The following is a 230,686-nucleotide window of genomic DNA, read 5'->3' as shown; positions in this document are numbered from 1 at the left end:
CGGTGGGGCGGTGCGCGTTTCCACGAGTCGGCAACGGATGAGGTGACCTCGCTTCGGGTCATCGCGGTCGCGACCGGACCCGAGACCGTGTCGGTCGCGGCGGTCGATCCGGACGGCACTGCGATCGTGACGGTCGACGCGGTCGTGATGCGTCCCTATGACGTGCAGGAATTCCGGAGCAGTCTTTGCGGTGACGAGGCGGGCCTGTACCAGGTGCGCTGGGAGCCCACCGCGGAATCGGTCGCGAGAGTCGGCCGATCCGTACCGTCCATGGCGGTGCTCGCGGACACGACGGTGGCGGGGATAAGCCCGAAATACGTGTCGGTCGCCGATGTCGTTGCGGGCGACGATATTCCCGGTGTTGTGGTGTGGCGGGCGAGCGCGCCTTTCGGGGAAGGTCCGGGATCGGTGCGGGCAAGCGTGCACGGTGCGTTGGCGACGGTGCGGTCCTTGCTCGCCGAGGAACGCCTGTCCGATGTCCGGCTGGTCGTGGTGACGACATGTGCCGTCGGGTTGCCCGAGGAGGCTCCGGATCCGGGCGCGGCGGCGGTCTGGGGATTGGTCAGAAGTGCGCAGTCCGAGCATCCCGGCCGGTTCGTCCTCGTCGACGAGGATCCGGCGCGTCCGCTCGATGTGGACCGCATCGGCGCGGTATTGCGGTCGGGCGAGCCGCAGACCGCGGTCCGAGGTGAAGAGATTCTGGTTCCTCGGATGGTGCGCGCGTCTGCTTCCGTGGACCCGGGGGCGCGGTCGTCGTTCGGGGATGGGACCGTGCTGATCACCGGCGGTACGGGGGGACTCGGCGCGTTGTTCGCCCGTCATCTCGTTGCCGAGCACGGTGTGCGCGGTCTGGTATTGACGTCACGTCGAGGAGCCGACGCGCCCGGTGCCGCCGAGCTGGCCGCCGAATTGACGCGGGCGGGCGCCGAGGTTCGGGTCGTCGCGTGCGATGTCGCCGACCGCGACGCGGTGCGGAACCTGCTGGATTCGATCGCCGGACTGACCGCTGTCGTGCACACCGCGGGAATTCTGGACGACGGCACCGTCGAGTCGCTGACCGCTGATCAGGTGGACCGGGTGCTGGCACCGAAGGTCGACGGTGCATGGCATCTGGACGAACTGACGCGTGGTTCGAATCTGTCCGCGTTCGTGGTGTTCTCGTCGATCGCGACGGTGCTCGGGTCATCGGGGCAGGGCAACTACGCCGCGGCGAACGGTTTCCTGGACGCGCTGGCGCAGCGGCGGCGGGCTGCGGGGTTGGCCGCTACGTCGCTGGCGTGGGGGCCGTGGCACCAGGGCAGCGGTATGACCGGTGGCTTGGATCGCGCCGCCCTGGCGCGGTGGGATCGCCTGGGACTGAGCCCGCTCGAAAGTGCCGAAGGGACGCGCCTTTTCGACGAAGCGCTCGCTCACTCGGATGCGCGTTCGGCTCCGATCCGCTTCGACGCGAGTGTCTTGCGTCGCGAGTCCGATGTCGACGCGGTTCCGGCGGTGCTGCGTGGATTCGTGCGGCGTTCGACGCGCCTGACGCAACAGGCGGCGGTCGCCGCGGCGGCTGGATCGCTGGCCGCCCGGTTGGCGGGTGTGCCACAAGCGCGGCGGGGCGAGGTGGTGTTGGAGGTCGTGCTCACAGCGGCGGCGGCAGTGCTTGGGCATGATTCGGCCGCCGACATCCGGCCCGGCCAGCGCTTCGACGAGATCGGCTTCGATTCGCTGGGTGGCGTGGAATTCCGGAACCGGCTCAGCAAGGCCACCGGCCTGCAGTTGCCGTCCACGCTGGTGTTCGATCATCCGACCCCGGCGGCGGTGGCGAAGCTGGTGCAGTCCCGCGTCGAGCCGACAGTGGGCGAACCCGTCAAGAATGTTGTCCGCCGGGTCCGGGCGGACGAGCCGATCGCGATCGTCGGCATGGCCTGCCAGTTCCCCGGCGGCGTCCAATCACCGGAGCAGCTATGGGATCTCGTTGCCTCCGGAACCGACGCGACCGGCGATTTCCCGTCGGATCGGGGCTGGGATCTGGAGCGGCTGTTCGATTCGAATCCGGACAAGCCCGGTACTGTTTACACCCGGCGCGGCGGATTCCTTTACAACGCAGGCGATTTCGACCCAGGATTCTTTGGGATCGGTCCCAAGGAAGCCTCCGCGATGGACCCGCAGCAACGTCTGCTGCTGGAGGTGTCCTGGGAAGCTCTGGAAGACGCGGGCATCGATCCGGTGTCGTTGCGGGGCAGCGACACCGGCGTGTATGTCGGAGCGGGCTACTCGGGCTACGTCGATCGGGTGGCCGGTGACCTGGAGGGCTACCGGCTCACCGGCACCACGAGCAGCGTGATGTCCGGACGGGTGGCCTACGTCCTCGGTCTCGAAGGCCCGGCGGTCACCGTGGACACCGCATGCTCGTCGTCGCTGGTCTCGCTGCATCTGGCCTGCCAAGCGCTGCGTCAAGGGGAGAGCTCGCTGGCGCTGGCGAGCGGTGTGACGGTGGCGGCCAGTCCTTACCTCTACGTCGATTTCGCTCGGCAGCGCGGTCTCTCGCGCGATGGCCGTTGCAAGGCCTTCTCGGCCGATGCCGACGGCGTCGCCTTCTCCGAGGGCGTCGGTGTGCTGGTGCTGGAGCGGCTCTCCGACGCAAAGCGCCTTGGGCACAACGTCCTCGCCCTCGTGCGTGGAACGGCGGTGAACCAGGACGGCGCGAGCAATGGTTTGACCGCGCCGAATGGTCCGTCACAGGAGCGGGTGATCGCGGCGGCGCTGGCGAATGCCGGGCTCGAGCCAGCGGACATCGACGCGGTGGAGGCGCACGGCACCGGCACGACGTTGGGTGATCCGATCGAAGCCCAGGCGCTGATCGCTGCGTATGGGCAGGACCGTGCGGGACAACCGCTGCGGATCGGATCGATCAAGTCGAATATCGGCCATACCGTCGCCGCGGCAGGTGTCGGTGGCGTGATCAAGATGGTGCAGGCGCTGCGACACGAAACTCTGCCGAAGACACTGCATGCGGACGAGCCGAGCCCACACGTGGACTGGTCCGCGGGCGATGTCCAGCTGTTGACCGAGGCCCAGCCGTGGCCCGCCGGTGGACGAGTCCGGCGAGCGGGCGTGTCGTCGTTCGGTGTCAGCGGCACCAACGCGCACGCGATCCTCGAGGAAGCGCCGGTCCCACAGTCGGTCGTCTCGCCACGGGCCGCCGACCGCCCGCGCACGATGGTGCCGTGGCTGGTGTCGGCCAAGAATGAGACCGCGCTGCGGGGACAGGCGGCGAAACTCCGACAGTGGCTCATCGATAACCCGGACGCCGATCCGGCGGATGTGGCGTATTCGCTCGTGACGACACGAGCGCAGCACGAGTCGCGGGCGGCGGTCCTGGGCGGCGATCGCGACGAACTGCTGGCGCGGCTGGCGCGTCTGATCGCCGGAACCTCCTCGGCCGGAGTGGTTTCCGGCACAGTGGGCTCCGGGAAGACCGCCTTCCTGTTCACCGGTCAGGGCGCGCAGCGGATCGGTATGGGCGCGGGTCTCGCCGAGGCCTTCCCGGTATTCGCCGCTGCACTGGACGAGGTGTGCGCCGAGTTCGATCCGCGACTCGGATGTTCCCTGAAGCAGGCGATGTTCACCGGTCACCTGATCGACGATCATGGGGTCGCCGCGGAAACCGGGACGCTGGATCGGACACGATTGACCCAGCCCGCACTGTTCGCGTTCGAGGTGGCGCTGTATCGGCTGTTGGAGTCGTTCGGAGTTGTTCCGGATGTGGTGATCGGGCACTCGATCGGTGAACTGGCCGCGGCGTATGTCGCCGGTGTGTGGTCACTGGAGGACGCATGCGCGCTGGTCGCGGCACGAGGGCGGCTGATGGATGCGCTGCCGGAAGGCGGCGCGATGCTCGCGGTCGCCGCGTCCGAGGACGACGTTCGCGCGGCGATCGCCGGATTCGGTGATCGGGTGTCGGTTGCGGCGGTGAATGCGCCTGCGGCCGTGGTGATCTCGGGTGACGATGACGCGGTCGACCAGATCGATCGGCAGTTCGCCGAACGGGGTCGCAAGACGAGCCGGTTGCGGGTGTCGCATGCGTTCCATTCCCATCGGATGGAGCCGATGCTGGCCGAGTTCGAGACCCTCGTTGCGGCAGTGACCTGCAACGCCCCCCGGATTACATTGGTGTCCAACATTTCTGGCCGGATCGCCGACGACGAGATCCTGGATCCGAAGTATTGGGTGGCGCAGGTGCGCGCCGCGGTGCGTTTCGCGCCCGGCGTCGAGACGCTGGTGGCCTCGGGCGTGCGCCGTTTCCTCGAAGTCGGACCCGACGCGGTGCTCGCGGCGATGACGCGGCAGACGCTTGCCGAGGACGTCGAGGCTCGATCTGTGGTGGCCGCGGCGACCCGCCGGGATCACGACGAGGTAGAGCAGTTCCTCACGATGCTCGGCCAGGCGCACACCGCAGGGGTCGCTGTCGACTGGGATGGGTTGTTCAGCACCCTCCAGGTATCCCGAATCGCCTTGCCCACCTACGCCTTCGAACATCGGCGGTACTGGCTCGAACCCGGCCGGGGGGAGGCCAGGAATGCGTCGGAACATTCGCTGCTCACCGATGTGGTTCGGGTGGCCGACCGTGACGAGTGGCTGTTTTCGGGACGGCTCTCGCTGCGCACCCATCCATGGATCGCCGACCACACCACCTACGGTGTGGTGCTCGTCCCGAGCGCCGCGCTCATGGAGATGCTGTTGGTCGCGGGCAGGCGAATCGGTTGCGACGCCGTCGAAGAGCTCACCCTCGAGTCGCCGATCCTCCCGCCGCCAGACGGCGATGTCGAACTCCAGGTACTGGTGCGGGAACCGGATCCTACGGGACGTCGATCGTTCACATTCCACTACCGCCTGACCGGCACCGCCGACGGTGAGTGGACGCGCAATGCCAGCGGCGTGATGAGCGGTCAACAGCTGCTCGACATCGGACTCGTGGACATGCTGCGCAGCGGGCCGTGGCCGCCGATCGATGCCGAACCGGTGGATGCCGACTGGATTCCGGCCCAGGTGGCGCGTGTCGCCGGACTGGAATACGGTGCCTCGTTCATCGGCATCGACGCCGCATGGCGCAGTGGCGACACGATGTTCTCCCAGGTCACGCTGAATGAGGAGGTATCGGCCGAACGGTTCCAGCTGCATCCGGCGCTGTTCGATATGGCACTACATGCCGGACTCGTCGGTTTGATCTGGTCTGACGACAAAGGCAATCCCGCCGAGGGCAAACTCTTGTTCCGCTGGGGCGCGACGCAATTCCACACCACGTCCAAGGTCACGACATTGCGGGTGATGGCTATCCAGCGCAGCGGTGAGGCGATCACCGTCGTGGCGGTCGACCAGGACGGAAACCCGGTGGTTTCCGTCGACGAAGTGGTCATGCGCTCCTACGACGTCCAGCAGTTCCGGGCCACGCTGTCGGGTGGACGTGCCGCCCGGTATGCGTTGCGCTGGGCAGCGGTCGAGACGCCTGACGGAATCACCCGGCCCGGCAGCGCAGCCGTGCTCGGAACCACGCAGGTGCCCGGCATCGCGGAGCGGTACCTGGATCTGGCGGCGCTCGCTGCGGCCCCGACCGTCCCGGATGTCGTTGTCTGGTCCGAATTCACTGCACCGCATGGTGATTCGCGCTCGCTCGTGGGTGATCGAGTGAAGGTTGCCCTGCGCATGGTGAACGGCTGGCTGGCCGACGAGCGATTCGCACGGTCGCAGCTGGTTGTGGTCACCGGACGTGCGGCGGCGTTGCCCGATGAGACGCCCGATACCGCATCGGCTGCGGTATCGGGGCTGATACGTAGCGCGCAAACCGAGTATCCGGAGCGGATCGTACTGCTCGACGCGGACGAATCCATTGGTGCACGGCATATTTCGGCCGACTTCATCCGAGCCGCGATCACGACCGGAGAACCGCAGCTGGCCCTGCGGGGCGACCTGGTCCTGGCCCCACGGCTGGAGGCGGTGACATCCGCTGCGGCCGAGCCGGTTTCGTTCGGGACCGGGACCGTGCTGATCACCGGTGGAACCGGAGGATTGGGTGCGCTGCTGTCCAGGCACCTGGTCACCGCGCACGGCGTGCGACGGCTACTGCTGGTATCTCGCAGTGGCGAGCGTGCCGACGGCGCAATGGAACTCGCGGCGGAGCTGTCCGGACTCGGTGCCCAGGTGCGGATCGCCGCCTGCGATGTCACCGACCGCGACGCGCTTCGAGATCTGCTGTCGGGCCTGCCCGCGGAATTCCCGATCACCGGTGTCGTGCACACCGCGGGCGTGCTCGACGACGCCACGTTCCACACGCTCTCCGACGATCAGGTCGATCGGGTGTTCGCTCCCAAGGCCGATGCGGCGTGGCATCTGCACGAGCTCACCCGGGACATGAATCTGTCGGCGTTCGTGATGTTCTCCTCGATCGCCGGAATGATCGGCTCGGCCGGTCAAGCGAATTACGCTGCCGCGAACAGCTTCCTGGACGCCCTCGCGGTGCGACGCCGCGCCGAAGGACTACCGGCCCTCGCACTCGCCTGGGGTCCGTGGCAGCCCGACATCGGCATGACCGGCGCTCTGGATCACACCGCCATGGGCCGATTGGAGCGATTCGGGCTTGCCCCGCTGAACCGCACCGACGGCCTGCGGTTGTTCGATGAATCGCTGACCACGGCGGAACCGGTGTCGGCGCTGATGCACCTGGATACCGACAAACTGCGCTTGGAAGCGCATACCGGTGCGGTCCCGGCGGCGCTGCGCGGGTTCGTTCGCGCACGCGGCCGGGCGGCCACGACATCGAGTGGTGGACCGTCGCTCGGGGAGCGTCTGCACGGTGTGGCGGAGGCGAAGCGACGCGGGGTCGTCCTGGACCTAGTGCGCGAACACGTGGCGACGGTGCTGGGTTACGCGTCGGCTGACGACATCCGGCCGGATCAGGGTTTCGCCGACCTCGGCTTCGACTCCCTGGGCGGAGTGGAGTTCCGGAACCGGCTGTCGAAGGTAACAGGGCTGTCGCTGCCCTCGACCCTGGTGTTCGACTACCCCACAGCGGGAGATATCGCCGACTACCTGCTGGGGCGGGCCGTGGTGGCGGCACCCGCGCAACCGGCCTCGGCGGTGCCGGCCGATATCGCACGGCTCGAGGCCATGGTCGAGCGGATCATCGCCGACGGCGGCAACGCCGACGAGACCGTCGCGGCATTGCGGGGCATCACCGAGCGTCTCCGCGCCCATCTGGGGGACAAGTGGTCGGACAGTTCTTACGACGACCTCGAATTCCATTCCGACAATGAACTTTTGGATCTGATCGACGAGGAGTTTGGCCCAGCATGAGCAATCCGAGTACCAGCAATGAGGAACGTCTCAGCCGGTATCTGCGGAAGGTCACCGGAGACCTCCGCACCGCCAACAAGCGCATCGAGCACCTGGAAGAACGTGCCGGAGAACCGCTTGCGATCGTCGGCATGAGCTGCCGGTACCCAGGCGGTGCCGACACTCCTGCGCAGCTGTGGGAATTGGTCTCTTCCGGCACCGACGCCGTCGGTCCCTTCCCGGCCGACCGCGGCTGGGACCTCGAGCGCCTATTCGACAGCGATCCCGATATCCCGGGAACCGTTTACACCCGGGAGGGCGGATTCCTTTATGCCGCCGGCGATTTCGACGCCGGATTCTTCGGAATCCCACCCAGCGTGGCCGAGACGATGGACCCGCAGCAGCGGCTGTTCCTGGAAGCCGCCTGGGAGGTATTGGAGGACGCCGGCATCGATCCGGCGTCGCTGCGCGGCGGCGACACCGGTGTGTATGCCGGCGTCATCCATCAGGACTATGGTCCCCGTATCGGGTCACCGGGGCTGACCCCCGAAGCAGAAGGCCAGGCCTACCCGGGTGTTTCGGCCAGCATCCTCGCGGGGCGAGTCGCCTTCACCTTTGGTCTGAAAGGTCCGGCGATCTCGGTGGACACCGCGTGCTCGTCGTCGTTGGTCGCCCTGCACCTCGCCTGTCAGGCATTGCGTCAGGGCGAGACCTCCCTCGCTCTGGTCGGCGGGGTCACCGTCATGTCCGATCCCGCCCTGCTGATCGCCTTCGGCCGACAGCGTGCGCTGTCCCCCGACGCACGGTGCAAGGCCTTCGCGGCGGCGGCGAACGGGACCGGGTTTTCCGAGGGCCTCGGCATGCTCGCGGTCGAGCGGTTGTCGGACGCACGCCGCCACGGCCGCCAGGTTCTCGCGGTCATCCGCGGCAGCGCGATCAACCAGGACGGCGCCAGTAACCGGCTGACCGCACCGAACGGCCCCTCACAGGAAAAGGTGATCGCGGCGGCCCTCGCCAGCGCCGGTCTGGCACCGGCCGACGTCGATGCGGTCGAAGCACACGGCACCGGCACCGCTCTCGGCGACCCGATCGAGGCGCAGGCACTGATCGCCGCCTACGGTCGCGATCGCGCCGGAGATCCGCTGCGCATCGGTTCACTCAAGTCGAATATCGGGCACACCTCCGCTGCGGCCGGGGTCGGGGGCGTGATCAAGATGGTGCAGGCGCTTCGGCACGAAATACTGCCCCCGACACTGCATGTCGATGCTCCGACCCCGCAGGTGGACTGGTCGGCGGGAACGGTGCGGCTGCTCACGGCGGCGGAACCGTGGCCGGCCGGAGAGCGCGTGCGTCGCGCCGGTGTGTCCTCCTTCGGCGCCAGCGGCACCAATGCTCATGTGATCCTGGAGGAAGCCCCCGCTCCGGCAACAACCCGGGCCGAATCGGCCGACGATACCGTCGCCGATAGCGGTGCACAGGCGGCATCTGGCGCCACCCCATGGCTGGTTTCGGCGAAAACCGAAGACGGCCTGCGTGCGCAGGCGGCCAAACTACGGCGCTGGGTGAGTGAAAACCCCGACCTGACAATCGACGACATCGGCTACTCACTGCTGACGACCCGCGCCCAGTTGGACTGGCGGGGCGCGGTGATAGGCGAGGACCGGGATACGCTACTGGCCGGACTCGCGGCGCTGGCCGAGTCAAAGGGCACCGCTGATGTGGCCGTAGGACGGGCGGTTTCGCGTAAGGCGGCGTTCCTGTGCACCGGAGGCGGCGCGCAGCGGGTCGGTATGGGACGTGAACTGTACACGGCGTTCGAAGTGTTCGCTGCCGCGTTGGATGAGGTCTGCGAGCAGTTCGATCAACTGCTGGGCGGATCGCTGAAGCATTTGATGTTCACCGGTCAGCTGGTCGACGGCAGCTCTTCCGATTCCGATGCCGATGCCGATGCCAGTGTTCTGCATCGGATCGAGTTCACCCAGCCCGCGCTGTTCGCCTACGAAGTCGCACTCTACCGGCTCTTGGACTCGTTCGGCGTAACACCCGATGTCCTGGTGGGGCATTCGACCGGTGAGCTGGCCGCCGCGTACCTCGCCGGCGTATGGTCGCTACCGGACGCGTGCCGGCTGGTCGCGGCGCGCGGCCGCCTCATGGGGCAGTTGCCCGAGGGCGGCGCGATGCTGGCCGTCGCGGCGGACGAGCACGAGGTATCCGCGGCGCTCGCCGGCCATGCGGACCGCGTATCCATCGCCGCCGTGAATGCGCCTGACGCCGTGGTGGTTTCCGGCGACGAGGACGCGGTGACGGCGGTCGAGCAGTGGTTCATCGACCGCGGGCGCGAGACCTCGCGGCTGCGGATATCGATCGCCTCCCATTCCCACCGGATGGACCCGATGCTTGCCGAGTTCGCCGCTGTCGCAGGGGAAGTGACCTACCATCGCCCGCAGATTCCGTTGGTGTCGAATCTCTCCGGTCGGATGGCCGGCGATGAGGTGCTGGAGCCCGGCTACTGGGTTCAGCACATCCGGGCTACCGTTCAATTCGCCCGTGGCATAGACACCCTGGTGGAGTTCGGCGCGCGGCGATTCCTGGAAATCGGCCCGGACGCGGTGCTGACGGCAATGACCCAGCAAAGCCTGCCGGCGAATATCGCGGCGCAGTCGCTGGTGGTCGCCGGAGCACGTCGAGGACGCGGCGAGGTCGAGCAGTTCCTGAACTGCTTGGCGCGCGCATACACCGCCGGTGTCGACGTCGACTGGCGAGTGTTCTTCGCCGCTCGTCCGGTTTCCCGAGTGTCGTTGCCCACCTATGCTTTCCAGCGTCGTCGCTACTGGCTCGCACCTTCGCGTAGCACCGCCGGTGTAGAAGCCGCGGGTTTGGGTGTGATCGAACACCCCATGGTGGATGCGGCATTGCCGATGGCGGACGGTAATTTCGTCCTGACCGGGCAGCTGTCGGCGCTGTCGCAGCCCTGGTTGGCTGACCATGCCATCGGCGGGGTCATGGTGTTGCCGGGGACCGGGTTCGTGGAGTTGGCATTGTGCGCCGGTCGCGAAACCGGGTGCCCGGTGATCGAGGAACTGACATTGCAGGCGCCGCTGGTTTTTCCGGCGGCAGGCGGTGTGCGGATCCAGGTCGTGGTCGGGCCCGAATCCCCGCAACGGCCGATAGCGATCTACTCCCGTGGTGAACACGACCACGACGGACAGTGGGTACTGCACGTCCGCGGGCTGCTGACCGACCAGGCCGACACGACCGCACCCGAATCGGAGGTATGGCCGCCTGCCGCGGCGACCGAAATCGACGTCGCACACGCGTTCCTGACGCCTGATTACGATATGGGGCCGGCCTTTCGGTGCGTGCGGGCGCTGTGGCGCCGCGGCGAGGAGGTGTTCGCCGAAATCGCCCTCGATGCTGACACCGGGGTGCACAGCGAAGGATTCGGGATTCATCCGGCATTGCTGGATGCGGTCATTCAGGCGGGACTGCTGGCCGGTGCGTTCGAGATCCCGGCGGGCCACGTGGTGTTGCCGTTCTCGTGGGAGTCGGTGTCGCTGTACGCGACCGAAGCGTCGGCATTGCGTGCGCATCTGACCGTCAACGGAGCGTCGGCGTCGCTGTGGGTGACCGATGAGAAGGGGCAACCGGTGCTGTCGGGGAAGGTGACGAGCCGGGCGATGCCACTCGGGCAACTCGCCGTGGCGGGCGGCACGGCCGATCCGGTAATGGAACTGGTGTGGTCACCGGCTGAATCCGCGGCTGCGGCTGATGCGGGGTCCACAGGGGATTCGAGTGTGGGTTGGTGGGACCGGCTGGCTCCGGAAGCACCGATACCCCCGGTGGTCGTGGTCGAGGCCGGGGGTGGGTGGGACGACCACGCCGGTACCGACGTGGTGCGCGCCACTCACGCCGAGGTCACGCGAATTCTCGAGGTGGTGCAGGCGTGGCTGGCCGACGACCGGTTCGCCGCGAGCACGCTTGTGGTCGCCACACGTGGCGCGGTCACGCTGCCCGGCGCGTACTGCACCGACCTGGCCGGCGCTGCGGTGTGGGGTTTAGTGCGGACCGCGCAGGCGGAAGATCCGGGCCGGATCATCTTGGTGGACGCGGACACTCGCGTCGACGAGCATCTCGCGGCCAGCCTCGTGACCGTGGATGAACCCCAGCTGGTCGTGCGCGCCGGTATACTTCACACGGCCCGGCTGATCCGGCCCGTGGTGCCGCCCCCACATGACGATGCCGCTCCCGCCTTCGGCACCGGCACGGTGCTGATCACCGGCGGCACAGGCGGTTTGGGCGCGGCCGTGGCCCGGCACGTGGTGGTCGAGCACGGCGTGACGTCGGTGCTGCTGGTCAGCCGCAGCGGCCCGCGCGCCGTTGGTGCGGCGGCGCTGATCGCCGAACTCGAGCAGCTCGGCGCGCAGGTGCGGGCAGTGGCTTGTGATGTCACCGATGCCGGCGCGGTGGCCGACCTACTGGCCGACATACCGGCGCAGCGGCCGTTGTCCGGCGTAATCCATGCCGCCGGCGTGCTCGACGACGGAACCATCGGGTCGCTCACCGCGCAGCGGGTGGACGCGGTCCTGGCGCCAAAGGTCGACGCCGCCTGGCATCTGCACGAGGCGACCGCGGATCTGAATCTGGCGGCCTTCGTGATGTTTTCGTCCGTGTCGGGCACGGTCGGCGGCCCCGGACAGGCCAACTACGCGGCCGCGAACACCTTCCTCGACGCCCTGGTGGCGCACCGCAGGGCCCAAGGGCTGGCCGGTCAGTCGTTGGCGTGGGGGCTGTGGGCGCGCTCGGGTGGCATGACCGGAGGGCTGGGTGCGGCCGATGTGGCCCGAATGAGCCGCGGCGGCTTCATCGCGATGCCGGATGAACAGGCGTTCGCCGGCTGGCGTGCGGCACTCGAACGAGGCACGGCACACGCGGTGATCGCCGCGGTGGATACCGCCGCGATCCGTGCCCAGGCCGATAGTGGACTACTGCCACCAGTACTGCGGGAACTGGTACCGGCTGCGGACCGTCGACCGAGGGCGCGCCGGCGTCCGGCAACGACCTCGGCGGTGGTGCCAGGTCTGCGGCAGACGATCATCGATACCGTCATCAGCCACCTCGCGGCCGTGCTCGGTCACGACAGCGCGTCCGCGATCGATCCCGATCGCGCGTTCACCGACCATGGTTTCGATTCCCTGGGCGCGGTCGAGCTGCGCAACCGGCTCCAGACCGCCACCGGCCTGTCACTCCCGCCCGCGGTCGTCTTCGAATACCCCACCCCCACCGCGCTCGCCGACCATCTCCACGAACAACTCGGCGAAAAGAATCAGGAAATCCAGGTCCGGTCGATCGATGCGGTATTCGACGAATTGGAAGCCGCCCTCGGGGCCGGGGATTGGGGTGATCCGGAAAAGAGGCGAATCGTGACTCGGCTGCAGTCCATTACGACCGGCTGGGCTGATCGCATGAATACCAACGGCGACCGTGAGATTGCGCGCACACCGTCGAGGCGGTGGCGGAAGCTCATTTCGCGATCCGGGAGGACGGAACGGTGAATCTCCGTCATCACGGGCTACACGAATTATTCTCTGCCACCGGCCTTTCGGTGGCACTCCCGGAAATGTTGTACAGCCTACTGAATCGGGAGCAGGGGCACGAGAGAGTGTTGGGGTACGAGCGTTGAATCAGTCGGCCACACCGGTCATTCGCCGGGCTACCGAGGATGATATCGAGGAAATGGCCCGGGTCGTCGCGCAGGCGTTCGACGTCGACGACCCGGTCGAGGAATACATCTTCCCGAATCCGGCAGTGCGCCACCGGCGGTCGCCGGACATGGTGCGCCTCATGATCAAGTACCGGTTCCTGCCCGGCGACGGTGCGGCAGTGGCCACAGTCGACGACAAGATCGTGGCCGCGCTGCTGTGGTATCCCCCCGGATTCCGCGCTTCGCTGTGGCGAGAGACGATTTCGGGTCTGCTGCTGCTGAAGGTCATGGGCACTGCGACGCGCCGCGGCATGGACGTCGACGCCGCCATCGCCCGGGTGTCCCCGCCACAGCCGCACAGCATGCTGGTCTACCTCGCCTGTGAACCGGAGTGGCAGACCTCGGGTGTGGGCCTGACCCTGGCCTCCTGGGCCGCCGCGGACGCCGACAAGTACGGCGCGACCGTCGGCGGGATCTGCAAGGACGCCAACCTGCCCTTCTACGAGGCGTTCGGCGGCGAATTCGTCACCAAGATCAAGATTGGACGTAAAGGTCCCGAGATGAACTTTGTACTGCGCCCGGCGGTAATAGCCGACGCCACCTGAAGCATTGAGCGCAAGGGGAATATTTGCGCACCGCGGGCGGCGCGTGGGTCCCGGCCCACAACGTCCTTCTCAGGGGGACACAGTTCGATCAGAGTTTCCGAGGAGTTTCCAGTGTCTGACATTGCCATTGTCGGTATCGGCTGCCGCTATGCGGGCGGTATCGAATCCCCGCAATCCTTTTGGGATTTCGTGCTGAACAAGCGCGACGGGGTTGTCGATATCCCCGGTGACCGGTGGGACTACCGCCGCTACTACGACCCGGACCGCCGCGCACCGGGCCGCATGTACACCAAGCGCGCTGCGTTCTTGACCAGCGACCCATGGGAATTCGATCCGGAGTTTTTCGGCATCTCCCCGCGCGAGGCCGCCGCACTGGATCCGCAGCAGCGCCTCGCGCTCGAAGTCGCCTGGGAGGCGTTGGACGACGCGGGTCTCGCGGGCCGCGTCGGCGGTGCGCCTGTCGGCGTCTACATGGGCGCGTTCACCATGGACCAGACGATCACCGCATTGGGCGGCCCGGCACTGGCCCATGTGGACATGCACACCGCGGCGGGCGCCTCGTACACGATGATCTCCAACCGAATCGCATACGCGCTCAACATGGTCGGACCCGCGATCACCGTCGATACAGCGTGCTCGTCGTCGCTGGTCGCCTTCCACCTGGCCTGCCGGGCGATCGCCGACGGTGACTGCGAGATGGCCCTGGCCGGCGGTGTCACCGTCTTGATGGCGCCGGAATACTTCATCTCCATGTGCAAGGGCGGCTTCCTGGCCGCCGACGGGCGCAGCAAACCGTTCGATGCCGCCGCCGACGGGTACGGGCGTGGCGAGGGCGCGGGCATCGTGGTGCTGAAGAAGCTGGCCGATGCCGAACGCGACGGCGATCGCATCTACGCGGTGGTCAAGGCGACTGGGTCGAACCAGGACGGGCGCACGACCGCCATCACCGTGCCGAACGCGGATCTGCAAGAGGCCCTAGCCAAATCGGTAACCGCGCGCGCGGGTATCGCACCGCACGAAGTGACCTATGTGGAGGCGCACGGCACCGGCACCGTAGTCGGCGACCCCCTGGAACTGCAGGCGATCGGCCGGGCCTATGGCGCGGTCGACGCGCGCACCGAACCCCTGGGAGTCGGGTCGGTGAAGGCGCAGATAGGGCACACCGAGGCCGCGTCCGGCATCGCAAGCGTGATCAAGTCGGCGCTGGCCATCGCGCATCGGACCATCGCCCCACAGGGGTGGCTGGACACGCCCAACCCGGATATCCCGTTCGCCGAACTCAACCTGGCACTGCAGCTGGAGCCGCGTCCCGTGTCGCCCGACGAGCGAATGACGGTCGCGATCAACGGTTTCGGCTTCGGTGGAACGAACGCCCACGCGATCCTCACCGAACACCGGGCGGCCCACGGCACCCCGCATACCCCGGTTCATTTCGGAGTGCTGCCGTTGTCGGGCCGGGCCGAGACGGCCGTGCGTGAGCTGGCGCGACGGTTCGCCGAGCGTATCGCCGACGGCGCGGACCCCGGACTGATTGCCGAGGCGGCCTGGACGCGGCGTCAGCACAATACGGTGCGCGCCGCGATCACCTTCAGTGATGATGCCGAATTGGTCCGCGGCTTGGTCGAATTCGCCGGCGGCGAAGGCCGGGTGGGGAAGGTGATTCCCCGCGAGGTGGCCGAGCCGGTATTCGTCTTCACCGGCATGGGGCCGCAGCACTGGGCCATGGGGCGCGAATTGCTCATCGGTGACGGCATTTTCGCCGCCGAGGCGAAGAAGATCGACACGGTGTTCACCGAGATCGCCGGCTGGTCAATCATCGAGGAACTACTGAAACCCGAGGAGGAGTCCCAGGTCACCACCACCGCGGTGGCGCAGCCCGCCAACTTCCTGGTGCAGGTGGCGCTGTACGCGTGGCTGACCGAGCACGGTATCGAACCCGCAGCGGTGGTCGGGCACAGTGTCGGCGAGGTCGCCGCCGCCTACGTCACCGGGATGCTGTCGCTGCGCGACGCTCTTACCGTCGCTTACCACCGGGCCCGATTGCAGGCCACCACAGCGGGCTCCGGCGGAATGCTGGCAGTCGGCGTCTCCGAGCAGGCGGCGCGGGAACTGCTCTCCGGTGACGAGCTGGTCGACATCGCCGCGATCAACAGCCCGAGCGGGGTGACCCTCGCGGGCGACGAGCAGCGGCTCGGCGAGATCGCTGAAAAGCTTGCCACCGATGGCATTTTCGCCAGGCAACTACAGGTGGAGGTGCCGTACCACAGCTACCTGATGGAACCGATTCTCGACGAATTGCGTTCCGCCCTGGCTGATCTTAAGCTGGCCGCGCCGACCGTCACGCTGTTCTCCACCGTGACCGGCACCGAGGTGACCGGCCCGGAGTGGGATGCCGAGTACTGGTGCCGCAACGTCCGGCAGCCGGTGCGGTTCGCCGACGCCACCGCCGCGCTGGTCGGCGCGGGCAGCCGCATCTTCGTCGAGGTCGGCCCGCATCCGGTGCTGGGCGCCAACATTCGCGAAATCCTCATCGGCGCGGGGGAAACCGGCACGACCATCGCCACCCTCAACCGCAAACAGGACGACGGCGTCAGCGTGCGGCAGCTGATTGCCGGACTCTACGGCGTGGGTGTCCTCGATATAGACGCGCTGTTCGCCTCCGCGCACGCCGGACCCACCCCACATGTCGAGCTGCCCCGCTACCCGTGGCAGCACAGCCGACTGCACAACGAGCTGCCCGCGTTCGCGCAGGCGCGCCACGGCACGGCCGGCTCGTATTCGATGCTCGGTGACCCTGATCTGGCTGAACCCCAGAACCTTTGGCGGACGCACCTGAGTGTCGCCGCGCTGCCCTGGCTCGACGACCACGTCGTGGGCGGCTCCCGGATCCTGCCCGGCGCCGCGTATCTGGACGCGGCACTCAGCGCCGCCGCGGCGCGCTCCGATCTTGTCGGCCCAGCGGGATCCGCGCGGGTGGCGGTGGAGGACGTACGCTTCCTGGCCCCGCTCCTCATCGCCGACGGCGACGTGCCGGTGGTCGAGCTGCGGGTCGAGGAGTCGACCCGGCGATTCACCATTCGCTCCCGGCCCGCCGACTCGGACCTGTGGACCGTCAATGCGACCGGCCGTCTGGTCGACGGAGTATACGATCCGCCGGAGCGGGTGACGGTCCCCGATGCCAACGAATTGCTCACCGTGGATCCGGAATCGGTGCACGCCGCGATGGAGCAGAGCGGGCTGCGGTACGGTCCGGCCTTCCGGCGGTTCACCTCGGTGCAGGTATCCGGCAAGACCGTGGTGGCCACCCTGGACGGGTCCATTGCTGCCGAGTCCGGACATCTCGTGCACCCAGGTGTCGTGGACGCCGCTGTACAGAGCATCGGAGCCCTGCGGGAGGGCGTTGGCCGCAACGGCAGTCCGATGGTGCCGGTCGCGGTCGACGGGGTGCGGTTGTTCGCGCCGCTGCCCGACGCGGTGACCGTGGTGACCCGGCTGAAGGATCCGGAGACGCTGATCGTCGACTACGATTTCCTCGACGCGCAGGGACAGGTACTCATGCAGATCATCGGACTGCGGCTGGGCGCGATAGACCCGGGCCGCAGTGCGCTGCGACGGATGACGGACTTCTTCTACGAAACCACCTGGGAACTTCGCGATCCCGTGGACACCTCGGCCCTGCCACCGACCGAGAACGTGCACACCCTCGTCGTCACCCTCGGCTCGAAGCCGAGTGCGCGGGCCGCCGACATCGCCTCGCTGACACCGTCGAATTCCAGCTTCGCCGTAGGCGACCCGTCCCGCGAGGACCTGGAAACCGCTTTCGCGCAACAGCTTCGAGACACCGATCCGAATGCGGCGCGGCTGCAGGTGGTGGTGGTCGCCGGCACCGAATACGACGAATTGACCAACTTGTGGACGCTGCGCAGGCTGGCACTGACCCTGCACGAATACGACGACGAGCAGCACGGCGAAACCGGCAAACGACCGATGACCGGAGACGGCCGCATCCACGCCACCGTCATTACCGAACGGGCCTTCGCGCATCCGGAAGCCGACCAGCCGCCGAACTCGCGGCATGCCACCCTGGCCGGTGCGCGACGGGTCCTGCTCAACGAACAGTCCGTGCTGCGCTGGCGTTTGGTCGACATCGACCCGCAGACCGAGCTCGCTGACCTGGCCGCCGAACTCGCCATTCCCGGCGCGTTCACCTACGACCATGCCGACGAGGTGTACCTGCGCGACGGCCTGCGCTGGGTGCCGGCTGTCACCAGGACCCTGGAGGGCCGTCTCGACGCCCTCGATCAGGATGCGCCCCTGGACGATCCGGAAGCCAACTTTGCCCTGGAGATCCCCAAAACCCGGGTGCTCTCACAGCTTGCCTGGCGGCGCTGCGACCGGCAGGAACCCGGCCCCGGCGAGATCGAGATCCGTACCAAGTCGATCGGCTTGAACTTCAAGGACACGATGAAGGTCATGGGTGTGCTCACTGAACGGCAGTTGGGCGCAACCTATTTCGGCCTCGAACCGGGCATGGAGGGCCTTGGCGAAGTGGTGCGGGTCGGACCGGGCGTCGAGGACTTCGCGGTCGGTGATTGGGTGGGCTTCTGCAAACGCGGCATGATCCGGCGCTATAACACTGTGGACGCCGCCATGGCCTTCGGCACCCCCGTCGACAGTGATCCCGGAATCTGCAGCAACGGAATCGCCTTCTTCAGCGCCGAATTTTCGCTGCTGAAACTGGTCCAGCTGCGCGCCGGGGAGACGGTGCTGGTGCACGGGGCGGCCGGCGGTGTCGGCTCGGCCGCTGTGCAGATCGCGAAACGCCACGGCGCCACCGTCATCGGCACCGCCAGTACCGCCGAACGCCGCGACTACGTGCTCGCCCAGGGCGCCGATCACGTGCTGAATTCGCGGTCGCTGAACTTCGCCGAGGAGGTTCTCGCGCTCACCGACGGGCGCGGGGCCGACATCGTGATCAGCACGACGCCGGGCGATCTGCTACGCAAGAACTTCGACGCCGTCGCCGAATTCGGGCGGATCGTGGAGATCGGCAAGACCGACAGCTACGACGGTGGGGTTCTGGACCTGCGGCACTTCGAAAAGAATGTGTCATACCACTCCATCGACGTGGACCGGATGCTGGCGAAGAAGACTGCCGAATCCATGGCGATGTTGGAGCGCATCAACTCCGCAATCTACGCGGGCGATTACACGGCACTGCCGTACGAACGCTACGGCACCGCCGAAGTTGCGAAGGCATTCGACGAGGTCGCGCGCTCCACCAAGATCGGGCGCGTGGTCCTGGACCTCGGCGAGGCCGCACCGCTGGTCCGGCCGGCGCTCCGCGAGGTCGCGGTCGAGCCGGACGCCCAGTACCTCATCACCGGCGGCTTCGGCGGCTTCGGCCTGGCCGTCGGCCGCTGGCTGGTCGGCAAGGGTGCGCGGCGGCTGACCCTGGTGGGCCGGGGCGGAGCGAAAACCGAAGCGGCACAAGCACAGCTGCGTGCCTGGCAGGATATGGGCATCGACGTTGTCAGCGAGCGGCTCGACATCGCTGATTCGGAGGCCGTCACCGCGATGATCGCGCGGGCACACACCGCCGACCATCCGCTGCGCGGCGTCTTCCACGCCGCGGGCACCGTCGACGACAAACTCCTCGCCGACTTCGATTACGACAGCCTCATCAAGGTCGTGACACCCAAGGTGACCGGTGCCCGTGCATTGGTCGACGGACTCGCGGCAGCCGGCGCCACACCGGACATGCTCGTGCTGTTCTCCTCCGGTGGTGTGATTTTCGGTGGACCCGGTCAGTACACCTACACGGCGGCGAACCTGGCGCTCAATGCGCTCGCCGACGAGATCGTGCGCTCCGGCGGCACCGCGCTGGCCATCGGCTGGGGCCATATGCACGGCGCGGGAATGGTCGACACCGACGCCATGGCCCGCTACCTTCTCAGCAGCGGTTTGGACCCCATCGAAATGGACGAAGGTCCCGAATACCTCGAAGCCGCATTGCGACTCGGCCTGCACCACCACGCCGACATCGCTCCGATCGACTGGAACAGGGTCGTCGCGGCCAACGGCCTGTTCGCCAGCACCGGACGAGTCGAAGCCGTCATCGCCGCCTCCGCCGAGGACGATTCGGCATCCGCCCAATTGGCCGCGGCCCTGCGGGAATTGGAGGTCGGCGAACGCAACGAGGTGGTGGCGTACATGCTCGCCGAGCAACTGGCGACCGTCATGGGTGTGGCCGCGGAGTCGATCGACCAGACGGTGCCGGTGCCGGATATCGGCCTCAATTCGCTGATGACCGTGGAATTCTCCGCGCTGGTCACCAAGAATTTGGGCGTCGACCTGACGTCGGTGCAGCTCGGCCGCACGTTCACGCTGGCTCAGGCCGGGGCGACGGTCGCCGCGATGCTGGTCGGCGAGACCGGCGAGGACGCGGCGGAACTGGTGGCCGAGGCGGTGCTCGCATGAGCGAGCGTAGCGAGCGAACAATAGGCACAGGCGAGCATTCGCTGGTGCCGGAGCCGAGCGTCAGCGAGGCGCAGGCATGAGCGGACGCAGTGATCGAATGTACCCAGCTGATTGCGCGTCCGGGGCGTCACCGAATGCCGGAGAGGTGGAACTAATGAGCGAGCTTGCGAGCGAACAATCGACACAGCCGAGCTGCTTGCTCGTGGCCGTGCCGAGCGCTAGCGAGGTGGAGTTATGAGCGAGTCGGCTCGGGATCTGGCCAGGAAACTGTTGTCCAGCAGCAGGATTCCTGCTACGGAGGACAATGGGGTCGCTACGAGCGGCATCCGGGTTCCCAACGTGGGCGACAGGAGTGTCGCCACCACAGCCTCCCGCACGTCCATTCCACCGCGCCCGGACCGTACCGTGCGCGGCCCCGGGAAGCAGTTCGCCGATCATCCCGGGGTGGTCGCGGCTGCGACGCAACGCGCGACGATCGCCGCGCTGACCGAGCAGTCCGGCGTGCCCAGCCCGTATTTCCTGCCGCGGAACAGTCCCAACGACCACGTAATTCGGTCCGCCGCAGGTGAACTCGTGAATTTCAGCGCCTACAACTATCTGGGTCTGGCCAGTCATCCCCGAGTCGTGGAAGCCGCCACCTCAGCGTTGTGCGAGTACGGTGCCTCCGCGTCGGCGAGCCGGATCGTCGGCGGTGAGATCCCGCTCTACCATGAACTCGAGCAGCGTCTGGCCGGGATCTACGACGTCGGCGATGCGATGGTCACCACCAGCGGATACCTCACCAATGCCGGTGTCATCGGGTATCTGCTCGGCACGGGCGATGTCGCGTTCTGCGACACGCTGATTCACGGCAGTGTGGTCTCGGGCACTCAGTGGGCGGGGTGTCGTCGAATCAACTTCCGGCACAACGACCCGGAATCGTTGCGCATGGTATTGCGCACGTCGCGAGCGGCTTTCGACCGCGCGCTGGTGGTGCTCGAGGGCCACTACAGCATGGACGGTACCGTCGGCCGGGTCGCCGAACTAGCCGCTGTTGCCAGGGAATATGACTGCGCGGTCATGGTCGACGAGGCGCACTCGTTCGGCGTGTTCGGCGCGAGCGGTCACGGTATCCGCGAGCACTATGAGATGGCGGGGGCCGACGTCGACATCTGGATGGGCACGCTATCCAAGGCCCTGGGCAGCTGTGGCGGCTTCATCGCCGGCGACGCCGACCTGATCGGGGCGATGAAGTCCAGCGCACCGGGCGTAGCGATGCTCACCGGGGCACCGGCACCGTCCGCGATCGCCGCCGCCCTGGCGGGTCTGAACGTGCTGGCCGACGAGCCCGAACGCTTGACTCGTCTGTGGGACAACACGAAACACTTCCACACGGCCCTACGCGAGCGCGGTATCAACCTGGGCGACTCCCAGCAGACCCCGATCTGCCCGGTCATCATTCCCGGTGAGATCCAGGCCGGTTTCGCCTCGACGACGTTACTCGAAAACGGCGTCTACGCCCCCGCTATCGCCGCTCCGACCGTTCCAGCCGGAAAGGAGCGCGTGCGCTTCTTCCTCACATCGGAACATACCGAACAGCAACTGGATTCGACGGTCGACCTCCTCACCGATACAGTGGCAAACCTCAACCGCCTGTCCGGCCCAACGGTCACGGGTTGAACCTTCGTCCACTCCCGGCGGAGCCGCCCTTGCCCGGTGGGCCCGACGATGATCGCCGATACCGTGAATGTCGCTGGCTCCGCCTTCGGGGATCATCATCGGAATGATCACGTTGCTCCTCGCCGAAGCCCAAGGCGTGGGTGCGTCGTGGGACACGGGTGCTGCGGCTCATCCGCGCCGCTGCACCCGAATCGGAGCGGCCGACCCCGTGGGGTTCCGTGCGGGCTGTATTGATGACTGGTAGGGCTGGCGGAATTGCTACCTCGCCAACGACCGGGTGGGCGAGTCGCTCACCCGGTCATTCCGGCTCTAGTTCGAGCGGCTCGAGTCGTCTGTCTTGTCGCCCTGGATACTGGATAGCAAACCTCATACTCCGGCCCGACGCATTCGGTCAATGGGCCGAAAGATATGGCCGAGCCGCCGGCGTGCGGAAAGCAAACCAGTTTATGAGATCCAGCCGCCTGCGCTGGGGACAGGCGACGTAGCCAGCTATTGCCGATGGGTGAGCCGCACCACCGAACTCCAAGGCTTCCAGGAGTTTTCGATCGGCTTGCGGGGATCCGGCTGCGGGAAGAGTGTCGTCGCCTTCATGAACCAGGGCAGCCGGTTGAACCGGCGCGCCGCCGAGACCAGAGGTTCCACTTCATCGGCCGTCCAACCGAGGTCGGCGAAGAAGGCGAGCGGATCGACCGGACCGAAGTGCCAGGGGGCATTGGCCAGCAGTTCGGCGGTGGCCTTACCCATCCGCTTCACAACCGCCTGGTTATTGACATCCAATGCCCACCAAGCGATTTCGGGACGAGCCAGCGCCGCGGTCAATCCGATGACGTCGTCGTCGCTGAGGTAGTAGATCAGACCCTCGGTGAGCACCAGCGCTCGCTGGGCGCCCGCGAGGGCCTCGTCCAGGAACTGCCCCCGCACCTCGGGTTCGGCGAGATCCACCGCCGTGCGCGTGAGCGCGCAGCGCGGCGCCTCCCCGTTCAGCAGCTCGTTTTTCTCGGTGACCAATTCGGGGAGATCGGCCTCGATCCAAGAGAATTCGCTGGGCAGATCCAAACGGTACGGGCGGGTATCCATCCCCGCTGCCAGGTTGACCACTCGATCGCAGCCCTGCGCGATGGTCTTCAGGATCAGGTCGTCGATGAGTTTGGTCCGCGCGACCAGGTTCCAGCCATTGCGCATAAAGCGCGGTGTCTGGGCGGCTATGGCGCGGCCCCGATCCCCTGCGACTCGGTCGGCGAGGGGATCGTGAAAGAGGGCATCCGGGCGCGCGGATTCGGCGGCCCGGAAGGCGGCCACCCAGCGGGCGGTGTCGGAAACGTTGGTAACTAGATCAGCGGTCTCGGCCACCAATGCAGTCTTGCACAGCAAACGAAACGATGCTCCCGGCTGCGGGCAGGGAAAACCGGTACCCATGGCGCGGTCAAACGGCGCGGAAGCGCAATACTCCCGCGCGACGGCGATCAGCATGCCGAGGGCCCACCACAGGGTTTGTGCGAAGGTGCGAGACATGCGGTCGCGCGTGCGCGGAGTTCGACGCCATGCCGCTGCGGACGCGATCCGCAGCGATCCGCGGTGTCAGCTACCGACGTCCATTCGGAGCGGAGGGACGTCGAACCGTAGTACGTGTCCGAATCGCTTCGGCGACTTCGTCAATGGCGGCGCGGATCATTGCCCCGTAACCGTTATCGCCGAGCGCATCCACATACCCGCGCGCCGCGTCGATCTCGCGCCGCGCCGCATCGAATGACCCGAGCCGCCGATAGTTGTCCGCCAGATTCAAATGCAGCGACGGGTAGAAACCCCGCACGTCCAGAGTCGCATCGTGGCGGTGCAACCGCTCATCGGTGAGGCTGTCCGCCGCGTCCAGCGCACGAACATCCCAGCAAAGCGCTTGTGCCGCATCGTCATACAGATCGGCGAGATAGTGCGCCAATGTGCACCGATGCAACGGATCGCCGTGCGGACCGATCGCCGCCCATATCCCGAGCAGCGCCTCCCGGGCGTCCTCAGGCGAGGTTCGACCGAGCTCAACCGCCTCGGTGATGGCGGTCATGGTTTCGCCAGCGCCATTCATGCGCAGTACTCCTTCGAATTCGGAATGGAAGTCGGCATTACGAGCGTGGTCAGGTCACCATCCGTTGCGGAACGAACGATTACGGGTGCGTCGGCCGCGGCGATGTCGAGCATTATTTCTGGACCGATCGCACTCACCAATGCGGGCCGTAATGTCGTGGGGGAGAAGGCAAGTTCGATGCCCGGTCCGGTAACGGCTGCCGGAATGTGCAAGCTCGAACTCGGCCGCGGCTCGGGACAACGAGGTGAGTCGGGCCAGAGTTGCCCACCGCAGGTTACAAAGCCGGCTCCGAGTTGCTCATTGCTCGTCACGAAAAGCCCAGATCCGTTGACGGAGAGCGCAACCGGTGCGGCACCGCCATCGTCGAGCAGGGTAAGCAGCGCATCACGCCCCGCCACCACCCGCGTCCGAACCGCACCCAGCCCCGCCAGCATCGCCCGATAATCCGGAAACGCCTCATCGATGGCGGCGCAGCGCCGCTCGGATCCCTCGCCGGTCAAGACCAACCCATCGTTGTCGGCGAGCCCGGGGGTCAAGACAGAGCGATCGTCGGCCGCGCGCCCGGAGGAGAAGACAAGTGCATCCTCGGCCGCACGCCGTGAGATGAAGACGAGCCCACCACCAGCGGCGCGTACGGTCACCTGATCCGCTCCACGCAGCCAGGAACCGATTTCACCCAACTCACCCGCGTCGACAACCGCCGAAAACGCCGCAGCGCTCGGCCGCACCGGCACCATCGCGCGCGTCGACAGCCGATACCGATCCGTGGCCGTCAACGTCACCGAATCCGCATCCGACTCCACCAAAATTCCAGCCAGCACCGGTATTTCACGATCCAGAGCGGCCGCCGACCGCACCTGCTCGATCGCCACCGCCAACACCGCCGCGGACAACACCACGCCCGCCCCGATCTCCGCCTTGATCAGCCGTGCGACCGCAGCGGCCTCCTGGGCCCGCCGCGCAAGCTGCGCTACATGCTCATCGAGCAACCGCTCCACCCGCGCCCCTTCCCCGTGCAAAATCTCCGAGACGACCTCCAGCGGCACCCCGATTCCCCGCAGCCGCCGAATCATCACCCCGCGATCGATCTGCGCGTCGCTGTAGTAGCGATATCCGGTCACCTCATCCACCCGAACCGGAACCAGCAACCCGCAATCGTCATAAAACCGCAGCGCACTGGCCGTTAGCCCACAGGCTCGCGCCAACCCGCCGATCGTGATCAACCCATCGCCTGTCACCCGCTCATCATGGAGTCTCAGGTAGCTCGAAGGTCAAACGGGCGATCAGGACCGATGCACCGGCCCATGTGCTTCAGCGCAGTGCGCATCATCGGCGGAAACCTTCAGGTCCGATGAGTGATCCACCTGCAAAGTCGTATGTTCCAACCCGAATTGGTCGTGCAGCACGGTCTCGATCGTCGAACGAATCGCATGGCAGTCGGCGGCATCGTCGACGAGGACATGCGCCGACAGCGACGCCTGTCCGGAAGTTATCTGCCAGACGTGCAGGTCGTGGACCTCGCACACCTGCCGGACCGCGACGATGCGCGCTCCGATGGCATCTGGATTCAGATGGGCTGGCGCGGCCTCGAGGAAGATCCGCCCCGATTCCCGAACCAACGACCAGCCCGCCTTGATCATCAATGCCGCCACCACCAGCGCCGCGATTGCATCGGCGCGGGCGAATCCGGCCAGCCACACCACCGCGCCCGCGATGGCGGTCCCGATGAAGGCGTAGAGGTCGTTGAGGATGTGCTGGAACGCGCCCTCGACATTGAGGCTGGTCCGGTTGGCGCGGCTGATGCTCCACGCAGCGGCGATATTCACCACGATCCCGACCAGCGCCGTGAGCAATACCAGCGGCCCTTCGACATCCGGCGGATTGATCAGCCGATGGATGCCCTCGTACACGAACCAGGCCGCGAGCAGCAGCAACGTAATGCCATTGGCCTGCGCCGAAAGGATCTCGACCCGCTTGAACCCGTAGGTATATCGTCCCTGCGCTGGACGTCGAGCCAGCCGGATCGCGATCATCGCGAGCACGATGGAGGCGGCATCGGTGAGCATGTGCGCCGCATCGGAGATCAGTGCGAGCGATTGCGCCAGTAGGCCGACGACCACCTCGGCCACCATGAACGCGACAATCAAGCCGAGTGCGATGGCCAGCCAGCGCGGATTCGAATCCGCCGCCACGCCGTGGTCGTGGCTGTGGCCGTGTTTGTCCGAATGGCCGGGGTGTGCGGGGTCATGCGAGCGGTCATGATCCATGGGTTCAGCCTCGCTGACCACCGCTGCCGACCGCTTCGGCGACACGCACTGCTCGCCCATAGTCGAACGCCCCTTTCGCTTGATATTGCTGGCGTTCGACAGCGTAGCCGATATTGCACTCATGCGCATGTGTGAATATGGCTCACCCGTCGTAGGCCCAGATCAACAGTGGCGAATTCGTGATCATTCGGACCGACCGGCCCGACTACTATGCGGACTGCACCATTCGGTGATCAACAACGCGGTATCCGGCGGTGCGGACCTGGATGGGTTGGTCCGATGGTGAGTGCAGAGGGGATGCGATGGACAGGCCGGCGTGGGCGCCCGAGAGCGTCGATATGAAACAGGCGAGCCCGGCACGGATGTATGACGCCTTGCTGGGCGGCTCACACAACTTCGATATCGATCGCAAGGCCGCCGAGGCCGGTAAACAACTGGTGCCCGACCTGCCCCGCCTGGCGTTGAGCAACCGGGCCTTCCTGCGCCGTGCGGTCCGCTTCCTGGCAGACCGCGGGGTGCGGCAGTTCCTCGATATCGGATCGGGCATTCCGACCGCGGGCAATGTGCACGAGGTCGCACAGTCGGTGGATCCGGATATCCGCGTGCTCTACGCCGATATCGATCCGGTAGCGGTCGCCCACGCCCGCGCGATTCTGGTGGACAACGACAAGGCCGCCGCCATCGAAGCCGACCTGCGCAAGCCCGACACGCTGCTCGCCCGCGTCCGCGCGACCGGCCTCATGGATTTCGAGCAACCGGTCGGGGTGTTGCTGATTGCGGTGCTGCACTTGCTGTCCGACGAGGACCAGCCGGTCGAGCAGGTTCGCGTACTGCATGCGGCCGTCCCCGCCGGAAGCTACGTCGCGATCTCGCACCTGACCTCGGAGCTGCGCCCCGAGGATGCGGGCAAGCTCGGTCGCAATGCGGCCGATGTGACCCACGTCGGTATCCACTTCCGCTCGAAGGACGGCATCTCCGCGATGTTCGACGGGTGGGAGTTGGTCGAGCCCGGCGTCGTCGAGCTACCCGCCTGGCGACCGGAATCCGAACGTGACCTATACGAGACGCCGGGCCGGTCGCTCGGCCTGGCGGGCGTCGGCCGGAAGGTCTGACCGGAGCCGTGGCAGGGGGTTCGTGTGGGGACGCGTGAGCTGGCAATGCGATGGGCGGATGCGCTCGACGGCGCTGTCGCTCCGATCCTCACCCGAAGCCAAATCGAAACTCTCCTAGCCGAACTCGCCGATGTGCTGGTCGCGGCCCTGCGTGGGGTGCGGGAGATCACGGTTGCCCAGGACGCCGCCGCGGTGCTCGTCGCGGCCAACTATCGTGATCAGATCGCTGTCAGCCGTTCGGTTCTGGTTATCTGCCGGGATATGGTTCGTGAAATCTGCCCAATCGGAACCGAATCCGATTACCTGGTAGTTCGCGAGCGTGCAATAGTTGTCGCTGCCGAGTTCGCCGCTGGCTTCACCTCAGCGCTGCGGAACGCGGCGTTAGGGGAGCAGGAAACCACACTCGCAGCGGCGTTTTCGGCCGCGCAGGAGGCCGAGGTGCGAAGGCAATTGTCGGAGGCCAGGTTCGAAGCGGTCTTCGCGGGAGCGTCGGTTGGGATCGGGACGGTCGACGTCACCGGTCGGGTACTGGAGGTGAACGCGGCCATGGCCGATATGCTCGGACTACCCGCGGCGATGATGCCCGGTCGGTCAGTCGCGGAATTGCTCGGTCCCGCGAATATCGGTGACGCATACGCCAATTTGGAGCACCTGCTCAGCGGTCGGACGGACAGATTTCGCCTCGAAACCGACCATCTCCGTCGCGACGGCACCATCACCAGCATCGACCTGTCCATGTCCGCGGTCCGCGACAGCAGTGGGCAGGTTCGCTTCCTGATCGGTGTCGCCGTCGACGTCACCGAACGCAAACAACTGGCCGACCGGCTGTGGCACGATGCCAACCACGACAGTCTGACCGGCTTACCCAACCGCGTCCTGTTCTTCAATCGACTGGCCAATGCCATTCCGCCAGTTGGTGTTTGCTATCTGGACCTCGACGGGTTCAAAGAAGTGAACGATGTGTGGGGGCATACGGTAGGGGATCGGGTACTGCGCGACGTCGCCCATCGACTTCGGGCATCCGTCGAACCCGTCGGCGGATTGGTCGCGCGAATCGGCGGCGACGAGTTCATCGTGCTCGTCGAGAAGTGCACTGGCGCAGAGCAATTGGAGACAATTTCCACGCTTTTGCGCGACAGCCTCGCCACGCCGATGCAGGTGTCCGGACGGCCCGTGGTCGTAGGCGCGAGCATCGGAATGGTTTTCGCCGAAGACCGCCCCACCGACATCGATGAAATGATGCACGCCGTCGACACCGCGATGTACCGCGACAAAGCCACGGGAGGGCGCCGGGTCCGGCATTAGCTACCACGGAAGGTCACGATGTTCGCGATATCCCTCGGCGCGGACGGCGCCGAGCTGGCACCGCTCGAACCGCGGCATGCCGCGGAGTTCCTGGAACACATCGACCGGGGGCGGGACTCCATCGGGCAATACATCAAAGTTGCCGACGCCGTGACGGATCTGGAATCGAGCCGCACCTACCTGCGCGAATATGCGGAGAAAGCGGTGGCCGACACCGGCCGGATCCTTGGGATCCGGCTGGACGGCGAGTTGGTCGGCAGCGTCCTGTTCCGGACGATGGATCTCGCGCTCGGCGTCGCCGAGGCAGGCTGTTGGCTCGAGCCCTCGGCCGCGGGCCGTGGCTTGGCGACACGGGCCGCCCGGGTGCTCATCGACTGGGCAATCCAGGAGCGCGGCATCCACCGCGTGGAGTGGTTGGTGGCGTCGCCGAATCGCGCCAGCATCGCGGTGGCGCGGCGGTTGGGAATGACCAAAGACGGTGTGCTGCGGGAGTTTTACCCACATCGGGGACAGCGCCTCGATGTGGAGGTCTGGTCAGTGCTGGCTCCCGAGTGGCGGGCGGGCAGCTAGGCCCATTGTGCTGGTCCCCGCCAGTGCAACCACCGACCCGTTCTCACTGATCAGCCACCGCCCGCAGATGCAGCGCAGGTAGCTGGTCGCGCCGTGCGACGACACGAGGGTAGGGGACGACCAGAAGCAAGACGGGCAGGTAGCGATCATGCATCCAGCCTGATGTAATGACTTAGTGCATTTCAACCCTTACGGAGGCGCGGCGGCCGAACTCGCCGTACGCCTGGTCAACGCGCACCCGCGGCACGACCTGCTGCAGCTGCTCGCCGATTCCGGATACAAGCCACTCGGCACCCTCAACGCCCGCCAGACCACCGAACTGCGCCGCTGGATAGTGCGGCTCGGCGAGGTCTTCACCGAACCGAGCGTCGACCTGCTCAACGCCTTACTGGCCGAGACCACCAGCCAGCCCTACATCTCCACCCACGACGGCCGCGCGCCCCACTTGCACTACGCCCGCGAGGAGGCCCCGATCGACGAGCGCGTCAAGGCGTATACCGCCGCCGGGCTGGCGGAGCTCTTCTGTGAGGATCCCGGCCGCATCGGGCGCTGCGCTCGGGAGGGATGCGGTTCGGTTTTCGTCGATACGTCACGCAACGGTCGACGTCGGTTCTGCTCGACACGCTGTTCGAATCGGGTTCACGTCGCGGAACATCGGGCCCGGTCGGCGTGAAAGTTCCAGCGCTGAACGCTGATTCACGCATTCAAGCGATCCCAGTTTCTGATCTGGCAGTGGCTGTCCCGGACACGACACCTTGGTGCGGCCGCGGATGCTTCGCTGTCCAGTGCGCCCCCGCTCGAACTCCATCCAGTCGCCATCGGCAAGTACGGTCGCGATGAGACGTCCACAGCACTGGTCCAGACAGCTCCGCATCGTCAATCCCGAAGCCGCACAGACAACTCGACCAGCCCATGCGAGCGCCAAGACGCGCGATACGCCAACTCGGACTCCGGAATCGCCAGCCGCGCTCGCGGAAACCTTTTGAACAACCCCGGTACGACGGCATCGACGATCATGTCGCTGACCTGCGCGCCCAAGCAATAGTGCGGCCCACGCCCGAACATCAGGGTTGGCCGCCCCGCGCGGGCAGGATCCGAATCCGCCCCGAACAGCGACAACAACACGGTGTCGCCCTTGGGAATCGAGCTGCCGCCGATCATCAGATCCTCGACCGCGAACCGCCGAATCGCGAACGGCAGGGGATTGGCAGCCGCCATGGTTTCCGCCCGCCGCGCCGACCAGATCGCCAACGGATCATCCGATCCGAGCAGCGCGGCAAATATGTTGCCGCACAAATGAACCGCGTTCTCCAGCCCCGCCAACATCATCAAAAATGCCAGCGAAACCAACTCATCCTCGGACAACAGATCCGCGTCATCCCGAGCCCGCACCCACCCACTGATCAGATCATCCCCCGGCTCATCCCGCTTGGCCCCCACCACCCTCGTGAACGTCCCCGCCAGCCACTCGACCGCCTCCGCCAGCCGAACCGCGGACTCCTTCGACGAGGCATCGAACGTCACCATCGCAGTAGCAGCATCCCGCAACTCGCCATACCGATCAGCGGGCACACCGAGCAACTCACCGATCACAAGCGCGGGCACCGGAACACAGAGCTGCTGCAACAGATCGACTGTGCCACTCGCCTTTTCGTCCAACTTTTGGAACGTGGCCGCACTGATCCGCTGAACCACCTTCCGAAGCGAATCGGATGACCTCCGCGAAAACGCAGGAGCCGCGAGCCGCCGCAGCCGCCCATGCTCCGACCCATCCGAATTCAGCAGATTCCGATCCAACACCGGCGGCAACGAAAACCCCGAATACCCACCCCCGGAATACCGCTTATCCACACTCAGCCGCGCATCCCCCAACAGCCCCGCCACCTCGTCGTACCCACTGACGACCCAAACAGATTGCCCGCCAGGAAGTTCCCTCCGAACCACCCCTCGCCACTCGCCATGCTCCCGCCACCGAGCTCGACCAGAGGTCCCAATCAAACACCTATCCACCACGTGTCCTCCCTACCACCTGTTCGACGATATTGCGTCGGACAAGCCTGGAACGTCCCCCGTCTCCGGCTACGTCAACAGGCGATTCCCCGCCGGTAATTTGATCGTCTGTGCAGCGGCGAGTTCGGTCCCTGCCCGATCGCTGATTACAAATCGCTGCCGAGGCGCGGCTCCCGGTATCCGCTCGGCGTGCCATCGGGGCCGAATTCCAGTCCGGCGAAGCCGGTGGGGTAGTCATCGGGTTCGTAGAGGAACCGAATCACCGTGCCGTCCGGGTCGCTGATGTCGAGTGCCGCGCCGTACGGACCGCGGTCGTGGATCTCGCTATGTGATGCGCCCAGGCGGTCGGCACGTTCGATCAGCTTCGTGAAGGAGTCGAGTGAGTCGACTCGGAGGGCGAAGGCGTCGAAGTCGTTCAAGTGGGGGCGACTGGCGCAGTAGAGGCGTTCGCGTAACGCTATGTGCAGGTCGGCATTTGGCTCCAGGAGGACGACACCACGCACGGCGCCGTTCTCGAAGAACTCGAAGGCGGGTACCAGATCTAGGAGTTCCCGGTACCAGGCGACGCTCTTCTCGAGGTCGGTCACGGGCAGCTTCACTTGGCGGATCTTGCTGATTCCGATGGTCATCGGTGGTGTCCTCCGCGTCGGCATCGAATGGGATTACGCTACTCGCCGACGCGCCGCGCGATGTATCTGTTTGCGCCACAGTGTTCGGAACGCGTGTCGGCACTCCCGGTGATCACCGATGTTCAGCAGTGCGTTTGCCGATGGCGGCGTTGAGGGCGTCGAGCTCGGCCAACACGTCCGTCGCGGCCCAAATCCGATCCCGCTTGCCGGCCGACAGGACTTCCAGAATGCCGACCTCGGTCAAGCGGGCCAGCGCCTTGTAGGCATTGGTGTCGGTGGTGCCGGTGATCTGTTGTGCGGTGTCCGCGTTGAAGATCGGAGTGTCGAGTAGAGCGGCGATGAGCGACTCGTCTGCCGAATTCGCTCTCGGGCGTGCGACAGCGCGCCAGTGCGCAGGCAGTTCGGCCAGCGCTCGGGCGGAATCTGCTGCAGCTTCGCTGGAATGGATCGCGGCGATGGCGACGTACTCGACGAATTCGTCCGCGCGCCCCTCTCGATAACCGGTCAGCTGTGCGAAGTAGCGCCCGGTGTCGGCAAGCATGACCGACGCAAGGGGGACCGTGACCCGCTGGGTCAGGCCGCGGCGGCGCAGGATGGCGCTGATGAGCGCGCGGCCGATGCGGCCGTTGCCGTCGGTGTACGGATGGATGGATTCGAATTGTGCGTGCGCGATCGCGGCTTGCGCGAGGATCGGCAGGTCGGTGCGGTTGGCGAATACCAGAAGGTCATCCATTAATTCGGATACGAGTTCTGGCGGTGGCGGGACATACAGCGCGTCGATCGGCGTGTAGTCGCTGCCGCCGATCCAGTTCTGCACATCACGGAAACGCCCTGCGTCGCGGGCGCTGTAGTAGTCGGGCGCCATCAGCAGCCGGTGCGCGGCGAGGAGGCTGTCGAGGGTGATCGGTCCGGTCCCGGCGGCATTGACCATGGCGATCAGCGCCTTGACCGCTGCCAACTGTGACTTCGCTTCGTCACTCGCCTTGCCTCCGGCGAGTGCTTTGCCGAAGGCCCGCCAACCGGCATCGATGTGCTCGATCTTCGAAGATGCGACGGACTCGCTGCGCAGCAGGAAATCACCTAATGGAGCGAGATGTTCTCCGAAGCCGGCCTCGAGGCGGGCGATAGCGATCACCGCGGCTTCATGGGTGCGGGCGACAGCGCCTATGGTGTCGTACTGCAGGTCGGCGATCGGAGCCGGAATCGATACCGTAATGCGACCGAGGGTGCGGTCAGCCCGTGAACCCTGCCGCTGGCGGGGATTCCAGGCGCGCTCCTCTAGTCGGTGCTGGGGCCACCTCATGGCGCTCCTTACGACCATTAGACGTCGATATAAAAAAGCTTACCATCGTTTGTAATATTAAACGATGATAGGGATCGTGTAGTCATCGTTTGAGGCGGCCTTGCTGATCGGTTGCTGGGCGCGCGTTGCGGCACGGCTTGGGCAAACGCGGGCGCATCCGGCGTGACGCGTGGCCAATGCCGCGCCCCAGCGGCAGCCCTGGCACTCGAACCTTCCCTGAAGTAATTGAGGTAGCGCTCCCGCAGCCAACGGCATGCCTTCGGAACGTCAGCCGCGTGCGCGGAGGAACTTCGCGACAGTGTGGTCGACCCGACCGGCTGGCCATAGCGCAATGAGATACAGCGGTTTCCTGCCTGACCTTGTGATTGCTGGTCGCTGCGAACAGGTCTCGCGGCGGTTGTGCATTCGGGGCGCTGCGCCGAAGCGCAGCCGCTGAAACCTGATTGTTATCGCAAACAACAAATATCTTTGCGAAACGGCTGTGCTTCGGGTCACAGTGCAATATGTTGTGGCGAACAACATTCGCTCTTGCTCGACTGCCCGGTCTGATCGGGCGGTGGTTCGACGAAAGGCTCGCCCTCATGCGTAAGGGGATCCTCGGCATTGCGGCCGTATCGGTCGCGCTTCTCACCTCGCTCACTGCCTGCGGGGACGACAACAAGGACTCCGGGGGTGGGGGCGCCAAGATCGGGGTGATCCTGCCGGACAGTAAGACCTCGGCCCGGTGGGAGACGGCCGATCGGAAGTATCTGCAGGCGGCGTTCGACGCGGCGGGGATCAAGGCGGATATCCAGAATGCGCAGGGGGATAAGAACGCCTTCCAGACCATCGCGGATCAGATGATCACCAATGGCGCTTCGGTGCTCATGATCACCAACCTCGACAGCGGTACCGGCAAGGCGGTGATCCAGAAGGCGAAGTCGCAGGGGGTGACCGTAATCGATTACGACAGATTGACTCTCGGCGGCGGGGCGCCGTTCTATGTGTCGTTCGACAATGTCAAGGTCGGAAAGTTGATGGGCGACGGGCTGGCCAAGTGCCTCACCGATAAGAAGGCGGTCAATCCGATCGTCGCGTATCTGAATGGTGGCCCGACCGATAACAACGCGACGCTGTTCAAGAACGGCTACGACAGCGTGCTGAAGCCGAAGTTCGACTCCGGCGAGTACGCGAAGGGGCCGGATCAGGCGGTGCCGGAGTGGGATAACACCAAAGCAGGCACCATCTTCGAGCAAATGCTCACCGGCACACCAAATCTCGGCGGCGTGGTCGCGGCCAACGACGGGCTCGGCAACGCCGCGATCGCGGTGCTGAAGAAGCAGAAGCTGAACGGCCAGATCCCGGTGACCGGCCAGGATGCCACGGTCCAAGGCCTGCAGAACGTGCTCGCGGGCGATCAGTGCATGACCGTCTATAAGGCCATCGAGTTGGAGGCCGACGCGGGCGCGAAGTTGGCGATCGCACTCGCGAAGGGCGAGAAGGGCGAGGCGAACAGCAGCGTCGACGATCCCGAAGCCAAGGCGAAGGTGCCTGCGGTGCTGCTGGAACCGAAGGCGATCTTCAAGGAGAACGTGAACGACGTCGTCGCGGACGGCTATGTCACCAAGGCCGAGCTGTGCACCGGCGAATTCACCAAGCTCTGCGCGGATAACGGGGTCCGCTGATCGTGTTACCCCGCCCCTTCCGCGATTCGATGAGGGGACCGCGGAAGGGGCGCCCCAACTTGAGGAGCTGCACCCATGCCGGATAACCCGGTCATCGAATTACGCGGGATAGACAAGAGTTTCGGTCCCGTCCATGTCTTGCACGAGGTCGCGTTCTCCGCGTACTCGGGTGAGGTGACGGCGCTGGTCGGCGATAACGGCGCGGGCAAGTCCACCCTGGTCAAGTGCATCGGCGGCACCCATCCGATCGATTCGGGTGAATTCCTGTTCGAGGGCAAGCCGGTGCGGGTGCACAGTCCGCGCGACGCCGCCGATCTCGGGATCGAGATCGTTTATCAGGATCTCGCGCTCTGCGACAACCTCGACATCGTGCAGAACATGTTTCTCGGCCGGGAGAAGAAGCACGGCCTGGTCCTCGACGAGTACGGGATGGAGGAGCTGGCCGGAAAGACGTTGGCGGGCTTATCGGTTCGGACGGTCAAGTCGGTACGACAGCGGGTCGCCAGTTTGTCCGGCGGTCAGCGTCAGACGGTCGCGATCGCGAAAGCCGTGCTGTGGAATAGCAAAGTGGTGATTCTGGACGAGCCAACGGCCGCGCTGGGTGTCGCGCAGACGCAGCAGGTGCTCGAGTTGGTTCGTCGACTTGCCGATAAAGGCCTTGCGGTAGTGCTGATTTCGCACAATATGAACGATGTTTTCGCGGTCTCTGATCGGATCGCCGCGCTGTATCTCGGGCGGATGGCGGCGCAGGTACCTACCGCCGATGTGACGCACGCGCAAGTCGTCGAATTGATCACCGCAGGGCGCAGCGGAAGTCTCGGCCTCGGAAATGGAGCAAGTGTATGAGCGCCGTGGTTACGGATAAGTTCGAGGCCACGTCCTCGCCGGTGACCGAGCTGGTCAACTCGTATGTCGGACGGGTACGCAGCGGGAATATGGGCGCGCTGCCATCGATTATCGCGCTTGCGGTGCTGTCGGTGGTGTTCTGGGTCGCGCGGCCGGTATTCATGACGCAGGGCAATTTCGCGAATCTCCTGACCCAGGGCGCGGCCATTGCGGTGATCGCCATGGGACTGATCTTCGTATTGCTGCTCGGTGAGATCGATCTGTCGGCCGGATTCGCCAGCGGTGTGTGTGCCGCGGTGCTCGCGGTATTGCTCACCGATAAGGGATGGCCTTGGTACGCAGCGGTTCTCGTTTCGCTGCTCACCGGGGTTGTGATCGGGCTGACCATCGGCACGATCGTGGTGAAGATCGGAATCCCTTCGTTCGTGGTGACACTGGCGGCGTTCCTGGCTTTGCAAGGTGTCGCGCTGAAGATCATGGATAACGGGCGCAATATCTCGATCCACGATGAGACGATCGTCGCGATCGCCAATAAGAATGTGCCGCCTTGGCTCGGCTGGATCATGTACGTGGTGCTGCTGGCCGGTTTCGCGGTAATCCAATACCGAAAGTTGCGGGCGCGCACCAAGCTCGGGCTCACCGGTGAGACCGCGCCGGTGATCGCACTGCGGATCGCGGCGGTCGCCGTGGTCGCGGGTGCGGCGGTGCTGATCCTCAATGAGGAGCGCAGCCGCAACCCGGCAATCAACTCGCTCGAGGGCATGCCGATCGTGGTGCCGTTGATCGTTGCGCTGCTGCTGCTGTGGACGTTCGTGCTCAACCGCACCTCCTTCGGTCGACATATCTACGCGGTTGGTGGCAGTGCCGAAGCGGCTCGGCGAGCGGGCATTCCGGTCGATCGGATCAAAATCAGTGCCTTCGTACTGTGTTCCACAATGGCGGCGGTGGGCGGGCTGATCGCGGCGTCGCGGGCCAACTCCGTCGATCCGAATACCGGCGGCAGCGATGTGTTGCTGACCGCTGTCGGAGCGGCCGTGATCGGTGGTACGAGTCTGTTCGGCGGGCGCGGTCGGATGCTCGACGCGGTGCTCGGTGCGGCGGTGGTCGCGGTGATCAATAACGGAATGGGCCTGATGGGCTACAGCGCGGGCACAAAATTCGTTGTGACAGGATTCGTGCTGTTGTTGGCAGCGGGAGTGGATGCACTGTCGCGCAAGCGTGCGTTGCCAGGAAGTTGACCGACTGATTATTTCGAGCGACCTGCAAGCAGTCGCTAGCGACCGGGAGGAGGTTCGCCCGAATGAGAGCTGCACCTTCCCCGGACGAGATCCGGCGGCAGAACCTCGCCGTGCTGCTGCGGCATGTCCATTCGAGCGGACCCATGTCGCGGACGACGCTCGCCGAGCGGATGGGGCTCAATCGCAGCACCATTCTGGCGCTGACCGCCGACCTCGCCGCGGCTGGCCTGGTCAGCGAGGAGTTGCCAGGACAGACAGGGAAGGCGGGGCGGCCGTCGCTGGTAGTGCGGCCGGAATCGGAGCGGGTTTATGGTGTGGCGCTGGATGTCGGGGCGGATCGGCTCGCGGTGGCTCGCGTCGGTTTGGGGGGCGTCATTCTCGATCGGCGGGAAACGCGACGTCCCAGTGGCGCATTCGATCCGAACGATGTGATCGGTGCGCTGGTGGACCTCGCGGAGAACATGATTCGCGGATCCGGGCCCGAGACCGTATGTGTGGGTGTGGGGGTCGCGTTCTGCGGGATGGTGCGTGAGCAGGACGGGGTCGTTCGGTACGGGCCGAATATCGGGTGGGTGGATGTGCCGGTGGGGGCGCTGCTTTCGGAGCGTCTCGGGTTGCGCGTCGTGGTTGGTAATAATGCCAACCTCGGTGCCCTTGCCGAACGGGAGCGCGGTGTCGGCGTCGGGGTCGCGGACATGATCTATCTGCATGGCGAGGTGGGTATCGGGGGCGGAATCATCATGGGCGGCAAGCTGCTCGGCGGTGAGGGTGGTTATGGGGGCGAGGTCGGGCACATGATCGTCAATCCGGGTGGGCGGGCGTGTACGTGCGGGTCGCATGGCTGTTTGGAGGCTGAGGCGGGCGAGCTCGCGTTGATTGCGGCCGCCCGGCGGACGGATCTCACCGGGCGTGCGGCGGTGGAGGCGATCGTGGATGCTGCCGCGCGCGGGGATGCCACGGCCCGAGATGCCTTGCACCAGGTTGGGGATTGGCTCGGGTACGGCGTCGCCAACCTGGTCAATATCTTCAATCCGACGATGGTCGTGTTCGGTGGCGTGCTCCGCGAGATCTATCTTGCTTCCGCAGCGCAGGTCCGCAGCAGACTCGCAGTGAATGGCCTACTCGCAGTACGCGAGCAGGTCCGCCTGCGCACCTCGGCCCTAGCCGACGACGCCCCCCTGATCGGCGCCGCCGAACTAGCCTTCGCCGACGTCCTAACCGACCCCCTCCAAACCCTAGCCCGCATCTCCCCCTGACTCGTATCAAGATCAAGTGGAAACTGTGCAGGCATCGGCCGACTTGGCTCCGCTACCACCGCCACCTGATCTTGATCGTGCGTTGCGGCGGAGCGGTCGCTTGGGTGGTTTACCTGGGGTGGTATTCGTGGAATGCTGGCGGGGTCCGAGCTCGGGGGTGTTAGTTCGAATTCAATTGGGGGTGTTGTATGGAGAGGCATTCGTCGGGGCTTTCGTATGCGCCGAGGACCGAGCCGCCGTTGTTGCCGTACCGTCCGGCGGGGAGCCGCGCGGAATTCGATGATCCGCCGCGTGCGTCGCCTTGCCGTACGCCATTACCGCGGAATGATCAGACCGGACGATCCGGTCCGCCGGGTGTGCGGCGGGCGATCAGTGCCGGGCATGCAGAGTTGCCTCCGGTCGTCGAATTGGATTCGACGGCACAGCAGTTCGTCGAACGAGCGCTGCGGTTGGCACTCGAGATACTCGACCACCGCCGCCCTGTCGCCCAACTCACCAGGATGGCCACGCCCGCCGTGGTCTCCGCGGTGCGGACCATAGTCCGAGCCGACCTCGCACCCGGCCGCACACTCGGCGTTGCCGTGCTCTACCGCGCGAGCCTCATGATGGTCGACGCCTCGACCGCGGAAGTCTTCGCCTCCTACGACCGCGGCCGCCAACACTTCGCCATCGCCGCCCGCATCGCCCGCACCCGTTCATCGGACTGGCGGCTCACTGTTTTTCGGGTGCGGTGAATGTGACGCGCGGTCGTCACGGTGTGCGCCGTGGCGACTGCGCGTCGTGGGCGTGCGGTTAATCCGACGCGAGCTCAGGTGGTCTGCTGTGCGGGTGACGGGACCCCGTGGTGCGGACTGGGGAGTCCACCTTCATGGCAGGCGCGGGGTTCGGGTCCGAACTACGCTGGCTGGATGATCGGCACGCGACACAGTTACGACCTGGTGGCCGAGCGTTATGCCGATGAACTCGGGGATGAGTTGCGGGGAAAGCCGTTGGATCGGGGGCTGTTGCAGGTGGTCGCCGAACTCGCCAACGAAGGTGTGGTTGCGGATATCGGTTGTGGGCCTGGGCATATCGCCGCGTATCTTGCGGGTCGCGGGGCGCGGGTGATTGGGATGGACCTTTCGCCCGCGATGTGTGGGGTGGCGCGGCAGGCTAATGCGGTGGCGGTTGGTGCGGGCGATATGACTGCGCTGCCGGTGCGGGCGGAATCGTTGGCGGGGTTGGTTTGTCTGTATGCGGTGATTCATTTGGATGAGCGGCAGCGTGCGGCGGCCTATGCGGAGTTCGCGCGGGTGTTGCGGCCGGGTGGTCACGCGCTCATCGCATTCCACACCAGCGATGCGGACATTCCGGTTGGCGGAACCAAGACGCTGACGGATTGGTGGGGCCACCAGGTTGACCTCACCTTTCATTACCTGGCCCCGGCGAAGGAATCCGAAGCCTTGGCGAAGACTGGTCTGGTCTTGGAGGCGCGCCTGGACCGTGAACCGCATCCGGACACCGAACATCCGAGTCGGCGCAGCTACCTGATCGTCCGGCGCGCGTAGGAAGTGCGAAAGGTGCGAATTGTGTTGCGAGCATTGCTTTTCGATGTACAGGGTACGGCGACGGACTTTCATTCGACCGTCTGCGCCGAAGCGCGACGCATCGGTGGTACCCGATACCGCCACATCGATTGGCCCGGTTTCGTAGACCACTGGCGCGCTGAGTACTTCGCCATTCTGCGGGAGGCGAAGCCCGCCCGAGACAACTGGGTCACCGTGCATTCGGTCTACGCCAACGCGCTGGACGGCCTATTGGGTGACTACGGCATCGACCTATCGCCCGACCAGCGCGCCGATCTCACCCTCGCCTGGCAGCGACTCGAACCCTGGCCCGATGTCGTCGCCGGATTGAACAGGCTCGCAAGCAAATTCACGATCGCGACCTTGTCGAACGCGGATGTCGCCGCAGTGGTGAATATGTCGAAGCGTGCCGCACTGCCATGGGATGCGGTGTTCACCGCCGAGATGGCGGGCGCGTTCAAGCCCGACCCCACGGTGTATCGCATGGCCGCCCGGTATCTGGGACTGGAGCCGTCCGAGATCATGATGGTGGCCAGCCACAAGTACGACATTCAGGCGGCGGGCGCACTGGGCTTCCGCACTGCCTTCGTCGCACGTCCGCTCGAGTTCGGCAAAGGTGGTGACGTGGACGTTTCCTTCGACGAAGATTTCGACATCAACGCCACCGACTTCCTCGATCTCGCAGACCAACTCGACTGCTGATCTACCCGGTACGCATGGCACACAGCACATGTGGCGCAACGGCGGAAACCTTTGACGGCGCGACACCGAGGTAGCCGCTGATGAGGTGCGGTGCGGCGCGGTCGTCTATCTGATCGAATCCCGTGTCCCGCAGGAGTTTCGTGATCTCATCGGCAGTGAAGAAGCTCAGCCAGGGCTCGCCTATCGACGCCACCAGATCGGCTCGCGCGGTGCGCTGGTCCATCTCCTCGGACGTGGATGCCGAAGCGGGATAGAGGTAGTCGAATACCATCCGCACCGGTGTCGCTTGGCCCGCGACGAACCGTAGGGTGTCCAGGATCGTGTCCCGGGTCAGGTACATGATGACGCCGAGCCAGACGAATACGGCCGGTCGAGTCCGATCGAATCCGGCGGCAGCCAATCCGGCTGCGAGTGTTTGGCTTTCGAAGTCGACGGGGGCGAAGGTCAATGACGCCGGAAGTTCGATGCCCGCCGCATCGAGCCGCTGGCGCTTCCACTCCTGGGTATCGGGGTGATCGACCTCGAATACCCGCACATCCGGGTGCGGGTTGCGATAGGCGAAAGTATCCAGTCCGGCACCGAGAATCACCACCTGTCGGGTGCCCGTCGCCACCGCGTCGGCGACAGTGTCCTCGGCGAAGCGCGCGCGGGCGGCCAGGAACAGGCGGCGTCGGCGGCGCATATCGGAGTCGTCATGAAATGTCGCGGTCTCCAGATCGACTAGTTGATCGGGTGTGACGCCCGCGATTCGCACGGCCAGCGGATCGGTGAAGATGCGCGGCTCTCTCGCGATCTGGTGGTAAGCGCGCGCGTAGGCGGTGGCCAGAGCGGTGCGACTTGGCTGACCGAGTTGCATACTCCGAACCTACGTGGGCGCTGCCCGGCGCGCTATTCCTCGGTGACGATCAGCGAGGTGGCGATGGGGCGAGTACCTCGACGAAGTCGGCCTTGGCTCGGTACGGGTCGAAGCTGATCGAGCCGATGAACGCCGTCAGCACCGCGGTGAGCCCGGCCGCGATATTCGTATCCGGACCCAGCGCCGCGACGGCCTGCCCTACCACCTCAGCGGATTAGTCCTGGACGACGCGATGAGCGCACCTTCCCTGGTCTGGAACTCCTCGGAGAACTGCCGCTTGGACAGCCCGGCCGTGGCGCACACATCGGCAAGTGAGCAATCCGCGTAGCCGCGCTCGGCGAAGATGTGGATGGCGGCATCGAGGAAGGGCTGCTGCCGTTCGCCTTTCCGAGCGGCCGCAGTACTGCCTGCCCTCGATCACAGGCAGCACGGTATCCGAGCAGCCGCAGCGGACTGCTCGATGTGCTACGACGACTCGGTCAGCCCAGGATGAAGGATCTGCCCAGCGCATCCTGTGCGCCATAGAAGAGCAAGAAGGCGTAATACAGAACCGTCGAGACCGGTTCATTGAGCACGTGCATATTTCCTCGGAGCTTCCCCAGCAAGCTGTCCGGCACCAACCGGCCGGTTCGGTGAACCGAAAGTTACGGCATCTTCGGCCGCTCGGCACATCGAGTCGGCAAATCGGGTCCATTTCTGCCCATTACTGCGACCGTTATTGCGCCGCACATCACGTCTGTGCCATAGCCCCCAGCAGGTGAGACGGAGTGGACCTCACAGTATGCGAAAGGGCTGGAGTTTGATCAATCCACGGCCGGGTCGTGCCCGGCGAATCATGTTCTCGGCCGGAGTCACGGCCATCGCACCGATCGCGACGACCGCGGTCACGGTCGCCGAGCCGCCGGAGGAACGGCAGAGGGACAACCGGTTCCGCTGCCACCCGAAGGGGATCCGGGTTCCTACCATCCGGCTGCGGAACTCGTAGCGAGCCGTACGGTGCATTATCCACTGCGCTGCAATAGTTTTCGGTCAGTTCATTCGTCAGCTGAGGCGACGCTCTCAGTCGGTGGCGCTGAACATTTCCTCCGCGCGGCGGGTGTCCATATACTCGCGCACGCGGTGGATCAGGCCGTCACACAATTCGAAGACGAAGCAGTAGTCGTTGTCGTAGTGATTGCCATTCATCAATGTCGCGCGCATCCGCTCCTCGACGACAACCGTCGTGCCCTCGGCCACGATGGCGATGAACTCCACGCTTCGATCCGAAACGAAGACGGTAGGAAACTCGCTGGCCAGGAAGCGCACGATGCGGTCACGGCCGACGAGGTGATGGGTGCCGTCGATGGCGCGGGCGGTGGCGTTGCGTGGCGGCGCGAGCCATTCGGCGTCCGGAGTGAATACTGCGGCGATGCGATCGGGATCCTGCGTCGCGAATTCGCGCCAGGCACGGTTGATCACATCTTTGCTCGTCTGTGCGTCCATTCGGCCAATCCTGGGTGGGGCACGGCCGCCGATCACGCCATATCCGGACAGGTCGCGTCCGGATATGGCTGGTACGGGTTCGGTCCGACGCGCAGACTCGGGGTATGGGATCGTTCCAAGGTGTCGTCACGACCGGCATCTACTGTCTGCCGCCGTGTCCTGGACGTCCGCGGGCGGAAAATGTCATCACCTTCAGCTCGGCTGCGGGTGCCGAGGCGGCAGGATTTCGGGCTTGTCACCGCTGTCGGCCATATCGTGGTGACCGAAAGCCCGCGAGGGCATCCCAATTGGTATGTCGCGCTATCGATCTCACTGCGGGCGGGGCATTGGATGACGGCGATGAGGTGGAACTCGCCGCGCGGCTCGCGGTTTCGGAACGTCATCTGCGGCGGATGTTCCATCAGCAAGTCGGTGCGACGCCGGATCAGCTGGCTCGCTCGCGGCGTGCGCACTTCGCGCGACGACTGCTCGACGATACCGATCTGTCGGTCACCGATATCGCCTTTGCCGCTGGATTCGGCAGCCTGCGTCAGTTCAACCGGGTGATGGTCGCGATATTTCGCGCAACACCCATCGAGCTGCGCGAACGTCGGCGACGTGCGGACCGCCTTGTCGCCGACGGTGGTCTCGCGCTGCGGGTGCCGGTGGCCGAGGGTACGAATATCGAGCGGCGATTGGCGCAGCTCGCGCGGACCGTGATCGCCGGTGTCGAAAGCGCCACACCGACTTGTTATCGGCGCACGATTGTCATGGACGGTGATCCGGGCGTCATCGAAATCTACTCGGCCACAACAGATGCCGTGCGACTCGTTGTGCACGTGCCGCGTATCGAAGGACTGATCCACCTCGTGTCCAGGGTGCAGCGGCTGCTCGCGGGCCAGCCGTGGGATCCATTCGAGGACGATATCCGTGGCATCGTGTCGGGCAGCGATGTTCTCGACGATCTCGTCAGCGCCTATGGCACACCCATAGGCGGTCTGCGGCAGTTGGGCCTTTCCTACCTCTTCCCGACACCGGCGGCGCTCGCCACCGCCGAATCGAGCGCTCTGGATGCCATTGGTGCACAGGCGTCCCACGTGAACTAGCCGGTTGAGTCGTCCTGGCATGGAATCGGGCGCACTGTCGAACGATCGAGGGCATTGAGCACGAGTGCGGCAGTGGTGGGTGAGAAGGCGGTGCCGTTGTGTCCGGCTTTGCTTCCGGGGCAGAGGTTTTGGAGGGCGTAGTTGTCGACACCGGGTTCGGCGAGTATGGCCTCGTTCTGGCCGAAGGACGAGATCGGGTCGAAACGGCTGCTGATGGTGGTGTAGGCGACGCCGGGGACGGTGATGGGACCGGAGTTCAGTTCCTGTAGGAAGGCCGATCCGGCGAGTAAATCCTTCACCGCTGGCGGGACCGGAAGTTTGTCGCGGAGGTTTCCGGTATCGAGCAGGGTCGCGCCGAGATCGCCCAGCGTGCCGTGTGTCGGCGAGGAGATGGTGGTGACCGAACGGACGCCACTGGCGATATCCGGGACGGTTTTCACGATGTATTGCGCCATGATGCCGCCCTCGGAATGACCGATCAGGTCGACCTTCGAGACGCCGAGCCGGGCGGTCAGCGCGGTCAGTTTCTGCTCGACCTCGACCGCCGAGTCGGCGAGCGGACCATTGCCGCCGCCCTGCATGGCATTGCTGCCGCCATAGGAGAAGGAATAGACGCACAGACCCGCATTCGCGAGCGTCGGTCCGAGATAGCCCCAGGCCCGGTACTCGTCGCCCGCGAAACCATGGAGTAGGACAACGGGAACCGCGCCGGGCACGGTCGGCGCGCAGTCGTACCGGTTGACTCCGGGCGGCGTGGGCGCTTCGACCTTGCCCTCTTGTGCCCAGCGGGTTTCCTCGTCCTGCACCTGCTCCCAGGTAGCTGTCGGATAGCGCCCCGGCTCGGCAACGGCCACCGGCGTCGTTGTGGCGCATAGAGCAAATCCGATGAGGAACAGGGTGATTCGGGGTGATCTCATGCGTTCGGTCCTTGAATGGAGGTGGTCAGCCGGATATCGGCAGCCGATCGACCGGTGAGCAGGTCGTAGCCGTTGGTGGGCAGTAACCAGGTTTCGGTTGCCGCATCCCAGGATTCGGCGGCTCGACGGGGAATCGGGATCGCCACCTCGACCGTCTGGCCCGGCTCGGCTTCGACGACCGCGAAGGCGGCTAGTCGGCGGTCTGGTTGGGATGAATGAGCGATATACGTCTGGATCGTTTCGCGGCCGGGACGATCGCCCGTATTGCGAACCGTCACGGTCAGCGTGCCGAGACCGGACACCGGGTCGGGAGCGAATGCAGCGCTCTCGTATTCCCAGGTGGTGTAACCGATTCCGTGCCCGAACCAGTACGCCGGGGCGGTCGAGAGTCGCTGCCACGCACGGTATCCGATGTAAATGTCCTCCTCGTAGGCAAGGGCGCCTTCGGTGGGCGTGACATTCAGTACCGGCGCATCGTCCTGATGCGCGGGCCATGTGGTAGGCAGTCGTCCGCTCGGTTCGGCGCGGCCCATGAGTACATCAGCGAGTGCGGCACCGCCTTCCTGCCCCGGAAACCAGGTGAGCAGGACCGCCGCGACATCCGCAGACCACGGCATGTGCACGGGTGAGCCGGTATTCACCACGACCACGGTGTGCGGATTGGCGGCGGCGACCCGTGCGACGAGCTCATCCTGTCGGCCGGGCAGGGAAAGCGATGTGCGGTCGAAGCTTTCGCTTTCCACCTCCGAAGTAGTGGCGACGACCACCACGGCCACATCGGCCGAAGCCGCCGCGGTGACCGCTTCTTCGATGAGCGCATCGGGGTCGATATTCGGCTCCTGATGGCCGAGCGAGAACTTCTCGAAGGCGATGGGCATCTCGGGCAACCTGGTAACGGTATGCGTCAGTTGTACCGGAACCTGCTGTCCCGCAAAGAGTTCGACCTCGAAAAGTGTCTCGGGCGGGTGCAGGAAGGCGGCCAGTGGATCGCCCTCCGGGATGATTGTGTCGTCGAAACAGGTCATATCGCCGACCACCAGCCGGAACGGTCCGATGCCCGCGATGGCCAAGGTATGCGTTCCCGTCGCCCGCGGGGTGAAGGTGCCGGTGACAACAACCCGATGCAGTTCCCCGACCGCGATACCGTCCGGGAATTCACCGATCCATTCGATCGCGGCCCGCGGCAGCGGATGTTCGCCGAGCAGCTGGTCACCTGCGCCGTAGAGCTGGACCCGCAGATCGAAACCCTCCTCGGCGGCGGGAATCTCGACTCGGGGATCAGCACCGACGGCATAGACCAGTTCGGTATCCGCATCGAGTACCGCCCGCAAGCCCTCGCGTGGCGAGACGGTATGCGGCGGGAACACTTGTGCGCTCCCGCCACCGAGTGCCCTTGGCTGGTCAGCGGTCTGGCCGATCAGCGCGATTCGGCCGACCTTACCGAGCGGCAGGACGTTGTTCTCGTTGCGTAGCAGCACAATCGAGCGTTGCGCGATCTCGCGAGCCAGTGCGTCGCCGTTGATCGACGCAGGTACGGTCGCGACTTCTGGTGGTGCCCCGGCCAACGCGCCGACCCGAGCGGCGAGGCGAAGCACATGCCGCGCCATCTCCTCGACCGTCTCGGCCGGAACATTACCTGCGCGAACCGCTTCCGCGAGCGCGTGTCCGAAGACGCTCCGCGGTCCCGGCATCGCGATATCGAGTCCGCCGCGCGCGGCGCCGACAGTATTGCGGGCCGCCGTCCAGTCCGAAACGATGGCGCCGTCGAAACCCCAACGTGCCCGCAGGATTTCGTTCTGCAACGCATTGTGCTCGGTCATCGTGACCCCATTGACGCTGTTGTAGGCCGCCATCAATGCCCACGGGGAAGCCTGTTCGATCACGGTTTCGAACGGCGCGAGATACAGCTCGTGCAATGCCCGCTGGGATACCCGCACGTCAACGGTGAATCGGTCGGTCTCGGAATCATTGGCCACGAAGTGCTTCGGCGTCGCGGCCACACCACCCTCTTGTACACCGGTCACATAGGCCGCACCGATTGCCCCGGTCAGCAGCGGATCCTCGGAATAGCACTCGAAATGCCTGCCGCCCAACGGACTTCGATGCAGATTGAGCGTCGGAGCCAGCAGCATGTGCACGCCCTTGCGTCGCGCCTCCTGCGCGAGCAGCTGCCCAGCTCGCCTGGCCAGGCTCGGATCCCAGCTGGCGGCCAGCGCGGTCGGGCTCGGCAGGGCGATCGAGGGATCCTCCGGGCTCCAGTGCACACCGCGCACACCGATCGGACCATCGGACATCACGATGGACGCCAGCCCGATCTCCGGAATCGCGGGCAGAGACCACATGTCCTGTCCGGCGAGCAGTCGGCAACGGGCATCCAGATCCAGTGTGGCCAATGCCTTTTCGACCACTGCCTCGCGGTCGGCTCGGTGATTCGCCATATCGGTCGACTCCCTTGTTCGTCTGAAGCGCGGGCATCTACCTCGAAGTATGGTCGGTACACCTAGTAACTGGTAGGTAATGTTATCGATACGTTATCAGTGCGGATCGGGATGGATCAGTTGGAGGAACTCGCGCAGCAGTGCGGGCATATCGACATCATCCGGCGACAGCAACCATTGCTGCTGCAACCCGTCCAGCACCGCGATCAGCAACACCGCGGCATCTCTATGTGAGACGCCGCGCGGTGGATCGCCGCCCAAGTCACGTGCCAAGAAGGCGGTCAGCATCTCTCGAAGCTGCGCGTATCGATCGACGAAGTAGTCGCGCGCTGGATGATCCTGGGTGACGCTCTCGGCCGCGAGTACCGTGAACGACTGCACGATTCCGGGCCGCTCGGCATTGCGTTCTACCAGCTCCACGAGAAGGTCCAGGGTGGTCGCCCGGCCCTGTGCGGTGGCGAGCAGGACATCGAGATCGTTCTGATCGCGCAGTGCGAGCACATTCGCCAGCAGCGTCTGCTTATTCGGGAAGTAGTGCAGCACGCCCTGCTGGCTGAGACCGACCCGTTCCGCGACAATCGCAATGGTCGCGCCCTGGTAGCCGCGCTCCGCGAAAACCTCGAGGGCCGCCTCCAGGATCGCTCGACGACGATCCTGGTGACCGGCCCCGCCCTGGGCCCGTCTCATGCGGTGCACTCTTCTGCTGCGTCCATTGTTCGCAGACTAGCGAATCCCCGCGGGTGTGGTCTGGGAGGAACTGGGCGTCGGGCCTGCTTGGCTGACCGGTCGGCTCGATCGCCAGCCGATTTCGACACCCCCACAGTGGTGGGCCGCCGGGATGCGGATTGACGCTGGGCATGCAGCCCCCGCCGAGCGCGGAACTGTACCGCGTCCAGCCGCCGCGATCTCACCGCAGCGCGGCGACAACCTGCCGTGCGATATTCTGCTCACCAAAGGTGTTGGGGTGCAGCGGAGCGAAGGACGGAGTCGACAGCGACGGGATCAGTCCATTGATCCACTGCTGGTCGGGCGCGGCACACATGTCGTGTCCGATGCTGGAGTCGGCGGTGTCGACGAAAATCGCGCCGTGTGCGGCGGAGACATCGCGCAACAGCGTATTGAGGTTGACCAGCACACCCCGCAGGTAGTCGGCGTCGCGCGGCCATGCGGGCTGTTGTGCCGGACAGGCGCCTGCCCGCGACGCGGTCGGGTAGCCGACGATCACGACCGTGGCTTCGGGTGCACGCGAGTGGATTTCATCGATCGCATTCCCGTAGTCGGGTGCCAACTCCCTGGTTCGTTCCGCGAAAGTGTCGACACCGTTCGCCGTAAAGGTGTCCGCGCATGACGTGCCGTAGGGCTCGGGCAGGACGTTGCCGCACAGCAGAGCCTGCTTCGCCAGGCCGATATCGTTGCCGCCCATGGTCATTGTCACCAAGGTCGTATCCGGTGTCAGCGCATCGAACTGCGGGGCGGCGGTTCCGGCGACGATGCCGCGCTGCGGACTCGTGAGGTCGTCCAACGTGGCCCCGCCGCAGGTGACGTCCGTGAAGGATGCGACGCCGAGTTCCTTCGCGACCAGCGCGGGGTAGTTGACCGCGGACCGTGAACATGTGGCGAGCTCGGCTTGCGGAAATATGCCCGCGCCCGCCGCGAAGGAATCGCCGAGAGCCACATAGTGGGTGCCCTCGGTCGGTTCGGCGCTGGCTTGCCCGGTAATAGCGGCGCTCGCCGCGACGGTCATCGCGACTGTGGCAACCGCGGGTCTCACCTTTGCGAACAGGTGGTTCAAGGTGCCGAAAACTCGCATTGTGTCTCCTCGCGAACCCACGACCGGACGAATTCTGATCCGAACTCCCAGGAGTAACTCGCGCGGGCGGGGTTGAACCCGGACATTCGACCGATCCGGGCTGAGTCTAGTCGCATTCCCTCAATCCCGAATAGCTTTCGGTTTCTGGTTGACTTTTCTGCTCGCGCGGCCTCGTTCGCATATCGAGACCTCGGCGGGGTTGGGGGACAGGGCATTTCGCCGCACGATCAGCGACTAAGAATTGTTTCAGATTCATGCCTTCGTGTAGGGTACTGTTGCGTTCCTCACTATTCTGCCTCTACCTGCTAAAAGAGAGCGGCGATGCATCGTCAGGGTTGACATCGCCTGCTCGCGCTGGCTACGGTCGCCATTGTTCGCGCTGAGTCATCGCCCGCCTCGGCATTCTTGGCAGCAGCCTGTCCGTGTGGTCTGGGCAAATGTTTCGACTGCGGGGAGGCTGTCGTTATTCTTCGATTCCAGTCACCTTCGCAAAGAAACTCGGCGGACCTTTCTTTGTGCTCCGAGACAAGATTCTCGCGCCTTTTTCTCGACCGCCACGACTCCACCAGTTCCTTTCGACGTTAGGCGCCAGTTGTGTCCGTCTCGATCTCAGCCGCCAAGACCGTGGGTGATCTCCCGGGTCCGAGCCGGTGGCCGTTGTTGGGGAATCTTCCGCAGATGCGCCCTTCGTTGCTGCACCGTCAGTTCGACCAGTGGTGCGATGAGTACGGCCCGCTCTACCAGTTGACGATGCCGGGGCGCCACATCGTCGTCGTGAGCGATCCCGACCTGAACCGCGAGATCTTCCGGGACCGGCCCGGCGGGTTCCGGCGACAGTCGGCGATCGAATCGGTCATGGACGAGATGGGTTCCAACGGACTGTTCTCACTGGAGGGTGAGGCGTGGCGGCTGCGTCGCAAGCTGGCCATGCCCGCCTTCAACGCCTCGCACCTGCGCAGCTTCCATCCCACCCTGGAGACGATCACCGGACGGCTGCAAACGCGCTGGGAACGCGAGTCGCCCAAGGATATTCGCGCCGACCTGACCCGCTACACGGTGGATGTCACCGCCAAACTGACCTTCGACTACGACATCAACACCATCGAGCAGTCCGGCGACATCATCCAGCGGCACCTGGAGCTGATCTTCCCGCTCATCAACCGGCGGATCAATAGTCCACTCCCGTACTGGCGCTACCTCAAACTTCCGGACGACCGGGCGCTGGAGCGAGCGCTGGCCGCACTGCGAGCCGACCTCAATGGCGTCATCGGCCGTGCCCGCGCGAATCTGCCGGTGGTGCCGACCAATTTCATCGAGGCCTTCCTATTGGCGCAGGACGGCAGCACCTCCTTCACCGATGACCAACTGTTCGCCGAGGCGCTCACCATCCTGATCGCCGGTCAAGACACCACCAGCAATGCCATGGCCTGGCTGCTCTACCACCTCGCGGGCAATCCGGCTGTGCAGGAACGGATTCGCGCGGAGGTCGTCGAGATCCCCTCGGCACTGGACCGACAGCCCTATCTGGAAGCCGTTGTTGCCGAATCGATGCGGCTGCGGCCGACGACGCCGATCGTCGGACTCGAGGCCGCCGTCGACACCACGATCGATGGTGTGCACATTCCGGCAGGCACCTGGGTGATCGTCAATGTGCAGCATGCGAGCCTGCAGGAGAAGAACTTCGAGGACGCACTGCGCTTCGACCCGGATCGCTGGCTGCGCAGCACACACGGTACCCATCGGCCCGAGGTCTCCACACCGTTCGGGGCCGGTCCGCGGTTCTGTCCGGGCCGCGGGTTGGCGATGTTGGAGATCAAGAATGTGACCGGCATGGTCTGCCGCGACTTCGAGGTGCGTCTGCCCGCCGGTGCGCAGGCGCCGAAGGATCGCTTCCACTTCGCCGTCATCCCGATCGATCTCGATCTCGAACTGATCCGACGGCCCACCGCCGCGTCCTGACGACCCCCATTCGCCGAGCACACTCGGGTCGCTCGACCGCCCGAGGGTAAGGATGTAGATGTCATTGCATCGACTGACCGCGACCGACGGTGTCTGGCTGTCGCTCGAATCACCCGATATGCCGATGCATATCGCCTTCCTGCTGGAATTCACCGCGCCCGAGGGCGGCGCGGCCCAGTTCCTGCGGCAGTGGCGGGCCGGGTTGGACGCACCGGCGAGCCTGCCGCACCCGTGGAACTTCCGCCCGCTGAAATTCCCGCCGCCGGGTGTCGCGGCGCTGGTGCGTGAGGTCGACGATATCGATCTGAGCGAACACATCCGGGAGTGGACGCTGCCGGAGCCGGGTAGCCAGGATCAGTTGACCGAACTCGTGTCATCGATTCATCAGAAGCAGCTCGATATGAGCCGTCCGCCATGGGAATTGCACGTCATCGAGGGCCTGGGGCCAGACCGTTTCGCACTCCTGCTCAAGGTGCACCACAGCCTGCTCGACGGCGCATCGGCCATGCGGTTGTTCACCGATACGTTCACCGAAGATGCCGCCGCCCGCGATGTGCCGGACCTGTTCACGGTGCGTCCGGCGGCCGAATCGGCGGAACCCGATCAGGCGAACCCCTTCCGCGCCCTACTCACCGCATTGACGGGTGTGCTGGCCCTGTTGCGCGGTGTCGGATCCGCCGCGCGCGATGCCTTCCGACGTGCACTCGGCGATAAGACGATGGCACAGAAGGCATATCAGCAGCCGGAAACCATTCTCAACGGCACCATCACCGGCGCGCGCGATCTGTCCAGGCGTCGCTACGATCTCGCGCTGTTCAAGCGATTGGCGAAGGCGGGCGACTGCACGATCAACGACATCGTGCTGTACCTGGTGAGCACGGCGCTGCGCGACTACCTGACGAAATATGCCACGTTGCCCGCGGGGTCGTTGACCGCGGGCGTACCAACCGATCTGCGCGAGGAGGACGACGCTCGCGCCGGCACCCGCGCGGGCATGATGTTCACCTCGCTCGCCACCGACATATCCGATCCGCGTGACCGGTTGTCCGCGGTCAAGTACTACATCCGCGCCGCGAAGCAGCATATGGGCGAGATGGCTCCGAACGAGGTCATCGGCTACGGGCTCGCGGTGACCCTCCCCTGGATCCTCGGGCTCAGCTTCGGCTTCACCAACACCGCATCCTCCCACCCCATGGGCATCTCCAATGTGCCGGGACCGCGAAACCCGCTGTACTGGAACGGCGCTCGGCTCGAAACGATCTATCCGATCTCGCTGCTCATGCACGGCAATTCGCTGAACTTCACCTGCATCGGCTACTCGGGTGGACTGCATTTCGGCGTCCTCGGGGTGCAGGACAAGCTGCCGCCGATGTCGTACCTCACCGCGGCCATGGATGCCGCGCTGGATGAGCTCACCGAACTGCTCCTGCCGGACCGTACACAGCTAGCCGCCGGATGATGTCGAATTTCGATGTGGCGATTATCGGCTCGGGCTTCAGTGGGCTCGGTGTCGCGGTGAACCTGCGTCGCCTCGGCAACGACAACTTCGTCATCCTGGAACGTGCCGACGCCATCGGCGGCACCTGGCGCGATAATGTCTATCCCGGCTGCGCGGTCGACGTGCCCTCGGTGCTGTACTCGTATTCCTTTGCGCCGAACGCGGATTGGACCCGCGTGTACGCGACTCAGCCGGAATTACGCGCCTACACAGAGCAGGTAGTCGACACCTTTGACCTGCGGCGGCATGTGCAGCTGAACAGTGAGGTGGCCGAGGCGGATTTCGATGAGGATGCCGAACAGTGGGTGTTGCGGCTGAGTGACGGCAGGCTGGTCCGGGCCCGCGCTGTCGTCATGGGCTATTTCTCGCTGCACGCCGAAGCGATTCCGGATGTTCCCGGTCGCACCGATTTCTCTGGGCCGCAGATGCATTCGAGCAGATGGGACCCGTCGTTCGAACCGGCGGGCAAGCGGATCGCGGTGGTCGGGGCCGGGGCGAGCGCGGTGCAGATCGTGCCCGCGCTGGCGAAGTCGGCGGGTGAACTCATCTCGTTCCAGCGCACTCCGGCCTGGGTGATTCCGCGCCTCGATCGCCCGATTCCGCCCACGGTGCGCAAGTTACTGCGCACCGTGCCACCGATTCGGCTGGCGGCACGTGGATTCGTCTTCCTGTTCCTGGAGGCCATGCACTTCGCCGAATTCCATCCACGGTTGGTTTCGGTCTACGAGTGGGTCGTCCGCAAGGTGCTGGCCAAGCAGATTCCCGATCCCGAGTTGCGGCGCAAACTGACGCCCGACTACGCGTTCGGCTGCAAGCGACCGATGGTCTCCGACGAGTACTACCGTTCGTTCACCCGCCCGAATGTGCGACTGAGCACCGAGAAGATCACCGAGATCACCGCGACCGGCATCCGCACCGCCGACGGTCAGTTGCACGAGGTCGATGCGATCGTCTGGGCCACCGGATTCCACGTCCAGGATTCCATCGCGCACTTCCCGGAATTCCGCACCTCGACGACCTCGACGCGAAAGAAGTTCCAGCGCGACGGTTTCCGCGCCTACCGGGGCATCGCATTCGCGGGACTGCCGAATCTGTTCGCGGTCACCGGACCGAATACGGCTCTGCCGCATACCTCGCAGTTCCTCGCGATCGAACCCACGACGAAGCTGATCGCCAGGACTATCGAGCATATGCGGGCCAGGGGAATCCGCCGCTACAGCCCGTCTCAGCGGGCCGAGCGCGAATGGGTCACGCGCGCAAGGAAATTACTCGGCACCCGGGTGTGGTCGACCGGCGGATGCACCAGTTACTTCATCGATGAGGAAGGCACCAACACTCTGACCTGGCCGGGCGGAACCTTCAGCGTCCGACTCGACCGCCGTCGCATCCGTCCACAGGACTGGGATACCGGCCAGCCCTGACGCAACGCCTCGCAACCCCGACGGTTGCAGCACAGCCGCAATGTCGCCGTCGGTCTAGGCGCACCGACCAGAGCTCTCAGGTCGGCGACCGCATCCGCAACGGTGGGCCGGAACGCGACAACCACCGCCACCGCAAATCAGCGCGGGAACGCGAACGAGTGGCCGAGCGGAGAGTCGGCACGGAGGGGAGTGGCACTGAAACGAAGAAGCCCTGACCAAGGAGCTGGCCAGCGGTACGCCGGTCCGCATGCGGCGCAATCGAATCAGGGAGAATGCCTGGCAACTTAACCGCGGTCCATGGTGCAAGGTGTGCTGTACAGAGCGCTGTTGCAAGCCATGGTTGCGTACCAACGGTGATGCACGTTACTGTACCCACTCGATGATGGGAACGGGGTAGTTCCTCATTGCCGGGAGGGTTTGGCAAGCATGATCCGACGTCGACGTCCGATTAAGGCAGTGGCTGCTGCGATAGCCACCTTCACCGTGTTTGCCGGAGCCGTTGTCGCGGCAGCGCCGACCCAGGCCGCCCTGGGCCTCGATGCGCAATTCACCGCGACTCACGAAGGGCCGCAACAGTATCCGAACGTCTACATCGACTGGGACGTCCCGATCACCATGAGTGACGGCACGGTGCTGAAGGCGAATGTCTATCACCCGGCCGATGCCTCCGGCCGCCCGATCGTCGAGCCGACGCCGACCATCGTGAACCTCACGCCATACACCAAGCTGATGGCGAATATCGCCGACTCCGTACTGGCCATCCCCGGTCTGGCGGAACCGCTGATGCAGGCATTGCACAGTTTCGATCTCTCGGCTTACGGACTGAGCGGAATCAGCGATCTGGCCCAGGCGTTGGCGGGCGGTACCGCGCGCACCTTCGCCGTGGATCGCAAACTGGTACAGAGCGGCTATACCCAGATCGTCGTCGACGTGCGCGGCACCGGCTTCTCCGAGGGCATCTGGCAGGTATTCGGCGACCGTGAGCAGCAGGACGGCGTCGAAGTGGTCGACTGGGCAGCGGCGCAGCCCTGGTCCAATGGCAAGATCGGCATGAGCGGCATCTCCTATTCGGCGATCAACCAGCTGCAGACCGCCGAACGCAGACCCGCTGCGCTGCAGGCGATCTTCCCGATCGTGCCGGGCAGCGATCTGATCCGCGACGTGGCCGCACCCGGTGGCGCACTCGGCATCGGGTTCATTCCGGAGTGGCTGCTCGCCGTCGACGGCACGAAACTGATTCCCGATGTGGTGTCCATGCTTGCGGGCAAGTTCGACTGGACCTGGCTGGCGGACCGCGTCCGTGACCCGTTCACCTTCTTCAATATGATCATCATGGCGCTGGGCACCCAGAGCATGGATCAGATCCCGCCCGAAATGCATTCGGTACTCGACGAGCAAAGTCCACTGCGCACGGCCTGGATCGGACATCCCGATCGCATCGATGTGCCGACCTTCGTCTACGGCGGCTGGCAGGACATCTTCGCCTACTCCTCGCCGCGGGTCTACAACGCGATCAATGTGCCCCCCAGCCAGAAGAAGCTGGTGATGGACAACAACTATCACGTCACCACCGGTTCGGGCATGGGTGACGCCGACGGACCGGCGGCGCTGGACGTATTGCAGCGCGCGTGGTTCGACAAGTGGCTCAAGGGCATCGATAACGGCATCGATGACTACGACCCGGTCACCCTGTGGCAACAGGGCGGTGGCTGGACCCATACCTCGGCCTTCCCGCGGCCCGATATGGATTACCGCCGTATGTATTTGAACGCGGCCGCCTCGGGCACCGCGCCGGGCAGCGCTTACGACGGCAGCCTCACCGCGGAGCCGGGCGGACCCGCCCGGGTGACGATCGCGCCTGGCCTCACCACCCTGTGCTCCCGTGACGGTGCCCAGGGCACGGCGGGCATCCTGCCGCTTCCGGATATCTGCACAAAGGATTCGCGGATCGCCGAGACCAATGGTTTGAGCTTCACCAGCGCGCCCGTCGCCGGGCCGACGCAGATCTCCGGCCCGATCGCGATCCACCTCGATACCGTCCTGGACGCCACCGACGGCTACTGGACCGTTACCCTGAATGACGTTGCGCCGGACGGACGTTCGACCCAATGGACACACGGCCAGCGCACCGCATCCCTGCGCGCCGTCGACGAGAGCAGGGCGACCCACTCGGCCAACGGCGACTACACCGACCCCTACCCCTATCTGACCCTGGACACCCGCGAACCGATCGTGCCCGGTCAGCCGACGGTCATCGATATCGGCATGTTCGCCACCGACGGTGTGCTGCAACCGGGACACCGGTTGCGCGTCGACATCTACGCCGGAAACTTCCCGAGCAGTCTTCCCTTGCGCCCCTTGCTGAATGAGAGCGGGTTGCGCCCCCAGCACATTGAACTCGACCCGAACCAGCCCAGCTGGGTGAACATTCCGGTCAACGGCGACCCCGGCTGGTAGCCCGGCCGGACGGTGTCGACCGTAGTCGAATGCTCGGTCACGGGGCGGGCGCGGGCCGCCTTTCGCCTACCTGCGGCGAGGCGGTGGTCGGGCTGGGGCCGGAACCGAGTAGGAGGAGGGCGGCGCGGGTGAGGGTGGGAGCCAAGGCCGGTAGATCCTGCGGGCCGGATTCGATGAGCGTGGCGCGGACGCGATCGTCGATACCTCCGAGCAGGACGTCGAGTAGTCCTGGATGGGGTTCGGCGCGAAGCTCGCCTGCGCGCACGCCGATTCGGGCCGCCGCGATCATTCGGTAGCCGAACATCCGATGCGTGCGGGCCCGGCGGGCGATGAGTCCCGGTCCGGCGGCGAGGGTTTCGATATGCAGCGCCCGCGCGGCGGCGGGCTCGGCCGCGAGGAACTCCAGGTAGGTCTCGAGCGTGGTGCGCACCAACTCATCGAAGGTAGCAGCGCCGGATTCGGTGACCACCCGGTCGAGCTCGTGGGTGATCGTATCGACCGCGAAATCGAAAGCGGCGGTGAAGCATTCCTCTTTGCTCTCGAACAGCCCGTAGAACGTCCGCCGGGCCACCCGGGCCCGACCGACGATATCGGTGATCGTGGTCGGGCCGTAGCCGAGTTCGGCGACCGCCTCCAAAGCGGCGAGATATAGCCGCTCGCGCTGTGACGTCACGACTTCGTCCCGGGTCAAGCGATGTGGCCCTCGGGGTAATCGGTCCGGAGAAGCGCTGGTCAAGACGGTCATAATGCCGACGATTCTGCCACACCGGATACTTTCGTCCGGAAATTCTGGTGCGGCCCGCACAAGAGGTCAGTGCAGAGCGCTGCCCTGGAGCCACTCGTCCCACGGCACACCCCAGTCGCCGTTCTGCCAGACCTCGAGCGGTGCGCCGCCGGTATTGCGGACCTCGACCACATCGCCCGGAATCGAAAAATTGTAGAACCACTGGGCGTTCGCGGCGCTCAGGTTCAGACAGCCGTGCGAGAGGTTCTGGCTGCCCTGCGCCCAGACTGTGGAATCCAGCTGGTGCAGATAGATGCCGTCGGTGCTGATGCGGGTGGCCCAGCCGATGGCCTCCTTGTAGCCGAGCCGGGAATTGACCGGCAGGCCATAGGTGGAGGAGTCCATGATCACCGGATTGCCCTTGTCCATCACGGTGTAGATGCCCGGCTGGGTCCAGAAGGTCAGCGTCTTACCCCCGATGACCTCGCTGCCGCCCCTTCCCATCGAGGTGGGCATGGTGCGGATCAGATTGCCGTTCTCGAAAACCTGCACTTGCTTGGTGTTGTCATCGGCAATCGACACATGCGACGGGCCGATGGTGAAGGTGGTCTTGGTGTCCTCCTGCCCGTAGAGACCGCCGCCGAGGTCCGCGCCGTAGATGTTGGCCGTGGCGGTCACCTTGGTGCCCGGTGCGAAGTACTGCTGCGGGCGCCAGTGCGCGTTGCGCTTGTCGAGCCAGTACCAGGAGCCCTCGACCGGCGGGTTGGTCGTCACCGAGAGCCGCTTCTCCGCTACGGCCTTATCCGGGACATCCTCATCGAAATGCGCGACCACGACGGTGCCGACACCGAAGGTGCCGCCATCGGTCAGCGGTGTGCCGCCGGTCGTGGTCATGTACACCTTGGTCTGGTTGTTCGGCGCCAGCGTGCTGAAGGTCGAGATGGTCGGGCCGACACGGCCGGTGATGGTGAGGCTTTCGGCGCTGATCGTGTAGGTATGCCCGTAACCGAGCGGATCGACGGGCTTCCACGCGGTCTTGTCCGGCGTGTAGATGCCATCGATGGAACGGCCCGCCTCATTGGTCAGCTTCACCGACGTCAGCACGCCGTCGTTGGCGGTAACCACGACCGGCGCGAGCGGATCGACATTGGTGCCACCGCCCGGAGTGATGACGATCGGCGGCGGCGGCGGTCCGGCCTGGGTGGTCGGCGTTTCCGATTTCGACGAGCATCCGGCGACGAGCATCGTTATCACCAACGCAAAACCCGCAGCTACTCTCCACCGGAAGCGGCGACTCGACATGACTCTCCTGTGTTTCGCCGTGCGTTCCCTGCGGCGCATCTACGACATACTGGCCCGTGCCGTAGTTTACCGGCCATTTCGGGCGCTTTTCGCCGCCGCGGGTGTGACCTGCGCGGACTTCGGCGTCAGTTAACGCATGGCACACTGCTGCCGATCGTCGTCGCGACCGGCTTGCCCGCATCGGGTGCGGGCGCGGCGGAGATGGTGGTCGGGGTCGCGCTGGTGGTCGGCACGAGTTCGGCGGGCATGGTGAAATCGGTGCCGACGACCACGGTGATGTGGCCGGGTTCGACATTCGGCGATGCGGTCGGGGTGAGCCCGAGGATGTCGCCCAGCTGCGCGGCATCGGTCTCGGCGCCGGTGCCGTAGGCGATGGTGGAAATCGTGCCGTCGGCGCGGGTGCCATTGGCCACGGTGCCCGCCGGAAAGCCGCGCTTGGTGAGTGCGGTGGACAGTTGAGCGGCCCGGCCGGGGTATCCGCTCGCATTGTGGGCATCGACGATGCTGGTCGGGGCGCGTGTCGACGTGGTCGGCGTGGTTTCGATGCCGAAGGCGGCGCGCACTTCCTTCTTGATGGCCGCCGGATCGACGATATTGACGTCCTGGCCGTCGATATTGTCGTAGCGCAGCACCGGCAGTGTCCGGAATTCGACCGAGATCGAGCCCGCCGAGCCGAGGTCGCGGGCGAAGTCGAGCAGGTTCCAGCCGTCGGAAAGCACGATATCGCGGTGGGCCACATCCATCAGGCCGGAGAGCTTACTGAAGTTGGTCAGCGTGCCGGTGTCCTTCAGGGAGGTGGCGACCGAGGTCAGGAAGGCCTGCTGGCGGTGGGTGCGGTCGAGGTCGCCGTTCTCCAACCCGTGGCGTTGGCGCACGAAAGACAGCGCATTGGCGGCGTCGAGGTGCTGCGGGCCCGCCGGGAAGACGGCGCCGGAGTAGTAGCTGTCGTCGACCGCGTGATTGAGGCAGACATCGACGCCACCGAGCTTATCGGCCAGGTCGTAGAAGCCGACCAGTGAGATTTCGGCGAACCGGTCGATCGGGACGCCGACCAGATTGCGCACGGTTTGCACGATGGATGCCCGCCCCGCCTCGCGGCCCGCGCGTTCCAGGGCCACCTTGTCCTTCATGCCCGCGTTTTCCAGTTTGGTCTCGGTGGCGGCCTTCTTCAGCCCGTAGGCCTCCTTGATTTTGGCGTGGTCGTAGCCCGGAATGCCGGAAACCGCGACGTAGTCGTCGCGCGGAATGGAGAAGGCGACGATTTTATGCATATCCGCGGGAATGTGCAGCAAGATAAGCGAATTCGCGTTGTAGCCGCCATTGTCGCCGTCGCCGGCGTGCAACTGATCCAGGATCGCCTTCGGCAAGTCGTTGCCGTCGAGGTCCTTGCGGGTATCCAAGCCGATCAGCAGGATATTCAGATCGCCGCCGAGTGAGCGCGGCGCATCCTTGCCGATCGCATCGGTGTGGGTGAAGCCGTTATCGAATTCGGTCTTGGCCGACCAGGCGAATCCGGTGCCGGACAGCACGGCGAGCGCGGCGATCGATGTCAGGACGCGCATCCCGATCTTGGCCGCTGTTCGGCCGCGATGGGGTTTCGGTTCGCCTCGACGGTGTCTGGGGCGAGGAGATTCGGTGATTTTGGGAATCTCGACGGTGTCGTCATCCATGGCGGCGACCTACGTCCCGGATCATTCTCGCCGCCTCAGCTTTCGTCTCGGGTTATTCGACACAGCGCACAGCCGGGGAATACCCGCTACCGACTAGTTGCCCTCGCTAGTGACTGGTTGCAGGTCACTGGAAAGAGTCAGTTCAACCTTTCCAGTCTTACCGACGCCGATCGGGGCGGGCAACAATCCGACAGTGTGATCTGCACGGTTTCACGATCTAGTCTCGTATACATGGCTGCTCCAGTGTTGCTCATCCTCGGTGCCGGTCCCGGCCTCGGATTGTCCGTCGGCCGGCTTTTCGCGCGCGACGGATATGTGGTGGTGCTGGCCTGTCGGACCGTCGCGGAGGCCGAGCCGCTGGCGAAGGAGCTGCTGGACGAGGGTTTCGATGCCGAAGGTGTTGGTGTCGATCTGGCCGATCCCGATGATGTCACTCGTACTGTGACCGAGGTGGGCCAGCGGCACGGGCGGATCGACGTGCTGCACTTCAACCCGAGCATCTTCCGGCAGGCGGATCCGCTGCGATTGACCGTCGCGGAACTGATCGAGGACTTCACGATCGGCGCCGCGGCGCTGCTGCCCGCGGTGCAGGCCGCGCGGCCGTTCTTTGCCAATGGTGCGCGCGTGCTGGTCACGGGCAGCGCGGCGGCGGATAAGCCGTGGAATGAAGCCGCTTCCCTCGGCGTGCAGAAGGCGGCGGTGCGCAATCTCGTCACCAGTCTGGACACCACCATGGCCCCCGACGGTTTCCGTGCCGTTGCCGTGCAGATCAACGGTGTGCTCGGTGCGGGGGCGTTTACTCGGGAGCGGGTTGCCGCGGCGTTGCACGCCGCCGCCGTCCGTCCCCTCGACGACTGGACGCCGCATGTGTCCTACAGCGGCTGATTCGACCGGATGTTCCAACCAACGACGCGCCTGCGCCGGATTTTCTTCGAACCGGATGGGGCCCGCGCCGGTATCACCATCCACACCGAAGGAACGGCCGCGGGCCTTGGCGAGGGAGGATGAATGCGGCGGTTCAAGGTAACGACGGCTCTGGTCACCGCACTGATGATCTCGGTGCTGCCGCATCTGGCGGCGTCCTCGGCCCAACCGGCACCGGTGCGCCTCAACGTGCTGCAAGCCGGGCTGGATGGCCTTGTCCGTTCGACTTTCGTTCCGGGTGCACAGCTGGTCGTCACCGCCGACGGCGACGCCACCCAGTTCAATAGCGGTGTCGGCGATCTCGCGACGCGCGCGGCATTTCCCGATGACGCACAGGTCCGGATCGCCAGCAATACCAAGACATTTGTGGCGACCGTGGTGCTGCAGTTGGTGGGGGAGGGGCGAATCCAGCTCGACGCACCGATCGAGCATTATCTACCCGGTGTGGTGCGCGGCCCTGGCGGCGACGGAAATCTGATCACTGTCCGAAATTTGTTACAGCACACCAGCGGTATTCCGGACTATCTCGTTCGATTGGACTGGGGCTCGGTCGAGGCATTGCAGCGGTACCAAAACGCGGATCAACTGATCCGACTCGGTGTGGATATGCCCGCGCTGTTCCCGCCAGGTTCGGCTTTCAGCTACTCCAATACCAATTACCTGCTGGCCGGAAAACTGATCGAGCAGATCACGGGACGTCCGGTAGGTGCCGAGGTGACCTCCCGGATCCTCGAGCCGCTGCAACTGCGCGATACCTATTGGCCCGCATTCCCGCACGAGAATGTGATTCGCGGTCCCCATCCGCGTGCGTATCAGATCTTCAACGGCGTCCAGGTCGACATCACCGATATCGACCCGGGCTGGGGCTTGGCCGATGGCGCGCTGGTCTCCACCAATGCCGACCTGAACCGCTTCTTCACCGCCCTACTTACCGGAAACCTGCTTCGTCCAATCGAACTCGCCCAAATGCAGCACACCATCCACGGCGGTGACCCAGCCCTGCCCGACGACGTCGGTCTCGGCATTTTCCATCGCACCAATGGTTGCGGCGTCGATATCTGGAGTCACGGTGGCGTCATGGACGGGTTCTTCGTCTTCGGTGGCTACACCCCCGGCCGCTCGGTAACCGTCAGCCTCAACCAGGTCCCACCGCTGTTCGGCCTCGGCTACAAGCCCGCCTTGGACGGCCTGGTAGACGCCGCCTTCTGCGAGTGAGATGGCCGATAGCGAACTCGCGCATTCTGAGCCGCATCCTGCACTCCACCGAACCGTTGCGCGCGGCAGCGCGGTCGCTGGCCTTTCGCTAGGCCAGCGACCGCGAATAGCCGATGGCCTATTTCGGTGCGGCTGGAATTGGTTGAGTCGTCGTCTTATCCGCGAACCGGCTGGTGCCGTCCGGAGACATCATCGTGTTGACGTAATCCACGCCGGAGGCGATCAGGACCGGTCCGCCCACGGCGACCGTGCCGATGATCCCGCCAAGGGCAGCACCGGTGGTCAAGCCGAGGATGCAGCCGGCGACAATGGTGGCGACACATCCGACGACCGCGCCGATCGCGGTACCGACGAAGCCGCCGATCGCGGTGGCCAGGCCGAACTGCGTGGCGAATTCATCGCGAGCGCGGTTGTTTTCGGTCATCGATGCGACCGGCTTGACGGCCAGTGACTGCGAGATGTCGAGTCCGTCTGGCTTCTGCGGCGCCAGTTCCAGCACTGTGCCGTCCTTCTCGAGCGCCGGCTTGACCGGGATATCGATCTCGCCGGCCCGGAACCGCAGTGGCAGCGTCAGGACGACGTGCCCGTCGGTATCGGCTAGATCGACGACATCGACCACATCGGCGATCTCGGCGGCCTTGCCGTCTTTATCGACCAGCGTGCCGTCCTTGTCGACCAGCCGCCCGTCGCCACCGGCCGCGAACTCGCTTTTCGCCGCCTTGGAGAGGGTGAAGGTGCCATTACGCACGCTGGCCACCACGGTCTTGTCGACTAGTTTGACCGAGTAAGTGATGTCCTGCCGCGCGGGCGCGGCGACCGGCTCGGCATGCGAGACTCCGGCGCCCAAGGTCACGGCACCGATGACAAGGATCGCCGCCGCAGTGCTATCGCAAAGCTTCATTCGGATTCCGTTCAGTCATCAGATCATTCGCTTTTCCCAACGGACCGGGCAGGCTCGACTCTCCTGCTCGAGATGCTCCCCGCGCAAATGTACTCATATGTGCGGCAAGGAGGTCGAGGGGAGCCTAGCCGAGCCTGCGGTGCGAGACGAGCTGATTCGGAACGAAAAATCGATGTCAGCTATGACACGGTTACTTCCTCCGGTGTATCGATCTGCGGTGCGGGGCGTGTTCGTAGCAGCGCCAGTCCGAGTAGGGCGGCGGCGATGCTGAAGCCCGCACTGATCCAGGCGCCGGTCGACATGGCATCGGTGAACGCGTCCTTGGCCGGTTCGGCGTAGCCGAGTTGGAATGCGGCGCCGATGGATTCACGTGCGGCGGCGGGTGCGTCCTCGGGCATATGCGAGGTGAACACACCGGCCAGTACGCTGCCGAGGACCGCAATGCTGATGGCCATGCCGACCTGCTGCAATGTGTCGTTCATGGCGGAGCCGACGCCGGCATGTTCCAGCGGAATCGCGCTCATGATCGCGGCATACGCGGCCGGCCCCGCCAGACCGCCGCCGATCCCCATGACCAGCATGCTGGCCAGTACCGCGAAATATCCGGAACCGACGGCCAGGATCGCGAACGCCCCGCCCATGACCAGTAGACCGGCGACGATGAGCGTCTTATTGGTCAACTTCTTGCCCAGCGTCGCGCCGAGACCGTTGCACACCGCCGCGGCCACCGCATACGGCAGCAGGGCAAGTCCCGCCTTCATCGGTCCGTAGCCGAGTACGAACTGCAGATACTGGGTGAGCATCAGCATGATCGCGCCCATACCGAACACCATCAGCAGCAGTGTGCAGCAGGTGCCGGTGAAATCGCGATTGCGAAATACCGCCAGCGGCAGCATCGGATGTGCCGACCGGCTCTCCCAGACCACGAAGGCCAGCCCTGTGACCACGGCGAGGCCGATCATCGGAATATTCCACTCGCGCTCGATGATCACGTAGACCGTCGAGGTGAGCGCGACGATGGAAAGCAGCACGCCGACCAGGTCGACCGGCCGCTGCTCACCGGTGGATTCCGGCATCAGGACCAGCGCGGCGACAATCGCGAGCACCGCTACCGGGATATTGAGCAGGAACACCGAACCCCACCAATAGTGCTGCAGCAGAAAGCCGCCCAGCGTCGGCCCGAGGACGATGCCGACCATGGAGACGGTGGACCAGGCGGCCATCGCTTTGCGCCGCTCGTCTTCGGCGAAGGTGGTCATCAGAATGGACAGGGTCGATGGCATCAGCAGTGAACCGCCGACGCCCATGAGCGCGCGGGCGCCGACCACCTCCCACGGCTCGGTGGCCATGACGGCGGCAAGCGATGCCGCGCCGAATAGTGCCAGGCCGAGCACCAGCATGCGCCGCCGCCCGAACCGGTCGGACAGGCTGCCCGCGGTGAGCAACAGTCCAGCGAAGACGAGGACGTAGGCGTCGAGGATCCACTGGACATCCGACGGCGTCGCGTCGAGTTCCCGGATCAGGGACGGAATAGCGATATTGAGCACGGTGCCGTCGATCATCAGCACCAGCAGCGACAGACAGAGGACCCCCAGAATCCACCAGCGGCGAGGGTCTCGTACAACGTTCGATTCCACTCGAACACCGTACGATAGAATCGCACAACGTGCGAGAGAATTATGCTGACGATGTGACAAAGCAGCAGTTCTCCTCGGTGTGGACCCGTGAGCCGCGCCAGCCGAAGGCGGCTGGACTGCGCCGCGACCAGATCGTCGCCGCCGCAATCGAGGTATTGGACGCCGACGGGCTCGGCGCGCTGAGCATGCGAAAGCTCGGCGCGAAGCTCGATGCGGGTGCGACGAGCCTCTACTGGCATGTCGCGAATAAGGATGAGCTGCTCGAACTCGTCCTCGACGAGATCTGGGGTCTGGTGCACATTCCGGATCCGGACCAGGCCTCCTGGCGTGAGGTCGTCACGACCTACGCCTACAACTTCCGACTCACCATGCTCGCCCACACCTGGGTGACCACCTTGATCGGCTCCCTGCCGAGCGTGGGCCCAAAGGCCTTCGAACTCAGTGATCGGCTGCGCCGCACCTTCATCGATGCCGGATTCACCGGCGTCGATATCTACCTCGCGAGTGGCACCGTGACGAGCTATGTCCTCGGGCAGGTCATTCCGGAGATCACCGCGGCGAAGGCATTCGGCGACAAGGGTTTCGACAAGGAGATGGTGCTCGATGTCATGGATGAGCTCGCCTCCGACTATCCGGAGATGCTCGACGACTACCGGAAGATGCAACCCGCCGATTATCAGACCGCCCGCGCGATGGCCTTCGATTTCGGTCTGCTCTGTGTGATGGACGGCCTGGAGTCGCGGTTGCGCAAGTGATCCTCGGGAATAGATGACGACACCGCCCTGTTGGTTGCCATATCCACCAAATAGGTGTCAGACTTTCCGAGAGGAGGCGACGTGCAGTTCGGAATTTTCACCGTGGGCGATGTGACGCTCGACCCGACGACAGGTCGGGCCCCGACCGAGCACGAGCGCATCAAGGCGATGGTCGCGATCGCACGTAAGGCCGAAGAAGTCGGCCTGGACGTATTCGCCACCGGCGAGCATCACAACCCGCCGTTCGTGCCGTCGTCGCCGACCACCATGCTCGCCTATATAGCCGCGCAGACCGAGCGGTTGCAGCTGTCCACCGCGACGACCCTCATCACCACCAACGATCCGGTGAAGATCGCCGAGGACTTCGCCATGCTGCAGCATCTGGCCGACGGACGTGTGGATCTGATGCTCGGCCGCGGTAACACCGGCCCGGTCTACCCGTGGTTCGGCAAGGACATTCGCGAAGGCATCCCGCTGGCCATCGAGAACTATCAGCTGCTGCACCGGCTTTGGCGCGAGGATGTGGTCGACTGGGAGGGCCGATTCCGCACTCCATTGCAGTCGTTCACCGCAACGCCGCGACCGCTGGACGGCGTGGCGCCGTTCGTCTGGCACGGGTCGATTCGCAGTCCGGAAATCGCCGAGCAGGCCGCCTATTACGGCGACGGCTTTTTCGCGAACAATATTTTCTGGCCGAAGGAACACTTCCAGCGCCTGATCGAGCTGTATCGGCGACGCTACGAGCATTATGGCCACGGCTCCGCCGACCAAGCCATAGTCGGCCTGGGCGGACAGGCGTTCATGCGTAAGAACTCTCAGGACGCGGTGCGCGAATTCCGGCCCTACTTCGATAACGCGCCGGTCTACGGCCACGGCCCGTCGCTCGAGGACTTCACCGAGCAGACACCGCTGACCGTCGGCAGTCCGCAGCAGGTCATCGAAAAGACTATGACGTTCCGCGAAAGCTTCGGCGACTATCAGCGACAGCTGTTCCTGATGGACCACGCGGGTCTACCGTTGAAAACGGTGCTGGAGCAACTCGATCTGCTCGGTGCGGAAGTGGTTCCGGTGCTGCGCAAGGAGTTCGACGCACTGCGCCCGGCTCATGTCCCGGATGCGCCGACTCATGCGTCATTGGTCGCGGCCCGGGACGAGGCCGTGGCGATCGCGCGCTGATCTGATCCCCGACGCAACGGCGCGCCGGTCCGGTAATGCCAGAACTGAATAGCTGTATCCAAGTAATTGAAATCTCAACTACACGAGGAGACCGACAATGTCGACTACCACCGCAAAGACCCTGACCGCAGGCACCTGGGTCATCGATCCCACCCACTCCACCCTCGGATTCACCGTGCGTCACCTGATGGTCAGCAAGGTCCGCGGTCGGTTCGCCGACTTCTCCGGGAAGCTGGTCATCAATGAGGACGGCACCGCCTCGGCCGAGGCCGAGATCCAGGTCGAGTCGGTGACCACTGATAACGAGCAGCGTGACGCGCACCTGCGCACCGCCGACTTCTTCCACGCCGCCGATTTCCCGGTGGCCACCTTCAAGTCGACCGGATTCCGTGTCAACGGCGAGGATTTCGTCGTCGACGGTGAATTCACCATCCGCGGCACCACCCGTCCGGTCTCCCTCGATGTCGAATTCCTCGGCGTCAACCCGGGTATGGGCCAAGGCCCGGTCGCAGGTTTCGAGGCGAAGACCGTCATCAACCGCCGCGACTTCGGCATCACGATTGATATGCCGCTGCCCGACGGTGGCGCGGTGATCGGCGACAAGATCACCCTCACCCTGGAGATCGAAGTCGGTCTGCAGTCCTGATCGGCTCGCGCCGCCGCCCGGGGTTATCGACCGGGCGGCTGTGCTTACCCACCCCGTCGGCTCCGCCGACTGCCGTCCCCCGTGCTTACCCACCCCGTCGGCTTCGCCGACTGGCGTCCCCCGCGCTTACTCTGGATCCCATGTCCGCTGATTTCGACTCCGCTGTCGAGCGGTTGTCCGGGCTCCTGACGGCGCGGCGGGTGGCGGTGCTGACGGGGGCCGGGGTGTCGACCGACAGTGGAATTCCGGATTATCGGGGGCCTGGCTCTCCGGTGCGGACACCGATGACGTATCAGCAGTTCGTGGGGGATGCGGCATTTCGACAGCGGTACTGGGCGCGCAATCACATCGGTTGGCGGGCCATGGACGGGTCACGGCCGAATCCGGCGCATCGAGCGTTGGCGCGGTTGGAGCGGGCTGGCGTCGTCACCGGGGTGATCACGCAGAATGTCGATCTGCTGCATACGAAGGCTGGGCATCGCCGGGTCATCGATCTGCACGGGACCTATGCGCGCGTGCGGTGCCTCGGCTGCGAGGCGTTGATTTCGCGGATGACCCTGGCCGAGCGTTTGGAGGCCGCCAATCCCGGTTTCGCGGCATCGGCGACGGCGACCGGGGTGGAGGTCGCGCCGGATGCGGACGCGGTGGTCGCCGATACCGCGAGTTTTCGGATGGTGGACTGCGAGCGCTGCGGCGGCATGCTCAAACCGGACATTGTGTACTTCGGGGAGAACGTCCCCAAAGAGCGCGTCGCCGCCGCATTCGACATGGTCGAGGCGGCCGACGCGCTATTGGTGGCGGGTTCGTCGTTGACGGTCATGTCCGGGCTGCGGTTCGTACGATATGCGGCGAAACAGGGCAGGCCGGTCGCCATCGTGAACCGCGGCCGCACCCGAGGGGATGACCTCGCCGCGCTCACCGTCGGTGCAGGGTGCGCGGATGTGTTGACCGCGCTGGCAGATTCCCTGGGTGCAGTGCCGGTCTGACCGGCTCAGCCGAAGTGGCAGACGTAGTGCAGCGTCGAAAGCGCCTCGATCTCGAATGAGCTATTGCCCGGTACCTCGAACGATTCGCCGCCCCGGTAGGTCGTGGCTTCGGTTTCGCCAGCAAGGGTGACCTTGCATTCGCCCTGGATCAGCTCCATGATCTCCGGCTCGACCGTATTGAACCTCAGGGTAGACGGCAGGATGACGCCGACCGACTTCGCGGTGCCATCGGCCAGCTCGATGCTGTGGCTGATGCATTTGCCGTCGAAGTACACATTGGCCTTCTTGGCCACGCTGACGTTCTCGAACCGCGTCATGATCTCTTTCCCGAGGTGCTGGAGGTGCAGCCGTCAGCGTACGTGAACCCGCCTCTACCGCCCGGACGGGTGGCCGGTGGGTGCGTTAGCGTCGCTGTCATGCGGCTTCACGTGGGATGTGCGATGTGGACGCACGCGGCATGGCAGGAATATCAACCGATTCCGGCCGAGCGGTTGCGGCATTACGCCTCGTGGTGCACTGCGGTGGAAGGCAATACGACGTTCTATGCGACGCCGACCCGCAACACGGTGCAGTCGTGGGCGAAGCAGACCGATCCGGACTTCCGTTTCGTCATCAAACTGCCCAAGCCGATTACGCATGAGCGCAGGCTGCACGGTGCGGAGGTCGAACTGCGCACCTTCCTGGATGCGATGCAGCCGCTCGGTCCGCGCATCCATGCGCTGTGGGTGCAGTTGCCGGGGTCATTCGGTCCGACCGATCTGGGGACACTGGCAGGTTTCCTGCGCACGCTGCCCGACTCGTACCGGTCCGCCGTCGAGGTCCGTCATCCGGCGTTCTTCGAAAATGACAGCGCCGCACGGCAATTGGAGCAGGTGCTCGCGCGCGCAGGTGCCGAATGGGTGCCCTTCGACACCACTTTGCTTTTCGAAGGACCCGCCGAGAGTGAAGTGGAGGCCGAGGCGCGGGCGAAGAAACCGCGGGTGCCGCGCCGCACGCGAGCGCTCACCGAATTCCCGATCGTCCGCTATCACGGCCGCGATTCGGCCGGGCGCACGATTGCTGGCTGGCAACCCTGGCTCGACATCGTCATCGCATGGCTGCGCGAGGGCCGCTCACCGACGGTTTTCATCCACACCCCGGACAACGCCTCCGCCCTGCACCTCGCCCGCCGCTTCCACGACGAGGTGCGCGCCCGCCTGCCCGAACTCGAGCCGCTGCCCGAACCCATTCCGACCGAGCCGATGACCTTATTCTGAAATATCTCGAATAAATAACAATCCCGAATGTGCGCTCGGTTAGAATGGACGGTGTTGCCGCACTAGTGCCGAGCACGATGGAGGATACCGATGAGCCACGCCACCGCGCAGTCCGCATCCTTCACCCTGCACGGCGGGGCGGGCACGCTGGCCGCCTGGGAATCCGTGCCGCCGCACGATGTCGAGATGCGCGGCACGGTCCTCTTGGTCCCCGGCTTCACCGGCTCCAAAGAAGACTTCGAGGCCATGCTGCCGATTCTGTCCGCAGCTGGATTCCGTTGTGTCGCTTATGATCAGCGCGGGCAGTGGCAGTCCGACGGCCCCGATGACGTATCCGGATACACCATGGCCGATTTCGCCGACGATCTGATCGTCGTCGCCGACCAGATCTCGAACGACACACCGATTCACCTGGTCGGCCACTCGTTCGGCGGCTATGTCGCCCGCGCCGCCCTTGCCGCGCATCCGGACCGCTTCCGCAGTCTCACCCTGCTCGCCTCCGGCCTGTCCTCGACCTGCGATATCAACTTCGCACCACCGCAATTGGTCGTCCAGCTCATCGAGAGCGGTGGCCAGCAAGCGCTGTGGGAGCAGATGAGTCGGGCAATGGCGGCACTGGTTCCGCCTGCGCAGCTCGAATTCCTGCGCAACCGCATCTTCACGACCAAGAAGGCGAATTTGGTCGGCATCATGCGCGTCATGGAGGGTTCGACCGACGCTACCGCCGCCCTGCGCGCCTGCGGCCTTCCGATTCTCATCGCCTACGGCAACTCCGGTGATCTCTGGCCGCCGAGCGTGCACGAACGCTATGCCGAGGAATTGGGCGCGCGTACCGCGGTTTACGACCGCATCGGCCACGTGCCGAACGAACAGCGCCCGGCCCGCGTCTGCGCCGACCTGGTCGACTTCTGGACCGGCATCGATCCGCGCTGAGCGGATCTGTCTGAGAAGGCGCCTGCTAGCGTGCAGGCATGCACGATAGCGTGACGATTCGAATGGCGGCACCCGCGGACAAGATCTGGGGGTTGGTCAGCGATATCACGAATACCGGGAAGTTCTCGCCGGAGACCTTCGACACCGAATGGCTCGGCGGGGCAACGGCTCCCGCCGTCGGCGTCAAGTTCCGCGGGCACGTCAACCGCAATGGCTGGGGGCTGAAGTATTGGACGGTCTGCCGGATCGTCGCATGCGATCCCGGACGTGAGTTCGCCTTCACTGTGCTCGGACCACGCGGAATGGCGGTCAACACCTGGCGCTACCGTTTCGAGCCCGTCGATGGCGGCACCGACGTGACCGAATCCTTCCAATTGAACGAAAACAGCCTCCCGCTCCGCCTCTACTGGCTCCTAGCGGGCCGCGCCCGCGCCGAAACCAACCGCAACGGCATGCGCCGAACCCTCGAACGCATCAAGGCCCACGTCGAGTAATCAAGATCAGGTGGAATCCATGGCGGCATCGGTCGATACCGACTCCACCTGATCTTGATTCCGGCTCAGTGGCCCCGGGCGATCCAGTTGGCGAGTGCGGGTTTTTCGGTGCCGATGGTGGTGGTGTCGCCGTGGCCGGTGTGGACGGTGGTTTCTTCCGGGAGGGTCAGGAGGCGATCTCGGATGGAGTCGATGATGGTGTCGAAGTCGGAGAATGAGCGGCCGGTGGCGCCCGGGCCGCCGTTGAACAGGGTGTCGCCTGTGCAGAGGGCGGCGGCCTCGGGTAGGTAGAGCGAGACCGAGCCGGGGGAGTGGCCCGGGGTGTGCATGACCTCGATATCGGTGCCCGCCACGGTGATTCGCTGCGTGTCGGCCAGTGATCGGTAGTCGACGTCGGGGTGGGTCATGCGCCAGAGGGGATCGTCGCCGGGATGGAGCAGGATCGGGGCGTCGAGACGTTTCGCGAGTTCCGGTGCGACGGTGACGTGGTCATTGTGACCGTGGGTGCAGACGACCGCGCGGACCTCGCGGTTGCCGACGGCAGCGATGATCGCGTCGGCATTATGGGCCGCGTCGACGATGACCACTTCGGTATCGTCGCCGATCAGCCACACATTATTATCGACGTCCCAGGTGCCGCCGTCGAGCGAGAAGGTGCCGGAGGTGACGACGCGATCGATGCGCAGGCTCACCAGACCACCACCGAACGCAGCACCTCACCGGCATGCATTGCGGAGAAGGCCTTCTCGACTTGGTCCAGGGCGATGCGCTCGGTGACGAAGCGCTCCAATGGAAGTCGGCCCTGCAGGTACAGATCGACCAGCATCGGGAAATCGCGTTCGGGCAGGCTGTCGCCGTACCAGGAAGATTTCAGCGCGCCGCCATGGGAGAACAGGTCGATCAGCGGCATCTCGATGGTCATATCCGGGGTCGGGACGCCGACCAGCACGACGGTGCCCGCCAGGTCACGACCATAGAAAGCCTGTTTCCAGGTTTCCGGGCGGCCGACCGCGTCGATGACCACATCCGCACCGAAGCCGTCGGTGTATTCCTGGATCTGCTCGACGACATCGGCTTCGGTCGCATCGATGGTGTGGGTGGCACCGAATTCCTTTGCCCAGCTGAGCTTCTGGGGATCGCGATCGATCGCGATAATGGTCCGCGCACCGGCCAGTCGCGCACCCGCGATGGCGGCATCGCCGACACCGCCGCAGCCGATGACCGCGACCGTATCGCCGCGCGACACATTGCCGGTGTTCATTGCCGCGCCGAGACCCGCCATGACGCCGCAGCCGAGCAGTCCGGCGACGGCCGGATCGGCAGCCGAGTCGACCCTGGTGCACTGCCCCTCGTGCACCAGGGTCTTATCCGCGAATGCGCCGATGCCGAGGGCGGGGCTGAGTTCGGTGCCGTCGGCGAGCGTCATCTTCTTGCTGGCATTGTGGCTGGCGAAGCAGTACCACGGGCGGCCGCGCTTACACGCCCGACATTCACCGCACACCGCGCGCCAGTTCAGAATGACGAAATCACCCGCGACAACATGGGTTACCGCCTCCCCGACCGTCTCCACGATGCCCGCCGCCTCATGCCCGAGCAGGAACGGGAACTCGTCGTTGATACCGCCCTCGCGATAGTGCAGATCGGTATGGCACACCCCGCAGGACTGAACGCGCACCACCACATCGTGCGGCCCGGGATCCGGGATCACGATATCGACGAGTTCGACCGGTGCGCCCTTACTACGGGCAACCACGCCACGCACGGTTTCGGACACGAATCCTCCTAAGTGTTGGATGGTGCTCGGACAGGTCCGGTGCCATCGGACAATTGAACCGCGCGGACCCGCTCTGCTTCTACAAATCGGCCGAGGGGCAGATCAGGCGCCGAGTCCGTTGGCGAGAACCGGCCAGGAATCCTCGAGCGCGCGTTCCCAGTAACCCCAGGAATGAGTGCCAGTGGGTTCGAGGTCGTAGGTGGCGGGAATGCCGAGTTGATTCAGTCGGGTCTGCATGTTGCGGGTGCACCAGGCGGTCGACCCTTCGATCGCACCGCCCATCGTCACCTGCAGGGGCAGCCCGCCCTCTGCCCAGCTCTGCGTATGCGGATCGGTGGGATTGTCGTATGGGCCGGGCAATCCACTCCCAGCCGACAGGTACAGATTGAGCCCGCGCAGGGCTTCGGCATGGACATACGGATCGTTGGCTGCCCACATCGGATCCTGCGGCTGGCCATACATATTCACCGGATCGCCGCCGCCCTTGCGCACCGAAAGTGCGACGAACGCCTGCCCGACCGGATCACTGATCTGCGCACATCCGCTGAATGCGCCGACGGATCGGTACAAACCTGGATTCGAAATCGCCAGTGAAAGTACGGATGTACCCGATGTGGAGATCCCCGCAATGGCATTGCGCCCATTGGTGCCCAACGCGCTATCGATCAATGGAACCAATTCCCGAGTCAGATACGTCTGCCACTTGTTGATCCCCAACGCCGGGTCCGGTGCCCGCCAGTCGGCGTAATAGCTGAAGGCCCCACCGAGCGGCTGCACCACATTGACGTTCTTATCCCCGAAAAACCCCATGACATCGGTCTTCGTACCCCATGTCGCTCCATCGGCCCCACCATCGACCCCTGCCAACAGGTACAACGTCGGCCGTGGAACCCCGGTATCAGCGGGCCGCTGCACCTCCACCGAAAAGTCACGCCCCATCGCCGCTGAATACACCGTCAGCATGAGGTGCCGATCATCTCGAACCTGGACGTTGGTAATCCTCGACCCGTCACCGGTCACCGCCGATCCCGGTGCCGCACACGAATGAGGTCCGGCCACAACGGATCCGAGCACAACGGCGGCGACAACCGAGGCCAATCGAAGGCCACCGATACCCATCAGCTACCACCTCTCCCAGCCCGGCCGAATTCTCCCGCCAGTGTGCGACAGTAGCCGGTGGTCGGTAGGTCGAGTGACGGGTCAGTCGGTGAGTTCGCGCTCGGCCATCCGTAGCGCCGTGCGGAAGCCAGAGCGGCATTCGTGCGATCGAGAACGACGGGCCGCTCCGCTCACCGCTGCATGGGGTCTGCGTGCGCCTCTGGCTCGAACGGTACGGTTGCCGGCTGATGCTCGGGTGGCCGCACACGACCCGGTGTCGAACGTTCGTATTGCCGGGTCTGGGAATTTGACTCCAGGGTAGAACCGGGCCGAGAGTTCGCGGATGAACGGAACGCCCGAGGTGTCCCGCGCGACGTTGCGCAAGGTCACGATTCGACTGGTGCCCTATCTCGGGCTGCTGTACTTCATCAACTACCTGGACCGGGTCAATATCGGATTCGCCGGACCCAGCGGAATGAAGGCCGATCTCGTCTGACCGAGACGGCCTTCGGTTTCGCTTCCGGTATCTTCTTCATCGGCTATCTCGTACTCGAGGTGCCGAGCAATCTTGCGCTGCACCGATTCGGCGCACGCCGCTGGATCGCCAGAATCATGGTGAGTTGGGGTCTGGTCGCCACCGCCATGGCATTCGTGCCCAACGAAACCTGGCTCTATATTCTGCGATTCACCCTCGGCGTGGTCGAGGCCGGATTCTTTCCCGGCATCCTGCTGTATCTCACCTACTGGTTCCCGCAGACCCAGCGCGCGAAGATCGTCGCATTGTTCATGACGGCGGTGCCGATTTCGACCGCCTTGGGTTCGACGGTATCGAGCCTGGTCATCCAGTACGGCGACGGCGTCTTCGGCCTCAGCGGTTGGCGATTCATGTTCTTGGTCGAGGGCGTGCCCGCGATCGTTCTGGCGGTGGTCACCTGGTTCTTCCTCACCGACCGTCCCACACAGGCCAAGTGGCTGACCGATACCGAAAGAGATTGGCTCGCCTCCGAATTCGATAAAGAGCAGGCGGCGCGCGTCGAACACTGGACGGTGCGCAAAGCGCTCACCCATCCCCGCGTACTCGGCCTCGCCGTCATCTACGGCGGCATTGTCTACGGCCTGTACGCGCTCGGATTCTTCCTGCCCACCATCATCAACGGCTTCCAACAGCAGTACGGCACCCACTACTCGGTGGTGCAGCGCGGACTCATCAATGCGGTGCCCTATGTGATCGGCGCCGTCGTGATGGTGCTGTGGAGCAGGCACGGTGACCGAACCGGTGAGCGGGCCTGGCATGTCGCACTGCCCGCACTGGTCGGTGGGCTCGCCATCCCGGTGGCGCTTTATCTGGGTAATCCGTTCGCCGCCATGATCGCGGTCACCGTCTGCGCCGTCGGAGTGCTCGCCGCACTGCCCACCTTCTGGGCGCTGCCGAGCACCTTCCTCTCGGGTGCGGCCGCGGCGGGTGGTATCGCCTTGATCAACTCCATCGGCAATGTCAGCGGATTCGTCGCCCCCTATGTCACGGGCGCGCTGAAGGACCTCACCGGCACCCAGCGAGCCGGACTGTGGGTCGTCGGGCTCGCCATGGTCGGCTCGGCCGCAGGCGTTCTCGCACTGCGCTCCCGCATTCGCACCAACTGACGCGACAGCCTGCTCGCTCGGCCGAAGGGAGCGTAGTCACCAGACCTTGCGACGGGTCGGTTGTGTCACGGAACACCGGCTGCTGCCATTGGTCGATATGGAACGATCCCTCACCGGCCACTACCGCGGCACCGCGCGCGCCACCGGCAAGCATGTGGCCGCCGAATTCGCCCACATCTGGCATATCGCCGACGAAAAGCTGTTCGCACTGCACCAATACACCGACACCTGGCACTGGCACGAGGCACTGTCGGCCGCGGCCTGAACGCACCCGACCGCGGCCGTCCAGGGAGATGGCTGCATGTCAACGGATCTCGCGGCATTCGTTCGCGGCCTGCCCGAGGCGCAATTGCATCATCGTCGAACTCGCCGAGAACTCGTTCCGCGCCTGGTGGCTGGCTCCGGGACGCCTGGACGGTTCCTGCGCGAGATCGATGACTACGCCGCGGCGTATCGGCCGATCGGATCCGAAATCGCCTGATCCGTCGCCACGTTGGCGGCGACACGCCCGAATGTGCCGACACCCCTTGAATGAACCGACTGGTTGGCTGTTTGCTGACGGCAAGCAGTAGCGTCGGCGCGAATCCTGGCCGGTGACTCGTATCCTCATTGCGCCGTCGACGACGTTCGCGGGTGCCGAATCGTCGTTAAATCGAGACGTCGCATGCGTGTGTCGCGCGCGGCACGCCGCAAGACAACCCACTGGCGGCAAATTGACAGTTTCGCTGGCGACGGTGGATCGACTATGAATGTCTGGTGCCGTTCCCACGCGTGATCACTTGTCTGCCGTCGAATCTCTCCCGCGGGGAGTCGAATTGACCATCGAGCATCATCCCGTCGAGGACGAGGTCGGACAGCTCGCGCGAAGGGTCGAGCGGGCCCGGGGGCGACTGGCCTACCAGTTCGATCCCGCGCTGACCGAGGCGCTGTCCGAGGACGAACTGGTCGCCGAGCGTGAGCTCGCGGAGAAGATTCGCGGTGAGGATCGTGCACAGCGATGGAAACAGGTGCAGGCTGCGGCCGCCGCGGCCGACCGCGCCAGGCAGACCACAGAAGCGATCGAGAAGGCCGACATCAGAGATCTATTGGTAGCCCGCAAGGCAATTGCGGCACAGCGGCGTGAGTCCAGCCCGCATGCCAAATTGGCATCGCTGTACCGGCACCGGGGATGGTCACTGCGCGCGCTGGCAGGCGTGGTGGCGGCGGGCATGCTGTGGTCCGCGGTCAATGTGCAGCACAACATCGCGCCGGGCGGGCCGGGCGATCCGCTGTACTGGTTCAGCTACTTGATCGAGGCGATGATCAGCGTCTGCTTGATCATCATCATGGTCGGTACCAATAAGGTCGCCGAATGGGGCGTGATCGACAACCGCCGACAGGTCGCCGCGGCCGAAATCGCCCTGCTGTCACTGACTGTCACCCTGAACACCTACCCGTACCTGCGCGACGGGGAGTGGTACGAGACCGGTGTGCACGCGGTCGCGCCGGTCATGATCGGTGTCGCCCTGCTCATCCACGACGCGGCCAGCGCACGCTACGGCCTGGCCATCTACCGGGCCACCGAGCAGGTGCGCGAGCTGCCCGATCCGGCCGAACAACTCAAGCAGACGATGCCGTCGATCGCGTCCTATCGCGCGAACACCCAGGCTGCCCTGGTGGCGCCGGGGGCGGAGAAAGAAACCGCGGAACACGAGGCAAGGGCGGCCGCCGAAGGCGCTGAACAGGATGCCGAGCTGCGAGCCGAGGAGATCGTAGAGGCCGAAGCGGTCGAGGTCGAGGAGTCGAGCGACGGGGAAAGCCCTGCCGCGCAAGAGGGCTCGGAGTCGCCGGAGAAGCGTCGCGAACCGACCAACGGACAGACGCCCGACAGTGCGGAGCCGCAGCACCGGCCCGCTCCGAAGACCGAGAACCGCCCCGCTGTCATCAAGGAGCCGGCCGCGCCGGTGGCCGCGAAGCCGGTGGTCGCGAAGAACAACCCCTTCGCACCGCCCGAGCCGGAGCCGATCGCCGAGACCAAGCCCGTCGCGAAGGTCGACAGCGCGGCGCCCCCGGCCAAGGTGCCAGCGCGCAAGGCCGCCCCGGTGAGCCAGGAGAAGCCCACAGCGGAGAGCAAGCCGTCGGTCGTGTCGGCACTGCGCCGGGGCAATGGTTCGGCTGCGGCGACGGCACGCAAGCCCAGTTCGCTGGAGGGCCGCAAGGACAGCAGGTCGACCGAGAACGCGAACGCGCGCGCCAAGACCAACGCATCGTCCGAGCCGGATTCGCACCTGCAGGTGGTTCGCACGCCCGATATCCACGACACCGGGCAGTTCCGCATCGCCGAGATGCTCGAACAAGAACTCGCCGAACTACAGGCGGAGCGTAGGCGGGCCAGGGCCAGTCGGCAACGATGATCGCGCAGCTTGCTTGCCCCGGCACTTCGGGGCATGATGCAGGCGCGGGTCATTAGGTACGGTAAAAACTGGCTATCGCCGTAGTGCAGCAAGTGCGGGATGAAGGGATGGATCGGTCGTCGTGATGAGGTCTTATCACCCAACAGGATCCTGTACCTCGAAGCCTGCGACGGCGCTGCCTCGGTCGTAGCGGATCGGTGCGAGACACCCGGAAGCTGGAGTTTCCGCGTACGGGACCAGCGATATACCTGCTCGCCGGGAGCGCCCTGCTGTCGGTGATTCTGCTCTTCACCACCATCGATCCCTTCCTGGACAAGGGCGGGTTCCTGGTCGGCGGCTTGGACGTGCACATTTATCGCGACGGCGCGTACCGCATCGTGCACGATATTCCGCTGTACACCGAGCCGACCATGCGCGACCTGCTGTACACCTACACGCCGTTCTCCACCATCGCGTTCGTGCCGATCTACATGGTGCCGTGGGGGTACGTCACGAACACCTGGCTCGGGGTCAACCTCTGCGTACTCATTGCCTGCGTGCTGCTCAGCTGGCGGCTGCTGGGGTATCGGATCACGACTCGGCTGGTGGTGGTCAGCGTACTGATCGCGGCCAGCTGCGTATTCATCGAGCCCGTCCGCCAGACGCTCTACTTCGGGCAGATCAACCTGGTGCTGATGCTGCTGGTGCTGTTGGACGCGCTGCGTGAGGACCGAAGCAAACTGCGTGGCATCGGCGTCGGACTCGCGGCGGGTATCAAACTCACCCCGATCTACTTCATCGCCTATTTCGCGGTCCTGCGGCAGTGGCGCGCGGCGATTACCGCATTCGTCACCTTCCTCGCCTCGATCGCCTTCGCCTGGGTCATCCTGCCCACCGATTCCCGGCAGTACTGGACCTCGACGTTCTTCCAGTCCAACCGGATCGCGGCGGACAACCACCCATCCAACCAGTCCATCCGCGGCGTCATCGCGCATCTGCTCGGCGGTCCCGCGCCCGTGTGGTTGTGGCTGCTGGTCGCGATCTCGGTCGCCAGCGCGAGCCTGACCGTCACGACGGCCCTGTATCAGCGTGGTGAGCGGCTGCTGTCGATCACCCTGGCCGGTCTCACCGCGTGTGCGGTGTCGCCGTTCTCCTGGGGGCACCACTGGGTGTGGTTCGTGCCGCTGTTCGTCTTCCTCGTGCACAAGGGGCTGGACAACTGGCGCTGGTGGGTGGCGGCGGCGGTGCTATTCACCGTGACCGCCTCGTGGACCTATCACTGGAGCAAGACCTGGGTGTCGATCGGAGTGTTCCTGCTGCCGCCGTGGTGGCCGATCACCAAGGTCTTGATCAATGGCTACGTCATCGAATTCCTCATCGTTCTGATCGCGGCGTGGATACACCTGCGCAGGGACGGTTGGTCGGCGCTCAGCGAGCACTCGGCCGAGCGTTCGATCCGGTTCCCCCTCCCGCGGCGTCGCAACCCTGACTCCCCTTCGTGCCCAACCCCTTCCTCCTGACCAACTCCGGAATCCATTAGCGCAGGCGGGGTTCGGACAAAGGAGACCGTCGGCCGTCCCGCTGGCACCCGGCCTGACTCGGCCTCATGGCCTGTGCTGGGTGTGGCGGCTCTGGTGACGGTGCCGCGGAGAGCGCGCCGAATGCTCCCTGAATACTCGTGTGATGATCGGTTGCTGGGGGGACAGATCGGTCGCGTTCGGTGTGACGGGGTCGGCGACCGCGGTGCCACAGCGGAACTGGCCCCGATGCCTTTGCGATCTCTTTACCTGCGGATTCCCTTCGGTTTCCACCCGAAAGCGGACTCTTGCCGGGCGGGGCGGCCGGAGTTACGGTTGCTTCTTGCGTCGCGAAGTAAGCGGTCACCAACCGGTTGCTGAAGTCGCACGAACATTCGCTCTAGGGCTGGAGGGTTCCCGCTATGACGAAGAAGAAGGCTCAGCCCAACCCGATGTTCGCGGTGACCATGGTCAATGCAATCCATCAGGATGCCGATGGTTACGGGGACAGATGGGTAGCCACCGTCGACCACGGGAATATGCGCGCCGACTGGATCGCCGAAGCCGTTGCCAAGGACGCGCGTACGGTCCGAATCTGGTGCGACGACTGCGGCAACAGCGTCCATCTGTGCGCGGAAATCCGAGATTACCTGCCCGCGGATATACGCAAGGCGCTGGCCGACGCCTGGGAGCACTACCATCCGACGCATCACGCCGCATATCCGGCGGCTCAGGCGAATTCGAGGACCTGAACCAACGGGCCGGTACTGCGACCGCGCCTTTGGCAGTCCCGCGTGCGCGAGACGGCACGCAGCACTTCGGCATGGTCGGCATGCAGCGGGGAATCTGATTTGCCCAGCACCTCGCGGAATCATCGCCGATATCGGTGGCTCAATTCGTCGAGATCGTAGGCGAGTTGGACACGGAATTGCTTGCCGAGGCATACAGAACCGACGCTGGTCTCGAATACCCGCTGAAAGCGTGCGCGCAGCTCCACGAGTTCGGCTTGTGCGCACTTGCCGCCGCGTTCCAGGCGGGCGAAGAGGTAGACCTGTGTGGTCATCGGTTGCAGTGCAATGCCTTTCGCGGTAGTGGTGTGCCACATTCGCTGGATGGCGCGGCCCCGCGAAGATCGCTTCGCGTTATACGTCCGGCATCGACCGCGGCGCGCCGGCCACCGGGTGCCGTGAAAGGTCTTCCAGCGCACTGGCCGCCGTCGATCTCGGCCAGACATTCCGCGATCCGCTACTGACCGAGCAGGCGCAGCGCGGCACGTTCGGCCGCGGTGAGTTCGGCGGTCGCGATATCGAGCCCATTACGTTCGGCTCGCACCTACCCGGGTGTCCACCGACCGAAAGCGACCCACATTGCGCCATGTGCTAATTCGAGGCTGGTCAGATCGCATCTCGTAGGCGTCGCAGTTGCGTACTTCGATGCGTCACTGGCGAGCTGCTCCGGCCGGTTCCTGTGAAACTCGAAGCTATCCAGCCGTCCACAGCTCCGTTTACCGTAGATTGCATCTATGTCACCGTCGTGACGGCACTTCAGTACGGCCGTATCGCGCCGTTCAGATCAGCGCCCACGTCTGCCCGTTGTGATCGGCGGGGCCCAGTGCGTCCATGGCCGCTATTCACCGAACGGCATTCTCGGACACGACCCCGCACTGCGACGGTTGTGGAGGCAGCGGCGAATCCGCCGCACCTCTCCGACAATCGCGAATAACGCTGAGGGCGAGGCGGTTCGATAATGGGCGCTACGGCCCGGCGTCTGGTGTCGCCAGTGCCCGACCAACAGCAGATCGCGCACGGTCGCCCACCCTTCGCCGCTGCGCCAACTCGTCTCCATGACCATCGTGCCCGCGACATTGCGGCGATCGGTGGGCAGGACTTCGTGATGGACGCAATGATCGAGCGTTCGCAAGCGCCCGAAGGGGCTCGCACATCAGGGGCTTCGCGGCAGAGCCGCATGCACTATTCGGCTGGAACCCGGGTCGCCGCAACGGTGTCCGCGGGGTAGATCATCCGATCGGGTGGGTTGCTCGTGCGACGTGCGAGGGGGTAGTAGATGGCCGCCGTGAAGACGATGCCCACTATCCAGGAGATATCCGCTCCGCCGAGCATGTCGGTGATCGGGCCGGTGTAGAGCTTCTGCGCGAGAAACGGGATCTGAGCCACGATGCCGAGGGTGTAGCAGGCCAGGGCGGTGACGTTCCAGCGTCCGTAGCGGCCGTCCGGATCGTAGAGCGCCGGGATGTCGATGCGCTCGCGCGAGATCAGGTAGTAGTCGATCAGGTTGATCGCGCTCCATGGCGTGAACACCATGAGCAGGACGAGCACGAAGTTCTTGAAGTTATTGAGGAAGTCGGCGCTGGCACCGATGGCGATCACCATGGATACCACGGTGAAGCCGACGATATAGGCGGTCCTGGTGGCTTGGGTAGTGCGCGAGTGGCCGTTGAATGCGGTCACCGAGGTCAGGATGGACATGAACCCGCCGTAGGCATTGAGACAGTTCACCGTCAGCTTGCCGACCACGATCACCAGGTAGATCAGCAGCGCGATGGCGGACGGGCCCGCGAGATCGCCGATGAAGCCGACTTGGTTGCCCAGGAACGCTTTTCCGGCGACGGCGGCCACCAGCGCACCGAGCGTCATCGCCCACTGCGACCCGAGCACGCTGCCCGCGAAGGTGGACCAGAAGGTGGTCCGTGCGCTGGTCGAGCGGGGCAGATAGCGCGAATAGTCCGCGACGTACGGCCCGAAGGTCAGCTGCCATCCGGCACCGAGGGAGACCGCGAGGACGAAGGTGACGATGTCGAAGGATTTGCTGCCGACGTAGGCGCTGACGTCGTATTCGGCGAACAGACGGATCGTCAGGTAGGTGAAGCCGACAAGGCCGACCACGGTGGCGATCCGTCCGATGACGTGGATCAGCCGATAGCCGGTCACCGCGACCACTGCCGTTAGCGCACCGAAGACGAGTATGCCGACGGTCGAATTGTCCACGTGCAGAATCTTGTTCACCGCCTGCCCGGCCAATACCGTACCGGTCGCGGCGAAACCGAGATACATCACGATCACGAGCAACAGCGGCATTACCGCACCGAGGACGCCGAACTGCGCTCGGCTGGAAATCATTTGCGGCAATCCGAGCCGGGGACCCTGCGCCGAATGCAGCGCCATGACAATGCCGCCGAGAATATTGCCGAGCAGCAATCCGAGGATCGCCCACAGCGCGTCGGCGCCGAATACCACCGCGAGCGCACCGTCGACGATGGCGGTGATCTGCATATTCGCCCCGAACCACAGGGTGAATTGATTGCGCGCGGTGCCGTGGCGTTCGGCATCCGGAATTACTTCGATGGTGCGGCGCTCGATCTGCAGTCCGGCGTCGAATTCGTCGTTGTGCGGCATGGATCCGCCTTCCATCAGGAGATGCAGCAGCTGGGACAGCCTGCCCAGATGCATAGTCCTGTATATACAAGTGACTGTCAACCGGAACGGCTGGGATCGCTTATGACAACTCTGTCGATGTTCTGCGCCGGACCGCCCGCTATCCAGAGCGCACCAACTGCCCTGGGGCCGGAGCCCGAAGCGCGAGCCGAGGTGACCAACGTCCGTTGACGGGAGCGCGTGGCCCGCACGCTGGTGCGGGTGAAACCAGCCCGGATGAAGCGGAAACCGAGGTGCGCGGTCTCATGGTGCGCACGGAGGACATCCGAGAAGGATGGTGTCTGGAAATGCCGAAAAGGGGTTTCCCGGGCAGGCTGTAAGGTTGCCGCCAGACATGAGAGGTGGTGGCCGATGACCCGCCCGGTGGGTGATGCAGACCTGGCGGTGTTGTTCGCGGCGTCCGGACCCGATTCCGCACCGGCGTACGAGCGGATCAAGACCCTGATCCGCACGCAGATCGGCGCCGGACGTTGGGTCGCGGGGGATCAGCTTCCGTCGGAGCATCAGCTGGTCGACGCGCTCGGGATCTCACGCATGACGGTCAACCGAGCGCTGCGCGAGTTGGCCGCGGCCGGGGTAGTCGTTCGGATGATGGGGGTCGGCACCTTCGTCGCGCCCGCGAAGGTGGCCTCGCCGCTGTTCGAGGTGCGCAATATCGCCGATGAGATCCAGCAGCGCGGCCACCGGCACCGCACCGAGGTCATCTTCCTGCGCAGCGAACCCCTCGACACCGCCAACCCACTGCTCGATGACTGGCCGACCGATTCGGTATTCCATTCGCTGCTGGTGCATTTCGACGACGAGGTGCCGATCCAGGTGGAGGACCGCTACGTCAACCCCGCCGCCGCACCCGGCTACCTCGACCAGAATTTCGCCGAGACCACTCCGAACCGCTACCTCAGCGAAGTGGCCCCGCTGGTACGCGGCGAACACGTCGTCGAGGCGGTACAGGGCAGCCAGGAGGACTGCCGACTACTGCGCATCCGCCGCACCGAACCCTGCCTCCAGATCCGCCGCCGCACCTGGTCCACCAGCACCTTGGTAAGCGTGGCCCGCCTCGTCCACCCCGGCTCCCGCAGCCGCCTCGAAGGCGCATTCGGAGCCTGATCCAGCTGGGCAAGAACGGCTCCCGCGCATTGATCGGCGCGTCACGCACGTTTTCGCCCACGATTCCGTGCGCGGCGTGAAGAGAGGTGCGCGGCGTACGGAAGGTGCATGGCGTGGGCGCCCTTGCCCCGGCTCCCGAGGCCGCCTCGAAGGTGCATTCGGAGCGTGATCTGGCTGGGCGAGAACGGGTGCCGCGCATTGATTGGCGCGCCGCGCACGTTTTCGCCGACGATTCCGTGCGCTGCGTGAAGGGAGGTCCGGTGTACGGAGTTGCGCCGCGCGGTGGGTGTGTGGCGCGGAAGGGGCGTGGTGTGAAGAGAGTCGCGCGGCGTACGGAAGGCGCGTGGCACGCGAAGGCGCGTGGCGTACGGAAGGACCTGGCGTGGGGCGCCTTGCCCCGGCTCCCCAGGCCGCTCGAAGGTGCATTCGGAGCGTGATCTGGCTGGGCGAGAATGGGTGCCGCGCATTCATTGGCGCGCCGCGCACGTTTTCGCCCACGATTCCGTGCGTGGCGTGAAGAGTGGTGCGCGGCGTGGGGAGGTGTCTGGCGCGCGAGGGTTCGTGGCGAGTGAAGGTGGCGCGCGAAGGTGCTTGGCGATGCTTCAGGTGCCGAAGCGGAGGGCGTGGGTGACGATCGCGTCGAGACGCGCGTGATGGGCACCCTTCCAATAGGTTCGGCCGCAGTCGAGGCACTGGGCGAACGCGTCGTAAGTGCGTTCGGTCTCGTTCGGGAGTTGCCCCCGCAGGGTGTGCTTATCGGTTACGCGCAGGGGGCCGTTGCAGGCGGTGCAGCGGGTCCATGGTGCGAGGGGCGGTGCGAAGCGCGATAGCACGTCGTCGAGTTGTTCGACCGGGCGGTGGCTGTATATGTATGCGCCAGCGAAGATTTCGCGTCGACGCAGCAGTCCGCGATCGCGGGAGAGCAGGATGCGATGTTCGGCTGCCGAGCGCGTGGCGAGTGCGGCATCCCCGATATCCGGATTCTCGTAGGCAGTGTCGACGCCGAGCAGCCGCAGTCGCCGCGCCAGGGTGCCGAGGTGGATATCCAGCAGGAACCGCAGTGGTTCGTCGAATCGCTGCGGACGCACCACGGCGCGCACCGACACCGCCTCGCCGTCAGCGGGCATATGCGCCGGGCGCATCGACCGACCGTCGACCAGCAGTTCGCCCACCTCGGTGAGCGGCACGCCGAGTGCTTCCACGATATGTCCGAGCGTCGACACACCGTCGATCCGCACGGCCGAGCGACCGTCCCGCTGTGCGGCCGCGACGAACAGCCGCAATTCGGGCGCGAAATCGATGGTGATCTGCGCGGTGCTCACGCGGCCAGCATGCCAGGACATGCGGCCGGTGGACCACCCGGTTTTACAACGACCAGGGCTGGGCGCGGCGTCGGACCGGCGGTTCCGCGTTCGCCATGGCCTCGAGATCCTCGAGGAATTTGTCGATGCTGTCGGCGGCCACGTGGGTGCTGCCGATTTCGTAGCGCACCTTTTCCTCGGTGCTGTCCATGACCGTGGTGATCAGCTCTTCCTTGAGATCGCGGATGAGCTGGGTGCGCATTTGGGCGATCTGATCGCGGCCCTGGCTGCGGACCCGGGCGACCTCGGCGTCGGCGAATTCGCGCATCTTGGCGATGATGCGTTCGGCGTCGGCACGCGCATCCTCACGGATGTGCTCGAGTTCGGCCTGGGCGTCGGTGACCGCATTCTCGTAGGCGCGTTTGGCCTCGACGAGGCGGTCGGCCGCCTGCTGATTCTCCTCGAGCTGTTTCTGAATATTGTTCTGCGCCTTGGCCATCAGCCGTTTCACCGGCGGCGCCACCCATTTGACGATGACGAAGATGATGACCGCGAAGCCGAAGAGCTGGCTGAAGAAGATCGGCCAGTCGAAGGTGATGTGAAAGATTCCCGAGTCCTCGGACTCGGCTGCGTGGATGGCCCCTTCGGCAAGGATGCCGCTATTGAGGTTCATTGGCTACGCTCGCTCTGACTGATGGCCGGCGCTGGAGCCGGCGTGCCGATCCTTGATGCCGAGCACTCGATCGGCCAATGTCTCGGCGAGCGGTTCGACAGCCTCACGCAGCTCCGCGGCCACCTGGTCCGCCTGGGCCCGCAGTTCCGTCGCGGATTCCGCGACGATCCTGTCGGCCTCGTCCTGCGCCTCACTTCGCAACTGCTCGAGGATAACTCGGCCCTCGGCCCTTGCCTGGTTCCTGATCTCGACCGCCTCACTGCGCGCCTGCGCGACGGCCGCCTGATACTTCGATTCGGCGTCGGCGAACAGGGCTTTGGCTTCCTTATTGTCGACCGCGGTCTCCGCGACTCTCGCCTCACGTTCCGCCAATACCTTGCGTATCGGCGGAACGACGAACAGCCACATGACCCCGAGCACGATCAGGAAGATCAACAGCTCGGCGAAGAATGTGCCGTTGGGAATCAGGAAGTTCCCATCGGCAACAACATCCGTTCGCGGAGTCATACTTAATTACTTACCTGGAGTAGCGAATACGAAAAGCGCCATGAACGCTAGATTGATGAAGTACGCCGCCTCGACCAGACCGACGGTCAGGAAGAAGTTACCGCGGAGGCGACCTTCGGCTTCCGGCTGACGGGCAACGCCGTTGATCAACGCGGCGCCGGCGAGTCCGTCACCGATTCCCGCGCCGATGGCGCCACCGCCCATAATGATGCCGCCGCCGATGAGCGCGCCCTGGACGATGGCTGCCGTGGTTGCGTCTGCCATTTTTCACTTCCTGTTCTTTACTGTGCTCGATCGGCGGCGCCGATCTGTCGTTGTTTAGAGCGACCCGAAAGCAGTCGCTGGGGCTAGTGTTCGTGCTCCAGCGACATCGACTGACTGAAGTAGAGGACGGTCAACAGCGAGAAGATGAATGCCTGGATGGCTCCGACGAACAGATCGAAGAGTTTCCAGATAGCATTCGGCCCCCAGCTGATCCAGAACGGGAACAGTGCGATCACCGAGACCATAACGCCACCCGCGAACATGTTGCCGAACAATCGCAGCGACAGTGAGAGCGGTTTGGCGACTTCCTCGATGACATTGATGAAGACCATCGGGCCCCATCCGGTGTGGCCCTTCAGCAACTGCTTGGCGTGCCCGCCGGGGCCACGCCGATACACACCCGCGCCCTGGTACATGAAGAAAACGAACAGGGCCAGCGCGTAGACGAAATTGACGTCCGAGGCGGGCGGTGCGATCAATTCACCGTGTCCGTACTGCACCGGCAGCACGGACAACCAGTTCGACAACAGGATGTAGATGAACAGCGTGACTGCCAATGGCAGCGCGAACGGCGCGACCTTCATGCCGATGGCGCTTTCCACCTGGTTGCGCATCTGGACCGTGACGGTCTCGAAGAACAACTGCACGCCGTTGGGTACGCCCGAAGTCAGCTTCGCCCGCAGGTAGAACGCCAGACCGAGCACGATCGCCGCCGCGATGGCGGTCGAGATGATCGTGTCGACATTGAAGTCCATACCCCACAGATGCGCGACCGCGTGTTCGCCGACCTTGATTTTCGGCTCTTCCGCGGGCGCTTCCTCCGCGAGGACCGGCAGCGCCGACTGGGCGATGAAGGCGATTTGATTCGTCATGATTGCTGGCGAAGCTCCTTCACTTCAGGCAAGACGGTGACCAACACCAGAATCACTTGAAAGGCGGCCATGCCGAAGAAGATTCCGATGCCGTGCGGCCTTGCCAGGAAACCCACTGCGAGCGAACCGCCGGTTATTGCGATCAGTCGAGTCGCCGAGGAGAGGTAGAGGCCCTGTTTCCTCGGTTTCTCGGCATCGGCGACGCGGTTGACCGTCAATCGGGTGAGTTGGGCATTCACCCAACCGAGTCCGAGTCCGATGCAGATGAACAGACCGAGCAGCAGCCGGTCGAGCGGACCGGTAGCTGCCAGGGTGAGCACGCCGACGCCGATGGCAAAGACAGTCGCACGGCGCATTCGGAGCACATTGACATCCACTGCGACACCGCCTTCGCCGGTCATCCCACCTCGTAGTGGGGTCTTAATTGATCGATAGCATACACATTAACAACCCTTTTGGAAGGCAACGTTTTTGATCTTTCTCGGGCGAGATTTCGGACGATGTCCATTGGGCGACAGTGTCACACGGGGGACGACAAGATCAATCGGTGCTCCCGTGCGCGCCGAGTTGAATCGGACAAATCAGTCACCGTCCAACTTTCCGCTATTGTCCGGTTTATTCGGCCCGTATGCCTAATTTCGGTCATGTCTTTGTAAAGGAATTACAAAGAGACGCCCGATATCCCGAGCTGGAGTCGGCGCGCGGCATTGAATCGCGCGTTCGCCGCGATATCGTGATACCGCGCCCGAGCGGCACCTATTGATAGCTGGCGCGCTGCCGCTCGTGGCGGTGGCTCGGGTGCTGTCGCGGCCGGTGCGGCATGGTGGGCAGGGTCATCGACCAGTCGAGCCGCGTGTGGATTCGGTGCCGCCAACCCAGATGCTGAGTGCTTCGGTCAAACCCGCGGAGGTGGGTTCCCCGGTAGCCCATGCGACGTAGCCGTCGGGGCGCAGCAGGACGGCGGCGGGGGCTTGGATCGTTCCGAAACCCGGGATGGGCCAATGCTCGTCGCGGCCGACGGCGCTGATGATCTCGACCCGGTCGTGCCATTCCGGGACCGCCGGTACGTCGTTTCCATTGAGCACCAACAGGACCGGGCGGCCCCGGCGCAGCAGCTCGTGGACCCGAGTGTCGCCATCCGCGGTGGTGAGGTCGGCATCCGGGACGCGGCGGCCGATGAGCGGATGCTCGCCCTTGATGTCGTAGCGGATATCGAGTGCGGTGATCATCAGGCCGAGGCGGTGGCGTACCTGGTCCATATCGATCAGATCGCTCATGATGTCGCGCAGTGCGTCGGTATGCGGGCCGGGTCGTCCGAGGGCGGTCTGGGCGCGGGTGTTGTGCAGGACGCGGGTGGCGATCGGATGGCGCTCGGATTCGTAAGTGTCGAGAAGTTCGTCGGATGCGGTGCCGCGTAGGGCGGCGGCGAGCTTCCAGCCGAGATTCATCGCATCCTGCAATCCCAGATTCTGGCCCTGACCGCCCGCTGGGTAGTGGATGTGCGCGGCGTCCCCTGCCAGGAAGACCCGACCGACGCGGTAGCGGTCGGCCTGGCGGGCGGCATCGCCGTAGTGCGAGATCCAGCGCGGGCTGTGCATGCCGAAGTCGGTACCCGCGATCTCGGCGAAGTGGGCGCGGAAATCCTCGAAGCTCAGTTCCGTGCCGCGCTCGAGGACGAGGTCGTGGCGCTGTACGACGAGTCGGTACCAGCCGGGCTCGAATTGGACCGCGGAGAAGTCGCCCGCACCGGCGCGGTGTCCGAAGAAGGGCTGCGCGGGCGGATCGGCCAGTTCGACATCGGCGAGCATGCCTGTCACGGTCGCGTCGGTGCCGACGTAGTCGATGCCCGCCAGCTTGCGTACCGCGCTGCGGCCACCGTCGCAGCCGACCAGGTACGCCGCACGAATCCGGCGGGGATCCGGACCGCCGATCTCCACCTCGACACTCGACGCGTCTTGCTGGAAGCCGATAACGGGCGAACCCCACTGTACGACCGCACCGAGTTCGGTTGCTTGCCGGTCGAGTTCGCGTTCGATCACCGATTGCAGCACGGCGAGGGTGAACGGGTAGCGGGTATCGAAGTCGCTGAAGTCCAGGGGTAGGCCACTGAAGTGCCCGGCCTGCATGACGCGGCCGAGCGGGAGCAGTTCGTCGAGTAGGCCGCGCTGATCGAGGATTTCCATGGTGCGGGCGTGGATGCCACCCGCCCGCGATTCGCCGGTGCGCGCCGCGAGTCCATCGACGAGCGCGACATCCACACCGGCCAGCCGCAATTCGTAGGCCAGCATCAGCCCGGTCGGTCCGGCGCCGGCGATCACCACATCGGTCGTGTCCATGTCGGTCTCCTTAACGTTGTTAAGTGATTTAACGTTGTTAAGGAGACCAGAACATTGTTAAGCTGTCAACCGTCGGACAGCAGGAGGTGACAGTGAAGATCGATGCGACAGTGATCGCCGAGGCAGCGTTGGGTTTGCTCGACGAGGTCGGTCTCGACGGACTGACCATGCGGAAGGTGGCCGCGGCCCTGGATGTGCAGGCGCCCGCGCTGTATTGGCACGTCAAGAACAAGCGCGAACTGCTCGATGCGATGGCGCGGCGGGTATTCGTATCCGCTGTCGATGGGATCGAGGCGCCGCGGCAGGGCGAGGACTGGCAGGACTGGGTGGTGGCGGTGGCTGGGCGATTGCGCCGGTCGATGCTGCGCTATCGGGACGGGGCGAAGGTACTCGCCGGAACCTATGTCAACGAGGAAGCCATGTGGCGCACGGTGGAACTGACCTTGCGCACGCTAGAGGACGCGGGTTTCGCGCTGGTCGACGCCGAGCGGGTATTCCCGATCCTGCTGCACTACACGATCGGGTTCGTCATAGAGGAACAGGCGCAATCCGGCGCGGAGTACGCCGATGGCAATCCCTACGATTCCGCGCGGATCGCGCAGACCGTCGATGCCGAGCGTTATCCGCGGACCGCCCGGATGGTGGGCGAGCTGTTCGGCGCCGATACCGATGTGGAATACGAGCGTGGGCTGCGGGTCATCCTGGCCGGAATCCGCGCCACTCTATCGACATAACCGGTCAGCGGCCGAAGCCCGCCAGCCCGTCGGCGAGGGTGCTGATATTCAGTGCGTCGAGCACCTGTTGCCGGACGTCCGGGCATTGGGTGGTCGTGATGCGATCGACGATGGCGCGGTCCGTCACGACGGTGTCGTTGAGGCCCCCGTTGCGGGCCGCCCAATCGTGCACCGTGCCGTTGAAGCCGAGTTTGCCGATTTGCGCGCCCTCGGAGCGCCAACGTCCGACCTCCGGTTTCAGCATGTCGCACAGCTGTTCTGCCGCCGCCGGGGTGATCTCGTCCGGATTGGGCACCTGGGCGGAACTGCCGGGGGACGAGAAGGTGATGGTGATATCGGGGTGGGAGGTCGGGGTGGCGGGCACCGCCGGGTCGAGGGGGCCATTACCGCCGCAGCCGGCGAGCAGGGCAACCGCCACGGTCGCCGCGGCCAGCGTGGCGAGGGATCCGATCGAGCGCATCGGTACTCCTTATTATTCTTTTGTTTCCGGCTTCAGCTCGTAGACGACGTAAGCGGTGCGCACCACCGGTAAGGCCACATTGCGTACCCGGATGCCGCCCGGTGTGGTGCCGCGTTCGATACCCGCATGCGCATGCCCGTGGATCGCGAGGTCGACCTGCTGGTCATCGATGGTTTCGCCGAGTAGATAAGAACCGAGGAATGGGTAGATCTCACGCGGTTCGCCGTGCAGGGTGTCGCTGATGGGGGAGTAGTGCGTCAGCGCGATGGTGATATCGGTGTGCAGGCCCGCGAGCGCGTCGCGCAACATCTCCGCGAGGTCGACGGAGTGCGCGGCGAATTCACGCATCACGCGTTCGCCGAAGACGCTCGCGCATTTACCCGCGAAGCCACCGCCGAAGCCCTTCGTGCCCGCGATGCCGAGGGTGTGGCCGTCCACGGCGAATTTCGTCGCGGTGCCCTCCAATACGGTGATGCCGTGATCGGTGAGCTCGGCCGTGATCTCGTGCTGTGCGTCGCTGTGATGGTCGTGATTGCCGAGTACCGCGACGACCGGGACACCGAGATCGGCGAATTCCGCGGCCACGACACGGCCTTCCTCGACGGTGCCGTGGCGGGTGAGATCACCGGCCAACAGCAGCACATCGGCACGGTCGGGCAGTTCCGCGAGTGCCGGGCGCAGTTCGCCGCCCGACTCGGCGCCGAGATGGACGTCACCGATTGCCGCGATCCGCATGTGCCGCCCTCCTTTCGGTCTCAGTCCGCCAGCGCCTCGGCGGCTCCCGGCGCGCATGGCGGCGTGACGTGCACGTCGTTGTGAATGCGGGCGCGCGGAAGCTGTTCGCGCACCACGTTTTCCATCTGCATCTTGCGTTCGATACTGCTCACCTCGCCGCCGAGGACGACGACGTCGCCGCGAATCGTCACCTGCACACCGAGTTCGGCGGTGCGCGGATCCTCGGCCAGCGCTCGGCGCAGATGCGCGACCAGATATTGCGGTCGTTCCATTCACACCACCCGCTTCGGCTCGATTACTCCGAGATCGTCCAGCAGCCCGAGGAAGGCCCGGGCATACGGCGAAACATCGGTTTCCTTGCGCACCCGATCCCAATCCACCTGTTCGCGTAGATCGCGCGCGATCGTCAGCAGCGGGCTCAGGTCCAGCCGGTGCGCGTCGAAAACCAATAATTTGTCGATCATCAGGTCGCTCGCGCTGATCACCGGCGCCATCGTCGGGCCGATGCGCATCGTATCGGCGCGATCGAGCAATTCGTCGGTGACGGGGCGATTGTTCGGCCGGTAGATCAGGTCGATGAGGACGCCGCCGTCATAGACCTTCGTCAGCCAGTCCTCCGGCGGATCGGCGATCCGCAAACCGCCGCGAGCCAGCGCGCTGCGGGCCTCTGCCAGGTCGGCGGGTTTGATGAAGATGTCGACATCGTGCTCGGAGGCGGGCCCGCCGCGCGCATAGACCGCGCAACCACCCGCGATCGCGAAGCGGATATCGGCATCCATCAGCTGATTGACCGCGCGGGTGAGTGCGTGGAGCAGTTGGTCGATCGTCGGGACCATATGTGCGCCATACCCGCGCTTCGGCCGGCTAATCGCCGCCGCGGCGAGGCAGTCAGGGTTTGCGGGCCGATACCGCCGATCATCAGGAGTTCGACATCGCGCGCCGGTGCGCCGAATCACCCCGGGATATCGCCTGGGAGTGCCTAATGCCTACGTAACCCGCTGGCCAATGACTCGAGCCCGCGGCTCAACCATGCCTGTGTACTGCGCCGATGCGCACGATCATCGAATTCGCCATGCGCACCGAAGTCGTGTCCGCCGGACCGGTCGACCGGCTCCCAGAGGTTGGCGGGGCGTGTGTCGGCGTCGGTATCGGTCTGCTGCGACTCGTAGCCGGTGCGGGCGAGATAGCGGTCGAGCAGGCTGGGCGCGAGCCGCTGTGCGAGCAGCGTCCCCGTCGTGCTCGCGCCGACCCAATACTCCTTGCGCTCAGGATGTTTCGCGGCAAAGGCGATCGAGCGCGCAATGATCTCGGGTTGGTAGATCGGCGGCACCGGCTGTGGCCGCTTCGGCAAGCGCGACAGCACCCAGGAGAATTGGGGTGTATTCACCGCGGGCGCCTGCACCAGCGTGATGTGCACATTGCTGCCCTCGTGCATCAGCTCGACCCGCACCGATTCGGTGAACCCGTTGATCGCGTGCTTGGCGGCGCAATACGCCGACTGCAGTGGAATCGAGCGGGCGCCGAGCGCCGAGCCGACCTGTACCACAGCGCCGCGATCACGCGCCCGCATCCGGGATATGGCGGCCATGGTGCCGTGCACGGTGCCGAGATAGGTGACCTCCGTGACTCGCCGGAACTCCGCGGCCGCGATCTGCTCGAAGGGGGCGAATACCGAGGTGAAAGCCGAATTCACCCAGACATCGATGGCGCCGAGCACCTCCTCGGTTCGCGTCGCCGCGGCCTCGACCGCCGCGTAATCCGCGACATCGAGCGCGATCGTCAGCGGCTCACCACCCGCGGCGCGCACATCATCGGCCGCGGCGGCGAGTCCGGCATCGCCGCGGGCGAGCAGCGCGACTTTACAACCGCTCGAAGCGAATTCGCGTGCGGCCGCGCGACCGATGCCCGCACTCGCCCCGGTGATCACCACTACGCGGGGTTCGAAACTCATCACAACTCCTTACTCATGGTCGTCGCCGAATCGGGTGAGCTGAACCGAGGCTTCGAAAAGCATCGCGTGCACGAAGGCCTGCGGCATATTGCCGCGCAGCTGACGCTGTCGGACATCGAATTCCTCGGCGAACAATCCGGGCGTACCGCACGCCGCGCGATTGCGTTCGAAGTAGCGTGCCGCCGAAACATGATGTCCCAGTTGGGCGGCCGCTATCGCCATGACGAATCCGCAGAACAGGAAGGCGCCTTCGTTCGTCTCCAGCGGCCGCTCGTCGTGGCGATAGCGATACACGTAATAATCCGTGCACAATTCGCGCTCCACGGCGCGATAGGTGGCGAGGCTGCGCGGATCGTCGAGAGGTACGCCGCCACGGATGGCAGGCAATAGCAGGGCCGCGTCGACACCCGCCGCATCCGGGGCCTGCTGCCAGGCACCGCTGGGATGCACACTGGTGCGGGCGGTTTCGGCCATGATTGTATCGGCCAGCGCCGTACAGAACACCGGGTCGGCACCGGTCTCGGCAGTGGCGGCGACCGCGCGCAGACCGCTGACGCAGGCCAGCCGGGAATGCGTCCAGTGTCGGTTCTCGATCTCCCAGATGCCCGCATCGGGTCGACGCCAGAGTTCGGCAATCGCGGCGACCGCCACCGAAATCGCCTTGCGGTTGTCCTCGGTGAGCCGGTCGTGCCGGGCGCCTGCGGCGAACAACAGTAATGCCTCGCCGAATACATCGAGTTGGGATTGGTCACGCACCCGGTTGCCGAGCACGGCACGACCGCCCGGATAGCCGGGTAGGTCCAGCTCGCTCGGCTCAGGGATCGGTTGGCCGGTGACCGTGCACGCGGGCAGTATCGCGGGCCCATCGGCGAGTAATCGTTCTCCGACGAACTGCAAGGCATTGTCCAACAACGGATGTGGGCCGTCGGTCGCCACCGCCTGACCGGCGAAGCATTGGTCGCGGATCCACACATAGCGGTAGTCGTAGTTCTCGCCGAGGTCCGCGCGTTCGGGCAGGCCGGTGGTGGCCGCGGCGACCATGCCATTGGTGGAACTGGTCATACCGCGCATGACCGCATAGGCCTGTGCGGTATCGCGGGACGCGGCGCACGGGCCCAGCTTCGGAACCTCTCGCTGCCAAGCGGATTCGGTCTGTGCCCATGCGGTGTGCGGATCCGGCGGCTCGTCGGGCAGTGCGATATCGGACAATTCGAGGACGAGATCATGAATCTCGCCTTGTCGCAGCGTTATCCGATCGGCCAGGCCCTGGTCATCGCGGACCGACGCCGACGCCCCACCGGTCCAACGCAACGCTAGGTCACCGACGCGCGCGAGCCACATCCCGTCGTCGGTGCGGCGCAGGTCATGTGCCTTTGCCTTGCCGAACTGCCCGGCGGGCCGCAGCACCACATCGACCTCGGCATCGCCGTGCACCGCGACGATCCGGCGCAGCACAACCACCCGATGCGGATCACCGGGAAAGGCCAGCGCCTCCCGGCATTCGATCACCGAGGAGCCGACCAGCCAGTGCGAATTCCAGATCAGCGTGCCCGTCTGGTAATACCCGCCCCACACGTACCGCCCGGACGGTGTCACCGAATACGCGCTGTCCCCGCCGACCAGCGCGGCGAAGACCGCGTCGCTATGCCAGCGCGGGGCGCACATCCATGCGAAGTCACCGTGTGGACCGACCAGCACACCGCGCTCGCCGTCCGCGAGGAATGCGTATTCGCGCAGTACATGCGGCCGGGTGATATTTTCGGCCGTCACATCGGTCGTATACCACCGCAGACCGTTCGCAACCTTGTCAAGTCGGCGAGGAATCCGGCATAGGCCTCGTCGCGATCGGGTGCCCGCAGCACCGACGACGGATGCACAGTCGCCAGCACCGCGTAATCCGGCATCGATATGAGCTCCCCGCGCCGCTCGGAAACCTTGAATGAGGGACCGAGCACGGCCTTAGCGGCAATCGCGCCGAGACAGACCACCAGTTGTGGCTCGATGACCCGCAACTCGGCCTCGAGCCAGGCCGAGCAGGCAACGATTTCGGTGCGTCCGGGTTGTTTGTGGATGCGGCGCTTACCGCGCTCCTCGAATTTGAAGTGCTTCACCGCGTTGGTCACGTAGATGCGGTCGCGGTCGATCCCGACCTCGGCGATCGCACGGTCGAGCAGCCGCCCGGCGGGGCCGACGAACGGGTGACCCCGCACGTCCTCCTGGTCGCCGGGCTGTTCACCGATCATGACCACGTCGGCGTTTTCCGGGCCTTCGCCGAAAACCGTCTGGGTGGCGTGCCGGTAGAGATCGCAGCCGTGGCAGCCGCACGAGGCCTGCCGCAACTCGGCTAGGCTCGCGTGCGGCGGCACGAACTCCGCGGCGCCCGGCACGGCCATATCCGCCTCAGTCCTTGCCCAAGGCCCGCGCGAGTTGACCCTTGTTCATCTTCGAGCGGCCCTCGATATTGCGGTTTTTGGCTTCGTTGTACAGCTGATCGCGGGTCGGGCCCTTGGGACCACTGCGCCCCGAGCGCTGCCCACCGCGTTGCTGTGGCGACTTGTCCTTCACCGAGGAACGGCTTGCGGTCTTCGACTGCCCGGATTGGGCGCGGTTTTTGTTGACCGTCCGCGCGGCGATCTCCTTCGCCCGCTTCTCGCTCTCGCCGCGGTCCTCCGCCGAGTCCTTGATGTGCTCGTACTGCCGTTCCTGTTTATTGCTCCATTCCTTTGGCATGTCACACCTCCTGCCCGCCGAGTACCCCGGTTCACCGCGCGAAACCAGGTTCGCAGCGTGGGCTCGATCGCGGGCGAGACCAGCGTCGATATGCTGGCCGAATGAAGGTGGTTCCTGGCGCGTTGGTGACCGTCGCCGATGATCTGGACGCGGTGACGACGGTCGGGCACGAGGACGATCCGGCCGACGTCGGATTGACGAACGCGGACGTCGCGGCACTGTGGGCGTCGGTCCAGGCGTGGTACCGGCTGGGGACTACGCCGGCTATTCAGACCTGTCTGCGGCGCAATGGGAAGATTGTGCTGAACCGGGCGATCGGACACGGCTGGGGGAATGCGCCGAAAGACGGTCCGGATGCGGAGCGGGTGCTCGCGACGCCGGAGACGCTGTTCTGCGGGTTCTCCACGGCCAAGGGCGTATCGGCGACGCTGATGTTCATGCTGATCGAACAGGGTGTGTTCGCTCTCAATGATCCGGTGTGCAAATACATTCCGGAGTTCGCGGCGCACGGCAAGGACGGGATCACCATCGGCGATGTGCTGTCGCATTCGGCGGGTGTGCCGTTTATTACGCCGCCGTACAAGGGCGTCGAGCTCGTGCTCGACGAGGAGCTGGCCGTGCAAGGTTTGGCCGATCTGGTGCCGAGTTGGCGGCCGGGTCGCTTCCGGGTCTATCACGCATTGACCGGTGGTTTGATCCAACGGCTGCTGGTGCGGCGGGCCACCGGGAAGCGGATGCGCGAACATCTCGCCGAACAGATACTCGAACCATTGGGCTTCCGCTGGAACAACTTCGGGGTCCGTCCAGAGGATGTCGACAAGGTCGTGCCCAGCGTGAAGACCGGACCGCCGCCGTCCCGAATGTCGATACTTCTGGCGCGCAAGGCGCTGGGCGGCCGGATGGACGGTGCGACCGCCAAGTCCGCGAATCGGGATTTCCTGACCGCCGAACTGCCGTCGGGCAATATCGTCACCACGGCCTACGAGCTGTCCCGCTTCTATGAAATCCTCACCCGCGGCGGTGAGCTCGACGGTGTGCGGATCATCGAGCCCGAAACCCTTCGCGATGCCATCCGCCCCGCGCCCCGCATACCGGGCCTGGCCGGACGCGTAAGCCGCGCTGGTTTCGAACTGGGCGCACGTCGCTCGAAGTTCGGGAGAAATACCCAGTCGCACTTCGGCCGCAGTGGCCTGACAACCCAATACGGCTGGGCCGACCCCACCCGCGGACTCTCCGGTGCGATCCTGACCAGCGGCAAGGCCACCACCGACACCCAACGCCCTTGGGCCCTGGTCGCCCAGATCTCCAACACCATCGGCCAGCTCCCGCGCGCCGATCGGCTGTTCGATACCGACTGATTCACTCGCTGCGCAGCGCCGCGGCGAGCACTTGTGCCCCGTGCTGCGGTCGGGCTTGCGGTTGCAGGTGTTCGATTTGGGTACGGCAGCTGAAACCGTCTGCCAGGACGAGGGTTTCGGGGTCGCGGTTGCGGATGGTCGGCATCAGTTTGTCTTCTGCGCAGGCTACCGAGACGTCGTAGTGGCCGCGTTCGAAGCCGAAGTTGCCGGCCAGGCCGCAGCATCCGGCATCGAGTACCTCGACGTCGAGCCCGGTTGCGGTCAAAAGCCTTTGGTCGGCGTCATAGTGCAGGATCGCGTGCTGGTGGCAGTGTGGTTGGACCATGGCATGGGCGTCGATGCGCGGAGGTTCCCAGTCGTCGGCCTGTTCGGTGAGGATTTCGCCGAGGGTGCGGACCTGATTGGCCAGGCGGTGGGCGTCTTCGTCACCGGGGAGTAGTTCGGTGAGATCGGAGCGGAAGACGGCGGCGCAGCTGGGTTCGAGTACCACGATGGGGGTGCTCGAGCGCAATTGGGGTTCGAGCTGACGCAGGGTACGGCGCAGTACGCGTTTCGCGGTGGGAAGTTGGCCGGTGGAAATCCAAGTCAGTCCGCAACACACTGTGCGCCTCGGTATTTCGATCTCGAATCCGGCGGCCTCCAGTACGGTCACCGCGGCTTCGGCTATTTCGGGGGCGAAGTTGTTGGTGAAGGTATCGGGCCACAGCAGCACTCGGCCGCGGTGGCCGCGCTCGTCGGGTGCGCGGCGGGCGAACTTCTCGGTGAAGCGCTCGCGCGCGAAGCGCGGTAGTTCCCGGCGCGGGTCGACGCCGCCGAGGCGCTTGAGTAGTCCACCCGGCCCCCGGCTCTGCGCCAGCGCATTGGCCGGTGCGGACACGGCAGTGGCGAGGCGGGCCCACAGCGGGATCCAGCCCATCGAGTAGTGCGCCATCGGCCGGACGCGGTGTTCGTAGTGGTGGGAGAGGAATTCGGCCTTGTAGGTGGCCATATCGACATCGACCGGACAGTCGCTGCGACAGCCTTTGCAGGCCAGGCACAGATCGAGGGCATCGCGGACCTCGGTCGAGCGCCAGCCATCGGTGATCACCTCGCCCTGCAGCATTTCGAACAGGAGACGCGCGCGGCCACGGGTGGAGTGCTCCTCCTCTCTGGTCGCCCGATAGCTCGGGCACATCACGCCGCCCTCGTGACCGCGGCACTTGCCGACGCCGACACAGCGCGCGGCGGCCACGCTGAAGCGATGGTCATCCTCCGGGAAGGTGAAATGCGTCACCGGATTCCACGGTCGGTAGTCCGCACCCTGGCGCAGATCCTGATCCAGTGCTCGCGGGTGCACGACCTTGCCGGGATTCATCCGATTGCGCGGATCGAAGAGATGTTTGACCGCGCCGAACGCCTCGACGACGCGATCGCCGAACATGATCGGCAACAGTTCGCCGCGCGACTGACCGTCGCCGTGTTCACCGGACAGCGATCCGCCGTACCGCGTCACCAACCGGGCGCTCTGCTCGGCGAAGCTGCGGTACTTCGAAATGCCCTCCGCGCTACGGAGATCGAACGGAACGCGGGTGTGCACGCAGCCGTGGCCGAAGTGGCCGTACAGCGAGGACGACTGGTAATCGAAATCGTCGAGCAATCTTTCGAAGTCGCGCAGATAGTCGCCCAGCCGGTCGGGCGGAACCGCGGCATCCTCCCAACCCTCATGGGTTTCCGGACTGTCGGGCGGATAGGCCGTGGCGCCCAGGCCTGCTTCCCTTGCCATCCAGATTTCCGCCTCGCGTGCGGGATCATCGATCATCGTCGAGGTCGCACCGGTTTTCATGGTCAATTCCTCGACCATCGCCTGGGCCCGGCGGTCGGCTTCGTCCTGGTCAGCGCCCTCGAATTGCGCCATCAGCCAACCGTTTCCGTCCGGCAGCTGGGCGATGGCATCGGCGGCCAGATGTTCGAGGTGCTCGAGTTGGACCAGTCGGTGGTCCACGCCTTCCAGCGCTGTCGGCTCGTGCTGCAACACCATTGGCACCGCATCGGCGGCATCGTAGATATCGGGGTAGCCCAGCACGGTCAGTGCCACCGCTTTCGGGCGTTGGACGAGTCGGATTTCGGCACGCAGCACCGTCACCAGCGTGGATTCGCTGCCGACGAGAAGTTTCGCGAGATCGAAGCCGTGCTCCGGGAGTAGGGAATCGAGGTTGTAGCCCGACACGCGGCGTGGAATATCGGGATAGTGCGCGCGAATATCCGCCGCGTATTCGTCGCGGATCCGCCGCAGGCCGTCCAGCAGTTCGGGGAACTCATCGTGGGAATCCGCGCCGACCCAACCCCGTAACCCCTCGTAGGTCAGGATTTCCAGCCGCCGCACCGAATCGACCATCTTCCCGTACGCCTGCGCTGTAGAGCCGCAGGAGTTGTTGCCGATCATGCCGCCGATCGTGCAGCTGACGTGCGTCGCGGGTTTCGGGCCGACCATCAGGTCATACCGCGCCAACTGCGCATTCAGCGGGTCCAGCGCGATGCCGGGTTCCACGATCGCGGTGCGGGCCGCCGTGTCGACCGAGATCAGCCGATCGCAGTACTTGCTCCAATCCAGCACCACGGCCGCATTGCAGCATTGACCGGCCAGGCTGGTGCCGCCGCCGCGCGAGAGCACCGGCATATCGTGCTCGCGGCACACCGCGATCGCCGCGGCCGCATCGTCCGGTGTGCGTGGTAGCACCACGCCGAGCGGCACCGCGCGGTAGTTCGAGGCATCGGTGGAGTATGTGGCTCTTGATCCGGGATCGAAACGTACTTCCCCGGAGACCTGCTCGGTGAGTTCGGCCGCGAGTCGCGTCAGCGGGAGATCAATCATTCGCCCCAGCCCTCCTATCTCGGCACAGTGCGACTACCCACTTCGGTGCGCGGCACACCCCTGATTGCCTGCCCATTCGCTGGGTATCACCGGTCTGACCAACCCGGATACCAACAGGAGATCCTCATGAAGCAGCAGGTTGGTGACTACGTCCTGCAACGACTACGGGAGTGGGGCGTTAACCAAGTCTTCGGATACCCCGGCGACGGCATCAACGGTCTGGTCGCCGCTTTCGGTCGCGCGGATAACAAGCCGCAATTCGTGCAGGCCAGACACGAGGAAATGGCGGCGTTCCAAGCCACCGGCTACGCCAAGTTCAGTGGGAAGGTCGGCGTCTGCACGGCCACCTCGGGACCCGGCGCGATCCATCTGCTCAATGGCCTCTACGACGCCAAACTCGACCATGTCCCGGTCGTCGCGATCGTCGGTCAGACCGCGCGTAGCGCCATGGGGGGCAGCTATCAGCAGGAAGTCGATCTGCAGAGCCTGTTCAAGGATGTCGCCAGTGATTACCTGGTCGAGGTCAATGTCTCGAGCCAGTTGCCCAACGCGCTGGACCGGGCGTTTCGCACGGCGATGACCCGGCATTCGCCCACCGCCGTGATCATTCCCGCCGATCTGCAGGAAGAACCTTACGAACCGCCCGAACACGAGTTCAAGCAGGTGCCCTCCAGCCCACCGCATGCGTTGACCGCGACGGTGGTCGCACCGTACCCCGAGATCGAACGCGCGGCCGAGATCATCGACGCCGGATCGAAGGTCGCGGTGCTCGTCGGTCAGGGCGCACGCTCGGCCGCGCGCGAGGTGGTCGAACTCGCCGAAATCACCGGTGCGGGTGTGGCGAAGGCATTGCTCGGCAAGGATGTGCTGCCCGACGACCTGCCCTTCGTCACCGGGTCGATCGGGTTGCTCGGTACCAGGCCGAGCTATGAAATGATGCGCGACTGCGACACGCTGATCATCGTTGGGTCGAATTTCCCCTACACCCAGTTCATGCCGGAGTTCGGTCAGGCGCGAGCCGTGCAGATCGATATCGACGGCACCATGATCGGCATGCGCTATCCGACCGAGGTGAATCTGGTCGGTGATGCGAAAGCCACACTGGCCGAACTCATTCCGCTGCTGCGCCGCAAGGAGGAACGTTCCTGGCGGGAGAAGATCGAGCAAGATGTGGCGCGCTGGTGGGAGACGGTCGAGCGGCAGGCGATGCTGCAGGCCAAGCCGGTCAACCCGATGCGCGTGGTTTGGGAACTGTCGCAACAGCTTCCGGATAATGCGATCGTCACCGCGGACTCCGGCTCGTCCACCAACTGGTACGCCCGCTGTCTGCGTTTCGGTATCGGTACGCGCGGCTCGCTGTCGGGCACCCTGGCGACCATGGGACCCGGCGTGCCCTATGCCATCGGCGCCAAATTCGCGCATCCGGATCGCCCGGCCATCGCATTGGTCGGTGACGGTGCCATGCAGATGAACGGAATGGCCGAACTGCTCACCATCGCACGCTATTACCGGCAGTGGAGTGACCCCCGGCTGGTCATCTGCGTCTTCCACAATAACGATCTGAACCAGGTCACCTGGGAGCTGCGCGCCATGGGTGGCGCGCCGAAATTCGAAGAGTCGCAGATACTTCCGGAAACCTCCTACGCGGATCTGGCGCGCTGTATGGGTCTGCCGTCGATCGCGGTCGACGATCCGGACAACCTCGCCGACGCGTGGCGGCAGGCGCTGAGCGCGGATCGTCCGGTGCTGCTCGATGTGCGCTGCGATCCCGAAGTACCACCGATCCCACCGCATGCGACCTATGAGCAGATGAAGGACACCGCCGAGGCGGTGATGCGCGGCGATCCGGATGGCTGGCATCTGATGTGGCAGGGCACCAAGGCCAAGTTGCAGGAATTCGTGCCGCATCGGAGTTCGTCATCATGACTTTGCCAGCGACCGAGGATGTCGTCGATCTGCTGATGGCACAGCATCGGCAGATCGAAGGCCTGCTCGCGCAACTGAAGTCCGGACAGGGCGATAAGTCGGAGCTGTTCAAAGAACTGGTCCGGTTGCTCGCGGTGCACGAGAGCGCCGAAGAAGAGGCTGTGCATCCCGTCGCGGCACGTGCCCGTTTCGGGGCAGACCAGATGGTCGGACAGCGCCGAGATGAGGAGAACCACGCCAAGTGCGCGCTGGCCAATCTGTACGACCTCGGTGTCGACCATCCGGATTTCGATGCCGAGTTGGCCGCATTCGCCGACGCGGTGACCGACCATGCCAGGCGCGAAGAGAACGAAGAATTCGCTCTTTTGCGTCAGCAATTTTCGGTGCATCAGTTGGAGCGGATGGCGGGTTCGGTGCGGGCCGCCGAAGCGGTCGCGCCGACACGCCCGCATCCGAAGACCGGAGAGTCCCCGCTGGCGAATCTGCTGGCCGGTCCGCCACTGGCGATATTCGACCGGATGCGTGATGCGGTGCGGGACTGGCGTCGAGAAGACGACACATGAGCGGGCGCATCGCAGCGGTGGCGGAAGTTCTCGGCTGGTGGGCGGTGCTGGTGTTGCTGTGGTTGGCGACGCTGACCACGTTCAGTCTTCAAGAGCTGCTCGCGGCGGCCGTGCTCGCATTACCTGCCGCCTGGGCGGGACGGGTGGGACGTATTGCGGTGCGAGGTAATTGGCGGATGCCCGACAAGGTCGCGCAGTCGTTGGCCACGCTACCCGGCGCGATCGTGCGCGATAGTTGGGCCGCCCTGTCGATAGCCGCGCGTGGTAGGCCGGTCGGGCGGTTCGAGCAGGACGCACTGGACGCGGAGACCGATGCGCGGCGGCGGGCGGGGCGGGCGGCATTGATCACCGGTGTCCTCTCGGCGACGCCGGGCTCGATGGTCATCGATGTCGACGATGAGCTGCTGCTGCATGTATTCGCGACACCAGTTACCCGATTGCGGCGGATGTTCGGGGGCTGATCGACATGTCCACCGTGCCCTGGCTGGTCGCATCGGGTGTGCTGCTGGTCGGTGGGATCGGGCCTGCGCTGCTGCTGTCCAGTCGGGGCACGGCGGCGCATCGGCTCGTGGGGATGCAATTGGTCGGCTCGCTGTTGATTTTCGTCTTGATATCGCTGAGTCTGGGACTCGGCCGACCGGACTATCTGATCGTGCCGTTGGTGGCGGTCCTGCTGTCCTTCGCGGGCATACTCGTTTTCACGCGCCTGTTGGGGGTGCGCGATGACTAGTTTCTTCCTCGACGCACTGCTGGCAATCGGCACGCTGGTCGCGGTGGCCGCCTCGGTGGCGGCACTGCGACCGCGTTCGGTCTATGCGCGACTGCACTATTCATCGATTATCAGCTCGGTCGCCGGACCGTTCATCGCGCTCGCGGTGCTGGTCGCGGAGGGGCCCGGGCTGACCACGGCGATCGTCGTGGTGACCCTGCTACTGCTGGCACTCACCGCACCTGTACTCGGTGCCGCCATCGGCGGGCTCAATGCCCGCACCGACGGCAGGATCGAGGCACCGCAATGAGCGCCCTGATGGTGATCACGCTCGGACTGGTCGCGGTGGCGGGCACGGTGGTCGTATTCACCGACCAGCCGCAGCGGCAGGCGGTATCGCTGGCGGTATTCGGTGCGCTGTTGACACCGGCATTTCTCGTGCTCGGCGCGCCGGATGTGGCGTTGTCGCAGGTTGCGGTGGGTACGGCGGTGGTGCCGCTGATGGTGTTGCTCGCTGTGCGTGCCGTGGAGCGGAGGCGACGGTCGTGAAGTACGGTGCGCGACTGGTGATCTTCCTCGTCGGCGCAGGCGGGCTTGTCGTATTGCTCGGACTCGCGCTTTTGCGGATGCCCGGGTTCGGCGGCACCGACCATCCGTACCGGGACGCCGCGGTCCGAGCGTCGCTGGAGCAGCACAGTCCGAATGCGGTGTCCTCGGTCAATTTCGATCAGCGTGGCCTGGATACCTTCGGCGAGGAGGCCATTCTGGTGGCCGCGGTGCTCGGGGCCGCGACTCTCTTGCGTCCGGCAGGGCGGCGGCCGCAACGAAAGTCCGACGATGTCGGTCGCATTATGCAAGCGACGCGATTTCTGGGCTATGCCTTGCTGCCGGTGACGCTGATGATCGGTGCGGATGTGGTTGTGCACGGACATCTCACGCCGGGCGGTGGCTTCCAAGGCGGCGTGGTGCTGGCCACCGGCCTGCACCTGCTGTACGTGGCTGGCAATTATCGCGCGCTGCGGCGGGTGCGTCCGCTGGTCTGGTACGAGTTCGGCGAGGCGGTGGGCATGGGCACGGTGGTCGCCCTCGGGCTGGCCGGAATCCTCAGTGGCGCTGGGTATTTGGCGAATATTCTGCCGCTCGGGCAATTCGGCCGCCTGCTGTCGGCCGGTACGCTGCCGCTGTTCAGCGTGGCGGTCGGACTCGCGGTCGGCAGTGGTGTCGTCGTACTGCTCGCGCAGTTCCTCGACGAGTATCTGACTACGGAGAGGCGGGCGTCGCGATGACCGTATTTCCCTACATAATCGCCGGTTGGCTCTTGCTGATCGGCAGCTACGGCGTGGTACGCAGCAGACATCTGGTGCACACCGTGGTGTGCGTATCCATCGGACAATCGGGAACCTATGTCCTGCTATTGGCCATCGGCTACCAAAAGGGCGCATCCGCACCGATTTTCGGGTCCGCGAATCCACCGGGTGCCGCGGTGGTCGACCCGGTGGTGCAGGCGATGGCGCTGACCGACATCGTCGTCTCCGCGACGGTGACCGCTTTGCTGCTGGCGCTGGTCGTGCAGATCGCAAAGCGCCACGGCACCGTCGAACCCGACGAACTGCACGCGCTGCGTGGCTGATGGTTCCCCTCGATCAGGCACTGCCGGCACTCCTGATCGCGCTGCCGGTTGCCGGTTCCTGTGTACTGCTCGCTCTCGGGCGCATCTTGCCGAGGTTGCTGATCGATGTGATCGGCACCGGGACCGCGCTCGCCGAGACGGTCCTGGCCGGATTGCTGCTGTATGAGACCGGTGCGGGCACGGTGGTGTCCTGGTCCGGTGGTTGGGAGCCGCGACCGGGATTGACCGTCGGTATCGTGTTGGTCGCCGATCGGCTAGCTGCCGCAATGGCTTTGCTTATCGCGTTGCTCACCGCGACGGCGTTGCTGTTCGGCTGGCGGTACTTCGACAATTTGCATGCGCACTATCCGGCGCTGGTGCTGCTCTTTGCCACCGGGATGACCGGATTCGCGCTGACCGGTGATCTTTTCGACATGTTCGTCTTCTTCGAACTGATGGGTGTGGCGGCCTACGCGTTGACCGGCCTCAAGATCGAGGAACCCGAATCCGTACAGGCCGGATTGAACTTCGGGGTGGTCAATTCACTCGGCGCGTATCTCTGCCTGTTCGGCATCGGCCTACTGTATGCGCGGACCGGGCAGCTGGGACTGGCACAGTTGGGAATTGCGGTCGAAGGGCGGACAGGTGACGCTCTTGTTTTGGCGGCATTCGTGCTGATTGCCACCGGATGGCTGGTCAAGGCGGCGGCGGTGCCGTTCCATTTCTGGTTGGCGGATGCGCATGCTGTCGCACCGTCGCCGGTCTGTGTGCTGTTCTCGGGTGTGATGGCACCGCTGGGTGTTTATGGGCTGGCACGGGTGTATTGGACGGTGTTCGATACTGTGCTTCCCGCTCCCGGGGTGCGTCGAATGCTGTTGGTGCTCGGCGTTTTTACCGCTGTGCTCGGTGCGGTGATGTGTGTGCTGCAACGGCATATCAAACGGCTGCTCGCGTACTCGACGATCGCGCATATCGGATTGTTCATTCTCGGTCTTGCCGCGCTGTCACCGCTCGGTGTTGCGGCATCGGCGCTCTATCTCGGGGGGCACGCTGCGGTCAAGGGTGCGTTGTTTCTGCTGACCGGCGTGTTGCTGTCGCGGTATCGCAGTGTGGACGAGTTCAGTTTGCACGGGCGGGCGCGAGGTCAGCGAACTATCGGTGTGCTGTTTGTGCTTTCGGCGTTGGTGTTGGCCGGGCTGCCGCCGTTCGGTTCGGGGCTCGGTAAGGCGTTGCTCGAGGAATCCGGTGCGTCGATTTTCCTGGTCGCGCTGGTAATCCTGGTGTCGGCCTTGACCGGAGGGGCGGCGTTGCGTGCGGGGCTACGGGTGTGTTTCGGTGTGGGCGAGGTACCCGAGCACAAGTTGGATCCCGAGGAGACGACCGGGGAATACGAGGTGCCCGATGTCGCGGCGCCGCACAACAGGACGCCGATCACGATGACGGGTGCGGTGTTGGCCTTGTTGCTCGTCGCGCTGTTACTCGGTCTGCCAACCGATTTCACCAGAGCCATCGGGCCCGCGGCCGCGACTTTCGTCGATCCCGAGGCCTACCGGGCGGCGGCGCTGCTCGGCAATGCGACCGGCCACTCCGGTGCAGCTCCACATATCGAATGGACCGGAGCAGGCTTGGCGCTGAGTCTGTTGTCCACCGTCTTGGCGGTGCTCACGGCACTTGCCGCACTGCACCTCGGCACGTTGCGTGCTCGCGGAAAGCCGCCGCTACGCCCGGTTATTGTGACCGTGACCGCATTACATCGGCTGCACAGCGGGCATGTAGGTGATTATGCCGCCTGGCTGGTCTTCGGTGCGGCAGTGGTCGCCGGACTGGTTGCCACCGGATGGGTGTAGTGGTCGCCAGTGGCTCTGGCGTGAAAGATAACGGGGGTCACCCTTCTCGATCGCCGGGCAGTAGACGCGGAAGAACCGTTGAGCCCGCAGTTGCTGCGGCCGCGCAGGTTGTGGCGATGGTCCAGCCGACGGGCCCCAGTGGCGTGCAACCGAAATAGGCAGACAACCCTGGCACCATGACCACCGCGCCGAGAACCAACCCACTGGCGGCGGTCGTGACCCAGACCAGGGGACTGCGGCCGCCGGAAAGGAGTGTCTGGCCGAGCTGGGTACCGATCAGCGCCACCAGTCCGATGGTGGCCGCGCGGCGCTCGGTTCCGGTGTACCGGCCGACCGTCCACGCGGTGCAGGCGCCCGCCGCGGTGGCTATGCCGCGCACCGCGATCGTGTGAGCGAGATCGGGACCCAAACTGGCAGGCGGGATTTCGGCCAATTGCCGCGCCCGCTGCTCGGCACCGTGCTCCGCATCGCGCGGATCGGGGCTGTCGCGATCGGGTGAAAGGGCAAGGGCCAGTGCGGGAAACATATCGGTGAGCATGTTCACCAGCAGGAATTGCCTGGTGCCCAGCGGTGCCCGCCCGCCGACCACGGTGCCGTAGATGGTGAACGCGATCTCCCCGGCGTTGCCGCCGACCAGCACGCCCACCGCGTCGGTAATGCGCTGCCACATACCGCGTCCCTCCACCACCGCGTGCAGCAGTGCCAGTGGATTCGGATCGGTGAGCACCAGATCCGCGGCATTGCGGGCGGCCGCGGATCCTCGTGCGGCCAAACCGATTCCGATGTCCGCGCTGCGAATGGCCGCCGCGTCATTGCTGCCGTCGCCGGTCATGCCGACCACATGTCCATTGCGGCGCAGCGCGGCCACGATGCGCACCTTCTGCTCCGGACCGACCCTGGCGAAGACGGTGCTGCGTTCGATGAGTTCGGCCTGCGCGGTATCGTCGAGCCGATCCAGATCGGCACCGGTTGTGACGGTATCCACGGCAATGCCGAGTTGGTCGGCCACCGCCGCGGCCGTGACCGGATGGTCGCCGGTGATCATGCGCACGCTGATCCCGTTGTCCTGCAAGGCCGTGACCAGCGGCAGCGTCTGTGGGCGCGGGGTGTCGGCGATGCCGAGGAAGCCGAGCAGCGTTAGTTTCTCGACGGCACCTTCGACATCTTCGGGCTCGTCGGACAGGTCGCGGCGGGCGACGACGAGCACGCGCAGACCTTGTTCGGCGAGGTCGTCGATGACTTCCCGCGCCTGCTTGTGCACGTCGTCCGAGAATGGTTCCGCGGTAGGCGCTTTGGTGCAGCGGGGAAGTACCACCTCCGGTGCGCCCTTGACGATCAGGTGCAGCCGGCGCGTCGTCTGGCCGAGCACCGCGGCATAGCCGCGATTGGATTCGAACGGGATCTCCTCGATCGGATCCCACCCGTGCGCATCGTCGCCGAGGCTTTCGGCGGCATCCAGGACCGCGCGGTCGGTGGCGTGCAGTACCGGTCCATCGTCTGGATCCGGGCAGGCGCGGGCGGCGGCGCGCAGCAGTCGGCGCGCATCGTCGGAGGCGTCATCGGGCGACCACTGGTTGTCCAAATCGGCCAGCATTGTGAGCCGCAGCCGTCCTTCGGTCAGGGTGCCGGTTTTGTCGAAGCACAGGGTGTCGACGCGACCGAGCGCCTCGACCGTTCGGCTGGCGCGGACCAGCACGCCGTAGCGCGACAGTCGACGCGCGGCCGCCAACTGCGCCACGGTGGCGACCAGGGGCAATCCCTCCGGCACCGCGGCCACCGCGACCGCTACGCCGTCGGCGATCGCATTGCGCAGCATTCGCCCGCGCAGTCCACCCAGCGCGGTGACCAGCGCCCCACCCGAAAGGGTCAGTGGCAGCGCGCGATTGGTGAGCTGGCGCAGCTGGGCCTGCACGCCGCCCTTATCCGGCGGCACCGCACCCGCGGTCGCGCGTCCGGCCTGAGTGTCGGAGCCCACGGCGACTACGACGGCCAGTCCCCGTCCGTTCACGACGGTGCTTCCCGCGAAGATCATGCAGGCGCGTTCGCCGAGATCCGCGCTGGGTGTGGCGGCGAGATCTTTGCTGACCGTCACCGATTCGCCGGTCAGACCGGATTCGTCCATTTCCAGTTCGTCCACGCGCAGCAGTCGCGCATCCGCGGGCACGACGTCGCCTGCGCGGACGGCCAAGACGTCGCCGATGGCGAGAGCGTCTGCCGGCACGGATTCTTCGGCCTGATCGGACTCTTCGATCGCCGCGCGGTCGATCAGCCGGCCGGTGAGTTGTTCGCCTTCGAGCAGGTCTTGCAATTCGCTCTCGGCGCGCTGGCGCTGGGCGGCCGATATCACCGCGTTCACCGTGAGCACCGAGGCGAGAAGGATGGCATCGGACGGCGCGCCGAGTATGGCGGTGGCGACGGCGCCGACGCTGAGGATCGGTGTAAGCGGATCATCCAGCTCATGGCGCAGGTGGCGGCCGAAGGATGTCAGCGGTGCGAAGGTTTTCGTGATCAAGCTCTGTTCGGCTCGAGCCGGAATCGAGCGTTCGTCGAGTGCCGGAGGTTGCGGTAGGCGTGCCAGCACTTCACTGGGTTCCAGTGCGTGCCAAGGCAATAGGGGTGCGATAGTGGTGGGCGGTGCGGAGGTGGCAGCTCGAATGCCGTTGCGCGCACCGGACATCAGCGCAGTCAGCTGGGCGGCGACCATCGGTGTTGTCCGAGCCCTCCTGGTGGGGGTGACGGCGAGCAGCAGGCCGCCGAGCGCGCACGCCGACAGCGCCAGGGTGCGCCCGCGCTCGCTGACCTGCCGCGCGGGCGCGACCGTCGCCAATACGCGCTGTACCTGGTCGAGATCCCGGCAGATGGCATCGGCGGCCCACGGTGGTTCGCAGCGATCGGCCCTGAACAATCCGAGCGCCACATCGGCTCGGGCCAACGCTTTATGGGCGCAGGTGCTCACCACCGCCACCACCTGCCCGTCCTGATGCAGCCGCTCGACCAGCTTGCTCATCGACGTCGCCGCGGAAACGAATTCATCAGCGAGCGACCGCAATTCGTTCGCATCCTCATGCGCGACGAGCACCACCCGCAACCCGGCCCGCCGCGCCGCGGTCAACACATCGTGCGCACTCGGCTCGAGCTCCCGCCCGAGCAGCACCCGCCCCAGCGTGCGATCACCGTCGCGCAATTCGCGCCAGACCGGACGAATGGTGGCACCGCGATCACCAGCCCCGCTCTGCGGATGCACCAGTCGCAGCGCCGCCTGCTCCGACGCGCCCCCCTCATCGGAATCCGAGGACCACAGCAATCGCTGGGCCGCGCTCCACACCTTCCCCGTCGACCACTCGTCATCGGTCGACTCGACATCGAGTACCAGTCGACGTGACGTGAGTAGCGCTTCGCCGTCGACCACCAGCGTGGTGAGCCGGTCCAGACGTCGCCATGCGCCTCGGTGCAATGTCAGTACTCCCCGGCGCGCGAGGACCATGTTCACGCTGGCGGCGTAGGCCTCGCGGCAGGCTCGGGCCGCCTTCGGTGCGCCGAGCCCGAGGACGTCGGCGGCATCGCCGAGGCGACCGAGGCCGGCCAAGGCGGCGGTGCCGAGGAGCGAGCCTGCCGCGGTTTCATCGGCGACGCGCTCGATCGGGCCGCCCGCCAGGTCGGTGGGGCGCGTGTAGGGCGGCAGGGGTTCGGTTACGTTGGGGTATTCGCGGCACACCATTTCGGACTCCCAGTTGCGCCACTCCAAACGCTGGGCGATCGCCTCGCCGAGTAGGAAGGTGCGCTGGGCAGTGTCGGCCAGCAGAGTCGAAACTCCATCGGCGGCGTCCTCGCCGAATGCGGTGCCGATGGCGGTGACGATGGTGAGGGCCATATCGGCGCGGGAGCGCCCGAACCGCGATTCCAGTATCCCGCGCAATCGCGGTTGGGTGTCGACGAAGGTGGCCGCCGCTCGGACCACGCGCGCCGGGCCACCGAAGGGTAGCCGCGCGCCGACCGTTGACACCGCAATGGCGAATACCTCGCTCGCTACCTGAATTCCCGCCGCCAGCAAGGGTTCCCGATCTTCGGGATATTCGATGCTGCGACTCCAGTCCACTTCGGCGACATTGTTATCGGCCTCGATTCCCTCGATGGCCTCTAGCAGTTCCGGTAGTGCGGTCGCGCCGTCGCGCAGCGTGGCGACCACCCGACCGGTCACCGCATTGACCTGCGACCACCGCACACTGCGCAACTTGCCGAGCCGCTCGTCCAGCGTCCGCGCCAAGGCCGCGCCGCGCTCGGAGCTCAGGCCGCGCACCTCGATCGTCGCCTTGTTATCGTGCAGGGCCACCCGACGGTGCGCCCGCCGCTCATGCGGATCGACCAGATCCAGCAGATCCTCGCCCAGCGGGCTCTCCGGCGTGGAAGCCAATTCGTCGACTCCGGCGGTGGTCGTGTCGATGAGCGATGTCGCGGCATCGGCCACGGACTGCGCCGCATGCAACGGTGCCTCGACGAGTTGTACGCCCAGTCCGACGGCCGTCGAAACCCCGGTGCGCACCGCACCGGTTATCGCCGCCGCCGGTGCCTCGATCCACCACGGTGCCGAACCATCACGCCTACCCATATTCGGCAACTACCCGGCATCACCCGATGCAAACGGGCACCGAAAGTGCTTGTTGGCTGGGAGTTTAGGCACTGCGCCTGGGCGCTCACCGGCACCGGATTGGCCGGCTCGTCAGCGGGTATGCGACATACATGCCGACCTTCGCCAAAGCGAAGGTCCAAACGATTCGCGGGGCTGACCAGCACCGTCAACGAGGACGAGGCCCACAACGGAGTGGACCGGGCACGGCCAGCCGCGCGACGATCGCGAACACCGGAAAGCGTCAGGTGATGAGGCAGGGAGCAGCGTTATTTGCGCGCGGGTCCGAGGGCGGCGGAGCCGCACTCGACCAAGTTGCCGTGCTGACCGGCACGGCGCTCGCCATCGCCGGCGTGTTGGTCGTGGTCGGGTATCTGCACCGCACCCGTCGCATTACCTGGCTGCGAACCGCCGCCGATCGACTCGGACGGCTCAGTAACCGGCCGGGCTGGGTCGCGCTACCGCTCGCATTGTTCATCGCCACCATTCTCACGGCGCTATTCGGCTTCATCTGGGATGTGAGCCTGCACATCGGTAAGGGCCGCGACGAGGGTCCGCTGGCGAATCCGGCGCACTACTTCATCATGATCGGCCTGTTCTTCCTGTTCATGGCCGGAATGCTGGCCATCATCCTGCCGCTGGACGAGAAACCGGGTCCGGCCGCGATTCGGATTACCGGCAACTGGTACGCCCCGGTCGGCGGTGTGCTGATGGCAGGCGCAGGACTGTACGCGCTCATCGGCTTCCCACTGGACGACATCTGGCACCGGCTGTTCGGCCAGGACGTCACCCTGTGGGGTCCCACGCATCTGATGTTGATCGGGGGCGCCGGTTTGTCACTGGTCGCCGTGCTGCTGCTGGAATTCGAAGGCCGCTTGGACCGTCCCGATCAGGAGCGCACCGACGGACCACTGCTGTGGCTGATCCGCACCTTCGCCTTCGGCGGCCTGCTGATCGGCCTGTCGGTGTATCAGGTCGAATTCGATTTCGGCGTCGAACAATTCCGTCTCGTTTTCCAGCCGATGCTGATCGCGGCCGCGAGTACGATCGCGCTGATTTCGGCCCGCTACACGCTCGGCCGCGGCGGTGCATTGGCGGCGGTGGTGTTCGCGATCTTTGTCCGCACCGTTTTGGCGCTCTTGGTCGGTCCGCTGCTCGCTGCGCCGCACAACGTATTTCCGCTGTATCTCGGTATCGCGCTGATCGTGGAACTGATGGCGCTGCTGCCTATGACCAGACCCGTTTGGTGGGGAGCGCTGACCGGACTGGTCGCGGCCACCCTCGGGCTCTGGCTCGAATCGCTCTGGGTGGCAGGGATGTTCGTTGACTCCTGGCCGACTGGAATGTGGCCGGAGCTATTGGCAATGGCGGTGCCGGTGGGTATCGCTGGCGGTGCGGTCGGCGCGCTGCTCGGCATGGTCCTGCGGGGCGAAGAGCTCCCGCGTATCGCGATTCGCCGTGGCATCGTGATAGCCGCGGTGCTGATCGCCGCGGCTGCCACCGCGAATGGCCTGCGCGTGGACGTTCCGGCAAACGCTTCCGCGACGGTTCAATTGCGTGATGCGGCAGCGGCATTCGACGGCCGGATGGTCAACGCTGATATCACGCTGACGCCGAAGGACTTGGTGGGTGCTGATCCCGAGTGGGTGCAGATTCTGGCCTGGCAGGGTGGCATCGGGTCCTCGAGCCCTGGTCGCGGACTGGTGATCGATCAGTTGCGCCGGGTCGGCGAGGGGCACTATCTCAGCACGAAACCGGTGCCGGCGTACGGCAATTGGAAGACGATCCTGCGGGTGCACGACGGCCGAATGCTGACCGCACTACCGATCTACATGCCACACGACACGGGCATAGACGCCGCCGAAGTTCCGGCACTGGACCAGTTCACGCGCCCCTTCGTCCCCGAAATCACTGTGCTCCAACGGGAACGCTCATTCGATCGCCCCTCGTTGCTGATCGACGCGGCATCGCTGGTCGTACTCGTCTGCTCGCTGATTCTCATCGGGTCGCTGTCCTGGGGTGCTGCTCGGATCAACCTCGCCTATCGACGGGACGTACGCGCCGAATCGGGTATCGCCGTCGCGCCGGTACGGCGGTGACCTATCGACGTGAGGTGCGTGCCGAGTCGGGTATCGCGGTCGGGCTGGGACGGCGGTGACCTATCGACGTGAGGTGCGTGCGGAATCGGGTATCGCGGTCGGGCTGGTACGGCGGTGACCTATCGACGTGAGGTGCGTGCTGAGTCGGGTATCGCCGTCGCGCTGGGACGGCGGTAATCATCCGCTGAACGTATCCGAACGAGCCCTGCGAATCGGGGGCTGCTGTCTCCTCTGGGCTGCAGCGGCGGATTTCTGATGCTGAGGTACCAGGATCGACCGGCGTGCTTCGGTCGGGCGGAGTCGCCGCGCGCGGACGCGACGGCCGAATCTCGCCTCCGTAGTGCTCGAATGGGGGCTCTGGCAATCTGCGAATTCAGCATTCAAAAACGAGAATCTAGTTCTACTCTGAAGTAGAGTCAGACTCTCGCCGTCGGGTCGGGCCCTGACGATCCCGCATCTCCCGACGGTGCGGCGGAGCGGATCCGCCGGTTCCACGTCATGGGCAATTGGAGCTTCACTATGCGCACAGTCCCTCCCGATCTGGTCGAACGATACGAACGTGAGGGGTGGTGGACTCGCCATAGCATCGGGGAACTACTGGCCGGCGGACTCACCGCCGCACCGGATACCCGATTCGAGGTGCATTCGGAGATTCGGCCATGGTCGGGAACCTTCGGCGATGTCGAATCGGTCGCCCGGCGGTTGGCGGCCGGGCTGCGCGCCCGTGGGGTCGGCCCCCGCGATGTGGTGGCTTTCCAGCTGCCCAACTGGATGGAGGCCGCCGCCGCGTTCTGGGCGGCGGAGTTTCTCGGCGCCGTGGTGGTTCCCATCGTGCACATCTACGGTCGCAAGGAGGTCGGATACATCCTCGACCAGGTGCGGCCGCGGGTGTTCATCACCGCCCAGCGGTTCGGCAAGCTCGACTACGACCCCGCGGTGGCCGCGGACGTACCCATTGTCGGCGTGGTGGACGGAGATTATCCCGACACCGATTTCGGCACTCTGCTCGCCGACGCGCCGTTTGTGGGGGTCGCGGTGGTGGACCCGGCAGGTCCGGCGTTGATCGCGTTCACCTCCGGCACCACCAGCGCGCCCAAGGGGGTCGTGCACAGCCACCACACCCTCGGCTGCGAAGCACGCCAGCTCGCAGCGCGTCGTCCGGACGACTTCTACCCGCAGGTGACCGCCGCTCCGGTCGGTCACTTCATCGGCATGCTCAATGCGTTTCTCGTTCCGGTTCTGGACGGCAAGCCGGTCGATCTTGTCGACGTGTGGAATCCCGATCTGATCCTCGACCTGATGACGACCCGTGGCATCAGCGTCACCGGCGGCGTCCCCTACTACCTGACCAGCCTGCTCGACCACGAGAAGTTCACCCCCGAGCACCTGCGGCTGCTGAAGTACGCCGGCCTGGGTGGCGCGCCCGTGCCGGCCGCCGTCGCCGAGCGGCTCTGCGCGCTCGATATCAAGGTCGCGCGCTCCTACGGCAGTACCGAGCACCCGTCCATCACCGCGTCCGAGTACTTCGCCCCGGAGAGCAAGCGGCTGTACACCGATGGCGACCCCGAGCCAGGCGTGGAGATACGCCTTGCCGACGACGGTGAAATCCTCAGTCGGGGACCGGATCTGTGCCTGGGCTACACCGACGACGCCCTCACATCGGCGAAGTTCGACGCCGACGGCTGGTACCACACCGGCGATGTCGGCACGCTCGACGCCGACGGCTACCTCACCATTACCGACCGCACCACCGACCTGATCATTCGCGGCGGCGAGAACATCAGCGCCCTCGAGGTCGAGGACATCCTCATCACCATGCCCGGCGTCGCCGAGGCCGTCGCGGTGGCCGCCCCCGACGATCGCCTTGGCGAACATGTCGCCGCCGTGCTCCGACTGCATTCCGGCGCGGTCGCGCCGACTCTCGAGGACCTGCGCGCTCACTTCGCCGAGGCGGGACTGGCCAAACAGAAATGGCCGGAGCAGATCCTCATCGTCGCCGACTTTCCGCGCACCGCCAGCGGCAAGGTGCGCAAGTACCTTGTTCGCCAGCGCGTGCGGGAGCTGTGAATTCGCCGATGCAGCCCGTGTCCACAGTCACTCATCTCCTGGAGTTCTCATGTCCACCCTCGAATCCACTCCCGTGCCGGGTGAGACCGGCAGACCGGAAACCGGCCGGATGGACGGCGCGTCCCGGCTACGCATCGGTATCGTCCTAGCCGTCGTCGTCCTGTACACCGAGGTCGGTCCATTGCAGTACACGATGGTGGTCGCGGCATTGCAGCCGATGACCACGACCTTCGACTCCGTCGGCGGCAATATCACCTGGGCGCTCATTATTCTCGGGCTGGTCGGCGTCGCCGCGAATCCATTGCTGGGCAAGGCCAGTGATATCTGGGGCAAGAAGAAGATCATGCTGCTGTGCGGAACCCTATTCCTCCTCGGCAGTGTGATCTGTGCGCTCACCAGCAACTGGACCGTCTTCCTGATCGGGCGGGGCCTGTCGGCGTTCGCGCTGGCCACGCAGGTTATTGCCTTCGGGCTGGTCCGAGACCTCTTGCCGCGCAAGTATGTTCCGATCGGTCTCGCCCTGATCGGCACCGGCGTCGGGTTCACCGGCGTCGTGGGGCCATTGGTGGGCGGCGTACTCGTCGACAGCTTCGGCTGGCGGGCACTGTTCTGGTTCATGGCGGCGTTCGTTCTCGTGCTGACGCCGCTGCTGCTGACCGTGGTTCCGGAATCCCCGGTCCGAGTGCCGGACCGGGTCGACCCCTACGGCGTTGTGCTGTTGTCCGGCGGCGCGGTGCTCACCCTGCTCTACCTGGACAACGGCCAGGATTGGGGCTGGGGCACGCCGAGCGGCCTGGCCTGGCTGATCGCCGGTCTGGCTTTGCTGATGCTGTTCTTCATTGTCGAATCACGCGTCCGGCGGCCGATTATCGATATGAAGCTGCTTCTCGATCCGAAGCTCGGCCTCGTCTTGCTCGTGGCGATCTTCAGCATCGGCATCACCGCCGTGCAACCCATGGCCCTCGGGTACATGACCCAATCCCCGAATCAGGATGGACTGCGCCAGCACGTGATCGACGGTGTAGTCGACCGGGCTCAGGCGAAGGGCGCGAATCTGCCCGCTGCGGCTGTCGAGGTCACCTTCGATCCGGGCTACAGGTACGGGAACGGCTTCAGCCTGCTGGAGTACGCGCTGCACATCGGCATCTGGGCCAGCCTGATCGGTATGGTCGTCGGTCCGTTCGCGGGGTTGCTGACCCGGCGGGTGGGTGCCCGTATCCCCGCGATCATCGCCCTGGGCCTGCTGGCCGTGTCCGGCCTGGGATTCGTTGTCGCGGAGTACAACTGGGTGACCTACCTGGCGCTGTATTCGGTGGCGGGGGTCGCCTTCGGGTTTCTCTGGGCAGCCTTGCCCAATCTCATCGTGGAGGCGGTCCCGCCGGAGCAGCAGGGCATCAGCGCCGGCATGCTCGGCGTCACCTTGGCGCTGGGCAGCGGAATCGCCATGGCGATCGCCACCGCGCTGCTGAACAACAGTCCGGTCGTCGCGCATATCGATGTCGCGGGTGAGTCGTCGACGCAGGCGATACCGCACGTGTTCGCCGACAGCAGCTATACCCACAGCTTCTGGGTTGTCCTCGTGACCACCGTGATCGCCCTGGTCATCGCGGTACTCATGCGGCACGGCCGCAAGCCTGCCACCGGTGGCGCGGACTCTACGGTGTAGTCGATATGCGACTAGTGGGTGCTGCCGGACGGCGGCACCCACCAGAATGAGGTCGGAAAATGTTGCAGGAGTGGGGTCTCGACGGGTTCATACAGCGAGCAGGTCGAGACTGCGGTGCCGTTCGACTGCCCGGCCCAGCCGTCCGGTGAGATCTTCGATAACCGGCCGGTCGACCGCACGGGTGATCCCCCACATGAACAACCCGTACGGCAGATACGCCCGATACAGCGACCAGGCCCGGTTCCGATCCGGCGGGGTGACGCCGCGGTTGGCCAGCCGGTCGAGATAATGGTCGAGCAGCGCACGCTCATGGTGGGCGAGCTCGTCCGGGTCCAGCACCGTCGCCAGGTGGTAGGCGACGTCGAGGGCCCACACCCCGTGCTGGACCACCTGCCAGTCGATGAGACCCGGTCGGCCGTCGGGCAGCTCGTAAATATTGCCGGTATGCAGGTCGCCGTGCACCAGACATACCGGCTCCGCCGCGCGCAGCCGGTCCATGGCCGCCATCGCCGCAATGAGGCGGTCGGCGCGGCGGACGACCTGCGAAATCCCTTGCGCCCGGCCGTCATCGAGCAGTGCCTGGAGCTGCTCGGCGCTCAGATGCCCCGACAATCGAACGAGGCGAGGAGGAAAGAGTGCCGAGAGCTCAGGGCGTTTCCCGTCCCAGCTGGCCGCGTGCAGCGCGGCGAGCTGATCGAGTGTCGCGGCGGCTCGTTCAGCGCTGTAGGTGGTGGTCGGATCGAGGAACCTGGCCCCCGCGGCGACCAGATCGTGCATGAGAATCAGGGCATGTCCGGTGTCGTCGTCGACCGCGGCATGCACGCACGGCGGCGTGCGAACCGGAAGATCCTGTGCGACAAGGCGATAGAAATCGCCCTCGGCGCGGGTCGTGCGGCTGCGCGCCGGGTTGAAATAGCCCTTGGCGCACAAGGCGGCGGGAGCGTCGGTGTGCTGTGCGTAGTCGACGCGGAACCGCAGTTTGGTAGCGACGGTCTCGAGTCGTTCGACGATATGGGTGCGCGTCGCGACGGCATTCGGATAGCGTCGGCTCAGCGTCGGGGTGAGCCAGTCGGGCGAGAGCACCACCGCTTCGTCGGCCGGTGCCGGATTATTCGTCGTACTCATCGAACGTCCTGCGCGACAGTGATTCCCGCGAGGTCGCACGCCTGGTGCAGATAGCCGAAGTGGCGGGCGCCCGAATCGGTCGGCAGTCGCATGGTGCGCCGACTGCGCAGGCTGAGCAGTCCGGCCTTGACCCGAGCGAATACCTCGTGCCAGTGCAACTGGTCGATCGAATGGCCGGTCTGCTCCTGCCACAGCGCGATGGTCTCCGCGCGGGTGCCGAGTCCGTCGAGCCGCGGTACTCCCTGACCGACCGACAGCGACTCGTCGAACAGCAGCCACCAGGCCAGGTCGGCCACTGGGCCGGCCAGCGACGCCTGCTCCCAGTCCATTACCCCGACGACCTGGAAGTCGTTGTCGAACATCATATTCCCGATGCGCGAGTCTCCCCAGGACACGCCGGGACTGGCCAGCGGCGGCCGGTGCTCGCCCAGCCAATCCAGCAGCGCCTGCACGACATCGGGAATGTCCTCGCCGAACGCCCAGTGCGCATAGCCGCGCCAATACGAGAGGTGCTGTGCGTCACCGGCCGCGCCGTGCTCGGGCCGGTCGAAGAACGATACGGTCGTCATGGGCAGTCGGTGAATCGCGGTCAGCTGGCGCATCGCGTTCTCCCACAACGTTCTTCGCTGCGTAGGAGTCGCCTCGGCGAGCCAGCCGGACGAGTTGTACGGCGGCATGCTGACCGGCACGCGCCCGTGCATGCGCCGCATGACATAGAAGGGTCGTCCGAGAATCGCGGGGTCGTCCTCGAACCACAGGGCCCGCGGCACCCGCACTTCTGGGTGCCCGTCCAGGGCCGTGAGTATGTCGTACTGGATATGGAATTTCGGTTCGAAGAACACCTGATGTTCCGGTGCCGGTGCGATGCGCACGACAAGTTCTTCGACGCCCTGCCCGGTGCGAGCCGTGACCAGGATGGTCTCATTCGAAAAGCCCGCGCCGCGAGGGTAATCCGGGCGATCGATCTCGACCGTGGCGACGCCGAGTCGATCGGCCAGCCAGGGCCGCAGAGCGGCGACCGTAGCGTCGAGATCGCGGCCTTTGGAAAACAGGGGTCCATGCTCCATTGCGGTCCGGTTACCTTTCGATGGGGGGACCGCCGAAGGCGGCCAGGCAGAATGCCCACACCTGTTCTGCGACGTCGTCGACGCTGGTGGGTGCGGGTGCGAACGCGTAGTGGTGGAAGACGGCCGTGACCAGTTGCAGCGCCAGCCAGGCATCGGTGGCTGGATCGGCAGGGCGGAGCAAACCGGCGGCCGCGGCGGCTCGCAGTTCCTGCTCCACGAGAGCGACGAAGGGCCGGTTGGCCTCGGCAATCTCCACCGGGAACAGCTGGTACAGCCGCCAATGCTCGGCGGTGATGAAGCGCGCCCCGGTGATGCCGCCGCCGTCGCCGCGCAGGGAGCGCAGTATCTCGAAGATATAAAAGCGCAGACGTGCCACGGGGTCCGGCAGCTTCCGCGCGGCGGCCTCCACCTCGCTGGCCCGCTCGCTGACGACGTCCTCGAACACGGCAAGGAGCAGCTGATCCTTACCGGCGAAGTGCCGATAGAAGGTTTGCAGAGCGATGCCGGCTTCCTTGGACAGTTCCTGCGTGGTCAGCGTGGCGCCCTCGGTCTGCAACAGTCGGCGTGCGGCCGCGACGATCGACTGTGCCTGCTCCCGGCTGCGGGCTTTGGACCGCTGGACCGAGCGGGAGCGTTCCGCCGCCCGGTCGGCCCAGAGCGGCGCCTCCGGGCTGTCGGGAGAATGGGGGGCATGGGGTTTCTGTGTGGGCACAGCAGTTGTCCTCTCGCGTCGGGGCGAATACGACGACCGTAAACCGCGGTTGGTTCCTGCCCGACATCCGTGGTAGGCCCTGAGGCTGGTAACTGGTTGTGACACCCCACCATCGGCGGTGTCGGCCGGACCGGCACCGTTCGGCCACGGTGCCGGTCCGGCCAGTGCCGATCGCCGACCGGCGCAGATCAGCAAGAATCGGATCAGACTGCCGCCAGGACCGGTGGTGCGGCCGGAGTGAAGCGGTACAGCCGTTCGGCATTGCCGCGCAGAATCTTGTACTGGGTTTCCGGTGGCAGGTGGCCGATGAGGTGCTTCACGCTCTGGATGCAGTTGGGCCAGGTGGAATCGGAGTGCGGGTAATCGGTTTCGCACATGATGTTGTCCGCACCGAGGACGTCGATACTGGCGATGCCGTGGCTGTCCTCGATGAAGCAGCCGAATATGTGGTCGCGGAAGGTGGCGCGGATATCGAGGGTATCGAGATCGATGTTGCCGCTCGCCGCGTGCTCGCCGAAGCGCACGCCCTTCTTTACCCAATGACGTTGCTTGTCGAGCACCTGCTCGGCGCGTTCCAGGAAATACGGCATCCAGCCGATCTCACCTTCCGACAGCGCGATCTTGAGTTTCGGGTAACGCTGGAACATTCCGCTGAACAGCCAGGACAGCATGGCTCCCGAGGTGCGGGTCGCGCCCCAGGCGAGATTCGCGAGAAACGGTGCGTCGGGGGCGATCTGGGGCACGGTCGACGACGATCCGACATGCATTGACACCACCATCTCCACATCGTTGGCCGCGGCCATCACCGGATCCCAGTATCCGCCGGCGTCGTGGATCGTCGGAAGGCCAAGTGGCGCGGGGTTTTCCGAGAAGGCGAAAGTGGTCGCACCCTTGGCGGCGCAGCGTTCTAGTTCGCGTGCGGCCAGTTTCGGATCCCAGAGCGGAATGAGCACCAGCGGGATGTAGCGGCCCGGTGCGGCGGCGCACCATTCCTCGATCATCCAGTCGTTGTACGCCTGAAGGCAGACGAAGCCGAACTCGCGATCGCTGGCCTCGGAGAAGAGCTGGCCGCAGAACCGGGTCACCGTCGGAAAGCACAGGGAGGCAAGGATCCCGGCCCGGTCCATATCCTCGATGCGGGCCTTGGCGTCGTAACAGCCGGGTCGCATCTCGCTGTACGGCAACGGTTTCGGGCTGAACTCCTCTTTCGACTTCCCGGCGACGGCACTCAGGCCGGAGCTGGGGAAGCGTTTGCCGTCGTATACCCAGCAGTCCATACCGTCGGCGTCGACCTCGATATGGGGTGCGCGCTCGCGATCCGCGCGCGGCACCCGGTCCAGCCACAGATTGGGGGGTTCGAGAATGTGGTCGTCGACCGAGATCAACCAATCGAGATTCAGGTCGGAGGGCACGATTACTCCTTCGGGTCGGGCTCGGGTCATCGGAGTTCTCCGATGACAAGGTGTTTGAGTTCCTGGAATGCCCGGATTCCGTCCGGGCCGCGTTCGCGGCCGAGGCCGCTGTGCTTGTACCCGCCACTGGGTGCGTAGGCGCTGAACAGTGCCGTGTTGACGTTCACCGCTCCCGTGCGCAATCGCCGGGCGATTGCGGTCGCGGCGGCGGCATCGGTGCTGTAGACCTGTCCGGACAGGCCGTAGTGGCTGTCGTTGGCGATTTCGACGGCGTGGTCGAGATCGCGGTATCCCAGCACCGCCAGAACCGGGCCGAAGATCTCTTCCCGCGCGGCGGGATTCGAGTTGTCCGGCACATCGAGCACGGTCGGTTCGATGTAGTAGCCGCGGTCGAGTCCTTTGGGCCGTCCGCCGCCGTACCCGACGATGGCGCCCGCGCCGACGGCCTGTTCGATCAGCCGCTCACAGCGTTCCCGATGCGCGGCGCTGATGAGCGGGCCCATCGCGGTGGCCGGGTCGGTCGGTGCGCCCACCGTGAGATTCGCGTACGCGCGCGAGACGGCCTCGAGCACCTCGTCTTTGTGTTCCCGCGGTACCAGCATCCGGGTGGCGGCGACGCAAGCCTGGCCGGCCATCCGGGCGACCACCGCGGTAGCGCCCGCAGCCGCCTTGGTGACCGCGTCGGCGAGATAGATCTGTGCCGATTTGCCGCCGAGCTCCAGCGCCACCCGCTTGATGGTCGGTGCCGCCTGTGCCCCGATTCGGGCCCCGACAGCGGTCGACCCGGTGAACGAGACCATGTCGACCGCCGGATGGCTGGTCAACAGCTGCGCACCGGCCGATTCGGACTCCACTACGACACTGAAGACGCCGGGCGGCAAGCCCGCCGCCTCGGCCGCGGCGCCGAAGATGAGCGAGGAGATCGGTGTCAGCGGACTCGGCCGCAGGATGACCGAATTGCCGGCTATCAGGGCGGGCATGATCTTCTGTAACGCCAGGACGAACGCCGCGTTGTAGGGCGTGATCACGGTGACCACGCCGACCGGCTCGTGGCGGCGGACGCTCAACGCCACCCGGCCCCGCGTGAGCTCGTCGACCGGGACTTGGCCGGCCTGCTCGTGCCGCATCGAGAGGTACAACTCTATTGTGTTGCGGGCCAGCATCATTCCGGACAGGAACTGAGACTGCTCCGCGAACGCGAGCGGCTGGCCGGCCTCGGCAACCATGGTCGCCACCAGCTGCTCTCGAGCCTTTTCGACATGATCGAGAAAGGCATATAGCCTCCGGGCGCGTTCGGTCGCTGGTGCATCGGCCCAGACTCCGCTGTCGAAACTTCGACGCCCCTGAGTGATCGCGCGTTCGATCTCGCTCAGCGGAGCGGCGGCGAGTTCGGTGACGAGTGATTCGTCGGCGGGATTCTCCACGGCGACAACGTCATCACCGGTCACCCAGGAGCCGGCGACATACGATTGCCGTTCGGCGAGGATCATCGCCATGTTCTGGTCTCCATTTCCCTTGCTGTGCAGGTCATAACGGCTCGCTGGTGTAGACAACGGCGCCGCCGTAGTGCGGTGCGGAATGGCAGGCGAGGGCGACCGTGGCGGCCCGCTGCCGGGCGCCCGCGCGCCCGGCCAGTTGCAGATAGCACTCGAGCATCTGTGGGATGCCGTGCATGCGGCCGTTACCGAGAGCGCCGCCGCCGGAGAGAATCGGAAGCCCGGTAGGGGAGTCGCTATCGATGCCGCCCTCGTGGACGAAGCGGTGCGCCTCGCCGGCGGGACACAGACCCAGTGCCTCCAACCAGAAGTAGACGAAGGGGGAGAAGCCGTCGTACAGCTGCGGCAGGTCCACCTCGCCGGGGCCCACCCCGGCGGCCGCCCACAGTCGCCGCGCGGTATCGGCGCCACCGGCCATGATGTCGTCGAGCGGCCAGTGCGATGGCAACCGCGGTGGTGTTGGGCCGCTGCTCGCGTATCCGGCGATGTAGACCGGTCGGTGCGGCAGGTCTCGGGCGCGCTCGGCGGAGGTGAGCACGAAGGCGGCCACGCCGTCGACCGGAATATCACAATCCAAGCGCCGCACCGGATCGCTGACCATGGGCGCCGCAAGATAGTCGTCGGTGCTCAGCGGCCGTCCGTGCCAATACGACCACGGGATGGTTGCCCCGTTCTTGCGCGCCTCGACCACCACGGCCGCCATCGCGTCCGGATCGGCGCCGTACCTTTGCAGGTACTCGTTGTAGGGCAACGCGATCATCGGCAATGGGCCGCCATAGCCCTGCGGCACGGTCCACTGCTGTGGCCCGGCGACGGCGGTCAGCGGATTGTCGTGATAGCCACCGGCCGGATTGTGCAGAGCCCGATGCAGCACAACATAGTCCGCGGCACCGGCGGCAATGGCGTTGACCGCCAACGCCACCGAACCCGGTATCTGGCCGACACCCTGGAAGCTCGCCACGTACAGCGGGCCGGTGCCGATCCGGTCGGCCAGCCAGTTGGCGGTCACGGTGCTGGTTCCGTCACTCACGGCGTGCGCGCCCGCGGTCGGAAACATGGCGGAGGTTACGAATCCGTCGATTGCCTCGGGTGTGAGGCCGGCGTCGGCGATCGCCGTGCGTGCGACGTCGACGGCGACCGCGCCGAGTGGGCGATCGAATCGGCGTCGCACGGCGCTGTGTGCGAATCCGACCACCGCGACCCGGCCGCCCGCGCGGAATCGCCCGGTCACGAGGTCACCGCTGTGCTGCCCGCGTTCGTCGCGAGCTCGAAGGCCGCAACAGCGAGGTCATCGGTGAGGTCCTCGAAGGCGACCCGTACCGGATCGCCCACGCGCACAATGGTTTCCGGACCGTTCAGTAGCCGTCCGATCATGCGGATTCCGCACGCCTCGACGAGTTCGACATCGACGAGTAGGTACGGCACCTGATCGGCGAAGCCGAGCAGCGACGCTTTTCGGATCACTGTCCACGACCGCACCGTGCCGCGCCCGCTCACCGGCTCGTACCGGAAGTCGGGTGTGGAGGTGCCGCACCGACGGCAGGTTTCTCCGGGTGGTAGCGCGAACCGGTCACACCGGCCGCATCGAGCCAGCGTGAGGATGTGCCGCCCGGCTGCCGACCAGTATTCGGCGGTGCGGGCGTCGGGGACCGGTAAGGGGCGCGCGATCCTCACGGGATCACCCCCGCGTCCTTGAGCCCGGTGATCCCGTCCCACGAGTAGCCCAACTCGAGTAGGAACTGCTCGGTGTGCTCGCCGTGCTCGGGTGCGCGCCGCAGGGTGGGCGGCCGTTCGTCGAACTGCACCGGTCCGGTGGGCAGGGGGTAGGACTGTCCGTTGTCCATATCGACCTCGCCGAGGTATCCATTGGCCAGCACCTGCGGGTCATCGAGCAGTTCCGCCACGGCCTGCACCGGCGCCCATGGCGCGTCGAGTCCCGACAGCAGCTGCTTCCATTCGTCGAAGGTGCGATTGGCGAATTCCGTCTCGAGTTCGGCCACACAGGCGTCGCGGTGCGTGGCGCGGGCGGCCAGATCCACGAAGCGGGGATCGTCGACGAGGTCGTCGCGCCCGATCAGGCCGCAGAAGTCCGCCCAGTACCGGTCCGACTCCAGGAAGACCAGTTGAATGTGCCGGCCGTCCTTGGTCCGGTAGGCACCGACCAGCGGATTGACCGAACCGCCGCGGCCGGATACCGGCTGCGGCGGGGTTCCGGCCAGCGCGGAGAGCACATCGGAGGACAGCATCCACATCGCAGTCGCCAGCAAGGAGACGTCGACGACCGTGCCCGAGCCGGTGCGCTGCTGCCGCAAAAGTGCGGCTGCGACGCCAAAGGCCAAGGCCATCGCGCCGTTTCGGTCGCCCATCGCGCCGCGCTGGCTGATCGGGTAGTCCCGCTCCGGTGGGGTCAGCATGTGCGCCACGCCGCCGTGCGCCCAGAACGCCGAGGAGTCGTAGCCGGCCTTATCCGCGCCGGGGCCTCGGCTGCCGAAGCCGTGGCCCCGGGCGTAGACGAGCCGGGGATGGCGCCGCGTGAGCCTGTCGGAGTCCAGTCCGAGCCGGCGCAGCGCACCTGGCCGGAAGTTGGTGAGAAAGACGTCCGCCGTGGCCAGTATCTCGTCGAGCAGTTCGCGGCCGCGCTCGGAGTGCAGGTCGATGGAGATCGATCGCTTACCCCGATTGGCCAGGGCCACAGAGAGATTCACCCCGGCGCTGTCGCTGCCTATGCCCTGCGTGGCCAACTGGCGATACGGATCGCCGTTGGGACGTTCGACCCGGATGACCTCCGCGCCCCAGTCGGCCAGCAGCGCACCCGCCACGGGCACGAACACCCACTGCGCCAGCTCGACAACCCGCACGCCGGTGAACGCGTCGGAGTCCACTGCTCACCTCCCGTATAGAACGCGACTATCGCAATTAGTAGAACTTCACTCTCGAATAGAGTAGAACTTGATTCTCGTTTTGGGAAGACCGCACCTAGGCGGAGAAGGCGATGTGGAGCTCCCGCAGTCCGCGTAGCAGGAAAGTCGGTTCGTACTGGTAGCTGCGGTTGCCCGCGGGACCATGGAAGATCTCGTCGATGGTGATGTCGATGACTCGATCGAGTAGCCGGTTCAACGTGACCTGCCCTTCCACCCGGGCCAGCGGTGCACCCGCGCAGGTGTGGATGCCGCGGCCGAACGCGATGTGCTCGCGGGCATTACGGCGGTAGAGCTGGAAGTCGTCGGGGTCCTCGAACTTGCGGGGATCACGATTGGCCGCGCCGATGCACAGCATCACCACTGTCCCGGCGGGAACGTCCACACCGCCGACGGTGGTGTGTGTGCGGGCGAGCCGGAAGTCGACCTTGGTCGGGCTCTCGATGCGCAGTGATTCCTCCATGAACCCGGCGATCAGGCTGCGGTCCTCGCGCAGTATCCGCTGGTACTCGGGCTGCTCAGCGAGGACTCGCACCGCTGCGCTGAGCAGTTTGGTCACCGTCTCCTGGCCGGCCGCGAACAGGAACGTCGCCGGTCGCACGAGTTCGATCACCGATGGTTCGGACCCATCGGGATACAGCGTCGACGCCAGGATGCCGAGAATGTCGTTGCGCGGTTTCTTTCGTCGATCGCTGATGTACGCGCTGAAGGTGTCGTCCAACCACTCCAGCGGATTGGTGCCGGGGGCGTCCTGGTACATCGATCCTTCGATGCTGCCCGGAGTCGTTTGACCGGCGAGCCTGGCTCGGAACTCGTCGCGGTCCCCGTCGGGTACGCCGAGGAGGTCGGCAATGACCAGCGTGGCGAACGGTTTGGCGTACTGACCGAGGAATTCGCAGCGACCGTTGGCGAGGAACTCGTCGAGCTGCCGATCGGCCTGATCCCACATGAACTCCTCGTTCTCCTTCAGCCGCTTGGGCGTCAGAAGCCGGGCCAGCAGCGCACGGGTGCGCGTGTGCTCGGGGGGATCCATGGTGACCATGTGCTCGGAGATCCGGAACTGCGGCCGATGTGCCTCGATCTGCGCGCTGATGTCCTCGCCTTCCGGCTGGAACGGCAGCGGCGGGAACGGTCCGCTCACCGAGACGCAGGCCGAGAAGTCATCCGAATTGCGGAAGACCTCGATGGCCTCTCGGTATCCGGTGACGACCACGACCCCGTGGTGGGGCTCCCGGAATACAGGGTTCCGACTGCGTAGGTAGTCCAGATATTCGTACGGGTCTTGGGCGATGGCCGGATCGGAGAAGTAGTCGACGGAGGCAAGGTCGGTCATGTTTCGTCAGCCTTTCGTGGCGAAGAAGGGCGGCGGCGATCGTTGGAGAATGCCACTCTCGATTGAAGTAGAATGATACTCTCGCATTCGGGAGTGAAACTCTTGAGAATCGGTCAGCGAACGACTGACGGATGGGAATCGAGCATCGATGTGCTCGATCTGCGACGAATGAGGTTATTCATGAGCGGGCGGGTCGACGGCAAGGTCGCCTTCATCACCGGTGCGGCACGCGGTCAGGGCCGTAGTCACGCGGTGCGCTTGGCGCAGGAGGGCGCCGACATCATTGCGATCGACGTGTGCAAACCGGTCGGTGGGAGCGGCGGCATTCCGGCGTCCACACCGGACGATCTCGCCGAGACCGCGGATCTGGTGAAGGGCCTCGGCCGCCGCATCATTACGGCCGAGGTCGATGTCCGGGATTTCGACTCGCTGCGGGCCATAGTGGACAGTGGTGTGGAGCAGCTGGGCCGGCTGGACATCATCGTGGCCAACGCGGGTATCGGCATCGGTGGCGCGACACTGGACCAGACCGATGCGAAGGACTGGGACGCCGTGATCGACATCAACCTGTCCGGCGTCTGGAAGACGGTGAAAGCCGGTGTGCCCCACCTATTGTCGGGCGGGCGCGGCGGGTCGATCATCCTGACCAGCTCGGTGGCGGGACTCAAGGCCCACCAGAACATCGGTCACTATGTCTCCGCCAAACACGGGGTTGTCGGCATGATGCGGAGCTTCGCCGTCGAATTGGGACGGCACCGCATCCGGGTCAACACCGTGCACCCGACCAATGTCAACACCCCCATGTTCATGAACGACAGCACACTGCGGCTGTTCCGTCCGGATCTGGAGAACCCCGGCCCCGACGATCTCGCCGTGGTCGCGCAGCAGATGCACGTGCTCCCCGTGGGCTGGGTCGAACCAGTGGACATCAGCAATGCGGTGCTGTTCCTGGCGTCGGACGAAGCCAGGTATGTGACCGGTCTACCTATGACGGTCGATGCCGGGAGCATGTTGAAGTAGTTGGGCCCATCGTGTTTCACGAAACGCGCTACACCGGCACCGCTACACCGAGCCTGGCCGACGGCTGGCGGCTGGAACGGCTGACTCCACCGAGCCGACTGTTCGGTGCGAACGGCCTGCGCACCGGTCCGGACGGCCGCATCTATGTGGCGCAGGTCACTGGCAGTCAGATCAGCGCCCTCGATGTCGAGACCGGCCTACTGGAGACCATCAGCGCCAAGGGCGGCGATGTCATCGGTCCCGATGATGTGGCCTTCGGCCCGCAGGGCGACCTCTTCGCCACCGAGCCCATGGAAGGCCGCGTGAGTATGCGCGGCACCGATGGTCGCACCCGGATAGTGCGCGACGACCTGCCCGCCGCGAACGGCATCACCGTGCACCGGGGGCGTCTGTTCGTGAACGAGTGTCGTGTCGGCGGCCGCCTGGTGGAGCTCGATCTGTCCGGCGGCGCGCCGCGCGTACTGCTCGACAACCTCGCCATGCCCAATGCCATGGAGGTCGGACCCGACGGCCTGCTGTATTACCCGGTCATGGGAAGCAACGACATCTGGCGGATCGATCCCGAGGGCGGCGAGCCGGAGCGGGTCGCGGGTGACCTCGGCGTCCCCGATTCCGTGAAGTTCGATTCCGAGGGCTTCATCGTGTCCACCCAGGTGTACTCCGGTGAGGTATTGCGCATCGATCCCCGCACCGGTGCGCGCAGTGTCCTGGCCGCCCTTCCGCCCGGTCTCGACAACTGTACTTTCGTGGGCGAGCGGCTGTTCGTCTCGAGTTTCACCGGGGAGATCACCGAGATCCTCGGCGGTGGTCGGACTCGAGCGATATTGCCCGGCGGTTTGAATTGGCCGCTGGATCTGACCGTCGATGAGGACGGCAACCTCTATATCGCCGACTGGACCTATTTCTATGTCCTGCGCCCGGGAGGTGAGCCGCGAATACTGGGGATGCTCTCCTTGCCGGGCTTTCCGGGACACCTGCGCGGTGTGAGTGCCGTCGGCGGCGGCGAATTCATCGTCACCACCGCCAATGGGGCGGTTGCCCGTTACCGCCCCGCGAGTGGCGACAGCGAAATCCTTGCGCAGGGCTTCGATCAACTCTACGGCGTGGCCGTCGCACCGGGCGGGCTCGTCGCGACCGCCGAATTCGGCACGGGCAGAGTGCTTTCGGTCCGGTCCGGCCAGGTCGAGGTGCTGGCCTCGGGCCTGCGGGAGCCGGTCGGCGTGGCGTTCGGTTCGGACGGCACCTGCTACGTCGCCGAATCGGGTGCCGGACGGATTGTCTCGATCACCGGCTCCGGTGTCGACACGGTGGTGGACGATCTGAACCAGCCCCAGGGCATTCTGGTCCGCGGCGGTCGGCTCTATCTCGTCGATGCGGGGGCCAAGACCCTGCTCAGTGTCGATCTCGACAGCAACGCCCGGGAAACCATAGCCCGTGATCTGCCCGTCGGGGCCCCGCCCGGTATCACCCCGAAACCCCTGCGAGGGATACCGCCGTTCTTCGGGCCGGAGGGTCCCTTCGCCGGGATCGCGGCCGGGCCGGACGGCACCCTCTACCTGTCCGCCGACGCCGAGGGCAGTGTGCTGGCAATCAGAAAGGTGCAGTAGCGGCGCGGTTCACCGCCGAACTCATCTGCGATCGGACCCTTAAATCCCAGACCAACCCGAGCTAGCCTCAGGTTATGTGCCGAAATATCACTGCCCTGCGTGGGCTCGAGCCCGCCGCCACCCCGGAAGAAGTGCATGCCGCCGCATTGCAGTACGTCCGTAAGGTCGGCGGATTGTCGAGCATCTCCGCGGCTACGCGCCCTGCGGTCGACGCCGCAGTCGAGGAGATCGCCGCCGCGACCATGCGGTTGCTCGAACAATTGCCTGAGCGGAAGGTGCCGCCGAAGTCCGTGCCGCCGCTGCGCCGGCCCGAGGTGCAGGCGCGCATTCATGCGCATTCGCACGATTGACGCTGCTCTGAGCAGATCTGCTGAGGGCAGCGTGGCGAGATTTTTCGGGTAGGCGCGCGGCACGGTGGAGTCATGGCTCACGATGACAAGACACCGTTGTTCAGTTGGCGCGCCAGGGAGCAGCTGCTCAGCAGGCGAATTCTGGTGCTGGACGGTCCGCTCGACGACGATAACGGGACGCTGCTGATGACGCAGCTGCTCACGTTGGCGGCCGAGGATGCCGATGCGGGGATCTCATTGTGGATCCACTCCCCGGGCGGTTCGGTTCCGGCAATGCTGGCCATTCGCGATGTGATGCGGCTGGTGCCGTGCGAAGTCTCCACCTTGGCGCTCGGATTGGCTTGCAGTGCAGGACAATTCCTGTTGTCCGCGGGTACACCGGGGCGGCGGTTCGCCCTTCCGCACGCCAGGGTGCTGATGCATCAGGGCTCGGCCGGAATCGGCGGTAGTGCGGTCGACGTCGAGGTGCAGGCCGATGACCTGCGCTACACCGTGGAGACGGTGCTCGGCATTATCGCGGGCGACACCGGCCAGCCCTACGACCGAATTTATGAGGATTCCCTGCACGACCGCTGGTTCAGCGCGGTGCAGGCCAAGGAATACGGCTTCATCGACCACATTGTCGGCTCGTTCGGGCAGATCGTGCCGCAGCGCCAGCGGATCGGAATTTCGGCATGACTTACACCATCCCCAATGTGATCGCCCAGCATCCGCGCGGCGGCGAGCGGATCACCGATATCTACTCGCACCTGCTCGCCGAGCGGATTGTCTACCTCGGCACTCCGATCGATTCCGGTGTGGCGAACGCACTCATCGCGCAACTGTTGCATCTGGAGTCGGAGAGTCCGGAGCAGGAGATCAGCCTGTACATCAATTGCGAGGGCGGCGATCTGTCCGCAATGCTCGCGGTATACGACACCATGCAATTCATCAAGGCTCCGGTGGCGACCACCTGCGTGGGCCAAGCCATCGCGGTCGGCGCGGTACTGCTGGCCGGAGGCGAACCCGGTCGCCGCTCCCTGCTGCCGCACGCCCGGGTGGTCCTGCACCAGCCAGCCGCCCGCGGTCAGGGCGCGATTCCCGATCTGATCCTGCAGGCCGACGAACTGGTGCGGATGCGCGCCGAAATCGAGTCGATCCTGTCGCGGCACACCGGGCAACCCGCCGAGCGGCTACGTCATGACACCGACCGCGACCGCGTCTTCACCGCACACGCGGCCGTCGACTACGGCCTGGTCGACAACGTGCTGGGTGCCCGCGCCATCTGATCAGCGTCTGCCGCGCGCGGGCTTGCGCCGCGCGCAGATCGAATGGTGGTTGGACTTCAGTGGCGAGTGGCCGGTGCGCCGGAGTGTGACGACGGGCAGCCCGGACTCAGGCGGCGAGTGCCATGAGCGTGGGCCCGGCCTTGGTGCGCGGCATCGAGTGGTGGGCGAAGGTGAGCCGACGACGAGCGCGCAATTCGTCGGCCACCTGCTCGGTGAGGCCGAATAAGGTGGTGCCGAGCGCGCCGGCCAGCGCCGCGATCATCTCGCTCGACGGCTCCTTGCGGCCGCGCTCCACCTCGGACAGGTACTGCGGCGAAATACCCGCACGACCGGCGGTCTCGACGAGGGTCTCGCGTTGCTCCTGCCGCAATGTGCGCAGCTGTTCCCCGAGTACCTCGCGCCACAGCGGTTCCTCGGTGTGCCGAGGTCGGTCGTCGCGTCCACCTTGGATCGAGTGCAGCTCGGTCATAGGAAGAGCGTAAGACCACGGCCGCCATTGCGGCGGGGCGTTACGCTGTGGGCGGACAAACCGACGAAGGCCCCATGTCCAACGGACACAGGGCCTTTCGCATCGAGGCGAGATCAGGGCAGCGGAATCCACTGGCCGAATAACCAGAAGCCGTGGCCCTGGGGTTGCTGATCATGCCGCTGCTGATCCTGACGCTGATCGTGGCCCTGCTGTTGCTGCTCGGTTCCCGGACGCTGATCCTGTCCTGGATCGGCGCTCGCCACGCCCGCACCAACGCCGAGCAGTCCGACCAGTACCCCGCCCGCGATCGCACCCTTCGCCAGCTTCGACTTGATCTTCATCTACGTTCCTCCTGTTGTCGGGTCTCCGTCCGAGACCGTCGACCCTTCCGATCCGGACCGACAAGACAATCTTGGAATCGCAAAATTTGCGCACCCTAGCCCGTGGCTGTGAGTTAGCTGGGACCGATCCTCCTTCACCGCGCAAGCTGTTCGCGGACCCGATAGGTGGTCATGATGTTGAGGCGGTGCAGGTTTCGGCACAATTCGAGGAAGCCTTGTTTGGCGAGATCGAAGGGAATCTCGTATCCGCTCAGGGCGGTGGAGAATTCGGGGTCGAGGTCGGTGGCCCAGGGATCGGTGCACAGCCCGTAGGTTTCGTCGAGGGTGTGGCCGGCTTCGAATGCGGCCCTGGCCGCCGTGCTACGCGACCAACGATGATCTCCCTCGACGATACCGACGACAGCGGGGCGGACTGCGCCCCGCGGGGTAAGGAGACAGCAATGACCATTCGCAAGGTGACCGTTCTCGGAACCGGGGTGCTGGGATCGCAGATCGCATTCCAGTCCGCATTCCACGGATTCGATGTCACCGCCTACGACATCAGCGAGGAGGCCATTGCCGGCGCGCGCGACCGTTTCGCCAAGCTCGCGCAGACCTATCGCATCGAAGTGCCCGGCGGTGATATCGAGGCCGAGAAGACCGAAGCTGGCATCGTCTTGACGACCGACCTCGCCGCGGCCGTACAGGATGCCGACCTGGTGATCGAGGCGGTGCCGGAGGTGCTCACCATCAAGGAGCAGACCTACCGGCAACTGGGCGAATTCGCGCCGGAAAAGACCATCTTCGCCACCAATTCGTCCACCCTGCTGCCCAGCGATATGAAGGACTACACCGGCCGTCCCGACAAATTCCTCGCGCTGCACTTCGCGAATCTGGTGTGGCGGTACAACACCGCCGAGGTAATGGGCACACCTGATACCGATCCAGAGGTCTTTCGGGCGGTCGTCGAGTTCGCTACCGCGATCGGCATGGAGCCGATCGAACTGCACAAGGAAAAGGCGGGCTACGTCCTCAATTCGCTGCTCGTACCGCTGCTCAATGCGGCCATGGCCCTTGGCGCGGGCGGATTCGCCGAACCGGAGGCGGTCGACAAGACCTGGCGGATCGGTACGGGGGCACCGACCGGGCCATTCCAGATGCTCGACGTCATCGGCCTGACCACCCCCTACAACATCCTGGTCAACAGCGAGGACGGACAGGAACTCGCGGCCTGGCTCAAGACCAACTACATCGATAAGGGCAAGCTCGGCATCGCCACCGGAGAGGGTTTCTACAAGTACTCCGCATAGCTCGCTTACGGCACAACGACCGGATGCATCTCGAGGTCGATGCCGAGGCGGGTGAGCATTTCGCGGAATTCACTCGCCGGGTAGTGCTCGTTCTCGGTCACCAGACCGAGAACGGAGCCGCTCCCGAGTGTGGACAACGGGCGGATCCGGTCAACCACATCCTCGATCGGATCGAATAGGCGCAGCTCGGGGCGGGCTTGCTCGAAATAGTCACGCAGCCAAGGGAGATGGGTGCTCGACAGCGTCGCGGCGTTGATACCGGGATGCTCGGCGAGTAGCTCGTCCAAGAATGCGCTGACCTGCCGCGCGGTGTGCTCGCGGTTGAACAGGAACTCGCCGCTCTCCACCAGTTCGACCAGCGGCGAGGCATTCACCGCATGGACTCGATCGACGGCGGAACCCGCTTGCGCACCAAGGAATTCGCGCATCTGCGGACTCTGCACCAGCGAGCGCACACCGAGCACCGCCACTTCATCGGCAACCGCGAGCGCCTCCCGAACCGGCGGCCGCACACCGAAAATCGGCACCGGGCCGCGCACCTCGTCCAGGATGGTCACCGAGGGCGCATTGGAGGCCAACAGGATTGCGCTCGGCTCATATCCGGCAAGAAAATCCACCGATAGTAGTCCGGCGCTGAGGGTGAACGGAATTCGCGGCAGGGCGACAGTTGCCAGTGCATGTGCGGTGAAGAACAGGACTGGGAACCAAGGACCGGCCGCTCGTGCCCAGTCGCGGATCTGTGCGGCGTCCGGGTGTGCGACGAAGGGCGCGATCGCCACCAATGCCGCCAGCAGCGCCACCGCACCGATCAGTCTCGGGTCGCGCACACCGCGGCGCGCTACGCCTGTGCTCTGCATCAGCGGGGCGCGGGTTGGAACAGTTCGACGAGGTTGCCCGCGGGGTCTTGGAGCAGGACCTGTTGTCCGCCTGGGCCGCTGAGGATTTCGTTGCGGAAGGTGACACCGGCCGCTCGGAGGCGCTCGACTTCGGCGGCGATATCGTCGACGACGAGCTGGAGGCGGTTCCAGCCGCCCGGGGTCGGTACCGCGCCGTCGGGCATCGGGCGTGCCGCTGAGCTCTTGGGTCCGGCCAGCAGCAGCTGGAGTGGGCCGCGCACGACGGCGGCGAAGGCCGGTGCGGCGTCGAAGTCGACGGTGAAGCCGAGGTGGGTGGTGTAGAAGTCGACCGCTGCCCGCACATCGTCGATGAGATAGCGGATGCGCGCGAGTTCGGTCGGTGCGGTCGTCGTCATGACGGATCTCCTTCTTGTTTTTCCAGCGGCAGGAACCCGATGCGGTTGTCGAGTTCGGTTGCGAGACTTTGGAATTCGGGATAGCTTGCACGATCGGTGTCCGCGGCGGCGGACGGATCGGGCAGGCTCCAATGCGTTTCGGTCGCCGATCCGTGATCACGCGGAACCTCGCGGATCTTGTCGCAGAGCGTGATCACGTAATCGAAGCGCCGCGCCGCGACCGCCTCGAGTGACTGTGGCAGCCGGGGTCCGAGATCGATGCCGTAGTCCTCGTGCAGGACTCGTACCGCATTCGGATGTAACCGCGGTGCGGGATGACTGCCCGCACTCGCGACCTGGATACCGTCGACGCGGCGGCGCAGCAGAGCCTCGGCCATCGGGGAACGCGCACTGTTACCGGCGCACAGGAATAACACCGAGCTGTTCTTTCGCCACCGTCGCCGCGTCGGCGCCAGGGCCGGATGCAGGGCGGTTGCCGCCTCGCCGAATTCCGTTGCGCAGCGCGACAAATCGAGGTGGTAGTAGCTGTCGCGGCCGTCGAAGTTGCTCCGCCGCACCGTCACCAGCCCGGCCGAGCGCAGCAGTCGCAGGTGGTAGGACACCAGATTCTGCGGCTCGTCGAGGGCGGCGACCAACTCCCGCACGCGACGATCACTCGCGGCCAATTCGGTCATCAGCGCCCAGCGCAGCGGATGCGCCGCCATGCGCATCAGCAGCGGGACCGGCACGCGATGGGATGTCACGTACGCCAGAATACATCAAACTGATTTGATGGGATTTCGATTCGGCGCGAAAATCCCGAGATGCCCCGACCGAGCCCTTACTCCGGTGCGGGCTCGGCCTCTTCGGATTCCTCAGGTGGTGCGGTGACTACGTCGATCTGTTCGCCGAGATAGCGGGCCACCACCGCGATGACGGCCGCTACCGGTACCGCGAGGAAGGCGCCGACGATGCCATAGAGGGAGCCGCCCGCGGTGATCGAGACCAGCACCACCACGGCATGCAATTTCATGCTGCGGCCCTGCAGAACCGGTTGCAGCACATTGCCTTCCAATTGCTGGACGGCGATGATGATGCCGAGCACGATCAGCGCCGTGGTGACACCATTGCCGACCAGTGCCACCAGCACCGCCAGCGCCCCGGCGACGAATGCGCCGACCATCGGCACGAAACCGCCCATGAAGGTGATCACCGCGAGCACGAACGCCAGTGGCACATGCATGATCACCAGTCCAGCGCCGATGAATACCGCGTCGATCAGACTCACCAGCGCCTGCACGCGGATGAATCCGCCGAGGGTGGACCAGATCCGGTTCAGCACCTCCTCGAGGTGCCTGCCGCCGCGGCTGCCGAGTACGGCGTGCAGCCACGGCAGCAGCCGTGGACCGTCCTTGATGAAGAAGAACGCGAGGACCAGCACCAGGAACAGCGTCACCAGCGTGGAGGTCGCGGTGGTCACGCCGGTGAAGACGCCGGAGGCGATCTGTTCCGAACTGGACTTCAGCCGCTGCGTGATCGCCTCCACCGCGGCTTGCAACTGCTCGTCGCGGATGCGTAGCGGCGGACCGTGTAGCCAATCGCGCACCTTGTTGACGCCCTCGGAGGATTTGTCGGCCAACTCCGGGGCTTGATCCACGACCGACGGGACGATCAGCGCGATGACACCGGCGAGGACAGCGATGAATCCGAGCAGGGTGACCGAGGCCGCCGCGCCCGGCCGAAAGCCGTGCGCGGTGAGCCAGCGGGTCGGCGGCCACAGTATTGTCGCGACGATCAGCGCCAGCGCGAGCGGCAGCAATACCACCCAGAGGGCGGCGACGACGGTGCCGAGCACCCAAACGCCCGCCGCGATCGCCACAATGCACAGCGACCATTTCGCCAGCCAGATGAGTCCGGCGCCGATCGCGTCGCCGCGATCGCGGGTCGGTGGGCGGGTCTTCTCGGTGCCGTCCTGCTCACTCACGCCGCCAGTCTGGCACGGGAGACGGCACTCGGCGAGGATTGCCCGAAAAGGCGATTCCATCAGTACTGGCACGCAATGGGTTTCGGGTTGTCCGCGGCAGGCGGCGACACCGTCGTCTACCGGACGATGCCATGACCGGTACGCTGCGCACGAGTTAGCGATTCAGTACCTTTTCCGCCTTGTCCGAGGCGTCCGGAACCTCCTCCGCGAACCAGGTCCGGTAGAAGGTGAACGCCAGCGCGGCGAATACGCCGAGGATCGCGACACCGAATGGGAACGGGTAATTCGCCATCGGCAGCGCGAGGAAACGCACGCAAACCAGCACCCCTGCAAAGGTCGCGATACCGAAGGTCACCACCTGCGCACGGCCACGATCCCAACCCCGGTCCGGATCGCGCAGGACGGATTCGACGGTCAGGCACAGTGCCGCGCCCGCCACGAGGTCCACCCCGTAGTGGGCCCCGAGGCCGAGCGTCGCGACGAGGGTGCAGACCAGCCAGAACGCACCGCCCCAGCGCAACCATAGCGGTCCACGCCGAGAATGGATGAACAGCGACAGCGCCCACGCCGTATGCAGCGACGGCATGCAATTACGCGGTGTGATGCTGTCGAACGGCATCGAATCGACCGCAGACGGCAGTGCCGCAACGACATTCGGCCAGACATCGGCGAGCTCGAAACCCTGCCCCTGCGGGCCGAATGCGAGCACCGGCCCGACCACCGGGAAGACCACATAAAACAGTGGACCGACCACGCCGAGGGTCAGGAATGTGCGCACCAGATAGTGACGCGGCCACGCGCCCGCCGTCACACCGCGCAACTGCCACGCCGCGACCACGATGGCCGCGACCGGCAGCTCGAAATACACCCATCGCACCACGCCCAGCGGTACCGGTCCTGCCGCATCGAGCGCCTGTCCGATCAGCCACGACGGATTGCCGAGCGCGTGATCGGCCAGTTCCGCGTACGGATCCAGCACGGTCGGGCAGGCCCATGCGGTGATGTCCAGCCAGATCTCGCCGACTTTGGTCGCCAGAATCAGCAGTGCGCCGAGAGCGATTGTGCGCAGCGCGGTTTCGCGCCGCGCACCGGTCCAGCGCGCGGCGGCGATCACCGCGAGCGCGGTGAGCACAATGGTCGGACCGTTCCCGACCGTGAACAACCGCCCCTCGATCGCCCGAATGATCACGAAGATCACATCGATGCCGACCGCCGCCGCTAGTGCACGCACCCGCACATCCCGGGGAAGGCCGATCAGCGCCAACAGAAATCCGGCCCACGGCGTCGTCGCAGACTTGGGTCGCCCGACGTAGTCCCAAGAAAGACTGGTCAGCGGCCCGAGCGCATTGATATGCACCGCCATCAACTGCCCCGCGACCAGCGCCACAACCGCGCCGACGACACTGCCCCAGATCAACCGAGATCGCCACGGACGCGCAGTCCCCACTTCCCCAGCAGGTGCGACCGATCTCTCCTGCGCGTCCTCAATCAACATCCCGACATCGTAAACAGGATGTGAACACCACTGTGCGCCACGATTAACGCAACCTGGGAACTCCCTGCGCGATCAGTGCCGAGGCTCCGGCGGATATCAGGGGCGGGCGATGATAAGGGGGCAGTTGGTGGCGTGTAGGACGGCTTGGCTGACCGAACCGAGGGTCATGCCCGCGAAGCCGCCGCGGCCGCGGCTGCCGAGGACGATCAGTTGTGCGTATTCGGCCTCGGCGAGTAGACATCTGGCTGGTCGATCCTCGACGACCATGCGCTCGACCTCGAGGTCGGGATAGTTTTCCGCGTAGCCGGCCAGGCTCTCGGCGAGCAGCTCCTCGGCTTCTTTCTGCATATCGTCGTGGGCGGTGTAGCGGTTGAATTCGGACCAGGTGAGCACCGCGCGCAGTGCGACTTCGCGGTGGGCGGCTTGGTCGTAGGCGACCTCGATGGCGCGGGTGGCGCTGGGGGAGCCGTCGACGCCGAGGAGTACCGGTCCGAGCAGTCGATCGGCTTTGTCGTTCTCGGGTTCGGGGATCACGGCGACCGGGCACTGCGCGTGGCGTGCGACGGCGGTACTGACCGAGCCGAGCAGGCCACGGCGGAATGCGCCGAGTCCGCGGGTGCCGACGACGAGCACGCGCGCTTCTTTGGAGCGGTCGAGCAGGACCGGGATCGGTGGTGCGTCGATGACGAAGGTGGCGATATCGAGGTCGCCGATGGGGGCGGCTGCCGCGGTCGCGTGGTCGCGGGCGGCGTTGACGGCGGCGGCACCGGTGGCTCGATAGGCGTCGTAATCGATGGGGTCGAAGGCGATTCCGGGACCGAAGTCCATCGGCGCGCCGATGCCGTACACGATATGTAGGGGTGCGCGGTGGCGCACGGCGTCGATCGCGGCCCAGCGCAGCGCCTCGGTGGCGGCGTCGGAGCCGTCGACGCCGACGAGTACGGGGGGATTGATGGTGGTGGACATGAGATTTCACTGCCCCTTCGGGTTTGCGATAGATCGGCTACCCGTAGGTTAGGAATCCGAGGCCCTCGCGCACGCCTGGCGTTGGTCACGAACCACAGGGCCCAAAGACCGCTCATGCCGCGGGGCATGCACAGATCACTCAGCGCCCGGGCAGGACAACAGTGCCGACCAGGCTAGGCGCCAGGGCTCGCCCTGTGACGTCCGAGCTACCCCTCGCCAGAGGATGCGTCTGCAGGCGTAACCGATCAGGGCAGCGGCGCGGACCAGCGCAGCACGGTGCCGTTCTCCCCGCCGTTGGTAATGCTGAAGCTGCCGCCCGCCTGCTCGGCACGGGTCGCCAGATTCGTCAATCCGCTCATGCGCTCGAAGCCGCCGGGCACGCCGACGCCGTCGTCGATGATCTCGATGGTGACGTCGTCGCGCACCCGCAGATGGACCGATACCGTTGTGGCCGACGCGTGCCGGACCGTATTGCTCACACCCTCGCGCAGCACCGCCTCGACATCCTCCGACAGTGGCGGCTCCAGCACCGAGACCGGTCCGGCCAGTCGAATCGTCGTGCGCAGCCCGCTTTCTCCGATCATTTCGGCGATGATGCCGTGCAACCGCTTGCGCAGCGTCGGGGCATCGGCGGTGTAGCTGCCATGCAGGTCGAAGATCGAATGCCGGATATCCTGCACGATCGACTGGATGTCCTGAATGGTCTCGGTGAGCCGAGATTTGACCTCGGGTACCCGGGCGCGCTGGGCAGTGCTCTGCAGTGATAGACCGACCGCGAACAGGCGCTGGATCACGTGGTCGTGCAGATCGCGCGCGATCCGGTCGCGGTCGGAGAGCACATCGAGTTCGCGGTTTCGGCGCTGGCTCCTGGCCAGTTGCAGCGCCAACGCGGCTTGGACGGAGAAGGCCGCCATCATGGCTTGTCCGGTGGCATCGAGCGGTCCGGACTCCGGTGGACGCAGGATCGTGAGCACACCGATGACCGTCTGTTCGGCCCGCAGCGGCAGCACCAGCGCCGGGCCGAATTCGGTCGGCTTGCCGAACAGCAGGCTGTACTTCAGCCGATCGACCGCGAGGACCCGGTTTTCCCGAAATACGATGCCCGAATGCGATTCGCTGATCGGAATGCGTTGTCCGGTCAGCTTGTGCGCATCGACACCGGCCGCGGCGACGACGACCAGGTCGGTCACCTCTTCGGGCGGAATATCCGGATCTTCGGGCAGTGCGAGGAAGCTGCACGCCGAGTGGGTCAGCTGCAGCGCGCGGTCGGCGACCAGCTCCAGCACCTCATTCGGCTCACCACCCGCGAGCAATTCGGTGGCGACATCGCGGTTGGCTTCCAGCCATTGCTGGCTGATGCGGGACTGCTCGTAGAGGCGAGCGTTGGCGATGGCGATACCCGCCGCGGCGGCCAGCGCTTGCACCACGACCTCGTCGTCCTCGGTGAACTCCTGACCACCGGACTTCTCGGTCAGGTACAGGTTGCCGAAGATCTCGTCGCGCACCTTCACCGGCACACCGAGGAAAGAGTGCATCGGCGGATGATGGGCCGGAAAACCCACCGAGGACGGATGCTTGGACAGATCGCTCAGTCGAATGGGCTTCGGTTGTTCGAAGAGCAGACCCAGGACACCGTGACCGCGCGGCAGATCGCCGATCATGACCCGGGTGCGGTCGTCGATGCCCTCGTAGACGAATTCGGAGAGCTCGTTGCTGGTCTCATCGGTTTCGCGCACGCCAAGGGCGCCGTACTCGGAGTCGACCAGCTCGATGGCGGTGTGCACGATCGAGCGCAGCGTGTTGTCCAAGTCCAATCCGGCGGTGACCACCAGCATCGCCTCGATCAGGCGATCCATCTGGTCACGGACCCCGACGATCTGCGCGATGCGATCTTGGACCTCACCGAGCAGTTCACGCAGCCGCAGCTGGGACAAAGTTTCCGTCACCGGCGGCTGGCCAGACACGGTCGACTCGTCATCCACAATGGGTATTCTCCCCCGGTGGTGTAGTCCATGTCACACCGGCCGAAATCGCAGGTCGCTCACCTTTCTTTCGGCGTCGGCGCTTTGAGCTCGGAGGCCAGCACAGCGGCCTGGGTGCGGCGTTCGACACCGAGTTTGGTCAACAGCCGCGAGACATAGTTCTTCACGGTCTTCTCCGCCAAAAACATCCGACCCGCGATCTGCCGATTCGTCAGCCCCTCACCGAGCAAACCGAGCAGGGTCCGTTCCTGTTCGGTGAGACCGGCCAACGGCCCGGTCTTGGCCTCGGCCTCCTCACGCAGCTTCGCCATCAACGCCGCCGCCGCGCGATTATCCAGCAGCGACTTACCCGCGCCGACCTCGCGAATGGCCTCGACCAGCTCGATGGTGTCGATGTCCTTGACCACGTATCCGCTGGCACCGGCCAAGATGGCATCGAGCATGGCCTGTTCGTCGGTGAACGAGGTGAGTATCAGACACCGCAGCTCGGGATGCTGATTCAGCAGCTCGCGGCACAGTTCGATGCCATTGCCGTCGGGCAGGCGCACATCGAGGACCACGACCTGCGGGCGCAGCGCGGGAATACGCGCCAAGGCCTGCGCCACCGTGCCAGCCTCGCCGATGACCTCGAGATCGGACTCGGACTCGATCAGATCCCGCACCCCACGACGCACGATCTGATGGTCATCGACCAAGAACACACTGGTCATCGCCAAGTACCTCCCTCGATTCATATTTCACCCTACTGAGCGATCGGGCACGGCGTTTCGAAGACAGACATCGTTGCCGAAGGACTTTCGACGATCCCGGGTGTGCTCATGGCTGCATCGTCAGGATGTCGGCGAGCGGGCGGCGCGGTGTAGGTGCGGTTTCGGGTGCATCCTCGGGTGCGGTGCCGACCCGGATCACCACCTGCGGGATGCCGGGGTGGGCGAGCATGCTCGCGATAACCATTCGGGCCGAGGGCATTTCGGTGATATGGGTCATCGGACAACTCGCCAGACCGGCGGTCGTGCATTCCAGCAGCAGTGCGGAAAGTGCCTCGCCGGTGTGCAGCCACGTGATGACCGACTCGCGGGGTGAGCTGAGCACCAACAGTCGCGCATTGTCCTCGAGGTCCCCGCGGCGGGCCGAATGCGGCGCGGACGGGAAGGCGCGTCCCACACTGACACGGGCGAACTCGGCATCGGAGACAAGGGCCTCGCGCGGGACGCCTTCGGAGTCGCCGGAATGTCCAGCCCACCAACGCAATTCGGTTTGGTATTCCATGTCGTAGCGGCGCAGCGCGGTGGCGTGTTCGGAAGCTCCCGCCAGCTTCCCGCGGGCACTGTCGTCGAGGACATCGAGCTCGAGGTCGTGCGGTGTCACCAGCATTCGTCCGGTGTGCAGGAGCTCTGACAAGCCGGTCGGTGCGAGCAGCGGCAGTCGGTCGGTACGTCGCCGATCAATGGCCCGGGCACGCGCCAGCACGCCGTCCGGCGGTTCGGGCCACGGTCGGAACTCGATATCCGCGAGGTAGTCGGGGTGCCTGGCATCGGGCAGCCGGGTGGTATCGGTGTGCCACCCCTTGGCGGCAAAGACGGTGCGCACATGATGCAGCATCGCGCCACAGCTGATCACCAACTGCCTGCCGAGTGGATCTGCCGAGGTCAGCAGGCGGTCGTCGTCGCGATACAGCCGCAGCCTGACCCCGTCGAACACCCACCGCCATGGCTGGGTGTTGTGCAACGACGGTGCTCGGCCGGCCAACTGCATGGCCGCCAGCACCGTCGGGTGGTCCGGCACGGAACGGACGGGAGAAGCGCTGGTATCGGTCATATCTTGAAGTGTCGTCGCGTGCGCAGCGGCTCGATATGGGCCTTGCGCCCGTTATCGAGGGTCGATGGTCACCCGCCGACTCGGGACGTTGTGCGGGTTGTCGATCGGTGCCGAAGGTCGGATGTAGCAGTGACTTTCGGCCCTCCCGCACTGGTCGTCGCGGATGCTGCCATCGAGTCTCCAGGGTCGGAGCTCAACAAAATATCGAATTGCGAGGTCGCCATGAGTGCGTCAGGGAAGTGGTCCACTCGGGCCTTCCCCGACATCGTCGTATTTCCGCGTGGACCGATCGCGGAGTTGGAACTCGAACGTGTGGCCGGGGCGGTCGGGCGATTGCTCAAACGAAATCGTGTCGACGGTGGTGCCCGGGTAAGGGTCATCGGCGCGAATTGTTCCAGTGGGCCGCAGTTGGTCCAAGTGAATCTGCGCGTCGGCGGTACTCCGGCGCGTGTGCAGACGGTTACGCCGGGGCCGGGCATGGTGCTGCCTGTCGTGCTGCGGCTGGAGCGGCTGATCCAGCGGTTGGCGACGAAGCAACCGGAGGCGCCGGAGCGGGAGCCGATGCGGCGGGGACTACTCGAGGCGTCCATGCACGGCACGATCACCCGCCGCAAAAATTGCTCGTTGCTGGTCGCGCCACCGGATGCGGCCGCCGCGGTGCTGGATGCGATGGATTACGACGCGCACCTGTTCATCGATGCCGATACGATCGTCTACCGGGGCGATGCCGCGGGGATCGGGCTGCTCCGCTCGGCTTGCGACCCCGCCGAAGCGCAGCCGATCCCGGAGTTGTCCGAGACCGCGGCCGTCGACCGGTTGTGCGGCGTCGGCCTGCCGTATCTGTTCTTCCTCGATTCCGCCACCCGCCGCGGGCACCTGCTGTACCGCCGCTACGACACCGACCTCGGGCTGATCACACCCCGGACGGATGCGCGGCTTGCCGGTTTCGGCGATTGATCCGGTTGAAACCGACCGCGGGACCAATGTCCCCCGATCTAGGGCATCCCGGCACTGTCGACTCCGGTGCCACCCTGGGCACAGTTGGACATGGAACCGGCCACCGACGGTCGGGCAGAAGCGAGACGGCACAACGGTCAACCGCGGGAGCGGATCACGGGTGGCGATTCGACTCGCCGTTGTCGTGCAGCAACGGAAGAGTCGTGATGTGGCGATCGGCGACCACGCCGTATCCGACCGACGAAATCGGCCGTCACCGCCGAACACCGCTCGCCCACTCCTCGCGTTGGCCGGTTCCACTAGCGACTACTGCGTGCGGAGCACCATGATGCCCGGAGTCGTGCGCACGTATTCGGCGAAGGGTGAGTCGACCACCTTGTTGTTGGCGGCGAGTGAGGATGCGTTGCGGAAGACCGGGCCGCTCGGTGTCATGACGAAGATGCCGACGTGGGTGACATCGAGTCCCGGCTGGTCGGCGTACGCGCCGATGTAGTCACCGGTGCGCAGTCCACCGATGACACCCTCGTCAACAGCAGCGCTGGGTATGTAGGTGATATCGCGATCGACCACCGGCAGGCCCGGAAGATACACTCCGCCACCGGCTTTCGCGTTGAGACGTTTTGCGACGGTCACCGCGGCCGGACTCAGCGTGTCGGTGATATCGGTGGCGGCGATGCGCGCGGTATGCGACCAATCGCTGAAGAAGTGCTTGCGCTGCCGGAACTCGACGCGACTGTCGGTGTAGCGGGTCGCGATCAGATTCGCCACGAACTGGTCGCCGTCGTTGGACCTGCTGAGGGCTTCGACATAGTCGAGATAGGTGAAGCAATCCACCCGCCGCAGATCGATGACCAACTGTTCGGGTTGGTCGGCCGCGCCGATGAGCATATCCGCGCCATACGGCGTCCCGAGCAGGTGCGCCGATAGCCGTTCGATCAGCTCGCCCTTGCTCGCACCCGCCGAGGCAGCCCGCACTGCCAGCAACTCATCGATCTTCGCGGCAGTGGCGTCATCGGTGGCCGGTGCGCCGAATGCGGCGGGCACGGTCGGCATCGCAATGCCGACGAGCGCCGAGATGATGAGCAGTACGCGGGCGATGCTGCGCACAAGGCCTCCAGCGGGATGAACGGTCGTTGCTGCCACGGTAGTCCGAGCCCGGCGGTCTTCGGTTCCCGAACTCGAAAACGGCAGGGCTGCTGCATGATCCAGCGAGGACGCTGTCATGAGCCCTGGATTCCGAGTCGAACAGTTTGGACACGGGATGATCACGAAGTTGCTGTTTCGTTATCTTAACAAAGCCTTTGTCAACGGATATCGCCTGCTCGCGCGTGATTCCACCGGACTTACAGATGCAAGCGCGCTGCGAGGGCTCGTAGGCGGCGCCCTCGGCGCGACGATTCCCGGCAAGTGTGGCAGGCTCACTACCGAGGCCGGGGTGCAGAGGTTTCGACTCGCACAACGGTCGGCGTAACCACGGGAGACCCCAGCTACGGCTGGGGTCTTCGTGTGTCTGTGGCATGTCTGCCCTCGAAACGACGCTCATTAATGTTGATTCCGCACCGATGTGAGCTCAGTAACCATATTCTGTTAAGCGTCAGTTACCGACGTAAAAGTTCGTTACGGCCGACCTGTTGCATTTGGCGCTGAGGAACCTCCGTGTAACGATTCTTTCAATCGCGAACGAACAAATCATCCCGAAGTGTTCACGCACGGCAGATACGGTCTCCATCGTCGCACCGGATATGTCGCCTTCGGTGTGTTCGCATGCGGGTGGAATCGCCGATTGTGGCTGTCTTGTGCATGTCTGCGCAAAAAATGAGGAATGGTGCACGTGAGTGAGTTCTGGAGTCCGAGTTCGTCGGTAGCGTTGGTCAGCGTCGGCATCTCACTGTATGGAGTCATCGCATATCTGGTCGGAATTCTGGACAGCGGCACGCGACCGCGGATGGCATCCTGGGTGGCCTGGTGTACTGCCAATACCGTATTCGCGGTGGTCGCATATCTGGCGGGCGCATACCTCGCCGCCGGTATCAATGCGGCGTCGGCGAGTATGAATGCCGCGGTTATCGCCCTCGGTCTACGCCGTGGCGTGAGTCTGCGACCCGCGGACAATATAGATTGGGCCTGTTTGCTCTCCTCTATCGCATGTGTGCTGGTCACGGTGGAAATTTCGGAGAAGACCTTCGGTGCGTCGGTGGCCATCTGCGCCAACCTGGTAGCCACAATTCCGACGCTGCGGCACGCCTGGTCGAAGCCTCAGGAAGAGACCTGGCAAATGTTCGCCGCGAATGCCTTCGCGGGGGCGCTCGGCGTGCTGGGAGTGCTGCTGGCGAGCGGATATCAATTCGCCACGGTCGCGGGTCCGCTCATTACTACGTTCGGCAATGTTGCCCTCATGTCGCTCACTGTCGGCCGTGGTCGAATCGTCGAAGCAGCAGCCGTGCCCGTGAGAGTGGGTTAGCCGAGATGCGATCGATAATCTCCAATATCAGCGACTGTTTCAGCGATCCCGGTGAGTTGACGCCGGGCCAGGCGCGGCGTGCAATGGCAATCCATAATATTTGTTCGCCGAGTTGCCGTATCCTGCAGCAGGCCAAACTGACTATCTATGGCGCATTGGTAACCGCGGAGGAATTGGCTCCACAATATTCGGCAGTCGAGTTGATCGGATACGGTGAAGTGTCCACCGGATATCTACACTGAGTCCTCCAGCAATAATCCGGTTTCCGGGTCGTACCAGCGGCATGCCCGCGCCGGCAGGTGCAGGTTCAGCGCATCGCCCTGGTCGGCCCGGAAGCTGGGCCGCGTCTGAATCTTGACGGTCTGTCCGCTGACATCGGTGGTCAACAGGGTGGACGAGCCGAGCGGCTCCAGCACCTGGAGTTCGGCACGTATCGAATCGGCGCCTGCTTCGTCGCCGAGGACGATGGCCTCGGGCCGGATGCCGAGGTTGAGCTTCTTACCGTTGAACGATGCGAGCTCGGCGGGTACCGGCAGCGCCTGCCCGCCGAGATCGATATGCGGTCCGGCCTCGCCTATGTCGACGATCCCGGTGAGGAAGTTCATCGGCGGACTGCCGAGGAAGCCGCCGACGAATTCGGTCGCTGGACCGTCGTACACCGCTGTCGGCGAACCACATTGGACGATCACCCCGTCGCGCATCACCGCGACGCGATCGCCGAGGGATAGCGCCTCGACTTGGTCGTGGGTGACATAGATCGTGGTGGTGCCGAGCTCGCCGACCAATTTCTTCAGCTCGGCGCGAAACGAAAGGCGCAGTAGTGCATCGAGATTGGACAGCGGCTCGTCCATGAGCAGCACATCGGCATCCATGACGATCGCGCGCGCCACCGCGACACGCTGGCGTTGGCCACCGGACAACTTCGCCGGATACCGATCCAGGTACGGCGTGAGCTGCAGCAGATCCGCGGCCCATGTGACCTTGCGTCGGATCTCCTCGGTGGGCACACCGTGCACCCGCAGGCCGAAGCCGATATTGTCGGCGACCTTCTTATTGGGGAAGACGGCATAGGACTGGAACACCATCGACAGATTGCGCCGGCGTGGTTCGAGATAGGTGACATCCTTGCCGCCGATCACGATCTGCCCCGAATCGGGCAGTTCCAGCCCGGCGATCATGCGCAGCAGTGTCGTCTTACCGCAGCCGGACGGCCCGAGCAGCACCATGAATTCGCCGTCGATCACCTCGAGCGACACCTGGTCGGTGGCGCGCGTCGTGCCGCCGGGATAGGTCTTCACCAGGTCCCGCAGAATCACTTCGGCCATGTGCCATGCACCTCTGTCATCTCAGCGTCGTCCCCCACATATTCACCAGATAGCGCCGCATCACGAAGATGAAGACCAGCGCCGGAATGATCAGTGCGAACCCGCCCGCGAACCGGTACGGCGTCGATGCCTCACCGAGTGTGGTGAGCACCTGCGCGGGCAGCGTGCGATGCCCGAGCGTCACGATGGTCGCGCCGAGGATTTCGTTCCACGACAGCACGAACGTGAAGATCGACGATGCCGCGAGCCCGGGAAGTGCCAGCGGCACGACGACTTTGCGCGCGGCCTGCCAGCGTGTGCAGCCGAAGACGCGCGCCGCCTCTTCGAGATCGGCCGGCACCGCGACGAAAATACTTGCCGTAATGAGCACGGTGGTCGGCAGCGCGAGTGTGGTGTGTAGGAGTGTCACGGCGAAGACGGTGTCGTACACGTCCAGCCGCAGGAACATCGTCGCCAGCGGCACCGAGAGCACCACGATCGGCAGCGCCCGCACGAACAGAATGAATATCTGGTAGGTGTCCTTGCCGCGGAAGACATTGCGGGCCAGCGCATATCCGGCGGGTGCTCCGATGACCAGCGACCAGAACACCGTGTAGAGCCCGACGAGTACCGAGTTGCCCAGTGCCGGAACGGTTCCGGTGGCACGGAAGAACGACTGCAGCGTCTCGGTGGAGAATTCGCTTGGCAGCAATGGTTTCGGGAACTCGTTCAGCGCCTCGCGCGAGGACACCGCGGCGAGTCCGATCAGCACGATCGGCAGCGCCATGAACAGCGTCACCGCGATGCACGCCACCTGCACTCCGATGGCCCGCCATCGGCGTCGGCGCAGCGGTGCGCGATCGATCGGCGGCAGCACCCTGGCCTGGCTCATCGCGACCCCTCCGGCGCCCTGACCGTCCGCAGATAGAACACGGCGGTACTGAGTGAGATGGCCAGCACCACAAGCGAAACCGCGCTCGCCACCGCCGGATTCTGCAGATTCGAGTACCACTCGTAGGTCTCGCCGACCAGTAGCGGGAAGTCGCGCCCGGTGAGAGCCTGTGCAACGGCGAAGGCCTGCAGCGCGAGGATGGTGCGCAGGATAAGTGCGACCTGCAGACTCGGCCCGAGCTGCGGCAGCGTCACATGCCGCAGCCGCTGCCAGAAGTTCGCGCCGAACACCTGCGCCGCTTCGTCGTAATCCCGTGGGATCAGCTGCACGCCCGCCACCACGATGACGAACACCAGCGAAGTCGCCCGCCAGATCTCGGCGATCACCACCGCGAGCAGCATGGTGCCGGTGTGCTGATAGTTCAACCACGGCACACCGTCCTCGGACAGCCCGAGCCAGACCAGCAGTGAGTTCAGGTATCCGCGATTGCCGAAGATCGACAACCACACCAGTCCGGCGGCCAATTCGGAGATCGCCAGTGGTACACACCACAGGTAGAAGTGACCGCTCGCGAACCGCGGCCGCGCCTGCATCAGCAGCGCCATACCGACCGCGAGCACCAGCTGGATCGGCACCACGATCACGATCAACAACAGCGTATTGCGCAGCGAGGTAAGGAAATACGGGTCACCGAACAAGCGCCGCCAGTGCGCGAGCGTGAAGCCGTGATCGTCGCTGAACGCGTCGAAGACCGCTCGCACCAGCGGCCAACCGAACAGCGCGGCCAGCAGCACGATCGAGGGCAGCAGCAGAATCCATGGCGAACCGAGACGAGCACGCACAGCTACCCCACCCCGCAGACGTCGGCGACGGGATCGGGTGCCCAGCACGGCACCTTCAGCTCGTCGAGAATCCCCTGCAACACCCGGGCCTGCTGGTCGAGGGTGGCCCGAATATCGGCTCCATCCAACACAATCGAGCGGAAGCTGTCCTTGAACACCTTGCTCACTTCGCCCTCGCGCTGACCGAGACCGACCGGCGGCAGCGACAGGATCGCGCCAGGTGCCTGCTGCTGCCGGTGCACGGCATCGGCCTCGAGCTCGACCGCCGGGGGCAGATCGCCCGGGATGGCGGTGTCGACCGAAGGGAAAAAGCCATTGGAGCGCAGCAGTTCGATCTGGGTTTCCGGCTTGGTCAGCGCGCTGATGGTGCGCTGCGCCAGTTCCGGATCGGTGCTGCCCTTGGGAATTGCGAGCCCGGCGACAACGGCCATATAGCCGAGGCCGTGTTTGCCACGCGGTGCGGGCAGCATGCGCCAGTGCTGCGGGTCATGCTCGGGCGCGTGCACCAGGCGCACAACGTGATCCCAAGCCATGCGCACTTCGCCGCTGGCCAGCGGTTCCTGCATGAAGTCGTAATTCGTACTCGACTGTGCACAGTTGGCCCACAGTTCGCGGAAGTATTGCCAGGCCGTCACGGCCTCAGCCGAACGGAAGGTGGTGATCTGACCGCCTGTGAACGAGGGCAGCAGATAACCCTGGGTGAACCGATGCAACAATCCTTTCGGCCCGGCGGGCAGGCCGAGCATCGGTCGGTTGCCATTGGCGCGGCGTGCGGCGATCGCCCAGTCGAGGAATTGGTCATAGGTCAGTGCGGTGGCGTTCGCGCCCGATGGCAGGTGTTGTAGCGCGTCGGCGTGCGCGGCGAGGACGTAACTGGCTGTGGCCCAGGGGATATACCACGTACGGTCGGTACTGGCCCGTGCTAGCTGTAGGTAGGCGGCGGGCCAGCCGCGGTTGCCGAGGTCGACGAGCAGACCGGTGAGATCCTCGAGGTAGCCGTTGGCCAGCGGCGCGATATCGCCGTGCAACCCGCCGAGCAGACCGACCTGCGTCGAGCCCGCCCCGACCTGGCTGCGCACCTGACTCGCGAACGGACTTTCCTCGATGGTCACATAGCTGACGCCCGGTGCCGTCTTGCCGAGCAGGTTACGGAACCGCTCGGCCTCGTCGGCTGGGCGGAATTGCGTGGAGAGAAAGAGCATGCCGCCACTTCCCGTGGTGGCGAAGCCAGTACACGCGGCGGTGAGCGCGAGGGTGCCGATACCCGTCGCGCCGAGAAACGACCGGCGCGTCAGGCCGGACGTGGGCATGTGTGGCTCCCGAGGCAGGAATGGACCTTGGCGAGCCGACACTGATCCATCATGCCCAGATACAAACAGATGTGCGCACACAGCCGAACGCGCAACTTCCCGTGACTGAGAACAAAACCCGAGTTGTCTTGCGGCACAAATAAAAAGGAAGGCATCCCTTTCAAAAAAGTTATGAAGATCTTTGGATAACGAATTCTTTACGCACTGCCCCGCCCGGTCGCCGAGACCCCTATGCTCGGGGCTTTCACGAGTGATCGACGTTGCGATAGAAGAAGAAACGGGTAGCCCTATGACCGCCAGGACCGACCTAGAACACGAACTACGCGGGCCGCTGGCGGCAACCGGCATGATCACCGAACAGGAGGCTGCCGAACTGCTCGAGATGTTCCGCGCGGCCAAGCAACTCGAGACGGCGGCGCTCATCGAGGCTGTCGACGAGATGGTCGGCGCGCTGCCCCGGCCGTTCCGGGCGGTGACGAAGAAGATCATGTTCGGGAGCCGGCTCGGCTGATGAGTGATCTGGTAACCGGGGCCCAGATCGTCCTGCTGTCACGGACTTTGCATGCGCCAGTGGAGCGACTCGCGCATCTGGAGCGGTTGGGCAGTGAGAACCTGCATGAACTCCAGGAACGGCTGGCAGGACTGATCTTCGACCAGCACAACGAGACGTTCGAGCGGATCAGCAAACTGGTGCCGATCATTCCGCTGCGCATCTCGATGCCGCTGGTGCAGCGCCTCGTTCCGCCGATGATGACAGGTCGGGCCGCCGGCGCGGTGGGTGTCGATCATCCGAAGAAGGCGGCCGAGACGGTGGCCATGCTCGCGCCCGCGTATGTGGCCGACTGCGCCCCGTATATGGATCCGCGCACCGTCGGGCAGCTCGCCGAGGTTGCGCCACCGGAACCCATCGTGCGGATTCTCAACGAAATGTTGGCCCGCAAGGACTACATCACCGCAGGGCCGTTCCTCGACGCCTTCGCCACACCGACTCTGTGCGCGGCCTTCGAACAGGGCGTACTCGATGACGAGGGCCTGATCTTCTCCGCCGCTTATGCCTATTCCGTCACAGGTGTGAGCGCCATCTTTCGTCAACTGCTAGCCGGGCCGCGGCAGCGGATTCCGCGGATGGTGCACACCGTACTCATCGGGTCGACGGGATTGCAGTTGGCCGCGCTGTCGACGTTCGCGCGCTGTGAGGCCGATCTGTCCGCGTCAATCGGTGATGTTCTGCTCAGCGTCGGGTCCACCGAAATGATCGGCAATCTGGTCGCGACTTATCTCCGGGCCGGTGCGGCACCGGAGCTGTTGACCTTCATCGGACGGCTGAGTAAGTGGGCCCTGGGCGCCCTGGCCGCGAATCCGATCATCGCGAACGACGCGGCGCTGGCCGGGCTTGTCGGCAGCCTGGAGGGCCGCATCGAATCCGACCTGTGGCGCGGACTCTTCAGCCTGATGGCACACGTCGACGCCGGGATCCAGCGCCGGATGATAGCCCTGCTCGCGCAGATGAACGATGCGATGGTGTCCGCACTGCCCGGCATCGCCACCGACGCGCACGACTGGCCGCTGCTGCTGGACCTGATCGCCGCCGCCGACCCGCCGGTGCGCGGCCGCTTCGAAGCGATGTGGTCCAACCTGCCGCCGGAGCGCCGCATCGATCTGGAGCACCGCATCAGGGAACTCGGCCTCAACATCCGCCTGGCGCCGGTGACCACCACGACGCTCTCGGTGGACGAGGTGTTCTACCGCCGCCGCCAGATGCGCCGCCGCTACGACGCCGCGCCGAGTTGGGACTGAACGCTCACCGCTTGGCGTAGTCGGCGACACCCTGCCAGTCGAGCATGACGCACGGTTCATCGCCCACGACCCAGGCGTCGTGTCCTGGTGCGACGATCATGAAGTCGCCGGGACCGTATTCCTGTTGTTCGCCGTCGTTCATGGCGACCATCAGTCGCCCCGAGAGGCAGTAACCCATATGGGCCGCTTCGCAACTGTCGGTCTGGGCGATCGGCTTGACGTGCTGCGACCACCGCCAACCGGGTTCGAAAACCGCCCGACCGACCGGGCCGCCGTCGAGATTGACCAGGTCGAGTTTGCCCTTGCCATCCTCGAACAAGCGGGTCTCTTCGGGCTTGTCGAAACTCTTTTGCACCAGTCCGGACATGATGGTTCTCCTCGTATCGTTGCCCCGACCCATAAAATGTGATGCCAATCACATCTTAGCCGCCGCGCTAGCTGCAAGATAGCTCGCGCTGAGGCGCTCTGACAGCCCGTCGGGGCCGGTCGGATCAGAGATCGACGAAATCCGCTGTCTATCCGACCGATCCGGTCGGGGTATTCCGGCGTTCGATTCGAGCACATCGCCCCTCACGCGACCTTTCGAAAACACCTGGAAGGTAAGACAAAATGACCGAGTTCGTGACATTCGAGGAGGGCCGCATCGCTGCGATGTCGACGGCCACTCCCTGTCCGGTGGCACGGCGACCATTGTCGCGGCCGATGCACCCGAATTGGTCAGTGCCATCGTCGAGATCAACCCGTTCACCAAGCGGTTCGGATGCAGACGATTTCAGCTTCCGGGAAAGCCGGGCGGCAGCGGCTGGTAATCCGCCTTGAACTTCGGGCCCGGCGGCAGGCCGCGCAGCACCGCGCTGGTCCATGCCACTGCGGGCGGCCAGCCGGTGACGGCATTGACGATGTGCTCGGGGACGGGAACGGTGTAGAAGCGCAGATCCGCGCCACGCTCCCAATAGCTTTGGACGGTCGGCAGCACGACCGACGGTGGAATCAGTTCATCCCACAGGCCGTGCCACCACAGGATCGGTGTATCCGGGAGGTATTTGCCCAAGCTGTTGTCCTGCAGGACCCGAAGGATCTCGAGGGACGATTCCAGCGACTTGCCGGGCTGGTAGTAGGCGCTGATGGGCCGGTAGACACCGGTGAGCGCAATGGTTGCGTAGCAACGACTTTGGATATCCTTGATGATCTGCTGCCCCTCGGTGGTCAGCAGATCGGCGGGGTCGAAGACGTCCGGATACTCCCGGGCCAGGCTGGCGAAGCCGAGCCACATGGTGAAGTTACTCGTGCCGGTGAGCCCGGGTTCGGCTCGGGTCGCGTACCGAGCCTGCGCCACCAGGTCGCCGGGTGTGCCGCCGATGGTGGTGCCGAGCAGCCGCACATCGGGTGCGTAGCTCGCCCGCAGCTCGGCCGCGCGAATGGAACCCGAACCGCCGCCGGAATATCCGTACAGCGCGATACCGGAGTCGGTGAGTCCGAGAGCCGGATCGTTCTTCAGCGCACGCAGGCTGTCGAGGACCATCTTGCCCTCGGCATAGGTGTTGAAGGTATTGAACTTTCCGTCGAAGTCCGGCACGTTGATCGCGAAACCCTATGCCAGCCAATAGATCACCAGTGCCGACTCCTTCATGGTGCCGGTCTGCATGGTGTGTGAGGGATTGCAGGCCGAATCGGTGGAATCGATCGCCTCCTGGAAGGACAGCACCGGCCGAGGGCTGCCCTGCCACGGAATGCCCGGCACCACAACGGTTGTCGCGGTGACGATCGGATTGTCGTGTACATCGTTCGAGCGGAACAGCAGCTGCTCGGTGTACACCGGGAACGGGATGCCGAGCACCCGCGTCTGCACTTCGCGGCTGCGCACGATCTGGCCCGGCTGATACGACGCGAGATCCGCGGGATCGTCGTACCACGGGTCCTGATCCGGCGACGGTATCGGCAACAGATCATAGATCTGCGGCTCGGTCGGCAACTGCGGCAGCTGATTCTGATCCGGCGGGAAATTCGGCGGGAATGCCGGCTCGGCGGCCGCCACCCCGACACCGCTCATCGCCAGGCCCGCCGCCACCGTCAGACCTGCCGCTACCGCGATTACCGCGAGCCGCCGTCGAGACCGCTTCACCACATCCTCCGAATCTCCATTGATCCGCCAGCCGATCATGGGTTCGACTTGCTGGATTCAGCTCACCGCAATTGGCGGCGCGGGGCTATTAGCATGATGCAGAGGCTCGAGCTCGGTCTTTGTGCAGCTGCACGAACCCGGTCGGCCGGGAGTCTCGGCGATGATCGGGGCCGACAGGGTACCCATTGAAGCTTCAAATGAAACGCATTGAATGTGCCGCTAAATAACGGTACATTCTTCCGCGACATGACTTCCCGCACTGGAAGGCCGAGTCGTGATCGCAGTTCGGGGACCAGTTGAGTTATCGGCGCTCGCAGATGCGCTACATGCCGAGGATGTCGGTTATCGCAGATCGCTTCGCGCGCGCCAAGTGCAGATGATCGCGATCGGCGGGGTGATCGGCACCGGGCTATTTCTCGGCGCCGGCGGGCGACTCGCCAGCGCCGGACCGGGATTGTTCCTGGTATATGCCGTATGCGGGGTATTCGTCTTCTTCATCTTGCGCGCGCTCGGCGAATTGGTGCTGCATCGGCCCTCCGCCGGATCGTTCGTCTCCTATGCGCGCGAGTTCTATGGCGAGAAGCTGGCTTTCGCGGTCGGGTGGACCTACTTCTTCCACTGGTGCATGACCGGGATCGTCGATATCACCGCCATCGCCACCTATGTGCACTATTGGGGCGCGTTCGAGGTCGTCCCGCAGTGGGTGATCGCGCTCGTCGCGCTGATCGCGGTGGTGAGTACCAATCTGATCTCGGTGCGCTGGTTCGGCGAACTGGAGTTCTGGGTCGCGCTGATCAAAGTCGTTGCGCTGGTCGGCTTTCTGATCGTCGGCACCATTTTCCTGGCTGGCCGCTTCACAATTCAGGGTGCACAGACCGGTGTCGGGGTGATCAGCCAGCACGGCGGCTTGTTCCCGACCGGTGTGCTGCCACTGGTCACGGTGACTACCGGTGTCGTATTCGCCTATGCCGCAGTTGAACTGGTTGGCATCGCGGCCGGTGAGGCGGAACGTCCGGAGACGATCATGCCGCGGTCGATCAACTCGGTCATCGCCCGCATCGGACTGTTCTACGTCGGCTCACTGATACTTCTCGGATTGCTCTTGCCCTATACCTTCTTTCGGGCCGGCGAAAGTCCGTTCGTTACGTTTTTCGCGAAAATTGGCGTGCCAGCGGCCGGTTCGATCATGAATCTGATCGTGCTCACCGCTGCCTTCTCCAGTCTCAACGCCGGGTTGTACTCGACAGGCAGGATTCTGCGTTCGATGTCGATGAACGGCAGCGCTCCCGGCGTGGCGTCGCGCATGTCGCAGTCGGGCGTACCCTACGTCGGCATCCTCGCGACCGGCGCGATCGCTCTGGTCGGGGTCGGACTGGATGCGGTGGTGCCGGACAAGGCCTTCGAGATCGTGCTGAACGTATCGGCGCTCGGCACCATTGTGTCGTGGACCGCGGTCGTGCTCTGTCATCTGCGACTCTGGCGCGAGTGGCGGCGCGGTTTGGCTTGGCGTCCGGCCTCGCGCCTACCCGGCGCGCCCTACACCGATGTGGCGACTCTGTTTTTCCTGGCCACCATCGTAATCCTGATGATCTCCAGCGGCGATATCGTCCAGCGCATCGCCGTGCTCGCCATGCTCGTGATCATGGCTCCGGCGCTGATCGGGGGCTGGTTCCTGGCTCGCCGAAGAGTATTGCGAATTGCCCTTATCCGCCAACACCACACCGGCCAATTTCCGGTGGTTGCCGAGCGTCCGCCCCTCGGCCCGTCCGCCGAACCCGAAGTGATCATCGAGGACCCGAAGTCCCGGTTCACCAACCCGGATCCACTCTAGGGTCTGTATACATCGGGAGATCCGATGATTTTCGCGACCATACGTACTCGCGGTCACAGCGATGGGCGGGCAACCGCCGCGATTCCTCGATACGGCCACCGGTCCGTGCGATGACAGACCGGATAGATTTGGTCGCCATTTCTGGAAAAGTCTGGGCTGCAGCTCATTTCGTGGCCTCGGTATGCTAGATCCAGCAGGGCCATAGGCACCGCTACAGCGGCAGCTGCTGATGACGAGGTAGCGGCCAGCGCGAATTTTCCGCGACCGGGCGGGGCGAACAAACGGTGAACAGCCGCAGTCGCGGTGAAAACGAAAACCCTACGGGCTCACGCAGTTTCGCTGTGCGCTGTTCACTGATCCGAGGGGGGTCGTTCACGGTGCGTGGTTAGCGTCGAGTGGTCGCTTCCGGAGACTGTTGAGCAGCTCCGAGGGTTTGTCCGCTTCGATGCTCGTCTGGCCATGCCGTGCCTGCGATTCGGGTGCGCGGAAACGAATCAGGTTGTAGTAGTGAACAACTGGAGATCGGATTACTGGGATCCGGATCGATGGCGGTTGCCCGCGGTACTGCGGCGGTGTCGTAGGTGGATCCGTGCGACGCGGCGGTGTCGCTGGACGGTCGGTGTCCTGCTCACTGTCTTCGTTCTGGTCGTCTTCCCCGGTCTGCTCGGTGCGACGGCCTCGGCAACGGCCGAAAGCGGCACCCGCACCGCGGGGTCGTCGGTGGGCAGTGCGCTCGGCTGGACTCACGTCGCGGATTCCTCGGGCGTCGAGGCCGCCAGTTATGTCTTCGCCACCGACCACGGCGGCGTGCTGAGTCCGGGAAACACCGCTATATCCCTGGTGATCGGCTTGGAGTTCGCGGGCTGGAAAATCATTGTGATCACCGCGATCTGGCTGATCGGCTACGCCTCGAGTTTCGAGTGGCTGAACCTCTTCTCGAAAGCACTGCTCGGTGTGGCGCACAGCCTGACCGGACAGATCGCGACGCCGATCATGCTGGTGACCGCCGCGACGATCGGCGCATTCTTCGTCGCGTGGTTCGTCGTGCGCGGCCTCTACTCCAAAGCCACCCTGCAAGTGGTGACCATGCTCATGGTCGGATTGCTGGGACCGATATTCCTCGCCGAGCCGTTGGCCGATGTGCTGTCGTCGGACGGATTGCTCGCTAAAGGCCGCGATCTGGGCATTTCGGTCGCGGCCGGGTTGAACGGCGATAACAATGTCGATCCGCACCACATGGTGGCGACCATGCAGGGCACGCTGACCGACAACTTCGCCCGTCGTCCCCTGCAAGTCTGGAACTTCGGGCATGTAGTCGACGAACAGGCCTCGTGCCGGGCCGCATGGTCGGCAGGTGTCGCAGCGCGCAGCGAAGAACGGGTGAAAACGGGGATCAGCGCCTGCGGGGACAGCTCGGCGAAGGAATCGATGGAGAACCCGAATTTCGAGCAGATCGGCACCGGCCTATTGCTGCTGCTGGCCGGGGCGATCCTGCTCGCCTTCGGGGCCGTGCTGGCGATAAAGGTGATCCGCGCGGCACTCGACACGATCTACCACGGCTTGATGTCGATATTCGGTTTCGCCGCAGGTGGATTCGTGTACGGACCTACCCAGACGTTCCTGATCCGCAATGTCGTCGACAGCTTCGTCGCCGCGGCGCGCATGACCGTCTACACCATCTTTCTCGGCGTTTATGTGCTGATCCTCGGGGACCTGTTCAAGCTCGCCGGTGATCAGGTCATGGTGGTGTTCATCATCGGCGCGATCTTCGAAATCGTGGCGATCCTTCAGCTCAAACGCCTCAGTAAGAGTCTGGACCACGGCAACGAATGGATCGCGAATCGGTTCGCACTGGCCGTGCAGGGCAGCGGGGGCGGCGCACGCGGTTCGGGCGGCGGCGCGACCGCACTGGGTATGGGAGCGGCCGGAGCGGCGCATTCCATGCGTATGGGCATGCTGCCTGCGCTCGCCGCCTTCAGTACAGTCAGTAATTCGCCTGCGACCGAATGGCTGTGGGGTCGCACCCGTTCACCGTTGCGGCCGTTCTCCCGCATGGAGCGTCAGGCGCAAATAGGCCAATGGGGATTCTGGGGTGCACCAGGTGTGGGTGGCCCCGAGGGCTCCTATGCCCAGGCCTACGTGCACCGGCCCGTATTCGCGCGGGCTGCCCGCGAGGCCGCGCTCGCCGCGCCTAATGGCGGCATCAATACCGTTCGCGGTGCGGCCGCGGCGTTGCAGGGGCTGGTGGATATCGGCGGGAAGATCACCGATGCACCGGCGGCCTTGCTCGCCGCCGGATTCACCGACCAGGACATCATGTTCAACGCCATTCGCTCGTGGTCGATCGTCGATGACAACTCCAAGGGCTGGACGCTCGGCAATAACCATCTCGGGCGCGTGGTGGCGGCAGTCCAACGTGTCCAGGACTCGTCGCTTCGACTCATCGACGGTGGCAGTTCTCCCGGCGAAGTCGCCGCGGATCTCGCCACTTTGCAGGCCGCCGCATTCCGGTATCGGCGTTCGGCGCCCGCAGGCGTCACCCTCACCACGGACGAGGAGCAATTCGTCACCGCATACCTGGGCACACCTACCGAGGATGTGGCCCGGGCTCTGCAAACAGTCGCCGGTGGCGGCACCGCCACGTCGGGACCATTGGCCGGTGGTCCATTCGCGAGTGACGCCCTCGCCGCAAGGCGGATGTTGGGCGAGATCGGAAGCCGACAGGCGGAGCTGGTCTTGACCAGCGTCAACGACGTATTGCGTAATCCGGCGGATCAAGAGATGCTCCGCGTGGCTCGCGGCCACATCTCCGATACGGTTCTCACCGACCAGGCGTTGAGCGGGGCCAAACGAACAGCGACGAACACACCGACGCCGCCGAGGCAAGGCAATTCGCCGCGGCCCGGCTGGGCCCCGCCGATGGCCGGGGTCGGCGCTCGGCTGAATTGAGATCACCGACGCTGCTCAGCGGAATAGTGCGGCCGAAACCAGCGGTTATCAGGGTATGGAGATCACTGAGTTCCCAGGGTACGAGTGGACGACCGTCGCGGATTCACCTGTGCGAGAGCTGTTTCCTGGCATTCGCTCGCGGGCGCTGTGGAGCGGGGCGAACGGCGCGAAAGCGTATGTCCTGGAAATGGATCCGGGCACGGCGTGGGAGGGCATCGATCTGCACGAGCCAGGGCCGGAGGAGGTTTTCGTATTATCCGGCACGTTCAACGACGGATTCCGTGACTATCCGGCCGGATCCTTCATCCACGCTCCGGCCGGATCGTCACATATCCCGCAGTCGACAACCGGCTGCACATTGTTCGTCTTCTATCCCGAGGGCTGACAGCGACGCTGTCGGTTCCTACTCCCGGTTGAAGCGCGCGCGAACGGCGTCCATGCGCGCGCCGCTGTCGCCGCCTGCTGTGTTACCGGAAAGGCCACCATGACCTGCTCGAACGGGTGTTCCCGGCGCTGCACGAACAGCGCGACGCCGGCGGTACGTCGGACAGCACCTGTTCGACGTGGTCACCGCACCCTCGGTAGGTCGGCTTACCGCACTTCGAGCAGACGGCGCGTTGGCACACGAGAACTCCTTCGGATTGATGGGCGAGTACGACGACGCTAATGCCGACGACGAGCCAGCCGGCGGGTTTCGCGCAGCGTGTCCCGTATGGCTGCGTCCGCCGAGGCCGCACAGGTCATCTCCGATATCGGCGCCCCGTGATCGAACTCGACGACGCGGCACTCTGATGTCGATCGAGGTTGCTGACCATTGCAGCGTTTATGAGGAAATCGTCAGTTAGCGTGATATCGTATCGGAGTTCTGCGCGATCGCCCTGCGGATGTGTCAATTGGTGGCTCGGTGAGAGGACCCGTATGTCCCGGTATCTATTCGCCCTCGGTCAGGCCGTAGCGCGTCGCCGCTGGTGGGTGCTGGTGCTATGGATTGTGCTGCTGGTCGGCGCGATCGTTTTCGCGGCTGGGAGCGGTGGCAAGACCAACGACAACTTTACTGTTCCGGGCACCGAATCACAGGATGCCGTGTCGTTGCTGCAGCAGCGAATGCCCGCGTTCAGTGGTGCGCAGATGCAGGTTGTTTTCCAAACCCCAGGTATGGCCAAGGTGACCGACCAGCAGGTCAGCGCTCAGATCGAGCAGGTAATGACGGGGTTGAAGGGACTGCCGCAGGTCGCGGCGGTCGTCGACCCGTTCCAGGCGCAGGCGATCTCGCCGAATCAGCGGGTGGCACTGGGCAGTGTGCAGTTCTCGGTGTCGGCGGGGGAGGTCGGCGAGGACACCCTCGACGCGGTGAATCACATCGCCGACTCGGCTCGTGATACCGGTGTGACGGTGGAATTCTCCGGTGCGGTGTATCCGGGTTTCACGGCCGAGATCCCGCATACGCCAGAGATTCTCGGCATCGTCGCGGCATTCATCGTGCTGCTGATCACCTTCGGCGCGGTGGTCGCGGCCGGACTGCCTATCATTACGGCCTTGGTGGGTGTGGGTATCGGGCTCACCGGGATTCTGGGCGTGGCCGCCTTCGTCGACGTGGCCTCGGCAGCGACGTCGCTGGCACTGATGCTCGGCCTGTCCTGTGGCATCGACTACGCGCTGTTCATCCTGTCGCGGCATCGACACCAGATCGTGCTGGGAATGGCTGCGGCCGAGTCCATTCCGCTCGCGGTCGGAACCGCGGGCAGTTCGGTGGTATTCGCCGCGGTCACCGTGATCATCGCATTGTGCGGGCTTGCGGTCGCGGGCATTCCGTTCCTCACCGTCATGGGGCTGACGGCCGCGGGTGCGGTGCTGGTCGCCATGCTGGTCGCGCTGACGCTGCTGCCCGCACTACTCGGCTTCGCCGGTGACATGGTCGCCAAGTTCATCTCGCCGCCGCTGCATCCGGGCAAGCCGGAGCGGGTCGCGCGCATCGCCGCCTATGAGCCCGAACGCACATTCGGGCACGCCTGGGGTCGATTCGTTACCCGATTCCGGATCCCGATGCTGGTTCTCGGTATCGCGATTCTGGTCGTCCTTGCCCTCCCGGCCACGCGCATGGACCTCGGATTACCCAGCGGTGAAACGCAATCGGAGTCGAGCACCGCACGGAAGGCATACGGCATCGTCAGCAATTCGTTCGGCCCCGGTTTCAACGGGCCGCTGCTGGTAGTGACCGACCTGTCGGCTGCCACCAGCCCCGACGCCGGACAAATGCTGATGGGTCGACTGCGGCAAGAGCCCGGCGTCGCCGCCGTGCAGCCCGCGGGCTCCGATAACGGGTTGCTGCTGATCCAGGTATTCCCGAAGACCGGTCCCAACGACTCCGCGACGAGCGATCTGGTGAACCGGCTGCGCGACGATCGTGACCGCATCGAAAGCGGCACCGGCGCAACCTATCTGGTCGGTGGTACCACGGCCGCGAATATCGACACCTCGCACCAGTTGGCCACGGCGCTGCCCATCTTCCTCGCGGTCGTCGTCGGGCTGGCACTGATATTGCTCACAATCGCGTTCCGCACCATTCTCGTCCCGCTGTCCTCGATCGTCGGGTTCATCCTGTCGGTCTTCGCCGCCCTCGGAGCGCAGGTCGCGGTATTCCAATGGGGCTGGGGTGCAGGACTTTTCGATGTCACCAAGGCGCAGACGCTGAGCTTCCTGCCGATCATCACCCTGGCCATCATCTTCGGCCTGTCCAGCGACTATCAGATCTTCGTCGTTTCCCGGATCAAGGAGGAACACACCCGCACCGGCGAAGCGATCAATTCGGTGCGCAACGGCGTCGCCCATTCCGCGCGCGTCGTCACCGCGGCGGCACTGATCATGTTCGCGGTGTTCGTCGCCTTCACCACCACCGACAACCCGATCGTCAAACCCCTGGCGTTCACCTTGGCGATCGGTGTGCTGCTCGATGCCTTCATCGTCCGGCTGACCCTGATACCCGCCGTCATGGCCATTATCGGAAACCGCATGTGGTACCACCCGCGCTGGTTCGCGCGCTACGTCCCCGACCTCGATATCGAGGGTGCCGAACTCGAACGCCGCTTCGGCCACCACGCCGAAGCGCAAGTGCCGCAGGACATTACCGAATTGTCATGATGACCGCTCGACGCTGCGACGATCTCGGATCACCGGTGCCGACCGCGCCACGGTATCGGACGATCTCCGGCGGGCGGCCACCCCTCGGGCGGCCAGTCCTCCGATACCGGACGATCATCGGTGGCGGGGGCCACGTGTCAGGTCGGGTCGAGCACGATCTTCACCGCACCGTCGGTTTTGTGCTGGAACATCTCGTAGGCGTCGGGCGCCTCCGACAGTGGAAGCCGATGGGTGGCAAAGCTTTCCACACCGAGCGGATCGTCGTCGCCCAACAGTGTCAGAATCTCGGGTGCCCAGCGCGTGACGTTGGCCTGTCCCATGCGCAGCTGGATCTGCTTGTCGAACAGGATTCGCATCGGAATCGGATCGACCATGCCGCCGTAGACACCGACCAGCGATATCGTTCCGCCGCGGCGCACGATATCGATCGCGCTGTACAGTGCCGCCAGCCGGTCCACCCCAACCGTGTCGGTCAGCCGCCGTGCTATCGGATCGGGCAGCAACGTGGCAGCGCGCTGCGCCATCGCCGCGACCGGCGACCCGTGCGCCTCCATACCGACCGCGTCGATCACCGCGTCGGTGCCACGGCCGTCGGTGCGCTCGCGAATGGCCTCACCGAGTGCTGAATCGGTATCGCAGTCGATCACCTCGATGCCACGCGCGGCCACCCGAGCCAGCCGTTCGGGCACTCGGTCCACCCCGATCACCCGCAACCCGCGATGGGCGGCGATCCGGCAGGCCATATCGCCGATAGGTCCGAGCCCGAGCACGGTCACCGACCCGCCCTCGGGCACGGCCGCGTATTCCACCGCCTGCCATGCGGTCGGCAGCACATCGGATAGGTACAGGAACCGGGTGTCGTCCGGGCCGTGCGGCACGCTGATGTGCGTGGCATCGGCATGCGGCACCCGCAGAAATTCCGCCTGCCCGCCGGGTACCTGGCCGTACAGCTTGGAATACCCGAATAACGCAGCGCCGCTCCCGTATTCGCGAACCTGGGTGGTCTCGCACTGGGTCGGCAGCCCGCACGCGCACATATAGCAGTCGCCACAGCTGATCTGGAACGGCACGACAACCCGATCGCCGCGCGTCAATGTGGTCACCGCCGACCCGGTTTCCTCGACGATGCCGATCGGCTCATGCCCGAGTACGTCGCCGGTGTTCAGATACGCGCCGAGTACCTCGTATAGGTGCAGATCCGATCCGCAGATCGCCGACGATGTCACCCGCACGATCGCGTCGGTGGGTTCCTCGATTCGCGGATCGGCGACATCCTCGACCGCTACCTTGCGCGGCGCCTGCCAGGTCACTGCTTTCATCCGGACTCCTCACCCGTGCGGTCGACTCCATTTCGCCCTACCCGCGCGCGAGCCCGGGAAACCGGCACCCCGGCCGCAAATCACCTGGCGGTACCGAATGCCCGCAACCCGGCCTGTACCCGCCACGGATCAAGCAGCGCGCGCTGCTGTTCGGCCCGCGCGATCAGTTGGTCGAAATCCACATCCGGCAACCGTTCACCCAGCCCGGCCGGATCGCGCAAGGTCGCCCACAGTTGCTTCTTGCGATCGATTCCCATCACGAGGAACTCGAGTTCGGTAAATCTGCTCAGCGGCGAGTAGCCGACCAGACGGCCATTCGGTTTCACGCGCGCGAATCGTTCGAGAACTATCGCGAGTCCGCTCTTCCAGTGGTTTTCGCGTACGCCTACACGGCGCATGATTTGCCGGAATGTCTCCACGTCCTCCGTGATGGCCTCGGCCACCTCGGTCAACGCCGTCTCAGCCGGATCGCCTCGGTTGTTGGCCCGCGCCCGCCGTGCCAGTTCGCGCCACAGCAGGCCCATCGCGAGCTGGTCATTGAGGTAAATGCCCAGCAGGTTGCTCCGTTGGAAACCGAGTAGTCCGCTCATATCGCACGGATACCCAGTCTGTCGACAATTCGGCTGCGGCAGGCGCCCGTGCGCACCAGTGCACCAGTGCGTCGGTCACGGCGATACCGCGAGAGTTCCGGGTGTGGGGAGTCGATAGTCGCGTTCGAGGTCGCGTAGGAGCATGGGCCGCCGCCGCCCGCCGCCGCGCGGCTCGACTTCGGCGTACGGAACTGGACTGCGCCTGATCACCTTGACCTCGACCGGTGCGGCCTGCTCGGCCGTGGCGGCGGGTACGAGAAGGGTTCCTGGACAGATCATCATGCTTCCGCCTTTCCGGCTGAACGCACTCTGGTTGGGTGAGTCGGTCGTACCCGGCGTCGGTGCCAGCAAACCGACGCTAATGATCTTCCGAGATCACCGGGCTGCCTCGTGCCTGACCTGTCGCGCTGGAACTCTGGTGAAATATCGGCAGCCGATTGTCCTCCGGCGACAAGGCCCGAGGCGAAGTTCGTTCATGCACGACGGTGTCCTGGGGCGAGGTGACTTCTACCGTTGTCGTCATTCCCCGTACTCATGCTGAGGACCGCCGATGAATCTTTCGACCCTGCCGGATCGCCGTGCGGCCGCCGCGCCGGAGGCGGCCGCCATCGCCGACGACAGCACTGACCTGAACAACACCGGATTCCTCGATGCCGTGCGGCGTGCCGCCGCTACCCTGCGCGCTGCCGGAGTCTCGAGCGGCGACGTGGTCGCGATCATGTTGCCCAACACCGCCGCGTTTGTAGTATCGCTGTTCGCTACTTGGCGGGTTGGCGCCACCGTCACCCCTGTCGACCCGTCGCTGACCGGCTCGGAAGCCGAATCCCAGTTGACCGACACGGGCGCCGGTGTCCTGATCACCGAGCAGCGGCCGAGCTTCGACGCGACGGTTCACGCCGTCATACCCGCCGACGAACTCACCACCGCGGAGCCCGATGTCGCCGAACCAGCACGGCCCCGCACCGACACATTGGCGCTGCTCATTTATACCAACGGCACCACAGGCAGCGTGACGGTCGACCACGCCAACCTGCACGCCATGTGCTCGATGGCGATCGAGGCGTTCGAACTCACCGCAGCCGACCACAGCCTGCTGAGTCTGCCGCTGTTCCACGTCAGCAGCATCGTGGTCGGCACCTTGTCGCCGCTGCTCGCCGGTGGCCGTGTCACCGTGGCCTTCAGCCCGAAGACCTTCTTCGATCGCATCGAGCGCAGCCGTGCCACATACATCTCCGCAGTCCCGACCACATATGAACTGCTTTCGGATATGCCCGCCCAAATCCGGCCGAACGCCGCATCGGTACGATTCGCCATCTGCGGAGCGGCGCCGGCCGACGACGAACTGTTGACAAAATTCGAACGCCGCTACGGCATACCCGTCATCGACGGCTGCATCTCCGAAGTTCCCGTGCGGTGGACGCCGTCGGAATGCTCCCGCCGGGCCAGCTGAGCGGAGCACAACCCGGCGATTTCCCGCACAGCAACCGTGCGGTAACTACCGTTGGGGAGTGACGAGTTTTCGTCGCGACGGTGATGTCGATGTGCGCCGCTATGTCGCGAAGATCGCCGCCCGCATGAACGAGCGGGTGACGGAGATCAGCGCGATCCTGCGGCGCGGTCTCGAGGAGGATATCCCCGAATTGCGCGGCGACCCCCGCAATATCGAACTGCTCGGCGCCAGCGTGGAAGGCAACGTAGACACCATCCTGCACGCGCTGCAGCACGAGATACCAGTGACTCGGATCAACCCGCCTACCGCGGCCATCGAATACGCCAGACGTCTTGCCCAGCACGGAGTTCCGGTCAATGCCCTGGTGCGCGCCTATCGGGTCGGCCAACGCAGGATGACCGAGTTGTTCTTCGCCGAATTGCGCGCCGGTGATATCACGCCCGACGATGGTGTCACGGTCGTGGAGGCAATCACCACCATGATGTTCGAATACATCGATTGGATCACCCAGCGGGTCGTCGCGGTGTATGAGACCGAGCGCGAACAGTGGCTTGAGAGCCGTAACAGTGCCCGCGCGCTGCGTATAGGTGAGGTGCTGTCCGGCGCAAAACCGGTCGATATCGATACCGCGACCGAATCCATCCGCTACCCGCTGCGTTGGCATCACCTCGCGCTGATCCTCTGGTATCCAGATACCGGCGCGAGCGGTGACGAGCTGATCCGGCTACAACGCTTCGTCCGTGAGTTGGCCGAGGCGGTCGGCACCGCGGCCGCGCCGCTGTTCGGAGCCGCCGACCGGATGAGCGCCTTGGCCTGGCTGCCGTATCGGTCCGAGCAGTCCGACGCGGTGGCCAGGGTCTGTGATTTCGCCGGCAAGCGTCCGGAGGCACCGCATCTGGCGATCGGCATCATGGGCCAGGGGGTGTCCGGATTCCGCCGGTCCCATCAGCACGCGCTGCGCGCACGCTCGGTCGCGCTCACCCGCGGGGACGCGGAACCAAGGATCATTGTGGCGAGTGAGCCGGGGCTGTCGGCCGCGGCGCTGTTCGACGGCCGCAGCGCCGAGGTCGGCGAATGGGTGGGCGAGGTGCTCGGCGAATTGGCCGCCGACACCGATAACGATGCTCGCTTGCGCGAGACGCTGCGGGTGTTCTTGCGCACCGGATCCAGCTACAAGGCGGCTGCCGCGGAGCTCGATCTACATTCCAACTCGGTGAAATACCGGGTCGGGCGGGCGGTTTCGCGCCGTGGTCGGCCGATCACCGATGACCGGTTGGATGTCGAGCTGGCGCTGCTGATCTGCCACTGGTACGGCACAGCGGTACTGCGGCCGACTTCGGAGTGAGTCCACCGCCCGGATCTCAGGTCGGCGCCTGCAGGGTGTGCAGGACCCAGTGCCCTTTTTCGTTGGTTTTCGCGTAGTAGAGGCTGGCGTCGGCGGCGTCGAGCAGGGATTCGGCATTGGCGCCGGCGATCGGTGTGATAACCGCGCCGATGCTGGCCGCTATTCGCAGCTGCTGGCCGTTGATGGTGATGGGGTCGGGAAATACCGACAATAGTTGGTTCGCGATGGCTGTTATCTGGTCGGTGGTGGCCGGTGGCGGGATCAGCACGACGAATTCGTCGCCGCCGAGCCGGGAAATGAGGCAGTCGTATCCGCGTAGCTTGTCATGCAGGCGGGTAGCCACCGCGACCAGGACTTTATCGCCGGTTCCGTGGCCGAAGCGATCGTTGACGTATTTGAAGTGATCTAGATCGGCGAAACACAGTCCCGCGCGGTCACTTTCGTCGGCGGCCGCGATGAGTTCTTCGATCCGCTCGAGCAGGTAGCGTCGGTTCGGCAGGCCGGTGAGCGGATCATGTCGGGCCTGGCGACGAAGTTCGAGCTGGAGCCGGTGTTCTTCGGTGATGTCGGCTCCGATGGCCAGCAGGTAGTCGGGTTGTCCGTCGGCGCCTTTGACATAGGAGATGGCGAATGACATCCACCCGACGCTGCCGTCGGCACGCACCAGTCGACGCTCGAGTCTGACCGTGCCTTCCCCGGAAGGAACCAGTTTGTCGTAGAGCACGGCCCGGATATCGTCTCGGTCGTCGGGATGGGCGAAGTCGTACACCGATATCCCGCGCAGCGCCTCGACCGGTACCCCGATCATGTCGGCCAAGCCCCGATTGGCTTCCAGCAGTGTGCCATTGGTATCGCCGATGGCGATCGCGACCGCCGTATTGTCGAACAGGATGCGGTATCTCGCATCCTGTTCCTCGCGGCTGCTGTCCTCGGTTGAATAGTGCTGCGCACGAGACTGATCCAGGTGTGCCTGATGGCCTTGTCCCAGAGCGACCAGCAGTCCGGCGAGTCGTTGTCCGGCGTCGGGCCGAGCGGTGTATTCGGCCAGCCCGTACAGCACCTGCGCCGACACCGTTGGCACCCGCCCATCGACCAAATGGGCAGCCGACAGCGCCGCTCCGACGCGGGCACCCACGGTCACGTCGAAGGGTTCGGCGTCGAGCGCCGCGGAAAGTTCAGCGATCAGGACGGATAACTGTTGGTATCCGATGTCATCGGGCATGCGCATGCCGTCGGCGGCGGCAAGCGTTTGCCACCAGGTTCGAGCCAGTGCCGCACACTGGGAGTCGTCCACCACAACCCTTCGATACCTTGCGCCGCTCGACAACCCCTGACCGAGAGCGGCGTTGCGTCCAACCGAACGATAGACGGTGGATACCGTTTCGTGTGGAAATTTCCGGCTAGAGCAACATTCACGAGAGATGGTTTTCGCCGAAGATCGACGTTCCTTTATATCTGAGGGTCGTGTTCTGCCATACCCAGGTGGCTTGCACACACGCGAGCAGGTCCTCGACATGGGCTGAGACCGGTTCGGCCACGGAGCTGTCGGTGATCTCCGCGCACCGGCTGACGATCCTGGCCTGAATTCCGCGGAATTCGCCCAGCCGGTCGCGCACCAGTCGTGCGGCGTCGTGCACAGCGTCGGCAAGGTCGGCACCGGCAGTATTGAGCAGGAAGACCGGGATCAGGTTGAAGTCAGCGCGGTCGTGGATGCATTCTTTTTCGAAAGAGAACATGTCGTTCATCAGTGCCCCGATCTCTACGGTCGAGCGCCGTAGCTGCCGTAGATCGGCATCGAGCCCGACGGCGCGAATCCGATCCCACGGCAGATACTCGTCGCGACCGAACTCACACAGTGCGATCGCCGGATACATGCCTGACACCTGGGCACGCAGGTCGATGTAGTCCGCCACGGTGAGCAACTCGCCGCGGGCGCGCGCATTCTGATCCCGGATCGCCGGACGAAGATGGTCGATGGTCGAATCCAGGAACCGATTCAGCCAGTCCGGGTCCGCCCGAGCCCCGATCCGCTCCAGGAATTCCACTGTCGCGGCCTCCACCGGAGTGGGATCGGTTGCGGCACAACGTGTATCGAGCAGCCGACACAGCTGTTCCACCGTCGCGCGTGCCTGCTGCTTTTCGGCATCGGTCAGGTGGGCGAACTTCTCGCGGCCGACAGTGTCGTTGAGCCAGAACAGGATCGCGTTGTAGATCCCGATAATCGTCATCCGTTCCGCGCTGGCAGCATGCGGATGCAGGTACGGAGTCATGCTGTTGTAGTGCGCGCCCCCGGCGTCCAACCAAATCCCGTACCGGCGGCAGAGCTGTTCCACTTCCGCACACGCCTGCTCCCCGAACCGATTCGGCGCGAAACCCGCACAGAAATCGACGATGTCGCAGTCGGACGTACTGAACAGCTCGCGCAGCGACCACTTCCGCCGCGCGCGGATCAAAGCCGCATAATCTGCCTGCATCGTGGCGAGCCGCGCCTCGATCACCGGCGTGTACTCGCCAACCACCGAACTCCCTCCCCGACCACACCGCGCCTGGACAGGGTGCCGGACCGAATCCGGCAGTAACCGCACCCGGCAATAAAATGATAAACGATCGTAAGCCAGACGGCTTCACTCGATTATCTGGTGAAAGGTCTTGCTGGGGAACGGGTGTGCCGCACTGGGAGTTCAGCGGTGTCGGCCCACGTTGCACGACGATGCCGTGGCCGGTCGCCCGGCCTGGACGGTGGTTCTGCCCCCCGAGCCGGGCTACTCGCTGTGGTCCTGCTGGGCGAGGACGAAGGTGCCCTGGCCGTTCGGGTCCAGTTCGGTGTCGAGGATCTTGTCGTCGAGGAAGGCGGCGGCCTGCTCGTCCAGGAAGATCCGCGACCCTTCCGCGTTCAAGACTTGGTCTTGTTCGGCGGGTTCCGCGGCGATCGCGAGGGACATCGTTTCGGCGCCATCCGTCGTGGAGATCCGCAGCCCGGCATCGGTCGGCGTGCCCTCCGCGGAGGTGATGGTGCGAACTGCCTCGAGGGCATTGGGGGTGAGCATCAGCATCTGTCCGGTTCCTTCCGCTGTTGTCACAGTCCACCCAAGTGGGTCGGCTGCACTTCTCGCGGGCCAGTTTCCAGCCCTGATTCCGGTAGCCCCATCGGCACCGGCATCCGCCTAGCAGTAACCATCAACGGCTCGCGCAAACAACCTTCGCCGAACCTGCGTGAGTTGATGGGGACAGGCGCTACCCCCGGCTATCGACCCAGCACTCAGGCGGCAACGTTGAAGACCGCGCTGAGCGGTGACGAGGCCGAACGCTTAGCTGATCTGGTTCTGTGTGTCAACAGTTGGTCGGGTGTGACGGATGCCTCGCCAGCCCAGTGGGAGTTGGACGCGGCCTGCCCGGATATCGCCTATGAGGTGCGCGTAGCCGTCGCGGACCTCGCTGAGGTGGACCCATGCCGAGTGTCGAAGCTCCTCGCAGTCGCTGTGCAGCACTGTCCACCATGCCTCCGCGTATGTCTTGGCGACATGACTGATCACCTCACCGAAGGTGTGCGTGTGGCGGCGGGCGCACCGACTGTGGCGCACGTAGTACGCCGCCCAAGAGTTGATCTTGTCGATGACCTTCGCGATATCCGCATGCAGAGCTGTCTCGGTGACCTCGGGCGGATGCCGCTGTGGATTCAAGACCGCCGAAATCAGGGCAGCGTGCAGATCACCGAGCTCTCTCGCCCATGTGATCAGCGGGAACGGCTCGGTGAGGCGCCCGGCGATCGCGGCCAATAGCTGCTCGGGCGAGAGCACCGATGCCGCATCTATCGCTACATCCCCCTGCTCCGCGATATCCGCGTCCGTAGGGGTCACATGTTCGTCCGGCAGTAAGTAGCTCACGGCGCTGCGGACCGCCTTCTACGGCCGATACCGACGCAGCGGTCACCGCCGCGGGCGATGCGCGTCGAGATGTTGGCGGCGCTGGCGGAGCGGCTGGTCATGCGAAATATTCGGAGGCCAGTTGTGCGATGCCGGCCTCGGCGGGATGGGCGTGCAGATGCATAGGTCGTGCTCGATTATTTCGAGATGAATGGGTGATGTGGCGAGTGCGGCGCTGCGGCTCGGCGCATAATGCTAATACTGACTGCGCACTCAGTCAACGACCGGGTAGGCGGTCATCGGGTGCTAGAGTCTCCGCAAATTTGGCCGAGGAGGGGTGGGATCAGTGAGTGAGCGTGCGACGGGACCGGGCAAGTCGGGCGCGATTCTCGATATTTTCACGCGCCATGTCGCCGAGAAGGGCTACGACGGCACCAGTTTCAGTGGCGTCGCAAGCGAGCTGGGCATCTCCCAGGGCTTGATCGTGCACCACTACGGCACGAAGGCGCGGCTGTTGGAGGCGCTGCATGTGTCCTATATGCAGCGCCGCATCGGTGAGGCACGGCGAATCGTGTCGGAGTTCGCTACGCCGACCGAGCAGCTTGCCGGACTGCTGCACGCGGCCATGCTCTATCAGGTGCACGATCGGCATCGGACCGTCGCCTTCCAGCGTGAAGTCGCGCGGCTCGCGCAGGAGGATGAGAACTCCGAGGGGCGCAAGCTGCGCAGGAGCTACATCGGAATACTGCACGGCGTGGTCGATGCGGGCGTCGCGTCGGGTGAGTTCCGCGCGGTCGATACCAGTATCCGGAGCCTGCTCATCTTCGGTGCCGCGCAATGGGCGTGGACGTGGTTCGAGCCGGAAGGCCGAAGATCTGCCGCGCAGGTCGGTGCCGAACTGGTAGATCTCACCCTTGGATCGCTATTGGTGAATCGCAGATCGCTACCGCGCTTGACCGATCCGGACGGCAGCCTGGTCGCAGCAGTGCTCGAGATAATCACCGCACCAGCCGGTTCGCCCGAACAGTGCGAGTCCCCCACAAGTCTTCGAGACCTCGAGAAAGACGGCTGATCAGTGATCACCGTGCCCATGAGCATGGACGCGATACCGAGTTCGGTCCCTGGTGTGGTCGTGTAGCGACCGCGTGCGACGCCAGCCCGCATCGCCGCACCGCTCACCGTCTCTCGCAGCGAATCATCGGTCAGTCCGCAGGTCGATCAGCGCGTACGTGTGCACGCATCCCTTGCAGACCTGCCGGAATAGCAAGGTTTGCTGCCAGATAGGCGGTATCCGGCTTCGATCAACGAGCATCGGGCTTCTGCGAGACCACCCGCTCTAGCGCGCGCAGGTACGCATCCAGCCTGCGGAACAACCAGTAAGCGGCGACGAACGCGAGCCCGGAGGCCGCGCACAACCCCAGCACCGAATCGCGTACCAGCGGAAGTTCCTCCGGCTCGAGGGCGGTGAATCCGGCCAGCACCCCGACCAGCGGCACCGACGCCGTCACCGCGAGATAGGCGGTGATTCTGCGCCGCAGCGCACGCAACGAGGCGGCGTCGTGCGCCGATGTGCGGCCGTGGCGCAGGTAGATGGGATAGACACAGCGCACCACGTAGAACGTGGAAAGGAAGAAGGTATAGGCAACGGAGATGGTGCCCGCCACCAGAACGGTCGCAGCCGCATGGGTCATCAGCCGCGTCGGTAGGTCGGTGAACCAGTGCAGCAGCAGCACCCCCGTCACGGTTGCGCATACCGCGAACAGCAGAGTGTTCATCGCACACAGGTCGCCCCAAAATAGTGTTCGCGACCGCACCCGCGCGAGCACTGCCTCGCTGTAGCGTCTGCCGGCGCGCAAACCGCGCGGAACCGCGAGCAGATCACGCGACATATATGCGTAGATGAGAATGGCCGGCGGCGAGGCGCAGAGGATGAAAATGATGACACCCGCGTTGAGCTGTGCGTTGGTGGCATCGGAAAGCCGCTCTCTGATCAGTTCCTGAACGTGCACGGCCAGGTAGACCGTAGCCAGGGTGACGCCGACCAGCGAAGATAACCACAGGATGGGAGTTGGCCATCGCGAAAGTCGTGCCCGCCAACTGTTCGGCGGTGGATAAACAAGGTCGCGGGCCAGTTCCTCTAGGCATAGGTCGAACTGCTGCGCCAATTCCGAACCGCACGAGTAGCGGTCTTCGCGCTCGGGCGACAGACACTTCAGCAGCACTCGGCGCAACGCCACCGGGCAATCCGGCGGAAGCTCCGCCAGGAACGTCGATTCGACGGGTCTGCGCCGCAGTTCGAGCATGCGGGCCAGCGACGTCTGCGAATCGCCGGCGGAGGTTTCGTCCGCGAATGGTCGGTGCCCCGTGAGCAATTCCCACAGCATGACGCCCAGCGCGTAGATGTCGCTTCGCGTATCGAGGTCGGCGGCGGTCGCCGAGAAGTCCGGATGGCAGGCTTCGAGCTGTTCGGGCGACATATAAGCCAGCGATCCGCCGAAGTACGCCAGGGGACTCGTGCCCTTGAGATGTTTGCTGGAGCTGACATTGAAGTCGGCCAGCTTCGGGATTCCCTCGGCGCTCAGCAGCACGTTCGCGGGTTTGATGTCTCGATGCAATACGCCTCGGTCCGACGCGTGCTGCAGCGCGTCCGCGAGTCGACGGCCCAGCCAGGCGACGGTCTCCGGCCACGTCAGTGCGGCGGTCTGAGTCCGAACAGCCGATTCTGTGGGCCGAACCTCGCCCTTTTCGGCAAGTACCTTGTCGATGGCATCGAGCAGCAGTTGCCCGCTGCGGTATTCCAGAGGCGTCGAGCGCTGTAGGCGCAGCACGTCGAGCAGCGTTCCTCCGGGGAGGTACTGCATATAGAGCAACTTCAGCTCGCCGTCGGCGATGAGTCGCTGGTCGAAGATGCGCACGATGTATTCGTGGTCCAATTGCGCGAGGGTCTGCGGCTCGTTGCCGTGGTTATGGGAAATCTTGACCGCGACCAGTCGCTGCATTGATTGTTGTCGAGCGAGGTACACCTGGGCGAAGGCGCCGGACCCGATCCGCATCAGGAGGTCGAAATCGTCGATACGGTGGCCGACATCGATGGCGTCGAGAACCATTTGGGCACTCGGACGAGCAATCATCGTGCTGCGGTAATCGCCGGTGAGCTGCGCGAGCTCGGGTCCCGCCGCCGTGGCGGTCGTCTCGTCGAGCATGTTGGCCGCATCGGCCGGGTGCGAACCGCGGCGCAGGGCGTGGAACTCCTCATAGACCAGCTCGGCTGGCAGCGGACCATCTCGCAGCTCTGCGAATTCCGCACGGTATTCGGTCAGTCGTTTGGGAAAGTCATAGTGAAGCCAGCGGTATTCGAGATCGATCTTGATCAGTTCGATCAGGATCGTGCGCCGCTCAGCCGGTTCACAAGGCAGGTATGCCGACAGATCCGGTGGGGACCCGGACGCCCAAGACTCGGAAAAGCGCGCCACCGCAGCGGCTAGCGCTGTGCGGGTTCGCGCAGCTGGATCGACCAGATCGGTCGGCTCGTACATCGGTCGCTCGGAGATCAGCGCCAGACGATCAGCCAGCGGCTACGCGTGATGCGGCCCATGTCGCGGTTGCCCCACATTATTTCCTTTCCGGCCAAACCTCCCTGCCTAAGGGTATCGCCCCGGTGCGAGCGCACGGTCAGCAAATTCGCCGAACCGAGCATGGTGTGCGCGAGCCATGGTGGTGCGATATTGGAGGTGAAGCGACACAGTCCCTACTGATCTGGAGGGCAGTGCGAATGCCGTCGAAAACTTGGAACATCGCCATCGCCATCGAAGAAATCGATCGCCTGACCAAAGTAAAAGCGCAGCTACTCGGCCGTGACGATGGGCCATTGATCGCGGCCGGGTCCGCGCACGCCAATCCCGCTGACGAGAATGTTCCCGCCATCGGCGATGAGCTCGCTTGTGCCCGTGCGCTGCAGGATCTGGCCCACCAACTGCTGTACGCGGCCATTGCGGATATCGAAGCCCACACGCACAAGCCGGTGCAGGGCTTGCGAGGCTGACATCGACCACGCCGGGGTTGACTCGACAATCTAGTTTGACGGTTCCGAAGTCGAAGGCGTCACAGCGCCGCGAGTGCTACCGCGGCTACCCACAGCTCTCGATCGATCGGATCGTCCGGTACGCCGTATTCGGCCGATCGGAACGTTTCCGCGATATCGGCACCGGGTCGGTCCCGGGACGCCGTCCAAAGATTGCCCCGCGCGTCGGCTGTCCGCATCAGCGCCGATTCCGTGTGGAATCCGAACCCCCACAGCGTCTTACGAGGCGCCTGCGAGAACACCAGCGTCGCCAAATCCTGGAACGGCGGATCAGCCGATGTCGGCTGGGTGAGAACGCCGATCTGATCCGGTCCCGCCAGGGTGAGGCCGAAAAAGAGGGGAGTCGAGTCCCACTGTTCGTTGGCTCCGAGCAAGGTGGCGGTCACGGTTCGGATCAACTCGTCGGATGGGTACAGGATCGTTCTCGACATGCATGCCTTCCACTGGATGGGCCACGCTTCGTCGGTAACGGTAATGGTTGCCGCGCGGACATGGGCTCGCTCCAACCATCAACCGTTCTGGAATTGTCGCCGTTGTCCGGACCGGTCAGGGGGCGATGCCGGTGAGGGAGAGGAATTCCTGGCGGGAGCGGGCATCTTCGCGGAGGGAGCCGAGAAGGGTGGAGGTCACGGTAGTGGTCCCGGCTGCTTGCACGCCGCGCAGTGTCATGCAGGTGTGCTCGGCTTCGATGACTACGCCGACGCCTTTGGGTTGAAGCTGTTCGGCGAGCCAGTCGGCGATCTGTTTGGTGAGTCGTTCCTGGACCTGGGGACGGCGAGAGAAATGCTCGACGATACGAGCGAGTTTGGACAGCCCGAGGATGCGGTCACCGGGTAGGTAGCCGACGTGTGCGACGCCGACGAAGGGTAAGAGGTGGTGTTCGCAGACCGACCGCAGCGGGATGCGGCGGGCGAGTACGAGTTCGTCGTAGCCTTCGTCGTTGGGGAAGGTGGTCAGATCGAACGGGCGTGGGGTGAACAGTTCGGCGTAGGCGCGGGCCATCCGACCGGGGGTGGCGTGCAGGTGTTCGTCGTCGAGGCCGACGCCGAGCGCGGTCAGGAAGTTCCGGGCGGCGAGCTCGGCGGCGACCAGGTCGATGGTGGTTGCGGGGTCGTGGACTACTCGTAGTGCGGGTTGGGACACGATGATCAGTTCCCGCCGACGCCGAGGGCGGTGAGCAATACGAGGACCAGGGTGGTGACCGCAAGGACGCCGTGGCCGCCGACGACGGCAACCGGGAAGTGTTTCTCGGCCGGTTCGGGGTTTGTTGTCGCTGCGGTTTCGGTGCGTCCCCGGTAGACGGGCAGCCAACGCAGCAGCATGACGAAACCCAGCAGTGCCACCGGGATCAGCAGTGCGAATGCGATCCAGGCAAGGGCGTCGTTGTCGATGGCGAGGTAGACGATCCACACGACAAGCCCGACGACGGCGAGCGCGAAATGCCCGAATAGGACCGGTACGGGCAGATGGCTCGCACTCGGTTGGCGTGCACCGCCTTTAGCGATCCAGGTGCCGAGCAGGACAAACCCACCGACGGCGGTGAGCAGCCAAAGGATCAATGCTGCGATACCCATGATGTCTCCTGACTAGTTACACCAAAGATTATTGGTGTTATTGCTTGCGCTGGTCAAGTTGCCCTCGCTGGTCGGGTACCCAACGCGTTCCGACCAACACAGTCGGCGTTATTGTGGTCGTGTGACCAGTGAATCGGCGATCGGCGCGGTGGCCGCGCTGGACGATGAGCTGCGCCGCGGCATGTTCTGGTTCATCCGCGCTGCCGGGCGCCCGGTCACCCGCGACGAAGCCGCCGAGGAGGTCGGAATCTCGCGGAAGCTGGCCGCATTCCATCTGGACAAGCTCGTCGACGCCGGACTGCTGCAGGCTCGATACGAACAGGTCGGCGGGATCCGGCGGGTCGGTCGGGCGCCGAAGGTTTACGAGCCCACCGATACCGAAGTTCGGGTGAATATCCCCGACCGACGCCACGAGGTGCTGGCCGACATCTTGATCGGCGCGGTACTCACCGAGACTTCCGACGAAACCGCCCGAGCCGCGGTGCAGCGGGTGGCAGCCGAGCGTGGTGTGGGAATCGGAGCGGCCATGCGGAAGCGTTTGCGGCCCGGTCGACTCGGCGCGGAACGTGCCATGACCCTGCTCCACACGTGGCTCGCCGAGCACGGATTCGAACCCGTCCGCGCCACGCCGGATTGCATCCGGCTTCGGAACTGCCCGTTCCATCCCTTGGCCGCGCAGGCACCGGACCTGGTGTGTGGACTCAATCGCGCCTATCTCGCCGGCGTGCTCACCGGACTGCGGGCCGATTCCGTCACCGCCGAGCTGGCGCCGAAAGCCGGCGAATGCTGCGTACAGCTCCGTCCCGCCACGTAGGACAGGCTCGCTCTACGACCGCATGACCTGACTGTGACGCCCTGCGCGTGACTGTCTCGTTGTGCAGAAATCCGGAAAAACACCTTCCCTTCACGACGTACCATCGATTAATGTGTCGTTATATAGCGGTACGTTAAATAAGGGGATGATGTCTTATGGAGATCGCCACGAAGTTCTGGACGGTACGTCGTGTGGTGGTCGCTACGGTGTTCGCCATCGCGCTGGTGCTGGTGACGGTCGCCTCGCCGCACCTTTTCGCGGCCACGGCTGGCCCTCGGGATTCGCACAGCCCCGGCGGTGGTCATGGTTACGGAGCGGGTTCGCGTCCCAACAGCAATGACCACAGTCAGCAGAACAGCGGTTACGGTTACGGAGTGCGCTCCGGCAGCGGCGGACACGATCAGTACAGCGGCCGCACCGAGAACCCCTGCCGGTACACCCCCACGGGGACGTGTGGAGCGCGTTGACAACTCGACGTGCTCAGTCAGCGCCGCGACGGGTGATATCGCCGACAGGCGGGTGAGCCCGCCTGTCGGCGTACGGTCGCTCGCGGCGGCAACCCCGGAGCAGCAGTTCGGGCCAGCTCCGGGCTGAGCAGCGCATCCGAGCGCGGCACCGCGGGTGCCGGGGTCGGGTGCGCTGGTCTAGGCGTCTTCGAGGGCTTCGCCGATCTGGTGGGCGACGCGGTTGTGCTGATTCTGCACCAGCCAGTGACCGGTCGCGAGGACGACCGCTACGGGCCATTCGATGATCTCCGCGGCGGCCAGGGCGCCGAGGGCCCCGTAGTACGCCAACTGTTCGGGACGGGGGAGATGGACGCGGCCGAGCCCCGGCAGATCCAGCGCGAAACCTTGGGCGGCCAGCACCCGGTCGACGGCGTTTCGGTGGCCGGTTATTGATTTTTCGGCCATGTGTTGCCTCCCGGTCATGGTGTGTTCGAGTATTCGACTCCTGGCATCCGCATGGTGTCCAGTGTGATGAGTAGTGGTGTTGGCGTGAGCTCGGATCCTTTGACGAGCGCATTGACGCAGGTACTGACGGTGCCGTTGCGCGAGGTGTACGCGGTGCTCTGGCGTCTGGGGGTCATCGAGATCCTCGACTGATTATCCCGCTGTCGACCGCCCTTGGTGAACAGTCGGGGAACGATAGCGGCGATGGCGGTGGCGACGGCGGCAGTGGACAGCGCCTGCCACCAGCCGATCGGGCCCAGGGGTGTGCTGCCGAGTAGTTGGCTGACCCCTGGGGTGCTGATCAGCACGGCCAGGACCAGCAGTGAACCGGCCGCGGTGGCGACAACCAGCGGGCTGTGGGAGTCGATGAGCGTCTGTCCCAGCTGTGTGGTCACCAATGCCACCAACGCGACCGTCGAGGCGCGCTGTCTTCGGCCGGTGAATCTCGCCTGCACCCACGCGACCATGGCCGCGCAGGCGGTCGTCGTGCCCCGCACCGCTACCGTCCGCCACAAGGCGGCTCGGTCGGGTCCGCGGCCGGTGTACCGCGACTCGGCGCTGGGCGGGCTGACCGCGAGTGCCGCGGCGGGCAGCGCATCGGTGAGGATGTTGACCAGCAGCAGTTGGCGGGTGTTCAGCGGTGCCCGCCCGGTCAGGGCGGTGCCCGCGATCGCGAAAGCCACCTCGCCGGCGTTGCCCCCGAGTAGTACGGCCACCGCCGACTGCACGCGCCGCCACAGTTGACGGCCCTCATCGAGGGCGTCCAGCAGTGCGCGGATTCGCCCGTCGAGCAGCATGACGTCCGCCGCGGTGCGCGCGGGGTCGCTGCCGCGTGCGGCCACGCCGATGCCGACAGTTGCGGTGCGGATGGCCGCTGCGTCGTTGGAGCCGTCGCCGACCATGGCGCATACGTGACCCAGCCGCTGAATCGTCTCGACGATCTGCACCTTGTGCTCGGGGGACATCCGGGCGAACACTCGCCGACTCTGCACCGCCCGCTCTTGTTCGTGCCGCGACAGCGCCTCCCATTCGGGCCCGCTGATCACCTGATCATCGTCGGTGGGCATGCCGACTTCGGCGGCGATGGCGGTGGCTGTCACGGGATGGTCACCGGTGATCAGCCGCACCGCGATGCCGCGCTCGGCCAGCTCGGCAAGCACCTCGGTCGCGTCCGGGCGCGGTGTGTCCGATATGCCGAGCAATCCGGCGAATCGCAATCCGCCGCCGCACAATTCGGTGAAGGCGTCGGTGTCGTCGCGCACCGAGCGGGCCTGCGTCGCCGAAAGCTGCCGGGTGGCGACAGCGATCACCCGCAGTCCCTCGGTGGCCATCTCGCGCACCTGCCGCTGTGCCGCGTCGTCGGCATCGTCGCATGCGGCGAGGACCACCTCCGGCGCTCCCTTGATCGACAACTGCGTATCGTGCACGGAGACCGAGAACGCGCGACCGGACCGGAACGGCAGATGTGCCGCCGGCTCGCCGTGGTTCAAGTGTCGCCCGGCGTCGGCGACCGCGCGGTCGGTGGCGTGTTCGTGCGGCTCGCCGTTAGCGAGCGGGGTGGCCCGCAGGGCGTGGATGAGCACATCGTCGGCGGACAAATCGGAAGCGGCATGCACCCTGGTCACGCGGAGTCGGTTCTCGCTGAGCGTCCCGGTCTTGTCGAAACACACCACGTCGACACGGCCCAGGGCCTCGACCGATCGCGGACTTCGCACCAGCGCGCCCGCATGGCTCAGTCGCCGTGCCGATGCCTGCTGCGCCAACGTCGCGACCAGCGGCAACCCCTCCGGGACCGCGGCCACGCCGACGGCGACACCGCTGCTGACCGCCTGGCGCAGACCGGTGCGCCGTAACAGTCCGAGCGCCGTGACCAATCCGCCGCCGACGAGGCTGAACGGCCATGTCTTGTTCGTCAGATCTTTCAGTTGTGTCTGCAGACCGACCGAGGGGCTGTCTTCGTGTGCGGTGGTGGTAGCACGACGTGCTCGGGTCTGTTCGCCGACGTCGGTGACGATCGCGACCGCGATGCCCGCGACCACGGTTGTGGTGGCGTAGAGCATGCAGGCTCGTTCGGCGACGGGCGCGGCCGGTGTCGCGTCGACCTGTTTCGGCACCGGCAGCGATTCCCCGGTCAATGACGACTCGTCGACTTCCACGTCGAGCGCACGGGTGAGCCGAGCGTCGGCGGGCACGACTTCGCCGGGCCGTACCTCGATGAGGTCACCGGGTCGCAAGTCGGTCGCGTCGACCATCGCGTAGCGATCGGCGTCGACCAGCTTGCGGGCCGGTGGGGCTTGGTCGGCCAGCAGTCGCCGCAGCAGCCGTTCGGCCCGGATCCGCTGAGTCGCGGCCATGGCCGCGTTCCCGGCGAGCACCGACCCGACCAGGATCGCGTCGACGGGCGAGCCGAGTACCGCGCTGGCCGCCGATCCGACCGCGAGCACCGGGACCAACGGGTCGGACAGTTCCGCGCGTATCGCGCCGACGAAATCCCCCATCGCTCGGCGTACCGGCGCGATGACCGACTGCGCGGGATAAGCCGCAGACACCGACTCCGCTCGCTTATCTGCCTCGACGGCCTTCGACGCCAGCACACGACGCACGTGTTCGACGGACATGGCGTGCCATTCGTGCATACTCGCGGTAGGAGGCGGTGGGCTTGCGAGCGCTGCGCGGGCAAGCCGGTATCCCGTCCATGCGCCCGCGGCGGCCCCGGCGCTGACCGGGCCCGAGCCGAGGCTGCGGACCCCGGGAATCATCAGCAACGCACCTAGCAGGGAAGCGCCGGCGGCGATTTCGACGCCGCGCTCGCTGGCTTTACGGGCCGCGGGCAGTGCGTGCAGGATCCGCCACACGTCCTGCAGGTTGTCGACGAGTACATGGGCGTGCCACGGCGGTGGCCCGCCGGCGGTGACACCGATCGCGACGTCGGCATCGGCCAGTGCCTGGCCGGCGGCACTCGACAGCACCGCCACTGTGCGACCCTCCCGCTGCAACCGGTGCACCGCGTCGGCGAGCGCTTCATCGAGGGACCGGGGCACCGGATCGAGATCGTCGAACGACGAGCGCAGGTCGTCGAGCATATCGACGTCGAGCGACACCGCCTCAGCCCCGCTGCAGCGCACTTCGCGCAGCACTGCCGCCGCCAGCGGATGATGTGCGAACCGCACGAGCACGGCGCCGCCCCCGCCATTCCCGGACAGGTGCCCCGGAACCGGCTGCCACCCGGGCCGCCAAGCGCTACGGTCCAATTGCTCCTGTGCCCACTGCCATGCCGCCGCCCGCTCGTGCTCGGGCACACCGCGGATGCGCGCGACCCGCAGTTCATCGGAGCACAACACCCGCGGATCGACCACCACCGCATCGATCCGGTCCAGGCATCGGAAAACCTGGGGCCGCAAGGGCAGCACACCGTATCGATCGGCCAGGTTGCGGGCGAGTGTCGCGGCGAACGACTCCCGGCTGGTGCGAGCGGCTTTCGGAGCGGCGACGGTGACGGCACCTGCGGCGGCGTCGAGGTCGGCGGTGAGCATGCCGATCGCCGGTGCGGCGGCCGCTTGCGCTGCCGCGCTGCGGTCTGCGTGGCGCTCGACCGGTCCAGGCGGCAGCGGTGTCGGTCGGTAGCCGGGGCGGATACCGTCGACACATCTCGCGTGCGTCGCGAGACGGGGTTCGCGGCGTCGCCAGAGCGTGGCCGCGGCGCGGGTCTCGGCGGCCTTCGCGATATGGATGAACATCTCGACGCCCAGCGACGCCGGTTGTTGAGTGACGGTGTACGCGGCGGCAGCGGCCAGCGCGATCGCGCTATCAGCGGCGCCGATCCCGAGGCGCTGTTCGACCGCACGACGCAGCCGTGGTTGGTGATCGACGAGCGCGACAACGGCGTTGAGACCTGCTGGCAGCCGTCGCCAACCGGCCACCCGGCCGGCCAGCGCGACACCAAGACCCACCGCGTTCACCGCAGCCGAAACCGCGCTGCCGGCCAGCACGACACCGTCGGCGGGCAAATCAACCGGCTGGAGGCCCGAAACGGACTGATGCCGGCGTTCGACAGCGTCCACCACCGCGCACAGCTCGTCGACGATGGTCGGGTCGTTCACCTCGGCGATGACCCGCGACAGCGGATAGTTGAGCGCCACCGAGATCACGTCCCGATGCGAACGCACGGCGGCGAGTACCTCGGAACCCAGCTCGTCGTGTGGGTCACGGCCGTCCAGGCCACGCACTTCGACCCAGCAGCGGCGCCGGCCGCACCAACGTCGCCGGGCCGTCCTACCACCGAGCAGTTCCGATGAGGCCTGGGTGACCGCCTCGACCACCCGGCGATCGAATATCGTGCGCACCGGCAGGCTGACCAGCTCCACACCAGCGGCGACGGCGCCCGCACCCGCCCCGACGGCGCGCGCGGGCAGTGACGAAGCGGTCCGTATCAGTAGGCCCAAGTCCACGTCGAGGACTAACCCTGGCTCGGCGAGCGTCGTGCCCGGGCCGTGCTCTTGGACGCGGGGGTCGTCTTCGTCGCGGTAGGGGGCTGTGTGTCTGCCTGCTCTGTGCGGCTCGGGGTCTGTCCGGCCCGATCGCCGACCGCGGCCGCGGGCTGTCGGCCCGATTGGTGCGCGAGACGATGGACCACCAGGGCAGCGCCGCCGATGCCGAGCAGCACCGGCCAGTCCACCAGCCCCGTGGCGCCGATCGCCGCCAATGTCAACACCGCCGCCGGTGTCGAGTGGCTGCCGCTGCCGAGCCCGTGCTTCACACCGACCGCGGCGCCACGAATACCGCCAACCACACCCTCGACAGCAGCGCCGCCCACGGCACCGGCCGCCGTCGTCGTCGCATCGGCCGTCCGAGCGATCACGTCCACTACGCCGTCGGAAATGTTCATCATCACTCCGTCGCGTTCACCTTATGGACACCAATGAGCAAACAGCAGTTTACCCCAAATGAAATAGTTCGTGCGAAGGTCAGAGCCTCGTCCTCACGGGCCGCTGCCTCGACGATGGCTGGCACGTTACAGCACAGCAACCTCTCGGAATCGCGTATACCGCATCGAGTTCGAAGGTGGTGCTCGGCTGGGGCCGGACTGCAACCAAGGTGAGACGGATGTCCAGAGGGTCGCCTTGCGTCTCTGCCCGTAGCGCGCGAAGGAGAAGGTTCAGGGTTGATGACGAGGACGGCATTGCCCAGATGCTCAATGGTTTTCGGCGCCCGCACGGGCAGCTGGCCGGGGTGATCTCGATGATCGAACAAGGTCGCCGCGGATCGGCAAATCCGCCTGCCGCCCTGCAATGTCATCGTGGCGATGATCCCGCCGATTCGGGTCGGTCGTCGCCGAAGCCATTGATCCCAGAATGCTCGTTGAGATACCCGAGGGCCCGCACTGCGCGGCATCGCCGAAGAGGCGACCGTCGAATTGCGGGCGGCTATCGGCTCGCTCAAATGATCACAGCCAGGGTTGTCACGGCCGGTGATGGTTTCCGCTGTTGCGTAGTTGGTCGCGTTCTGCGGTGAGCGCGGTATTGGCGTCTTCGAGATCGAGGATGCGTGCGATCCCGGCGAGGTTGATCCCTTGCCCCGCCAGCGTGGTGATGCGCGCCAGCCGCGCCAGATCGTCGCCGCTATAGCGGCGGGTGCCGCCAGGACTGCGGGCAGGAGTAATCAGCCCGTGCTGCTCGTACAGGCGCAGCGTTTGTATCCCGATCCCAGCGAGGTCAGCGGCGACCGAAATCGCATACACCGCCTGACCTGCACCGGGTAGGTGCCGATCTTGTCCACCCAACGACATCTTGCTCCTCACTGCGTTCTGCTTCAGATTACCTCCTGTAGGTACTTGCAGTCTCCTAGGGCGGGTGCTAGATAATATCTCTGTCAGATGACAGAGGTTATCTAGGTTCCCTTCGATCGAGAATGGAGTGAACTGGAGGTGGCGACCATGCTGATGCGCACCGATCCCTTCCGCGATCTGGATCGTTTGACCCAGCAGGTGTTCGGCACACCGGCCCGTCCGGCGGTAATGCCGATGGACGCCTGGCGCGAGGGTGACGAGTTCTTCGTGGAGTTCGATTTGCCCGGTATCGACCCGGATTCACTGGACTTGGATGTCGAACGCAACGTGGTCACGGTGCGTGCGTCGCGCCCGGAACTCGATCAGAGGCGGTCGATGATCGCCGCGGAACGCACCCGCGGTGTGTTCAGCCGCCAGCTGTTTCTGGGCGAGAACCTCGACACCGACCAGATCCGCGCCGACTACCACGACGGGGTGCTGCGGTTGACGATCCCGGTCGCGGAGAAGGCCAAACCACGCAAGATCGAGGTTGCCCATGGTGACCGCGAACGGCAGGTGATCAACGCCTGACCCGTGCGACGCAACGCCGAAGGGCCCGGTCGGCACACATTCTTCCGGGCCCACCCGGCCCTTCCATACGACCAGCTGATGACCACGTTCGAGGAAGGAAACCGCGATGCCCACACTCCCCGCAGGCAGCGACCTCGACCTTGCCGAACAGAACATTCCCGTCCGTGACAGCGACACCGACATCGGCCTGGACACCGCCACGCTGCACCCGCTCGCCGAACGCATACGCGCCGCGTTCGATTCTGCCGCGATGTCCGACCGGATCGACCAAGCCTGGATCACTCCGCTCGACACCGACAACGACTACGACTGCCTCACTTCTGATCACCGTGCCCTTAGAGCCTCTACCGGCCCGTAGTGAAAGACGATCACCCGTGAACACCGAAACACCCACTAGCACCTCAATATCCACCCCGCCCAATGGTCACGACGCGGATACCGTGCAGTGGCCCGACCCCAGCCCGCTGCAAGAATGGTGGACCGAGGTCATGGACGGCGCCTTGGTGCCCTCATCCCGCCCCGCCGCCTGACCCCACCGCGATCAGGACGCCGAGCTCCAAAATGCCTCCCGCGGCTCGGGACGCGCCCGGCCGACATCGGCCAGACCGGCACCGAGCGGTTTGTCGCGTGATGACCGTTGCTGCAGTCCGCTGCGGGAGCAGCCGCGACCGAGTTCGTCGTTATTCTCAGCGTGGTCGCGTTCGCGCCGTAGCCTCTCGACGGCGTTCGCGCAGCGGGCCTCGGCCAGCCTCGACTCGTGCCACACCAGCGAGGACGTCGTCACCGTCAGAGACGCCGCAAACCCGCAGCCCAGGTTTCGCTGAACAGGCATTTTCGGCCTGCGAACAACCTTGTAGAACCGATAGATTCTCGCTGCGTGAAATCGTGTCCGGATCTGGATCTGGCGCGCAAAATTATGCGCCGCAGGGGAATTCCGGCACTTCCAGGGAGCATTCGTGACCGCCGATACCAATACTCTTCTCAATGAGGTCGACCTCGACGCCGTCGGTGGCTTGGTGAAAGCGATCCAGGTCGATCCGGCCAAGGCGCAGACCACATGGGCGGCCCACGTGACCTGGAAGGGTGCGTTCGGCTCGGAGGCGCGGGTGCGCAACTTCTCGCCAACGCCGTCGGATGAGCCGACCACCCTCGGGGGCGGCGATAGTGCACCGAATCCGGTGGAGCAGCTGCTCGCTGCGCTCGGCAACTGCCTTGCGGTCGGATACGCGGCGAACGCCACAATCGCCGGTATCCGCGTCGACAGCCTGCAGGTAGACCTGAAAGGCGACCTCGACCTGCGGGTTTTCCTGGGGCTCGCGGAGGGACATGCTGGCTTCGAATCGGTAACCGCGACTGTGCGGATCGACTCCGACGCCTCCCCGGAGCAGCTCGCGCAGTTGCACGCCAAGGTGGTGGGCAGCTCGCCGGTGGGGCACACCGTACGCAACACGGTGCCGCTCGAGGTTGTTCTCGCCTAGCCCCGGGCCTCAGGGAACGACAGTGCCGCGATCCGCCGCTCACCGGTGCGTCGTCCGCCCGCACTCGTCGCGCGGGCGGTCGACTTCATGACGGATCAGTAGGTGTAGAAACCGCGGCCGGTCTTGCGGCCCAGGTATCCCGCGTCGACCATGCGGCGCAGCAGTACGGGCGGTGCGTACTGGGGTTCGCCGAACTCGGCGTAGAGGGACTCGGCGACGGCGAGCGTGACATCCAGGCCGACCGTGTCGGTCAGGCGCAGCGGACCCATCGGATGGGCACAGCCGCTGACCATCCCCTCGTCGATGTCCTCGGCGCTGGCGAAACCGGTCTCGAACATGCGGATCGCGCAGCACAGGTAGGGGATCAGCAGGGCGTTGACGATGAAGCCGGCCTGATCCTTGGATTCGATGGTGCGCTTATCCAGCACCTCGCGGGCGTAGGCGGTCACCTTGTCGACGACCGCACGCTCGGTCTTGAGAGTCACGACAATCTCGACCAGCGGCAGTACCGGGACCGGGTTGAAGAAATGCACACCGACCACCCGGCCCGGGTTGGCGGTGGCATTGGCCAGCCGGATCACCGGGATCGACGAGGTATTGGTGGCAAGGATGGTCTCGGGAGAGACGATGGCATCCAGCTTGGTGAAGAAGTCGGCCTTGAGCGATTCGATCTCCGGCGCGGCCTCGATGACCAACTCGCGGTCGGCGAAATCGTCGATCGACGTGGTGAGGGTGATGTGGGCGCGGGCCGCGTCGGCGGCGCCCTGTTCGAGGCGGCCGGACTTCACCGCGCGGGCCAGGGACTTCTCGATACGCCCGATGGCGGCATCAGCCGCCTCGGTGTCGCGTTCGAGAACCAGTACCGACCCGCCCGCGCGGGCGGCTACCTCAGCGATACCGGCACCCATGGTGCCGCCGCCGATCACGCCGATGCGTTCCACTTTCGATTTCTCCTTGCACTCGGGCTACTCGCACACATCCTTCTAGACCGGGCACACCCACCGTCAGTTGGGCGGGCACTGTGAGGTCGTGACCCACATACGGGTAGGCCGGAACCATGAGGACCGAATCGGGGGCGCAGTGGCCGACATCGACGCTGGCCACCGGGCGGGGCTGAACCGGGCAGAGCCAGCTGAGCTGCGGGAATTGCCCCGCCGGTGCGGCTATGACGGTCGATAACCGGTTGCGGGCCCGTGCGTGCCGGTGGGCGGGCGACGGCTATCGGATCGGTCGGGCGTCGATCTCATCGGTGAGTGGTGTCAGGGCGACCAGAGGAATTGTTCGGGTCGTCATTTCCTGATAGTCGGCGTAGCCGGGATGTGCTGCGATGACGTCGGGCCAGAGTTTGTCCCGCTCGGCCGGTGACAGGATGCGAGCGGTCATCGGCCGGTTCGGGCCGTGCTCGCGTGAAACCTGGACTGCGGGGTTCGCGCGCAGGTTGTGCAGCCAGGCCGGGTTGGTGGGATCACCGCCGCGGGAGGCGACGATGATGATCGTGTCGCCGTCGATGATCGGTGCGGTGAGGACGACGGTGTGTGGTCGGCCGGATTTGCGGCCGATCGTGGTCAGGGTGATCGTCGGCATGCCTTTGAAGGTTGTGCCGAGGATGCCGCCGCTGAGCTTCATCACCGTGCGGTGGATGGTGGTCAGGGTCTTGAGCTGTCGATCGGTGGGCATGGCGGTGCTCCTTCTGCTGGCTGATGCGTGATCTGCTACCCAGCTTCCGGGCGTGACTAGTAGTCGGCTTGTAAACCGATGCGGTTGTGCACGGCGGTAATCCACTCTCGGCATCCGCAGCGGCGGGCGAGGCGTTCGGCGTCAGCGTAGTGCTCGGCCGCTCGATCGGCTTTCCCGAGCAGCGCCGCGAGGTCGCCGAGCACGGTGTCGACCGGTCCCGCGGCGTGTGCGCCGGTATCCGCGCCGGCGATCTGACCGGTGTAGGTGCGCAGCTGCTGGTACACCTGCGCTGCTTCGGCGCGTTGTTCGAGACTCGCGACGGCTATGCCGCGCACCGTGAGAAAGAGCGAGCGGAAGAAGTCGGTACGTAGGGGGCGGCGAGCCTGTGTTGCCGCTTGTGCGCCGCGCCGGTCCCCGGTCGCCAGCAGCACCAACGCGATCGGGTCGACGATGAGGTCGTTGCCCGAAGTTCCTAGTCGGGTGAACATATCGGTCAACAGCGGTGCGAATTCGCCGATCCGGCCTTGCGTGAGACGGATGGTGAAGAGAGCGATCAGCAGGTTGCCGTCCGAATCGAAGACTTTGTGGCGCCTGAACAATTCGTGGGCCTGCTGATAATGCTGTTCCGCCGCTTCGAGATTCCCCTTCAGGTGGGCGATCATCGCACGGCCCATGGCGTTCGCGGCTTGGGCCTGGCGCCATTGATAGCGGTCGGCCAGCAGCGTCGCGGCCGTGAGTTCGGTATTCGCGCGGTCTACGTCGCCGCGGGCCGCGGCAATTTGGAAGGCGGCGTTACGTCCGATCAGGGTGAAGGCGGGAAGATCATTGTCCTCGCCGAGGCGGATCAACTCGGTGGCGAGCCGTTCACGCTCGGCGAGCGGAATTGATGTGTCGTACACAGAAGTCCGCGCCTGCAAGGCCAGCCCGAGTAGTCCAGGATCGTTGAGTCCACGTGCCAGCGCTTCGGCTTCCTCTGCCGCGTCGCGTGCTCGTTCGTGCCGCTCTCCGCCGATCTCGCGGACGAGCGCGACGAGTAGTCGGCAGCGTGCCTGCGGTGTTAGCCCGGGTGTCAGCAGCGCCTCGTCGATGCGGGCAACCGCCCGCTGGTCGACGGACCCGTATGCGCGGTTCAGCCAGGGAGTCGGCGTGTCCCATGCGGTGAGCGCCCCGACGAGCAATTCAGGCGTGTCGGCCGCCGACACCGCGCGATCGCGTGCATCGCGAGCTTGCGGGCCGTCACCGGCGGCGAGGTGGCTCCTGCTCATCCGTGAAAGCGCGGCGACCCGCTCGGCCGTCGTATCCGCGCCGGTGATCCGTTCGAGCGCGATGACGGCGCGACCATAACTTTCGGCCGCGACATCGTGGGCGAATCGGCGTTCGGCCTGTTCACCCGCCGCGCGAGCGTAGTCGGCGGCCCGCCGTGCCGTCGCCGCGGTGAGCGCCTCCCCGAAATGGTGCGCGAGCGCCGAGAGGTCGTCCGGCCGGGCGCGCTCGATCGACTCGGCGATGCGCAGATGCCAGCGGCGTCGCCGGATGCGCGACAGGTCACCGAGCAAGGTGTCGCGGACGAGCGCGTGCGCGAAGCGCGCGTGGTCGGGACCCGGTTCGTCGAGCAGCCCGGCGAGCACACCCGCCTCCACGGCATCGAGGACCTCGTCCTCGTCGATTTCGGCCGCGCCGATCAGCACCTCGATGTCGAATTCGCGCCCGATCACCGCGGCGAGGCGCAGGACCGACACGCTGAGCTCGGGTAGCCGTGCGAAGCGTCGGCGCAGCACGTCACGAACGCCTTCCGGTACCTCCGAAGTCGCCACGAGCGCGCCCTCACTGGCGAGTAGACGAGCACTTTCGATGAGGTAGAAGGGATTCCCGTCGGTGCGTTCGGCCAGTGCCTCGAGCGTTGTCCGATCGGGATCATGTCCCGCTACCGACCGGATGAGAACCGCCGCATCGTCGAAATCCAGGCCGCGCAGGCGTATCCGCGCTGTTGTCACGGTGGCGAGCGAGGCCAGCGCGTCTTCCAGAGGCATCCCGATCTCGTCGGGACGGTAGGCGATCACGATCAGGATCGCGGCTGATTTCGCTACGCTGCCGAGCAGGGTGACCGTCTCGGAGTCGCCGCGGTGCAGGTCGTCGAGGAATACCGCGAGCGGTTGCTGCCGTGCCGCCTCGTCCAGGTACGTTCCGACGGCACGATGCAGTAGGAATCGCCCGACGGAGGCATCGGCGCCGAACTCGCGCTGCCGGTCGGTGAGCAACGGCTCCAGCGACTCGGCGTACCGGCCGGGATCGATCGTGCCGGCGAGCTCGCGCAGCGCCTCCACCCAGGCCCAGGCCGGTGGTGCGCCGTCCTCCTCGGGACAGCGGCCCGTGACCACGCGCCAGCCGCTGGCCGCCAGCTCGGCCCGAAGCCGCTGCAGCAGGAGGGATTTGCCGCTGCCGGCTTCCCCGATAACGGCCGCGACACGAGGTGCGCCGCGCGCACGTGCCGCCCGCCGCAGTTCATCCAGTTCCCTTGTCCGGCCGACGAATTCGGAATGCACCGCAGGGGGTTCTGGTGTCGGCGGCGGAAACGAAGCCGGTGCGGGCAGATCGACGGGGATGCGTTGCGCCAACAAATCGGCCTCGAGTTGAACCAGGGCAGGGCCGGGGTCGATGCCGAGTTGGTCCGCGAGTACGGCGCGGGCGGCACGCAGCGCGGCGAGCGCGTCCGCTTGTCGCCCCGCATGGAACCGTGCCAGCGCCGAAATACGCCACGCCTCCTCGCGTAGCGGATGCGTACTCGTCAGCGCATCCGCTTCCGCGGCAGCGGCGGTCGGTTCACCGAGTTCGACCAGTGTCGCGGCCAGTCGCTCGCGCGCGGCCAGACGTAGTTCCTCGAGCCGGTTTGCTTCGGGCTGGGCCCACGATTCGTCGCTGAACTCGGCGAATGCCGGGCCGTGCCAGCGGCTGAGTGCCTGTTCGAGGCTGCGTCGTCGTTCTGCCGGATCCGTTGGCGCGCCGCGTAGTTCGGCCTCGAACTGCCAGGCGTCCACCGCCTCGGTGGCGAGCCGCAACGCGTATCCCGGCGCCTGACTCACCAGCACGGTGGCCCGCGAGCGGGGCAGCCGATCCGGCTCGAGGAGCTTACGCAAGTGCGAAATGTAGGCCTGCAACGCGCCGAGTGCGCGCGGGGGCGGCTCACCGCGCCAGAGATCGTCGATCAGCCGGTCGACCGGCACGACCGCGCCGCGGGCCACCACCAGAAGGGCGAGCACACCGCGCTGGCGTGGTCCGCCGAGATCGACGCCGCCGTGCTCGATCTGCGCGGCCAGCGAGCCGAGCACGTGAATCCGCAACATGACCGGCCAAGTCTATTGCAAGTGCGCTACAAGCGGATCGACACACAGTGCGAACCATGAACACCGCGACCCAGACCACCGAACGCCCCGATACCGCTGACATGGTGCTCGTCCACCGCGCCTTCCGCCGCCATTTCAACGCGCTGCCCGGCCTCGTCGGCGGTGTCGCCGACGGCGATATCGCCCGCGCGCGCCGCATCGTCGAGTTCCTCACCGAGCTCGATACCGGCCTGCATCACCACCACGCCGCCGAGGACGAGCTGATGTGGCCACTGCTGCTCGGCCGGGCGAAGACCGATGGCGCACTGATTCTGCGGATGGAGGAACAGCATGAGCGGATCGCCGAACTGATCGCCCGCGCGGACCGGCATGCCGAGGAATTCGCCGCATCGGCACATCCTGAGGCGCGCGGGCATCTCATGGCCACGCTGTCGTCACTCGCCGCCGCGCTGGACGAGCATATGGCCGAGGAAGAGGCACTCATCCTGCCGCTCGCCGGACGCGTCATGACCGCTCGCGAATGGGCGGCGCTCGGCGAACGGGGACGCGCCGCCGTGCCCAAGGACCGGCAGTTGGTCTTTCTCGGCTTCATCCTGCAAGGGGTACCGCATGCCGAACGACGAAAGTTCCTCGCCGACATGCCGTTCGCCGCCAGACTCGCTTGGCGCCTGCTCGGTCGCCGCGCCTTCGCCAAGGAGCACCGCTCGATCTATGGGACAGATCCCGAATAGATCTTCGCGCAGACTGGCAGGGCGGTCGCGATCACCACATCTGCGTCCCGCGACCTGAGGAGGCTCCCACCCCCGACAGGGCCACCGCCCAGTGCAGGGACGACCACGGCCTGTCCGCTCCCCAGAGCAAGCGCTTCGCGCTCGACTCGCGATCGCCCGCCCTCGGGATTGTCTCGGTGATGCCGACGGCCGGTACGAGGACGCATCCGGCGTGCCCATGAAAGAAGGGGCGCAACGATTTTCATTCAAGACGCGAAGTGCTCTGTAGTACAGAGGGGAAAGGACTCTCAATGAAGAGCATCATCGCCATCCTGGTGGCGGTCGCGTCGGTGACCCTGGCGACGGCATGTCAGGACGGTGTGACGCCGCAGACATCCGGGGGGCCGTCGGTGTCGAACTCCGCGACTGTCGCCGTACCGGGGTCGGCTCAGCCTCCTGTCACTCAGCAGTCACCAGATGGCACGCAGCCTGCTGGTGACAATGCTCCTGCGACTGCCGGAAACGGCAGATGCGTCGATCTGAGGTCGGCGGTGGTCACAGCCGCGCTCGGCACGCTCGGTAGCGGTGTCGGCGGTGATGGGTTCTACGCGGACAGCGGCACCGACGCGTCCGTCGGCGCTTGTCCCGCCCTGCTTTGGGTGCTCGCTGGGACTCCGCGCGGCACCGCTAGCTCACCGTGGCACGTGATGCTGTTCAACCAGGCAGGTTACCTGGGCACCGCGACAAAGAACTCGACTGCGTATACACAGGTGGTCGGCTCGTCCGACCGCAGTGTCCGGGTCCAGTACCGTTGGCTGACGGGTAAAGACGCCAGTTGCTGTCCCTCGGGTGGGCCGGTCATTGTCACTCTCACCTTGGGCGCCGACGATCGCACGGTGACCCCGGATCGTGACTTCCCGACGGAGGTGACCGATCCGAGTTCAGCGGGCTCGCCGCCAGTCTGCCCGGTTACCGAGGCCGTTTTGCTCGAAGCGTTGCGAGGCACTGATATCGAGTCGCGGTTGGTGAAGCCGATCGAACTCGAGGATCGAATCGACTGTGCGGGTGAGTGGGCGATGGCCCATACGGGAACCCACAACAACACGGTCAATCGAACCCAAGTCTTGTTCCACTATGTTGCGGCCGATGGAGGCTGGAAGCCCGTGGACCTCGGCAGTGCGCTGCACTGCACAGAGATCGGCGTGCCTGCCGATGTCGCCGACAAGATCTGCCGCTGAGTGCCGGTGAGCTGCGGCCCGCCGACCATTCTCGCGAATATTCGCTGGCCGTAACCCGCTTGACGCGGGATCATTGCTCGTCGCTCGGTCAATTCGAGACGAGGGGGGAGCATGAGTTCACGCGCGACGGCGGTCAAACTGGTGCTGCGTTTTTATGCCCGGGAAATGGGCTCTCGCAAGGCTATAACGATTCCGGCGCTGTTGGCGCCGGCGCTTGGCAACGTCTGCAACCTGTACGTCGCACCGCTGATCGTCGCCATGATGGTCGGTCGGGTCGTGGTGACCGGGGATACGAGTTTCGGGGCTCTGGCTTCCTATGTTTTCGCCTTCGGTGGCACCCTGCTGCTCGCGGAACTGCTGTGGCGCATCGGGATTCACTGCTTGAACCGAGTCGACGCTTACGGTATCGAGCATCTGTATGTGCTTGCCATGGACGAGCTGCTCGCCAAGGACGCCGCGTTCTTCCACAACAACTTCGCCGGTTCGTTGACGAAGCGCTCGCTCAGTTTCGCGACACGGTTCGAACAGTTCGTGGACACCCTCGCCTTCGAGATCCTGGCGGCACTGGTGCCACTGCTGTTCGCCTCGGTTGTGTTGTGGCGCTACAACCCCATGCTGGTCGTTGTGCTGATCGGGATGATCGTGGTTACCGCGCTGGTCATCATGCCCTTGATCCAGCGCCGCCAAAAACTGGTCGACGACCGGGAGGCCGCCATTGCGCAGGTTTCCGGGCATGTGGCCGACAGCCTGGCCAATATGCAGGTGGTGCGCGCCTTCGCTGCGGAACCGCAGGAGGCGGCCGAACATCGGCGGCGGGTCGCCTCGTCGCGGCGAAAGTCGTTGCGTTCCTGGGATTATGCGAACCTGCGGATAGATACGCTGGTGGCGCCGCTTTTGGTGCTCACCAATGTGATCGGCCTGCTGATCGCGCTGGGACTGAGCGGCGGGAATGCGGGGGTGGAGGCCATTGTGGTGGCATTCACCTACTACTTCAACGCCACCGGGATCATGTTCCGGTTCAACCAGATCTACCGGCGGTTGGAGACCGTACTCACCGAGGCAGCGCAGTTCACCGAACTGTTGCTCGACGAACCGAAGGTGCTCGATATCGAACATCCACAACCATTGCGGCCCAAGAGCTTCGACGTGCGGTTCGAGCGAGTGGACTTCACGCACGCGGGTGCGCGGCAGCTGTTCCACGGATTGGATCTGTACGTGCCCAGCGGCGCCAAGGTAGGCCTGGTCGGGCGATCCGGAGGTGGCAAGACCACTATCACTCAACTGCTGCTGCGGTTGATGGACATCCAATCCGGAACGATACGGATCGGCGGGCAGGACATCGCCCGGCTACGGCAGGCGGATCTGCGCAGTCTGATCGCCTACGTGCCACAGGATCCGGCCATGTTTCACCGGACTCTGAGCGAAAACATCCGGTTCGCGCGCCCCGACGCCACGGACCAGGAGATCCTGCGGGCCGCCAAGGCCGCGCACGTCACCGAGTTCGCGGACGCGTTGCCACAGGGCATGGAAACACTCATCGGCGAGCGCGGCGTGAAACTGTCCGGGGGTCAGCGCCAGCGCGTCGCACTGGCCAGGGCCATCCTGCGCAACGCGCCCATCCTGCTCCTGGACGAGGCCACCAGCGCCCTCGACTCGGAAAGCGAATTGCTTGTGCAGCAAGCGCTCTGGGAGTTGATGGAAGAGCGTACGGCGCTGGTCGTCGCGCACCGGCTGAGCACTGTGGCCGGGATGGACCGGCTGGTGGTGCTCGACCACGGGCGAGTCGTCGAGGAGGGGACACACGAGCAGTTGCTCTGCGCGCAAGGAACATACGCGCAGCTGTGGCGGCACCAGTCGGGTGGATTCCTCGGCGAGGACGTGGTCGCCCATTGATTGTTCAGCGGGTGGCGATGATTGCCGAGCCGTGACCGAAGAGGCCCTGATTCACCGCGATGCCCGCACGGGCGTTCTCCACTTGGCGGCCGTCGGCTCGGCCGCGCAATTGCCATGTGAGTTCGCAGATTTGAGCGATCGCCTGCGCGGGGATCGCCTCACCGAAGCAGGCCAGCCCACCGCTGGGGTTCACCGGCACGCGTCCACCCAAAGTTGTTGCACCGCTGCGCAATAGTTCCTCGGCGCCGCCGGTGTCGCAGAGCCCGATGTCCTCGTACCAGTCCAACTCGAGGGCGGTCGAGAGATCGTAGACCTCCGCGAAGGACAGGTCGGAGGGCCCGAGCCCGGCCTCCTCGTACGCGGCGTGCGCGATGGCGGAACGGAACGTGTGCGGCGGTGCCTCGACGGCCACGGTGGAGTCCGTCGCGAAATCCGGCAGGTCGAGGACAGTTTTCGGGAACGTCGGCGTGACCGTGGACAGCGCCCGGATGCGGACCGGGTCGGTGACGCCGTGGCGGCGGGCGTACTCCATCGACGTCAGCACCAGTGCCGCGCCCCCGTCACTGGTCGCGCAGATGTCGAGCAGCCGCAGCGGGTCCGAGACGATCGCTGAGGCCGCGACCTCCTCGGCCGAAACCTCCTTGCGGTAGCGGGCGTACGGGTTGTTCAGGCCGTGCTTGGCGTTCTTCACCTTGACCGCGGCGAAATCGTCGAGCGTGGCACCGTGCAGCGCCATCCGGCGGCGGGCATAGAGCGCGAAATAGATGGGATTGGTGGCACCCAGCAGGTGGAACCGCAACCAGTCCGGATCGTCGCGGCGTTCACCGCCGACCGGCTGGAAGAAGCCCTTCGGGGCGGCATCCGCGCCGATCACCAGCGCTACATCGGTCAACCCGGCCAGGATCTGGGCACGCGCATTGGCGATGGCCTGCGCACCGGAGGCACAGGCGGCGTAGCTGCTCGAAATCCGCGCACCCGACCAGCCCAATGCCTGGGCGAATGTCGCACCGGAGACGAAACCGGGGTATCCGTTGCGGATCGTGTCCGCACCGGCGATGTAGCCGACGTCTAGATGGTCCACCCCGGCATCGGCCAGCGCCGCGCGCGCCGCGACCAGCCCGTATTCGACGAAATTGCGCCCCCATTTGCCCCACTGGTGCATGCCGGCACCGAGGACGGCAATGTCGCGATCATTCGTGTCAGGCATCGGCCGGCCTCCACATCCACACCGTGTGCTCCGCTTCCTCGTCCTCGTACAGCACGCCGAGGGTCAATTCGACCGGCATGCCGACGGCGAGGTCGTCCACCGTGAAGCCGCGCTGGACCTGCCCGAGAATCACCATCCGCTCGACCTCGAGCTCCACCGCCGCGACGACATACGGCTCGAACGGATCGGGCGAGACATAGGGCGGGGGCGGCTTGTACCGGGCATCCGCGTATGACCAGATCTGGCCACGCGTGGAGAACAGGTACTCGACCAGTTCGGAGCCGTCCTTCGGACTTGCACACCGCGGGTTGCGACAGGCCAGCGTGTTCCGCGGGAAATATGGTGTCCCGCAGATATCGCAGCGGCTTCCCACGAGACGTACCGCGCCGTCGTCCGCAGTGAACCAATCTGCCACCGCAGGGCGTTGTTCTTTCTGCACAACCCCGACGTTATAGGAACATGTTCTATTTTGGGGCTGAACTCCGCTCCGGCGATGTGCGCGCGGAGGTACGGTGAGTGCGGATCGAGGACGCGACCAGACCCTCGAGTCGACCTGGAGTACCACAACGCCGATGGGCACCAAAGCCATTGACCCGCAGTCGATCCGCAACGTCACGATCATCGGGGATCCCCGCGAGACGACACGAGTCGTCCACCGCCTGCTCCGACGTTTCGCCAGGACCGGGTCCGGCGCGGTCCATTGGGTGACCGGCCGCGTCGATCACACTGTCCATATCGCCGAGCTGTCGAGCCATGCGCCCATCGCGGACCTGGAGCGATCCATTCGGGTAGCCGACGGGGTGATCGCGGTCGTGAACGCTGCCGTGAAGAACGCTCCGCGACTCGAGACGATACTGCGGGTTGCCGACGATCACCAGGTCGCACGGCTGTCTCTGGTGACCGGACTCGGTGATCCCGCCGCCGACTTCGACCGCTGCGTACGCACGATCGCCGAGACGCGCGGGGCGGAGCCGTTGACGCTGCAGATTCCTCTCGGCATCGGTACCGAGTTCGAAGGCGTCATCGATCTGGTCCCGATGTGGGCGCTCGAACCGATGGCCGCCGAATTCTACGGCCGCCATTGGAAAGTCGCCGAGCAGTGGTACCGCAACCTCGTGGCCACGGTGATGGAAAAGGACGCGGCAGATTCGCTCGGCCTGCGAGAGATCCCACCCGAACATTTGCATGAGCGCATCCGCCGCCGCACGCGCATCGGCGACACCGTGCCCGTCCTGTGCGATGCGGCGCCATGGAGTGCGGACATCGCCCCGCTCCTGGACGCCATCGTCCGGTATCTGCCGTCTCCCATGCATGTCTGTCAACCGGAACACGCCCTCGACCATTGACCGACGCTGCCATGAACTGGGCACCGACCATCGAACTTCCCGGTGCGCCGCCGCTGGCCGTTGGGAAACGCGCGACAGGCTGCTGAGAACAGGCATCAGCCGCACACGACGAATCCGCGGGCAGCCTGCGGCATTCGGTGCTAACCGATCCGCAGTGCGCTCAGGATCGGGTCGTAGGCCCAGTTCAACATGCGCTCGGCGTCGTCGTTCGCGGCGGCGGCGCTGTCGGGTGAGCTGTGCAGAACCACACCGATCAGCGGAATTCCTGCCCTGACCGTCTCGAACAGCAGGCAGGTTCCCGCAGCGTCGGTGGATCCGGTTTTAATGCCGATAGTGCCGGGATAGTCGTGCAGGAGTCTGTTAGTGGTCCGCCAGAGGTGAGCTCGGTTGTCCGGGCCGGCGGGCAGGTGATAGCTCTGCGAGCTGGCGATGTCGCGGAACAACGGCAGGCTCATCGCGCGCAGGCCGAGGGCCACCAGGTCCGCTGGTGTGGAGTAGGTGGAGTGGTCGGTGGGATTGGGCAACCCGCTGGGGTCGGTGAAATAGGTTCCCGCCAGGCCCATTTGACGCGCGGTGTCGTTCATTTTGGCGATGAAGCCATCTTGGCCGGGCCCGTAGGCCTCGGCAAGTGTATAGGCCGCATCGCAGCCGGACGGCAGCATCATCGCGTAGAGAAGCTGTCGCGCGGTGAGCACCTCGCCGGGGACCAGGCCTGCGTTGCTTCCGTCGTACTTGGTGTCGTAGGCGATGATTTCCTGCGGCACGGTAATGGTCCGGTCGAGATCGCCGGCGTTGATCACGACCAGTGCCGTCATCACCTTTGCGATGCTGGCTATCGGGACCGGGGTGTTCGGCTGTCGCGACCACAGCAGTGTGCCGGTGATTCCGTCTGCCAGCGCTGCTCCCGACGCCTGCACTGCGTCCGGCTCAGGAGTCAGCCAGGGCAACTGAATATGGGTCTCGCTCGCGGCGGGGGCGGCCGCGAAGCCCTGACCGGCGACCACGACCAGCGCCCCAGCGACGGCAGTCTGCAACAATCGGGCAAATGTGTGCATGGCCACATTGTGCGGTGCGGCAGCGCCAATCAGTGGGATTTCGCTGACCGAATTGCGCGCGGCTGCGCTAGTAGCATGCAGTCAGCTAATTTGGAGTGCCGTGGGCTGCATCGAGATCGCCGTGCCCGCCGATGTCGCAGACAAGATCTGCCGCTGAGCGCAGACGCACCCGTCGGCGGTGAGATCAATCAGCAATTAGACGCGTCGTGCGATCCGGCAGGATCCCGGCTTGAACGAGTTCCTGGTAAATCCGCTGCTGTTCATCGTCGAGATTCGAGTACAGCATGTCGTAGGCCAGTTCTTCCTCGGCGAGGACCGCCATCGGATCCCAGTCGTCACCGAGCGCCGCGACGACGGCGCTGCGCCGCCGTGCCTCGTCCAGCGTGAGGTCGTATGCAAAATTGTGGTCGGCCATTGGGCGTCTCCAACCGGTTCTTTTCAAAAAAACGAATTCGACGACAATGCCCAACCACCCCTTCTCGAGCAATGACCTGCATCACATTCCAGGTCGGACTCCGTCACATTCGATGGCCATGCGCGGACTGGATCAGGGAGTAATTGCGGCCACATAATCGCCACGACAGGCCTACCGCTGAAATCGAGCGGGCGACGCTATATAGCCACGCCAACCGATATGGCACGCGCGGAGCAGCACGGGCCCTGTCCGTGCAGCCCGTATCCGCGCGTGACGGGGATGTGGGTCGATCGTCGCGGCGTGGTCGAGATAGCCGAGGCGGCAAGGCGATTCGAGTGGACGTGGACACGGTCGGGCGTCGAGGTTTCCTCGAGCAGGCGCGGCCGAGTGCCTGAATTGCCGGTATCGATGAACAGGTCGACCACATCGTTTTCACAGTCGCGCATGCTCGTGAGCTCGAGGAGGGAGATTGCGACCCGCGTTGGCGGCTGCCCTGCACGAGGTGAGCGCAGAACCGTGGTGGTTGTCTATCCACAAGGTGCGTGCATGGCCGGTGAACGAGTCGAGCCCGAGCAGTTCATGCTGCTCGGACTCGACGAAAAGCGTTGTGTCCTAGGGGATCAGGGCAGCACCTGGGGGATGACGCCCGGGTTGATCGACCCGACGATCCCGCCGATCAGGGCGCCGATAAGGGTGGGCACGGGATTGATGAAGGACCCGGTGGCGGAGCCGATCGCAGCGCCCGCGGCCGCGCCGTTCAGCACTGGATCGGGGTACTGCGCGTCGGGGTTGGTGGTGACATCCTCGAGCGGGAGGCCCGCGATCGGCTGGGCGACAACCGGAGCCGTCGCAGCAGCAGTCTGATCCGCGGAGGCGGAAGACGCGCCCGCGAATACGACGGCCGCGGCTAACGGCAGGGCACTCACCGCAAGGACGCGACTCGTCTTGATCAGGGCAGAACGGAACATTGTTTTCCTAACCTTTCGGACCTCGGAACAACCGAGTTCGATACTTCATCACGGGGAGACTGCCTCTTGCTGCTCTGATGAATAGACAGCAATCGAGCGGCCACTACTGCGCACCGCGCCCGACGATACTGCGCTACATACGAATTCGCACACTATCGGCATCACAAAATGATCACTGGGATCTGAACGGGCAGCCGGGACCATCGGATCAGGACCCCGGTGCGCTCGCGCGAATAGCGCCGGTCTGTGGCGGAAGCCCTGATCGCTCACTTACCCTCAATAAGCGTGGCAGTCAAGGTGTTTCGGTACAGCATGACTCCCATGCTGAAGTCAGTCGATTCAAGCCAACGGCGGCGTCACAGCGTAAAGTGCTGTCTGCGTGCCGCATTCGACTTTGTCTGCCATGACTTGCGGTCTGGCCGACTGGGATCGGCGAGACCGCGATGTTGTTCGTAGCATTCATCCCTGGAAGGACGCATGTTCCCCACCACCGAATCCGAGCTGGACGATCTGTATGCGGCCATTGAGAAATCCGCGCGGCTAGTGCACGTTCCCTGCGCGCGAGACACCGTCTGGCCCACCCTCACCGCATACGGCACGATGCTCACGCAGTCCGTGATCTCTTTCAGGGTGGTTACCGATGCCCGCCGCTCGGGCGACCTCGACTACCGTTTTCTGACGCTGCCGAGAGAAATCGACCCTTACAACATCGCCCTTTCCAACAAACTGATTCCCGAAACCGATCATCCGGTTGGCGCTCTGCTGGACGAGGTCCGGAAACAGTGCCCCATCGACAGCTACGGGATCGACATCGGTGTGGTGGGCGGCTTCAAAAAGATCTGGCCGTTCTTTCCTGCCGATGGCGTGCAAAAGGTTTCGGAGCTTGCCGCACTCTCGTCCATGCCACCCGGTCTCGCCGACCACGTCCGCATGTTCGCACGTCACGGTTTGGAGGACAAAGTCGGCTTGCTCGGCATCGACTACTACGACAAGACGATGAACGTGTACTTCCCCGGACTGCCGGCCGACCGCTTCGAACCCCGGGCCATCGTGTCGCTGCACCGGGAAGCCGGATTTCCGGACCCGAGTGATCAATTCCTGTCGATCACCGAGAAAGCTTTCGATATATACGCCACCTTCAGCTGGGAATCTCCTCGGATCGAGCGTCTCTGTTTTCCTGTGATAACACCGGACCCGACCACGCTCCCGGCCCGGATCGACCCGGCCTTCGAGCAACTCGTCGACAAAGTTCCGTTCAGGACCGACCGTCGATTCACCTATGCCGCCACCTCATCGCCCGATGGAGAGTCCTACAAATTCAGTTGGTTCTACCAATGGCAACCCAGAATCTTGGACAAGATGAAGACGTCCGATTCATAGAACTGTCAATAGTCGGATCCTCATGGTCTCGTCGAGGGATCGCAACTTGATCTAATGAGGTGTGCCCGTCCGTGTCGGCGGCCGACGCGGTATCGGAGGCCGGATGCAATCGGGCCTCCGATACCGTCGTCGTCGGAACTCGGCCGACTCGGTGGTGTCCCGGGCTGGCTACGTCCGGTACCGGAACAGGATCCGGCCGCGGGTGAGGTCGTAGGGGCTCAGCTCCACCAGTACCCGATCATGCAGCATGATCTTGATGTAGTTCTTCCGTATTTTCCCGCTGATGTGGGCGAGCACCTTGTGCCCGTTCGCAAGCTCGACCGTGAAGGTGGCGTTGCGAAGGCATTCGATGACGGTGCCCTCTATTTCGATGCCCTGTCTGTTCTTCGTCGCATCTGTCATCGCAGCACCAACTCCAGGTTGCTGCTTGCGCGTCGCGCTCCGATGCCCTCGAACAGTGCCGTGGCCGCTGTGTTGGATTCGTTGACTTCGGTTGATGCCGTGTCGATTCCGCGGTGGTGCAATGCGCCGAGCGTGTGGGCAAGCAGCGCCCGCGCGATACCGCGGCGATGCTGATCGGCCCGGACCGCGATCAGCCCGATCCTTGCCCAGTGACGGCGCACCATCACCCGGACCAGTCCCACGTATCGATCGGGCTGTGCTGCCACCACATACTTCGACAGATCCAGCGGGGTGTTCCCGCTCGGGCAGGGCAAGACCTCCGCCGGCATCTGCTGCCATCCGACGGTTGCCTCGACCTCGAGGCGTATCGCCTGGTCCAATGCGCGCAGCGGGCCCTGCTCAGCGTCACCGCCGGCCACGATCGTGGTACCCGGTGGCGGGGGCGTCGCGTCGAGTCCGGTGCCCCGGGGATCGGTGCGTACGAGATATTCCCACTCACGGCGCCGAGGCGTGAAACCGACTCGCTCCCAGCTCGATATCAGGCCCACGTCGGTCTCATCGACGACCGTGTACAGCGGGGTCGCAAGGTCGGTCAACATCGCGTGGGCGAGTTGGTCGAAGACCGCGTCGTGCCAGGAGTCGATGCTGAGGAAGATTCGCCCGTCAGGGCGCAACGACGCGTCGCCACGGCCGACGACTCGGTCGTCTTCCATCGCATGCCACTGAGTCTGCGTGACTTGTGTGATAACTACGGTGGGTTCGCCCCCACCCGAAGGGAAATGCTTAGAATTCATTGGTTGTCGCCTTTCGGGATTGCCTTGTCTCCCAGGCGCTCCCGGCGACGCCTACATCGTTCGCCCAACCGTGATGACGAGAGGGAGCTCCCACATCGATACAGCCTGCATGGGTCTCACCTCCTCGCGTGATGTCACGGTCTCGCCGAGGCTATCAGTCCGAACATCTTCCCGACCAACCATTTTCCGGCGGACCAACTGCGCGGGCCGCAAGTGCACTTCTGCCGCCTATCGAGTGTTGAGCACCGATTGCTGAGCGTTGCCTAGCTGCGGATGGTCGCGGTCGGTCATGATGGCGTTGTAGACCTGGCGAGCGATATAGCGCTCGAGGCATCGGGATGGCCGAATGGGTGAATTCCGGCAGCAGTTCCAGGTGCCCCGCGTAGCGATTTGTGCAGATGTTCAGTGGTCCCACCGCCCTGCCCGGCCTGCTGGCCGTCGCGGATCCGGAGCTGCCTGGGAGACTGGTCGATGATGGACACCAGCCAGCCCGTGCGATCCGCTGTTCGCCGCCGACCGCGCGATCGTCGCGCGACGATCGTGCGCGCCGCCAGCGAGGCCTTCGCGCGGCACGGCTATCACGGCACCTCCATGTCCGACATCGCCGCGGCGGTCGGCATCACTTCCACCGCGCTGTATCGGCATTTCCGCAGTAAGCAACAACTGCTCGGACACTGTTTGCTCAATGGTCTGGATGTCACCGTGGCGCGGCTCGACAGTGCCCACCGCGGCGACCCCTCGGGGGAAGCGGTGCTGACCGAACTGGTGCGGGTGGCGCTCGAATTGCGCGGCCTGCCGCGATTGTGGCAGCTCGAGTTCCGCAATTTGCGGCCGACGGATCGCATGGGGGTGCTCGCGCGCGCGGTGCGTCTGACTCGCTACGTGCGCATCGCGATCCGCGCGCGCCGACCCGACCTCGCGGCGGTCGATGTGGAATTGCTGAGCTGGTGTGTTCTGTCGGTCGCGGTCAGTCCTTCCTATCACCGGGTCGAGCTGCCGGAGTCGCTGTTCGCCGAGGTGCTCGACAAGGCTGTGGCCGCAACGATCGACGTTCGGCTACCGACCGGGGTGGCCGCGCAGAGGCGGGCGGCGCGGGCAGCGTGGGTGAGCGGTGACGTCGAATTCGATCGCGGCGTGCGACCGGAGCGGTTGATCGTCGCGGCCGCGCGGTTGTTCAACACACGCGGGTACGCCGCAGTGAGCATCGAGGATATCGGCGCGGCTGTGGGGGTGAGCGGACCTGCGCTTTACCACCATTTCGCCGGCAAGTCGGAACTACTCAACCAGATCATCGATCGCAACGATCAATGGATCCGCCTCTACACGTCGCGAGCGGCGACCGAGGGCAACGATCCACACCAGTCGCTGTTGCTGTTGCTGTCCTACTTCGCGCGCTTCGCTGTCGAGCAGCCCGATCTGATGGGGACGACGCTCAGCGAGGTCGCGCATCTGCCGCAGGACCTGGCCGCACGCTACCGGCAAGCACACCGTGACGGCATCATCCGTTGGGCTCGCATGCTGCAGACTGTGCGCCCCGAGCTGTCGTTGCCGATCGCGCGGGTGTGCATCCAGGCGGTTACCACCGTGGTCATCGACGCGGCCCGCAACCCGCGACTGAGCCGCCGAGGCGACATCGTCGAGGCGTTGGAAGCGGTGGGCGCCGCGATCGCGTTCTCCGACGCCGCGCGCTCCTGACCAAGCTCACGCTGTTCGCGACAAATTTATTGACCATTAACTTGCTGCCACCGATTCCGGTGTTGCTCGGTTAGGTGCACAGACTGTAGCTTAGCGCCGAGTAACTTATGCCGCTGTCCCCGAGCTGCTCGAGTTGTGCGAGCGGGTCGGTGGGCGCGCGACATCATCTCGCCCGGCTGCGGTCGGGCCCGTGGGAAGGCAAGTGCCGGTGGGGCATTACAAGAGCAACGTGCGTGATCTCGAGTTCAACCTGTTCGAGGTGCTCGGCCTCGAGACGGTCCTGCAGTCCGGACAGTTCGGTGACCTCGATGGCGAGACCGCGCGGTCGATGCTGGTCGAGGCTGCGCGCCTGGCCGAGGGGCCGGTGGCGGAGTCCTATGCCGACGCCGATCGCAACCCGCCGGTGTTCGACCCCGCCACCCATTCGGTGCAACTGCCCGAACCACTGCGGCGATCCGTGCACGCCTGGCACGACGGTGAATGGTGGCGGGTCGGCAAGACCGAGGCGATCGGTGGGGTACCCGCCCCGCGAATGCTGGTGTGGGCGATCAATGAGTTCCTGCTCGGCGCTCAGCCCGCGGCGTACATGTATCTCAGCGGCCCCGTCATGGCCGATATCGTGCACAGCATTGGCACCGAGGCACAGCGCCACTGGGCAAAGCTTGCGGTGCAACGTAATTGGGGAGCCACCATGGTCCTCACCGAACCCGACGCCGGCTCCGATGTCGGCGCCGGGCGCACGAAGGCGATCCAGCAGCCCGACGGCACCTGGCAGATCGAGGGCGTCAAGCGGTTCATCACCTCCGCCGACTCCGGCGACCTGTTCGAGAACATCATCCACCAGGTCCTCGCTCGTCCCGAGGGCGCCGGTCCCGGCACCAAGGGGCTGAGCCTGTTCCTGGTACCGAAGTATCGGTTCGATCCGCACACCGGCGAGATCGGTGACCGCAACGGAGTTTTCGTGACCAACCTCGAGCACAAGATGGGGTTGAAGGCGTCGGCCACCTGCGAGTTGACCTTCGGCGGGCATGGAATACCCGCCGTCGGCTACCTCGTCGGCGAGGTGCACGACGGGATCGCGCAGATGTTCAAGGTCATCGAAGAGGCTCGGATGATGGTGGGCACCAAGGCGATCGCCACCCTTTCCAGTGGCTACCTCAACGCCCTCGACTACGCCAGGACCCGTGTGCAGGGCAGCGATCTCATCCAGACCGCCGACAAGAACGCGCCGAAGGTGACCATCACCCACCACCCCGACGTGCGGCGCTCACTGATGCTGCAGAAGGCCTACGCCGAGGGCCTGCGTGCGGTCTACCTCTACACCGCCGCCCACCAGGACACCGTTGCCGCCCAGCATGTTTCCGGCGCCGACGCCGAGTTGGCCGCGCGTGTCAATGATCTGCTGCTGCCGATCGTCAAGGGCGTTGGATCCGAACGGGCCTACCAGTACCTCACCGAATCCCTGCAGTGCTTCGGAGGCTCGGGTTTCCTGCAGGACTATCCGATCGAGCAGTACATCCGCGACTCGAAGATCGACTCGCTCTACGAGGGCACCACCGCCATCCAGGCGCAGGACTTGTTCTTCCGTAAGATCGCCCGCGACCACGGCGTCGCACTCGCGCACCTGGCTGGCAAGGTGCTCGAGACCACCCAATCCACCAGCGACGGCGGCCGGCTCAAAGCCGAGAAGATCCTGCTCGCCACCGCCCTCGAAGACGTGCAGGACATGGTGGGCAAACTGACCCAGCACCTGCTCGCCGCCCGCGAGCAGCCCACGCAGCTGTACAAGATCGGCTTGGTCGCGGTACCGCTGCTGCTCGCCGTCGGCGATCTCCTCATCGGTTGGCGTCTCATCGCGGCGGCCGAAATCGCTATCACCGCTTTGGATTCCGATCGCGATGAGCGCGACCGTGCCTTCTACGACGGCAAGATCGCCGTGGCCTCGTTCTTCGCCAAGACGGTTCTGCCGCACCTGAGCGCCGAATGGTCGATGATCTCCGACATCGATGACAGCATCATGGAACTCGACGAAGCAGCGTTCTGATACGAGGGAACTCGGTGAGCACCGCCACCGGACTTGCGCGTTTCTAGCGTGCAGAAGGTGTGCGAACAAGCCTCGGAGCGCACGCCCAGGGACGGCAGGCAGGCCCGAAGACGTGGCGGCGCTGTACGTCGAGGGCGGCGTCCTCGCGGTTCCGGGAGGGAGCGCGCCCCTGCGGTGAGCGCCCTGCTCGCATGTGCATATTTGCCATCGCCGCGGCAGGCCGTAGCGGCACCAGGACGATCCCGGTGAACCAGTCCTGCTCGGACGATCCGGTCAGAGATCGTTCGCGCAGGGCTGCCCGAGGCGGGTCATGGCGCGGCAGAGGTGGGTGCTTCGGGCATCGGTGGGCGGTCCGGCCCCTACGCCTTCTGACGCAAGCAGCGTCCTGAGTAGCTATGGTCCCAACCGGCCGGGCTTCACGGCTATCGGCCGAGCAGCCAGACACCGAGTCTGGCAGGCCTGGTGAGCTGGGGCCGCCTCGGGCCCTACGGCTGCTGACCCCCTCGCCGGCGATAAGCGCGTCATCCGCATCGTTCGAGGGATCCACTGTCGGCTCGACAAACATTTCTCGCGACCTGAACATTTTGTTGACCGATCGGTACAAAGCAAATTAGCATGGGGCACGGTTGACGCGGACTGTTTGACCGGGACCTTCGCGTCCTACCTGCAGCGCTTCGAGGACCCGCCGCCCGTGGCAGGCCCCCGCTGAATTCGGCGGCGGCCCGAACATCTAAGAAAAGAATGCATTCCGATGGACATCTCCCTGGTCGCCGCTGAGTTACGCGGCCCGGTTCGCCGCGTTCCGGCACTACCGATCGGCAGCCGCTTGTTCCTGCGCTTCGTACAGGCGGCAGGCAAACACATGCGCACGGCACCGGTCGAAGGTGTGCGGATCGAAGACGTTACCGATGTGCGCCCGAAACTGCGGATGTACCAGCCATTGCACGCGGGCACACCAGCCGCACTGCTGTGGATCCACGGCGGGGGGTACGTGCTCGGTCATCCGCGCCAGGACGACGCCCGGTGCGCCGGACTCGCGCGCACGCTGGGCATTACCGTGGTGTCGGTCGATTATCGCCTCGCGCCCAGGCATCGCTTCCCGGTCCCGCTGGAGGACTGCTACACCGGCTGGATGTGGTTACAGCGCAATGCCGAACGGCTCGGTGTCGACCTCGAGCGCATCGCCGTCGCCGGCGAGAGCGCGGGCGCCGGGCTCGCGGCCTGCCTCGTCCAGCGTCTGCACGGCGAGGGCCATCGCGCTCCGGCCGCCCAGATGCTCAGCGCGCCGATGCTCGACGATCGCACCGCGGCCCGGGGCGAGGCGGATGTCACCGATCATCTGGTGTGGAACAACCACCGCAACCGCATCGGCTGGCGCGGTTACCTCGGCGCCGAGCCGGGTGCGGCCACTGCCCCGGCCTACTCCGTGGCCGCGCGCCACGACGACCTGACCGGCTTGCCGCCCACCTGGATCGGTGTCGGGGACCTCGACCTGTTCCACGACGAGAACCTGGCGTACGCGCAACGGCTGCAGGCCGTCGGCGTCGACGTCACCGTGGATGTGGTGCCCGGCGCGCCGCACGGATTCGACCACTGGGCCGCGGGCACCGATATCGCCCGGCAGTACAACGCCCGCGCGGACGAGTGGCTCGGACGCATACTCGGTCTGACGCCGGTGCGGCCATGAGCGAAACGGCGGAAGGTCATCGAATGTGAGCGGCGGGAGCGGCTTTCGATCCGAACGATACGAAACGGTGCAGGCGTTGACGCTCCACCGACGCGATTTCCGGGCAGTCACCCGCTCACTGGTCATGCCGCGTTCCGGCCTGTTGCCCGACGATGTCCAGCCGAACTGTCGGTGCTCACGTCGGAACCTTATGGTGCAGTGAGGTGTTTCAGCCGAATGCGCATCGCTCAGGTTCACAGCCAGCGCGGCGGGCCGTCCAGGTCGGTGTCGATGGTCACTCCGGTCGAGCCGCGGCCGGCCGCCCAGCGCACGACGGCGGCGAGTGGTCCGGCGACGGTTGCCGTCGGTGCTGAATCCCGATGGACCGCGATCGGGGAGCGGTCCTCGACGGCGAGGACGAGTCCGGCGCCCAGCTTGTTCTTGCGCCACATGCCGACGATGTCGGTGAGCAGGGAGTCGAGGACGATGGCAGGAAAGTCGCCGAAGCGGCCGCCGTTCGCGAGGTCGACGGCGTGTATCCATACCTCGCGGGTGCGCATCCAGGCGGTTTCGGCGGCCGGTACCAGCCGACCTTGGGCAGTGCGGACTTCTGCTGCCCAAGCTGATGGCGGGAGGTTGCGCCACTTCTCGTCGAGGCGGGCCGCGGTGTGGGTGAACAGGTTTCGCAGGGCCGCGGGGTTGAGGGTGGCGCCTTCGTCGATTTCGCGACTGCGCTGTTCCGCGGAGGCGTACATGGGCGTTTCGACGCCGGTGGCGGCCCAGTCGAGCAGGCGGCACAGGGCCGCGGCGTTGTAGCCGACATGGGCGAGCAGGTGCCGCCGCGTCCATCCCGGCAGTAGGGTGTCGCCGTCGAGTCCGGTGTCGGTGAGTTCGACCAGGCGCTGGGCGAAGTACGCGGTGCCGCGGCGGGCGAGGAGCAGTCGCTCATCGAGGGGCAGGTCGTGGAATTCCACTGTCGCGCACCCTATTTGACGATGGTCTTGTTGCGGACGCTGCCGATTCCCTCGACGCTGACCTCGACCGTTTCGCCGTTCTGGATGTAGCGCGCGGGTGTGCGGGCGTGGCCGACGCCGCCCGTGGTGCCCGTGATGATCACGTCGCCGGGTTGCAGAGTGACGATGTGGGAAATGTAGTCGACCAGCTGGGCGGGGGTGAAGACCAGGTCGTCGGTGGTGGCGGACTGCATGACTTCACCTTCGAGACGGGTCTGGATCCGGGTGCCGAGAGCGTAGTCGGTGACAAGGTAGGGTCCGAAGCCGCTGGTTTTTTCGAAGGTCTTGCCCTGGTCCCATTGCAGGGTGCGGTACTGGTAGTCGCGCATGGTGTAGTCGTTGATCACCGAGTAGCCGGCGGATGTAATCCGCGGCGGTGGCCTCGGGGACCTGGTAGGCGCGTTTGCCGATCACCACTGCCAGCTCGGCCTCCCAGTCCAGCTCCGCGGCAGCGTATTCCGGCACGATGACGTCGTCGTACGGGCCGGCGAGTGCTTCTTTGAACTTGGCGAACAGGGTCGGGTACTCGGGCAGTTCGCGACCCATTTCCCGGATATGGGTGGCGTAATTGAGACCGACACCGATGATCTTGCCCGGGCTGGGGACGACGGGTGCGTAATCCGCGCCGGTGAGGTCGATGGCTCCCCCGGAGGCCGTCTCCGCCAATGCTTTCCAATCGGGCTCGGCGAGTAGCTCGGTCAGATCAGCGAATCCGTCGATGATGGTGGCGGTGGTGTCCTCTACACGGACGGCCGCGGTGGCGCCATCCAGGCGCAGGGTGGCGAGTTTCATCGATGCTCAGGCTCCTTCGGTGATGTGTGTGCGGTGCAAGTGCAGGCGTTCGACGATCGGGGCGTCGGAGAATGCGAACAAATCGAACTCGGTGCCGGCCTCGCCGGCCTACGGGGAGATGTTCCGCGCCTCGGCGGCGGCATCGCCGGACAACTCGGTGATGTTTCCGTTCGAGGTCTTCTGCGCGGCGTTCATGCAGGACGTATCCCCCGAAACGCAGAAGCTGGTCTACCCGCTGCTCGAGCGCCAGCCCTTCCACACCATGAACGAGTCGCTCGACCTCGACGAGTGGGAGCGCCTGCAACTGCCGTCGTCCTACGTCCTCTCCAAGGACGACCTCGCCCTGCCACCGGGCGAATTCGCCTGGGCGCCAAGGTTCCCGGCGCGCCTGCCCGGCGCGCCCCTCATCTACACCCCTGGCAGCCACGAATCACTGCTGATTCAGCCCGAACCCCTGGCGGAGGCGCTCATTCAAGCCGCGGCGGCTTGACCCGCGCGTGTCACAACCCCACGTTCGCACCCATGGAGTCCGCCAAGGGGTCGAAGCGCCGATGTCGGTGGCGCAGCAGGCAGACGACGCCCGCGCGTTGATCGAAGGACTCGCTGGTGGCAAGGCGCTCGTCTTCGGCAATAGCTGGGTCGAATTCCGGGGGATACACCTGGAATTCGTACCGCGACCACGGGTGTTCGGGGCAGCGTTGCGGGCGCTGCTGCCCCACATGCACACGGCCATCGATTCGGTTCCATCGCAATGGAACACTGCGCCTTCAACTGTGTGCGGGGTCGGCTCCGCTCGGCGACCCAGGCGGCGATCTGGGCGCGCCAGGTGAATCCGAGTTCGGTGAGGATGTGTTCGATGTGTCCCTGAACGGTGCGCTGGGAGATGCTCAGGCGGGCGGCGATGGCCCTGTTGGTCAGGCCGTCGGCTACTAGGTCCAGTCAAATCGTGGTTCATTTGCAGTCCCAGCCCGCTGATCTAGTGTCATGTCAGTTCGCTTGATATGTCGAAGGGAGGGCGGGATAACCCGCCCGCAGCGCCGCGAACCGCGTGACTGGAGGAGTTGATGGTGGATGACGGCAGGGCGGCCGATGCCCACACAGGACGACGTGCTCGGGTACTTCGACACGCTGTCGAACTGGGGACGGTGGGGTAACGACGACGAGCTCGGCACGCTCAACCACATCACCGACGACGTCCGGCTGGCGGCGGTTCGGGCTGTGCGCCACGGCAGGAGCGTGTCGTGCGCATGGGAGGTTGCCGTGCCGGAGGAGATGGAGCGGTCTACCACGACGTGCCCGTGCGCCGCCGACGTGCCAGGTGCCGAGAACATGCCGCTGCCCGGATTCCGCAACGACCGGCACTGGGGCTATTCGAACGAACGGCTCGGGATCCTGTTCCACGGCAACACCATCACCCACGTCGACTCGCCGTGCCACATCTTCTGGGACGGCACGATGTACAACGGGCGGTCGCACTCGTTGGTCGACGCCGCAACGGGATCGGCGTGGGCGGCCGTCACGGCGGCGGCGAACGGGATCGTCACGCGTGGTGTCCTGCTGGACATTGCGAAGGTCCGCGATGTGCCGTGGTTGGAACCGGGGCAGGGAGTGTTTCCCGAAGATCTCGAGGAGGCCGAGCATCGCCAGGGGGTGCGGGTACGAGCCGGCGATGCGGTGCTCCTGCGGACCGGCTATGGCCGCGTCCGGCACGAGGCCGGGGCGACCAGCGGTTTCACGCAGGCCGGGTGGCACGCGTCCTGCCTGCCGTGGCTGTATGAACGGGAGGTCGCGCTGATCGGCGCTGACACCCCCCAGGACGTCCAGCCGTCAGGGTATGACGACATGGCGATGCCGGTTCACACCGTGGGCCTCGTGGCGATGGGTCTGTGGCTGCTCGACAACTGCGACCTTGAGGCGTGTGCGACGACGGCCGCCGAGCTCGGCCAGTGGGACTTCCACCTCGCAGTCGCGCCGATCCGCTTCGCCGGTACGTCCGGCAGCCCGGTCAACCCGATCGCCACATTCTGACCGCGGCGTCGATGCGGCCGACGTGATCGGCGACTCTTCTGGACTCGGTACCCCGCGCCACGCAGCGATCGGCCTGTGGACTCGCGGAGCCAACAGGCGCGATCAGCGGTGGTGCGCTATCGGCCGATTCGATGATCACTGTCGGTGACTGCCTGCTGGAGCTTTTGCTGGTGCTGCGCGAACGTGGGCTGTCTTGTCGGAGGATCGCCGCGCACCTCTGGACCGTGCGCTATTCCCGTGGCTGCGCTGGTGAACTCCGGCATCTGCGATCGGCGTGGGTTTGTCGAGCACGCGGTAGCCGAATCGAGGTCATTGGCGCGGTCAGCTACAGGTCAGTAGCAACTCGAACGCGCTGTGTAGGTCCGCCCCGTCGAAGATCTCGGGAGCAGCGTCCGACGCGGCACGATGCCGGACGGCGTAGTAGGCAGCCAGATACCGCAGATCGCCCCACGGCTCCCATGCATGGACGCGATCCAGCACCTGCCCGCATCGTAGGCATTCGAGCCACGGAACGACGAGCAAACCTGTCAGGCTGGAGTCTGTGATGCCGAGTTGTGCTGGATCGATCGGCGTCGAAGAATCGTCAGGCAGCAGTCGAATAGAAGCCTCGTCATCGGAATCCCGTGCACAAGCAATGATTTCGTCGTGACGCACCAGTCGTTCGCCCCATTGCTCGGCCAGCACTTCGATCTCGGCGCGCGTTCGATCGTTGATGGGCACTTCGTGCTCGAGTAATTTTTGCGTCAAGATCCACAGTCCGGCTTCCTGTCGGCCGGTCTTTCTGCAGACGCGAAAGTTCTCGGTGTCGTCGACCGAGGGCAGCAGCGCGGCCAATCGTTCCCATAGATCTGCTTCGTATGCCTGGTAACGGCTCTCACCACTCACCGATGCGACGCTACGGCCAGCGTTCGTGGACAGCTTGATCAGGTGACGCCCAGCCTTCCCGCAACGGCAACGCGCGTACCTGCTGGACGAGCCAGCACATAATGCACCGACCACGCACTCATGGGCACCGAGGCAAAACTACAGCAACCCGGACTTAGCGAATGACCCACTGCGACAACAGGCATAGCGCTCCATCGACACGGCGGACCACCGAAATCACTGCTTGCCCAGCGATGCAAACCACTGCGGACCCAATGCCTGGTGTACTTGCGCGGGAAGGACGGCGCTGACCGCTGGCAGCCCATATCGCCGACGTTGATGCGGGGACCTGCTCGACCACGCCACCAAACGCAACAGCCCACAGTCGGGACAACTGCTGCGTTATCGCAACGGAAAACCCATCACCTCACGCCGATACGACTTGACGTGGGTCTGTGCGCGAGAGGGGACTTGATCACGAATCTCTGTCATCGATGACGCTGATTGGTGTTCAAGTGGAGGCTATTTCGATTCGCTGGATCATAGCATAGGGTCACCGATTGTGGTGCAATATCTGTATGTTATTGAGCTGTAATGGTTTTCGGTGCCACAGCAGAAGTAGCTGAGTGGGGGACCGTTGTCGCGTTGTGTCGATTGGTTCGGTTTCGGTGTGTTGTCTGCTTCAAATGGGTTGTGGCATGGGCGGAATCATTGATCGGAATGTTGTCCATTGTGGTGCCGGTCGCGTGTTGTGGGCGACCGGCACCGTGGTTGTCAGGGTTGTGGGGTTGGGGTTCGGCGGTGAGTAGTGGGTGGGTTCTTGGGTGAGTGCTGTGAGTGCGGCGGTGATTTCGTGGAGGTTGGCTTTGACGTAGGTGGCGGTGGTGCCGCTGGCGTGGGTGCGGTGGCACACTACGCCGAACAACGCCACAGCCCGCCCGACGGACAGTTGCTGCGCTAGTGCGATCAGCACGAGGGCCACCACCCTCCGGCAGTACCGAATGTTCGGGCTGGGAGTACTCGACTTCTGTGTGGGCGAACTCATCCAAGCCATCCGCACCACGCCACGACCAGTCGCTGCACCCGTAGATCCCGACATCGTCTACAGCATGTGTACTGTCGGCGTCGCCGGACGCATCCACGACCGAGCAGTCCTCGACGCACTCCACTGGCCAACCGGTACCAACCTCGGAATCCGCTGCGCCTACGACGGAATCCTGATCGTCCACCGAACCGACTACGTCACCGCAAAAGTGTGGCTCAATCTGTATGCGGCAGCGGTACTTATGCGTGGCCTTGAGGACTGTCCTCACTGTCGGGCGGTTGTCGGCTACTCGAATTCGGGTTGGAGTTGAGCTGGCGGTGCAGCGAGTTCGGCTGTGGCGGAAGCGCGGAGGAATGCGGTGGCCAGGGTGCTTGTGGTGGGGTCGGTATTTTGGATTGCCGTTGTCAGTCGGATACTCCTGTAGAGCAGGCCGGGGTCGCGGTGGGCGGCCTCCCACTCGGCGGCGTCGTCTTCGATGCGCTGCCGCCAGATCAGTTGCGATCGCTGCTCGGTTACCCAGTTACATAGTCGATCCCACTTCAGTAGGGCATCGTGCACGAGGCAGGCGTACCGGGATTCCAGGGTGATTAGCCGTGCATCCACCAACCGGTGGACGAGGTCGGGCCCGGTGCTGGTCCGTGCGGCGACTCGTGCGAGTTCGGCGGTCGATGTCCGGCAGCGGGTGATAGTGCCGTCGCGATGGACTGCCACGAGTGCCAGCAGGATGGGACGCGCGTCGAGTTGTTGTGCCGATGTCAACGTCTCCCAGGTCTGTTCGGCGATTTGACCGACCACTCCGGCCACGCCTCCGACCCGGTGATAGGCGGCAAGGTCCAGTCGACGTCCGCTGTGCCCTGCCCGCATCGATCGCATGGTCGCTGAGAGCAGGGGGAGCACGCCGGCGCCGGCGGTTGGGTCGTTGCTGCCTGGTCGGTTTCCTTCTAACTCGGTGATCAGCAATTCTGCTGCGGCAGGGTCGACAGCGCCTCCGCGTGTGTGTGGTGGGCCGACGATGGCCGACATCAACTCCTGACGATCTGGGTGGTTCAGTGTGAGGCTGTTGTGCTGAACGGCATGTGCCAGCCACGGATGCTGGGAGCAACTGGTGAGCTGGTCGGATCGCACTGCAACGAGGACCGACCCGATCGTCGACACCTGATTCAGCCAGATCAGGAACCTCTCGCGGACTGTCGCATCAACATCGGACCGGTACAACTGTTCGAATTGGTCGATGATCAGTAGCAGCCGACGGTCACCGGCCCATCGCCGGATGGCGTCGAGATCCGGCTGCCGTGTGCTGAAACCATCTGCGGCACAGAATATTCGCGCCAGCGAACAGAGAGGATTTCGATCTGGCGTAGTGACAACGACCCTCCACCGCGTCGACTCTGCGCTCAGAGCCGGAAGGACGCCGGCACGTAGCATCGCGGTCTTGCCGATGCCGGACGCGCCGGTGAGCACTATGGCATCGGCGTTGCGCTGTGAACTTGCCGATGCTCGAACCATTTCGAGGATGGAACCAATGGCACGCTGCGGCCCGAAGAAGGGAGGTTCCTGCCCTTCTGGGAACCCGTCGGCATTCGGATACGGCGGTTGGGTCGTGGTGTCCGATGGGGCCGCCGGGGCGCGCCGCGCCGCCGCCCACAATGATCTCCAGGCTTGCAGACTCACTGTCTCGCGGGGTGTTCCGGCGCGGCGTCGTGCCCGTGTGTCCAAGACATGCAGGACCGGAACCAGCGATTCGAACCGTGCCGGAACGTTGCGTCCGTTCATCCAGTCGCTGATCCGCTGCGCCGTCGCCGGTGCCGCACGACCCTCGCTCTCGGTATTGCGTGCCCGCTGCTGAGCCAGCGTGGCGACATGCCGCAACGAGGGGGCGCCCGCGTCCCGATGCAGGGCAGACAGTTGGCTGGCGAACTCCCCCCGCTCCGGCCTGCCGTGGTTGGTGTACTGGGCTGTGTCAGTTGATGGCAGCGTCATGCGTTCCCCCGAACAGACCGCGTCGTCGTTGACGACTGGTCGGTTGTGTTTGTCTCTACGACAGGTATAGACGGCGGCGAGGTTGAATCAGTTCCATTGATTTCCAATTTTTTTCGTCACCTGCCCGTCCTAGGCCAGCGAGCCCAAGGCGTGCGATCGGCCCTGGGCCCAGTCCGGCACGCACGTTCGTCCGTGCCCACTTCCGTTGTGTGTCCGGACCGGACTAAATCTGCATTGTGTGTGACCTGCACAGTCGCTGTGTACGGCGCGAGTGCGGGATTGCGATGCCCGCCAGCTGTGCCCTAGCGTTCCGGGCGGAATGCCGAGCGGCCCAGGGAGTTGGTCGACTCGGCTCATTCGATCGATAGGGGGGCTGATGCGTACCAAGACCTTGATCCCGGCTATGGCGGCCATAGGCGCCGCTCTGCTGGCCAATGCCACCAATGCCCAGGCGGAGGGGCTGGTGCCCCACGAAAGCTCCGTCACCATGGAGGACGGCTGGCAGCTGGGGGTCGGCCACCACAACGAGGAAGCCAACCGCGTCCCCCCGCTCAACGGCATCGGCACCACCCGCGAAGTCTTCGTAACCAACCAGGCCTACGGCTCGATCGCGGGACGCGGCTCAAAACTGCAGGGTGTGGTACTACGGACGGGCTACCACGTCGGATGCGCGGTAGATCTGACATCCATCACCCTGGGCGCTACGGTGAACGTCGGCTTCACCCCGGGCATCCTCATCAACCCCGGCATCCCGACACCCACCGTCGGCGCGAATATCGGTCCGACCGCCTCGATTTCGCCGAGCTTCCAAGTCACGCTGGCACCAGGCAAGGTTGCCGATCTCCCTACCGGCGAAAAGCCGATAGAGGACACCAAGGCATTCATCACCACCCGCAATGCCCATGTGAAGATCGACGGCTGTGTAGGGCCAGCGAGTATCCGCTCCTACACGATTATCGCCGCGAAATCCACCCAAGCCGACGACTCGCTCGCGGTCTACGGTGATCCGATTCCGCTGTAAACCCGGACGCGCTGCGGTGAAGGTAGAACAGAGAATTCGTGGTGCCTGGTGGTGCGCATCGCTCACTGCGGTCGTCCTGATCACGGGTGTACCGAACGCCTCAGCCGACGCTTCGCGGAGTGACCGGCACGAACTGTCGGTCCGGACCGCGGACGGTCGAACATTGATCGTCGGACACCGTGACGAGGAAGTTGTCAACGCGACCGGTCCCGGACTCATCCCGACTCGGGAAGCGGTGGTGAGCAATTCGGCCTACGCCGAGATCAAGGGTTCTGTATTCAAGAACCTGAAGGACGCCGAGCTGATAGTCGGCTATCACGTCGGATGCGCAGCATCCTTGCAGTCGATCACTGGGTCCCTCGGCGTCGATGCCGGACTCGTATCGCCAAGTGTGCTTGTGATAACTCCGCAGGTGTTCGAGTCGCCGAGCGATCGGCGGTCAAAGGTGTCACCCAAAGTAGAGGTGAAACCTAAAATAACCGCTCGCCTTGCAGCGGGAACGATCTCGGACATAGTTATCGAAAAGACTTCCCTGAAAGATCACGAGCCGCGCATCGATGTTGTTCGAACCAGTATCAAAGCCGATGGTTGCCTGACCGGCCTCACGCTCCGTTCCTACGTGACGGTGTCGGCAAAATCCAAGATCGATGACGAAACGGTCGTAGTGTATGGCGACCCGGTCGTCGTGTAGGGCAGCGGTTCGCTGGAGAGAAGTCTGAAAATGATGGAACCGATCGTGAACCTGCTGCATCAGGCCAAGTGGCAGGGGAGTTCTGGTGTGGAGGTGGCGGATGGATTCGCACGGATCTGTCGCTCTGTGATTCGTAATCAAGCGGGACGAGTTGCAGCGCGTAAACGCGCTGTGGATGCGAGGCGATGTGCCGGTCGCGTGGGGTAGCAGGCAAGTTCGAGGACACCACGTCGGCGAGTGCCCGTGTCAATCTCTGCTGGGTGAAAGAAGGGGAACCGATTTTGGATCTGCTGCGTCCAAACTGATTAGAGGTTAACGTAACTGACTTGATCGGGGGTTGGGATGCTAGATGTGGGGATATCGTCGAGGGGGCGCCAGGAGGTGTCAGGTATTCGGGCGGGGTGCTGTGCCGAGCCTGTCAGGGTGCCGATAGGTGAGCTGAAGGTGGCGAATACGCCACGGTTGCAGGGGGAGAATTCGCGGCATGCTCGGTTGCTGGCCGATGTGGACGGGGTGTTGCCGGCGATCATCGTGAGTCAGGCGACTATGGAAGTCATCGATGGCGCGCACCGGTTGCGGGCGGCTCGGCTGCATGGTGAATCAGAGATCGAAGTTTCGTTCTTCACCGGCAGCGAGGCGGACGCATTTGTGCTGGCAGTCCACGCCAATACCACCCATGGCCTGCCGCTTTCGCGAGAGGAACGGCTGGCTGCCGCGCGTCGGATCACTAGCACTCACCCGGACTGGTCCGATCGCGCTATCGCGAAGTACACCGGACTGTCGACGAAAACGGTTGCCGCGACCCGAGACTGTTTAACTGCGGTCGAGAGTCGGTTGAACAAGCGAGTCGGGCGGGACGGTAAGGCAAGGGCAGTCGACAGTTCGAGGGCCAGGGAGCAGGCAGCGGCTTTGCTAGGTGCCCGGCCCGATGCTTCGTTGCGCGAGATCGCCAGGGCCGTAGGACTATCACCCGCAACCGTCAGCGATGTGAAGGCTCGGTTGTCGAGGGGGGAGGCACCCGCCGTAGGTAGAGGCGAACTCCAACGTACTGACAGCACAACGGCTCTGGACGCGTCGGGAGCCGGCGCGATCCTCGACAGTCTGCGACGTGATCCGTCGATTCGATCGAGTGAGAAGGGCCGGGCACTCTTGCGGTTACTCGATACCGGGGTCGACCGGCGAACCCGTGAACAGCTGATATCGGGCATTCCCGCGCACCGGATACCGGCCGTTGCCCAGGTCGCTCAGATGTGTGCGAGGAATTGGCAGGAGTTCGCCGCGCAACTTGCCTCGTTGCCGCAGCACTCCATCTGAAACCGAAGCAATTAGCTATTCGGGCCGATTGTCCCTTGGCGGGCCGTCGTCCTCTTCTTGGGATGTATGAAGACGGGAAGCATTCACATGCGATCTATCAAGCTTTGTTTGGTGTCGGTAAATGCCAGAAACTTTCATTTACCGCCATATGGTGTTTGGGCCCTCAAAGCATTTGTTGATCATTACTCTGACGAGCACGGACTGGAGGTCGAGGTAAAGGTAATCAGCCTCTCGGCAGAAATCTCGGTCGACAACATACTCGAATGTCTGCGGGTGGAGTCGCCGAATCTGATCGGGCTCTCTCATTACATTTGGAACGACGGCGTGACGCTTGCGCTCGCCGGGGTGTTGAAGTCCGAATTACCGGAAGTCGCCGTGATAATGGGAGGGCCGCATACCGATTCCAACGATATGCGCCTCACTGGCTTGGTCTCCGCGGGCAAAGTGGACGCTTTGGTCATCGGTGAGGGCGAGCGGCCGCTCCTGGCTATACTTGAGGATCTCTCCCGCGGGCAGGACATCCAACCGTCCACAGGTGTCTACTGCATGCCGCATGCTGCGGGACAGGTGAAGCTCCAACGACAAATCTTCACGCCGAGGGATAGCCTGGACTACCTCCCGAACCCCTATCTGGTCTGCCCGGAATTGTTGGAGCAGTCGATCGCGGCGGGCAGCGTCCAGTATCAGACATCGCGCGGCTGCCCGTTCAGTTGCACCTTCTGTGACCAAGGACATCAGGCCTATCGAACTCTCTCGGATGAGAGGATTCGAAAAGATATCGAACTGTTCGCATCCCGCGCGACCTCACATATCGACTTTCTGGACGGCACGTTCAATCTCAAACCGAGTAGGACCGAGTTCGTGCTGGAGAAGTTGATCTCCGCCGAGCAGCCGTGGACCTTCCACGCCGAGATCAAACCGGATCATCTCACCGATCCCGAGATGGACCTCCTGACCATCGCGGGATGTGAGTCCGTGGAGCTTGGCTTGCAAACCATTCATCAATCCACTCAGCGTGCGATCAAGCGGCGAAACAACCTCGAAAAATTTCGGTCCGTGGTCGAATCTCTGCTACGCCGGAATATACAGGTTGTGGTGGACACCATTGTGGCCCTCCCGAATGAGACTGTGAGTGATTGGCTGGAGACGGTAGATTTCTGTTCCTCGCTCGGCGATGTCGTAATCCAGTCGAATCTATTGAAGCTCTTGCCCAATACCGTGCTGCTCGCGCAACAGCAGGAGTTCGGCTACAGCTACGATCTGGACCTGTATAACGCTGTCACGGAGTCGAACCGGATGAACGGCGATGACATCCGTACCGCGGTAGTCCTCACCAAGTTGATCGACATCTACTGGAACTCGCAGCTGAGGGCGCGGACCAGGCGGATCATGGAGGAAAGGTTCGAAGGACGTCTCAGCGGCGTACTGCGCACCGTTCTGGAGGCGATCGCCGACAGCCCGGGGTTGGTGGCGGGTAGCAACTTCGTCGACGAGTCCTTCCGGCTGCTCGAGTCACCGGCAGCGGTAGCAAGGATCGGAATGCCATGAGTGACACCGAACCAGGATTGTGGACTCAGCAGTTGGTCGATCTGGTCGGTGACGCTGTTGTCAAGCAATCGCTTGTCAAGTACCAACAGATTCTGGATGTCTACGACCAGAAGTACGGATTCTACTCAATCGCCTGCTTGCTGGCCAAATATCATCTGCTTTCCCAGGTGATCGAAATCGGAACCTATCTTCTCGATTCCGGAAACAGCCGCTACCTTGAGTTGATCGACCGGGCACGTCGACTGGTGCAGGATCACTACGACAGTACTCGTCGTGCTCCGCAAGGTGCGACGTCTTACGCACCGGTGCAACGGGTTTCGACGCCGGCAGGTGAGCAGATCTTCTATCCCGCCGATGCCTACGATCGGCATCTCACGTCGGATCCGTGCGTTCAGGACCAGGTGCGCGAGATCGACAGCACGTGGATAGACGCCATCGTGCCGCGGCAGTTCTACATCTACGCGATCGACGCGGATATGGTGCCGGTCGTTTACGGACAATCGATGGGATTGACCGGTCTGCTGGGTACCGAAAACGGGCTCACCATCCCCTCCGGGGCGATTGCCCACCCGGTGTTGGTCCGACGACGGGGGCTTTCGGTGTACGGCGCCGGCGAAATAATGTTCACCAAGACCGTTGACGGTGCGCTGGCCGGAGCGATAGTCAACAACAAGTCCGGCCACTTCCGCCCCCGCGCGAACAGTCTCGCGATCGTGACCGATGCTGTGTCGAACGGCCTCGAGATCGACGCAGACCTGGTCGTGCCCATCGCGGTCGAGCGAACCTCATGAGGTACGAAACCGAGGTGGTATACCTCGCTTCGACGTCTTCCTTTGCCGCCCTCCTCTCGACGAACTGCTTCGGCCGAACAGGATTCGAGAAGGAAACCGAATACGCACAGTGCCGGGTCTACTTGGATACCGGCGACTTCGCGCTGGCCAGAGGCGGATTGACGCTCGCCGCACGATCTTTGCGCGGCTCGTATGTGCTAAAACGTGGGTTCTGTTGCAGCGTGGAAACGAAGGCGCTGACACGGCAGGAGATTTTCGGTCAGTACAACGCGGCTGGCGTCGCCGAATTGGCCTCCGAACTGGGCGACAAGGTGCCACTGCGGGATATCGCTCCACAATATGTGGTAGATCAGCGCCGCGTGCACCGCGAGTATGCCGCCGATGCAAATCTATGGCACTGCTCGTTCGATACGGTCACGTTCACCCGGATCTCGGATAACGCATTCTGTGTGTTCCGTTGTATAGAGATTGAAGTCACCGGGTCCAGCGAATCCGGTGCGAATCAATTCTCCGATGAATGCGGCATCCTGAACTACCTCGACAGCTATGGCCCTGACTTGCGGCGCATAGATTCCAAGCAGTCATATGGACTAAGCATGCTTCCGGCTCGGTCCTAGACTTACCCGCCCACAGTACGGACCGAATGATTCATTCGGCCCGTATTCGACGTGTCTGCCTATGGTAAATCACGGCGTGCCCGGCTCCGTCTACGGTCACCGCAGCGCGTTCCGTGTACTCTGTTCGGGCCGCGACTGTGAATTGATCACTTGCTTGACCGTCTTCGAACTGCCGCTTAGCGTAATACCTGTAATTGTTCGTCTACCAAATAGGTGGTAATTATGTCTCCGAAAGTCAGCGCGGAACACCCGGCCGTGGGTGTGGCCAACTTCAATGAATTGCTCGACGCTCTGAAGAGCGCTGAGTCGACCGTCGAGGGTCGCACGGCTCTGACCGGTTTGACCTGGTCGGAATCGGTCGAGCCGGCCTTCTGACGCCTTAACGGCTGGTAGCGCAGGTCGCCGTCCGTACCAAAAGTACACGGATGGCGACCTGCGTCGCTGTCGGTGCAGAATCTGTTTCGGATCGATAAGAATCGGCGAGAGAGAACCATTGTCGAAAATCGCGACGGCTGAGCTCTATGAATTCCAGGGGATGCTGTACCGAAACACCGCCGATGAATTGACGGGCCGTTCCGGGTCCAGCGAGCATCTGATCTACCAAGAGTACGGTCACCTGTTCGATTTCGAATCGCTGGCCGCCGACCATCGGCAGCTAGCGATTGATCCCGACAACTTGTTTCTGGCACAGACTCGGAACTTTACGCAGGAGTTCGTTAATCTCGCCGTGAAGCCGATTGTTGGAGAGGCGGCGCGTGAATCCGAGTCGCTACGTGTCCGGGTCGATGATTCGTTTGTCACGATGACCGCCGCGCTTCGGATCGCCGACACCGCCTCACGCAGCCTGTCGAGGACAATAGTCGGCGAAGTGGATCGGGCGATAGCCTCGAATTTGGAGGCGATCTACGGCAGGTTGCACGAAATGGTCGGCAGATTCGCAAGCGGTCTGGGATATGCGGGCCAGAGCGCAATGTACGCCGCTTGTCAAGGAGTGGATTTTGCCGAGCTGGCCAATGAATGTTGCGATTACGCACTGCGTACCGCCGGTCACTACCGGCATCTACTGTCGTCTTGCGCCGAAGAGTTTCTCGGGCTGCCGGTGAGCCGACTGGACAAGATGGACGCACCGCGGTTGTGGGGTCACTTGAACCGACTAGCGAGCCACGACAGCGATGCGATCCTTGCTGCGGTGGCGAACTCGTCGGGGTTCGCACGGGAACAACGTCTGCTGAAGATCATTCGTGTAGCGGAGGGAGATTTTCGGTCACGCTGCTTGCCGGTCGCTGTTCCGGACGAGGTCTATGTTTTCATCAACAGCAAAAAAGGCACCGAGAATATATTCCTATCCGCCCACGAGATAGGTCACGGTGTGGCGGTGTTGGCCCAACCGTCAGCGGGCGACGTCAACCTGGCTCGCTGGCAGGACCCCGTCGTCGGCGAGGCCATTGCGACACTGCACGAGGATATGGCGCTGTGGCACATATCGAAGACACGTACGGAGTGCAAGGCGCTGCATCGCCTATACGCCCTCAAGCGGCATTATCTCATCCGGATCCACATAGCCAAATTGCTTTGGCAGTTGGAGTTCGCCGACGCATCCGGCGACGCCACCGCATCGATCGGCACCACGCACCTGATCGACCAGCTGAAGGCGCATACCTTATTCGACTTCGCGGGTGCCACCCCGATGTACTACCTGGACCTGCATTGGTACGCATCCGTCTACCTGCGCGGCTGGATGCTGGCTGCTCAGCTCCGCAGCCGATTGTCGGCGGAACTCGGTCCGAACTGGCCGGATCAGCCGCAGACCGGTGAGCTGGTTAAAGATTGCCTTGACGGCGCCATGCCGGTATCCGCTAGCCTTGTTTCTTGCCGATCCGGCTATCGGCGGCTGGATAGTGTGGCGCTGATCGAAGCAGCAGCCAGTTCGGGGGAGTGTCTTGTCTGATTCAGTCCGGCATGATCCGGCGTCCTCGTTGCTTCGCAATCGAAACTTCTTGCTGTTCTGGTCGACTCAGTTCGTCTCGCTGTTCGCGACGTCCTACTACATGATCGTGCTTCCCCTGTGGATATATCGGGCGACGGGCTCGTATCTGCATGTCGGCGCGATGGCGACTGTCGGTTCGGTGGTCTTCATCCTGTTCTCGATCTATGCGGGCGTCTTTGTCGATCGGCACGATAAACGTCGCATCCTGGTCGCCAGCGACTTGATACGCGCTGTCCTTGTTCTTCCCATGCTGCTGGTCTCCTCGGTCGATTCGATATACATCGCATACATCGCCGCGGCGGCCACCGGCGCAGCAACGGCGTTCTTTGTGCCCTCGCAGAACCATCTGATCACTGCGGTCGCGGGAAGTGGTGGCCTGCGGAGAGCGAATGCGCTGCTGCACTTCAGTTATTCGGCGACCCTGGTCATCGGTCCGATAGCGGGTGGTCTCGCTGTCAGCGGATTCGGTTACCAGGTCAGCTTCTTTGCCAACGCGCTGTCGTTCGTGATCGGGGCCCTCGGGTCATTCCTTGTCACATTGCCCGCCGAACCGCCTGCGCCGGCCGGTCGGCGACCGAGCTACTTGGACGACGCGCGTGCGGGATTCCGCTTCGTCATACGCGATGGTGTGCTCCGGCGGGTCATGATTTCGCAGGCTATCGTTTTTATCGGATCGGGCGCCAACGCAACCCTTTTCGTGCTGCATCTCAGATCGATCGGACCTGCCGGGATCGGCATCTATATGTCGGCCCAAGGTGCCGGGATGCTGGTGGCGTCGACCGTACTGTCGTTGAGCGATCGTGGCGAAAAGGCCTCTGTCCGAGCGATCGCATACTGCGGCCTCGCTCTGGGCGTCACCCTCGCCTTATTCGCCTGGCTCACCCCACAGCACCTGGTAGTGGGTACGGCGACGATCTTTACCTTCGGGATTGCACTGACCGTTTACGGCGTCGAGACCAGGACTGCGCTACAGGCCTTTTCGCCGAAGGAATTGCTCGGCCGCGTCACAGCGGTAGCGACGCTGATCTCGCGAGGCGGGGCGGCGGTTTCCATCCTGATGGGATCCGCCTTGGCGGCGGCCGTGCAACCGAAAGGTGCGATCATCTGCTGCGGTGCGATGATCTTCGCGGGCTTCGTACTCCTGCTGTTCGGCACACGGACGCCAGTCGCGCCGGAAATGCGGCTCAGCAGCGCCGGGTCATGAGCGCAGTCCGGTTGCGCGGTATGCCTGCGCGAGCTTGGGCCCCGCGATCGACCGTGCTCGTTCCGCACCTTGGGTGAGTAGCTTGTTCAATTGGTCACGGTCGTCGGTGATCTCGCGATAACGCTGCTGGATCTCGGTAAGGCGCCCTATCACGGCGTCGGCGACGTCGGACTTGAGTTTCCCATAACCTGCTCCGTCGAATCGTGCCGCGCTTTGGTCGCGAGAGGTGCCGGTGAAGCATTCGAAGATTGTCAGCAGATTGGTGACGCCGGGCGCGAGTTCGGTAGCGAAGTCCACGCCGGAGTTCGAGTCGGTCACGGCGCGCATGATCGACTTGCGTGCCTTGTCAGGGGGATCGAGCAAACCGATCGCGTGTCCGGGGGCACGCTCGGCGGTGCTCTTGCTCATTTTGGCAGTCGGATCATCCAGCCCCATGATTCGTCCACCTGCCTGTCGGATGACCACGTCCGGAATCTTGAAAGTGTCACCGAACAGCGTATTGAACCGTTTCGCGATGTCACGCGTGATCTCGACGTGCTGCTTCTGGTCCTCACCGACAGGTACCAGGTCCGGGTCGTAGAGCAGGATGTCGGCGGCCTGTAGTGCCGGATAGCAGAGCAGTCCGGCACCGACCCCGGTATCGACATCGGCGATTTTGCCCTTTGTCTTGAACTGGGTCATCCGCTCCAACCACGACACCGGCGTAGTACAGGTCATGATCCAGCCGAGTTCGGCGTGCTCGACGATGTCGCTCTGGACGAACAGCGTCGACTGTTCGGGGTCGATACCGCAGGCGAGGTAGAGCGCGAAGATTTCCTCGACCCGCGCGCGCAGGTCCTGGCCGGCGACCGCTTGAGGGATGGTGAGCGCATGCAGGTCGGCGACGAACAGCAAGTTCTCATAGACGGCCTGGTTGTCGACCCACTGGCTGATCGCGCCGATGTAGTTGCCGATGTGAAGTCGTCCCGTAGCGGTGATCCCGCTGAGAACCCGCTTTTTCGCTTGCGCTGCCACTATTTTCACCCTCCACCGTGGTCCGTCTCGACTCTGCTCAATCTATCCGGTAGCGGTGCACCCCCTGGTAGCGCCTGTTCGATACAACGTCCTGGCCGACCGTCAGCACTCCGAGGGAGTTTCGGATTATTAGCGGCTCTGGCTCACTTCCGGTTTGCGCCGTGAGGCGGTGGACATCAAAGGAGGTGTTAGACCTTCCCGCCGGCTGTCGCAGCAGTCCGGTAGGAGGGGAGCGCAGTCCGACCCGGGAGGCGCCTGGAAGGGCGGGAAGCAGCGCTGCCGATGCCACCCACTGCTGCCCCACAGCCAGATCATCGTGATTGCGAGGCATTCGACTCCTCCGGTGATTGGGGCTGCGCTGGCTGACGGACTCAAACCTCGACCGTAGTCGGCCAACTGGCTCGGATGGAATCCGTTCGGTAGAGAGTCATCGGAACGGCGAGTCGATCGGTCGTTGGATCTCTTCCTTGTTCCGTGCGCCGTGCCAACTCGCCACGCCGTTGTCAGCAACATCCGTGGTCAGTACAGCTAGGCAGATGCGCGATGCTCAAGGCGAACGGACAGAGTGCAGTTTGCCGTCGCATGGGCGTCGCGTTCGCGGACGTGGCATTGAATGGTTGTCGTGTCCTCCGTACGGCGCCCCATTGTCGATGACACCCATCCCCGTTCGCGGGGTGGGGCGCATCTATAGGGTCTGCAAAGTCATGGCCACCGTCGACCACCTGACCTGCACCTTTCTGGATTTCCCATAGATTGGCCACCGCTATGTGACTCAGTCTCGTGGCCAATCATTATGTCGCACATGGTGTTTGGTCCACGACGCAATGCGCTGACCTGCGGAGTCTCAGAACAATGGCCAACTGGCCACCATGTGGCCACAGATTTGAGACGATGGCCACGAATTCCCGGGACCCTACAAGACGTGTAGGGTCTCGCCGCGGACCCCGTCCGCCAAGGCTGCGACCTCCGACATGCCGTTGTCTCGCAACGGCTTCGCAGCGCTTCTGTCTCACGAGACGCCTCGTATCCTTCGACAGCTTCAGCCATTGCTGTTCGACGGAACGGTGGATCCCGCTACGCTCCGCACTGTCTGCCCGATCCTTGACGACGAAGGTGGGAGCATGGGTTGGTTCTTCAAGTGGTGCCGTGACCGCGCACAAAAGCCAATGAATCTCACGCGGACTGACGAGCCCCAGGCGCCGCCGCCGACATTCCTCGCCGAGGTCGATGAGGTGATTACAGCAGCTGAAGGGCTCGCTCCCAGCGCCGACAGCAAGATCCAGCCCGACTTCGACTACGTCTCGACGCGGTGGGGCTGCGAGAGGATCCTCATCCTGAACAAGTCGGCTATCCACGAACTGCTAAACAAGGTGACCAAGGATGACACTGCCGGATTCGGAACGACCACAGGTCACCGGTCCAGCAATGTCAGGCGGACGGCGAGGAGCCTGCCCAGCGCGGAGGGCGGATGGACCAGGAGCTGTTCGCGGCTGCGGCGGCCGGTCAGCAGGACGCGCTGGCCGATGAGGAGGCTGACTCGGCGTCGTTGCCGGAACGGGATGCGGAAATAGCCGTCGCCGGTGACGCGTACCCGACCGTCGGGAGACGGGCCGACAAGTAGAACGTCCTCGACAGGCTGTATCTGCAGCTTCGTTCCCGGCGACCAGTCGAGCGCTGCCATGACATACCGGTCGAGGACTCCGCCGGCCTCGCCGAGCGTTGATATGCCGTACAGGATGTCGTCGTCGGGGCTGGACGCCGGTTCCGGCGGGCCCGGCAGCGGACCGCGGATCAGCTGTTCCAGTGGTGCCTGCGGGAGAACGAGCGGGGGAATCATCGGCGGCCCCGATCGTTTCCCGTGTCCGGCCCGGCAGGGGGATCGATGGTCGATCCTGGCGGATCTGTCAGAAGTTGTCGCAGGTGGGTGCGCATTTTCCCTGGTCACCTCCGTGTGTTCGAGTGCGCTCGAACACACGGCACGCAAATCCGGCAGATCTGCCGGGAATCTGTGCGCGAGAGGGGAATCGATCACACGGAGGCAACAATATTGGTGCAGATGCGTGCACGAGTAGCTTCTATTGTGCGTCGCTGGAGCGAAGCACAGAATCTGCGATCAGGCGGTGACGCCGGTATTCTCTTGAACTGCAACACTTTTCGATACTTCCATGGAGGTAGCTGAGCGGAAGAGGCTGGCGTCGGGTTCTGTCGGGTGGTTCGGTTTCGGGTGGTTGTCTGCTTCAAACGTGTTGTGGTCGGGGTGGAGTCGTTGGTCAAGGGCTGCTCTGGGTGGTGCCGGTCGCGTGTTGGTGGGGACCGGCACCGTGGTGATCAGAGTGTGATCGGGGGTTGGTTGGTGAGTAGGGGGTGGGGTTCTTGGGTGAGTGCTGATAGTGCTGCGGCGATTTCGTGGAGGTTGGCTTTGACGTAGGTGGCGGTGGTGTCGTGGGTTTTTCGCGTGTGGTGGCCTGCGTAGGTGCGGGCGGTGGCGTAGCCGAAGGTGCGTTCGACCCAGGTGAAGGTGGTGTGGCGGAGCCAGTGGGTGGTGATGTGTTGGGTTGCGACCCAGGGGAGGTGTTGGCCGATGCGAGCCCAGAGGTGGTCGTAGCGGCGGGCGGTGATGGGTTTGCGGTTGCGGTAGCGCAGGAGTTGTTCGTTGGGTGGGCTATGGCGTTGTTGGGCGTGGCGCAGGAGGTGCCGCATGAGGGTGGGGGAGACGGGTTGCCACCGGTCGATGCCTTCTTTTTCGCGCAGCAGGATCAGGCAGTGGTGTGGCTCGAGGTCGCAGGGGCGTAGGCGTAGGGCACCAACACGGCGGCAGGCGGTTTCGGTATGTAGGCGTAGGAGGAGGGTGTCGAGTTCGGGGTCGTTGCCGGTGAGGGCAGCGACCTGGCAGATCTCAGCGAGACAGGGTGAGGAGATCGCTTGGCGGTGTGATGGGGGTCGGGTGGGTATGGCTAGGTTTCGGGTGGGGTGGATCCAGTTGTTGTCTTCGGCGTAGCGGTAGAGGCAGCGTGCGGTGCTGATGAAGTGTTCTCGTGCACTGGCACCGTTGCGGCTGCCGCGGCTGCAGGCTTGTACTGCTCGGGCTTTCTCGTCGAGGTCGGCCTTGGATATCGCGTCGAGTGGCTGGTTGTGCCAGGTGTTTTCGAGGTGGTTGAGGTGGGTGTTGTAGGTGCGCAGGGTGCCCGGGGTGAGGGTGGCCCGGAGTTTCGGGATCACGTAACCGAAGGTGGGTACCGCGGGGGTGTCGGTGAGTAGGTCGGTGGCGGTGATGCCGATCTGCGACAGCAGGATTCGTGTGGCGTCGATGGCTGCTGGATCCGCAGCGGTGTGAATGGTTGGTGTCATCGGCTATGACTCCAGTGAACGCAGGTGGTTGCCCAACAGCGCGTGCAGCATCGGTGGTGGGTAGATCGCGAGTTGCTGGTTTTCCGGCTGGGCGACGAGCAGGACTTTGTCACCGATGTTGAGGTTGGCTTGGCGTCGTTGCCGAAAAGGTACCCGGAAGTATCCACCGGTGACGTGTGCTGTGCCGTGATCGCTGTGGCGGACGAGCAGGATGCCGTCGTAGGTGCACCGGATTGCGAGTCGGGTGTCGGTGGGCCAATTGAGTGCGGCGAGGACTGCTCGGTCGTGGATGCGTCCGGCGGCGCCGATGATGCACATGCTGTAGATGATTTGGAGGTCGTGGGGAGTCGGGACCTGTCGTGGTGCGGTGCGTATGGCTTGGATGAGTTCGTGCAGAGATGTCTGGGGTGGGATGACCGGTGCGATCAGCACGACACCGACCACCCTTCGGTGGCGGGCGAGTGTGTGAGCGGGGAGTGCTGGATTCCTGGGTGAGTCAGGTGAGTCATGACTGGGCCCCGATGGCAGGTCCACCGGCTATGCGAGTTGTAGTTGCTGCTCGAACTCGGTCGGTACCCATTGCTCACGGAATGCTTGCGGGG

197 protein-coding genes and 6 pseudogenes (1 of these 203 cut by a window edge) are annotated in these 230,686 nt (G+C 64.9%); 96 read left to right on the top strand and 107 right to left on the bottom strand.

Annotated features, from left to right (window positions below; genetic code table 11):
* The 5 genes from ACIBG0_RS23745 to ACIBG0_RS23725 all read left to right on the top strand — a co-directional run.
* Positions 1-7,338 carry the 3' portion of a type I polyketide synthase gene (locus tag ACIBG0_RS23745; protein ID WP_397035147.1) on the top strand. It extends 3,483 nt beyond the left edge of the window, so the window shows 7,338 of its 10,821 coding nt (coding positions 3,484-10,821); the start codon falls outside the window, past its left edge; the stop codon is at positions 7,336-7,338.
* A complete protein-coding gene (locus ACIBG0_RS23740; RefSeq protein WP_397035146.1) occupies positions 7,335-12,869 on the top strand; it encodes a type I polyketide synthase in 5,535 nt (1,844 codons plus the stop codon). The genes ACIBG0_RS23745 and ACIBG0_RS23740 overlap by 4 nt, the downstream gene beginning before the upstream one ends.
* Before the next feature lie 124 nt (positions 12,870-12,993).
* Entirely contained in the window at positions 12,994-13,623 is a 630-nt protein-coding gene (locus tag ACIBG0_RS23735) for a GNAT family N-acetyltransferase (protein WP_397035145.1), read from the top strand.
* Between the two features lie 111 nt (positions 13,624-13,734).
* Positions 13,735-20,103 (top strand): type I polyketide synthase, encoded by a 6,369-nt coding sequence (locus tag ACIBG0_RS23730; RefSeq protein ID WP_397035144.1) that lies wholly within the window; start codon positions 13,735-13,737, stop codon positions 20,101-20,103.
* 234 nt (positions 20,104-20,337) lie between these two features.
* The gene (locus tag ACIBG0_RS23725; protein WP_397035143.1) at positions 20,338-21,762 is read left to right on the top strand and encodes an aminotransferase class I/II-fold pyridoxal phosphate-dependent enzyme; all 1,425 of its coding nucleotides are present in this window, start codon (positions 20,338-20,340) and stop codon (positions 21,760-21,762) included.
* A 489-nt stretch (positions 21,763-22,251) separates the two neighbouring features.
* On the opposite strand, the gene ACIBG0_RS23720 is transcribed toward ACIBG0_RS23725, so the two are convergent.
* From ACIBG0_RS23720 to ACIBG0_RS23705, 4 genes are all read right to left on the bottom strand, one after another.
* Positions 22,252-23,112 (bottom strand): class I SAM-dependent methyltransferase, encoded by an 861-nt coding sequence (locus ACIBG0_RS23720; RefSeq protein WP_397035142.1) that lies wholly within the window; start codon positions 23,110-23,112, stop codon positions 22,252-22,254.
* Positions 23,113-23,344: 232 nt separating this feature from the next.
* Positions 23,345-23,839, bottom strand: a complete 495-nt coding sequence (locus tag ACIBG0_RS23715) for a hypothetical protein (protein ID WP_397035141.1) — start codon at positions 23,837-23,839, stop codon at positions 23,345-23,347.
* Positions 23,836-25,077, bottom strand: a complete 1,242-nt coding sequence (locus tag ACIBG0_RS23710) for a MerR family transcriptional regulator (RefSeq protein WP_397035140.1) — start codon at positions 25,075-25,077, stop codon at positions 23,836-23,838. Before ACIBG0_RS23710 ends, ACIBG0_RS23715 begins: the two co-directional genes overlap by 4 nt.
* 45 nt (positions 25,078-25,122) lie before the next feature.
* Positions 25,123-26,106, bottom strand: coding sequence for a cation diffusion facilitator family transporter (locus ACIBG0_RS23705; protein WP_397035139.1), 984 nt, complete (start codon positions 26,104-26,106; stop codon positions 25,123-25,125).
* Between the two features lie 302 nt (positions 26,107-26,408).
* On the opposite strand from ACIBG0_RS23705, the gene ACIBG0_RS23700 reads away from it, so the two are divergent.
* The 4 genes from ACIBG0_RS23700 to ACIBG0_RS23685 all read left to right on the top strand — a co-directional run bounded on the left by ACIBG0_RS23700 (position 26,409) and on the right by ACIBG0_RS23685 (position 29,766).
* Positions 26,409-27,218 (top strand): SAM-dependent methyltransferase, encoded by an 810-nt coding sequence (locus tag ACIBG0_RS23700; RefSeq protein ID WP_397035138.1) that lies wholly within the window; start codon positions 26,409-26,411, stop codon positions 27,216-27,218.
* 24 nt (positions 27,219-27,242) lie between these two features.
* On the top strand, positions 27,243-28,523 hold the full coding sequence (locus tag ACIBG0_RS23695; protein ID WP_397035137.1) for a diguanylate cyclase domain-containing protein: 1,281 nt from the start codon (positions 27,243-27,245) through the stop codon (positions 28,521-28,523).
* An 18-nt stretch (positions 28,524-28,541) separates the two neighbouring features.
* On the top strand, positions 28,542-29,093 hold the full coding sequence (locus ACIBG0_RS23690) for a GNAT family N-acetyltransferase (protein ID WP_397035136.1): 552 nt from the start codon (positions 28,542-28,544) through the stop codon (positions 29,091-29,093).
* 175 nt (positions 29,094-29,268) lie between these two features.
* Positions 29,269-29,766, top strand: a complete 498-nt coding sequence (locus tag ACIBG0_RS23685; protein WP_397035135.1) for a CGNR zinc finger domain-containing protein — start codon at positions 29,269-29,271, stop codon at positions 29,764-29,766.
* Between the two features lie 203 nt (positions 29,767-29,969).
* Here ACIBG0_RS23685 and ACIBG0_RS23680 read toward each other — a convergent pair whose 3' ends face one another.
* The 3 genes from ACIBG0_RS23680 to ACIBG0_RS23670 form a co-directional block, all read right to left on the bottom strand.
* On the bottom strand, positions 29,970-30,788 hold the full coding sequence (locus tag ACIBG0_RS23680; RefSeq protein ID WP_397035134.1) for a cytochrome P450: 819 nt from the start codon (positions 30,786-30,788) through the stop codon (positions 29,970-29,972).
* Between the two features lie 461 nt (positions 30,789-31,249).
* Positions 31,250-31,732 carry a VOC family protein gene (locus ACIBG0_RS23675; protein WP_397035133.1) on the bottom strand — a complete coding sequence of 161 codons (483 nt, stop codon included), beginning with the start codon at positions 31,730-31,732 and terminating at the stop codon, positions 31,250-31,252.
* A 112-nt stretch (positions 31,733-31,844) separates the two neighbouring features.
* Positions 31,845-33,035 carry a Fic family protein gene (locus tag ACIBG0_RS23670; protein WP_397035132.1) on the bottom strand — a complete coding sequence of 397 codons (1,191 nt, stop codon included), beginning with the start codon at positions 33,033-33,035 and terminating at the stop codon, positions 31,845-31,847.
* Between the two features lie 581 nt (positions 33,036-33,616).
* Here ACIBG0_RS23670 and ACIBG0_RS23665 point away from each other — a divergent pair.
* The 7 genes from ACIBG0_RS23665 to ACIBG0_RS23635 all read left to right on the top strand — a co-directional run bounded on the left by ACIBG0_RS23665 (position 33,617) and on the right by ACIBG0_RS23635 (position 40,306).
* Complete coding sequence (locus ACIBG0_RS23665; protein ID WP_397035131.1) at positions 33,617-34,699, top strand: sugar ABC transporter substrate-binding protein; 1,083 nt, start codon at positions 33,617-33,619, stop codon at positions 34,697-34,699.
* 75 nt (positions 34,700-34,774) lie between these two features.
* Positions 34,775-35,545, top strand: a complete 771-nt coding sequence (locus ACIBG0_RS23660; protein WP_397035130.1) for an ATP-binding cassette domain-containing protein — start codon at positions 34,775-34,777, stop codon at positions 35,543-35,545.
* Positions 35,542-36,783, top strand: coding sequence for a sugar ABC transporter permease (locus ACIBG0_RS23655; RefSeq protein WP_397035129.1), 1,242 nt, complete (start codon positions 35,542-35,544; stop codon positions 36,781-36,783). Before ACIBG0_RS23660 ends, ACIBG0_RS23655 begins: the two co-directional genes overlap by 4 nt.
* A gap of 62 nt (positions 36,784-36,845) precedes the next feature.
* Positions 36,846-38,039 carry an ROK family protein gene (locus ACIBG0_RS23650; RefSeq protein ID WP_397035128.1) on the top strand — a complete coding sequence of 398 codons (1,194 nt, stop codon included), beginning with the start codon at positions 36,846-36,848 and terminating at the stop codon, positions 38,037-38,039.
* 389 nt (positions 38,040-38,428) lie between these two features.
* Entirely contained in the window at positions 38,429-38,773 is a 345-nt protein-coding gene (locus ACIBG0_RS23645) for an Rv3235 family protein (protein WP_397035127.1), read from the top strand.
* A gap of 174 nt (positions 38,774-38,947) precedes the next feature.
* Positions 38,948-39,586, top strand: coding sequence for a class I SAM-dependent methyltransferase (locus ACIBG0_RS23640; RefSeq protein WP_397035126.1), 639 nt, complete (start codon positions 38,948-38,950; stop codon positions 39,584-39,586).
* 12 nt (positions 39,587-39,598) lie between these two features.
* Positions 39,599-40,306 carry a haloacid dehalogenase type II gene (locus ACIBG0_RS23635; RefSeq protein ID WP_397035125.1) on the top strand — a complete coding sequence of 236 codons (708 nt, stop codon included), beginning with the start codon at positions 39,599-39,601 and terminating at the stop codon, positions 40,304-40,306.
* A 1-nt stretch (position 40,307) separates the two neighbouring features.
* On the opposite strand, the gene ACIBG0_RS23630 is transcribed toward ACIBG0_RS23635, so the two are convergent.
* The 4 genes from ACIBG0_RS23630 to ACIBG0_RS23615 form a co-directional block, all read right to left on the bottom strand.
* Positions 40,308-41,162: a class I SAM-dependent methyltransferase gene (locus ACIBG0_RS23630; RefSeq protein WP_397035124.1), complete on the bottom strand. Its 855-nt coding sequence runs from the start codon at positions 41,160-41,162 to the stop codon at positions 40,308-40,310.
* A 49-nt stretch (positions 41,163-41,211) separates the two neighbouring features.
* Positions 41,212-41,367 carry a hypothetical protein gene (locus ACIBG0_RS23625; protein ID WP_397035123.1) on the bottom strand — a complete coding sequence of 52 codons (156 nt, stop codon included), beginning with the start codon at positions 41,365-41,367 and terminating at the stop codon, positions 41,212-41,214.
* Positions 41,361-41,513: a TetR family transcriptional regulator gene (locus ACIBG0_RS23620; RefSeq protein WP_397035218.1), complete on the bottom strand. Its 153-nt coding sequence runs from the start codon at positions 41,511-41,513 to the stop codon at positions 41,361-41,363. The genes ACIBG0_RS23625 and ACIBG0_RS23620 overlap by 7 nt, the downstream gene beginning before the upstream one ends.
* Before the next feature lie 708 nt (positions 41,514-42,221).
* Positions 42,222-42,644, bottom strand: coding sequence for a nuclear transport factor 2 family protein (locus ACIBG0_RS23615; RefSeq protein ID WP_397035122.1), 423 nt, complete (start codon positions 42,642-42,644; stop codon positions 42,222-42,224).
* Here ACIBG0_RS23615 and ACIBG0_RS23610 point away from each other — a divergent pair.
* A pseudogene (locus ACIBG0_RS23610) lies at positions 42,635-42,883 on the top strand (Ada metal-binding domain-containing protein); the annotation flags it as partial. The gene ACIBG0_RS23615 and the pseudogene ACIBG0_RS23610 sit on opposite strands and share 10 nt — an antisense overlap.
* An 87-nt stretch (positions 42,884-42,970) precedes the next feature.
* Positions 42,971-43,729, top strand: coding sequence for a helix-turn-helix domain-containing protein (locus tag ACIBG0_RS23605; RefSeq protein WP_397035217.1), 759 nt, complete (start codon positions 42,971-42,973; stop codon positions 43,727-43,729).
* Here the strand turns inward: ACIBG0_RS23605 and ACIBG0_RS23600 are convergent.
* From ACIBG0_RS23600 to ACIBG0_RS23585, 4 genes are all read right to left on the bottom strand, one after another.
* Positions 43,726-44,646 (bottom strand): esterase/lipase family protein, encoded by a 921-nt coding sequence (locus ACIBG0_RS23600; protein ID WP_397035121.1) that lies wholly within the window; start codon positions 44,644-44,646, stop codon positions 43,726-43,728. The two genes, ACIBG0_RS23605 and ACIBG0_RS23600, sit on opposite strands and share 4 nt — an antisense overlap.
* Positions 44,643-47,084, bottom strand: a complete 2,442-nt coding sequence (locus ACIBG0_RS23595) for a beta-glucosidase H (protein WP_397035120.1) — start codon at positions 47,082-47,084, stop codon at positions 44,643-44,645. The genes ACIBG0_RS23600 and ACIBG0_RS23595 overlap by 4 nt, the downstream gene beginning before the upstream one ends.
* Positions 47,085-47,180: 96 nt before the next feature.
* A complete protein-coding gene (locus tag ACIBG0_RS23590) occupies positions 47,181-47,771 on the bottom strand; it encodes a TetR/AcrR family transcriptional regulator (protein ID WP_397035119.1) in 591 nt (196 codons plus the stop codon).
* A gap of 220 nt (positions 47,772-47,991) precedes the next feature.
* Positions 47,992-48,894, bottom strand: a complete 903-nt coding sequence (locus ACIBG0_RS23585; protein ID WP_397035118.1) for an SGNH/GDSL hydrolase family protein — start codon at positions 48,892-48,894, stop codon at positions 47,992-47,994.
* A gap of 594 nt (positions 48,895-49,488) precedes the next feature.
* Here ACIBG0_RS23585 and ACIBG0_RS23580 point away from each other — a divergent pair.
* The 4 genes from ACIBG0_RS23580 (at position 49,489) to ACIBG0_RS23565 (ending at position 56,229) form a co-directional block, all read left to right on the top strand.
* A complete protein-coding gene (locus ACIBG0_RS23580; RefSeq protein ID WP_397035117.1) occupies positions 49,489-50,853 on the top strand; it encodes a cytochrome P450 in 1,365 nt (454 codons plus the stop codon).
* Between the two features lie 58 nt (positions 50,854-50,911).
* Entirely contained in the window at positions 50,912-52,312 is a 1,401-nt protein-coding gene (locus ACIBG0_RS23575) for a wax ester/triacylglycerol synthase family O-acyltransferase (protein WP_397035116.1), read from the top strand.
* A complete protein-coding gene (locus ACIBG0_RS23570; protein WP_397035115.1) occupies positions 52,312-53,772 on the top strand; it encodes a flavin-containing monooxygenase in 1,461 nt (486 codons plus the stop codon). Before ACIBG0_RS23575 ends, ACIBG0_RS23570 begins: the two co-directional genes overlap by 1 nt.
* A 426-nt stretch (positions 53,773-54,198) precedes the next feature.
* Positions 54,199-56,229 (top strand): CocE/NonD family hydrolase, encoded by a 2,031-nt coding sequence (locus ACIBG0_RS23565; RefSeq protein WP_397035114.1) that lies wholly within the window; start codon positions 54,199-54,201, stop codon positions 56,227-56,229.
* Between the two features lie 37 nt (positions 56,230-56,266).
* Here ACIBG0_RS23565 and ACIBG0_RS23560 read toward each other — a convergent pair whose 3' ends face one another.
* The 3 genes from ACIBG0_RS23560 to ACIBG0_RS23550 form a co-directional block, all read right to left on the bottom strand.
* Positions 56,267-56,902 (bottom strand): TetR/AcrR family transcriptional regulator, encoded by a 636-nt coding sequence (locus tag ACIBG0_RS23560; RefSeq protein WP_397035113.1) that lies wholly within the window; start codon positions 56,900-56,902, stop codon positions 56,267-56,269.
* Positions 56,903-57,040: 138 nt separating this feature from the next.
* Positions 57,041-58,255, bottom strand: a complete 1,215-nt coding sequence (locus ACIBG0_RS23555) for an Ig-like domain-containing protein (protein WP_397035112.1) — start codon at positions 58,253-58,255, stop codon at positions 57,041-57,043.
* Between the two features lie 125 nt (positions 58,256-58,380).
* Positions 58,381-59,925 carry an LCP family protein gene (locus ACIBG0_RS23550; protein WP_397035111.1) on the bottom strand — a complete coding sequence of 515 codons (1,545 nt, stop codon included), beginning with the start codon at positions 59,923-59,925 and terminating at the stop codon, positions 58,381-58,383.
* 231 nt (positions 59,926-60,156) lie between these two features.
* Between ACIBG0_RS23550 and ACIBG0_RS23545 the strand changes: the two genes are divergently transcribed.
* Entirely contained in the window at positions 60,157-60,810 is a 654-nt protein-coding gene (locus ACIBG0_RS23545) for an SDR family NAD(P)-dependent oxidoreductase (RefSeq protein ID WP_397035110.1), read from the top strand.
* Between the two features lie 123 nt (positions 60,811-60,933).
* Positions 60,934-62,064 carry a serine hydrolase domain-containing protein gene (locus tag ACIBG0_RS23540; protein WP_397035109.1) on the top strand — a complete coding sequence of 377 codons (1,131 nt, stop codon included), beginning with the start codon at positions 60,934-60,936 and terminating at the stop codon, positions 62,062-62,064.
* A gap of 118 nt (positions 62,065-62,182) precedes the next feature.
* On the opposite strand, the gene ACIBG0_RS23535 is transcribed toward ACIBG0_RS23540, so the two are convergent.
* Entirely contained in the window at positions 62,183-62,965 is a 783-nt protein-coding gene (locus ACIBG0_RS23535) for a hypothetical protein (RefSeq protein WP_397035108.1), read from the bottom strand.
* A gap of 179 nt (positions 62,966-63,144) precedes the next feature.
* Positions 63,145-64,602, bottom strand: coding sequence for an MFS transporter (locus tag ACIBG0_RS23530; RefSeq protein ID WP_397035107.1), 1,458 nt, complete (start codon positions 64,600-64,602; stop codon positions 63,145-63,147).
* A gap of 53 nt (positions 64,603-64,655) precedes the next feature.
* Here ACIBG0_RS23530 and ACIBG0_RS23525 point away from each other — a divergent pair, with 53 nt between their 5' ends.
* The 4 genes from ACIBG0_RS23525 to ACIBG0_RS23510 all read left to right on the top strand — a co-directional run bounded on the left by ACIBG0_RS23525 (position 64,656) and on the right by ACIBG0_RS23510 (position 68,165).
* Positions 64,656-65,357, top strand: coding sequence for a TetR/AcrR family transcriptional regulator C-terminal domain-containing protein (locus ACIBG0_RS23525; RefSeq protein ID WP_397035106.1), 702 nt, complete (start codon positions 64,656-64,658; stop codon positions 65,355-65,357).
* Between the two features lie 81 nt (positions 65,358-65,438).
* Entirely contained in the window at positions 65,439-66,533 is a 1,095-nt protein-coding gene (locus ACIBG0_RS23520; protein ID WP_397035105.1) for an LLM class flavin-dependent oxidoreductase, read from the top strand.
* A gap of 97 nt (positions 66,534-66,630) precedes the next feature.
* On the top strand, positions 66,631-67,179 hold the full coding sequence (locus ACIBG0_RS23515) for a YceI family protein (RefSeq protein ID WP_397035104.1): 549 nt from the start codon (positions 66,631-66,633) through the stop codon (positions 67,177-67,179).
* Between the two features lie 140 nt (positions 67,180-67,319).
* Positions 67,320-68,165, top strand: a complete 846-nt coding sequence (locus tag ACIBG0_RS23510) for an NAD-dependent protein deacetylase (RefSeq protein WP_397035103.1) — start codon at positions 67,320-67,322, stop codon at positions 68,163-68,165.
* 5 nt (positions 68,166-68,170) lie between these two features.
* On the opposite strand, the gene ACIBG0_RS23505 is transcribed toward ACIBG0_RS23510, so the two are convergent.
* On the bottom strand, positions 68,171-68,482 hold the full coding sequence (locus ACIBG0_RS23505; RefSeq protein WP_397035102.1) for a pyrimidine/purine nucleoside phosphorylase: 312 nt from the start codon (positions 68,480-68,482) through the stop codon (positions 68,171-68,173).
* A gap of 99 nt (positions 68,483-68,581) precedes the next feature.
* Between ACIBG0_RS23505 and ACIBG0_RS23500 the strand changes: the two genes are divergently transcribed.
* The 3 genes from ACIBG0_RS23500 (at position 68,582) to ACIBG0_RS23490 (ending at position 70,848) form a co-directional block, all read left to right on the top strand.
* A complete protein-coding gene (locus ACIBG0_RS23500; protein ID WP_397035101.1) occupies positions 68,582-69,421 on the top strand; it encodes a DUF72 domain-containing protein in 840 nt (279 codons plus the stop codon).
* 90 nt (positions 69,422-69,511) lie between these two features.
* On the top strand, positions 69,512-70,354 hold the full coding sequence (locus ACIBG0_RS23495; protein ID WP_397035100.1) for an alpha/beta fold hydrolase: 843 nt from the start codon (positions 69,512-69,514) through the stop codon (positions 70,352-70,354).
* A 38-nt stretch (positions 70,355-70,392) separates the two neighbouring features.
* Entirely contained in the window at positions 70,393-70,848 is a 456-nt protein-coding gene (locus tag ACIBG0_RS23490) for an SRPBCC family protein (protein WP_397035099.1), read from the top strand.
* A gap of 65 nt (positions 70,849-70,913) precedes the next feature.
* Here the strand turns inward: ACIBG0_RS23490 and ACIBG0_RS23485 are convergent, their stop codons facing one another.
* From ACIBG0_RS23485 to ACIBG0_RS23475, 3 genes are all read right to left on the bottom strand, one after another.
* A complete protein-coding gene (locus ACIBG0_RS23485) occupies positions 70,914-71,540 on the bottom strand; it encodes an MBL fold metallo-hydrolase (RefSeq protein ID WP_397035098.1) in 627 nt (208 codons plus the stop codon).
* Positions 71,537-72,622 (bottom strand): S-(hydroxymethyl)mycothiol dehydrogenase, encoded by a 1,086-nt coding sequence (locus tag ACIBG0_RS23480; RefSeq protein WP_397035097.1) that lies wholly within the window; start codon positions 72,620-72,622, stop codon positions 71,537-71,539. The genes ACIBG0_RS23485 and ACIBG0_RS23480 overlap by 4 nt, the downstream gene beginning before the upstream one ends.
* A gap of 102 nt (positions 72,623-72,724) precedes the next feature.
* Positions 72,725-73,741: an alpha/beta hydrolase gene (locus ACIBG0_RS23475; protein ID WP_397035096.1), complete on the bottom strand. Its 1,017-nt coding sequence runs from the start codon at positions 73,739-73,741 to the stop codon at positions 72,725-72,727.
* 322 nt (positions 73,742-74,063) lie between these two features.
* Here ACIBG0_RS23475 and ACIBG0_RS23470 point away from each other — a divergent pair.
* The 6 genes and pseudogenes from ACIBG0_RS23470 to ACIBG0_RS23445 all read left to right on the top strand — a co-directional run bounded on the left by ACIBG0_RS23470 (position 74,064) and on the right by ACIBG0_RS23445 (position 80,002).
* Positions 74,064-75,361 (top strand): annotated as a pseudogene (locus ACIBG0_RS23470) (MFS transporter).
* A 97-nt stretch (positions 75,362-75,458) separates the two neighbouring features.
* Positions 75,459-75,626, top strand: a complete 168-nt coding sequence (locus ACIBG0_RS23465; RefSeq protein ID WP_397035095.1) for a nuclear transport factor 2 family protein — start codon at positions 75,459-75,461, stop codon at positions 75,624-75,626.
* 36 nt (positions 75,627-75,662) lie between these two features.
* Entirely contained in the window at positions 75,663-75,842 is a 180-nt protein-coding gene (locus tag ACIBG0_RS23460) for a hypothetical protein (RefSeq protein ID WP_397035094.1), read from the top strand.
* A gap of 334 nt (positions 75,843-76,176) precedes the next feature.
* A complete protein-coding gene (locus tag ACIBG0_RS23455; protein ID WP_397035093.1) occupies positions 76,177-77,754 on the top strand; it encodes a hypothetical protein in 1,578 nt (525 codons plus the stop codon).
* A 197-nt stretch (positions 77,755-77,951) separates the two neighbouring features.
* Positions 77,952-79,253, top strand: a complete 1,302-nt coding sequence (locus tag ACIBG0_RS23450; protein ID WP_397035092.1) for a glycosyltransferase 87 family protein — start codon at positions 77,952-77,954, stop codon at positions 79,251-79,253.
* A gap of 419 nt (positions 79,254-79,672) precedes the next feature.
* The gene (locus ACIBG0_RS23445) at positions 79,673-80,002 is read left to right on the top strand and encodes a hypothetical protein (protein ID WP_397035091.1); all 330 of its coding nucleotides are present in this window, start codon (positions 79,673-79,675) and stop codon (positions 80,000-80,002) included.
* A gap of 119 nt (positions 80,003-80,121) precedes the next feature.
* On the opposite strand, the gene ACIBG0_RS23440 is transcribed toward ACIBG0_RS23445, so the two are convergent.
* Entirely contained in the window at positions 80,122-80,313 is a 192-nt protein-coding gene (locus ACIBG0_RS23440; RefSeq protein ID WP_397035090.1) for a hypothetical protein, read from the bottom strand.
* A gap of 907 nt (positions 80,314-81,220) precedes the next feature.
* Entirely contained in the window at positions 81,221-82,663 is a 1,443-nt protein-coding gene (locus ACIBG0_RS23435; protein WP_397035216.1) for a purine-cytosine permease family protein, read from the bottom strand.
* A 390-nt stretch (positions 82,664-83,053) separates the two neighbouring features.
* Here ACIBG0_RS23435 and hutC point away from each other — a divergent pair, with 390 nt between their 5' ends.
* Positions 83,054-83,809 (top strand): histidine utilization repressor, encoded by a 756-nt coding sequence (hutC, locus tag ACIBG0_RS23430; protein ID WP_397035089.1) that lies wholly within the window; start codon positions 83,054-83,056, stop codon positions 83,807-83,809.
* A 602-nt stretch (positions 83,810-84,411) separates the two neighbouring features.
* Here hutC and ACIBG0_RS23425 read toward each other — a convergent pair.
* The 7 genes from ACIBG0_RS23425 to ACIBG0_RS23395 all read right to left on the bottom strand — a co-directional run bounded on the left by ACIBG0_RS23425 (position 84,412) and on the right by ACIBG0_RS23395 (position 89,762).
* A complete protein-coding gene (locus tag ACIBG0_RS23425; RefSeq protein ID WP_397035088.1) occupies positions 84,412-85,131 on the bottom strand; it encodes a Mut7-C RNAse domain-containing protein in 720 nt (239 codons plus the stop codon).
* Between the two features lie 43 nt (positions 85,132-85,174).
* On the bottom strand, positions 85,175-85,783 hold the full coding sequence (locus tag ACIBG0_RS23420) for a hypothetical protein (protein ID WP_397035087.1): 609 nt from the start codon (positions 85,781-85,783) through the stop codon (positions 85,175-85,177).
* A gap of 3 nt (positions 85,784-85,786) precedes the next feature.
* Positions 85,787-86,290, bottom strand: coding sequence for a F0F1 ATP synthase subunit B (locus ACIBG0_RS23415; RefSeq protein ID WP_397035086.1), 504 nt, complete (start codon positions 86,288-86,290; stop codon positions 85,787-85,789).
* Positions 86,291-86,296: 6 nt separating this feature from the next.
* Positions 86,297-86,554 (bottom strand): F0F1 ATP synthase subunit C, encoded by a 258-nt coding sequence (locus tag ACIBG0_RS23410; RefSeq protein WP_040687366.1) that lies wholly within the window; start codon positions 86,552-86,554, stop codon positions 86,297-86,299.
* Positions 86,555-86,637: 83 nt separating this feature from the next.
* Entirely contained in the window at positions 86,638-87,309 is a 672-nt protein-coding gene (atpB, locus tag ACIBG0_RS23405; protein ID WP_397035215.1) for a F0F1 ATP synthase subunit A, read from the bottom strand.
* Positions 87,310-87,422: 113 nt separating this feature from the next.
* Complete coding sequence (locus tag ACIBG0_RS23400) at positions 87,423-87,827, bottom strand: hypothetical protein (RefSeq protein WP_397035085.1); 405 nt, start codon at positions 87,825-87,827, stop codon at positions 87,423-87,425.
* A 432-nt stretch (positions 87,828-88,259) separates the two neighbouring features.
* Positions 88,260-89,762, bottom strand: coding sequence for an FAD-dependent monooxygenase (locus ACIBG0_RS23395; RefSeq protein WP_397035084.1), 1,503 nt, complete (start codon positions 89,760-89,762; stop codon positions 88,260-88,262).
* Between the two features lie 92 nt (positions 89,763-89,854).
* Here ACIBG0_RS23395 and ACIBG0_RS23390 point away from each other — a divergent pair, with 92 nt between their 5' ends.
* Entirely contained in the window at positions 89,855-90,496 is a 642-nt protein-coding gene (locus ACIBG0_RS23390; RefSeq protein ID WP_397035083.1) for a TetR/AcrR family transcriptional regulator C-terminal domain-containing protein, read from the top strand.
* Between the two features lie 4 nt (positions 90,497-90,500).
* Here the strand turns inward: ACIBG0_RS23390 and ACIBG0_RS23385 are convergent, their stop codons facing one another.
* The 8 genes from ACIBG0_RS23385 to ACIBG0_RS23350 form a co-directional block, all read right to left on the bottom strand.
* A complete protein-coding gene (locus ACIBG0_RS23385) occupies positions 90,501-90,956 on the bottom strand; it encodes a hypothetical protein (protein WP_397035082.1) in 456 nt (151 codons plus the stop codon).
* 12 nt (positions 90,957-90,968) lie between these two features.
* Positions 90,969-91,691: a metallophosphoesterase gene (locus ACIBG0_RS23380; protein WP_397035081.1), complete on the bottom strand. Its 723-nt coding sequence runs from the start codon at positions 91,689-91,691 to the stop codon at positions 90,969-90,971.
* 20 nt (positions 91,692-91,711) lie between these two features.
* Positions 91,712-91,963, bottom strand: a complete 252-nt coding sequence (locus tag ACIBG0_RS23375) for a BON domain-containing protein (protein ID WP_397035080.1) — start codon at positions 91,961-91,963, stop codon at positions 91,712-91,714.
* A complete protein-coding gene (locus tag ACIBG0_RS23370; protein ID WP_397035079.1) occupies positions 91,964-92,527 on the bottom strand; it encodes a nucleotidyltransferase family protein in 564 nt (187 codons plus the stop codon).
* A gap of 143 nt (positions 92,528-92,670) precedes the next feature.
* On the bottom strand, positions 92,671-93,642 hold the full coding sequence (locus ACIBG0_RS23365; protein ID WP_397035078.1) for an SDR family oxidoreductase: 972 nt from the start codon (positions 93,640-93,642) through the stop codon (positions 92,671-92,673).
* Positions 93,643-93,651: 9 nt separating this feature from the next.
* Positions 93,652-95,412: a glycoside hydrolase family 15 protein gene (locus tag ACIBG0_RS23360; RefSeq protein ID WP_397035077.1), complete on the bottom strand. Its 1,761-nt coding sequence runs from the start codon at positions 95,410-95,412 to the stop codon at positions 93,652-93,654.
* The gene (locus tag ACIBG0_RS23355) at positions 95,409-96,035 is read right to left on the bottom strand and encodes a UdgX family uracil-DNA binding protein (protein ID WP_397035076.1); all 627 of its coding nucleotides are present in this window, start codon (positions 96,033-96,035) and stop codon (positions 95,409-95,411) included. Before ACIBG0_RS23355 ends, ACIBG0_RS23360 begins: the two co-directional genes overlap by 4 nt.
* A 7-nt stretch (positions 96,036-96,042) precedes the next feature.
* A complete protein-coding gene (locus ACIBG0_RS23350; RefSeq protein ID WP_397035075.1) occupies positions 96,043-96,372 on the bottom strand; it encodes a plasmid stabilization protein in 330 nt (109 codons plus the stop codon).
* Between the two features lie 101 nt (positions 96,373-96,473).
* On the opposite strand from ACIBG0_RS23350, the gene ACIBG0_RS23345 reads away from it, so the two are divergent.
* The gene (locus tag ACIBG0_RS23345; RefSeq protein ID WP_397035074.1) at positions 96,474-97,730 is read left to right on the top strand and encodes a serine hydrolase domain-containing protein; all 1,257 of its coding nucleotides are present in this window, start codon (positions 96,474-96,476) and stop codon (positions 97,728-97,730) included.
* A 1-nt stretch (position 97,731) separates the two neighbouring features.
* Here ACIBG0_RS23345 and ACIBG0_RS23340 read toward each other — a convergent pair whose 3' ends face one another.
* The gene (locus tag ACIBG0_RS23340) at positions 97,732-100,581 is read right to left on the bottom strand and encodes an FAD-binding and (Fe-S)-binding domain-containing protein (protein ID WP_397035073.1); all 2,850 of its coding nucleotides are present in this window, start codon (positions 100,579-100,581) and stop codon (positions 97,732-97,734) included.
* 126 nt (positions 100,582-100,707) lie between these two features.
* Here ACIBG0_RS23340 and ACIBG0_RS23335 point away from each other — a divergent pair, with 126 nt between their 5' ends.
* From ACIBG0_RS23335 to ACIBG0_RS23295, 9 genes are read left to right on the top strand one after another with little or no spacing between them, the layout of a single operon-like run.
* A complete protein-coding gene (locus ACIBG0_RS23335; protein WP_397035072.1) occupies positions 100,708-102,507 on the top strand; it encodes a thiamine pyrophosphate-requiring protein in 1,800 nt (599 codons plus the stop codon).
* Positions 102,504-103,070, top strand: coding sequence for a hemerythrin domain-containing protein (locus tag ACIBG0_RS23330; RefSeq protein WP_397035071.1), 567 nt, complete (start codon positions 102,504-102,506; stop codon positions 103,068-103,070). Before ACIBG0_RS23335 ends, ACIBG0_RS23330 begins: the two co-directional genes overlap by 4 nt.
* Positions 103,067-103,531, top strand: a complete 465-nt coding sequence (locus ACIBG0_RS23325; protein WP_397035070.1) for a Na+/H+ antiporter subunit E — start codon at positions 103,067-103,069, stop codon at positions 103,529-103,531. Before ACIBG0_RS23330 ends, ACIBG0_RS23325 begins: the two co-directional genes overlap by 4 nt.
* A gap of 5 nt (positions 103,532-103,536) precedes the next feature.
* The gene (locus ACIBG0_RS23320) at positions 103,537-103,800 is read left to right on the top strand and encodes a monovalent cation/H+ antiporter complex subunit F (protein ID WP_397035069.1); all 264 of its coding nucleotides are present in this window, start codon (positions 103,537-103,539) and stop codon (positions 103,798-103,800) included.
* A complete protein-coding gene (locus ACIBG0_RS23315; protein WP_397035068.1) occupies positions 103,793-104,089 on the top strand; it encodes a monovalent cation/H(+) antiporter subunit G in 297 nt (98 codons plus the stop codon). The genes ACIBG0_RS23320 and ACIBG0_RS23315 overlap by 8 nt, the downstream gene beginning before the upstream one ends.
* Positions 104,086-104,328: a hydrogenase subunit MbhD domain-containing protein gene (locus ACIBG0_RS23310; protein ID WP_397035067.1), complete on the top strand. Its 243-nt coding sequence runs from the start codon at positions 104,086-104,088 to the stop codon at positions 104,326-104,328. Before ACIBG0_RS23315 ends, ACIBG0_RS23310 begins: the two co-directional genes overlap by 4 nt.
* Positions 104,325-105,065, top strand: coding sequence for an MnhB domain-containing protein (locus ACIBG0_RS23305; protein WP_397035066.1), 741 nt, complete (start codon positions 104,325-104,327; stop codon positions 105,063-105,065). The genes ACIBG0_RS23310 and ACIBG0_RS23305 overlap by 4 nt, the downstream gene beginning before the upstream one ends.
* On the top strand, positions 105,062-105,409 hold the full coding sequence (locus ACIBG0_RS23300; RefSeq protein WP_397035065.1) for a sodium:proton antiporter: 348 nt from the start codon (positions 105,062-105,064) through the stop codon (positions 105,407-105,409). Before ACIBG0_RS23305 ends, ACIBG0_RS23300 begins: the two co-directional genes overlap by 4 nt.
* Positions 105,409-107,235 (top strand): complex I subunit 5 family protein, encoded by a 1,827-nt coding sequence (locus tag ACIBG0_RS23295; protein WP_397035064.1) that lies wholly within the window; start codon positions 105,409-105,411, stop codon positions 107,233-107,235. Before ACIBG0_RS23300 ends, ACIBG0_RS23295 begins: the two co-directional genes overlap by 1 nt.
* 37 nt (positions 107,236-107,272) lie before the next feature.
* Here the strand turns inward: ACIBG0_RS23295 and ACIBG0_RS23290 are convergent, their stop codons facing one another.
* Positions 107,273-111,841, bottom strand: a complete 4,569-nt coding sequence (locus ACIBG0_RS23290) for an HAD-IC family P-type ATPase (protein ID WP_397035063.1) — start codon at positions 111,839-111,841, stop codon at positions 107,273-107,275.
* 269 nt (positions 111,842-112,110) lie between these two features.
* Here ACIBG0_RS23290 and ACIBG0_RS23285 point away from each other — a divergent pair, with 269 nt between their 5' ends.
* The 3 genes from ACIBG0_RS23285 (at position 112,111) to ACIBG0_RS23275 (ending at position 117,691) form a co-directional block, all read left to right on the top strand.
* A complete protein-coding gene (locus ACIBG0_RS23285) occupies positions 112,111-113,958 on the top strand; it encodes a hypothetical protein (protein WP_397035062.1) in 1,848 nt (615 codons plus the stop codon).
* 519 nt (positions 113,959-114,477) lie between these two features.
* Positions 114,478-116,025: an AMP-binding protein gene (locus ACIBG0_RS23280; protein ID WP_397035061.1), complete on the top strand. Its 1,548-nt coding sequence runs from the start codon at positions 114,478-114,480 to the stop codon at positions 116,023-116,025.
* Between the two features lie 49 nt (positions 116,026-116,074).
* Positions 116,075-117,691 (top strand): MFS transporter, encoded by a 1,617-nt coding sequence (locus ACIBG0_RS23275; RefSeq protein WP_397035060.1) that lies wholly within the window; start codon positions 116,075-116,077, stop codon positions 117,689-117,691.
* 87 nt (positions 117,692-117,778) lie between these two features.
* Here ACIBG0_RS23275 and ACIBG0_RS23270 read toward each other — a convergent pair whose 3' ends face one another.
* The 9 genes from ACIBG0_RS23270 to ACIBG0_RS23230 form a co-directional block, all read right to left on the bottom strand.
* Positions 117,779-118,816 carry a phosphotransferase gene (locus ACIBG0_RS23270; RefSeq protein ID WP_397035059.1) on the bottom strand — a complete coding sequence of 346 codons (1,038 nt, stop codon included), beginning with the start codon at positions 118,814-118,816 and terminating at the stop codon, positions 117,779-117,781.
* On the bottom strand, positions 118,813-119,883 hold the full coding sequence (locus tag ACIBG0_RS23265) for a phosphotransferase family protein (RefSeq protein ID WP_397035058.1): 1,071 nt from the start codon (positions 119,881-119,883) through the stop codon (positions 118,813-118,815). Before ACIBG0_RS23265 ends, ACIBG0_RS23270 begins: the two co-directional genes overlap by 4 nt.
* A 10-nt stretch (positions 119,884-119,893) precedes the next feature.
* Entirely contained in the window at positions 119,894-120,595 is a 702-nt protein-coding gene (locus ACIBG0_RS23260; RefSeq protein WP_397035057.1) for a TetR/AcrR family transcriptional regulator, read from the bottom strand.
* 203 nt (positions 120,596-120,798) lie between these two features.
* A complete protein-coding gene (locus tag ACIBG0_RS23255; RefSeq protein WP_397035056.1) occupies positions 120,799-122,007 on the bottom strand; it encodes an amidohydrolase family protein in 1,209 nt (402 codons plus the stop codon).
* A gap of 26 nt (positions 122,008-122,033) precedes the next feature.
* Positions 122,034-123,503 carry an aldehyde dehydrogenase family protein gene (locus ACIBG0_RS23250; RefSeq protein ID WP_397035055.1) on the bottom strand — a complete coding sequence of 490 codons (1,470 nt, stop codon included), beginning with the start codon at positions 123,501-123,503 and terminating at the stop codon, positions 122,034-122,036.
* 31 nt (positions 123,504-123,534) lie between these two features.
* A complete protein-coding gene (locus ACIBG0_RS23245) occupies positions 123,535-124,734 on the bottom strand; it encodes a thiolase family protein (protein WP_397035054.1) in 1,200 nt (399 codons plus the stop codon).
* Positions 124,731-125,177 carry a Zn-ribbon domain-containing OB-fold protein gene (locus tag ACIBG0_RS23240; RefSeq protein WP_397035053.1) on the bottom strand — a complete coding sequence of 149 codons (447 nt, stop codon included), beginning with the start codon at positions 125,175-125,177 and terminating at the stop codon, positions 124,731-124,733. The genes ACIBG0_RS23245 and ACIBG0_RS23240 overlap by 4 nt, the downstream gene beginning before the upstream one ends.
* Complete coding sequence (locus ACIBG0_RS23235; protein ID WP_397035052.1) at positions 125,174-126,385, bottom strand: CaiB/BaiF CoA transferase family protein; 1,212 nt, start codon at positions 126,383-126,385, stop codon at positions 125,174-125,176. The genes ACIBG0_RS23240 and ACIBG0_RS23235 overlap by 4 nt, the downstream gene beginning before the upstream one ends.
* 94 nt (positions 126,386-126,479) lie before the next feature.
* Entirely contained in the window at positions 126,480-127,754 is a 1,275-nt protein-coding gene (locus ACIBG0_RS23230) for a cytochrome P450 (RefSeq protein WP_397035051.1), read from the bottom strand.
* A 180-nt stretch (positions 127,755-127,934) separates the two neighbouring features.
* On the opposite strand from ACIBG0_RS23230, the gene ACIBG0_RS23225 reads away from it, so the two are divergent.
* The 5 genes from ACIBG0_RS23225 to ACIBG0_RS23205 all read left to right on the top strand — a co-directional run bounded on the left by ACIBG0_RS23225 (position 127,935) and on the right by ACIBG0_RS23205 (position 131,999).
* Positions 127,935-128,774: a mycofactocin-coupled SDR family oxidoreductase gene (locus tag ACIBG0_RS23225; protein WP_397035050.1), complete on the top strand. Its 840-nt coding sequence runs from the start codon at positions 127,935-127,937 to the stop codon at positions 128,772-128,774.
* Between the two features lie 11 nt (positions 128,775-128,785).
* A complete protein-coding gene (locus ACIBG0_RS23220; protein ID WP_397035049.1) occupies positions 128,786-130,381 on the top strand; it encodes an SMP-30/gluconolactonase/LRE family protein in 1,596 nt (531 codons plus the stop codon).
* Between the two features lie 74 nt (positions 130,382-130,455).
* Entirely contained in the window at positions 130,456-130,731 is a 276-nt protein-coding gene (locus ACIBG0_RS23215) for a DUF2277 domain-containing protein (RefSeq protein WP_397035048.1), read from the top strand.
* Positions 130,732-130,803: 72 nt separating this feature from the next.
* Positions 130,804-131,409: an ATP-dependent Clp protease proteolytic subunit gene (locus tag ACIBG0_RS23210; RefSeq protein WP_364350367.1), complete on the top strand. Its 606-nt coding sequence runs from the start codon at positions 130,804-130,806 to the stop codon at positions 131,407-131,409.
* Positions 131,406-131,999, top strand: a complete 594-nt coding sequence (locus ACIBG0_RS23205; RefSeq protein WP_364350364.1) for an ATP-dependent Clp protease proteolytic subunit — start codon at positions 131,406-131,408, stop codon at positions 131,997-131,999. The genes ACIBG0_RS23210 and ACIBG0_RS23205 overlap by 4 nt, the downstream gene beginning before the upstream one ends.
* 106 nt (positions 132,000-132,105) lie before the next feature.
* Here ACIBG0_RS23205 and ACIBG0_RS23200 read toward each other — a convergent pair whose 3' ends face one another.
* Both ACIBG0_RS23200 and ACIBG0_RS23195 read right to left on the bottom strand, forming a co-directional pair.
* On the bottom strand, positions 132,106-132,468 hold the full coding sequence (locus tag ACIBG0_RS23200) for a helix-turn-helix domain-containing protein (RefSeq protein ID WP_397035047.1): 363 nt from the start codon (positions 132,466-132,468) through the stop codon (positions 132,106-132,108).
* 113 nt (positions 132,469-132,581) lie between these two features.
* Positions 132,582-132,809, bottom strand: a complete 228-nt coding sequence (locus ACIBG0_RS23195) for a hypothetical protein (RefSeq protein ID WP_397035046.1) — start codon at positions 132,807-132,809, stop codon at positions 132,582-132,584.
* A 440-nt stretch (positions 132,810-133,249) separates the two neighbouring features.
* Between ACIBG0_RS23195 and ACIBG0_RS23190 the strand changes: the two genes are divergently transcribed.
* Positions 133,250-134,098, top strand: coding sequence for a 3-hydroxyacyl-CoA dehydrogenase (locus ACIBG0_RS23190; RefSeq protein ID WP_397035045.1), 849 nt, complete (start codon positions 133,250-133,252; stop codon positions 134,096-134,098).
* 5 nt (positions 134,099-134,103) lie between these two features.
* Here the strand turns inward: ACIBG0_RS23190 and ACIBG0_RS23185 are convergent, their stop codons facing one another.
* From ACIBG0_RS23185 to ACIBG0_RS23145, 9 genes are all read right to left on the bottom strand, one after another.
* The gene (locus ACIBG0_RS23185) at positions 134,104-134,925 is read right to left on the bottom strand and encodes an Asp/Glu racemase (protein WP_397035044.1); all 822 of its coding nucleotides are present in this window, start codon (positions 134,923-134,925) and stop codon (positions 134,104-134,106) included.
* A gap of 29 nt (positions 134,926-134,954) precedes the next feature.
* On the bottom strand, positions 134,955-135,350 hold the full coding sequence (locus tag ACIBG0_RS23180) for a VOC family protein (RefSeq protein ID WP_397035043.1): 396 nt from the start codon (positions 135,348-135,350) through the stop codon (positions 134,955-134,957).
* Entirely contained in the window at positions 135,347-136,093 is a 747-nt protein-coding gene (locus ACIBG0_RS23175) for an ArsR family transcriptional regulator (protein WP_397035042.1), read from the bottom strand. Before ACIBG0_RS23175 ends, ACIBG0_RS23180 begins: the two co-directional genes overlap by 4 nt.
* A gap of 77 nt (positions 136,094-136,170) precedes the next feature.
* Entirely contained in the window at positions 136,171-137,313 is a 1,143-nt protein-coding gene (locus tag ACIBG0_RS23170) for an AI-2E family transporter (RefSeq protein ID WP_397035041.1), read from the bottom strand.
* Between the two features lie 154 nt (positions 137,314-137,467).
* The gene (locus ACIBG0_RS23165; RefSeq protein WP_397035040.1) at positions 137,468-138,808 is read right to left on the bottom strand and encodes a DUF5933 domain-containing protein; all 1,341 of its coding nucleotides are present in this window, start codon (positions 138,806-138,808) and stop codon (positions 137,468-137,470) included.
* A 96-nt stretch (positions 138,809-138,904) separates the two neighbouring features.
* Entirely contained in the window at positions 138,905-139,774 is an 870-nt protein-coding gene (locus ACIBG0_RS23160; RefSeq protein ID WP_397035039.1) for a universal stress protein, read from the bottom strand.
* A gap of 245 nt (positions 139,775-140,019) precedes the next feature.
* Positions 140,020-141,756 carry a GAF domain-containing protein gene (locus ACIBG0_RS23155; protein ID WP_397035038.1) on the bottom strand — a complete coding sequence of 579 codons (1,737 nt, stop codon included), beginning with the start codon at positions 141,754-141,756 and terminating at the stop codon, positions 140,020-140,022.
* Positions 141,757-141,815: 59 nt separating this feature from the next.
* Complete coding sequence (locus ACIBG0_RS23150; RefSeq protein WP_397035037.1) at positions 141,816-142,466, bottom strand: response regulator; 651 nt, start codon at positions 142,464-142,466, stop codon at positions 141,816-141,818.
* Positions 142,467-142,572: 106 nt separating this feature from the next.
* On the bottom strand, positions 142,573-143,574 hold the full coding sequence (locus tag ACIBG0_RS23145) for an Acg family FMN-binding oxidoreductase (protein ID WP_397035036.1): 1,002 nt from the start codon (positions 143,572-143,574) through the stop codon (positions 142,573-142,575).
* A gap of 129 nt (positions 143,575-143,703) precedes the next feature.
* Between ACIBG0_RS23145 and ACIBG0_RS23140 the strand changes: the two genes are divergently transcribed.
* Positions 143,704-144,531: a hypothetical protein gene (locus ACIBG0_RS23140; RefSeq protein ID WP_397035035.1), complete on the top strand. Its 828-nt coding sequence runs from the start codon at positions 143,704-143,706 to the stop codon at positions 144,529-144,531.
* A gap of 306 nt (positions 144,532-144,837) precedes the next feature.
* Here the strand turns inward: ACIBG0_RS23140 and ACIBG0_RS23135 are convergent, their stop codons facing one another.
* The gene (locus tag ACIBG0_RS23135) at positions 144,838-145,638 is read right to left on the bottom strand and encodes a DUF1460 domain-containing protein (protein ID WP_397035034.1); all 801 of its coding nucleotides are present in this window, start codon (positions 145,636-145,638) and stop codon (positions 144,838-144,840) included.
* A gap of 724 nt (positions 145,639-146,362) precedes the next feature.
* On the opposite strand from ACIBG0_RS23135, the gene ACIBG0_RS23130 reads away from it, so the two are divergent.
* A complete protein-coding gene (locus tag ACIBG0_RS23130) occupies positions 146,363-146,992 on the top strand; it encodes a hypothetical protein (protein WP_397035033.1) in 630 nt (209 codons plus the stop codon).
* A 233-nt stretch (positions 146,993-147,225) separates the two neighbouring features.
* On the opposite strand, the gene ACIBG0_RS23125 is transcribed toward ACIBG0_RS23130, so the two are convergent.
* Genes ACIBG0_RS23125 through ACIBG0_RS23110 form a run of 4 tightly spaced genes read right to left on the bottom strand, consistent with a single transcriptional unit; the run spans position 147,226 to position 151,340 of the window.
* Complete coding sequence (locus tag ACIBG0_RS23125) at positions 147,226-148,317, bottom strand: ABC transporter ATP-binding protein (protein WP_397035032.1); 1,092 nt, start codon at positions 148,315-148,317, stop codon at positions 147,226-147,228.
* Positions 148,318-148,333: 16 nt separating this feature from the next.
* Positions 148,334-149,188, bottom strand: coding sequence for a carbohydrate ABC transporter permease (locus ACIBG0_RS23120; RefSeq protein WP_397035031.1), 855 nt, complete (start codon positions 149,186-149,188; stop codon positions 148,334-148,336).
* Entirely contained in the window at positions 149,185-150,030 is an 846-nt protein-coding gene (locus tag ACIBG0_RS23115) for a carbohydrate ABC transporter permease (RefSeq protein ID WP_397035030.1), read from the bottom strand. Before ACIBG0_RS23115 ends, ACIBG0_RS23120 begins: the two co-directional genes overlap by 4 nt.
* A 2-nt stretch (positions 150,031-150,032) precedes the next feature.
* Positions 150,033-151,340: an ABC transporter substrate-binding protein gene (locus ACIBG0_RS23110; protein WP_397035029.1), complete on the bottom strand. Its 1,308-nt coding sequence runs from the start codon at positions 151,338-151,340 to the stop codon at positions 150,033-150,035.
* Positions 151,341-151,629: 289 nt separating this feature from the next.
* On the opposite strand from ACIBG0_RS23110, the gene ACIBG0_RS23105 reads away from it, so the two are divergent.
* Both ACIBG0_RS23105 and ACIBG0_RS23100 read left to right on the top strand, forming a co-directional pair.
* Positions 151,630-151,851 carry a hypothetical protein gene (locus ACIBG0_RS23105; RefSeq protein ID WP_397035028.1) on the top strand — a complete coding sequence of 74 codons (222 nt, stop codon included), beginning with the start codon at positions 151,630-151,632 and terminating at the stop codon, positions 151,849-151,851.
* Positions 151,851-153,137 (top strand): hypothetical protein, encoded by a 1,287-nt coding sequence (locus tag ACIBG0_RS23100; RefSeq protein WP_397035027.1) that lies wholly within the window; start codon positions 151,851-151,853, stop codon positions 153,135-153,137. The genes ACIBG0_RS23105 and ACIBG0_RS23100 overlap by 1 nt, the downstream gene beginning before the upstream one ends.
* Positions 153,138-153,141: 4 nt before the next feature.
* Here the strand turns inward: ACIBG0_RS23100 and ACIBG0_RS23095 are convergent, their stop codons facing one another.
* The 3 genes from ACIBG0_RS23095 to ACIBG0_RS23085 all read right to left on the bottom strand — a co-directional run bounded on the left by ACIBG0_RS23095 (position 153,142) and on the right by ACIBG0_RS23085 (position 155,259).
* Entirely contained in the window at positions 153,142-153,504 is a 363-nt protein-coding gene (locus ACIBG0_RS23095; RefSeq protein WP_397035026.1) for a cupin domain-containing protein, read from the bottom strand.
* Between the two features lie 405 nt (positions 153,505-153,909).
* Positions 153,910-154,719, bottom strand: coding sequence for a lipase family protein (locus tag ACIBG0_RS23090; RefSeq protein WP_397035214.1), 810 nt, complete (start codon positions 154,717-154,719; stop codon positions 153,910-153,912).
* 9 nt (positions 154,720-154,728) lie between these two features.
* On the bottom strand, positions 154,729-155,259 hold the full coding sequence (locus tag ACIBG0_RS23085; protein ID WP_397035025.1) for a hypothetical protein: 531 nt from the start codon (positions 155,257-155,259) through the stop codon (positions 154,729-154,731).
* A gap of 274 nt (positions 155,260-155,533) precedes the next feature.
* Here ACIBG0_RS23085 and ACIBG0_RS23080 point away from each other — a divergent pair, with 274 nt between their 5' ends.
* The 4 genes from ACIBG0_RS23080 (at position 155,534) to ACIBG0_RS23065 (ending at position 163,177) form a co-directional block, all read left to right on the top strand.
* Complete coding sequence (locus ACIBG0_RS23080; RefSeq protein WP_397035024.1) at positions 155,534-157,090, top strand: amino acid permease; 1,557 nt, start codon at positions 155,534-155,536, stop codon at positions 157,088-157,090.
* 507 nt (positions 157,091-157,597) lie between these two features.
* Complete coding sequence (locus ACIBG0_RS23075) at positions 157,598-160,039, top strand: hypothetical protein (protein WP_397035023.1); 2,442 nt, start codon at positions 157,598-157,600, stop codon at positions 160,037-160,039.
* A 55-nt stretch (positions 160,040-160,094) separates the two neighbouring features.
* Complete coding sequence (locus ACIBG0_RS23070) at positions 160,095-160,424, top strand: cupin domain-containing protein (protein WP_397035022.1); 330 nt, start codon at positions 160,095-160,097, stop codon at positions 160,422-160,424.
* A 533-nt stretch (positions 160,425-160,957) separates the two neighbouring features.
* Positions 160,958-163,177 (top strand): MMPL family transporter, encoded by a 2,220-nt coding sequence (locus ACIBG0_RS23065; RefSeq protein ID WP_397035021.1) that lies wholly within the window; start codon positions 160,958-160,960, stop codon positions 163,175-163,177.
* Positions 163,178-163,314: 137 nt separating this feature from the next.
* Here the strand turns inward: ACIBG0_RS23065 and ACIBG0_RS23060 are convergent, their stop codons facing one another.
* The 3 genes from ACIBG0_RS23060 to ACIBG0_RS23050 form a co-directional block, all read right to left on the bottom strand.
* On the bottom strand, positions 163,315-164,496 hold the full coding sequence (locus tag ACIBG0_RS23060) for an alcohol dehydrogenase catalytic domain-containing protein (RefSeq protein WP_397035020.1): 1,182 nt from the start codon (positions 164,494-164,496) through the stop codon (positions 163,315-163,317).
* A gap of 80 nt (positions 164,497-164,576) precedes the next feature.
* Positions 164,577-165,086: a hypothetical protein gene (locus ACIBG0_RS23055; RefSeq protein WP_397035019.1), complete on the bottom strand. Its 510-nt coding sequence runs from the start codon at positions 165,084-165,086 to the stop codon at positions 164,577-164,579.
* Positions 165,087-165,161: 75 nt separating this feature from the next.
* Complete coding sequence (locus tag ACIBG0_RS23050; protein ID WP_397035018.1) at positions 165,162-165,368, bottom strand: hypothetical protein; 207 nt, start codon at positions 165,366-165,368, stop codon at positions 165,162-165,164.
* A gap of 268 nt (positions 165,369-165,636) precedes the next feature.
* Here ACIBG0_RS23050 and ACIBG0_RS23045 point away from each other — a divergent pair, with 268 nt between their 5' ends.
* Positions 165,637-166,536: a class I adenylate-forming enzyme family protein gene (locus tag ACIBG0_RS23045; RefSeq protein ID WP_397035017.1), complete on the top strand. Its 900-nt coding sequence runs from the start codon at positions 165,637-165,639 to the stop codon at positions 166,534-166,536.
* 124 nt (positions 166,537-166,660) lie between these two features.
* The gene (locus tag ACIBG0_RS23040; protein ID WP_397035213.1) at positions 166,661-167,881 is read left to right on the top strand and encodes a PucR family transcriptional regulator; all 1,221 of its coding nucleotides are present in this window, start codon (positions 166,661-166,663) and stop codon (positions 167,879-167,881) included.
* Positions 167,882-167,897: 16 nt separating this feature from the next.
* Here the strand turns inward: ACIBG0_RS23040 and ACIBG0_RS23035 are convergent, their stop codons facing one another.
* The 4 genes from ACIBG0_RS23035 to ACIBG0_RS23020 all read right to left on the bottom strand — a co-directional run bounded on the left by ACIBG0_RS23035 (position 167,898) and on the right by ACIBG0_RS23020 (position 171,765).
* Positions 167,898-169,175, bottom strand: a complete 1,278-nt coding sequence (locus ACIBG0_RS23035) for a diguanylate cyclase domain-containing protein (protein WP_397035016.1) — start codon at positions 169,173-169,175, stop codon at positions 167,898-167,900.
* Positions 169,176-169,293: 118 nt separating this feature from the next.
* On the bottom strand, positions 169,294-170,400 hold the full coding sequence (locus tag ACIBG0_RS23030) for a terpene synthase family protein (protein ID WP_397035015.1): 1,107 nt from the start codon (positions 170,398-170,400) through the stop codon (positions 169,294-169,296).
* Positions 170,401-170,643: 243 nt separating this feature from the next.
* A complete protein-coding gene (locus tag ACIBG0_RS23025) occupies positions 170,644-170,961 on the bottom strand; it encodes a hypothetical protein (RefSeq protein WP_397035014.1) in 318 nt (105 codons plus the stop codon).
* A 228-nt stretch (positions 170,962-171,189) separates the two neighbouring features.
* A complete protein-coding gene (locus tag ACIBG0_RS23020; protein ID WP_397035013.1) occupies positions 171,190-171,765 on the bottom strand; it encodes a hypothetical protein in 576 nt (191 codons plus the stop codon).
* A gap of 325 nt (positions 171,766-172,090) precedes the next feature.
* Here ACIBG0_RS23020 and ACIBG0_RS23015 point away from each other — a divergent pair, with 325 nt between their 5' ends.
* Complete coding sequence (locus ACIBG0_RS23015) at positions 172,091-172,816, top strand: TetR/AcrR family transcriptional regulator (RefSeq protein ID WP_397035012.1); 726 nt, start codon at positions 172,091-172,093, stop codon at positions 172,814-172,816.
* Between the two features lie 229 nt (positions 172,817-173,045).
* On the opposite strand, the gene ACIBG0_RS23010 is transcribed toward ACIBG0_RS23015, so the two are convergent.
* Positions 173,046-175,280: a serine/threonine-protein kinase gene (locus ACIBG0_RS23010; protein WP_397035011.1), complete on the bottom strand. Its 2,235-nt coding sequence runs from the start codon at positions 175,278-175,280 to the stop codon at positions 173,046-173,048.
* A 236-nt stretch (positions 175,281-175,516) separates the two neighbouring features.
* Between ACIBG0_RS23010 and ACIBG0_RS23005 the strand changes: the two genes are divergently transcribed.
* The gene (locus tag ACIBG0_RS23005; protein WP_397035010.1) at positions 175,517-175,786 is read left to right on the top strand and encodes a DUF1876 domain-containing protein; all 270 of its coding nucleotides are present in this window, start codon (positions 175,517-175,519) and stop codon (positions 175,784-175,786) included.
* Positions 175,787-175,845: 59 nt separating this feature from the next.
* Here the strand turns inward: ACIBG0_RS23005 and ACIBG0_RS23000 are convergent, their stop codons facing one another.
* The 3 genes from ACIBG0_RS23000 to ACIBG0_RS22990 all read right to left on the bottom strand — a co-directional run bounded on the left by ACIBG0_RS23000 (position 175,846) and on the right by ACIBG0_RS22990 (position 177,399).
* Positions 175,846-176,256: a hypothetical protein gene (locus ACIBG0_RS23000; protein ID WP_397035009.1), complete on the bottom strand. Its 411-nt coding sequence runs from the start codon at positions 176,254-176,256 to the stop codon at positions 175,846-175,848.
* 115 nt (positions 176,257-176,371) lie between these two features.
* The gene (gene folE / locus ACIBG0_RS22995; RefSeq protein ID WP_397035008.1) at positions 176,372-176,968 is read right to left on the bottom strand and encodes a GTP cyclohydrolase I FolE; all 597 of its coding nucleotides are present in this window, start codon (positions 176,966-176,968) and stop codon (positions 176,372-176,374) included.
* A 5-nt stretch (positions 176,969-176,973) separates the two neighbouring features.
* The gene (locus ACIBG0_RS22990; protein WP_397035007.1) at positions 176,974-177,399 is read right to left on the bottom strand and encodes a hypothetical protein; all 426 of its coding nucleotides are present in this window, start codon (positions 177,397-177,399) and stop codon (positions 176,974-176,976) included.
* Positions 177,400-177,520: 121 nt separating this feature from the next.
* Between ACIBG0_RS22990 and ACIBG0_RS22985 the strand changes: the two genes are divergently transcribed.
* The gene (locus ACIBG0_RS22985) at positions 177,521-178,213 is read left to right on the top strand and encodes a helix-turn-helix transcriptional regulator (protein ID WP_397035006.1); all 693 of its coding nucleotides are present in this window, start codon (positions 177,521-177,523) and stop codon (positions 178,211-178,213) included.
* 155 nt (positions 178,214-178,368) lie between these two features.
* Entirely contained in the window at positions 178,369-178,680 is a 312-nt protein-coding gene (locus tag ACIBG0_RS22980) for a hypothetical protein (RefSeq protein WP_397035005.1), read from the top strand.
* 177 nt (positions 178,681-178,857) lie between these two features.
* Here ACIBG0_RS22980 and ACIBG0_RS22975 read toward each other — a convergent pair whose 3' ends face one another.
* Entirely contained in the window at positions 178,858-179,124 is a 267-nt protein-coding gene (locus ACIBG0_RS22975; protein WP_397035004.1) for a hypothetical protein, read from the bottom strand.
* Between the two features lie 51 nt (positions 179,125-179,175).
* Between ACIBG0_RS22975 and ACIBG0_RS22970 the strand changes: the two genes are divergently transcribed.
* Positions 179,176-179,316, top strand: a complete 141-nt coding sequence (locus ACIBG0_RS22970) for an Rv1535 domain-containing protein (protein WP_397035212.1) — start codon at positions 179,176-179,178, stop codon at positions 179,314-179,316.
* 98 nt (positions 179,317-179,414) lie between these two features.
* Here the strand turns inward: ACIBG0_RS22970 and ACIBG0_RS22965 are convergent.
* Both ACIBG0_RS22965 and ACIBG0_RS22960 read right to left on the bottom strand, forming a co-directional pair.
* Positions 179,415-181,517: pseudogene (locus ACIBG0_RS22965) on the bottom strand (cation-translocating P-type ATPase); the annotation flags it as partial.
* 2,102 nt (positions 181,518-183,619) lie between these two features.
* The gene (locus ACIBG0_RS22960; protein ID WP_397035003.1) at positions 183,620-184,048 is read right to left on the bottom strand and encodes a hypothetical protein; all 429 of its coding nucleotides are present in this window, start codon (positions 184,046-184,048) and stop codon (positions 183,620-183,622) included.
* A gap of 218 nt (positions 184,049-184,266) precedes the next feature.
* Between ACIBG0_RS22960 and ACIBG0_RS22955 the strand changes: the two are divergent.
* Positions 184,267-184,419 (top strand): annotated as a pseudogene (locus ACIBG0_RS22955) (hypothetical protein); the annotation flags it as partial.
* A 202-nt stretch (positions 184,420-184,621) separates the two neighbouring features.
* On the opposite strand, the gene ACIBG0_RS22950 reads toward ACIBG0_RS22955, so the two are convergent.
* Positions 184,622-184,948: a MerR family transcriptional regulator gene (locus ACIBG0_RS22950; protein WP_397035002.1), complete on the bottom strand. Its 327-nt coding sequence runs from the start codon at positions 184,946-184,948 to the stop codon at positions 184,622-184,624.
* A gap of 147 nt (positions 184,949-185,095) precedes the next feature.
* On the opposite strand from ACIBG0_RS22950, the gene ACIBG0_RS22945 reads away from it, so the two are divergent.
* The 3 genes from ACIBG0_RS22945 to ACIBG0_RS22935 all read left to right on the top strand — a co-directional run bounded on the left by ACIBG0_RS22945 (position 185,096) and on the right by ACIBG0_RS22935 (position 186,996).
* Positions 185,096-185,518 carry an Hsp20/alpha crystallin family protein gene (locus tag ACIBG0_RS22945; RefSeq protein WP_397035001.1) on the top strand — a complete coding sequence of 141 codons (423 nt, stop codon included), beginning with the start codon at positions 185,096-185,098 and terminating at the stop codon, positions 185,516-185,518.
* A 106-nt stretch (positions 185,519-185,624) separates the two neighbouring features.
* The gene (locus tag ACIBG0_RS22940; RefSeq protein ID WP_397035000.1) at positions 185,625-185,876 is read left to right on the top strand and encodes a hypothetical protein; all 252 of its coding nucleotides are present in this window, start codon (positions 185,625-185,627) and stop codon (positions 185,874-185,876) included.
* A 598-nt stretch (positions 185,877-186,474) separates the two neighbouring features.
* The gene (locus ACIBG0_RS22935) at positions 186,475-186,996 is read left to right on the top strand and encodes an OsmC family protein (protein ID WP_397034999.1); all 522 of its coding nucleotides are present in this window, start codon (positions 186,475-186,477) and stop codon (positions 186,994-186,996) included.
* Between the two features lie 95 nt (positions 186,997-187,091).
* Here ACIBG0_RS22935 and ACIBG0_RS22930 read toward each other — a convergent pair whose 3' ends face one another.
* From ACIBG0_RS22930 to ACIBG0_RS22920, 3 genes are all read right to left on the bottom strand, one after another.
* Positions 187,092-187,937 (bottom strand): 3-hydroxybutyryl-CoA dehydrogenase, encoded by an 846-nt coding sequence (locus tag ACIBG0_RS22930; protein WP_397034998.1) that lies wholly within the window; start codon positions 187,935-187,937, stop codon positions 187,092-187,094.
* A 277-nt stretch (positions 187,938-188,214) separates the two neighbouring features.
* On the bottom strand, positions 188,215-188,673 hold the full coding sequence (locus tag ACIBG0_RS22925; protein WP_397034997.1) for a nitroreductase/quinone reductase family protein: 459 nt from the start codon (positions 188,671-188,673) through the stop codon (positions 188,215-188,217).
* Between the two features lie 56 nt (positions 188,674-188,729).
* Entirely contained in the window at positions 188,730-192,014 is a 3,285-nt protein-coding gene (locus tag ACIBG0_RS22920) for a BTAD domain-containing putative transcriptional regulator (protein WP_397034996.1), read from the bottom strand.
* Between the two features lie 56 nt (positions 192,015-192,070).
* On the opposite strand from ACIBG0_RS22920, the gene ACIBG0_RS22915 reads away from it, so the two are divergent.
* The 3 genes from ACIBG0_RS22915 (at position 192,071) to ACIBG0_RS22905 (ending at position 195,855) form a co-directional block, all read left to right on the top strand.
* On the top strand, positions 192,071-192,745 hold the full coding sequence (locus ACIBG0_RS22915) for a hemerythrin domain-containing protein (RefSeq protein WP_397034995.1): 675 nt from the start codon (positions 192,071-192,073) through the stop codon (positions 192,743-192,745).
* A gap of 290 nt (positions 192,746-193,035) precedes the next feature.
* A complete protein-coding gene (locus ACIBG0_RS22910; protein ID WP_397034994.1) occupies positions 193,036-193,962 on the top strand; it encodes an LppP/LprE family lipoprotein in 927 nt (308 codons plus the stop codon).
* Between the two features lie 111 nt (positions 193,963-194,073).
* Positions 194,074-195,855: an ABC transporter ATP-binding protein gene (locus ACIBG0_RS22905; RefSeq protein WP_397034993.1), complete on the top strand. Its 1,782-nt coding sequence runs from the start codon at positions 194,074-194,076 to the stop codon at positions 195,853-195,855.
* Between the two features lie 4 nt (positions 195,856-195,859).
* On the opposite strand, the gene ACIBG0_RS22900 is transcribed toward ACIBG0_RS22905, so the two are convergent.
* Positions 195,860-197,062, bottom strand: coding sequence for a lipid-transfer protein (locus tag ACIBG0_RS22900; RefSeq protein WP_397034992.1), 1,203 nt, complete (start codon positions 197,060-197,062; stop codon positions 195,860-195,862).
* Complete coding sequence (locus ACIBG0_RS22895) at positions 197,055-197,477, bottom strand: Zn-ribbon domain-containing OB-fold protein (protein ID WP_397035211.1); 423 nt, start codon at positions 197,475-197,477, stop codon at positions 197,055-197,057. Before ACIBG0_RS22895 ends, ACIBG0_RS22900 begins: the two co-directional genes overlap by 8 nt.
* Before the next feature lie 97 nt (positions 197,478-197,574).
* Here ACIBG0_RS22895 and ACIBG0_RS22890 point away from each other — a divergent pair, with 97 nt between their 5' ends.
* Positions 197,575-198,408, top strand: a complete 834-nt coding sequence (locus tag ACIBG0_RS22890; RefSeq protein ID WP_397034991.1) for a GTP-binding protein — start codon at positions 197,575-197,577, stop codon at positions 198,406-198,408.
* A gap of 140 nt (positions 198,409-198,548) precedes the next feature.
* Here ACIBG0_RS22890 and ACIBG0_RS22885 read toward each other — a convergent pair whose 3' ends face one another.
* The 3 genes from ACIBG0_RS22885 to ACIBG0_RS22875 all read right to left on the bottom strand — a co-directional run bounded on the left by ACIBG0_RS22885 (position 198,549) and on the right by ACIBG0_RS22875 (position 200,846).
* Complete coding sequence (locus ACIBG0_RS22885) at positions 198,549-199,463, bottom strand: D-alanyl-D-alanine carboxypeptidase family protein (RefSeq protein ID WP_397034990.1); 915 nt, start codon at positions 199,461-199,463, stop codon at positions 198,549-198,551.
* A gap of 184 nt (positions 199,464-199,647) precedes the next feature.
* Positions 199,648-199,878 (bottom strand): DUF6400 family protein, encoded by a 231-nt coding sequence (locus tag ACIBG0_RS22880; RefSeq protein WP_397035210.1) that lies wholly within the window; start codon positions 199,876-199,878, stop codon positions 199,648-199,650.
* A 620-nt stretch (positions 199,879-200,498) separates the two neighbouring features.
* Positions 200,499-200,846, bottom strand: coding sequence for a glycine zipper domain-containing protein (locus ACIBG0_RS22875; RefSeq protein ID WP_397034989.1), 348 nt, complete (start codon positions 200,844-200,846; stop codon positions 200,499-200,501).
* Positions 200,847-201,323: 477 nt separating this feature from the next.
* Between ACIBG0_RS22875 and ACIBG0_RS22870 the strand changes: the two genes are divergently transcribed.
* Positions 201,324-202,226, top strand: coding sequence for an aromatic prenyltransferase (locus tag ACIBG0_RS22870; RefSeq protein ID WP_397034988.1), 903 nt, complete (start codon positions 201,324-201,326; stop codon positions 202,224-202,226).
* A 168-nt stretch (positions 202,227-202,394) separates the two neighbouring features.
* On the opposite strand, the gene infA is transcribed toward ACIBG0_RS22870, so the two are convergent.
* Positions 202,395-202,628, bottom strand: coding sequence for a translation initiation factor IF-1 (gene infA / locus ACIBG0_RS22865; RefSeq protein WP_397034987.1), 234 nt, complete (start codon positions 202,626-202,628; stop codon positions 202,395-202,397).
* Complete coding sequence (locus ACIBG0_RS22860) at positions 202,625-203,341, bottom strand: GNAT family N-acetyltransferase (RefSeq protein ID WP_397034986.1); 717 nt, start codon at positions 203,339-203,341, stop codon at positions 202,625-202,627. Before ACIBG0_RS22860 ends, infA begins: the two co-directional genes overlap by 4 nt.
* A 552-nt stretch (positions 203,342-203,893) precedes the next feature.
* On the opposite strand from ACIBG0_RS22860, the gene ACIBG0_RS22855 reads away from it, so the two are divergent.
* The 3 genes from ACIBG0_RS22855 to ACIBG0_RS22845 all read left to right on the top strand — a co-directional run bounded on the left by ACIBG0_RS22855 (position 203,894) and on the right by ACIBG0_RS22845 (position 208,848).
* Entirely contained in the window at positions 203,894-205,117 is a 1,224-nt protein-coding gene (locus tag ACIBG0_RS22855) for a TetR/AcrR family transcriptional regulator (protein ID WP_397034985.1), read from the top strand.
* A 208-nt stretch (positions 205,118-205,325) separates the two neighbouring features.
* Complete coding sequence (locus ACIBG0_RS22850) at positions 205,326-207,161, top strand: acyl-CoA dehydrogenase (RefSeq protein ID WP_397035209.1); 1,836 nt, start codon at positions 205,326-205,328, stop codon at positions 207,159-207,161.
* Positions 207,162-207,912: 751 nt separating this feature from the next.
* Positions 207,913-208,848 (top strand): alpha/beta hydrolase, encoded by a 936-nt coding sequence (locus tag ACIBG0_RS22845; RefSeq protein ID WP_397034984.1) that lies wholly within the window; start codon positions 207,913-207,915, stop codon positions 208,846-208,848.
* A 233-nt stretch (positions 208,849-209,081) separates the two neighbouring features.
* Here the strand turns inward: ACIBG0_RS22845 and ACIBG0_RS22840 are convergent, their stop codons facing one another.
* Both ACIBG0_RS22840 and ACIBG0_RS22835 read right to left on the bottom strand, forming a co-directional pair.
* Positions 209,082-209,801, bottom strand: coding sequence for a maleylpyruvate isomerase family mycothiol-dependent enzyme (locus tag ACIBG0_RS22840; RefSeq protein ID WP_397034983.1), 720 nt, complete (start codon positions 209,799-209,801; stop codon positions 209,082-209,084).
* Between the two features lie 11 nt (positions 209,802-209,812).
* Positions 209,813-210,632: pseudogene (locus tag ACIBG0_RS22835) on the bottom strand (fumarylacetoacetate hydrolase family protein).
* On the opposite strand from ACIBG0_RS22835, the gene ACIBG0_RS22830 reads away from it, so the two are divergent.
* A complete protein-coding gene (locus tag ACIBG0_RS22830; RefSeq protein WP_397034982.1) occupies positions 210,619-211,122 on the top strand; it encodes a hypothetical protein in 504 nt (167 codons plus the stop codon). The pseudogene ACIBG0_RS22835 and the gene ACIBG0_RS22830 overlap by 14 nt on opposite strands.
* A gap of 10 nt (positions 211,123-211,132) precedes the next feature.
* Here ACIBG0_RS22830 and ACIBG0_RS22825 read toward each other — a convergent pair whose 3' ends face one another.
* Together ACIBG0_RS22825 and ACIBG0_RS22820 are read right to left on the bottom strand one after the other, a co-directional pair.
* Positions 211,133-211,351 (bottom strand): hypothetical protein, encoded by a 219-nt coding sequence (locus ACIBG0_RS22825; RefSeq protein ID WP_397034981.1) that lies wholly within the window; start codon positions 211,349-211,351, stop codon positions 211,133-211,135.
* A 64-nt stretch (positions 211,352-211,415) separates the two neighbouring features.
* Positions 211,416-211,568, bottom strand: a pseudogene (locus tag ACIBG0_RS22820) (response regulator transcription factor); the annotation flags it as partial.
* A gap of 135 nt (positions 211,569-211,703) precedes the next feature.
* Between ACIBG0_RS22820 and ACIBG0_RS22815 the strand changes: the two are divergent.
* Entirely contained in the window at positions 211,704-212,660 is a 957-nt protein-coding gene (locus tag ACIBG0_RS22815; protein WP_397034980.1) for a cyclase family protein, read from the top strand.
* Positions 212,661-212,981: 321 nt separating this feature from the next.
* Here the strand turns inward: ACIBG0_RS22815 and ACIBG0_RS22810 are convergent, their stop codons facing one another.
* The 3 genes from ACIBG0_RS22810 to ACIBG0_RS22800 all read right to left on the bottom strand — a co-directional run bounded on the left by ACIBG0_RS22810 (position 212,982) and on the right by ACIBG0_RS22800 (position 216,549).
* Positions 212,982-213,494: a hypothetical protein gene (locus ACIBG0_RS22810; protein WP_397034979.1), complete on the bottom strand. Its 513-nt coding sequence runs from the start codon at positions 213,492-213,494 to the stop codon at positions 212,982-212,984.
* A gap of 712 nt (positions 213,495-214,206) precedes the next feature.
* Complete coding sequence (locus tag ACIBG0_RS22805) at positions 214,207-214,569, bottom strand: hypothetical protein (protein ID WP_397034978.1); 363 nt, start codon at positions 214,567-214,569, stop codon at positions 214,207-214,209.
* A 285-nt stretch (positions 214,570-214,854) separates the two neighbouring features.
* A complete protein-coding gene (locus ACIBG0_RS22800) occupies positions 214,855-216,549 on the bottom strand; it encodes a hypothetical protein (protein WP_397034977.1) in 1,695 nt (564 codons plus the stop codon).
* Positions 216,550-216,925: 376 nt separating this feature from the next.
* Here ACIBG0_RS22800 and ACIBG0_RS22795 point away from each other — a divergent pair, with 376 nt between their 5' ends.
* The 9 genes from ACIBG0_RS22795 to ACIBG0_RS22755 all read left to right on the top strand — a co-directional run bounded on the left by ACIBG0_RS22795 (position 216,926) and on the right by ACIBG0_RS22755 (position 225,722).
* Positions 216,926-217,570: an MspA family porin gene (locus tag ACIBG0_RS22795; RefSeq protein WP_397034976.1), complete on the top strand. Its 645-nt coding sequence runs from the start codon at positions 216,926-216,928 to the stop codon at positions 217,568-217,570.
* Between the two features lie 16 nt (positions 217,571-217,586).
* Entirely contained in the window at positions 217,587-218,261 is a 675-nt protein-coding gene (locus tag ACIBG0_RS22790; RefSeq protein WP_397034975.1) for an MspA family porin, read from the top strand.
* 423 nt (positions 218,262-218,684) lie between these two features.
* Positions 218,685-219,575, top strand: a complete 891-nt coding sequence (locus tag ACIBG0_RS22785) for a ParB N-terminal domain-containing protein (protein ID WP_397034974.1) — start codon at positions 218,685-218,687, stop codon at positions 219,573-219,575.
* Between the two features lie 111 nt (positions 219,576-219,686).
* Positions 219,687-221,123, top strand: coding sequence for a B12-binding domain-containing radical SAM protein (locus tag ACIBG0_RS22780; protein ID WP_397034973.1), 1,437 nt, complete (start codon positions 219,687-219,689; stop codon positions 221,121-221,123).
* Positions 221,120-221,914, top strand: a complete 795-nt coding sequence (locus tag ACIBG0_RS22775) for a hypothetical protein (RefSeq protein ID WP_397034972.1) — start codon at positions 221,120-221,122, stop codon at positions 221,912-221,914. Before ACIBG0_RS22780 ends, ACIBG0_RS22775 begins: the two co-directional genes overlap by 4 nt.
* The gene (locus ACIBG0_RS22770; protein WP_397034971.1) at positions 221,911-222,531 is read left to right on the top strand and encodes a hypothetical protein; all 621 of its coding nucleotides are present in this window, start codon (positions 221,911-221,913) and stop codon (positions 222,529-222,531) included. Before ACIBG0_RS22775 ends, ACIBG0_RS22770 begins: the two co-directional genes overlap by 4 nt.
* Positions 222,532-222,753: 222 nt before the next feature.
* A complete protein-coding gene (locus ACIBG0_RS22765) occupies positions 222,754-222,906 on the top strand; it encodes a hypothetical protein (protein WP_397034970.1) in 153 nt (50 codons plus the stop codon).
* 118 nt (positions 222,907-223,024) lie between these two features.
* The gene (locus tag ACIBG0_RS22760; RefSeq protein ID WP_397034969.1) at positions 223,025-224,479 is read left to right on the top strand and encodes a hypothetical protein; all 1,455 of its coding nucleotides are present in this window, start codon (positions 223,025-223,027) and stop codon (positions 224,477-224,479) included.
* On the top strand, positions 224,472-225,722 hold the full coding sequence (locus ACIBG0_RS22755) for an MFS transporter (protein WP_397034968.1): 1,251 nt from the start codon (positions 224,472-224,474) through the stop codon (positions 225,720-225,722). Before ACIBG0_RS22760 ends, ACIBG0_RS22755 begins: the two co-directional genes overlap by 8 nt.
* On the opposite strand, the gene trpS is transcribed toward ACIBG0_RS22755, so the two are convergent.
* The 4 genes from trpS to ACIBG0_RS22735 all read right to left on the bottom strand — a co-directional run bounded on the left by trpS (position 225,717) and on the right by ACIBG0_RS22735 (position 230,516).
* The gene (trpS, locus tag ACIBG0_RS22750; protein ID WP_397034967.1) at positions 225,717-226,736 is read right to left on the bottom strand and encodes a tryptophan--tRNA ligase; all 1,020 of its coding nucleotides are present in this window, start codon (positions 226,734-226,736) and stop codon (positions 225,717-225,719) included. The two genes, ACIBG0_RS22755 and trpS, sit on opposite strands and share 6 nt — an antisense overlap.
* Before the next feature lie 1,411 nt (positions 226,737-228,147).
* Positions 228,148-228,573: a hypothetical protein gene (locus ACIBG0_RS22745; protein ID WP_397034966.1), complete on the bottom strand. Its 426-nt coding sequence runs from the start codon at positions 228,571-228,573 to the stop codon at positions 228,148-228,150.
* 491 nt (positions 228,574-229,064) lie between these two features.
* Complete coding sequence (locus ACIBG0_RS22740; protein ID WP_397034965.1) at positions 229,065-230,084, bottom strand: tyrosine-type recombinase/integrase; 1,020 nt, start codon at positions 230,082-230,084, stop codon at positions 229,065-229,067.
* A 3-nt stretch (positions 230,085-230,087) separates the two neighbouring features.
* Complete coding sequence (locus ACIBG0_RS22735; protein ID WP_397034964.1) at positions 230,088-230,516, bottom strand: hypothetical protein; 429 nt, start codon at positions 230,514-230,516, stop codon at positions 230,088-230,090.
* Positions 230,517-230,686: the final 170 nt, after the last annotated feature.

Origin of the sequence: Nocardia sp. NPDC050630 (genome assembly GCF_044457245.1) — a bacterium.
In the GTDB taxonomy this organism is placed as follows: domain Bacteria; phylum Actinomycetota; class Actinomycetes; order Mycobacteriales; family Mycobacteriaceae; genus Nocardia.
This window is presented reverse-complemented; position numbering and strand designations above follow the sequence as displayed.

What these genes read in the sequence shown, in the direction of transcription:
- ACIBG0_RS23740 (WP_397035146.1), top strand. Translation starts at nt 7,335, where the DNA reads ATGAGCAATCCGAGTACCAGCAATGAGGAACGTCTCAGCCGGTATCTG.
- ACIBG0_RS23725 (WP_397035143.1), top strand. Translation starts at nt 20,338, where the DNA reads ATGAGCGAGTCGGCTCGGGATCTGGCCAGGAAACTGTTGTCCAGCAGC.
- ACIBG0_RS23715 (WP_397035141.1), bottom strand. Translation starts at nt 23,839, where the DNA reads ATGAATGGCGCTGGCGAAACCATGACCGCCATCACCGAGGCGGTTGAG.
- ACIBG0_RS23705 (WP_397035139.1), bottom strand. Translation starts at nt 26,106, where the DNA reads ATGGATCATGACCGCTCGCATGACCCCGCACACCCCGGCCATTCGGAC.
- ACIBG0_RS23700 (WP_397035138.1), top strand. Translation starts at nt 26,409, where the DNA reads ATGGACAGGCCGGCGTGGGCGCCCGAGAGCGTCGATATGAAACAGGCG.
- ACIBG0_RS23690 (WP_397035136.1), top strand. Translation starts at nt 28,542, where the DNA reads ATGTTCGCGATATCCCTCGGCGCGGACGGCGCCGAGCTGGCACCGCTC.
- ACIBG0_RS23675 (WP_397035133.1), bottom strand. Translation starts at nt 31,732, where the DNA reads ATGACCATCGGAATCAGCAAGATCCGCCAAGTGAAGCTGCCCGTGACC.
- ACIBG0_RS23670 (WP_397035132.1), bottom strand. Translation starts at nt 33,035, where the DNA reads ATGAGGTGGCCCCAGCACCGACTAGAGGAGCGCGCCTGGAATCCCCGC.
- ACIBG0_RS23665 (WP_397035131.1), top strand. Translation starts at nt 33,617, where the DNA reads ATGCGTAAGGGGATCCTCGGCATTGCGGCCGTATCGGTCGCGCTTCTC.
- ACIBG0_RS23660 (WP_397035130.1), top strand. Translation starts at nt 34,775, where the DNA reads ATGCCGGATAACCCGGTCATCGAATTACGCGGGATAGACAAGAGTTTC.
- ACIBG0_RS23655 (WP_397035129.1), top strand. Translation starts at nt 35,542, where the DNA reads ATGAGCGCCGTGGTTACGGATAAGTTCGAGGCCACGTCCTCGCCGGTG.
- ACIBG0_RS23650 (WP_397035128.1), top strand. Translation starts at nt 36,846, where the DNA reads ATGAGAGCTGCACCTTCCCCGGACGAGATCCGGCGGCAGAACCTCGCC.
- ACIBG0_RS23640 (WP_397035126.1), top strand. Translation starts at nt 38,948, where the DNA reads ATGATCGGCACGCGACACAGTTACGACCTGGTGGCCGAGCGTTATGCC.
- ACIBG0_RS23630 (WP_397035124.1), bottom strand. Translation starts at nt 41,162, where the DNA reads ATGCAACTCGGTCAGCCAAGTCGCACCGCTCTGGCCACCGCCTACGCG.
- ACIBG0_RS23615 (WP_397035122.1), bottom strand. Translation starts at nt 42,644, where the DNA reads ATGGACGCACAGACGAGCAAAGATGTGATCAACCGTGCCTGGCGCGAA.
- ACIBG0_RS23600 (WP_397035121.1), bottom strand. Translation starts at nt 44,646, where the DNA reads ATGAGATCACCCCGAATCACCCTGTTCCTCATCGGATTTGCTCTATGC.
- ACIBG0_RS23595 (WP_397035120.1), bottom strand. Translation starts at nt 47,084, where the DNA reads ATGGCGAATCACCGAGCCGACCGCGAGGCAGTGGTCGAAAAGGCATTG.
- ACIBG0_RS23590 (WP_397035119.1), bottom strand. Translation starts at nt 47,771, where the DNA reads ATGAGACGGGCCCAGGGCGGGGCCGGTCACCAGGATCGTCGTCGAGCG.
- ACIBG0_RS23585 (WP_397035118.1), bottom strand. Translation starts at nt 48,894, where the DNA reads ATGCGAGTTTTCGGCACCTTGAACCACCTGTTCGCAAAGGTGAGACCC.
- ACIBG0_RS23575 (WP_397035116.1), top strand. Translation starts at nt 50,912, where the DNA reads ATGTCATTGCATCGACTGACCGCGACCGACGGTGTCTGGCTGTCGCTC.
- ACIBG0_RS23570 (WP_397035115.1), top strand. Translation starts at nt 52,312, where the DNA reads ATGTCGAATTTCGATGTGGCGATTATCGGCTCGGGCTTCAGTGGGCTC.
- ACIBG0_RS23565 (WP_397035114.1), top strand. Translation starts at nt 54,199, where the DNA reads ATGATCCGACGTCGACGTCCGATTAAGGCAGTGGCTGCTGCGATAGCC.
- ACIBG0_RS23555 (WP_397035112.1), bottom strand. Translation starts at nt 58,255, where the DNA reads ATGTCGAGTCGCCGCTTCCGGTGGAGAGTAGCTGCGGGTTTTGCGTTG.
- ACIBG0_RS23550 (WP_397035111.1), bottom strand. Translation starts at nt 59,925, where the DNA reads ATGGATGACGACACCGTCGAGATTCCCAAAATCACCGAATCTCCTCGC.
- ACIBG0_RS23545 (WP_397035110.1), top strand. Translation starts at nt 60,157, where the DNA reads ATGGCTGCTCCAGTGTTGCTCATCCTCGGTGCCGGTCCCGGCCTCGGA.
- ACIBG0_RS23540 (WP_397035109.1), top strand. Translation starts at nt 60,934, where the DNA reads ATGCGGCGGTTCAAGGTAACGACGGCTCTGGTCACCGCACTGATGATC.
- ACIBG0_RS23535 (WP_397035108.1), bottom strand. Translation starts at nt 62,965, where the DNA reads ATGAAGCTTTGCGATAGCACTGCGGCGGCGATCCTTGTCATCGGTGCC.
- ACIBG0_RS23515 (WP_397035104.1), top strand. Translation starts at nt 66,631, where the DNA reads ATGTCGACTACCACCGCAAAGACCCTGACCGCAGGCACCTGGGTCATC.
- ACIBG0_RS23510 (WP_397035103.1), top strand. Translation starts at nt 67,320, where the DNA reads ATGTCCGCTGATTTCGACTCCGCTGTCGAGCGGTTGTCCGGGCTCCTG.
- ACIBG0_RS23505 (WP_397035102.1), bottom strand. Translation starts at nt 68,482, where the DNA reads ATGACGCGGTTCGAGAACGTCAGCGTGGCCAAGAAGGCCAATGTGTAC.
- ACIBG0_RS23500 (WP_397035101.1), top strand. Translation starts at nt 68,582, where the DNA reads ATGCGGCTTCACGTGGGATGTGCGATGTGGACGCACGCGGCATGGCAG.
- ACIBG0_RS23495 (WP_397035100.1), top strand. Translation starts at nt 69,512, where the DNA reads ATGAGCCACGCCACCGCGCAGTCCGCATCCTTCACCCTGCACGGCGGG.
- ACIBG0_RS23490 (WP_397035099.1), top strand. Translation starts at nt 70,393, where the DNA reads ATGCACGATAGCGTGACGATTCGAATGGCGGCACCCGCGGACAAGATC.
- ACIBG0_RS23475 (WP_397035096.1), bottom strand. Translation starts at nt 73,741, where the DNA reads ATGGGTATCGGTGGCCTTCGATTGGCCTCGGTTGTCGCCGCCGTTGTG.
- ACIBG0_RS23465 (WP_397035095.1), top strand. Translation starts at nt 75,459, where the DNA reads ATGGAACGATCCCTCACCGGCCACTACCGCGGCACCGCGCGCGCCACC.
- ACIBG0_RS23460 (WP_397035094.1), top strand. Translation starts at nt 75,663, where the DNA reads ATGTCAACGGATCTCGCGGCATTCGTTCGCGGCCTGCCCGAGGCGCAA.
- ACIBG0_RS23445 (WP_397035091.1), top strand. Translation starts at nt 79,673, where the DNA reads ATGACGAAGAAGAAGGCTCAGCCCAACCCGATGTTCGCGGTGACCATG.
- ACIBG0_RS23440 (WP_397035090.1), bottom strand. Translation starts at nt 80,313, where the DNA reads ATGACCACACAGGTCTACCTCTTCGCCCGCCTGGAACGCGGCGGCAAG.
- ACIBG0_RS23435 (WP_397035216.1), bottom strand. Translation starts at nt 82,663, where the DNA reads ATGCCGCACAACGACGAATTCGACGCCGGACTGCAGATCGAGCGCCGC.
- hutC (WP_397035089.1), top strand. Translation starts at nt 83,054, where the DNA reads ATGACCCGCCCGGTGGGTGATGCAGACCTGGCGGTGTTGTTCGCGGCG.
- ACIBG0_RS23420 (WP_397035087.1), bottom strand. Translation starts at nt 85,783, where the DNA reads ATGAACCTCAATAGCGGCATCCTTGCCGAAGGGGCCATCCACGCAGCC.
- ACIBG0_RS23415 (WP_397035086.1), bottom strand. Translation starts at nt 86,290, where the DNA reads ATGACTCCGCGAACGGATGTTGTTGCCGATGGGAACTTCCTGATTCCC.
- ACIBG0_RS23410 (WP_040687366.1), bottom strand. Translation starts at nt 86,554, where the DNA reads ATGGCAGACGCAACCACGGCAGCCATCGTCCAGGGCGCGCTCATCGGC.
- atpB (WP_397035215.1), bottom strand. Translation starts at nt 87,309, where the DNA reads ATGGACTTCAATGTCGACACGATCATCTCGACCGCCATCGCGGCGGCG.
- ACIBG0_RS23400 (WP_397035085.1), bottom strand. Translation starts at nt 87,827, where the DNA reads ATGACCGGCGAAGGCGGTGTCGCAGTGGATGTCAATGTGCTCCGAATG.
- ACIBG0_RS23395 (WP_397035084.1), bottom strand. Translation starts at nt 89,762, where the DNA reads ATGGACACGACCGATGTGGTGATCGCCGGCGCCGGACCGACCGGGCTG.
- ACIBG0_RS23385 (WP_397035082.1), bottom strand. Translation starts at nt 90,956, where the DNA reads ATGCGCTCGATCGGATCCCTCGCCACGCTGGCCGCGGCGACCGTGGCG.
- ACIBG0_RS23380 (WP_397035081.1), bottom strand. Translation starts at nt 91,691, where the DNA reads ATGCGGATCGCGGCAATCGGTGACGTCCATCTCGGCGCCGAGTCGGGC.
- ACIBG0_RS23375 (WP_397035080.1), bottom strand. Translation starts at nt 91,963, where the DNA reads ATGGAACGACCGCAATATCTGGTCGCGCATCTGCGCCGAGCGCTGGCC.
- ACIBG0_RS23370 (WP_397035079.1), bottom strand. Translation starts at nt 92,527, where the DNA reads ATGGTCCCGACGATCGACCAACTGCTCCACGCACTCACCCGCGCGGTC.
- ACIBG0_RS23365 (WP_397035078.1), bottom strand. Translation starts at nt 93,642, where the DNA reads ATGAGTTTCGAACCCCGCGTAGTGGTGATCACCGGGGCGAGTGCGGGC.
- ACIBG0_RS23355 (WP_397035076.1), bottom strand. Translation starts at nt 96,035, where the DNA reads ATGGCCGTGCCGGGCGCCGCGGAGTTCGTGCCGCCGCACGCGAGCCTA.
- ACIBG0_RS23350 (WP_397035075.1), bottom strand. Translation starts at nt 96,372, where the DNA reads ATGCCAAAGGAATGGAGCAATAAACAGGAACGGCAGTACGAGCACATC.
- ACIBG0_RS23345 (WP_397035074.1), top strand. Translation starts at nt 96,474, where the DNA reads ATGAAGGTGGTTCCTGGCGCGTTGGTGACCGTCGCCGATGATCTGGAC.
- ACIBG0_RS23340 (WP_397035073.1), bottom strand. Translation starts at nt 100,581, where the DNA reads ATGATTGATCTCCCGCTGACGCGACTCGCGGCCGAACTCACCGAGCAG.
- ACIBG0_RS23335 (WP_397035072.1), top strand. Translation starts at nt 100,708, where the DNA reads ATGAAGCAGCAGGTTGGTGACTACGTCCTGCAACGACTACGGGAGTGG.
- ACIBG0_RS23330 (WP_397035071.1), top strand. Translation starts at nt 102,504, where the DNA reads ATGACTTTGCCAGCGACCGAGGATGTCGTCGATCTGCTGATGGCACAG.
- ACIBG0_RS23325 (WP_397035070.1), top strand. Translation starts at nt 103,067, where the DNA reads ATGAGCGGGCGCATCGCAGCGGTGGCGGAAGTTCTCGGCTGGTGGGCG.
- ACIBG0_RS23320 (WP_397035069.1), top strand. Translation starts at nt 103,537, where the DNA reads ATGTCCACCGTGCCCTGGCTGGTCGCATCGGGTGTGCTGCTGGTCGGT.
- ACIBG0_RS23315 (WP_397035068.1), top strand. Translation starts at nt 103,793, where the DNA reads ATGACTAGTTTCTTCCTCGACGCACTGCTGGCAATCGGCACGCTGGTC.
- ACIBG0_RS23310 (WP_397035067.1), top strand. Translation starts at nt 104,086, where the DNA reads ATGAGCGCCCTGATGGTGATCACGCTCGGACTGGTCGCGGTGGCGGGC.
- ACIBG0_RS23300 (WP_397035065.1), top strand. Translation starts at nt 105,062, where the DNA reads ATGACCGTATTTCCCTACATAATCGCCGGTTGGCTCTTGCTGATCGGC.
- ACIBG0_RS23295 (WP_397035064.1), top strand. Translation starts at nt 105,409, where the DNA reads ATGGTTCCCCTCGATCAGGCACTGCCGGCACTCCTGATCGCGCTGCCG.
- ACIBG0_RS23290 (WP_397035063.1), bottom strand. Translation starts at nt 111,841, where the DNA reads ATGGGTAGGCGTGATGGTTCGGCACCGTGGTGGATCGAGGCACCGGCG.
- ACIBG0_RS23285 (WP_397035062.1), top strand. Translation starts at nt 112,111, where the DNA reads ATGAGGCAGGGAGCAGCGTTATTTGCGCGCGGGTCCGAGGGCGGCGGA.
- ACIBG0_RS23280 (WP_397035061.1), top strand. Translation starts at nt 114,478, where the DNA reads ATGCGCACAGTCCCTCCCGATCTGGTCGAACGATACGAACGTGAGGGG.
- ACIBG0_RS23275 (WP_397035060.1), top strand. Translation starts at nt 116,075, where the DNA reads ATGTCCACCCTCGAATCCACTCCCGTGCCGGGTGAGACCGGCAGACCG.
- ACIBG0_RS23270 (WP_397035059.1), bottom strand. Translation starts at nt 118,816, where the DNA reads ATGAGTACGACGAATAATCCGGCACCGGCCGACGAAGCGGTGGTGCTC.
- ACIBG0_RS23265 (WP_397035058.1), bottom strand. Translation starts at nt 119,883, where the DNA reads ATGGAGCATGGACCCCTGTTTTCCAAAGGCCGCGATCTCGACGCTACG.
- ACIBG0_RS23250 (WP_397035055.1), bottom strand. Translation starts at nt 123,503, where the DNA reads ATGGCGATGATCCTCGCCGAACGGCAATCGTATGTCGCCGGCTCCTGG.
- ACIBG0_RS23230 (WP_397035051.1), bottom strand. Translation starts at nt 127,754, where the DNA reads ATGACCGACCTTGCCTCCGTCGACTACTTCTCCGATCCGGCCATCGCC.
- ACIBG0_RS23225 (WP_397035050.1), top strand. Translation starts at nt 127,935, where the DNA reads ATGAGCGGGCGGGTCGACGGCAAGGTCGCCTTCATCACCGGTGCGGCA.
- ACIBG0_RS23215 (WP_397035048.1), top strand. Translation starts at nt 130,456, where the DNA reads ATGTGCCGAAATATCACTGCCCTGCGTGGGCTCGAGCCCGCCGCCACC.
- ACIBG0_RS23210 (WP_364350367.1), top strand. Translation starts at nt 130,804, where the DNA reads ATGGCTCACGATGACAAGACACCGTTGTTCAGTTGGCGCGCCAGGGAG.
- ACIBG0_RS23205 (WP_364350364.1), top strand. Translation starts at nt 131,406, where the DNA reads ATGACTTACACCATCCCCAATGTGATCGCCCAGCATCCGCGCGGCGGC.
- ACIBG0_RS23200 (WP_397035047.1), bottom strand. Translation starts at nt 132,468, where the DNA reads ATGACCGAGCTGCACTCGATCCAAGGTGGACGCGACGACCGACCTCGG.
- ACIBG0_RS23195 (WP_397035046.1), bottom strand. Translation starts at nt 132,809, where the DNA reads ATGAAGATCAAGTCGAAGCTGGCGAAGGGTGCGATCGCGGGCGGGGTA.
- ACIBG0_RS23190 (WP_397035045.1), top strand. Translation starts at nt 133,250, where the DNA reads ATGACCATTCGCAAGGTGACCGTTCTCGGAACCGGGGTGCTGGGATCG.
- ACIBG0_RS23180 (WP_397035043.1), bottom strand. Translation starts at nt 135,350, where the DNA reads ATGACGACGACCGCACCGACCGAACTCGCGCGCATCCGCTATCTCATC.
- ACIBG0_RS23165 (WP_397035040.1), bottom strand. Translation starts at nt 138,808, where the DNA reads ATGTTGATTGAGGACGCGCAGGAGAGATCGGTCGCACCTGCTGGGGAA.
- ACIBG0_RS23160 (WP_397035039.1), bottom strand. Translation starts at nt 139,774, where the DNA reads ATGTCCACCACCATCAATCCCCCCGTACTCGTCGGCGTCGACGGCTCC.
- ACIBG0_RS23150 (WP_397035037.1), bottom strand. Translation starts at nt 142,466, where the DNA reads ATGACCAGTGTGTTCTTGGTCGATGACCATCAGATCGTGCGTCGTGGG.
- ACIBG0_RS23145 (WP_397035036.1), bottom strand. Translation starts at nt 143,574, where the DNA reads ATGACCGATACCAGCGCTTCTCCCGTCCGTTCCGTGCCGGACCACCCG.
- ACIBG0_RS23125 (WP_397035032.1), bottom strand. Translation starts at nt 148,317, where the DNA reads ATGGCCGAAGTGATTCTGCGGGACCTGGTGAAGACCTATCCCGGCGGC.
- ACIBG0_RS23120 (WP_397035031.1), bottom strand. Translation starts at nt 149,188, where the DNA reads ATGAGCCAGGCCAGGGTGCTGCCGCCGATCGATCGCGCACCGCTGCGC.
- ACIBG0_RS23110 (WP_397035029.1), bottom strand. Translation starts at nt 151,340, where the DNA reads ATGCCCACGTCCGGCCTGACGCGCCGGTCGTTTCTCGGCGCGACGGGT.
- ACIBG0_RS23105 (WP_397035028.1), top strand. Translation starts at nt 151,630, where the DNA reads ATGACCGCCAGGACCGACCTAGAACACGAACTACGCGGGCCGCTGGCG.
- ACIBG0_RS23100 (WP_397035027.1), top strand. Translation starts at nt 151,851, where the DNA reads ATGAGTGATCTGGTAACCGGGGCCCAGATCGTCCTGCTGTCACGGACT.
- ACIBG0_RS23095 (WP_397035026.1), bottom strand. Translation starts at nt 153,504, where the DNA reads ATGTCCGGACTGGTGCAAAAGAGTTTCGACAAGCCCGAAGAGACCCGC.
- ACIBG0_RS23070 (WP_397035022.1), top strand. Translation starts at nt 160,095, where the DNA reads ATGGAGATCACTGAGTTCCCAGGGTACGAGTGGACGACCGTCGCGGAT.
- ACIBG0_RS23065 (WP_397035021.1), top strand. Translation starts at nt 160,958, where the DNA reads ATGTCCCGGTATCTATTCGCCCTCGGTCAGGCCGTAGCGCGTCGCCGC.
- ACIBG0_RS23060 (WP_397035020.1), bottom strand. Translation starts at nt 164,496, where the DNA reads ATGAAAGCAGTGACCTGGCAGGCGCCGCGCAAGGTAGCGGTCGAGGAT.
- ACIBG0_RS23055 (WP_397035019.1), bottom strand. Translation starts at nt 165,086, where the DNA reads ATGAGCGGACTACTCGGTTTCCAACGGAGCAACCTGCTGGGCATTTAC.
- ACIBG0_RS23050 (WP_397035018.1), bottom strand. Translation starts at nt 165,368, where the DNA reads ATGATGATCTGTCCAGGAACCCTTCTCGTACCCGCCGCCACGGCCGAG.
- ACIBG0_RS23045 (WP_397035017.1), top strand. Translation starts at nt 165,637, where the DNA reads ATGAATCTTTCGACCCTGCCGGATCGCCGTGCGGCCGCCGCGCCGGAG.
- ACIBG0_RS23040 (WP_397035213.1), top strand. Translation starts at nt 166,661, where the DNA reads ATGAACGAGCGGGTGACGGAGATCAGCGCGATCCTGCGGCGCGGTCTC.
- ACIBG0_RS23010 (WP_397035011.1), bottom strand. Translation starts at nt 175,280, where the DNA reads ATGTACGAGCCGACCGATCTGGTCGATCCAGCTGCGCGAACCCGCACA.
- ACIBG0_RS23005 (WP_397035010.1), top strand. Translation starts at nt 175,517, where the DNA reads ATGCCGTCGAAAACTTGGAACATCGCCATCGCCATCGAAGAAATCGAT.
- ACIBG0_RS23000 (WP_397035009.1), bottom strand. Translation starts at nt 176,256, where the DNA reads ATGTCGAGAACGATCCTGTACCCATCCGACGAGTTGATCCGAACCGTG.
- ACIBG0_RS22990 (WP_397035007.1), bottom strand. Translation starts at nt 177,399, where the DNA reads ATGGGTATCGCAGCATTGATCCTTTGGCTGCTCACCGCCGTCGGTGGG.
- ACIBG0_RS22980 (WP_397035005.1), top strand. Translation starts at nt 178,369, where the DNA reads ATGGAGATCGCCACGAAGTTCTGGACGGTACGTCGTGTGGTGGTCGCT.
- ACIBG0_RS22975 (WP_397035004.1), bottom strand. Translation starts at nt 179,124, where the DNA reads ATGGCCGAAAAATCAATAACCGGCCACCGAAACGCCGTCGACCGGGTG.
- ACIBG0_RS22970 (WP_397035212.1), top strand. Translation starts at nt 179,176, where the DNA reads ATGGTGTCCAGTGTGATGAGTAGTGGTGTTGGCGTGAGCTCGGATCCT.
- ACIBG0_RS22960 (WP_397035003.1), bottom strand. Translation starts at nt 184,048, where the DNA reads ATGAACATTTCCGACGGCGTAGTGGACGTGATCGCTCGGACGGCCGAT.
- ACIBG0_RS22950 (WP_397035002.1), bottom strand. Translation starts at nt 184,948, where the DNA reads ATGTCGTTGGGTGGACAAGATCGGCACCTACCCGGTGCAGGTCAGGCG.
- ACIBG0_RS22945 (WP_397035001.1), top strand. Translation starts at nt 185,096, where the DNA reads ATGCTGATGCGCACCGATCCCTTCCGCGATCTGGATCGTTTGACCCAG.
- ACIBG0_RS22940 (WP_397035000.1), top strand. Translation starts at nt 185,625, where the DNA reads ATGCCCACACTCCCCGCAGGCAGCGACCTCGACCTTGCCGAACAGAAC.
- ACIBG0_RS22925 (WP_397034997.1), bottom strand. Translation starts at nt 188,673, where the DNA reads ATGCCCACCGATCGACAGCTCAAGACCCTGACCACCATCCACCGCACG.
- ACIBG0_RS22920 (WP_397034996.1), bottom strand. Translation starts at nt 192,014, where the DNA reads ATGTTGCGGATTCACGTGCTCGGCTCGCTGGCCGCGCAGATCGAGCAC.
- ACIBG0_RS22915 (WP_397034995.1), top strand. Translation starts at nt 192,071, where the DNA reads ATGAACACCGCGACCCAGACCACCGAACGCCCCGATACCGCTGACATG.
- ACIBG0_RS22910 (WP_397034994.1), top strand. Translation starts at nt 193,036, where the DNA reads ATGAAGAGCATCATCGCCATCCTGGTGGCGGTCGCGTCGGTGACCCTG.
- ACIBG0_RS22905 (WP_397034993.1), top strand. Translation starts at nt 194,074, where the DNA reads ATGAGTTCACGCGCGACGGCGGTCAAACTGGTGCTGCGTTTTTATGCC.
- ACIBG0_RS22900 (WP_397034992.1), bottom strand. Translation starts at nt 197,062, where the DNA reads ATGCCTGACACGAATGATCGCGACATTGCCGTCCTCGGTGCCGGCATG.
- ACIBG0_RS22885 (WP_397034990.1), bottom strand. Translation starts at nt 199,463, where the DNA reads ATGCACACATTTGCCCGATTGTTGCAGACTGCCGTCGCTGGGGCGCTG.
- ACIBG0_RS22880 (WP_397035210.1), bottom strand. Translation starts at nt 199,878, where the DNA reads ATGGCCGACCACAATTTTGCATACGACCTCACGCTGGACGAGGCACGG.
- ACIBG0_RS22875 (WP_397034989.1), bottom strand. Translation starts at nt 200,846, where the DNA reads ATGTTCCGTTCTGCCCTGATCAAGACGAGTCGCGTCCTTGCGGTGAGT.
- ACIBG0_RS22870 (WP_397034988.1), top strand. Translation starts at nt 201,324, where the DNA reads ATGTTCCCCACCACCGAATCCGAGCTGGACGATCTGTATGCGGCCATT.
- infA (WP_397034987.1), bottom strand. Translation starts at nt 202,628, where the DNA reads ATGACAGATGCGACGAAGAACAGACAGGGCATCGAAATAGAGGGCACC.
- ACIBG0_RS22860 (WP_397034986.1), bottom strand. Translation starts at nt 203,341, where the DNA reads ATGGAAGACGACCGAGTCGTCGGCCGTGGCGACGCGTCGTTGCGCCCT.
- ACIBG0_RS22855 (WP_397034985.1), top strand. Translation starts at nt 203,894, where the DNA reads ATGATGGACACCAGCCAGCCCGTGCGATCCGCTGTTCGCCGCCGACCG.
- ACIBG0_RS22845 (WP_397034984.1), top strand. Translation starts at nt 207,913, where the DNA reads ATGGACATCTCCCTGGTCGCCGCTGAGTTACGCGGCCCGGTTCGCCGC.
- ACIBG0_RS22815 (WP_397034980.1), top strand. Translation starts at nt 211,704, where the DNA reads ATGACGGCAGGGCGGCCGATGCCCACACAGGACGACGTGCTCGGGTAC.
- ACIBG0_RS22805 (WP_397034978.1), bottom strand. Translation starts at nt 214,569, where the DNA reads ATGAGTTCGCCCACACAGAAGTCGAGTACTCCCAGCCCGAACATTCGG.
- ACIBG0_RS22800 (WP_397034977.1), bottom strand. Translation starts at nt 216,549, where the DNA reads ATGACGCTGCCATCAACTGACACAGCCCAGTACACCAACCACGGCAGG.
- ACIBG0_RS22795 (WP_397034976.1), top strand. Translation starts at nt 216,926, where the DNA reads ATGCGTACCAAGACCTTGATCCCGGCTATGGCGGCCATAGGCGCCGCT.
- ACIBG0_RS22775 (WP_397034972.1), top strand. Translation starts at nt 221,120, where the DNA reads ATGAGTGACACCGAACCAGGATTGTGGACTCAGCAGTTGGTCGATCTG.
- ACIBG0_RS22770 (WP_397034971.1), top strand. Translation starts at nt 221,911, where the DNA reads ATGAGGTACGAAACCGAGGTGGTATACCTCGCTTCGACGTCTTCCTTT.
- ACIBG0_RS22765 (WP_397034970.1), top strand. Translation starts at nt 222,754, where the DNA reads ATGTCTCCGAAAGTCAGCGCGGAACACCCGGCCGTGGGTGTGGCCAAC.
- ACIBG0_RS22745 (WP_397034966.1), bottom strand. Translation starts at nt 228,573, where the DNA reads ATGATTCCCCCGCTCGTTCTCCCGCAGGCACCACTGGAACAGCTGATC.
- ACIBG0_RS22740 (WP_397034965.1), bottom strand. Translation starts at nt 230,084, where the DNA reads ATGACACCAACCATTCACACCGCTGCGGATCCAGCAGCCATCGACGCC.